We start from the raw sequence: 220028 nt of genomic DNA, 5'->3' as shown, positions 1-220028 counted from the left end.
TCGGCGGCGCGACCGAGGTCGAGGTGAAGGAGCGCAAGGATCGCGTTGATGACGCGATGCATGCGACCCGCGCCGCGGTCGAGGAAGGCATCGTCCCGGGCGGCGGCGTCGCCCTGCTCCGTGCCTCCGAGCAGCTCAAGGGCCTGCGCACCAAGAACGACGACCAGAAGACCGGCGTCGAGATCGTGCGCAAGGCGCTCTCCGCGCCCGCTCGCCAGATCGCGATCAACGCCGGTGAAGATGGCTCCGTGATCGTCGGCAAGGTCCTCGAGAACAAGTCGTACGCCTACGGCTTCGACTCCCAGACCGGCGAATATGTTGACCTCGTCAAGAAGGGCATCATCGACCCGACCAAGGTGGTCCGTACCGCGATCCAGAACGCAGCCTCGGTTGCGGCGCTCTTGATCACCACGGAAGCCATGGTCGCCGAGCTGCCCAAGAAGGGCGGCTCCGGTCCGGCGATGCCCCCGGGCGGCGGCATGGGCGGCATGGATTTCTGATCCAGCCATTCCGGCAAACGACAAAATGCGAAACCCCGGCAGCGATGCCGGGGTTTTGTTTTTCTTCGGTGGTCCCATCCCGGAGCAGCGCGGAGCCCGGAATGACAGTGGGGCTTCACCACACCTTCCCCAGCCGCTCCGTGTGCGGTTCGCCGTGCTGGTCGAGCGACCAGAATATCCGCGTCACCTTGCCGACCAGATTGTCCATCGGCACGAATCCGATCGACGACATCACGCGGCTGTCACTCGAGTTGTCGCGATTGTCGCCGAGCACGAAGAAATGGCCCGGCGGCACGGTGTAGACGTCGGTGTTGTCGTAGTAGCCGTTGTCGACACAGTCCTGCGTCACGTAGGACGCGCCATTCGGCAGCGTCTCGCGCCAGCGCTTGGCCTTCGCACCGTCATCCACGCCGCAGGTGGAGCCGGCGAATGCCTGCTTCAGAGCGACGCGCGTCACCGGGCGGTCATTTAGGATGAGTTGGCCCTGCCGCATCTGGATGCGATCACCGGGCAGCCCGACCACGCGCTTGACATAGTCGACCGGGGTGTCCTTTAGCGTCCGGAACACGACGACGTCACCATACTCGGGATCGGTGGCCCGGAAACGCCCGGAGATCCACGACGGCGCGAAGGGAAACGAATAACGGCCATAGCCATAGGCATATTTTGCAGCAAAGACGTAGTCGCCGACGACCAGCGTCGGCGTCATCGAGCCGGACGGGATGTTGAACGGCTGAAACAGGAAGATGCGAAACAGGAACGGCGGCGACCACAGCACCGGAATCAGGAGGATCAGGATGACGATCGCCTTCCATTCCCGCGCTTTGGCCTGCGGGTGGATGGTTTCCTGAAGAGTGGTCATGCGCCTGCCCTGATCAAGCCCGTAGTCGTCGCGAGATTACGCAACCCTCGCGCGTACGCAATCCCATAACTTGGTCGCGCCGCGCGCGGATCGCGTTCATGGGTCGCAATCAACCGCGCGCGAGATCGCTGAAGCAGCGGCGGATCCATTCGATGGTGAGCCGCGTCGCCGGATCGCGCTTGAGATGGTTCTGCACCAGCAGCCAGACGTCGCGGCGCCCAGGCAGCAGCGTGGCGCGCAGGCGGCGATCGCCGAGTAAGTCCGCGCAGACATGCTCCGGCAACACGCCGGCGGCCTGATGCGCGCGGATCAGGTTACGGATGACGCGAACGTTGTCGGTAACGCAGCGCGCGTGGGCTTGCTTCATACGCAGGAATTGCATCTCAGGAATGGCACCGAGTTCGTCCGGATAGGCGCACAGCACCGGCTCGCCTTCGGTCGTGACAGGCTCAAAATAATAGAGCTTGACGTCACCGAGCCTGGAGATCGCGAAGTCGCCCTTGTCGGGCTTGCGCAGCCGGATAGCGAGATCGGCTTCCCAGCGCGAGAACTTGACGTTCTCGCTCGAGGTGAGGAATTGCAGCGTCAGGCCGGAATTGGCGCGCAGGAAGTCGCTCGCGCGAGGCGACAGAACCTCCTCGGCAACCGTGTTGGTGGAGGCGATACGCAGGCGTCCCACCGGGCCTGCAAGACTCTCGCCGACGCGACCGATCTCGGCGGCATGTGCGGCCATCGCCTCGACATGCGCCAGCACCGCCTCGCAACTCCGCGTCGGCCGGCGCTGGCCGTCCACCGCATCGAACAGCGGCACGCCGAGATCGCGCTGGATGCGCGCGAGCCTGCGGCCGACGGTGGTCTCGTCGATGCGCAGCCGCGCGCTGGCGCCGGCATAGGTGCCCTCGTCCCTGACCGCGGCGATGATGCGCAGATCGTCCCAGTTCATGGCGATGAGCCTAGCAGGCACGACGGGCTCCTGCAAATTTGCAGCCATATGCTGCAATAGTCCTGCACATTGGCAGGCCGCCGCCGCGCTACTGTGGCGCTATCCGATATGCCTTAAGGCCGGACCCGCATGACCGCCCCAAAAACCCTGCTTGAATTGTCCGGCGCCGATCTCACTCCGCCCAGGCTCGCCGATTCCTGCCTCGTGCTAATCGACATCCAGAACGAATATTGCGCCGGGCCGCTCGCCTTGCCGGACGCGGAGCCCGCAATCGCCGCCGCCGCGCGCCTGCTCGCCCGCGCGAGGGCGAGCGGCGCTGCGATCTTCCATATCGCGCACAAGGGACGTGCCGGCAGCCTGTTCGACCGCGAGGCCGCGCGCGGCGCGATCGTCAGGAACGTGGCGCCGCTCGCCAGCGAAGCCGTGATCGAAAAGGCGCTGCCGAACGCTTTTGCCGGCACCGACCTGCAAGTCCGGCTGGCCGCAACCGGACGCACGAACATCGTGCTGGCCGGTTTCATGACCCATATGTGCATCAGCTCGACCGCCCGCGCCGCGCTCGACCTCGGCCTGCGCACGACGATCGCAGCCGATGCCTGCGCCACACGCGATCTTCCCGACGGCCGCGGCGGAGCGCTCTCCGCAAGGATCATCCACGAGGTCGCCCTGGCCGAATTGTCGGACCGGTTTGCGATCATCGCACAAACCGAGACGTTGACCTGAAGGAGCGTAGGCGATGCTGCAACTCTATTTCTCACCGATGGCCTGCTCGCTTGCGAGCCGCATCGCGCTGATGGAAGCGGGCATCGAGGCCCGCTATCATCCGGTCCATCTCCAGACCAAGCAGGTCGTGGACGACGGCAGCGATTTCCTCGGCGTTTCCCCAAAGGGCGCGGTGCCGGTCCTGGTGCTGGAGAATGGCGAACGGCTGACCGAAAGCGCCGCGGTGCTGCAATACATCGCCGACCTAAAGCCGCAGGCGGGCCTTGCACCCGCCTTCGGAAATCCCGACCGGTATCGGCTCCAGGAATGGCTCAGTTTCGTCGGGGCCGAGATCCACAAGGCGTTCCTGTTTCCAACCTTCTGGTACAAGGACGACGCCTCGCTCGCCAAGCCGCGTGCAAGGATAGCGCAGACATTATCGATGCCTGCCGCGCATCTGACGGACCGCGAATTCCTCGTCGGCGACAGCTTCACCGTCGCGGATGCCCATCTCACCTGGGCTTTGCTGTTGCTCCGTCCCGCGGGAATCGACGTCGCGCAATGGCCATCGTTGTCGGCCTATCTCGCGCGCATGCAGGCGCGACCGGCCGTGCGGGACGCGATTGCGACCGAAATGGCCGTCCGCAAGACGATGGCGGCGAGCCCGGCGTGACAGGATGTCACGGCCGGGAAATCTGAGCGGTGCTCCGGCAGGGCATTGATGTCGGCGCGGCATGCGCTAATCTGGAGGGATATTTTTCGACATTTCCTTGGAAGGCATTCATGCGTGCTCTTTCCAGATTTTGCCCGGCCGGACTTTGCCTTGCCCTCCTGGCCTGCTGGCTTTCCGTTGCGCCGGCATCGGCGGAAACCCGCGTCGCCCTGGTGATCGGCAATGGCGCCTATGCCAGTACGGCGCAGCTTCCCAACCCGTCGCACGATGCCGAAGACGTCGCCGCCTCGCTCAAGCGCAGCGGCTTCGAGGTGCTCCAGGGCATCGACCTGCGCCAAGCTGACATGCAGGACCTCACCATCCGCTTCGCGCGCGCCGCGAGCAAAGCCGACGTCGCCATGTTCTACTACAGCGGCCATGCGATGCAGTACAACGGCGTGAACTATCTGATGCCTGTCGATGCCGTGCTGAGCGACGAAGCCGACCTGAAGCGCTTCGTGCGGGTGGACGACATCGTGAACGACCTGCAGCAGGCCAAGAACCTGCGCATCCTCATCCTCGATTCCTGCCGCGACAATCCGCTGGCCGAAACCTTGAAACGCTCCGCCGGCATGACGCGCGGCGCCTCGATCGGGCGGGGCCTGTCGAAAGTCGAAGCACCGCGCGGCACGATCGTGTCGTTCTCAACCCAGTCCGGGCAGACGGCGGCCGATGGCAGCGGCCGCAACAGCCCCTATACGACGGCGTTCCTGAAGCACATCGAGGAGCCGCAGGAGATCGGCGAAGTCTTTCGCGACATCAGCAGCGACGTCTACGATTCCAGCGGCAAGACCCAACTCCCGGAGCTGTCGCTGTCGATCATCGGCAAGTTCTACCTGAACGGACCGGTGTCAGTCACGGTGGCGCCGGCGGCGCCACAAGCCGCGCCCCGGGCTGACCCTTGCGCAGCAGCAGAAGCACACTGGAAGGCTGCCGACGGCATCGGCACGCTGGGCGCTTTCGAGGATCACCTCGCGAGATTCCCGAATTGCATCTTCGCCACGCTCGCCAAAGCTCGAATCGAGGGGCTGAAGCAGAAGGTGGCGCTCGCGCCGTCAGGCAACGGCCGGAGCGGCGGAAGCAAGGATTTTGACGGCAGCTGGGACGTGACGTTGAACTGCTTGGCCACCGGCAAGGCGCAGGGCTTCACCAGACCTCTGGTCGCCACCGTCACGAACGGCGTGCTTCATGCCGAGGCGCAGGGTCCGGGCAACAACATCAACCGGCTCGAGATCGACGGCCAGATCCCGGCGGACGGCAAGACCACCTTGAGCGCGCGCGGCACGACGGGAGCGAGCGCGTACACGCTGAACAATCTAGCGCCCGGCTCGCCCTACGCCTTTACGGTCGATGCGCAGTTCGATCGCACCCGCGGAACCGGCAAGCGCAACGAGGCGCGGGCCTGCAATCTGGTTTTCGTCAAACGCTAGCTGCGCATCCCCGGCCGGTCACACGCCCGTCTGGCTGATGAACTTGGTGTTGAAATAACCCTCCATCGCCTCGGTGCCGCCCTCCGAGCCGTAGCCGGAATCCTTGATGCCGCCGAACGGCACTTCGGGCAGCGCCAGACCAAAACTGTTGATCGACATCATGCCGGCTTCGACTGCCGAACCGATCGCAGCCGCCGTCTTTGCCGAGCTTGTGAAGGCGTAGGACGCCAGCCCGAACGGCAAGCGGTTGGCCTCCTCGACCACCTCGTCGAACGACGAGAAGCGTGAAATCAGCGCGAGCGGGCCGAACGGCTCCTCGTTCATGGCGCGCGCATCCTTCGGCACGTCGCTCACCACCGTCGGCTCGAAGAAATGGCCCTTGTTGCCGACGCGTTTACCGCCGGTCTCGAGCTTTGCCCCCTTGCCGACGGCATCCTGCACCATGCCTTCGATGGCGGTGACACGGCGCGGATTGGCAAGCGAGCCCATTTTGGATTCGGGATCGAGGCCGTTGCCGACCTTGAACGACTTGGCGCTGTCGACAAATGTGTCGACGAATTCACGGAACACGTCATCCTGGACCAGCATCCGCGTCGGCGAGATGCAAACCTGCCCGGCATTGCGATATTTTGCTGCCGCCAGAATCTTGGCCGCCGATGTGACGTCGGCGTCCTTGAAAACGATCGCCGGCGCATGACCGCCGAGCTCCATGGTGGCACGCTTCATGTGCAGGCCCGCGAGCGCATTGAGCTGCTTGCCGACATGGGTCGAGCCTGTGAACGAGATCTTGCGGATCACCGGATGCGGAATGAGATATTCGGAGATCTCGGCAGGAATACCGTAGACCAGGTTGATGACGCCATCGGGCACGCCAGCGTCCGCAAACGCGCGGATCAGCTGTGCGGGCGAGGCCGGCGTCTCCTCCGGGGCCTTGACGATGATCGAGCAGCCGGCGCCGAGTGCGGCGGAGAGCTTGCGCACGACCTGATTGATCGGAAAGTTCCAGGGCGTGAACGCCGCAACCGGGCCGACCAGCTCCTTGATCGCGAGCTGGTAGATGCCCGGGCCGCGCGCGGGGATCAGGCGGCCATAGGCGCGTTTGGCTTCCTCCGCAAACCACTCGATCACGTCGGCGGCGGCCATCGCCTCCATCTTGGCCTCGCCGAGCGTCTTGCCCTGCTCCATCGTGAGCAGCGGCGCGATCTCCTCATTGCGCTCGCGCATGATCGCGGCGGCCTTGCGCATGATGCGGCAGCGCTCGAAGGGAGCAACGTTTCGCCAGATTTTCAAGCCGGCGCTGGCTGCGGCGAGTGCCTCGTCGAGGTCGGACCGTCCCGCATGGGCGACGGTGCCGATCACCTCTTCAGTCGCGGGATTGCGGACCTCGATCACCTTGCCCGAATGGGCCGGTCGCCATTTGCCGCCAATGAAAAGCTGGGTGTTCGAATAGGCCAACGGATTCTCCTGTGGTCGCTTTTTTCTGCGTTAGGTCGGGATAGGAATAGCTCGGTGACAAATCGCGTCCGCCGCCTTTGTCATCTCCGGCCCCAGATAGGAGCGGAAGCGTGGCTCGGCGACCAGAGCGCCGAAATCGGCCATGCGTGTCACCCCACCGCCGGCCACAAAGAGGAATCGCCCGGCGATCTCGGCAAGGATGTCGAGGTGCCAGGCCGCCGTCGGATGCATGCAGAGCACGACCAGCCGCCCCTCGTCGCGCAGCTTGCGGAAGAAATCGAGCATGAAGCCGATATAGCCATCCTGCAGGTTGAACTGCGGTTCGTCGAACAGGTGAACCAGCGGCGTCCGGGTTGGCGACGGCGCCAGGAAGGCGGACGGAATGCGCTTCCGGAAGCGCCTAACCTGATAGGATTGGTGATAGTGGATCGCGAGCCGGTCGCGCTCGCGATATTTGACACCATGGATATCGGTGCCCGCGACCAGCACGCGCCCGGAGGTCGGGGCGTTCGAGCCCGTCATCATCTCGAACAAGGTCGTCTTGCCGGCGCCATTCGGGCCGACGACACCAACGATATCAGGTTCGTCCAGCGACAGGTTTGCCTGTAACGTGAATGTCGGTCGGCGGATCACGCGGCCCCGTGTATAGACCTTTCGAACGTCGTCGAGAACGAGCAGCGGTGCGGCCACTTATTGTACTCCCAGCAAGCACTGACGAAGCCCGCGGTCATCGCGCAAGGCCGCGGCCTCCCCGGTCCAGACGATCCGGCCGCGATCGATCACCGCGGCATGGTCTGCGACCGCCAGCGCGATCTCGGCGTTCTGCTCCACGACCAGCGAGGCAATGCCCTCGTCCTTCATGCGCAAGATCGTCGCGAGCACGTCGCCGACGATTTTCGGCGCCAATCCCTGACTCGGCTCGTCGAACAGCACCAATCCCGGCGAGCCGACCAGCGCGCGGGCGATCGCCACCATCTGCATTTCGCCGCCCGACAGGTTTTCGCAGTCGCGCTCCATGAGATATTCGAGCGGTGAGAAGATCGCAGCGGCCTCCTTGACGCTCCAGTGGCGAAAGCGCGTGCGCTTTTGCGCGATCGACAGGTTGCGCGCAACCGTCAATGTCGGACACAGCCGGCGGTCGTCGGGTACCCAGCCGATGCCGGCGCGCGCAATCTCGTGGGTCGGATCGCGCGTGACGTCGTGACCGTCGAAACAAACGGAGCCGCGGCGCGGACGCGTCAGCCCCAGAATCGAGCGGAGCATGGTCGTCTTGCCGGCGCCGTTAGGGCCGAGCAGCGCAAACACCTTGGCGTGCTCGATGGCAAGCGAGGCGCCGAACAGCGCCTGGGTCTCGCCGTAAAAGGTATCGACCGCGTCCACTTCGAGGATCATGCGAACTTCCCGAGATTGGAGCGCCGCACCCATTCGTTCTGCTGCAGTTCGTGTGGCGTTCCGCGCGCCACCACCTGGCCCCAATGGATGACCGAGATCCGGTCAGCCAACGAGAACAGGAACTCCATATCGTGCTCGATGGCGACGATGGTCAGCCGCCCCTTCAGGCGAGCAATCAGGGCTGCGAGCCGGTGCACCCCGTCGGAGCCGAGGCCGGACGTCGGCTCGTCCAGGCACAGCACCCGGGGCGCCTGCGCCAGGGCGACCGCGATCTCCAGCGCGCGCCGGTCGCCATAGGACAGGTCCTTGGCGCGGATGTCGCCTTTGTCGGCAAGCCCAACTGCCGCCAGCGATTCAGAGGCCTTCGCGGCAAGCCGGCTGTCGCCCGCCGCTGCGCGCGCGACATCGTGGCCACGGGCGCGAAACTCGGGCAAGCCCATCATGACGTTGTCACGCGCGGAGAATTCGTCGAACAGTGTCATGATTTGAAACGAGCGGGCGATGCCCTTGGTGGCGATGCGGTGCGGGCTGAGGCCCGTGACATCCTCGCCGGCGAGCAGGACTCGACCACGGTTCGGTTTCACCCGGCCGGTGAGGACATTGAAGAACGTGGTTTTGCCGGCGCCGTTCGGGCCCATCACGCCGTGAAACTCGCCCTCCGCGACCGCGAGATCGACGCTCTCCAGCACGACCCGATCGCCGAAGCGGACATGAACGGCTGCGGCTTCGATCATGTTCATCGCCCGCTCCCGAACAGCAGCCGCATCGCCGAGGTACCGCGCTGCCGTAAGGCGCCGAGTGAGTGCTGCTGCACGGCAGCGGATATCGCGCCGGCAATGCCCTCGGGGCGAAACAGCACGATGGCGATGAACAGCAGACCAAAATAGAGCATCCAGGCATTGGTCAGCGCACCGATCACGTCTCGGGCGGTGAGGAAGAGAAATACGCCAATCACCGGGCCCCAGAAGCTGACGAGGCCACCGCCGACGAGCGTCATCATCACGACGTAGCCGGATTGATGCAGGCTCATGACGTCGGGGAATGCGGCGAGCTGCGCCATGGCGAACAATCCGCCGGCAAACCCCGAGACGGCGGCCGACAGCGCAAAGATCGCGACTTTGTAGAGCCACACATTATAGCCGAGATGGCTCGCGCGAACTTCGCTCTGCCTGATCGCAGCGACCACGCGGCCATAGGGCGAGTGCACCAGCCTCCACAATGCGGCGGTGCCGACCGCAAAGACGGCGAGCACGAAATAGTAGAACGCGACATTGTCGTTGAGATCGAACGACACAAGCCCGAAATCGGCCGGCAACCGTTTGATCTTGAGAAGGCCGTCTTCGCCGCCGGTGATCCGGTGCGATTTTATCGCCAACGTCCAGAAGATCTGGCCGAAGGCAATCGTCATGAAGGCATAATAGATGCCGCGCCTGTGCGAGATGAACAGCGCCACCAGCACGCCGGCGAGACCTGCCGCCGCGGCCGCGGCAATCAGGCATATCCAGAGATTGGCGAGGATGTCGAACTGACAGAGACCGAACGCGTAGGCGCCGATGCCGAAATAGGCACCATGACCGAACGACGGAAGTCCGGCGGTGCCCAGCACCAGGTTGAATGCGAGCGCATAGAGCGACCAGATCAGGATCTCGATCCCGAGATAGGGATAGAGCCCGATCCGCGTGATCCAGAGCGGCACCGTTGCAAGCACGAGCCAGAGCACCAGCATCGTCGGCGTCACGAGGCGCGCAGCGTCCGGTGAAGATTTTGGTCCCACAATCATTCCCTTTAGGCCTCGAGCACGCTTTTTTTGCCCCAGAGGCCGCGCGCGCGGAACGTCACGACGGCCACGAGCAAGATGTACATCGACAACAGCGACCATTCGGACGCGTAGGCGCCGGCAAGGCCGACACACAGTCCGACCAAAAGACCCGCCACGACCGCACCCCAAAAGCTGCCGACGCCCCCGAGCACGATCACCAGGAACGCAGGAATGACCGCATCGACGCCCATATGCGGGCGAATGCCCCAGATCGGCGCGACGATGATGCCCGCGATCGCGGCCAGCATCGTGCCGAACACGAAGACCAGCATCCGCAACCGCGACAGGTTGATGCCGAGCGCGCGAACGATCTCGCTGTCATGCGCGCCGGCCTTGACCGTCGCACCGAACGAGGTCTTTTCGATCAACAGCCAGACCAGGCCGATGACCCCGGCCGCGATGCCCGCTGCGTAGAAGCGATAGGTCGACCAGATCAGGTCGCCGAACAGGAAGCCGCCGTTGATGGCGGACGGCACCTGCAGCACGTAGTCGCGCGTGCCCCACACCAGGCGGATCATCTCTTCGATCACCATCGCGGCGCCGAAGGTCAGGAGCAGCCCGTAGAGCGGATCCTTGCCGTAAGTGCGCCGCATGCAGAGCTCGATCAGCATGCCGACCAGACTCACGATCACGGGAGCAATGATCAACGTCGACGCATAGCGCCAGCCGAGCGGCAGCGCGAGCCACGCTTTCGCAAGTTCCATCGGCAATGGAGGGCGCGGCCCCGTGAGCTGCATGGCGACATAAGCCCCGAGCGCGAACAGGGAGCCGTGCGCGAGGTTGATCTGCTCCATCAGCCCGACGATGAGCATGAAGCCGAGTGCGATCAGCGCGAACAACAGGCCGAGCGTCAGGCCGTTGAGGAGATGCGGAAGAAGGTCGAACAAGGTTTTTGGCTCTCGCAACTGGCATGTGTCATCCGGGAGGCTGACGGTCCCGGAGGCGCGGCGCGCGAGATGCGCGCCGCTCGTTCTGCGATGTGACGCACCGTCTCTAGGAGTCGACGGTCGGCACCTGCTCGTAGGGGGTGAGCTTGCACTTGCCGGGTGCCGCATCATCGGCGGCCGATTTCGGCTCCGTCCAGCTGATGATCTCGAACAGATCGGTATTGTCGACCGGCTTGGCGTTGCGCCGCGCCAGATAGATCGTCTGCTGCATCTGGTGCGTCATCGGATCCATGTAGGCGTCGAAATGCTGCATGCGATCGGTCGCCGAGACCTTCAGGTTCTCGAGCTCCTTGATGATCTTGACGTTGTTGGTCGACCCTGCCCGCTCGATCGCACGCAGCAGTTCGCGCGTGGACATGTAGCCGTTGTAGGAGACGTTGCCCGGCACCGGGATCGGGCCGTCCTTGTTGGCGGCCTGCCACTTCTTGACGAATTCGGCGACGCCGGGCAGCGGCAGCTTGTGATACCAGGTGGTGCCGAACACGCCGAACAGGCTGTCGGGCGCGCCCCACACATCGGGCCAGTCCTGCTGGTTGTTGATCCAGGCCGGCTTGCCGTCGAGCTTGAGCTGCGCCACCTGCTCGCGCAATGCCTTGATATCGTCGCCGCCAACTGCGGTCGCCACAACATCGGGCTTGGCCTGCTGGATCTTCAGCAGATAGGCAGTAAAGTCGCGCGTGTTCTGCGGCACCAGCAGATTGTCGAGGATCTTGCCACCGGCGCTCTCGACCTGCGTCCTGGTCGCGGCAGACGTCGTGTGACCCCAGACATAGTCGTTGGTCAGCAGCATCCAGTTCTTGCCGATGGAGTCCACCGCGTTCTTGACCGACGCCTTGGAAAAATTGGTGCCGTTGCCGTCCCATACGAATTTCACGCGCGAGCAGTTCTCCCCGGCTTCGCTGGGCGCGGAGGAATTGGTGTTCATGTAGATCACACCATATTTGCTAGCGACCTGTGTGATGGCGTTGGCGACGCCCGAATGCAGCGCGCCGATCAGGATGGTGCAGTCCTCGCGGGTGATGAAACGTTCCGCGACGCGGCTGCCGGTAGCTGGCGTCGTCTCGGTGTCCGCCGTGATGAACGTGACCTGGCGCCCGAGTACGCCACCTTTGGCGTTGATCTCGTCGATCGCCATCTTGATGCCGCGGAAATCATCCTGGCCGCTGTTGCCGTATTGACCGCTGGCATCGCACGTCAGGCCCAGCTTGATCGGTTTCGCGCCTTGCGCCCAGGCATGATTCTGCCGCCACGGCCCAAAGAAGCTGCCGGCGCCGCCGATGACGCTCGCCATCAAGCTGCCCTTCAGAACGCTTCGCCGTGAGATCTGACGCCCTCTCATCGTGTCCTCCCGTTTTCGAAGTCTTTTGCTTTTTTGTGAGATTAGAATATTCATTCTATCTGTTATGTAAAGTAGAATATTTGATCCAAACGATGAAATGCCGTTAAACAGGCGACCGATCCGGAGATCCGACTCGATGAACAAGGCGGCTGGCGCCATGACTTATGACGAACTGCGCGGCGCGATCGCGCAGCGGCACCGGGCACTGTCCGGCCGGTTACAGCAGATCGCGGAGTTCGTGCTCGATCACCCGACCGATGTCGCACTCGGCACCGTGGCGGAGGTGGCGCAGCGCTCAGGGGTGCCGCCGTCGGCGATCGTTCGCTTCGCGCATGCGCTCGGGTTCGGCGGCTTCACCGAGATGCAGCAGGTGTTCCGCTCCCGTCTCGTCGCCGGCGTCGCGCCAAGCTACAAGGCGCGCCTCGCCCGCATGAAGAGCCAGGAGAAGTCAGTGCTCGGCCGCCAGCCGGCCGCGGTCTTGTCGCGTTTCGTGTCCGAAGCGCAATCATCGCTGGTCACGCTCAGCCAATCCGTCCATGCGCCCGAACTCGACGCCGCAACCGCGATCCTTGCCAAGGCACGTGACATCTATCTGCTCGGCCTGGGCGGCTCGTTCCCGGTTGCGATCCACCTCGCCTACGTGCTGCGCAAGCTCGGACGGCGCGTCGTCCTGCTCGACGGCCTTGGCGGCAGCATCCACGAGCAGTCGCACGCGGCGACATCAGACGACGCGCTGGTCGCGATCAGCTTCCGAAATTACTATCCGGATACGGCGCGCTTGTTTCCCGAACTCGTCGCGCGGGGCGTGCCCACGATTTCCATCACCGACAGCCTTTTGAGCCCGATCGTCGAGGGCGCGAGCGTCGTGTTCGAGATCCAGGACATGCCTGAGCCCGCGCTGCGTACGCTTGTCGCACCGATGTGCCTCGTGCAGGCGTTGGCGATCGGCCTCGACCTCGCCGCAGACTGACATTCACAACAGGAACAAGATCATGTCATCGCATGACACCAACAAGCTTCTGGCAGGCAAAGTTGCACTGGTGACCGGCGCGGGGCGCGGGCTCGGCCGCGCTTTTGCAGAGAAGCTTGCCGCGCTCGGCGCTGACGTCGCCATCCACGGCATGCGCGAGAACGGGCCGGCCGAGTATGGCGAGGGCACCACCCTCACCGCGGTCGCCGTCGAGATCGGCCGCGAATTCGGCGTTCGCAGCCAGCGCGTGCTCGGCGATCTCACCAAGGGCGAGGACATCGCACGCGTCATCGCGGAGACCGAAGCGGCACTCGGCCCGATCGACATTCTCGTGCACAATGCCGGGGGCGATATCGCGGCCGGCGGCGGCAAGCCCGATCCGAACGATGCGGTGAATATCAAGGAGGCCGACGTGCGCGCGGTGCTGGAGCGCAATCTGCTCTCCACCATCCTGACATGCCAGGCGGTCGCGCGCGGCATGATGGAGCGCCGACGCGGCCGCATCGTGACGCTTGGCTCCGTCGCCGCTTTCAAGGGACGTACCCAAGGCTCGATCTATGCGGTCTCGAAGGCCGGCGTGACCCATTACACGCGATGCCTGGCCGACCAGCTCCGCCCCTACGACGTCGCCGTCAACTGCATCGCGCCCGGAGATACCCGCACCGGCCGCTTCCTCGGAACGCGTGCAGTCGACCCCGACAGAATGGTCGAGACCGGCACGCTCGACCGGATCGCAACCGTCGACGAGGTCGCGCGCGTTGTCGAATTCTTCGCAGGGCCCATGGGCGCCTTCGTTTCCGGTCAGGTGCTGCGGATCGACGGCGGCGGGCAGTGCTGGCCGGGCTAAAACGTACCCGCGAAGCGAAATAGAAAAGGGCCGCTGCAAGCGGCCCTTTTGCGTGATCTCGAATCGACTGAGCCTAGTCCACGCGCGCCAGCACCGCGAGTTTGCGGATGCCCTTGTTGCGGTAGGCATCGAGGAACGCGTAATAATCCTTGAACGACACGCAGCCGTTGGAATCGCCATTCGGCCCGAGCATGAAGGTATGCGCGAGCAGGCCGTCGCGGCCGTAGATCGCGCTCTCACCGCCAATCGGGGTCAGGCGCAGCGCGGGCACGCCGTGAAACAGTGCCTCGCGCGGTTTCAGCGTGTAGATGTGCGGCGGCGTCACACCGCGCATGCGGACGCGCGAGGAGCGCGGGTCGTCGAGGTTGGAGCCGAGGCCGGAATGCGCCTCGAGCTTGGTGCCGTCGGGCAAGTAAACCGTTTTAGCGGAGATGTCGTAGACCGCGGTGTCACGCTCATAGGGCGCCGAACCGCCGAGCATGGGGTTCTGCTCCTTCGGCGCGATGGAGGCGGTCACGCTGGCGTCGGCCGAGGCATAGGCGAGCAGCCCACCGGACGGCTCGCGCTTGCCCCAGAGCTTTTCCACCATCGACTGGCGCGGTCCGGTAATCGACATCACCGCAGCCTTGGCGCGATCGGCAATCGATTTTGGCTTCGCCTCAGGCGCCGGCACGATCTCGGCCGGATCTGCCGAGGCAAGCTGCACCGGCGCGTCAGCGCCGCGCTTGGACTTCGCGGCGTCAGCGATCTTGGCGGGACCTGGCTTCAGGACTTCCGCGACCCTCGCGATCACGCTCGGCTTCGGCGCGTCCTTGGCTTCGGCGACCTTGGTTGCGGGCGCGGCGCTGGCCGCATTCGATGTCACGCCTTGGGTTGCAGCCGCGGCAAAGCGATCATTGAACATCTCGCGCGAGATCGGCGCTGCCACCTGCAACCGGTCGGGCAAGAGCGCAAAGGCGTCCTTGACGGCCTCACCGGCCTCGCGCAACGCGACCCTGGGCGCGCGCTTGACCACTGGCTCGTCGTAGCCGCTGCTGCCGACGGTCGGATAGACGCTGGCGGCAAAGATGTTGCTGTAGATGGTCCAGCCGGCGCCAAGCACGACGCAGCCGATCACGGCGGCGCCAAGCACGTTTTGGGTAGTCATTTTCCGGGAAGGCTTCCGATAGGAATTGCTCGAGAACCCTTTGGACTTTCGTGCCGCGATGCCTTGCGCAGCGATACTCGTACTCATTCGCCTTGCGTCCAGAACGGTGTCACTAAGTCCCCCTTCGAAGCGCCGCTGGTCACGATCCGGGAACAGCATCTCGCAGAGGGTCGGAGCGTCATTAAGGCCACTTTTAGTTAAATGCGGATTAAGTTCGGGCGGATGTGGGGCAACCCGTTCGGGTGTCCCATTTGGAGAAAAAAGCCCGCAGAATTACGGACTTAAGCGCGTCTGTTAACTATGATTCTCGGCGGGATTGGCGTTGCCGGCGACCGTCTTCGGCCGCATCTCTAAGGCCATCCAACCAAGTCGTTTTCGTGGTCTTCAATACCCGGAAGATAGCGGGGAAGCGTTGCGCGAGGCTGGTGCGCAAGCACCCTCTCCTCCGCAGCCGTAGCGCGGTTGTCAGCAGCTACACCGCGTACGCGAGCAGGTGCCTGACCGAAAGTTGATCGCACCGCACTGGAAAAGGCCGCAGCGAGAAAATAGCTACGGCAACCGGCACTTTTCAGCAGCCTCTGCGTGTGATACGGTACCGTATCAAGATCGCCTTGAACGGTGCCGAGCACGCAAACGGAGGCTGGCATGAGAGAGTTCGTGCGCGCAGGGTTTTTCGCTCTGGCGGGGTCGTTTCTGTTGATCGGACATGCGATTGCCCAGCCTGCCGCCAATGTGGGCTGCACGGCGGCGCCGTCTGCTGCCGGTACGCAGACCTGGCGCTGCGACAACGGCATCACGATCGTTGCCGAAAGCGGTGCCAGATTTGAACTTAAGGACGCTAACCGCGACGGACATATAGACTCGGTGGAGTTGAGCAGCAAAGCGCTGCTGGTCGAGGTGCCCAAGAAGCCCGGCGGCAATCCCTTCAAGGTGCTGACGCCGCAGGCGATCGCCGCGGTGCGCGGCACGAAATGGGCGGTCGATGTCGCAGAGGCCAAGACTCCGTCTTCGTGGCTGACGGCCGTGTCGGCGTGAGCCGCAGGAATGGTGGGCGCAGCGTGGTATTAGACCGTGGCCAAGGCGTCGACGTGGAAGCCACAGGCCCGTTGACGGTCAAGACATGGGGCCAGCCGCGCGTCGACGCGTTGATGGCAAGACTTGGTCAGTAAGACTTGGCCAATGGTTCGGGTCACCTGGGCGCGGCGAACAGCATTTGGACGATAGAGAAATTGCAACACGACCACATGAGTAGCCGACGCGTTCAGATCCTGGTGGCACTCGTCCTCACCGCACTGTGGGGCGCGGGCATCTATGCCGGTCACGCCAACGGTCATCTGCGTTTTCTCGATCGCCTCGAGGCGACGCTGACGGATTGGCGGACGCAGGTCCGCGGCGTGCGGGTTCCGCCCGATCTCGTCACCATCGTCGCGATCGACGACACCGTCGTGAAGCGCGGCGGCAGCTATCCGCTGCCGCGCGCCGATCTCGCCCGCGTCGTCGACACCATCGTGCAGTTCAAGCCGAAGGTCGTCGCGATCGACCTGCTGCTGGTCGATCGCAGCGCTGCGATCGGCGACGCTACGCTGGCAAATACGCTGGCTACGGGTCCCATCGTCCTTGCCGCCGCAGCGATCTTCCCGTCCGCCAGCGAGACCGTGGAGACCAGCGGCCAAGGCCCCCTCGCCGCCCTGCCGCAGGCCGAGCGCTTCCTGCTGCCCTTGCCGGCGTTCGCCGAGCATGCCGAAGTCGGCGTCGTCAATGTTGCGACCGGACAATCGGGCTCACCGCTCTCGGTGCCGATGCTGTTCCGGACGAGCGACAAGGTCGAGCTGTCCTTTCCGTTGCGGGTCGCGGCGCGCGCGCTCGACAAGTCGCTGACGATCGCGCCGGACCATCTGATGCTCGGCGACCGCGCGGTGCCCACCGATACCGACTTCGCGTTACCGATCACCTATTACGGCCCGCGCCGGACCATCCGCACCGTCAGCGCACAGAGCATCTTCGACGGCACGTTAAGTCGCGCGGCGATCGAGAACCGGATCGTCGTGATCGGGGCCTCGGTCGCCGGCGGCGGTGATTTTTACCCAACACCGTTCGATTCTCTAATGCCCGGCGTCGAAGTGGTCTCCACCGCGATCACCCATCTCGTTGCCGGGGACAGCATCGTGCGCGACCGCAAGGTCCACATCGCCGACGCGCTCATCGCGATCCTGCTGCCGGTGCTGCTGGTGGGCCTGCTCGCCTGGCGGCGCAGCGCGCTCGGCATCGTCGCCGCGGCCGCGGTGATGATCGCCTGGGCCGGGTTCAATCTGTTTGCGTTCACGCATGGCGTCTGGTTGAACGCCGCGAGCACGCTCGCCGCGGCAGTGCCGCCGGTTGCGGTCTTTGCCGGCGTGCAATTGTGGGCGGGAGGCCGCCGCACGCAATATTTTGCCGCCAAGAGCCGGTCGCTCGCGCAATTCCAGGCGCCGGCCGTGCAGGAGTGGCTGGCGCGGGATCCGAATTTCCTGTCAACACCCGTCCGGCAGGACGCAGCAATGGTCTTCATCGATCTCTCCGGCTTCACGGCGCTGAGCGAGCGGATCGATCCGGGTGAACTCCAGGACATTCTGAAGGCGTTTCACGCGCTGATCGAGAAGACCGCGGTCGATTGCGGCGGCATGATCAGCGGCTTTCTCGGTGACGGCGCCATGATCCTGTTCGGCCTGCCCGGCGCGATGCCCGACGACGCCGCACGCGCGCTGAAATGCGCGATCGACCTGCACCGCGGCGTCGAGCGCTGGATCGCGTGGTTGCCGCCAGCGATCAGGGATCAGCTCGGCTTCAAGATCGGCGCGCATTTCGGCCCGATCGTCGCCTCCCGCCTCGGCGAAAGCCATCAGCACATCACGGCGACGGGCGACACCGTCAACGTCGCGAGCCGGTTGATGGAGGTCGCTGCTAAAAACGGCGCGCGTCTCGCGCTCAGCGATACGCTGCTGGATGCGGCCGATTTCCAGGGCGCTCCCCACGGCGTTCTGTCGGGCCCCCTGCTCACGCAGGTCCGCGGCCGCTCCGGCGTCGTGAGCGTCTGGTTCTGGCGCGACCAGGACAGGCCGAACCAGGCCTCGACCAAGGCCGAGATGATCAACTGAACTTTCGTCGTCGTTCCGAGGAGAGCTACCGCGCTTCCGGCGGCGGCGAGCGGTCCAGCACGTCGCCCTTGGCGCCTTCGAGCAGATCGATGCTGTAAGTCTCGATCACGAGCGGGCCGCGCTTGCGCTGCAATTGCGCGACCTGCGTCACCTTGGCAAAGAGATCGTGGACGGCGGGATGGCCGTCAGAGCGCAGCTCGTCGACATAGATCAGTTTGCCCGCAAGCAGCTTTGGATCCGGCTCGGGCATGTTGGCCCAGCGGATGCGCTGGTTTTGCTGCGCCACGCAGCTGCCGCGCGGCAGATAGAAGGCGAGCCAGCCCGTCGTGCCGTAGTCCGGGGCAAGCACGCAGGTCGCGCCATTGCGAGCTCGCACCGCTTCGATTTCGGCAGCGAGCTCGCGCCAGCCGACGCCGACGCTACGCACGGTCGCATCGCGGCGATAGCCGGACAGCCAGCCGGTATTGGCCTGCACGATCAGCGCGGCAAACATCACGATGCCGGTGGGTGCGGCCCAGCGCAGGCAGAAATCCACCAGGCGACGCTGCCGCGGCTTCCACTGCACCAGATTGGCGGCGGCGGCCGCCGCGATGACGAAAGGCGGATAGACCGGCGCGAACCAGTTGGCCTCGACGCGGGCATGCAGCGAATGCCAGACGAAATAGGCGACGATGGTCCAGAACATCGTCTCGATCAGCACGCGCGAGGCGAGTGCGCCGGCCCGGCGCCAGGTCAGCGCGTGCAGCCCCATCGCGCCGAGGATGAACACCAGCGGGGTTGCGAACGCGATCTGCGTCGGAATCAGCTCGGCGATGAAGACCGGACGAAAATCCTCGATCCTGGCGCGCCCGAGCTGCTTTGCGAACGAGACCCATTGATGATCGGCATTCCAGAGGATCACCGGCGAGAACAACGCGAGCGCAACGAAACCGCCCAGATACGGCCAGGGCGAGAGAAACCAGTGCCGCAGTTTCGGCACGGCAGCGATCCAGATCAGGATCGCCAGCCCGAAGAACATCGCGGTGTATTTGGACAGGAGCGCCGCACCGACGGCTGCGCCGACCGCGAGCCACCAGATGCCGCGGCCGCTCTCCAGCACCTTGGCGAGAAAGAACAGCACGAAGCTGGAGGCAACCAGAAGCGGCGCATCGGGCGTGACAATCAGCGTGCCGACCGAGGCCAGCAGCGTTACATTGAGCAGGATGGCGCTGGTCGCGGCCACCCGCGCGCCGCCGATCAGGATCGCGGCGGAGCGATAGACCGCATAGCTCATCGGCAGCGCGAGCAGGATCGAGACCACGCGAACGCCGAGTTCGGTGTCGCCCGCGATCAGGGTCCCGGCGCGGATGACGTAGGCAACCATCGGCGGGTGGTCGTAATATCCCCCGGCGAGGTTCTGCGACCACATCCAGTAATAGGCTTCGTCGAAGGTGATCGGCGTGACGGCGGCTGCGACGAGCCGCAAGCCGACCAGCGCAAGGATCACCAGCGCGGTATTGCGGACGATCCGCGCATCAGCCCCGCCCATCGTGAGCTATTTCTTGCGCCAGACGAACAGTCCGGACATCGCGTAGTTCCACACCACGCCCATCAGCGCCCCGGCCGCACCCGCAAGCCACCAGATCGGCTCCTGGTCGTAGACCGAGAAGGCGACGCCGACATTGGCGAGCAGGCCGACGCTGCACACGATGTAGAACGCGATCAGGCCGCGCAGCAGTGCAAAGCCCTTCAGCCGCTGGTCGCGGTAGGTGAGGAAGTTGTTGAGGACGAAATTGCTGGTCATTGCGACGATGGCGCCGGAGGCCTGCGCTTCCGCGAACGGCTCCTTGAACAGCTCGAGCGATATGAACAGGGTGGTGAGATGCACCACGAGGCCGATGCCGCCGACCATCGCGAACAGCAGGAAGCGTAACGAGACAGCATCGTTGGTGAACTTCGCCAGAACGAGGCCGAGAAAATCCAGCGCGACCATGGAATCGAGCTTGCTTTCGCCGTGCTGGCGCTCGCCGAACGTGTAGGGAATTTCGATGGCGCGCAAGGTGCCGTTAGCGCTTGCGACGAGGTCGAGCAGGATCTTGAAGCCGTGCACGGAAAGTTTCGGCGCGAGCTGCTCGAAGCGGTCGCGGCGAACCATGAAGAAGCCGCTCATGGGATCGGCGATCTCGACCCGCAGCGCTTTCCTGGCGAGTTCCGTTGCCAGCGCGCTGGCGCCGGCGCGCTGCTTGTTGAAGCCTTCGCTCTTGTAGCCCTCGATGTAGCGGCTGCCGACCACGAGTTCGGCCTGCCCGCTCGCGAGCAGCGACAGCATCTTCGGCAGTTGCGTCTCGTCGTGCTGGAGGTCGGCGTCGATCACGGCCGCATAGGGCGCGCTGGAGGCCAGGATGCCCTCGATGCAGGCCCCCGACAGGCCGCGGCGGCCGATACGGCGGACACAGCGCACGCGGCTATCGCGCTGGGCCAGCGCGCGCACGACGTCCCAGGTGCCATCAGGCGAATTATCGTCGACGAACACGACCTCCCAGGCGATGCCGGCCAGCACTGTCTCCAGCCGCCGGTACAGCACCGTGACATTGTCGCGTTCGTTGAAAGTCGGGACGACGACCGACAATTCGGGCGCCGGCGAAGCCGCCCGTGGGTTATCGGAGCCCGGTCTGATCGCTTGATTCATGACGGCAGCGTATATCCGCCGCGTCCTGTGCTGCCAAGAACTTGCGCCAGCAAGCCGGGGTTTCTCTGGGGAGCGGCCCAAAAAGGGGTCCCAAAATGCCAACGACCCCGGAACGGCGGGCGGCGCGTACATCCGGCGCAGCCTGGGCTATTCCAAGGTCGTTCCAGCGCCGGAGTTTTTCGCTCAACGTCGCCGTTAGAAGCTAAATGGGAACGGCAACGCCGCTTTACAAGGGGCGAAAGAGGCCTTTTTCACGCCCTTATTGGTTCGGGACTTCCTTGATCACCGGCCCTCGCGGCACGGGCGCGGCAGGAGCCGCCGGCGCCGCAGCCCCGGCCGGCTCGGCCTTCGCAGGCTTGGGCGGCTTGCCGTACTGGCCGATCGGCCCAAAGACGACGGCGACCGCAAGCACAATCGCCGCGACGATCGCGCCCAAAATGCCCCCCACCGACTCAGACGACATGGAAACCCATCCCTGTTCCAGATGCGCCCAGTGATACCATGGATGAGCGCGCTGCCGGAAGGGCTTGCCGGACGCACCGGTTCAATGGGCTATTTCTGCGGCGGCTTGTGCTTGACGAAGGCCGTCACGATGTCCTTCTGCGCCGCCTCCACCGCCCTGTTCGCGGTCGCGAGATGGGCGCCGGCATCAATATCCGGATATTGCGTGGTGAGATAATCGAGCAGTGCCACCCGGTAGTATTGTCGCTCCGACGGACAGGCTCCGGCGACGGAGCGGCCAAAATCCTGTTCCGACAGGCCCTGATTGCCGACGCGCGAATATTCCCGCGCCAGGCAATGCCAATAATCGTCGCGGCCCTGCGTGGCGAGCTTCTGCGCACCCTTGGCATCGTCATCGTCGGCCATAACTGAAGATATCATGGCAGCAGATGTCATCATGACGAGCGCCGCTCCCACCATCAGCATCCGCATCTTGTTCTCCTTTTTTCGCAGATCCTATCGCGAGCTTAGACGGGACGTCGCAACTGGCCAATCACAACTGGTTTGATTAGGATGGAGGCCCTCCTCCCGCATCCGAGATCCTCCCGTGGCCAAAGCAAAAACCGCGTCCAAAAAATCCGGCAACATCTTCATCGGCATCGGCGGCTGGACCTTCGAGCCATGGCGCGGGGTGTTCTATCCGGAGAAGCTCACGCAAGCCAAGGAGCTGTCCTACGCCGCCTCGAAGCTGACCTCGATCGAGATCAACGGCACCTATTACGGCTCGCAGAAACCGGAGAGCTTTCGCAAATGGGCGAGCGAGGTGCCTGATGGTTTCGTGTTCTCGGTGAAGGGGCCGCGCTTCGCCACCAACCGGCGCGTGCTGGCCGAGGCCGGGGATTCCATCAAGCGTTTCTATGATTCCGGCGTGCTGGAACTCGGCGATCATCTTGGGCCAGTGCTGTGGCAGTTTGCGCCGACCAAAAAATTCGACGGCGCCGATTTCGGAAAATTCCTCGAGCTGTTACCGCGCAAGCTCGAGGGACGCGCGCTGCGCCACGTCGTCGAGGTCCGTCACGACAGTTTCTGCACGTCGGATTTCGTCGCGCTGATCCGCGAATTCGAGACGCCCGTCGTGTTCGCCGAGCACGGCAAATATCCGGCGATCGCCGACGTCGCCGGCGATTTCGTCTATGCGCGACTGCAGAAGGGCAATGACGAGATCAAGACCTGCTATCCGCCGAAGCAGCTCGATGCCTGGGCCAAGCGCTTTCAGGACTGGGCCGAGGGAAGCGAACCCGACGACCTGCCGAAGGTCGACAAGGCCAAGCCGAAGAAGGAACCGCGCGACGTGTTCGCCTATGTCATCCACGAGGGCAAGGTGCGCGCGCCGGCCGGCGCGATGGAACTGATCGCACGGGTGAGCTGAGGTATTTCGCTAAAGGTGTCTCATGGCAAAGGCAAAAAAGCTCTTCACCATCGGCTATGAGCAGACGCCGCCGAAGGCAGTGCTCGACGAGCTGGAGCAATCCGGCGTCAAGCTCGTCGTCGACGTGCGCGCGGTGACGTCATCGCGCCGGCCCGGTTTTTCCAAGAGGCAGCTCGCCGCAGGCCTCGATGAACGCGGCATCGCCTATGTCCATCTGGCAGCGCTCGGCACGCCCAAGGAAGGCCGCCTCGCCGCCCGCAGCGGGCAATACGATGTACTGGAGAAGGTTTTCTCAAAGCACCTGAAGACGCCGGAGGCCAGGGAGCAGATGGACGAGCTCTCGGCGCTGGTGAAGAAAGCCGGTCCCGTCTGCCTGCTTTGCTACGAGCGCGACCACACCCATTGCCACCGCCAGATGATCGCGGAGATCATCGAGGAGCGCGATGGGGTAACGGTGAAGAATTTGGCGGGACGGCAGGCCTGAACGACTCCCTCCGTCATGGCCGGGCCTGTCCCGGCCATCCACGCCTTGCCACACAGCACGAAGAACGTGGATGCCCGGGCTTTCGCGTCGCCGAAGCGGCTTCGGCCGCGCAGGCGGGACAAGCCCGGGCATGACGATGGAATAGAGAGCTAACCCTCCCCATCAAGCCTCAACGTCCCTTCCATCATCTGCACGCAGCTGCCGCCGACATGGGCGGAGACGATCTTGCCGTCCTGCTTGCGCACGCGCGTCTGCAGGATGCTGGGCCGGCCCATGTCAAAGCCCTGGCCGACCGTGAGCCTCAACTCGCCGTCGCGCCTGGGATCGAGATCGGCGAACAGCGCGGCGGCTGCGACGGTTGCGCTGCCGGTCGCGGGATCCTCGGTGAGGCCGCTGGCGCCGCGCATGAACATGCGCGCCTGGCGCTCACATGGCGCCTCCGCTGCGGGCACGTCACGGGTATAAAACCACACCGAGCGGGCGCCATCGCGTGGCAATATCTTGCCATAGGCCGCGGCATCCGGCCGGGCCCGCTTCAGCGCCTCGCGCGAATGCAGCTCCATCACGAGAAACGCGTTTCCGACGGTGACGACGTGCGCTGCGTGGTTGTCGGTCTTGATGTCATCCGCGCCGAGCGAGATGCAACTCGCGGCTTCAGCAGGTGACAGTGGCGCATACCGCGCCAGCGGCTGCGGCGCGGTCAGCTCCGTTCTGACCACCCGGCCCTGCTCCCACACGATCTCGACCGGCACGAGCCCCGCCTTCTCCTCGAACAGCAGGCGCGGTTTCGGCTCCTTCGCCAGCGACGCCAGCACGAAGGCTGTGCCGACATTGGGATGACCGGCAAAGGCGATCTCCAACACCGGCGTGAAGATGCGCACTTCGGCGTCGTTGGCCTTATCGCGCGGCGGCAGTACGAAGGTCGTCTCCGAATAGTTGAACTCGGTCGCGATCGCCTGCATCTGCTGCGTGGAGAGCCCGCCGGCATCCAGCACCACGGCGAGCTGGTTGCCTCCGAAGGCGCGGTCGGTGAACACGTCGACGGTGATGTAGCGGCGCTGCATCTTCGCTTCCTCTTCACGCAAGCGCAGCCGCGGTCGGCTGCATCGCCGGCACTCTACAAGCCGGCGACATCGCCCGTCATGCCCCAAAATAGAGTGCAATCGGAGCAATCGCGGAAGACGGAAAAGCGGCAGAGCGAACGTGGCGATGCGAGCACTTGCGCGCGTTCACTCTGATCGACGATCAGCCCATCGATAAATCGCCGGTTCTTCGCGTAGCTTTGCGCCTTCTCGAACTGCGTGTGCGGCCAGTCGCTGCCCCAGAGCAGTCGATCGAGGCCGTACGCGTTGCGCAGCAGCGGGTAGGCCGTCTTCGCAAAATCTTCGCCGGCCGCGCCGTTGCGATACGGCGCCGAATCTACTCCGCCTCCAGCGCGAGATCCCGCGCAGTCCGCCATCAGCGTTCGCGACGCCGGGCTGGCGGACTTCACCGGCCCGGCTTCGTCTCTGCCGCGAGTTAGTACGCGGACGCCGTGTTGGGCAGGCAAGGCGGCTGTGCGTAAGGCGCAGAGGCATACGCGCCTGCTGCCGGAGCCCTGACGCAGTCGGTCGCCACGTGAGTTGCGGCGCGGCGCGGCACGCTGTCCCGCGCCGATGCGGCCTGGCTTTGGGTGACAGCGGCGGCGATCAGGGCGGCTGCAACAAGGATCGATCGAGTCATTGGCTTCTCCGGGTGACAAAGGGAAGCTGAGATTTTCGGCTTCCACCGTGCAAGACCCAAAAGCTACCAAGGATATTTCATCACGCGCCTTCAACGAAACGCGAGCCGCTTCAACGAAACGCGACTCACAAGTGAAGGCGCAGGCGGCGGCCCTCACCCCAGTTGAAACACCGCCACCTTCTGCTCATAGCCGCGCACCTCGACCTCCCCAAGCGACACCGCATCGTCGCCGTCCTCGCCCAGCGCCTCGCGGACCGCCGCCGAGATCAAGAGCTGCGAGCCGAACTCCTTGTTCAGCGCCTCCAGCCGGGAGGCGAAGTTCACGGTGTCTCCGATCACCGTGTATTCCTTGCGCCGGGGCGAGCCGATATTGCCGGCGACGACCTCGCCAAAATGGATGCCGATTCCGATTCTGAGCGGCCAGCTCGTCTGCGCGTTGATGCGCGCCATCGCGGTCAGCATCTCGCGGCCCGCGGCGACCGCGCGGTGCGCGGCGTCGGAGGTCTCCAGCGGCGCGCCGAACAGGGCCAGAAAGCCGTCGCCCAAAAACTTGTTCACGATGCCCCCCTCGCGGTCGAGAATGTCGACCAGGACGGCGAAGGCGCCGTCGAGCCGGTCGACCACCTCCTGCGGGGTGCGCGACTGCGCGCCGGCGGTGAAGCCGCGGAAATCGACGAACATCACGGCGACGCGGCGGAGGTCGCCGGCGGCGCTCGTCCCCGCCGCCATCAGCCGCTCCACCACCTGTGGCGACACGTGCTGACCGAACAGGTTGGTCACCCGGTCGCGCGCGGTCGCTGCGGCAATGCTTGCGGCGAACTGGCGGCGGAGCTGCGCACCGACCGCGCCTGCAAGCACGCCGCAGATCAGGATGATGGTGCTTCGCACCGCGTGGAAATAGATCTGCGGCTCGCCGCTCCCGCTGGCGGGATCGAAGATCAGCGCCACAGCGAGCAACTCACCCGCAGCGACGAAGCCGGTGAAGGTGGACAGCCAGAAGTCGAGCCGCAGGGTCGAGAGGATGACGAAAATGAAATAGATCAGCGGCACGACGAAGCCGAGCGCCTGGCTCGCGCCCATGCTGCGGATCTGCAGGATCAGGATGACGGTCGGCAGCGAGGTCTCGATCAGCGCGCCGATATAGCGCCGGATCACCGGCAGATCGCGGTCGAGCTTGAGGTTTAGCCTGATCTGGCTGTGGACCCAGACCTCGAACAGGATGAAGCCGGTCAGGAGACCATAGACCTCGGCAAGCCCCTCCGTGCCCCGCCAGACCCGCTGCACCACGGAGGAATTGACGAGGTAGATCGCGGTGAGGAACACGACGATGACGCAGCCCGTCGTGATCAGCGCCCTCACTCGCACGAGCTCGGTGCGCAGCACCTCGCGCGTCAGCTCGCGCTCGAAGTCTTCGGACATCACGGCATGCTGCCGGGCCTTCCTGCTCGCAAAACTGACCATTCCGCCCCCTTGATTCCAGGGGCATCTTGCCTCAATCCAGCGTGCGGCGGAAGCGCGTCACGGCGATGGTCATGGCGAGCAGCATCAGGACCGCCAGCGCCAACGCGTCGAAACGCAAATTTTGCATGCTCGCACCCTTCAGCATGATGGCGCGGACGATGCGCAAATAATGCGTCAGCGGCAGGCACTCACCGACATATTGCGCCCAGGCCGGCATCCCGGCGAACGGGAACATGAATCCGGACAGCAAGATGCTCGGCAGGAAGAACATCATCGACATCTGCATCGCCTGGAGCTGGTTCTGCACCAGCGTCGAGATCGTGTACCCGATCGCCAGATTGGTCGTGATGAAGAGCGTCGAGAGCAGCGCCAGCAGGAACAGATTTCCGAGCACCGGCACGCCAAACAGGCCGACCCCGATGCCAATGATGAGGAACGCCTGCACGAACCCGACCAGCACGTAGGGAATGATCTTGCCGAACATCACCTCGACCGGCTTGATCGGCATCGACAGCAGGCTCTCCATCGTGCCGCGCTCGACCTCGCGCGTGACCGAGAGCGCGGTGAAGATCAGCATGGTCATGGTCAGGATGGTGCCGACGAGGCCCGGCACGATGTTGAGGCTCGACGCGGCGGCGGGGTTGTAGCGGGCGTGCGCGCGGATCTCGAACGGCATCTCCGGGGGATCTCCGATGTAGAGATCGTGCTTGAGTGCGGTCTGCACGACCATGCCGAGCGAGCCGATCGCCGCGCTCGCCGCCACTGGATCGGTGGCGTCAGCCGCGACCAGCAGCGCCGGCTTATCGCCGCGCCGCACTGCCCGCTCGAAGCCGCGCGGGATCTCGACGCCGAACAGAACCTTGCCGGATTTCAGGAGATTGTCGAAATCTTCGACGTCGTGGACTTCGTAGAGAAAGCGGAAATAGGCGGTGTTCTCCAGCGCCTTCAGGATCGAGCGTGCGAGATCGGAATCCTCCTGAAGCAGCACCGCGCTCGGCAGATTGTGCGGCGTGGTGTTGATGGCATAGCCGAACAAGAGCAGCTGCATCACAGGCAGCATCACGATCATCGCAAATGACACGCGGTCGCGCTTGAGCTGGATGAACTCCTTGATCAGCATCGCATAGGAGCGCCTCCAGAAGCCGAAGCGCTCCCGGATCGCGTGCTGGGGTTCAGGATGATCGACCGCGCTCATTGGAAATTGTCCTTGGAACGGCTCATCAATTCGATAAACACGTCTTCCAGTGACGGCGATGATTTGTGCCAATGCAGTCCACTTTTTTCGCGCCACGGCGCGATGCTGGCCTCGAGCGCGGCGACGTCGCGGCCGGAGACGTGCAGCGACGTGCCGAACGGCGCCACCATGTCGATTCCCGGCTTGCCGGTGAGCGCAGCCGTGAGCTCGTTCAGGTCCTCGCCCGTCACGGTGTAGGTCGTCAACGCGGATTTCGCGATCACCTCGTCCACGGTGCCATGCACGAGCAGATGGCCATAGGCGATATAAGCGATCTCGTGACAGCGCTCGGCCTCGTCCATGTAGTGGGTCGAGACCAGCACGGTGAGACCGTCGGCCGCGAGTGCATGAATCTCGTTCCAGAAATCGCGCCGCGCTTTGGGATCGACGCCGGCGGTCGGCTCGTCGAGCAGCAGCAGTTTCGGACTGGGCAATGTGCAGGCACCTAGCGCCAACCGCTGCTTCCAGCCGCCGGAGAGTTCGCCCGCGAGCTGTTCCTCGCGCCCCGAGAGCCCGATCCGCTTGATCATGTCGCGCGCGGCGCCGCGGGCGTCGGCAAGGCCATAGAGCCGCGCGACGAATTCGAGATTCTCGCGCACCGACAGGTCCTGATACAGGCTGAACCGCTGGGTCATGTAGCCGACCTGGCGCTTGATCTTTTCGGCGTCGTTCAGGATGTCGTAGCCGAGGCAGGTGCCCTCGCCGCTGTCGGGTGTGAGCAGGCCGCAGAGGATGCGGATGGTCGTCGTCTTGCCGGAGCCGTTCGGCCCGAGGAAGCCGTAGATCGAGCCGCGTTTCACCTGCATCGACAGATCGTGCACGACCTCCCGGCCGCCGAACGACTTGGTCAGGCCCTTGACGTCGATCGCGATGCCATTGCCGCTCATCGTTTGTCCGCCACCGGAGTTTTTGGATTGAGATAGACGTCGATCGGCTGTCCGACGCGCAAGGCGTCGGGACGCGAAGGCCGCGCCTGGATCAGATAGACGAGCTTGTTGCGCTCCTCGAGGCTGTAAATGACAGGCGGCGTGTATTCGGCCGAGGTTGCGATGAAATAGATCTTTGCGGTGAGATCGGCGGCGCAATTGTCGCACGCGATCCGCACCGTATCGCCGATCGCAAGCTTCGGCAGCTCGGTCTCCGGCACGAAGAAGCGCAGCTTCATGTTGCCGGGCGGCATGATCGAGAGCACCGGCCGCTGCGCCGCCACCATCTCGCCCTCGCGAAAATAGATCTGCTGGATGGTGCCGGCGACCGGCGCAAAGCCCTTGCGCCGCGCCATCCGCGTCTCCGAGGTCGCCACCCGTGCCTCGGCGACGCGCAAGGCGGAGACCGCCGAGTCGAGATTGGCCTGCGTGCCCGAGCCGGTCTTGCTCAGCGAAGCCGCGCGATCGTAGGTTTGCTGCGCATTCGCCAGCGTCGCCTTGTTCTGATTGAGATCGGCAAGCTGGAGATCGTCGTCGACGGAATAGAGATGATCGCCGACCTTGACCTGATCGCCCTCGCGGACGTTGAGCTTCGTCACGCGACCCGCCTCGTCTGGGCTAACGAAGATCATGTCAGCCTCGACCCAGCCCTGGAAGCCGGGATCACGCTTGTCCTTACAACCGGCAAGCCCGGTCGCGAGGACCGCGATCAATGCGAGTACAGAAATTGCTTGCGACGGCCTCATGTCGTGCTCCGTTCGCCAAAAATCAAATCGAGATGAACGCGCAGCATGTCCTGCGCGTCGAGCGGCGCGTGCCGCGCAAACAGGCTCTGCCAGATCACCGCGATCATCGCGGGTGCGACCAGGATCTGCGGATAGTGCGCCAGGTTCTTCTGGCGGATCTCGCCGCGGGCGATGCCGAGCTCGATCAGGGCGCGCATGGCGGAGATGCCGCGCGAGACGACCTCGCGGTAGTAGAAGTCGGCCACGGAGGGAAACCGCGGCCCCTCGGCCACGATCAGGCGCACGAGATCGCCGCGCCTGGTGCCGATGACCTCCTTCAGGAAGTTGCTCGCAAACGCCTCGACCAGATCGCGCACCGAGCCCGCCGGTGGCGGCAATGCCGTCAACCGGGTCACGACAGGCACGATCACCGTCCGGACCAGCTCCTCGAACATCGATTCCTTGTCCTTGAAGTGCAGGTAGATGGTGCCCTTGGCGACACCCGCACGCTTCGCGATGTCGTCGAGCCGCGTCGCGGCAAAGCCCCGCGCGATGAATTCCTCCATCGCGGCATCCACGATCGCCGCGCGCCGCTCCGCCGCGCGCGTGGCACGGCTCGACGCGGGCACCGCGTCCTCGCCAGCGTGTGAATTGGCCTTCGCGTTCGCGCGAGCTGCGGGCGGCGTGGCGGCTTTGGCGGGTTTCCTGGTCATCTATCTGATATGACTGACCAGTCAGTCATAGTCAAGACAGCGCTGCGGACCCAATCTGGTCCACAAATTAGTATTGACTAATTCATTAGCTACGGCTAATCTAATTCTATGATCGAAGCCGCCCCAAATCCCGTTACCACCGTCATGCGCGCCCTCGCGGACCCGACGCGACGCGCCGTCTTCGAACGCGTGTTCGAGAGCACGGAGATCAGCGTCGCTGAACTCACGCGGGGAAGTGGCGTGACGCAAGGCGCGATCTCGCAACATTTGAAGTCCCTCAAGCAGGCCGGCCTCGTCGCCGAGCGTGCCGAGGGCCGCAACGTCTATTACCGTGCCGCGCCGCAAGGCCTCGAACCGCTGGTCTCCTGGATGGACCATTACGGCGTGTTCTGGCGCGAGCGCTTCCAGAACCTGCGTGACCTCTTGAAGGAGATCGAGCCGTGAGTGCTGTTGAATTGAAAGCCGAGACAAAAGACATCGTCATCGACGAGGTGCTCCCTCATGCGCCGGAGACGATCTGGAAGGCGCTGACCAGCGCCCAGCTCATCGCGCGCTGGCTGATGCCGCCGACCGGTTTCGAGGCCGTCGAAGGCAACACTTTCACCTACCAGACCACGCCGGGCGGCGCATGGGATGGTGTCATCCATTGCCGGGTCCTGGAAGTCATGCCGAACCGCCGCCTCGTCTACGCCTGGAAGGGCGGCGATGAGCGCAACATTGGCTACGGCGCGCCGCTCGACACCGTCGTGACGTGGTCCCTCACCCCGGTCGAGGACGGCACGCGGATCCGTCTGGTTCATGCGGGCTTCGTCTTGCCCAGGAACGAATCGGCCTACACGGGCATGAGCGGCGGCTGGAAGAAGGTCGTCCGCCAGCTCGACGAGATCAGCGGCGAAGACAAGTAAGGAGTAATCGCATGACCAAGCCCTATACCGGCGGCTGCGCCTGCGGCGCGATCCGCTATTCGATTGCCGGTGAGCCGCTGTTCAGCAATCACTGCCAGTGCCGGGACTGCCAGCGCGAAAGCGGCAGCGCCCACGGCTCGTACATGACATTCGCACGCGACGGCGTCACGGTGACGGGCGAGGCAAAGCATTGGGACATGGTCGCCAACAGCGGCAACGTGAAGACGCGCGGTTTCTGCACACAGTGCGGCGTGCCTGTGTACATGACCTTCGCGGCACAGCCCGACGTCTTCACGATCCGCGCCGCAAGCCTCGACGAGCCCGCCCGCTACAAGCCGCAGGCGGTCACTTTCGCCGCGCGCGGACATCACTGGGATCGTCTTGACCCTGACCTGCCCAAATTCGCGGGCATGCCGCCGGGGTGAGGCATCGCAGGTGGAAGCGCGCGCAAGACCGCGCGCGTTCACGTCAACTATGAAACTTCAACCCGTCGACGATCTTGTCGATCACCTTGCGCTCCGCGCGCATCGCGAGACCGACGAGATCGAGATCGGTGCGCGCCACTGCCCTCACCACCTCGCGGTTGGCCGCATCATGAGTGGTCTTGAACATGTCCTCGGTATAGACCGCCGGCTTGACGTTGCGCGTCAGGGCCCGATCGAGCGCGCGCGTCAATGCGGGACCGTCGGCCCCATAGATCAGGATCGGCTGACCGATCAGCGCGTGATATTTCGTGCCCGACGCGTCCTCATAGGGCTCGCCGATGCATTCCGGAAAGGCCGCGGCGATGCCGCTGGTGAGGAAGGCCGCGACGTTGAGCTTCTGCCAGGCTTGAAGATCGGTACGAATCACGATGGCGATCTTGGTATCGAACTGCATGCAACTCCCCGACTGTCATTCCGGATTCGATGCTACGCACGATCGGAATGACTGCAACAGGAATCAACCCTTGGCGTCGCAGGCCCAGGCGCGGATCACGCATTCCTTGCCGCCGTATTTGTAGCATTCGCGCGTGGCGGCATTGAGCGTGGTCGATATCTTCGGCTTGACGGCATAGCCATAGGCGCCGCAGGGATTGGAAAGATCGACCGACATCGCGGCGCAGGCGCGCTTCATCGTCACGGTCGTGCAATCGCCCTTGCACTGCTTCTGCGCCGCCGCACGGGCTTCGTGCTCGGCGCCATAATCAAAGGCCTGGCCGTAAGCGCCGCACTTGCCGACCGCAAATGCACCGGCGGCATGCGCATCCGTGATATGGCGAGCGCCCGCGATGCAGACGGACAGCGCAAAGAAAAACATCGCGCAACGGCGCGCGACGACGTTCGAAGCCATGGAAAAACCCCTCCCCCCAAGGCAGGTGAAGGTGACTGTAAGCGGCGGTTGTTTCCAGATGGTGAACGGGGCGTTGAATTGAGGCCTGGGCGGCGCGGTAGGTGGGCAAAGCGACGCGTGCCTACCAATCAAACACCACCGTGTCGAGGGATGGTAGGCACGGCGCTGCGCGCCTTTGCCTACCCTACGAACCGCTATCCCCGCCGTGCCGCTTCCAATGCCTGCGGCGTGTCGATGTCGAGGAAGACGCTCTCGCCGTCGACCGGCACTTCGGCGACGGCCTCGGTGTGCTTGGCGATCAGATGGCGCGCGCCGACATCGCCGTCGAGCGTCATCAACTCCTTGAAGAAGCGGCGCGACCACAGCACAGGGTTGCCGCGGCGACCTTCGCTGACGGGCACGACGATGAGATTGCCGCGGTCCGGTGCGAACGCGTCGATGAGACGGTCGATCAGGCCGGCGTCGATCAGCGGCATGTCGCCGAGGCAGACCACGGCGCCGTCGGACGCCTCGGGAACGGCCGCGATGCCCGCCTTGACCGAGCTTGCGATGCCGCCGGCAAAATCCGGATTTTTGACAAAACGCACCTTCAGGCCCTGCAAGGCTTGTTCGATCAGCTCGGTCTGATGGCCGGTGACGACGATCACCTCGGACGCCTTGGAGGCCAGCGCCTGCTCGGTCGCTATTCGCACCAGCTTCTTGCCATCGAGCTCGGCCAGTAGCTTGTTCGGCCCACCCATCCGGGTCGAGCGGCCTGCTGCGAGCACGATGACCGCGACCTGGTTGTTGCCCTCGATCTCCGGTTTTGCGCGCGGCTGCGGGCGCGTGACGATCTCCATCAGGAGGCCGCCAACACCCATGCCCATCAGCTCGGACCGCGTCACCTTGATGCCCGCGAGCAGCCGCATCAGCACCCAGTCAAAGCCGTTCTCGACCGGCGAGCGCGCGCAGCCGGGCGCGCCCAGCACCGGCACGGCGCCGGCCCGGGCAATCAGCAGCAGGTTGCCGGGATCCACCGGCATGCCGAAATGCTCGATCTCGCCGCCGATGCCGGTCACGGCCGCAGGGATCACGTCGCGGCGGTCGGCGATCGCGGATGCACCGAACACGATCACGAGCTCGGCGCCAAGTCCCAGCAGTTCCTTGATCGCAGCCGACAGCGCCTGCTCCTCATGCGGAACCCGCCGCTCCGCGATGATGCCGGCTCCGGCTGGCGCCAGCCGCTCGGCGGTGACCCGCAACGTCTTGTCGATCACCTTGGAGGACAGGCCGGGCAGCAGCGTCGAGACCACGCCGACGCGCTTGATGACGTAAGGCGCGATCTTCAGAACGTCGCGACCCGCGGCCTTCACCGCGGCATCACGCAAGTTTCCTTTGACGCCGAACGGGATGATCTTGACGGTGCCGACCATCTCGCCCTCGACCACCGGCTTGTAGGCGGAGAGCGTGGCAAAGGTAATGGCCTCGTCGATATTGTTGATGCGGTCCACCGCGGCGCGATCGATCACCAGCACGCCTGGCTGCGCGGCGAACAGATTGGCCCGGCCGGTGAAGGCGCGCTCGACATGGATGCCCTCGCCGCCGACCGCGAGCGCGATGCTGGCGGCAGCGATGTCCTCGGAGACATCGCCCTCCTCCATCCGCACCACCACAACGTCCTTGATGCCGGCGCGCTCCAGCGCCTCGACCTCGGCCGGGCCGATCGTCGTGCCCTTTTTCAGCACCAGCGGTCCCTGGCGCAGGGTGTGGACGGTCACCCCGCCGATCGCATCCCTGGGACTCGCCGGGCCGAACTTCATGCGGCTTCTTCTTTTTCTTTGGGCGGCAGGCGAAGCACCGCCGTGATCTCGGCCATGATCGAGACCGCGATCTCGGACGGCGAGACCGCGCCGATCGCAAGCCCGATCGGCGCGTGAATGCGCGCGATGTCAGCCTCCTTGGCGCCTTGCGCCCGCAGCCGGGCGCCGCGCTTGGCGTGCGTCTTCCGCGATCCGAGCGCGCCGATATAGAAGCAGTTGCGCTCGAAGGCGTGCAGCAGCGCGGGATCGTCGATCTTGGGATCGTGCGTTACCGCGACGAAGGCCGTGTAGGCGTCGACGTTGAGCAGCGGCAGCGCCGTGTCGGGCCATTCCGCGACCAGTGGAACGTCGGGGAAGCGCTCGGGGCTCGCAAAGGCCGTGCGCGGATCGACCACGGTGACGTCGTAGCCGAGCGAGCGCGCCAGCGGTGCCAGGGCCTGGCTGATATGGACGGCGCCGACGATGACGAGCTTTGCGGTCGGCGCATAGACGTTGAGGAAAAGCTTCTTGCCGCCGGCTTCGACGCTGGCGCTTTTGCCCATGCGAAGCTGCTTGTCGAGCTCGGCGCCTAATGGATCCTTGGCAAAATCCTTGGCCTTCACCAGGCGCTGCTCACCACTCTCGGTGTCGGTGACCAAAATCACCGCGCGGCGCGCGGCGCGCTCGGTATTGAGTTCGTGCAAGATCTCGAGCTTCACGGCTAGCCGACTTTCTCGACGAAGACGCGGATGGTGCCGCCGCAGGACAGCCCGACATTCCAGGCAGTCTCGTCGGCAACCCCAAACTCCAGCATCCTGGGCTTGCCGCTCTGGATCACATCCATGGCCTCCGTGACCACGGCGCCCTCGACGCAGCCGCCGGAGACGGACCCCAGGAACGTGCCCTCGTCGTTGATGACTAGGCTCGAGCCCGCCGGACGCGGTGCCGAGCCCCAGGTCTCGACCACGGTGGCGAGCGCGACGCCACGGCCGGCCTTCTGCCAGTCCTCCGCCGCCTTCAGAATATCCTCGTCGCGATCGAGCATGGCTACCTCTCAGGCTGCGGAGCGGATCAAGCTGCGGTGATGCGGCGGCAGCGGCCGGGAGAGCGTGGTGATCAGCTCCTGGATCGAGCTCAAATTATGTACCGGACGGAATTCGTCAACGTGCGGCAGCATCATTTTGATGCCCTGGGCCTTGGCCTCGAAGCCGCCAAACCGCAGCAGCGGGTTGAGCCAGATCAGCCGCCGGCAGGAACGGTGCAGCCGGTCCATCTCGAAGGCGAGCTTGGAATCGGCTTCCCGCTCCAGCCCGTCGGAGATCAGCAGCACGATGGCGCCCTGGCTCAGCACGCGCCGCGCCCACAATTTGTTGAAATTGTGCAGGGAGGCCGAGATCCGCGTGCCGCCGGCCCAGTCCTCGACCGAGGCCGAGCAGCTCGCCAGCGCCTCGTCGGGGTCGCGCTGGCGCAGCGCCCGGGTCACGTTGGTGAGGCGAGTGCCGAACAGGAACACCGAGACACGTTTTCGCGCGTCCCCTATGGCATGCAGGAAATGCAGGAACAGGCGGGTGTACTCGCTCATCGAACCCGAGATGTCGAGCAGCGCGACGATCGGCGCCGGTTTCTCGATCCGCCCGAGGCGATGGATGTCGATGATGTCGCCACCGGTGCGCAAGGACGCGCGTAAGGTGCGGCGCAAATCGAGACGAAGCCCGCGCGCATCAGGCCGGTGCCGGCGCGTCAATAGCTCGGCCTGCGGCAGCCGCATCCGCTCGACAGCGCGGAGCGCTTCGGTGATCTCGGCCGCGCTCATCTGAGCGAAATCCTTCTTCTGAAGGATTTCCTTGTCGGAGAACGACAGGCGCAAATCCTGCTCCTGGTGCTGCGGCGTCTCCGTCATGCGCGGCTGCGACATCGCCTCCTGGACGCGGCGGGAGCCGGCCTGCGGCTTCTTCTTGGCCTGCTCCGGCAGCGGCACCGAATCCAGCATGTGCTTCCACTCTTCCGACGCCCGGAAGAACAGGTTGAAGGCCTGTTTGAAGATCAGCGCATGCTCGTGGCGCTTGACGAAGATCGCCTCCAGGGTGGTGAAGACGTCGGCGCGGTGGCCGATGTCGATCACCTCAAGCGCGCTCATGGCATCGATGACCGCACCCGGCCCGACCGGCATGCCGGCCGAACGCAGCGCGCGGGCGAAGCCCACGATGTTGTCGGCGAACTGCTCGGTCTGCTCAGGCGCAAGGTGGTTGATGGCCATGGTCTTTCCTCGCTCCGTCATTCCGGCGCGTCGCGAAGCGACGAACCCGGAATCCAGAGATTGTGGCGCGAGATTCTCAGGTGCGCAATTGCGCACCAGAGTTCACGCTCCCGCGCGCCCCGGAATGACAAGTTACTCGCTCGTCGCGTCCTTCAGCACCTTCTGCAAGGTGTCGCCCTGCATCCGCGTGATGTCGTCCTGGTATTTGAGCAGCGCGCCCAGCGTGTCGCCGACCACTTGCGGGGTCAGCGAGCGGGCGTCGAGCTCCGACAGCGCAGTGGCCCAGTCGATGGTCTCGGCAACGCCCGGCGATTTGTAGAAATCCTGATTGCGTAGCGCCTGGACGAAGCGCACGACCTGCTGCGACAGTTTCGCGGAGATGCCCGGCACGCGCGACTTGACGATCGCGAGCTCACGATCGGCATCGGGATAATCGACCCAGTGATAGAGACAGCGCCGCTTCAGCGCGTCGTGGATTTCGCGGGTGCGGTTGGAGGTGATGATCACGATCGGCGGATGCGGCGCCTTCACGGTGCCGAATTCGGGAATCGTCACCTGGAAGTCGCTGAGGATTTCGAGCAGATACGCCTCGAACGCCTCGTCGGCGCGGTCGAGCTCGTCGATCAAGAGCACCGGCGGTCCCGCAACGTCGGGCTCCAGCGCCTGCAGCAGCGGCCGCTTGATCATGTAGCGGTCGGCGAAGATATCGGAGGAGAGCTGATCGCGATCGGTGTCGCCGGCGGCTTCCGCCATCCGGATCGCGATCATCTGCGCGGCGCTATTCCATTCGTAGACCGCCGAGGAAACGTCGAGGCCTTCGTAACACTGCAGACGGATCAGCTTCCGCCCCAAGGCCGCCGACAGCACTTTTGCGATCTCGGTCTTGCCGACGCCGGCTTCGCCTTCCAGAAACAGCGGCCGGCCCATGCGCAGCGACAGATAGGTCACCGTGGCCAGCGATCGCTCGGCCAGATAGCCGCGCGACGTCAGGAGTTCGAGCATCGAATCGACCGATGCCGGCAATACAACTGAAGTATTGGCACCGGACGTATTGGCCGCTGAGGTCATGAAAAAGCCAGTCTCGCTACGCCCTCACCGGGGACAAGTTTGGGCCGAGGCGTGAGGATCACTCACTCCTTGGCGTTGGCGGCGTCGAGGGCACGCCGCGTCAGCACGCCGATGAGGTGCGCGCGGTATTCGGCGCTGCCATGGATGTCGCTGTTGAGGCCGTCCGCCGGCACCTCGATGCCCTCAAGCGCCTTCGCGGCGAAGCGCTTCTTCAGGGCTTCCTCGAATGCGGTGACACGGAACACGCCTTCGGAGCCGGCGCCGGTGACCGCGACCCGCACGTCGGAGGGACGCCGCGCCACGAACACGCCGACCAGCGCGTAACGCGAGGCCTGGTTGCGGAACTTGATATAGGCCGCCTTCTTCGGCAGCGGGAACATCACCTTGGTGATGATCTCGTCGGCTTCGAGCGCCGTCGTGAACAGGCCCTGGAAAAACTCCTCCGCCTTGAGGCGGCGCTTGTTGGTGACGATGGTGGCGCCGAGCGCAAGCACGGCAGCCGGATAGTCCGCTGTCGGGTCGTTGTTGGCGAGCGAGCCGCCGATCGTGCCCTTGTGGCGCACGGCGGGATCGCCGATCTGGCCGGCCAGGTTCGCGAGCGCCGGGATCGCCTCGCCGACGATGGCGGAGCTTGCGACCTCGGCATGCCTGGCGGTGGCACCGATCACGAGCGCGCGGCCCTTCATCTCGATCGTGTTGAGCCCATCGATGTGGGAGAGGTCGACCAGATGCGGCGGGCTGGCGAGGCGCTGCTTCATGACGGGAATCAGCGTGTGGCCGCCGGCGATCACCTTGGCGTCTTCGTTCTTCACCAGGAGGTTGGCGGCCTGCCGAACGGTCCCGGGGCGATGGTATTTGAAATCGTACATCTGAATGTCCTGATCGCAGAGTGCGCGCGAGGTTTACGCGAGATCGGATTTCGCCATCGCCTTGGCGCCGGCGGAGATCGAGGTGACGATGTTCTGGTAGCCGGTGCAGCGGCAGAGATTGCCTTCCAGCTCCTCGCGGATGGTGTGGTCGTCGAGCTCGTTGCCCTTGCGATGGACGATGTCGATCGCGGTCATGATCATGCCGGGCGTGCAGAAGCCGCACTGCAGGCCATGGTGTTCGCGGAAGGCCTCCTGCATCGGATGCAGCGGCGCGCCGTCGGCGGCCAGGCCCTCGATCGTCTTGACCTCGTGGCCGTCGGCCATCACGGCGAGCGTGGTGCAGGACTTCACGGCCTTGCCGTCCAGATGCACGACGCAAGCGCCGCACTGCGAGGTGTCGCAGCCGACATGGGTGCCGGTGAGCCGCAGATTCTCGCGCAGGAACTGCACCAGCAGGGTGCGGGGATCGACATTGGCCGTGACAGGATTGCCGTTCACGATGAGGGAGATTTTTGCCATAAACACTCTCTATCAGCGCCCCGACGGGTCCCGTCGAAGCGGTTCTTATATTTATTCCAACCCATCATATGGGCCATTATGCCCCGGGGCAACATCACCCGGAATGCAAGGCGCCATGACAAAACGCGATATGCCGAAAGGCGCAATGCTTGAGGTGTTGGCCTTCAGCCCTGTACCGCCTTGGCGAAGTTCGCGAAAAATTCGTCGGCCAGTTTCTTGGCGGCGCCGTTGATCAGGCGCTGGCCGAGCTGCGCCAACTTGCCGCCGATCTGCGCCTCGACCTCGTAGGACAAAAGCGTGCCGCCGTCCTTCTCCGCAAGCTTGACCACGGCGCCACCCTTGGCGAAGCCGGCCACCCCGCCCTCGCCTTCGCCGGAGATCTTGTAGCCGTTCGGCGGGTCGAGATCGGACAGTGTGACCTTGCCCTTGAAGCGCGCCGACACCGGACCGACCTTCATTTTCGCCGTCGCGCGAAAGCCGCCATCGTCGGTCTTCTCCAGCTCCTCGCAGCCGGGGATGCAGGCCTTCAGCACCTCGGCATCGTTGAGCTTGGCCCACACGGCCTCGCGCGGCGCCGCAAGCTGGACTTCGCCGTTCATCGTCATGGCCATTGGGTGCCTCCCGGGATACCGAACTTGGATCGCGCAACTATAATGCAGCTCAAGTACCGCACAGAGGCGGCAAAAGAAAGGGTGGCCCTCGGTCACGTGCAATGCATATTCGCAACTGCAAAAAGCTTGCGCCGCCGGTTTGGGATTGGCACAGGCGGGTCATGGTGGTTAGGTCCCGCACAATATGAGCACATCCCTCTCCCCCCTGCTCGCGCCGATGCTGTCGAGCGTGGCCATGCGCGCGGTCTGCGACGACCGGTCGACCCTTCAGAATATGCTCGATTTCGAGGCAGCCCTCGCCCGAGCCGAGGCGGCCACGGGTGTGATTCCCGCGTCCGCGGTGGGCCCGATCGAAGCCGCGTGCAAGGCCGATACCTTTGACATGGCTGCGCTGGCCGAGGCCGCGACTCGATCCGGCAATCTCGCGATCCCCCTGGTCAAGACTCTGACCGCCAATGTCGGCAAGGGCGACGCCGAGGCCGCACGCTACGTGCATTGGGGCGCGACCAGCCAGGACGTCATCGACAGCGCGACCATGCTCACGCTTCGCGCCGGCATCGATGCATTGGACGCCGATCTCAGCCGCGCCATCAAGGGCTTTGCCGCACTTGCGCGCAGTCATCGCAACACGGCAATGGTGGCGCGAACCTGGCTCCAGCACGCCCTGCCGATGCCGTTCGGACTGAAGGCCGCCGAATATGCCGCAAGCCTTGCCCGCGCCCGCTGCCGCCTCAGGCGGCTGCGCCGCGAGGGCCTCGCACTGCAATTCGGCGGCGCGGCCGGCACGCTTGCGGCACTTGGCGACAAGGGGCTCGTCGTTTCAGAACGGCTGGCGCAGGAGCTGAACCTGCCATTGCCTGAAGCCCCCTGGCACACCCACCGTGACCGCATCGCGGAAGCCGCATCAGCCTTCGCGATTCTCGCCGGAAGCTGCGGCAAGATCGCGCGCGACGTCTCGCTGCTGATGCAGACCGACGTCGCAGAGGCGTTCGAGCCCGCCGGGGAAGGCCGCGGCGGCTCCTCGACCATGCCGCACAAGCGCAACCCGGTCGCAGCCGCAAGCGCGCTCGGCTGCGCGACCATGGCGCCTCAGCTCGCAGCGACGATTTTTGCCGCACAGGTGCAGGACCACGAACGCAGCGCCGGTCCCTGGCACGCGGAATGGCCGACGCTGCCGCAGTTGATGCTGGTCACCTCCGGCGCGCTTGCCGCCATCGTCGACATCGCCGAGGGTCTCGATGTCGATGCCGCGCGCATGCGCAGCAATCTCGATGCGACGCACGGGCTGATCATGGCGGAAGCGGTTACCTTTGCGCTGGCCGAGACGATGGGCAAGAGCGATGCGCATCATCTGATCGAGGCCGCGAGCAAGCGCGCGGTCGCCGAGAAGAAGCATCTGCGCGAGGTGCTCGCAGCCGATTCGCATGTCACTGCGCATCTTTCGCCGGAAAAAATTGCGGCGTTGTTCGAGCCGATGGCCTATCAAGGCGCTTCCCAAGTCCTGATCGACCGCCTGCTCGACAGCCTCGAACGCGAATAAAGCAGTCCTGCGCGCAAATAAAACGGAGACGCCCGCATGCCCATGATCGATGCCGACGGTTGCCTGATCAACGTCTCCGTCGAGGGCCGCGACGGCGGGCCGACGCTGATGCTCTCGAACTCGCTCGGCTGCACGCTGCAGATGTGGGAGCCGCAGATGAAGGCACTGACGCAGATATTCCGCGTCATCCGCTACGACCGCCGCGGCCACGGCAAGTCCAACGTTCCGCCCGGCCCCTACACCATGGAGCGCTTCGGCCGCGACGTGCTCGCCATCCTGGACGACCTCAATATCGAAAAAGTGCACTGGTGCGGCCTGTCGATGGGCGGCATGGTTGGGCAATGGCTCGGCGCGAACGCGCCGGAGCGCTTCGGCAAGCTCATCCTCGCCAACACCTCCTGCTACTACGCCGAGCCGACCAAATGGCTCGAGCGCATTGACGCGGTGAAGAAGGGCGGCATCGCCGCCGTCGCCGACGCCGTTATCGCCGGCTGGCTCACCCAGGATTTCCGCGAGCGCGCGCCCGACACCACCGCCAGGATGAAGGAGATGCTGCTGGCCTCGCCGCTCGAAGGCTATCTCGCCTGCTGCGAAGCGCTGTCGACGCTCGACCAGCGCGCGTTGCTGCCGAACATCAAGAGCCCGACACTGGTGATCGCCGGCCGCCACGACATGGCGACGCCGATTTCGGCGGGTGAATTGATCCGCTCAAGCATTCCCGGCGCGAGCATGACCATCATTGACGCCGCCCACATTTCCAATGTCGAGCAGCCGCACGCATTCACCGACGCGGTCGTGGGCTTTTTGACGCAACGCTAGCCACAACCGTCGTTGGGAGCACAGCGATGCAACCAGAAATCCATCTGCCGTGAGAGACTGGATTGCTTCGTCGCTTCGCTCCTCGCAATGACGAAGGAGGAAACAGCATGGACGACCAGAAACGCCGCGATGCCGGTATGAACGTGCGCCGAAAAGTGCTGGGCAATGCCTGGGTCGACAAGTCGATCGCGGGTCGCAATGCATTCAACACCGATTTCCAGGACATGATCACGCGCTACGCCTGGGGCGAGATCTGGACGCGGCCGCATTTCGACGAGCGCACGCGGCGGGTGCTGGTGATCGGCACCATGGTTGCGCTTGGGCAATGGGATGAATTCCGCCTGCATGTGCGCGCCGCCCTCGCCGAGGGTGGCTTCACGCCCAACGACATCAAGGAAATCCTGCTGCAGCAGGCGATCTATTGCGGCGTGCCGGCGGCGAACCACGCCGTCAAGGAAGCCTCAGCGATTGTGCAGGAGCTCGGCCTGCTCAAGACCTAGCGGCGGGGTGGCCTCGACGGGCTTCTGAACGATCTTGGGCGCCGCCGCGGGCCGCTCGATCACCACCACGATGGCGGCACCGAGCAAGAGCAGAAGTTCGGTGGCGTGCAACCGCAGCGCGGCCATCTCGCCGACCTTCGAGGCCATGATCATGCTCGCAAACGAGATCAGGCTGCCGATCGCAAGCGCAATGCCGAGCGCTTCGTCGCTGCCGCCGTTCTTGCGGATACGGGGGATGCAGAGCAGCGCCAGGTAGATCGCAAAGAACGCCACCACCGTTAAGCGCCCCAGCGCCAGCAGCCAGGCGGCGCGCACCGTGTCCATCCCCGCCATCTGGAGATGGTCGCTGAGGAAAAGAGCGACTGCGACGCTCGGCCGCTCATAGAGGCCGTGCACCGGCGCCACCATGATGTTGAAGGCAACGAGGGTCCAGGTCGGGATGAAATAGGCCGCCAGAAGTGCGCCGTTGACCGAACCGATCCGCCAGTTTCCGAACATGCCGCTTCCCGCTTCGTTTGGCCCGCGCCTTCGATGAAAGGCTCTGCCGGGAGCTAACTCGCATCAGACTTTGGCGGCAATTTAAACCCTTTGTTTACCTTAACTGCCTCCCGACAGGCATCCGATGGCGCTGGCGGAGCCGGTTCCGCCCATTGCGGGGGAACCGGAGCGCCAAATGATCTCTGTAAAAGCCTTGATGCGGAGGCGAGGCCGGTTGCAGCCGCCAGTTCCCTCCTGTTACAAAACGAGAATGCTTAAGGGCTGCCGGGGCCCGAGAAGAAACCAGCACTCTCTCTCGAAGAGCTCCCTTTGAGCCGCGTCAGATTTGGGTACGGCAGCCTATGGATTATTTCGCCCAGCAGCTCATCAACGGCCTCGTGCTCGGCTCGATCTACGGGCTGATCGCGATCGGCTACACGATGGTCTACGGCATCGTCGGGATGATCAACTTCGCCCATGGCGATGTCTTCATGATCGGCGGCTTCATCGCCCTGATCACCTTCCTTCTCCTGGTCTCGACGGGCCTGACTGCGGTCCCGGTGATCCTTTTGATCGTGATCCTGGTCTCGATGGCGATCACCGCCCTGTATGGCTGGACCATCGAGCGCATCGCCTACCGTCCGCTGCGCCACTCCTTCCGCCTCGCGCCGATGCTGTCGGCGATCGGCATGTCGTTCGTGCTGACCAATTATTCGCAGGTGGCGCAAGGCGCGCGGGTGAAGCCAGTGCCGCCAGTGATCACCGGCGGCTATACGCTGCACGAGAGCGCCGATGGCTTCGTCATCCAGCTCTCCAATATCCAGATCGTGGTGGTCATCACCACCATCGTGCTGCTGGCGATCTTCACCTGGCTGGTGTCGCGCACACGGCTCGGGCGCGACATGCGCGCCTGCGAGCAGGACCAGACCATGGCGGCGCTGCTCGGCGTCAACGTCGACCGCACTATCTCCATGACCTTCGTGATCGGCGCTGCGCTCGCCGCAGTGGCCGGCCTGATGTACCTGCTCTATTACGGCCTGGTCGATTTCTTCATGGGCTTCGTCGCCGGCATCAAGGCGTTCACCGCGGCCGTACTCGGCGGCATCGGCTCGCTGCCCGGCGCCATGCTCGGGGGGCTCGCGATCGGGCTGATCGAGACGTTCTGGTCGGCCTATTTCTCGGTCGAATACAAGGATGTCGCCGCGTTCTCGATCCTGATCGTCGTGCTGATCTTCATGCCGACCGGCCTGCTCGGCCGCCCCGAAGTCGAAAAAGTCTGACGGTCGCGCGCGTGAAAGCTCCCTCGATCAATACGGCCAAAACCGCATCGGGCATCCCCGCTCTCCTGAAGACCGCCTGCGTCAACGCACTGATCGCGCTGGTGCTGTTCTCGCTGATGGTCGGCGTCCGCACCGAAGCCGGTTCCGACGGCCAGCTCACCTATTGGACGCGCTTCGGCGAGGTCGCCTCCCTCGTCGCCGCGGTATTCGGCGGCTCGATCGTGCTCGAGCTGCTCAAGCAATGGATCGGTCCGACCGGCGCCGAGAAGCTGGTGCCGCCGGCGGTGCAGAGCGGAATGTCGTTCCTCGGCCGCTATCTCGCACCGGCGCTTCTGATCTTCACCCTGCTGGTGCCTGTGATCTTCTATGACCAGCGCTACATCCTAGATCTCGCCATCCTCGTGCTCACCTATGTGATGCTGGGCTGGGGGTTGAATGTCGTGGTCGGGCTGGCTGGCCTGCTCGATCTCGGCTATGTCGCCTTCTATGCGGTCGGCGCCTATTCCTACGCGCTGCTTGCGACCAATTTCGGCTGGTCATTCTGGATCTGCCTGCCGCTAGCGGGCGTCCTCGCCGCATTCTGGGGCGTGCTGCTCGGCTTCCCCGTGCTGCGCCTGCGCGGCGACTACCTCGCGATCGTGACGCTCGCCTTCGGCGAGATCATCCGCCTCGTCATCATCAATTGGCAGGATCTGACCGGCGGCCCCAACGGCGTCTCCAGCATTCCCCGCCCCTCTTTCTTCGGCATCCCGCTCGACAATAGCGACAACGGCCTCGCAGCCAGGCTCGGCATCGAATATTCGCCGACCCACCGCATCGTCTTCCTGTTCTACCTGATCCTGGCGCTCGCGCTGCTCACCAACTGGGTGACGATCCGGCTGCGCCGCCTGCCGATCGGCCGCGCCTGGGAAGCCCTGCGCGAGGACGAGGTCGCCTGCCGCGCGCTCGGCATCAACACCACGACCACCAAGCTCACGGCATTCGCGACCGGTGCGATGTTCGGCGGCTTTGCCGGCGCGTTCTTTGCGACCCGCCAGGGCTTCATCAGCCCGGAATCCTTCACCTTCCAGGAATCGGCGCTGGTGCTCGCCATCGTCGTGCTTGGCGGCATGGGCTCGCAGCTTGGCGTCGCGCTCGCAGCGCTCGCCATGATCGGCGGTTTCGAACTGTTCCGGAGCCTAGAGAGCTATCGCATGCTGGTGTTCGGCATGGCCATGGTGCTGATCATGATCTGGCGGCCGCGCGGCTTGATTGGCCATCGCGCGCCGACCGTGTATCTGACCAAGGCCCACGCGATCTCATCCGACCTCGTCAAGGAGGGGCACGGATGAGCCGCGACCAGATTCTCGAGGTCGACCGGCTCACCATGCGCTTCGGCGGCATCGTCGCGGTGCAGGACCTGTCGTTTGCTGCCGAGCGGAAGAAGATCACCGCGCTGATCGGACCCAACGGTGCCGGTAAGACGACGGTCTTCAACTGCATCACCGGGTTCTACAAGCCGAGCGGCGGCGCCATCCGCCTCGGCCATGACGACGGCAAGGTGATCGCGCTGGAGCGGCTGAACGATTTCCGCATCGCCAAGCAGGCCAAGGTGGCCCGCACCTTCCAGAACATCCGCCTGTTTCCTGGCATGACGGCGCTGGAAAACCTGATGGTGGCGCAGCACAACGCACTGATGCGCGCCTCCGGCTTCACCTTGCTCGGGCTCATTGGCGCGCCCGTCTACCGCGAAGCCGAGAAGCGCGCGATCGATCTCGCCACCGACTGGCTCAAGCGGGTCAATTTGCTCGACCGCGCCGACGATGCCGCCGGTAATTTTGCCTATGGCGACCAGCGTCGACTCGAGATCGCACGCGCGATGTGCACCGAGCCCGCGCTCTTGTGCCTGGACGAGCCCGCCGCCGGCCTCAATGCGCGCGAGAGCGCCGCCCTGAGCGAGCTGCTGCTGTCGATCCGCAACGAGCTCGGCACCTCGATCCTGCTGATCGAGCACGACATGTCTGTGGTGATGGAGATCTCCGACCAGATCGTGGTGATGGACCACGGTGTGAAGATCGCGGAAGGTTCCCCACGCGAGGTTCGCGACGATCCGAAGGTGATCGCCGCCTATCTCGGCACCGATGAGGAAGAGGCGGCGGCCGTGATGGAGAGCGGGTCGTGACGTCGCCCACTGCCCTGCTCGCGATCCGCAGCCTTCGCGCCGCCTACGGCAAGATCGAGGCGCTGAAGGGCGTCGACCTCGAGATCAATGCCGGCGAGATCGTGGCGCTGATCGGCGCCAACGGTGCCGGCAAGTCGACGCTGATGATGACGATCTTCGGCAAGCCCCGCGCCCGCGCCGGCCAGATCCTGTACGAAGGCCGCGACATCACCGAAGTGCCCACCCACGAGATCGCGCATTTGCGCATCGCGCAATCGCCGGAGGGCCGCCGCATCTTCCCGCGCATGAGCGTGGCGGAAAATCTCCAGATGGGGGCGGACGCCACCGAATGCACTGACGCCGAACGCGAGGCGACGCTACAACGCGTGTTCACGCTGTTTCCGCGGCTGAAGGAACGCTACGGCCAGCGCGGGGGAACCCTGTCTGGCGGCGAGCAGCAGATGCTGGCCATCGGCCGCGCTTTGATGAGCCGCCCTCGCCTGCTCCTGCTTGATGAGCCCTCGCTCGGTCTGGCGCCGCTGATCGCGCGCCAGATTTTCGATGCGATCCGCACTCTGAACCGGCAGGACGGCCTGACCGTGCTGATCGTCGAGCAGAACGCCAACCACGCGCTCAAGCTCGCCCATCGCGGCTATGTCATGGTCAATGGCCTGATCACCCTGGCCGGGACCGGTGCCGAGTTGTTGCAGCGCCCCGAGATTCGCGCCGCCTACCTGGAAGGCGGCCGGCACGGCTGAGGCCGCCCAAGCCGAACCCGTGCGGCCGAATTTGGCGATATCTCTGCCAATGCCCGTATTTTGCCGGTGACTTCTCCTCGAATTCATTCAAGAATGGCGCCGGTTTGAACCGGGCATGCCCGGTAACTTCCACAGGCGACCACCCTCGAGGTATCTCATGAAATCACTGAAGCTCATCGGTCTGGCATTCGGCGCATCGATCGCGCTGTCGAGCGCGGCATTCGCGCAGGATGTCACCGTCGCAGTCGCAGGTCCGATGACCGGCGGCGAGTCCGCCTTCGGCCGCCAGATGAAGAACGGCGCCGAGATGGCCGTAGCCGACATCAACGCCGCCGGCGGTGTCAACGGCAAGAAGCTCGCGTTGTCCGTCGAGGACGACGCCTGCGATCCGAAACAGGCGCGCTCGATCGCCGAGAAGATCGCCGGCGCGAAAATTCCGTTCGTGGCCGGGCATTATTGCTCGTCCTCGTCGATCCCCGCGTCGGAAGCCTATGCCGACGGCAACGTGCTCCAGATTACTCCCGCCTCCACCAATCCGAAGTTCACCGATAGCGGACTGTGGAACGTGGCGCGCGTCTGCGGCCGCGACGACCAGCAGGGCCTGGTCGCCGCCCAGTACATCGCCAAGAACTACAAGGGCAAGAACATCGCCATCCTCAACGACAAGACCACCTACGGCAAGGGCCTTGCGGACGAGACCAAGAAGGCGCTCAACAAGGCCGGCGTCACCGAGAAGATGTACGAGTCCTACAACAAGGGCGACAAGGACTTCAACGCGATCGTCTCGCGGCTGAAGCGCGACAACATCGATCTCGTCTATGTCGGGGGCTACCATCAAGAGAGCGGCCTTCTCCTGCGCCAGATGCGCGACCAGGGCCTGAAGACCGTGCTGATGGCCGGCGACGCACTCGCCGACAAGGAATACGCCTCCATCACCGGCCCGGCCGGCGAAGGCACGCTGTTCACCTTCGGCCCCGATCCGCGCAACAAGCCGACGGCGAAGAAGATCGTCGAAGCCTTCAAGGCCAAGAACATCGACCCCGAGGGCTACACGCTCTACACCTACGCAGCGATGCAGGTCTGGTCGGAGGCGGCCAAGAAGGCCGGCACCACCGACGCCAAGAAGGTCATGGCAGCCATCAAGGCCGGCAAGTGGGATACCGTGATCGGGCCGATCGAGTATGACTCCAAGGGCGATATCAAGCAGCTCGACTACGTCGTCTACAAATGGGACGCCAAGGGCGGCTACGCCGCGATCAGCGGCAACGGCACCTAAGCACGCTTGCCGGGGCCTGAAGGCCTCCTCCAATCATCATCGCGCCCCGGCTCGCCCGGGGCGTTTCTTCCTGCGTCAGGATCAGACTGCTGCTTGTATCGCGCCGTCCACCGCGCCTTGGGCCTTCCTCAGCGCTTCAAGAAGATCGTTCGGCCGAAACGGCTTTTGCAGGCAGACCACGCTGGCGAGGTGGGGCGATTGTTCCATGAAGTCCAGCGCCGTCATCCCCGACACGGCAACGACCGGGAGGCTCGGTGCAAGCTCGCGCAGGGTCGTGATGACCTCGACGCCACTGGTATCGCCGAGGAAAATGTCCACGATTGCCGCGTCGAAGCCGACCTCGGTGAAGGCTTTCACCCCGGCTGCGCCGCTGTCGGCCTCAACGACCTCATAACGGTTGACGCGCAGCACGATCGCGACCATCGCACGGACGTCCTTCTGGTCGTCGATGATGAGAACGCGGGGCATAGGGAACAACTCCCGGATCCTGAAATCAAAATGCCTGGTTCAAACCTGGAACCCGCAGCTGCGGGAGAGCATTATTGCACCATCCAGTAAAGCGCATCTTACCCGATCCCCGGTGCGCGTTCCCCCCATAATTAAGTAAACTGTAACCTTCGGTTGAGTCGCAGTGGGTTTTGTCATGATGCGTGCCCAGAACCCGCTACCATGGGCAGAAATTGATTGGGCCAAATGAGATTGGCGAAGATGCTCAAAACCGATCTGCGCGAGCTGCACGTGTCTGCGACGACCGATCGAAGCACATTCCTTTCGACGTTGCCGGCTACCCCGAAGGACCGCACCGCAGCATTGGCGATCGTGGGCGTCTCGTCGATCCTGTTCGCAGTGGCCGTGCCCTTCGCGGGTATCCCGCTACTGCCCGTGCCAGCCTTCGTCGCCAGCTATCAATCCGCCCTTGTGGTCGCGGACATTGTCACCGCCGTCCTGCTGTTGTCGCAGTTTGCGGTGCTCAGGACCAGCGCGCTGCTCGTGCTCGCGACGGGCTATCTTTTCACAGCCGCCGCGGCCGTGGTCCATGCCCTCACCTTCCCCGGACTTTTTTCGCCCACCGGGCTGCTGGGGGCCAACCAGCAGACCACGGTCTGGCTCTACATGATCTGGCACGGCGGCTTTCCGCTCTGCGTGCTGGCCTACGCCTGGCTGAAGGAGGCCGACGGCGGCGCCCGGATCACGGGCTCGGCAAGCAAGGCGATCTACGCCAGCGTGGTCGGCGTCGTCACGATCATGATCGTCTTGACCTGGATCGTCACTGCGCAGCACGACCTGCTTCCGGTCCTGCTGCGCGATGGCGGTTACACGCAGATCATGATCGGCGTGGTGTCCTTTGTCTGGTCCTTGAGCTTCGCCGCGCTGGTCTCGCTGTGGTTCCGCCGTCCGCATTCGGTCATCGATGTCTGGCTCATGGTGGTGATGTGCGCATGGCTGTTCGACATCGCGCTGTCGGCGATCGTCAACGTGGCGCGCTTCGATCTCGGCTTCTACGCCGGTCGTGTCTACGGCCTCTGCGCGGCGACCTTCGTGCTCGCGGTGCTCCTGATCGAAAATGTCCGCCTTCAGGCGCATACGCTGGGTCTCGTCGGCAGGCTGCGCCAGCAGTCGGCATTGGATCGCGACTATTATGGCAAGCGCCTTGCCCTGTACGGCGCCGTCGTCGAATCCGCCAATGATGCCATCATCACGAAGACGCTCGACGGTGTCATCACGGGCTGGAACAAGGCCGCCGAACATCTGTTCGGCTATGCCGCCGCGGAGGCCATCGGGCAGCCGATCGACATCATCGTCCCGGAGGACCGCAAGGCCGAGGTCAGGGGTATCCTGAACCGGGTCGGCGGCAACGAAACGATCGCACAGCACGAGACGGTCCGGATCCGAAAGGACGGCCGGCGGGTCGACGTCGTCCTCAATGTTTCTCCGCTGAAATCAGCCAACGGACAGATCATCGGCGCTTCCAAGATCGCCCACGACATCACGGAAGAGAAGCAGGCACGAGAAAAACTGCGCCGCGAGGTCGAGGAGCGGCAGCGGATCTTCGAGACCTCACAGGATCTGATCCTGGTCACCGACGGTTTTGGCAATTTCATCCAGGTCAGCCCGAGCGTGAAGACCATTCTCGGCTTGAATCCGGAAGACATGATCGGGCACAGCGCCACCGAGTTCATTCATCCCGATGACCTCCAGAAGACGCGCGACGAGATGCGCGCGGCGCGGCGTGGCGCGGTCAAGCGCAGCTTCGAGGCGCGCTACTACCACTACGACGGTCACGAGGTCACGCTGAACTGGATGGGCACCTGGTCCGAGCCGGTCAAGCGCCATTTCTTCATCGGCCGCGACCTCACCGAGAAGCAGGCGGCCGAGGCGCAGTTCAGGCACGTCCAGAAGATGGATTCGATTGGTCAATTGACCGGCGGTGTCGCGCACGACTTCAACAATGTGCTGACCGTCATCACCGGCACGATCGGAATTTTGGCGGACGCGGTCGCTGACCGTCCCGAGCTCGCCGCCATCACCAAGCTGATCGACGACGCCGCCGAGCGCGGCGCGCAACTGACCAAGCATCTGCTCGCGTTCGCCCGCAAGCAGCCGCTCCAACCACGCGAAATCGACGTCAACGCATTGACGCTCGAGGCCGCAAAGCTCCTGCATCCCACGCTCGGCGAGCAGATCACCATCATGCCGCAACTCACCGAGGATGCGTGGCCGGCACTGATCGACCCGGGCCAGCTTTCCACCGCGATCCTCAACCTCGCGCTGAACGCGCGCGATGCGATGCCCGACGGCGGCACGCTGGTGCTGGAGACGCGCAACATCTTCCTCGACGACGGCTATGCCAGCATGAATCCCGACGTGGTGGCCGGCAATTACGTCATGATCGCCGTCAGCGATACCGGCTCCGGAATCCCGCCGGAGTTGATGGACCGGGTGTTCGATCCCTTCTTCACCACGAAGGAGGTCGGCAAGGGCACCGGCCTCGGGCTCAGCATGGTGTTCGGCTTCGTCAAGCAGTCCGGCGGACACATCAAGATTTACAGCGAGGAAGGCCACGGCACGAGCGTGAAGATTTACCTGCCGCGCTCGAGCGGCGTGCAGGAGACCGAATTCGAGGCGCTGCAGAACGCGCCCGTCACCGGCGGCCACGAGAAGATCCTGATCGTCGAGGACGACGCGCTGGTGCGCCAATATGTCGTGACCCAGATCAAGAGCCTCGGCTATACCGCCCTCGAAGCCGCCAACGCGGCCGAGGCCCTCGTCATCATCGACGCCGACAAGGACATCGACCTGCTATTCACGGACGTCATCATGCCCGGCAACATGAACGGCCGCCAGCTCGCCGACGAGGCGGCTCGCCGCCGCCCCGACCTGAAGACGCTGTTCACCTCGGGCTACACCGAGAACGCCATCGTCCATCACGGGCGGCTCGATTCCGGCGTGCTGCTGCTGGCAAAGCCCTACCGTAAGTCCGAGCTCGCCAAGATGCTGAGGACCGCGCTCGCGGGTTGAGCCTGCGGCATCCCTGCGATATCGCTGAAGCGCGCGCCTTTCAGCCTGCGGAGCCGCCTTGAAAAACCTTCTCACCGATATCGCCGGCGTCCGCGTCGGCCATGCCGAGGATGCGAAAATCGCCACTGGCACGACCGCGATCATCTTCGACGCCCCCGCGGTTGCGGCCATCGATGTTCGCGGCGGCGGACCCGGCACGCGCGAAGACGCGTTGCTCGACCTCGCCAGCACCGTCGATCGCGTTGACGCCATCGCGCTGTCCGGCGGCTCCGCCTTTGGAATCGACGCCGGCGGCGGCATCCAGGCCTGGCTCGCCGAACAAGGCCGCGGCTTGCGGATTCGCGAGGCGGTGATTCCGATCGTGCCTGGCGCAATCGTTTTCGACTTGCTCAACGGCGGCGACAAGGCCTGGGGACGCTTCGCGCCCTATCGCGACCTCGGCTACGCCGCAGCGTTGGCCGCCAGCGACGATTTCGCACTGGGCAGCGTCGGCGCCGGCCTCGGTGCCACCACCGCGACCTTCAAGGGTGGACTGGGGTCGGCCTCCGCGGTCCTGGCCAATGGTATCAAGGTCGCCGCGATCATGGTCGTCAACGCGGTCGGCAGCACAACCGTTGGCGAAGGGCCTTGGTTCTGGGCTGCGCCCTTCGAGGAGAACGGCGAGTTCGGCGGGCGCGGCCTGCCGTCCACGTTCACACCGGACATGCTGGCGATGCGCATCAAGGGCGGACCCGCCGCGAACGCGCGCGAGAACACCACGATCGGCGTCGTTGTCACCGATGCCACGCTGACCAAACCCCAGGCCAAGCGGCTTGCGATGATCGCGCATACCGGGTTCGCCCGTGCGATCTATCCGGTGCATGCCCCGACCGACGGCGACGTGCTGTTCGCCGCCGCAACGGGCGAGAAGCCGATCGAGCCGCTGGTCGGCCTTACCGAGCTCGGAACGATCGCCGCCAACGTGGTCGCACGCGCCATCGCTCGCGGCGTCTACAATGCGACGGCCCTGCCCTTTGCCGGCGCAATGCCGGCGTGGAAGGACCGGTTCGGATAGAAACGAAACGGCTGACACGGCGTTACCCTGGCCGACAAGGTGCACCGCCATGCCGTCTTCCGTGATCCGCTTTTTCCGCTACGCCCCCGATAGGCGCGAGCTGACGGTGACTTTCGTCAGCGGACGCGTCTATGTCTACGCGGACGTTCCGCCCGAGGTCGCCGCCGCGCTCAAGAATGTGCGCTCAAAGGGTACGTTCTTCAACCGCGAAATCCGTGATCGGTATGTCTATCGTGACATCACGCACGAATATGCAGGCTAGCCGTGAGCAAGGTTACACGCTCATCGACATCGATGAACCGACAGCCGCTGAGGCGCCTTGTCCCTGCCCGCCCTGCCGCTGCATCAACTGCGCGAACAGATCGTACGCCGAATTACGGGAGCTGGAGGCGCCCGGGACCGTCGTCGACATCTTGAAGCCGTCGGCATAGGTGACAGTGGTGGTGGTCGAACCGTCGGCGCCGGTCGTCGAGGTCGAGGTCGAGCCGCCGCTGGACCGCGAGGAGGAACCCGAACCGCTGCCGGAGGCATCGCCCGCGCCTTGCGCGTGATGGTGACCGTGATGGCCGCCCTTCAGCGCCTTCGACATCTCGTCGAGGCTGACGCTGCCGTCGGTATTCGAATCCAGCTTCGAGAAAACGTCGTCGGCCTGCGCGAGATTGGTGCCGCCGGCGCCGAGCGCATTCTCGAATTCCGACTTGGTGATCTTGCCGTCGCCGTCCCCATCGATCTGCGAGAACAGATCCTTCAAGGCGGCGTCGCGGCGCGTCGAGGAGGAGGACGTCGAACTCGACGAGGTCGAGCTGGCGGCGCTGCCGGTGCTGTCCGAGGATTGGCTCTGCGCAGCGAACAGCGCGTTCATCGTCTCCGGCGAGATCTGCGGGGTCTTGCCCGCATTGACCGACGAGGCCGCGCCGGTCGTGCTGTTGCTGCCGCTCTCGATCGCGAACGGATTGGTCGCGGGCTTTTGCGAGGATCCCGTCTTCTGCGTCGACGAGGACGATTTCGAATTCGTCAGCGACTGGATCGCGTCGAGTGCGCTCGATACGGCCCCAAGAGCAAACAACATTGCACAACTCCAACCAATGCGGCATGCCGCGGCCAATGTTCTGTTCAGGTGAAGTCAGCAAGCGCCGTGCCAGCGCAAAAAGCTCAATGAAATCCGCTTTCACCGCACTTTGCACGGCCCGGAACACCGGCAATTCATGCCGGTCGCGGCAGAAATTTCCGCCCACAGGAAGCACGCCGCCCCTGCATTGCCCGGCTGAGAGGCCCATGTTAGGCGAGTCCATCTTCTACGGCCGCCACGGGAAACCGCCATGACCCAAGCCTTCGCTCCCCGCCCCCTGGCAATCGCGCCCTCGATCCTGGCCTCGGATTTCTCCAGGCTCGGCGAGGAGGTGCGCGCCGTGGACGCCGCTGGAGCCGACTGGATCCATCTCGACGTCATGGACGGGCACTTCGTTCCCAACATCTCGTATGGCCCCGACGTCATTAAGGCGATGCGCCCGCACACCAAGAAGATCTTCGACGCGCATCTGATGATCTCGCCCTGTGACCCCTATCTCGAGGCCTTCGCGAAAGCCGGCTGCGACCACATCACCGTGCATGCCGAGGCCGGTCCCCATCTGCACCGCTCGCTTCAGGCGATCCGCGCACTCGGCAAGAAGGCCGGCGTTTCGCTCAATCCGGGCACGCCGATCAGTGCCCTCGAATACGTCCTGGACCTGGTCGACCTCGTGCTGGTGATGTCGGTCAATCCCGGCTTCGGCGGCCAGGCCTTCATCCCCTCCGCGATCGGCAAGATCCGCGACATCCGCGCCATGACAGCGGGCCGGCCGATCGATATCGAGGTCGATGGCGGCGTCGGGCCCGACGTCGCAGGTCCCCTGGCTGCGGCCGGGGCCAACGCCTTCGTCGCCGGCACGTCCGTGTTCAGGGGCGGCACGCAGGACGCCTATAAGACCAACATCGCCGCAATCCGCAACGCCGCCGCGGGTGCACGCGGCGAGGCGATCTGAGGGCCCGCTCGACTCCGCAGACGTGCGGCCTCTACGGGTGTTGCGGCGCGTAATGCCTAAATTTGCAACTTGATCCGTACTCCTCCGGGCTTCCCTGATTCGCGCAAATCACCGCAAGTGATTCTTGCCTGTTTTCGCGGGAGCACATCATGACGACGACCCTGGTCTGGACTGGCGTGGCGTTGTGGCTTGGTTTTTGTGCGTTTGTTGTGTTTGGTCCATCGGCCGGACCGGTGAAGGTCTCGGTACGCTCGGCCCGCATCGCTCGTCGCGACTGGTATCGGGCCTGACCCCATGCAGATCGCGCTCGTGAAACGTCAGCCGAAGCGCCGGTGCCGCATCCCGCGGCGCCCACATCCTGACCTCGATTTTTTCTTCGGTCGGCTCGAACGCACCGAAGGCGAGATGCGCGACGACACCGGGCCCGAGATGGACCTGGATCACCCGCTCCGGTCACCGCGCCGGCATTGAATTCTTTTCTGGACCAAGCTCATGAAGCCGCATTGCCCGAACTGCCTCAAGGAAATGACCAAGGCATCCGCGTCGCGTAACCTGTTCAACTGCGAGCCGTGCCGCGAGATCATCCAGTTCTTCGGCGGCAGCGCGGATCACTGCGAGCCCGGCCCGCAATTCTCCTGGCCGATCCGTCGCAAGCGCTCCGTCCACACCGCTCACGCGGCCTGAGCCTCCAGGATCCAGAGCGCGGCCCTATCCGGCCTCCTCGCCCGCATCCGCAGCCATTCGCGGCGGCCGTACCACAGTGACGGTGCAGGCCGCTTCCGAGGCCACCTTGGCCGAGACGCTGCCGAGCAGCGTGCGCCTGAACGAGCCCTGCCGCGCGCCGATGATGACGTGGTCGACGTGGTTGACCTCGCAAAACTCCAGGATGGCCGCCGCGGGATCGACGGCTTCCAGCACGTGAGCCGAGAGCCGGCTCTCATCGAGCTTGAGCGGCGTGGCCCAGTGTCTGAGCGCCACCAACCGGTCGATATGCTTGTTGGAGCCCTGCTCATCCAGCGTCCTGTCAATCGCGATGCGGTTGAGCCTCAGCACGTTGAGACAGGCGAGCCGCGCCGACGGCAGCGTGGCGAGAATACGCTCGGTGGTGACGCGCAACGCTTCGTTCAGCTCGGGGGCGCCTTCCACCGTGTCGAGCGCGACCGCGAGGATCGGGCTTGATGCGATCTGGGCTGCGACATCCGATTTCGCGCGCGGCTGCATGACGCCCTGGTTGAAGCGGCGCCGCCAAGCGACGCTTAACGGGTCGCGCTTCATCCGCTCCGAGCGTGTGGTGAGCCTGATCTGGTCCGGATGGGTCAGATCGAAGGCGAGCTGCGACGCCGTCGGATAGCGCCGCACCGGTTCGATCTCGAGGCACCGCAGCACCACCTCCTGGAGCCAGGGCGGATAATCAGCGCGCAAGCCGCGCGGCGGGTGCGGATCGCGCCAAAGCCGGCGCCGCATCGCACGCAGTGTCTCGCCCTCGCCGAACGGCCGCTCGCCGGTCGTGAAGAAATAGAGCAGCACGCCCAGCGAAAACAGATCGCTGCGCGGATCGTCGCGCACCCCTGACAACCGTTCTGGCGCCATATAGGGCGCGGTGCCGTAAGGCAGGCGGAATTCCTCCTGCAACAGGTCCGGCAGATGGTTGTGATGCGACAGGCCATAGTCGATCAACACCGCCTCGCCGCTCTCGCGGAACATGATGCTGCTCGGCTTGATGTCGTGATGGATCACGTTCTGCCGGTGCAAATCAGCAAGCCCCGTTGCGATCCTGGCGACGAGCTGCCGCGCCTCGTCATACGGCAGCGGTAGGTCGGGCAACCGCTTGTAGAGCGTGGTCCCGGAGATGCGCTCGATCACGACATAGGCCTGGTGGGCGAAATCGCCGGTGCCGAAACAGGAGGGCACGTGCGGACCCGCAAGCCGCGGCAGGATCATCATCTCCATCTCGAAGGAGACGATCGCCGCGGGGTCCTCGCCCTCCGACACCCGCGGAATTTTCATCAGCAGCGGCACGTCGAGGCCGGGACGGGTGACGGTCCACAGCGTCGCCATTCCGCCGGCATGGACGCATTCGCCAATCGTGTAGCCGTCGATCTCTGCGCCTGATTTGACGAGGGGTTTCGGCATCGGCCTCTAACGCCCCTGCGACAGTCGGTCGGCGAGCCAATGCGGCAGGCCGTTCTCGCGGATCCGGTTCGCGGCCGTCTCGACGTCGTAGGGCGCGCGGCAATAGGTGATCTGGCACGAGACCGTGTCGAACAGCGCGAAAGCCGCGGATGGATCGCCATCGCGCGGCTGGCCGACCGAGCCGAGCACCGCAATCCATTGCCGGCCGCGCAGCAGCGGTACGGAGACGTCAGTCTTGGGCACGAGTCCCGACATCTTCGCCGTCACCGACATCGAATAGATCGCCGGGCGGTGGATGTGGCCGCAGAACGTGACATGAGCCGGCGTCGCGATCAGGCTCTTGGCTGCGTCGGCGGTCGATCGGACATAGTGCCAGCTTCGGGGGCTGGAGGCTTCCGAATGCACGAACAGGCGATCGCCGTCCTCCACCAGCATCGGCAATTCCGCCAGGAACCGCCGCTGCGCGGTGTCGAGCCGGCCGCGGGTCCATTCGATCGCGATTTGCGCCTCGGCATTCATGGTCTCGGCCGAGGAATTCACCGCCTGGTCATGATTGCCGCGCACGGCGACGGCGCCTTGGACAACCAGCTCCATCGCGGTATCCACCACCCATTCCGGATCGGCGCCATAGCCGACGAAGTCGCCAAGCAGGATGAAGCGCTCGGCGCCACGCGCCCGCGCGACTTTCAGGCACGCCTCGAACGCCTGCCGGTTGCCGTGGATATCCGAGAAGACAGCGAGAAGCACGCACCCTCCACCCTCGAACCTTATTGGGAGCCGATAAGGCTAAATTGAGGGAGGTCAAGAACATGCGCCAGCGGCGCGCGGTTTGCCAGCACTGCCCTGTCGCGATGGTGAAGAGCCTATTGCTCGTCCTTCGGCGGCATCCGGGGCGGCGGCAACGGCGTGAACACGGCGCCCTGCGCGCCGGCCGGTGGTGCCAGGAATTCGCCGGTCGAGGAATCGCCTCCGCTCGTCTCCATGATGGTCTTGGGCGTCACATATTCCCGGACCATGTCGATGAGGCTGCCATCGCCGCCGCCGAAATCGGCGGCCCGGCCGCCTTGCGGATGTCCCAGCGCGATCTCGTTCTCCGCCGCATGGGTCTTGTCGGCCAGCCTGTCATTGTAGGGCACACGAAAGGCGCGCGGGATGCCACTCGGCCGATTGTCCTCGTCGAGCTGCTCGACCCAGAGATAGATCGAGCCGGGATCGCCCTCCAGCGAATGCGGCTCGACGATGCGGGCCTTCAGCAGCTTGAACGAGGCCGGCAGCCGATCGGCGCTGGCCCAGCCGAGCAGCCCGCGCATCTCGGTGAAGCTGACGACATAGAACGCACTGGTCACGACCACCGCGACCGCCTTGAACGACCAATGCAGCCGCGCATAGACCAGAACGACCAGCAGCAGCGCACCGATGACGGCGTAGGCTATCGATAGCGTGAGGATGACCGTTTGCAGGCTAGTCACGGCGCACCCTCACAGCGTTCTTGCTCACGCCGGTGCTCGGGTCGAGATCGGCGCCGTTGCGCCAGCCGCTGCGAAAGGTCTCCAGCAGCGATTTCGGCCGCTGGTCCACATTGACGACCTTGCCTTCGGCGTCGAGCCGGAACCGCACCGCGGTCTTCTCGTCGCCGGTGTGATCGACCGTGAACTTGTTATCGAAGATCACCTGCGCCGTCGGATTGAGTTTTTGCACCTTCACATTGGCCGTCACAGGCTCGCCGGTCGTAGCCACGAAATGTGAGACATTGACGGTGTATTCGCCGGGAACGATGCCCCGCACCGTGACGATCTCTTCGCGGATCGGCGAGGCAATCTTTTTGCCGTTGACCATGATGAAGTCGTTGGCTCCGCCGCGATCGTCGCGGTCAAGCGTGAGGAAGCCGGCCTCGCGGTGGCGATACCAGGCGATATTGCCCACGGGATCCTGCACGAACAGGTCGAGATCGTCGGGATGGCTGTCGGGCCAGTCCAGCGTGATCATGAACTCGGCCTTGGAGTCGATCTTGCCGTCCTTGGCGTCCGGCGAGACCGCGAGCAGCGCGAGGAAGAACAGGAAAGCGATCACCTGGAGCGCCTTGAACAGCATCACGCCCAAGGGATCGAACGGCTCCTCGCGCGGATAGAGACCGAAATCATCCATCATGTCGCGATTCCAGCGCCCTTACGTTCCAGCACCGGCGTCACATAGGTCTCGGTCAGCACCACCGCATCCGAGAACACCTTCTGGGTCGCGGCATCCAGCATGTAATACTGGATGCGGACCAGGATCGAACCGACGAGGCCCGCCAGCGTCGTGTACATCGCGACCGCCATGCCGTCGCTCATTAGTCCCATCGATGATCGCATCGCGACCTTGTCGGCGGCATCCAGTCCCGCGATCGGCGCCAGCATGATGATGAAGCCGACGATGGTGCCGAGCAGGCCGAGCTTCATCAGCGTATCCGAGACGAAGGCCCCGAAGCCGTTGGAGCCGCGCAGCCGGTCGGCGAGCGTTCGCAGCAATAGCGTCTGGTCGACGGGGCGGTAGTCCTGCGCCGCGGCCTTGGTCACGAGGCTCTCAATGTGGTCCCGCACCAGCCCGCGCGGCAGCGCGGCAGCGCCGACGTCGAGCGCCCTGCCGCCCTCGGGGGCCGCAAGCACCGCGCGGCAGCGCCTTGCCGCCGCGCCCTCGCGGGCAATGGCCCGCGTGCGCAGGAAGCAGTGACCGCAGGTGAGGACATAGAGCAGCGCGATCACGCTGGAAATGTAGGTCCGATCTGAGGTCAGCATCAGGCGGATCAGGCCGAACCGCCACAGCAGCACGACGGCGAAGATCGAAAGCCCGGTGAAGATCATCCAGAACAGGAGCGCACTGCGCTCGGATGGGTCGGCAGCAGGCCCCGCGATTGGCCCAATCGTCATCGAACTCATGCTGCACCGCTCCTGGCCGTGAATTCCGCCCATTAGATCAAAGCCGCCGCCCCCCGTCCAAAGAGCCATGCCCAATCCGGCTTGGGAAATTTGCCCGAGCTGCCATCTTGCCGTGCCTCGCAATTGGCAAGGCGCGGCGGCGTTGTTAGGCTGACCTTAGCAAACTTTGGGGTGATCGCATGCGCCTTGTGCTTCAGCTTGTCGCCCGTCTGTTTCTCATCGTCGCGCTCTGCCTTGGGGCGGCGACGATCTGGGCCACGTTCGACGCCTATCGCAGCGTCGACCGGGCAACTGCGGCCTCGGCGCAGCGGGTCGCCCAGGCGCTTCAGGCCCTGTATTGGCACGAATTCCTGTTGCGTAGCAGCAGAACACGCGAGCAGCTTCTGCCGGTTCCGGAGTGGCGCACGCTGGAGACGATGAAGCTGATCTCGCCCGGCGTCTGCGTCGAATTCCAACCGGCCATCGCATTCGAAAAGCCGCTCTGCGGCCAGAGCGAGGGGCTGGGCAAGACGCCGCCGCGCTGGTTCGCGTCGATCGTGCCGACCTTCCTCGGCAGCCATGCCGAAGTGATACGGCCCGTCAGTCCCCGCGCGGCGACCGCCGGAACGGTGGTCGCGACGCCGGATGAAACGGCCGCCATTTCGCTCGCCTGGGAGTACATCCTCAACGTGATCGACGTCGCGCTTTTGATGGCGGCGGCGATCGCGCTGCTGGCCTCGCTCGCGATCGCGCATGCGCTGGCGCCGGCGCGCACGATCGTCACGGCCTTGCAGCGCATGGCCCGCGGCCATTATCGCACGAAACTGCCGCGCTTCCGCTCGATGGAGCTGGCGATGATCGGCAGCGCCGTCGGCGAGCTCGGCGGCCGGCTGGAGGAGGCGACCGAACAGCGCGCGGCGCTGACGCGGCGCCTGATCGAGATCCGCGACGACGAACGCTGCGCGCTCGCCCGCGAGCTGCACGACGAGTTCGGACAAAATCTCTCGGCCATCCTCGCCTTCGCCAACACCATCGAAACGGCGAGCACGAAGGCAGATAAGCGCGACGACATCGTGCAGGACGCGCGGATGATCTCGCAGGCCACGCATCATCTGATGGCCTCGCTGCGCGACGCGCTGAAGCGCCTGCGCAATCCTCTGCCCGCCGAGCTTGGGCTGGAGGCGAGCCTCGTGAATTTGGTGGATAGCTGGCGCTCGCAGAGCTCGGCGCGGCCGACGATCCAGCTCGATCTCAAGGGCGACCTCACCGACATCAGCGGCCCGGCCGCTATCACGGCCTATCGCGTCGCGCAGGAATGCCTGACCAACGCGTTGCGCCACGGCGCGGCACGCGAGATTTCGCTCAGCGTGGAACGGCGCGCGGGCGACGACGATGCATTGCTGATCCGTGTCGACGACGATGGCGGCGGCGACGCGGCACGCGTCAAGCAGTCGGCCGGCTTCGGCCTCACCGGCATCTGCGAGCGCGTCGCAGCGGCCGGTGGATCATTCTCGATCCTGCCCGCCCGAGGCGGACTCAGCGTCGCCGCCACCATCCCGCTCGCCGCATGAGGCCGGCATGAACGAGATTACGGCAACGGGCATTTCCGTGCTGCTGGTCGACGACCATCCGATCGTGCGGCAAGGCTATCGGCGCGTGCTGGAAAGCCAGGGTGATCTGCATGTCGTGGCGGAAGCCGACAACGCTGCGGATGCCTACAGCGCCTTCAAGGCGAGCGATCCTGATGTCGTCGTGCTTGATATCTCGATGCCCGGCGCGAGCGGACTGGAAGCCATCCGCAACATCCGCGCGCGCAGTCCGCGGGCGCGCATCCTCGTCTTTACCATGCACAACGAAGCCGTTCTGGTGAAGGCAGCCTTCAGCGCCGGCGCCAGCGGCTTCGTCACCAAGAGTAGCGAGCCGTCCGCGGTCGTGTCCGCGATCCGCAGCGTTGCCCGCGGCGAGCGCGCCATGAGCGACGACATCGCGCACATCTTGGCCGAGGACAGTCTGTCGGCGGGCTCGGCGCTGGATCAATTGGGAGAACGCGAGATCGAGATCCTGCGCCAGTTCGCCGGCGGTGCCACGACCGAACAGATCGCTGCGCATCTCAATCTCAGCGTCAAGACGGTGCAGAACTATCACTATCTGATCAAGACCAAGACCGGCGCGCGCACGGATGCGCAGCTGGTGCGGCTGGCAGCCAATTGTGGACTGACGAAGATCTAGATGTTTGCCCCTCCCTGGAGGCAGGCGCACGGAGCCATCCTCCGCATGCGGGCGTCTCCCAGGTATATTTCGACCGCCTTGCGATGCGGATTGGAACGGAGGCCATCGAACTCCAGTTAGTACCGCAGTGAAGGAGTTCCGCCATGAGTAAGGCTATCCGCGAAGCTACCTATCCCGCGCTCATCACTGTCGGCGAGCTCATCGATGAACTCTGCCGCTTGCCAGACACAGCAACCATTCGATTCCACTGCCCCATGCTCGAACAGGAGCTTGCATTCTACAGGCTTCGAAAGCGGGCGAAGGACCTCGTCGAAATTGAAGTCAATGCGTATCCGGAAAGCCCGCCGGTCGTGCCATTGGCGGGTACCGCTCTTCGTGCGCGGAAAAAGTCCCACCATCCGCGTTCGCTTCGCGATGGTGCCCTCGCCCACAAGGTCGACGGATAAAAGCGCCGCCCATGCGGACGATCGAACGGCTTTGGAACAGCGCGTGGAGTATTCGGCCTACGCCTTCAGCCCGCGCAATACCAGCGCCAGCGTCGCATCGACACGCGCCGAGAGATCGGCATCCTTCCACTCGTCGGCATGGGCCGGATGGTGAAAGCGGACTGTGGCATCGAAGATCGCACGCGCGGTGGTCTTGACGTCATCGACGGCGAACACGCCCTGCGTCACGCCGTCGGACAGGATTGCCGCGATCTGGTCGATCATGGTGTCCTTGTGACATTTGACGGCCGCGCAGGCTTCGCGCGCCAGGGTCAGATAAGTGTCGAACATCTCGGGGTCGTCGAGCACACGCGAACGTTTGGCGGCGAACAGCGTGCGCAGCCAGCGGTCGAGCCTGTCAGGCGCCGGGCCCTGCTCCTTGGCAATCGCCAGCAGCGGCGCGTCGATGCGGTCAAGCCAGCGTTTGGCAACCGCTTCGCGCAGCGAAGCCTTGCTCGGGAAATGGCGATAGACGCTGCCATGGCTCACATCGAGCGCACGGGCAACGTCGACCACGGTGGCTTTGGCCAGTCCGTAACGCCGCAGCACGTCCTCGGTGACTTCGAGGATCCGCTCCGGCGTCAAGATAACGGCTTCGTTCATGCCAGCACCATGTTCCCGTTGAGGGCTCAGTTACCCGGCGACAGAGCTGCTTCCGAAGCGCCCGTGCCGGTCGTTTCGGAAAGCTCTCGCCTTAATGAGGCAGTTTTGCAGCCTGCGCCGCGATCTGGCGCGCCACCAGTAAATTGAGCCAGTGCCCAATCGTCCCGGTCAAATTGATGATTTCGGTCGTCATTGTCGTAAGTCTCCAATCAATTGGCGGTCCCTGTTGTTCAATTGCGACCCTCAATCCCCCATCTGCTTGGGACGTCGGGCTCCCGGGATGCCGCCAGACGCCCAATTGGAGCGTCCGAGAACGGATATACACGTCTCGCTGACAGATTTCAATATCTGTCAGTCAATGATCCGTGATTGACAGTTAATATCTGCGGCCCCGGGGCACGTTCCGCTCATCGCGCGCCGCGGCCGGCCGATGCCCCCACCCAGCCCAATCATCCCCCGCTACGTTGCCGGTGCCGTTTGTTTCGCTCTCCCCGCTCTGCTAAGTCACGGCGTAAAAAGCATTTTGGCAGGTCGCCCCTTCTGGGTCGCCCGCCCACCTTCCTGGAGCAGTCCAATGATCCCCCGCTATACCCGCCCGGAAATGGCCTCGATCTGGGAGCCGCAGACCCGGTTCAAGATCTGGTTCGAGATCGAGGCGCATGCGGCGGACGCCCTTGCCGAGCTCGGCACGATTCCCAAGGAGGCCGCCAAAACGGTCTGGGCCAAGGCCAAGGACGCCACTTTCGACGTCGCCCGCATCGACGAGATCGAGCGCGAGACCAAGCACGACGTCATCGCCTTCCTCACCCACCTCGCCGAGATCGTCGGCCCCGAAGCGCGCTTCGTCCATCAGGGCATGACCTCCTCCGACGTGCTCGACACCTGCCTCAACGTCCAGCTCACTCGCGCCGCCGACCTGCTGCTCGCCGACCTCGACAAGGTGCTGGCGGCGCTGAAGAAGCGCGCCCTCGAGCACAAGATGACGCCGACCATCGGCCGCAGCCACGGCATCCATGCCGAACCCGTGACCTTCGGCCTCAAGCTCGCTTATGCCTATGCCGAATTCTCGCGCGCCAGGGAGCGCCTGATCGCGGCGCGGAAGGAAGTCGCCACCTGCGCCATCTCTGGTGCGGTCGGCACTTTTGCCCAGATCGACCCGCGCGTCGAACAGCATGTTGCCAATGCCATGGGCCTCGTCCCCGAGCCGATCTCGACGCAGGTCATCCCCCGCGACCGCCACGCGATGTATTTCTCGACGCTCGGTGTGATCGCTTCCTCGGTCGAGCGTTTCGCGGTGGAGATCCGCCACATGCAGCGCACCGAAGTGCTGGAAGCCGAGGAGTTCTTCTCCGAAGGGCAGAAGGGTTCGTCCGCGATGCCGCACAAGCGCAATCCGGTGCTCTCGGAAAACCTCACCGGGCTGTCGCGCATGGTGCGCGCCTATGTGACCCCGGCGCTGGAGAACGTCGTGCTCTGGCACGAGCGCGATATCTCGCACTCCTCTGCCGAACGCATGATGGGCCCCGACGCGACCGTGACGCTGGACTTCGCGCTGGTCCGCCTCGCCGGCCTGATCGACAAGCTGCTGGTGTACCCCGCCAACATGCAGAAGAACCTCGACCGCCTCGGCGGCCTCGTGCATTCGCAGCGCGTTCTGCTGGCGCTGACGCAGAAGGGCGCAAGCCGCGAGGACGCCTACAAGCTCGTGCAGCGCAACGCCATGCCGGTCTGGCGCGGCGAGGGCGACTTCCTCCAGCTCCTGAAGAAGGACGCTGAAGTGAAGAAGTATCTCACCGACGCCGAAATCGACGAGCAGTTCGACCTCGGCTATCACTTCAAGCACGTCGACACGATCTTCAAGCGCGTGTTCGGCGAAAGCTGAGCGTCATTCGTAGCCCGGGTGAGCGCAGCGACACCCGGGACTTTTCCCACAAAAAATCCCGGATTTCGCTTCGCTCATCCGGGCTACAAATCAAGGCGGACCTCCCTCATGCCCATCGTCAACCGCGTTGCCGCCCTCTCCGACGAAATGGCCGCCTGGCGCCATGACTTCCACGAGAATCCGGAGCTGCAATACGACGTCCACCGCACCGCCGGCATCGTCGCCGACCGCTTGCGCGAGTTCGGCTGCGACGAGGTGGTGACGGGCATCGGCCGCACCGGCGTCGTCGGCGTGATCCGCGGCCGCAAGTCCGCCTCGGGCAAGACCATTGGCCTGCGCGCCGACATGGATGCGCTGCCGATCATGGAGACGTCGGGCGTACCCTATGCCTCCAAGGTCCCCGGCAAGATGCACGCTTGCGGCCATGACGGCCACACCGCGATGCTGCTCGGCGCCGCCAAATACCTCGCCGAGACGCGCAATTTCGACGGCACGGCCGTGGTGATCTTTCAGCCCGCGGAAGAAGGCGGCGGCGGCGGCAAAGCCATGGTCGAGGACGGGCTGATGACGCGTTGGAATATCCAGGAGGTCTATGGCATGCACAACATGCCGGGCCTGCCCGAAGGCCATTTCGCGACCACACCCGGCGCGATGCTCGCCTCCTCCGACAACATCCAGATCACGGTGCACGGCAAGGGCGGCCATGCCGGCGCGGGTCCGCACAAGTCCATCGACAGCGTGCTGATCGGCGCTCAGATCGTCAACGCGCTGCAATCGATCGTCGCGCGCAACGTCGATCCGCTCAAATCGGCCGTCATCTCGATCACGCAATTCCACTCCGGAACCGCCTTCAACATCATTCCGGAGGTCGCCGAGCTCGGCGGCACCGTGCGCACGCTCGATCCTGAAGTGCGCGATCTCGTCGAGCGCCGCATCGGCGAGGTCGCCGAGAGCGTCGCCCGCGCCTATGGCGGCTCGGCCGAAACGAAGTACATGCGGATGTATCCGGTGACGATGAACCATGCGCGCGAGGCCGGCCTTGCCGCCGACGTCGCCCGCGACATCGTCGGTGCCGAGCGCGTCAACGACAAGTTCATTCCCATGATGGGCGCCGAAGACTTCTCCTTCATGCTGGAAGCGCGCCCCGGCGCGATGATCCTGGTCGGCATGGGCGACGGCAACGAGTGCCACCACCCGGCCTACGTCTTCAACGACAACATCCTCGGCCACGGCGCGTCGTATTGGGCGCGCCTGGTAGAGACGCGGATGCCGGCGGGTTAGTGCAGGTCTCGCCGGGTGGGCAAAGCGAAAGGGTGCCCACCACAAACTTCTCCGCTGCAAATGGTGGGCACGGCGCTTCGCGCCTTTGCCCACCCTACAACACCGCTCATCCCTGATATTGCAGCACGTGCATGCCGGCGTTCCAGTCGGAGACGAACATCAGCCCGTCAGGCCGGACATAGGCGTCGCAGGTTTTGGCCGCGAGCGCGACGTTCGGGCGCGGATCGATGAGCTTTTTCGGTGTCGGCGGCACCCAATACGCGATCTCCTTCGGTGCGAAGGCGTCCCTGACGTCGAACACCCTGACGCCGGCATTGTTGTAGGTTGCGAAGATCGTCTCCTCGCTCTGGAACGAGCCCGGGCGGTTCTCGTGCAGATTATGCGGACCGAAGGTGCCGTTCGTGCAGAAATCGCGGTCGCGCGGGGTCGGCAGGGTCGCGATCGGCACCGGATTTGCCGGCGCGCGCACGTCGAGAACGAATGTATGGAACAGCCCCTTGGCGCAATTGTCCGCGTTCGCTTCGTCGGCGACGATTGCGAGCTGTCGCTTGGGCAGCGGCAGCGGCGTATGCGTCCCGCCGGCGAAGGGCGGCGACCAGTTGATGTGGGACAGCAGCTTTGGATTCACGGGATCGCCGATGTCGTGAATGGTGAAGCCGCCATCGCGCCAGGCAGCATAGCCGCGATCACCCGCCGTGATCATGTGATGGAGCGCAAAGCGCTTGCCCTTCGGCGTTGCCGGCTCGCCGGCCGCACGGTTCATGCCCGGCAGCCACCATTTCGCGACGATCTCCGGCTTGGTGATGGTCTTGAGATCGACCACGCAAAGGATGTGGTCGGTGAACCCGTCGAGATGCGCCGATACATAGGCATAGCGGCCGCCCGGCCACCACAGCCGATTGATGCCGAAGCCGGGCATTTCGAGGAATGCGATTTCGCGCATCTCGTTCGGTTTCGATATGTCGTGGATCGACAGCCCACAGCGGAATTTCTTGGCCTTGGTGATGCTGTCGACCAGCGTGTTCTCGAAATAGCCGCGCATATTGTCGTAGGACTGCATCGCGACGATGTTGGCGCCGTTTGCAAGCAGCAGCAGGTCTTCCGCCACCTGTAAATGGTGGGTGCGAGTGTATTGTCCCGCGGTGAAGAAATTGACCGGCTTCAGCGCACGCGGATCGGATGCGTCCAGGACCGTCACGCCGTCGCTGAACATATGTCCGACATAGACATGCTGCCGGTTGAACATCACCTGCACACTGTCGGGCCGTCCGCCGATGTCGCTGTAGGAGATGTGCTTGATGCCCTTGCCGATGCCCTCGGAGGGAATGTCTGCCTCCGAAGCCCTAGCGCATCTCGACCACCCAGGCAGCGCGGCGGATCCGAGCACGGCCGACAATTGCTGAAGGTGACTGCGGCGCGAGAGCTCAAGCATCGGTTTTCCCCATTTTTTTGGGAATGATGCTCGCTTGCGGCGGGGCACGCAAGCCTCGTGTCGCCTGCCCTCACCTCAACCGCAGACGTGTCTGGTCCGGCCGGACATCACCGCTGCCTGGCCCTCAGTTGCAGACCTCGCCGGTGATCTTGGCGCTGGCGTTCGCATTGGGCACCGGCCCGAGGTGACAGCCCTTTGCGACCGGTCTGCATCCGGCGTTGTTGCAGATCATCTGCCCGGAGGACTGCGACTTCGGAGCCGCGGACTCCGCCTCCTTGCGGTCCTGGTCGCGCCTCTTCGAATCCTCGCGCGTGACCACCGGCTTCTTCTCCGGCACCTTCTCGCATTCATTGTCATCGCCGACGTGATAGCCGGCGCGGCAGGTGATCTTCGCGCATTGATCGCCGTCGGCCTTGAAGCCGAAATTGCATACGAGCGGACAGACGCGTCCTGGCTTCGCCTTCAGCGCATCGAGCGCGTCGACGCTTGCAAGCTTCGCGTCGAGTTGGGTGCCGGCATATTTGTTGAACAGCGTCAGCGAGCGTTGCGATGCGGCGTTCCAATCGCCGTCAGCGGCGGCCGAAAGACAGCCGACGCGGCGCAGCTCGCTCTGAACGGATTTCGCGAGATCGCCGGGCGGCGGGGAGCTTGGCGGCGGCGACAGCGCGGCGACCTTCCTGCTTTCGGCATCAGCCGCCTGCTTGTCCGCCGCCTGCTTCGTTGCGGCCTCCGTCGCCGCTTTCTCGAGCGCCCGCTTCTCCGCGAGCGACTTGGCCGCGGCAGCTTCCGCCGCCTTGCGATCTCGTTCGGCCGCCTCCGCCTTGGCCTGCTCGATCTGCTTGGCTTTCTCGGCCGCGATCCTCGCCTCTTCCGCGGCTTTGGCAGCTGCGGCGGCTTTCTCCTGCTCGGCCTTCTGGGCTCGTTCGGTCGCGAGCCTCGCCTTCTCCTGTTCGGCCAGACGCGCCTTCTCGGTCGCCACCGTGCGATCCTCCTCGGCGGCAATCTTCTTCAACTGCACACGAGCGAGGTTGGCGTAAAAGCCGTCCGGATAGGTCTGGAGGAATGCTTCCCAGGCTTCGCGCAGGCCGGCCTGAAGCGCCAGCTCGTAGTCCTTGCGCACACTGTCCTGCGGGTTCGCCTGCGGACCTGCTGCGGCGACTGGCCTCAGCGGCACCAGCGGCACGTCGCTGCCGCCCAGGGAGCCATAGACATACGGCTCCTGCTTGTTGCCGGTCTTCTTCAAGACGTCGTCACGGACAAAACCGAATGCCTTGCGCAAGTCGAGCCCGGGCTTCGGGAGATGATCGGTCAGCGCGACCGCGAACGGGCTGTTGCGGGAGTCGCCGTCCGACGCCGTCGATCCCGCCTTGGCCGCAAAGGCGATCATCGTGTTCGGACTGGTCGGCTCGACCTTGGCAAGCCCGCCGCCAATCGCGCGCGAGGCCAGCGTGCGCTTCATCGTCTTGGCGAACGGGTTGTCGCGGCACGCGTCGAGAATGACCAGACGAAGCTGCTTGGCCGGTTCGACCGCATACAGCGCGCGATCCAGCGCGACCGTCTCGTCGAGGACGTCGCCATCGGTTTCCAGCATGGCATCGGTCGGAACGAGATAGTTGCTGCCGTCCAGCTCGATGCCATGGCCGGCATAGTAGATCACCGCCATGTCGGCATCGCGCGTCCTGGCCGCGAACTCGCGCAACGATCGCCGCATTTCGCTGGCGTTGAGATCCAGCCTGACCTCGACCGTATCGAAGCCTGCGTTCCTGAACATGCTGCCTACAAGCCCGGCGTCATTCACCGGGTTGGCGAGCCGCGGCGCGTTCTTATAGGCGGAATTGCCGATGACGAGCGCAACGCGCTTGTCGGCCTGGGCCGATCCGCACCCCAGCCAAAGACCGAAAATCAACAGTGAAAGAGATCGCAAGACGATCATGAAACGCCGAGCCTTTTACGGGCGATTGCCTGTGACACCCTAATTGCAGACCTCGAAGTTGCCGCCTGTGGCTGTATTCGAACTAACCCTGCCGGGGATCGTCCCGCTGACAAGCCGACATCCCTTTTGCACCGGGCGACATCCCGTCGAGCTGCAAATAATCTGTCCACTCGCCTCAGGCCTGGACGGCGAAGATTCGCTTGCCTTCCGGTCCGTATCCCGCCTCCGCGAATCCTCACGCGTGGCGACCGGCTTCTTCTCCTGAATCTTTTCGCACTCGTTGTCATCACCGACGCGATAGCCGGCGCGGCAGGTAATCTTCACGCATTGATCGCCGTCGGCCTTGGAGCCGAAATTGCAAATGAGCGGGCAGACGCGTCCCGGCTTGGCTTTCAGGGCATCGAGCGCGTCGGCGCTGGCGAGCTTGGCATCGAACTGAGTACCGGCGTATTTGTTGAACAGCGCCAGCGAGCGCTGCGAAGCTGAATTCCAGTCGCCGTCCGCAGTGACGGACAGGCAGCCGACGCGGCGCAGTTCGCTCTGGAGTGATTTCGTCAGATCAGCCACCGACAATGTGGATGCCGGCGCCGGCGCAAGGGCTGCAACTTTCTGCTCGACCTCAGGCATCTGCCGATCGGCCGCCGGTTTTACCGCCTGCTCCGCCTTCTCGGCGGCCTGCTTGGCGGCAAGCTCGGCCCTGGCCTTCTCCGCTGCCTGCTTCTCGGCTTGTGCTTTTGCCGCGGCAGCCTCAGCCAGTTTGCGCTGGTGCTCGGCCGCGTCCGCCCTTGCCTGCTCGATCTGCTTCTGCTTCTCCGCCGCGACCCGGGCATCTTCGGCGGCCTTGGCAGCCGCGGCCGCCTTGTCCTGCTCGGCCTTCTGGGCGCGTTCGGCAATGAGCCTTGCCTTCTGCTGCTCGGCCGCGTTCGCTTTTTGCTCGGCCGACGCGCGCGTCTCTTCAGCAGCGATCTTGTTCATCTGGCCCTTGGCCAGATTGGCATAGAAGCCTTCGGGATATTGCGCCAGGAAGGCTTCCCAACCGTCGCGCGTGGCAAGCTGCAGCGCGAGCTCGTAATCCCTGCGAATCGAATCCTGCGGATTTGCCTGCGGACCGGTTGCAGCCGGCTTGGCAGAAACCAACGGCACGTCATCGCCGCCCAGCGAGCCATACACGAAGGGCTCCTGCTTGTTCCCGGTGCTCCTCAGCACGTCGTCGCGCACGAATCCGAACGCCTTGCGCAAATCTAGGCCCGGCTTGGGCAAGTGCTCGACCAGCGCGGTGGCGAACGGGCTGTTCCTCGAATCGCCGTCGGACGCAGTCGAACCGGCCTTTGCCGCGAAGGCGATCATGGTGTTGGGGCTGGTCGGCTCGACCTTGGCGAGTCCGCGTCCGATCGCGCGCGAAGCCAGCGTTCGCTTCATGGTCTTGGAAAACGGATTGTCGCGGCAGGCATCCAGGATGATCAGGCGCAGCTGTTTGGCCGGCTCTACCGCGAACAGCGCGCGCTCCACCGGGATGGTCTCGTCGAGTACGTCGCCATCCGTCTCCAGCGTCGCGTCGATCGGAATGAGATAGTTGGTGCCTTCCAGCTCGATGCCGTGGCCGGCGTAATAGATCACCGCCATATCGGCATCGCGGGTCCTGCCGGCGAACTCGCGCAACATGCGCCGCATCTCGCTGGCGCTGAGATCCAGCCTGACATCGACGGAATCAAAGCCCGCCTTCTTGAACATGCCGCCGACCAGAGTGGCATCGTTGACGGGATTGCCGAGCTTGGGCGCGCTCTTGTAGGCGGAATTGCCGATGACAAGCGCCACCCGCCGGTCCGCATGGGCTGGTCCGCAGGCGAGGCCAATGGCCAAAATCAACAAAACAAATATCCGAAACGGAATCACTTGCGTCCCCCCGGATGCAATTCCACGAGACTATTCGGACCATGGCTTAATTACCAATTCTTCCTATGTGATACTTGTCACATAAGGGGCTCTATCGGGGTATGGATGATGCGGCGAAGCGTCGCCCTGCTCTGGAGCTGACGCCAAAGCCGTCTGTTGAGCCCGTTACATTTGCACCACCTCGTGGCGCATCACGAACGGTGCAAGCAGTGCGTGCACCTCGCTCGCAACCGCCTCGCGCTGATCCGCCGGCAGGCCCGCGAGCGTCACGGTGGCGATCGAACCGTGGCTGCCGTGGGCGCCGACCCTGACCTTGCAGTCGATGCCGCGCTCAGTGAGCGGCGTCAGCACCTTCGTGAACACGCGCTGGGCTGCGTCCCAGCGCAGCTGCGGCTTGAACACTTTGCCGACGCCCGTCACCGGCATCGGATCGATCGGGATGACCTGTACGGGAACGGCGGCGCGCTCCGGCGTACGCTCGCGCACCCATGTCTCCAGCTCGCCCGGCTCGACAGTCGCGCCCGGCTTCAGCTGCACGTAACCGACCGGCAGCTCGCCGGCATAGGCGTCGGGTTGGCCGACCACGGCGGCAAAGCCGACGGCGGCATGCCGGAACATGATCTCCTCGATCGGCGCCGGATCGATGTTGTGGCCCCCGCGGATCACGAGATCCTTGGCGCGGCCGGTGATCCATAGATAGCCGTCGGCATCGAGCCGGCCAAGATCGCCGGAATTGACCCAGACCTCGTCGACGAAGGCACCCTTGTTGTGCTCGTCGTTGAGATAGCCGCCGAACACGCCGGGCCCGGCCATGATGACGACGCCGATCTCATCCGGCGCGCAGTCGCGGATCAGCTTGCCCTCGGCATCGAGCTGGACGATGCGGACCCGCGCGTAAGGCATGGGAAGGCCGACCGAACCGAGCCGGATCGGCCGCGACCGATAGGCCAGCGTGTGCACGCTCGAGGTCTCGGTCATGCCGTAGACCTCGACGACCGGCAGCTTGAGCTTGTCCTGGATCGCAGACCCCACCGCGACGGGGATCGCGGAGCCCCCACCGGCTGCATATTTCAGGCTGGAGATGTCCGCATTGCCAGGCGGTACCGCGAGCGTCGCGGCGAGTACCGTGGGGACGCTCGACAGCGCCTCCGGCTTGAAGCGCTCGACCAGTTGCCAGATGTTCTTCACCGCACTCGGGTTGCGCCATCCGCTCGGCGACAGCACGACCAGCGAACCGCCAGCCGACAGCGTCGTCAGCACCTGCGTCAAGGAGCCCCCGACGTGAAACAGCGGCATGCCGAACAGCATGTTGGCGCCCGGCTTCGACTTCAGCAGCAGATTGAGCGCCCAGGCCTGATAGACCTGGTTGGCATGCGTGTGCCGCACCAGCTTTGGCGTGCCGGTGGTGCCGCCGGTGTGGAAATAGGCGGCGATGTCGCTGCCGAGAATCTTGCGTCCGCTGATAAGGCGGTCCGAAGGCTGCGGCTTGATGAGGTCGTTGAAGGCAAAGATTCCTCTCGCCGGATCGCCAGCACCGAACACCTGCACGATCGCCTTGAGCTGCTTGAGTTGCGGCCTGATCTGCTCGACTTTCTGCCAGATGTCGGTGCCCGGCATCGGCCCGAGCGCCACCAGGATTTTCGTATTCGCGGCCTCGAGGATCTCCGCGATCTGGTGCGGCTCCAGGAGCGGATTGACGGGATTGGCGATGCCGGAGGCTTCCGCGCCGAACAGCGTTACAAAGGCGTCCGGCACCAGCGGCAGCATGAAGCTGACGACGTCGCCCTTCTCCACGCCCAGCACGTGAAGCATGTTGGCGGCCTGCGTGACGCGCGCGATGAAGTCGCGGTACGTGACCACGACCGGCGTGTCGGCGGGATCGGCATTTTGCAGGAACTGGATCGCCGGCCCGTTGGGGTTGCGGACCGCACCCAGCCTGATGGCGTCATAGGTGCTGTCGGCCGCGACGCGATCGGCGTAAGGGACCTGCTCGAAGGCTCGAACCTCGGCGTCCGTCGCCAGGTCCGGATAGTCGCTGCCGATGAGCCGATCGAGCGCGTGGATGCCCGCCATGGAATTCCGTCCTCCCTCAGATGCATGTCCGCGCCCCCTGTCTTTTGACATTTTGGTTTGGCGTGGCCTCGACCGATGGGCCGGCCGAGCACGGGCAGAATGATGGATGATTTGGCGTTCGTCCATGACCTAACGGCCTCGGGCTGTGGTGAGAGGCTTTTGAACCTGCGCGCGCGATCCGGGGACCAAGAACTGGCATAGGACTCACATGCCGGCGTCCTCGCCAGCGCCCTGGCGCAAGACTGAGGTGATCATGACTACGCCCCCGCGGGATTGCGCTACCCGGCTGTTCATCGCGCTCGCCGTGACAGCGGGGATCATGACATCGGTGATCGCCCTGCCCCGCGCGGCACTCGCCGAGGACGGCCAGCTCGACAAGATGCGCGCCAAGATCTCGGCCTTCATCGGCGACAAGATGGAGAAGCTCGGCGGGTCACGCATCGTCTACAAGGTGGACACCGATGGCCTGCGCGAGAGCGTAGTCACGGATTTGCGCGACGACGTCTACAAGAACCTGCGCGAGGGCAAGATCGCCTTCTCCGGTCTTGCGATCCGCGACGGCGGCGTCGAGTTGAAGATTGCCGACGTCAAGGGCCGCGAGCAACTCGCGCGCAAGCTCGCGTCGGCCGCGGAAGGATTGCCGTCGCATGCACTCGCCGTGACCGACGGCGGCGGACTGGTCAGGCTCGTGCCGACCAATGCGGCATCCGCCGCGCGGTTGCACGAACTCGTCGAAGATGCCATCGCCATGATCGAGCAGCGTCTGAAGGAGGCCGGCGTCCAGCTGGCCAGCGTCCAGCCCGATGGGACCGACCGCATCCGCATCTTCCTGCCCGGTGTGATGGAGCCCGAGCGCGTCACCGCGGTCTTCGCCCGCAGGGTCAAGGTCGGCTTCCGCCTGATCGACCTCTCGGTGCCGCCGGAGCAGGCGCAATCCGGCACGCCACCGGCAGGCACGGAAGTCCTGCCCGGCTTCAAGGACAAGAGCCTTTATCTGGTCGCCAAGGACAGCGTGCTCGACGGCGACGACATCAGCTATGCGGGCCCGGGGTTTGCGAGCGCCACGAAAGAGCCGATCGCCTCGTTCCGCTTCAACGGCCGCGGCACGCGGCGCTTTGCCCACATCACCGAAGAGAATATCGCAAAGCCCTTCGCCATCGTGCTCGACGGCAAGGTGATCTCCGCCCCCATCATCCGCGAGCCCATCACCGGCGGCTCGGGCCAGATCTCCGGCAATTTCACCCTGGAGGAAGCAAACAGCGTCGCCATGCTGCTGCGCGCTGGTTCACTGCCGGGGCACCTCGGCTTGGTCGAGCAGGAGGTCGTGCCGCCCGCCAAGCCCTAAGGCGGGGGGATCGCCCCACGCCCACGCCTGGTCCCCCCTCGCCCGGTCGGCCGCCGAGGTCGACCACGCCGAGGCTCGTACCCACTGGCCCCCGAATCGCGGGCGCGCCACGGCCATATGCACCGCCAAACAGGCAATTGCCGAAACGCCCGATCAGGCTAAAATTTGTCTCTTGCGGCACGGCGGCCCAAAACTTCATTCAAGCGGTCGTCGTTCGATTTCGGCTATAGGTGTCGAGAATACCGACCGGGACTGAAGGCCTTACGCGGGGATAGTACCATGCCGTCCGGCAGCGCAGACATTTCGTCGATCCTCGACCGCATTCTCGAGGCGGCGACGGATAACCTCAGGATCGCGAAGATCCTGGTCCAGATGGGCCTCGATCCGAACAACGTCACCTATGACTCGATCTTCAATCGGATGCTGGAGATCTTCGTCCAGAACATCACGTTGGCCAATATGTTCGCCGCGGTCGGCGCCGGCTTCTTCGTCGCTACCCTTCTGATGCGGACCATGGTGCCGCTGCGCGTCGCCAACATGGTCGGCTGCGCGTTCTTCGCCGTCTTCGGCGCGCTCTCCGCCAACGTGTCGACCTTCCTGCTCTATCTCCTGCTGCTACCGATCAACGCCTTGCGCCTGCGGCAGATGCTCAAGCTCGTCAAGAAGGCGCGCCATGCAGCCGAAGGCGACATGTCGATCGAATGGCTCAAGCCGTTCATGACCGAACGCAAATATCGTCGCGGCGATACGCTGTTCAAGCTGCGCGATCCGGCCAACGAGATGTTCCTCACCGTCACCGGCAAGTTCCTGGTCAAGGAGATCAACATCGAGATCCTGCCCGGAACGCTCATGGGCGAACTCGGCTTCCTCACGCCGGACAACCGGCGCACCGGAACGGTCGAGTGCATCGAGGACGGCCAGGTGCTGACGATCACCTACGACCGGCTGCTCGAGATCTACTTCCAGGACCCGCAGTTCGGCTATTACTTCCTGGTGCTGACCAGCCAGCGGCTGCTGCAAAACATCGAGCGCCTGCAGAAGCAGCTGGCAACAGAGAGGGCCGCCACCACGAACAGGATCGCGTGAGCGATCGCCTCGCCGCTCAGTCCAAGAGCAGCGCCATGCCCGGGTCGCCCTTCTCCATCGCACGCCGATAGCCCGCCCGCGCACTGATGCGGCCGAGATATTTGACCACGTTCGGAGAGCGCTGGAGGTCATAGGGCTGGAAGTAGCGCATCGTGGTCAGCGAGAAAACTGTCATGATGTCGGCGGCCGTGAAAGCGCTGCCCGCAAGATATTCGGCCTCGCGAAGCCTTGCGTCGAGAAGATCGTGGGCCTGATCGAGACGCCCCTTCATCGCGAGCAGGGTCGGATTGTCCTTGGCGAGATCGAGCCGGTTCAGGATCATCATCCGTCCCATACCGGGTTGCAGGCTGCCATTGGCGAAATGAACCCAATACAGAAACTGCGCGAAGGCGGGATCAGTGGGACCGAGCACGAGTCGGCCGTTGCCATATTTTGCAACGATGTAGTCGACGACGGCGCCGGATTCCGCGAGCACCAACTCGCCGTCGGTGATCACAGGCGCCGTGCCGGCCGGATGCAGCGCCTTGTACTCGGCCGGAGCCAGCATGGTGACGGGATCGCGCGCATAGCGCTTCAACTCGTAGGGAATCCCCAGCTCCTCGCACAGCCAGACGATACGCTCGGACTGCGACTTGCCGAGATGATGGACGGTGAGCATGAGGCCTCCTGCGATCGCAATTGGATAGTTCGTGACCCCACACCTTACTCCGTCATTGCGAGCGCAGCGAAGCAATCGCGGGCGCGATGCTTCCTCCCATGTCCGCCCTACCCCGCCTCGTCCGTCACCATCCGCGCCACAATGCGGTCGCGGCGGATGAAATGGTGCCACACAGCGGCGATCACGTGAATCGCGATCAAGGCGAGCAGCACATAGGCAAAGAGGATGTGGCGGTCTTCATAGACGCCAGCCGCCGCGCGTTCGGGAGCCGTGAATTGCGGCACGTGAAACAGGCCGAAGAAGTTCGAATAATCAGGTGCGTGCGCACCGGAATGCGCCCAGCCGAGCATGGTGACGATGATGACGGCGAGGTAGAGCGCGCCGTGGCTGACATGGGCGGCGACCTTCTGCCAGCGCGAGGTCCCGGCCGGCATGATCGGCGTCGGGTTGACGAGGCGCCACACCAGGCGCAGCACGGTGAGCAGCAGGATCACATAGCCGATATCGGCGTGGATCGAGCGGTAGAAGAAGCGGTCGGGACGCGCCGGGATGTGGTTCATCCACCACCCGAAGCCGATCATGCCGATGATGGTCAGCGCCAGACTCCAGTGCAGCCATCGGGAAATGCTGCCCCAGCCGTGACTGGTATTTCTGATCATGTCGGTGCTCCGGAGTTTTGCGGGCCTGTCCCTATCCGCACCGCCGTACGGCAGCTGATACCGGGAACATGTGGCCGTCGCGAAATTGAATCGTTCCAAAATAGCCCTAAGTGCCCCTGCCGCAAAACCGCCCCAAAAACCGAATGGTAACCATGGCGGGCTAGAGTGTTCACGTGACCAATTCCCCGACGATTCTGGTGTTCGATTCCGGCCTTGGCGGCCTCACGGTCCTGCGTGAGGTCGTGGCTGCGCGCTCCGACGCGCATTACGTCTACGTCGCGGACGACGCCTTCTTCCCGTATGGCCACCACAGCGAGGACGAGATCATCGCCCGCGTGGTGCCGCTGATGGCGGAATTGATCGGCATGCACGATCCTGACCTCGTCGTGATCGCCTGCAACACGGCGTCCACGCTGGTCCTATCGCATCTGCGCGCCGCTTATTCCGTGCCCTTCGTCGGCACGGTGCCGGCGATCAAGCCGGCCTGCGCGCAATCGAGGAGCCGGCGCGTGTCGGTGCTCGGCACCAGGGGCACCGTGAAGCGCGAATACACCAAGGCGCTGATCCGCGATTTCGCACAGGGTTGCGAGGTGACACTGGTCGGCTCGCCCGAGCTGGCCGCGCTGGCTGAGGCAGAGCTCAGCGGCTCTCCCGTCAGCGACGACGCCATCCTCGCCGAGCTCGCCCCGTGTTTCGTGGGCGATGCCGGGGACGCAGGCGCACGCACCGACACCGTGGTGCTCGCCTGCACGCATTACCCGCTGCTGCTCGACCGGCTGAAAAAGCTCGCCCCCTGGCCGGTCGACTGGATTGATCCGGCGCCCGCGATCGCCCGCCGCGTCTCGGATCTGCTCGGCCCGCACACCGGTGGCATCGCGCAATCCGGCGCCGAAATGATCTTCACCTCGAACCGCGTGCATGGCCTTTCGACCATGCTGACGCCGTTCTTCGGCGGCCGCATTCCAGCCTGATCTTGCGCCTCGACGCCCCGCTGCTAGGGTCCGCCGTCGTCGTTTCCTACAGGTTCTTCCCATGTCCGTCCCGACCACGCCGCTCAACCGTCTTCGCCAGCTCTGGCGCGAGGGTCGTCCTGCCTTCGGCGCGATCGCGACGATCCCGAGCGTGCAGACCGTGCAGATCATGGCGCGCTCTCTCGACTGGATCATCGTCGATCTCGAGCACGGGCCGATTGGACTGACCGAAGCACATGCGATGATCGCGGCCACCACCGGCACCCCATGCACGCCGCTGGTGCGCATCGCGGCGAACGAGCCATGGCTTGCGAAGGCACCGATGGACATCGGCGCCTTCGGCATCAATTTCCCGATGATCACCAATAGCGCGGAGGCCGAGAAAGCGGTGCGCAGCGTGCGCTATCCTCCACGCGGCGATCGGCTCTGGGGTCCGTTCCATGCGCCATTCCGCTGGGGCCAGTCGATGCCGGACTACATGGCCAGCGCCGACGACGAGATGATCTGCATGATCACGATCGAGCACGTCGACGCCGTCAACCGCATCGACGAGATCATGGCCACGCCCGGCATCGATGTAGCTGTGATCGGCCCCGGCGATCTCGCCACCTCCATCAACAAGCGCGGCCAGATGGACGATCCGGAATTGCTGGAGCTGGTGGCGCGGGCCGAGGCCGGCATCCTCAGAAGCGGTGTGCCGATCGGCGGTGTGGCCCGTACCGCGGACCAGGCCAACGCCCTGGTCGACCGCGGCTACCGCGCGATCGCGCTCGGCTTCGACTGGTCGCTATTCCAGCGCGGCATCATGGCAGCGTTCGAGGGGATCAAGCGCTAGCCATTGAGTCTTGCCGGGAACCGCGGCGCTGCTAGGCTCAGCCGTTCCAGGGAGGAAAAACCATGCTCAAAAAGACTTTGCTCGCTCTCGCCTTCACCGGCCTCGCTGTTGCGGCCTTCGCCCAGCAGCCCGGCATCAAGCGCACCCCGCTCCAGAAGGTCGAGTTTCCGGATGGCTACAACACCATCACGGCCATCGCGGAGGTCCCGGCGGGCGGCGCGGCCGGACGCCATACCCATCCGGGCATCGAGACCGGCTACGTGCTCGAAGGTGAACTCAATCTCCTCATCGACGGGCAGCCGGAAAAGAGGCTGAAAGCCGGCGATTCCTACCAGATCCCGGCGGGCGTCGTGCATGACGCCAAAGCCCACGGCGACAAGGCTATGAAAGTGCTTGGAGTTTACGTCGTCGACAAGACCAAGCCGCTGGCCTCGCCGGCGCCCTGATGCGGCGAACCGACCGGCCCCACGCGGGTTGGTTCGTGCTAGAGCAGGCGGCGAGCGGGAACCCCGCTCGCTGCACAAACTTTAATCAGGGGAAACCAAAGAGCGATGCGCGGGACGCCCAAGACCATTTCGCTGCCGCGTCGCCTGATTATCGACCTCATGCACGCCTCGATGGGCGTGCCCTTCGTGTCGCTTTCCCGTTCGCTCGATATCGGCCCCCTGCTGGAGGCCCGCGCGGGCGCGATGGCGCCAGCCGGCTGGGCGGCCATGTTCGTCAAGGCTTTTGCCCTCGTCGCCAGGGACGAGCCGGTCCTGCGTACCGTCTATGCCAAATGGCCCTGGCCGTCGCTTTACGAGCTGCCGAAGAGCGTAGCGTCGGTGGCCATTGCCCGGGTCGAGGGCGGCGAGGAATGCGTGATCCCGCAGCGAATCGCGGCTCCCGAGGCCATGACGCTGACTGCGGTCGACGCCGAGATCCGGCACGCAAAGACCGCCCCGATCGACGAAATTCCCATGTTTCGCAAGATCATGCGGGCGACCCGCCTGCCGCTGCCGTTGCGGCGGCTGTCCTGGGCGATCGGGCTGAATTTCGGCCGGCAGCGCGGCAACTGGTTCGGCAGCTTCGCGGTGAGCTCGGTGGCCGCCTATGGCGGTGGCGAGCTTCACCCGATCACGCCCGGCCCCTTCATCGTCAGCTATGGGGTGGTCGGGCCTGACCAGACCATCCATGTCGTGATCCGCTGGGATCATCGGGTCACCGACGCCGCCCCGATCGCCCGCGTCCTGACCCGGCTGGAACAGGTCCTGAACACTGAAATCGCTGCCGAATTGCGTGCGGCCGGGTCGAAGTCGATCCGGGCAGTCGGAACGTGATTCCGGGCCATTCGCATTGACAGCGAGCCCCAAATCCCCCTAAAAGCCGCTTGCTCGCGGGCCGATTTCGGCCCGCGAAGCGTTTCGCGACCCGTGGTCCTGTCCCTTAAGCTTTGGGATCGGACCTGTCAGTGCCGGGCTAGCCCGTCACACAGGAGGGCGCGTTTCCTCAAACCAAGTACCTGAAGAGGACGCGATGACTAAGCGCAGTGAGGCGAAGTACAAGCTCGATCGCCGTATGGGCCAGAACATCTGGGGCCGCCCGAAGAGCCCCGTGAACCGCCGCGAATACGGCCCCGGCCAGCACGGCCAACGCCGCAAGGGCAAGCTCTCCGACTTCGGCGTGCAGCTCCGCGCCAAGCAGAAGCTGAAGGGCTATTACGCCAACATCTCCGAGCGTCAGTTCCACAGCATCTACGTCGAGGCCAGCCGCCTCAAGGGTGACACCGGCGAGAACCTGATCGGCTTGCTCGAGCGCCGTCTCGACGCGGTTGTGTACCGCGCCAAGTTCGTCTCGACGATCTTCGCCGCGCGCCAGTTCATCAACCACGGCCACGTCAAGGTGAACGGCCGCAAGGTCAACATCTCGAGCTATCTGGTCAAGCTCGGCGACGTGATCGAGGTCAAGGAAGCCTCCAAGCAGCTCGCCCACGTCCTCGAAGCCAGCCAGCTCTCCGAGCGTGACACCCCCGACTATCTCGAAGTCGACCATGGCAAGATGACCGCGAAATACATTCGCATCCCGCACCTCTCCGACGTGCCGTTCCCGGTGCAGATGGAGCCGCATCTGGTCGTCGAATTCTATTCGCGCTAAGATCTGAATATCGAAAGGCCCCGGTTCGCCGGGGCCTTTTTTGCTTAAAGAGCCACACTTCAGTGGCCGTTTACCTTCAGGAGGCGTCGCATGCTCTATACCCCTCCCCCGATCGATCCCAAGGCGCCGCCGGTGCGCATCAATCTGCTCTCGGACACGCAGACAAAGCCGACACCTGCGATGCGCGAGGCGATGGCGCGGGCGGAGGTCGGCGACGAGCAGGTCGGCGACGATCCGACCGTGAACGCCCTGTGCGAGCGCGTGGCCGAGCTGCTCGGCAAGGAAGCCGCGGTGTACATGCCGTCAGGCACGATGTGCAACGTCACCGCGACGCTGGTGCATTGCCGCCCCGGCGACGAGATCCTCGCCCATGAGAGCGCCCACATCATCGCGCGTGAAGGCGGCGCGCATGCCGCGGTCGGCGGCTTCCAGGTCACGCAGCTGAAGGGACCCGACGGCCAGTTCACGCCGGAGACCTTTCGCAGAGCGCTGCATCCGCGTACCCGCTACCAGCCGCCGCAGACGGTGGTCAGCGTCGAGCAGACCGCCAATATCGGCGGCGGTACGGTCTGGAAGAAGGCCGCGCTCGACGAGATCGTCGCGATCGCGAAACAACATGGCCTCGTCACCCACATGGACGGCGCGCGCCTGCTCAATGCCACAGTTGCGAGCGGCATCTCTCCGCGCGACATGACCGCGGGGTGGGATTCGGCCTGGATCGACTTTTCGAAGGGCTTGGGCGCGCCGATCGGAGGCGTGCTCGCGGGCTCGCGCGCCTTCATCGATGCGGTCTGGCAGTGGAAGCAGCGCCTTGGCGGCTCGATGCGACAGGCCGGAATCTGCGCGGCGGCTTGCATCTACGCGCTCGACCATCATGTCGATCGGCTCGCCGACGATCACGCCAACGCGCGCGCGCTCGCCCGCGGACTGTCGCAGATCGCAGGCATCGAGGTGCAGGAGCCCGAAACCAACTTGGTGTTCTTCAAGCCCGATGGTACCGGCATTCCCGGCGACAAGATGGTCGCGGCGCTGCGCCAGCGCGGCGTGACGCTTGCGATGATGGATGGCCGCATCCGCGCCTGCACGCATCTCGACGTCAATGCGAGCCAGGTCGAGGAGACGATCGGATATATCCGCGAGATCGTGCGCGGAGCGTAATCACCGCCCCATCGCCTGGTAGATCAGCGTCTTCAGCGCCAGTTGAATCCGGCCGCGCTGCGTCGGGGTCTGCACCATGAAGATCCCGAACAGATCGTCCTCGGGATCGATGAAGAAGAACGTGCCGCCGACGCCGTCCCAGCGATATTCGCCAAGCGGCCACGTTGTTCCAGGAGGCACCGAGGTGCGCACGGCGAAGCCGAGGCCGAAGCCGGAAGACCCGCCCGGATAATAGTTCTGGTCGCGCGCGATCTTTGTCTCGGGGCCGATGTGATCCGACGCCATCAGCGCAATGGTCTCGGGCTTGAGATAGCGTCGGCCGTCATAGGTGCCGCCATTCAGCAGCATCTGGGCGAAGCGGGCGTAGTCGCCGATCGTACCGACCATGCCGCCGCCGCCCGATTCCCAGGTCGCAGGCCGCCTGATGTCGCGGACCTGCGTCGTCGGATTGATGTTGCGATCCTCCGGCATCGGCTCGGCGATGCGCGGGAATTTGGCGGGATCGGCGACGAAGAAAGCCGTCTCGGTCATGCCCAGCGGATCGAGCAGCCACTCCTTCTCGAACTGCAGCAGCGTCTTTCCCGCAACGATTTCGACGACGCGGCCGAGCACGTCGGTGGAATAGCCGTAATCCCACACCGTGCCGGGCTGCTCGACAAGCGGCAGCGTGGCGATCTTGGCGGCGAATTCGGCGTTGGTCAGATCGCTGTTGAAGAGATTGGCGTTCGCATAGAGCTCGCGCACCATGCCGCCGCCGTAATAGCCGTAAGGCAGCCCCGAGGTGTGGCGCAGCAGATCCTTGATCGTGATGGGTCGCTCCAGCGGCTCCAGCACCAGGGCGACTTTGCCGTCCTCGGCCTTCTTCTCGATGCCGACCTTCATGCCGGCGAAGGCCGGAATGTATTTCGAGACGGGATCGTCGAGCGACAGCTTGCCCTCCTCAACCAGCATCATCGCCATGACTGAGGTCACCGGCTTCGACATCGAATAGAGGCGGAAGATCGTGTCCGCGCTCATCGATAACTCGGTCGCGACGTCGCGGACGCCGAAATTCTGATAATAGACCGGCTTGCCGTGCTGCTGAAGCAGCAGGATGGCTCCGGGGATCTTGCCGGTGGCCACCTCGTTGCGGATGTAGTCGGAAACCTTCGCCAGCCCCGCGGGCGCGAGCGTGTGGACCGCAGGTCTCTCGGAACCTGCCTTCGCAACGATGCCGCCGGCGAGAAGGACGAGCGCCGCGATCAATGCGCGGCGCCCGAACATGTCAATTCTCCATCGCTTCATAAACCAGCTGCTTCAATGTTCGCTGCACGCGCTGGCGCTCGGTCGGGGTCTGCTCCAGCAGCACGAAGAACATGTCCTGCTTGGGGTCGACCACGAAATAGCAGCCGGAGGCGCCATCCCATTTCAATTCGCCGAGATCGCCGGGCGGCGGCGGTTTTGCGTTGCCGGGGTCGGTGCGCACCGCAAGTCCGAGACCGAAACCAAAACCGTCACCGGGGAAATAAAAATAATCGCGATCGACGCCCGACTTGAGGCCGATCTGGTCAGTCACCATCAGCTTGAACGTCTCGGGCTTGAGAATCGTCTTGCCGTCGAGATTGCCGCCCTGTAGCAGCATCTGCGTAAAGCGCTCATAATCGGCCATGGTCGTGACCATACCGCCGCTGGCGAACTGGATCTTCTTGACGACTGTCGGATCGTTGATCCGCCCGACCCGGAAATCGCTGTCGTTCGGCACCGGCTGCGCCAGCAGCTTCTGCTTCTCGGGATCGGTGACGAAGAAGCCGGTGTCGACCATGCCGAGCGGGTCGAGCAGCTTCTCCCGTTCGATCTCGATGAGCGGCTTGCCGGCCGCGACTTCCATGACCCGCGCCAGGATGTCGGTGGAATGGCCGTATTGCCACAGCGCGCCCGGCTGGTTGTGCAGCGGCAGTTTTGCGATGCGCTCGGCGAACTCCGCGAGGTCGAAATCGCCGGCATAGATGTTGGCGTCGCGATAGGCCTTGCGGACCAGGCTGTCGCCATAGAAGCCGTAGGTGACGCCGGAGGTGTGCGTCATCAAATCGTGCACCGTCATCGGCCGGTTGGGCGGCACGAGCTCGAGCGACTTGGTGCCGTCCTCGGCCTTCTTCTCGACGCCGACTTTCACATTGGCGAAGGAGGGAATGTATTTCGAGACGGGATCGTCGAGCTTGATCGTACCTTCCTCGATCAACTTCACTGCAACGACGGAAGTGATCGCCTTGCTCATCGAGAACAGGCGGAAGATCGTCTTGTCGGTGATCGGCGCCTTGCTGACGGCGTCCTGCACGCCGAAGACTTCGTGGTAGACGGGCTTGCCATGTTGCTTGATGAGGACGTTTGCCCCTGCGATCTTGCCGGTCGCGACCTCGTTCTTGAAGAACTCGGTGATCCTCGCGAGCTTGTCCGGATTGAAATGCGCGCCGGCCGGAATCTCGTAGGTGCCCTCCGCCCGCGCGAACGACATCGTACCTAACGATACAAGCGCGGCGCAGACAAGCGCGCGCAGTCCAGACTGTGAAATCATATCCCCTCCCCGGAACATGGCCCGGCGGAGTGTACCGACCACGTCATCAGGCACAAGGGCCGCCGTACCGCGCCAAAGCGTCCGCGTGCAGAGCCGCGCTCTTTTCCGAGAAACAGCAAAATATGACGTCGACGACCAACGGCGCGGCCGGCAGGGCCTCAATGGTCGCATGGACCGCAATCTTCGCGGCCTGGTCGGCTGGAAAGCCGTAAACCCCGGTCGAAATCGCGGAGAACGCCACGGAGGTCAGCTGATTGGCCCCGCAGAGCTCAAGCGCACGGCGATAACAGGAGCCCTGCGCCTCTGCCTCACCGCGAGTGCCGCCGTGCCAGACCGGACCGACTGCATGGATGACATGACGCGCAGGGAGAAGGTAGCCCTTCGTGATCTTGGCATCGCCGGTCGGGCATCCTCCGAGCTTCCGGCACGCGGCTAGAAGCTCGGGCCCGGCCGCCCGATGGATCGCGCCATCCACGCCGCCCCCACCCAGGAGCGACGTGTTGGCCGCGTTGACGATGGCGTCAACGCTCAGCGTGGTGATGTCAGCAACGATGACCTTGAGCTCCGCGCCGCCGATCCGGCGCGTCAGCTGGGTCACGTATCAGGCCGCGACAGCGACGCCCTTTTCGGAGAAGAGCTGCTGCAATTCACCGGCTTGGAACATCTCGCGGACAATGTCGCAGCCGCCGACGAACTCGCCCTTCACATAGAGCTGCGGAATGGTCGGCCAGTTCGAATAGTCCTTGATGCCGTTGCGCAGTTCGGCGGATTCGAGAACGTTGAGGCCCTTATAGCCGACGCCGATGTGGTCGAGGATCTGGACGACCTGGCCGGAGAACCCGCACTGCGGAAATTGCGGTGTGCCCTTCATGAACAGAACCACGTCGTTCGACTTCACTTCGTTGGCGATGAATTCCTCGATGCTCATATCCGTGTCCTTATGGGGCGGAGCCCACTCCAATTGCTTCGGGCTGGCTCCGCCGATCTAACCCGATACCTGGGTATATATGTAGCCCAAACCGTTGTGCATCCAAAGTAAAATGGCGGCGAGCTGCCTCTTGTGGACCGCTCTCGGCTGCACCGGCCATTGCATGATGCCACGAATATCATCGTCAGGGAGGACTTTCATACCGTCACGGAGCCCCTATCTAGGACGAACCCGGCGTTTTGGAACCCGTCCACACCAACAACGTTCTCTTGTCCTGTCTGGAGAAAAACGTGACGAAACAAGCCTCCGCTCCGGCCCCCGCTCCGTCACTGTCGGTCGATTTGGGCGGCCTTGCCCAGAGGTTGGAAGACGCGTTTCTCGCCGTTCGCGACGAGACGGAGCGCCGGGCCGCGCCACTGTCGCCGGAGGACCAGCAGATCCAGTCCATGCCGGATGCGAGCCCGACGAAATGGCACAGGGCGCACACCACGTGGTTCTGGGAGCAGTTCGTGCTCGGCGAGCACTGTGCGGGCTACCGGCCCTTTCACCCTGACTTCGCCTTCCTGTTCAATTCCTATTACGTCAGCGCCGGTCCGCGCCATTCCCGCAATCACCGCGGCGACATCACCCGTCCGAGCGCCGATCAGGTCGGCGCTTATCGAAAACATGTCGACGCTGCCGTCGTGAAATTCTTCCGCGACGCCGGCGAGGACAAGCTTCGCGAGATCGCGCCGCTGGTCGAGGTCGGCCTCAATCACGAGCAGCAGCATCAGGAATTGATGTTCACCGACATCCTGCACGCCTTCGCGCAGAACCCGATCCCGCCGGCCTATGATCCGGACTGGCGCTTCCCGGCCGCGACGCCGGCCAGCGAGGATTGGCTGACGCTGAACGAAGGCATCCACACCCTCGGTCACGTCGATGATAGTTTTCATTTCGACAACGAGAAGCCGGCACACCGCGCCCTCGTCGGCCCGGTCAAGCTCGCACGCAATCTCGTCACCAATCGCGAATGGCTCGCCTTCATGCGTGACGGGGGCTACCGGACCGCAACGCTGTGGCTGATGGACGGTTTTGCGGCCGTGAACAACGAGGGCTGGGACTGCCCCGGTCATTGGCGCGAGATCGACGGCCAATGGCATGTGATGACGCCGGCCGGCCTCAAGCCGGTCGATCCCGACGCGCCCGTCTGCCACGTCAGCTATTACGAGGCTGACGCCTTTGCGCGCTGGGCCGGAAAACATCTGCCGACCGAGATGGAATGGGAGGTCGCGGCCCGCTCGGGCCAGCTCAACGATGCCTTCGGCATCGTCTGGCAGTGGACGCGATCGTCCTACTCGCCCTATCCCGGCTATCGCGCGATCGAAGGCGCGCTCGGCGAATACAACGGCAAGTTCATGGTCAACCAGCTGGTGCTGCGCGGCTCTTCGCTTGCAACTCCGGAGGGGCACAGCCGTATCACCTATCGCAACTTCTTCTATCCGCACCACCGCTGGCAATTCACGGGACTGCGGCTCGCCGACTACGAGTAAAATTCTCATCCGACGACAAATGCGCGCCGGACAGCGCGTTCAGGAGAGTATCATGAATGTGCACGCTAGCGCCTTGGCCGAAGCCCATCTTCCCGACGAACAGACCACCGCCTTTGCCCGCGAGGCCATCGAGGACCTGTCGCAGCAGCCTAAAAAGCTGTCGCCGAAATATTTCTACGATGCGGCCGGATCTGAATTGTTCGAGGCCATCACGCGGCTGCCGGAATATTACCCGACGCGCACGGAGCTAGCGATCCTGAAGGAGCGCGGCAGCGAGATCGCGAAAATCATTCCGGAGCACGCGGCCCTCGTCGAATTCGGCGCAGGCGCGACCACAAAGGTCCGCCTGCTGCTCAACCACTGCAAGTTCGCGGCCTATGTGCCCGTCGACATCTCCGGCGACTTCCTGACGGCGCAGGCAAACGGACTGAAGCGGGATTTTCCGTCACTCGGCATCTACCCGGTGGCGGCCGACTTCACCACGCCGTTCGAGCTGCCCAAGGCGGTGGCGACCATGCCCAAGGTCGGGTTCTTCCCAGGCTCGACCATCGGCAATTTCGAACCGCATGAAGCGCAGGCCTTCCTGAAGAGCGCACGCGCCATTCTGGGCCGCGGCGCGCAGATGATCATCGGCGCCGATCTCGAGAAGGAGGAGCGCCTGCTCCACGACGCCTATAACGATGCCGCCGGAGTCACCGCTCGCTTCAATCTCAATGTGCTGGTGCGGATCAACCGCGAGCTCGGCGGCAATTTCGACCTTTCCGCCTTCACCCATCGCGCGATCTACAATCGCGAGCGGCACCGCATCGAGATGCACCTGATCAGCAAGAAGAGCCAGACCGTGCGCCTGCTCGGCACCAGCTTTTCGTTCCGCGCCGGCGAGAGCATCCACACCGAGAACAGCTACAAATACAGCATCGAGCGCTTCGCGACGCTGGCGCAAGGCGCGGGTTGGCGGGTGCGCGAGAGCTGGACGGATGCGGCGAAGATGTTCTCAGTGCACGCGCTGGAGGTGGCGGAGTAAGCGCTCCGGCGCCAATGGCGGCGGCTCAATGCTCCTCGGCTTCTTCCGGCGTCGATCCCAGCGAAACCGACTCCCATACCGCAACAACGATCATGATCACCGTCGCGGCGACCGACAGCCATAGCGGCGACAGTTCGGCGGCAAACCACCACAGTGCCGCGAGCGCGATGATGCCAATCCCGTGCGAGAGCTGGAGGAAGCCGCGGATCGCGTGCTTGAACAGGATGGTGCCGACCAGGAACAGCAGCGGCCCGCCGATCGTGCTCACGATGATCCTGACATCTGAATGCCCCACCGGATGCTTCAGCACGAGTTCGTCGGAGACCGCGGTCAGGATGATGCCGGCGACGATCGGCATATGCAGGTAGGTGTAGGCGAGCCGCGCCAAGCGGCCGGATTCGGCGGATCTCGAGATGCGCTCGGCTCCGGCCTCGGCGCCCTTGTGGAAATAGACCCACCACATCGCGATGCTGCCGACCAGCGCGGAGACGAAGGCCGAAATGTTGTCAGCGGTCCAGTCAAGCTCGGCAAACGTCGCACCGTTGACGACAACGGCCTCGCCAAGCGCGATGATGACGAACAGCGAGCAGCGCTCGGCCATGTGGCCGCCTTCGACGGCCCAGGCCTCGACCGACGAGAAGCCCAGCTTGGGGATCCAGAAGCGCACCGCCGGCGAGACATATTCGATCGTCAGCGCCACGATCCAGAACCATAGCCGCGCCTCGTCATGGGCGAGGCCGCCGAGGATCCAGAAGATCGCGGAGACCGAGAGCCACGTCAGGATGCGGATCGCATTGTGCCGGACCGCAGTTCGATGCCGCGGCGTTGCAAACATCCAGAAGGCGGTGCGCCCGACCTGCATCGTTGCGTAAGCGATCGCAAACCACAGGCCCCGCCCCTCGAAGGCGGTCGGGATCGTCGTCGACAGCACGAGGCCGCCCAGCATCATCAGGAAGAGCAGGATCCGGACCGGCGTCAGCTCGGGATCGAGCCAGTTGGTGACCCAGGCGGTGTAGACCCACACCCACCATACCGCGAGAAACAGCACCGCGACGTGCACGGCACCGAGCGGCGTGAAATGGTGCAGCAGTGTGTGCGAGACCTGCGTGATCGCGAAAACGAAGACCAGGTCGAAGAACAGCTCGGCATTGGTGACGCGGCTGTGCTGGTTTGGCAGGATGACGCGAAACATCGCGCCGCGCGGATTGTCCGCAGCCATCGTCATCCCCCCGTCACGATCAGATCAAGCGCCCGGCACCCCGGTTTGCAGCGCCAGCGCATGCAGCACGCCGCCCATTTGGCCGCGGAGGGACTGATAGACGATCTGGTGCTGCTGGACGCGGGACTTGCCGCGGAAGGTCTCCGAGATCACGGTCGCGGCATAGTGATCGCCGTCCCCGGCGAGGTCACGGATGGTCACCTCGGCATCGGGGATCGCCGCCTTGATCATCGCCTCGATATCGTGGGCGTCCATTGGCATTCGGGTCGTGCTCCTGTCTCGGCTGCAATCAGTCTTGTCGTCGAATCGCTGCCGGGGTCCGGTTCTACAAAGCCAACCTTCCGGCGCGGCCAAACTTAGCGTGAACGGCCTTCTACGTCACGCCTTCCGGCACTATATCGGTGATCCGATCTGGATAAAGCCACGACAAAGTGCCGCGCGCGGCAGAGTGATCGAAAAAGGCGTGAAATCATGAAGCTTCCAGGGCCCGACCACCCCATCACCATCACCCCAAATCCCCGGCGCGTCCGCGTCACAGCCGGCGATATCGTGATCGCCGAGACCACCAAAGCGCTGACGCTGAAAGAGGCGAAATATCCGGCGGTGCAATATGTGCCGCGGCAGGACGCCAACATGGCGCTGCTGGAGCGCACCGACCGCGTCACCCACTGCCCCTACAAGGGGGATGCGAGCTATTACAGCGTCAAGGCGGACGGCAAGACACTGGACAACGCGATCTGGACCTATGAGGCACCCTTTCCCGCGATGACCGAGATTTCGGGCCATCTCGCCTTCTATCCGGACAAGGTGAAGATCGAGGAATTGGGGTAGCTGCTTCCGTCATGGCCGGGCTCGTCCCGGCCATCCACGTTTTTGGGCAATCGCGGATACAGAACAACGTGGATGCCCGGGACCCGGCTCCGCCGAGGCTTCGCCGGGCTATAATGTTGGGCCGGCGAAGCTTCAGCGAAGACGGCAAGCCCGGGCACGACGACTGTGTGCGTGGGCAGCGCCCCCGCTACGCCCTGAATATCGTCAGCCCCAGGATCAGCAGCACCAGGAAGATCGCGACGAACACGTAGAACAGGAAGCGGGCGATGTCGGCGGAGGCGGCCGAGATCCCGGTGAAGCCGAGCACGCCGGCTACGATCGAGACAAGTAAGAAGATCAGTGCCCATTTCAGGATCGTCATCGCCAGCTCCGAAATTGTACCGCCTGCCGCGGTCCTCAAGCCCTTTTGGCGAACGCTAACTTCGTCGCAGGGAACTGGTTCCTGGCGGTCTCAGGCCTGCGGGCGTCCCAAACGACCCTTGCTGAATCCGGTTCCCGGCGGCAAAGTCCGGGCGGGACAGAAGCGCGACCGGGGCGGCCACGATGACGATGTCACATTCAGCGACGATCGGGGCAGAGGCGCACGCGGCGCCGAGGGCCAAGGCGCGCAATCTGTCGCTCGATCGCGCCCGCACCTTCCTGACGCTGGTGGTGCTGCTGCACCACGCCGTGATTCCCTACACCTATTTCGGGCACACCGATCCGGCGTCCTGGGCCGGTTTCGACGTGGTCGTGCTGGCCACCGACAGCTTCTTCATGGCAATGTTCTTCTTCCTGTCGGGACTGTTCACCTGGCCGGGCATCGCGCGCAAGGCGCCGTCAGTTTTTCTCCGCGACCGCCTGTTGCGGCTCGGGCTGCCGTTCGCGATCGCGGCGCTCACCGTCATCCCGCTCGCCTATTACGCGATCGCGCTGCGGCACGATCCCGGGCTGAGCTTCACGGCGTTCTGGTGGAAGACGATCACGGTTGGCCCGTGGCCGAGCGGCCCGATCTGGTTCGTGTGGGTGCTGCTGGCATTCGACCTGACCGCGAGCCTGCTCTACCGGGTCTCCGCGCATCTGGTCGACCCGGGCAACCGGGTGTCGCTGCGCGGATTCGACCAGCCGGCCGTATTCTGGCTGCTGCTCGTCGTCGTCACGGCAATCGCCTACGTGCCGGCGCTGCTCTATTTCGGCGGCAGCAAATGGTTCGAGCTCGGGCCGTTCTCGGTGCAGGCGAGCCGCATCCTGCTCTACTTCGCCTATTTCTTTATCGGCGTCAGCGTTGGAGCGGCCAACTTCGATCGCGGCATCCTCAGCGCCGGCGGGCAGTTGCCGAAACAGCGCTGGCTGTGGGTGATCGCCACGCTGATCCCCTACTGCCTGATGTGGGGCATGATCTACATCAAGCGCGAGATCCTCGGTAATCCCGACCCACAACCGCACTGGTATCAGGCGATCTACGGTACGTTCTTCGTGCTGTTCTCAGGCTCGATCCTGCTCGCGATTCTCGCGTTCTTCCTGCACCAGAAGTCGCCGGGCCCGAACCTGCTCGACCGCATGCAGGCGGATGCCTACGGCATCTTCCTGGTGCACTACCCGATCGCGTTGTGGATCCAGTACGCGCTGTTCGACTACAGCCTGCCGGCGATCGTGAAAGCCACGATCGGCTTCGTGCTTACGGTGATCCTGAGTTGGGGTCTGACGGCGGCCCTACGGAAGATTCCGGGGGCGTCGCACGTGTTGTGAGGCGCGATACCCGTAGCCCGGATGAGCGTAGCGATATCCGGGAAACCTCACGACAAAGACCCGGATATCGCTTCGCTCATCCGGGCTACCGGTTCAGCCCCTCAGGCCGCCTTGCCGCCCATATACTCCGGCAGCCAGCGCTCGAACGAGGTCCGCAGCGCCTCGATCGTTACACGCGCTTCGCCCGCGATCGCGATCGCGTCGCCGCCGGTAGTGCCGATCCGCACGCAGGGCACCTCGCAGCCGCGCATCTTGGCGAGCACGCGGCCGGCCTCGGTTTCAGGCACGGTGACGAGATAGCGCGCCTGGTCCTCGCCGAACCAATAGGCCTGAGGCACCAAGGAGGTCGGCGCCGCGAGCAGTTTGGCGCCGATGCCGCTCGCCATCGCCATCTCGGCCAGCGCGATCAGCAGGCCCCCGTCGGACAGATCGTGCACGGCGGTCGCGGTGCCCGCATGGATCATGCCGCGCACGCAGTCGCCGTTGCGCCTCTCGGCGGCGAGATCGACCGGCGGCGGCGCGCCCTCCTCGCGACCGCAGATGTCGCGCAAGTAAACGGACTGGCCGAGCCAGCCATGGGTCTCGCCGATCAGGAGGATCGCCTCGCCTTCGGCCTTGAAGGCGAGCGACGCGGACTTGGTGAAATCATCGAGCAGGCCGACGCCGCCGATCGAGGGCGTCGGCAAGATCGCGCGGCCGTTGGTCTCGTTGTAGAGCGAGACGTTGCCGGACACGACCGGGAAGTCGAGCGTACGGCAGGCTTCCGAGATGCCCTTCAGGCAGCCGACGAACTGGCCCATGATCTCGGGCCGCTCAGGATTGCCGAAATTGAGATTGTCGGTGATCGCAAGCGGCTTGCCGCCAACCGCGGTGATGTTGCGCCAGGCTTCCGCCACCGCCTGCTTGCCGCCTTCAAACGGATCGGCCTCGCAATAGCGCGGCGTCACGTCGACGGTCAGCGCCAAGCCCTTCGGGCCGTCCTGCACGCGCACCACCGCGGCATCGCCGCCGGGACGCTGCATGGTGTTGCCGAGAATGACGTGGTCGTACTGCTCCCAGACCCAGCGCTTGCTGCACATATCGGGCGTGCCGATCAGCTTTTCGACCGCGGCACCGAGACCCATCGGCGCCGCCACCTCGCGCGCATGCACGACCGGCAGCGCGGCGGAGGGGACATGCGGGCGATCATAGAGCGGCGCCTCGTCGCCGAGCTCCTTGATCGGCAAATCGGCCATGACGTCACCGCCATGCTTGACCACGAAGCGCTTGCTCGGCGTGGTGTAGCCGACCACGGCGAAATCGAGGCCCCACTTCTTGAAGATCGCCTCGGCCTCTTTCTCCTTCTCGGGCTTGAGCACCATGAGCATGCGCTCCTGGCTCTCCGAGAGCATCATCTCGTAGGCGCTCATGCCGATCTCGCGCGTCGGCACCGCGTCGAGATCGAGATCGACGCCGAGGTCGCCCTTGGCGCCCATCTCCACCGCCGAACAGGTCAGGCCCGCCGCGCCCATGTCCTGGATCGCGATGACGCAGCCCTTCTCCATGATCTCGAGACAAGCCTCTAACAGCAGCTTTTCGGCAAAGGGATCGCCGACCTGCACGGTCGGACGCTTCTCTTCGGACTTGTCGTCGAACTCGGCCGAGGCCATCGAGGCGCCGTGGATGCCGTCGCGGCCGGTCTTGGAGCCGAGATAGACGATCGGCATGTTCACGCCGGAGGCGGCGGCATAGAAGATCTTGTCGGTATCGGCGAGGCCGACCGCCATCGCGTTGACGAGAATGTTGCCGTCATAGCGGGTGTGGAAACGGACCTGGCCGCCGACCGTCGGCACGCCGAACGAGTTGCCGTAGCCGCCGACGCCAGCGACGACACCGGAGACGAGATGCCGCGTCCTGGCATGCTCCGGTGCGCCAAAGCTCAGCGCGTTGAGGCAGGCGATCGGCCGCGCGCCCATGGTGAAAACGTCGCGCAAGATGCCACCGACACCGGTGGTCGCGCCCTGGTAAGGCTCGATGTAGCTCGGGTGGTTGTGGCTCTCCATCTTGAAGACCACGGCCTGGCCGTCGCCGATGTCGATCACACCGGCATTCTCGCCCGGGCCCTGGATCACCCAGGGCGCCTTGGTCGGCAAGCCCTTCAGATGGAGGCGCGAGGATTTGTACGAGCAGTGCTCGTTCCACATCGCCGAGAAGATGCCGAGCTCGGTGAAGGTCGGCTCCCGCCCGATCAGCTTGAGAATGCGCTCATACTCGTCGGGCTTGAGCCCGTGGGCGGCAATCAGCTCGGGGGTGATCTTGGGTTCGTTCTTCATGGAATTTGGGCTTTCGACGGCGGTTGGCCGTTCTTAGGAACATCGGACGGCTTGGAAAAGCCCTTTATGGCGCATTTTCCCGCTGTCCCACGTTTTGCGGCCGGGGGCTGCGGGAACAGGAATTGCACAGCGCGGACAGATCGGATTTAAGGACAAAAGACCCGCAATTGAAGGCCCATTTCCTTGCATGAATTGACCAAAGCGCCCCCGCCTCGCCGCCCCGACCTCCACGTCGCGACCGATGGGGAATTCCAGGGCTGGCGAACCTGGATTCGTGACAGTTTTGAGAGCCATATCGGCCCGTTCTGGCACAAGATCGAGGACGACGGCAGCGTCCGCTCGGCGTTCCGGGTCGAGAAAAAGCACCTCAACGGCTCCGGAAACGTCCATGGCGGCTGCTTCATGGCGTTTGCCGACTATTGCCTGTTCGCGATCGCCACCCACGAACTGGATGGGCCGGCGGTGACCACCAATTTCGCCTGCGACTTCCTCGACGCGGCGCGCGAAGGCGAGTTGATCGAATGCGTCGGCGAGGTCTCCCGCGCCGGCGGCTCGCTGATCTTCCTGCGCGGCAAGCTGATATCGGGCGGGCGGCCTCTCTTCACCTTCTCCGGTACGATCAAGCGGGTGAAGCGGAAGCCGGCACCGCAGCCAAACGCATAGCTCGCCGCCTTCCCTTTTGGCGCCCCCTCGCCCAGACTTGTGTCCAGCGCTGTCGCGCCGGGGAGCAACATCAAGGTGCCGCAGAGCACATCGCCGACGGGGCGGGCCACAGTCTCGCAATTGCCGTCCATGCCCGCCACAGGCGCGCGCAACTGGCGCGACTATGCGCTGCTGTTCGCGCTGGCCTGCTGCTGGAGTTCAACCTATCCGCTGGCGAAGCTCGCGCTGGATACGATCCCGCCCGTGACCTTCATCTCGGCGCGCTCGCTGATCGCGGCCGCCTTCCTGTTCGCGATCCTGTGGATGCGCGGCGTCAGGATCCCGACCGACGCCAAGGCGTGGAAGTTGTTCGCGACCCAGCAATTGATCAACTCGACCTTTCCGTTCCTGATCATCACCTGGTCTCAGCAATATGTGCCGGCGTCGAACACGGTGGTGCTGGCCTCGACCACGCCGATCTTCGCCTTCCTGATCACCTCGCTGATCACGCGTCACGAGCCGGCAACGCTGTTGAAGCTCTTGGGCGCGCTCCTCGGCCTCGCCGGCACAATCGTCATCGTGGGCCTGGATGCGCTGCGCGGCTTCGGCAGCGAGATCGTGGCCGAGATCGCCATCCTGCTCGCCACCATCTCGTTCGCCTGCGCCACGATCTTCGGCCTGCGGCTGTCCGAATACGATCCGATGGTGGTGGCAGCCGGCTCGCTGCTGTTCGGCGGCCTCGTGCTGCTGCCGCCTTCGCTGATCGTCGACCAGCCCTGGACGCTGCACCCGACGCCGACCGCGATCACAGCCACCATTGTCATGGGCATAGTCTCCAGCGCGTTGGGGCTGATGCTGTTCTACATGTGCCTGGGACGGCTCGGCACGCTGACGACGAACGCACAAGGCTATTTGCGTATCCCGATTGGCGTCGGCCTCTCCGTGCTGCTGCTCGGCGAGAGCGTGCCCTCGAACCTGGCGCTGGGACTGGTGCTGGTCATGGCGGGCGTCGCCGCGATGACGGTGCCGACGGAGCGGTTGAAGCTGCGGTGACCCGCTGCTTCCGCCGTTCGGCACGAGGCACTCAATGCGGCTTGCGCAACAATCCGCTCGCCAACGCTTGGAAGGCGTCAACGGCCTTGGTCAGGACGCCTGGCGGATCGTCGGCTGCGGCGACCCACAGCGCTGCGCTCAGCGCAGCCCCGTTCAGCAAGCGTCCCGCCGCTTCGACATCGACGGGCTTCACAATCCCCTGTTCGATCAGCGACCGAATGGTTCGCATGGTAATCTCAAGACAGGCATTCTCGCCGGGCCACTTGGATGGATCACCGAGCACGGCCGGTCCATCCAGAAGCATGACGCGCTGAATTTCAGGATCGAGCGCCATCTCGATATAGGCGGTCCCCTCTGCAAGCAGTCCTTGCCACAAGCTCGGCGCTTGCTCGCGGGCCGTGCGGAGCCGTTCCGCCATTTCGCTGTCGATCTGCTCAACGACGGCCCAGAGCAGCCCCTTCTTGTCTTCGAAGTTGTGATACAGCGCGCCCCGCGTCAGTCCGACGGAAGCAGTCAGCTCGTCCATCGACGCGGCTGCATAGCCTTGTGTGGCAAACGCCCTGCGCGCGGCCCGGATGAGCTTGGCCCGACTTTCCGCCATCGCCTCGGCGCGCTTGCCCTTCGCCATGCTTCCCAACTCCATTTGCCGACCCCATTGACATACGGTCCGTATGTGATCCATATTCCACATACGCTACGTATATGAACAGCTCGTGGAAATCCAGTGGCAGGCCCTGCCCACCACAGCTGCGACCGCCATCCATCAATCAAGGATCCAGACATGCCCAAGCGCGACGCAATCTTCCCGGCCGGCCGCCACGCCCTCTATGAAGCGCACCGCTATTCGGCCGCGATCCGGTCCGGCGACCTGCTCTTCGTCTCCGGGCAGGTTGGAAGTCGCGAGGACGGCTCGCCCGAACCGGTGTTTGAGGACCAGGTCCGACGCGCGTTTGCCAATCTGCGTGCCGTTCTCGCAGCGGCCGGATGCACGCTGGACGATGTGGTGGACGTCACCACGTTCCATACCGATCCGGCCACGCAGATCGAGAAGGTGATGGCAATTCGCGCTGCGGAGATCGGGGAGGCACCCTATCCGAACTGGACGGCAGTCGGAGTGAATTGGCTTGCCGGGTTCGACTTCGAGATCAAGGTGATCGCCCGCATTCCTGCTGCGGGGTAAGCGTTCTCGTGGCGATGATGCCAACCGTCAGGAGCCTCGCGCTATTACTTGGCGTCGTCGGCCAGCATCTTGCGGTACTTCTCGACGTCGCGCGTCACGAGCTTTTGCAGCACCTCGGGCGTGCGCTCGTCGGGATCGGGGGCAACGGTCGAGAGGTCGGCGAACCGTTTCTTCACCGCGTCGGTTTCCACGGCCGTACGCGCGGCGGCATTCAGCTTGGCAATGACCGCCGGCGGAGTGCCCTTGGGCGCGAACAGGCCGTTCCAGCCCTGCGCCTCGAATTCGGGCAGGCCGGCTTCGGCCGACGTCGGCAGATCCGGCAGGGTCGCGAGCCGCACGGTCGAGCCGACCACGAGCCCGCGCGCCAGCTTCTCGTTGATCGACTGCGAGACGGAGGCTGCCGCATCGCAGACGCCGTCGATCTGGCCGCCGATCGCATCCGTGAGCGCGGGGGCGGCGCCGCGATAGCCGACCAGCGTCGCGTCGATCCCGGCGGCTGTGACGAAGCTCTTGCAGATCAGGTAGTTCGAGGACCCGACGCCGGCATGGCCGAGATTGATCTTGCCCGGATTGACCTTGGCGTAGGCGATGAACTCTTTCAGGTCCTTTGCCGGAAAATCCTTGCGCACGGCGATGATGCCGAACGTCTTCGCCACCATGGCGATCGGCACGAAGGAGTCCGGCGTGAACGGCAGCTTTGGATAGATCGTATAGGTCGCGGCGTTGGTGCCGGCATTGCCGATCGCAATGGTGTAACCGTCAGGCTCGGCACGGGAGGCGCGCGCCAGTGCGGTCGATCCGCCGGCGCCGGCGACGTTCTCGATGACGATGGTCTGGCCGAGCGCGATGCCCATCTGCTCGGCAACCGTGCGCGCGATCACGTCGGACGTGCCGCCGGCCGCGAACGGCACGATCATGGTGACGGGACGCTTGGGGAAATCCTGTGCGAACGCGGCCGTCGCGAACGCAACGACGGCGACAGCGGCCGGCAGCCGCTTCAGCACGAACGCAATCACGCGGCTTTTTCCAGATGCGCGGTGAGGCCGGCGAACAGGCCGCGACCGTCGGTGCAGCCCATGATGTCTTCGACGTGGTTTTCCGGATGCGGCATCATGCCGAGCACGTTGCCCTTGTCGTTGACGATGCCGGCGATGGATTGCGCGGCGCCGTTGATGTTGCTGATATCGTCGATCGCGCCGTCAGCCGAGCAATAGCGGTAAAGGACGCGACCCTCGCCTTCGAGCCGCTTGATGGTCTCCGCGTCCGCCGCATAATTGCCCTCGCCATGCGCGATGGGCACGCGGATCACCTGCCCGGCATTGTAGCCGCGCGTGAATGGCGTGTCGGAGCGCTCCACGCGCAGATGCACGTCGTGGCAGATGAATTTCAGCCGCGCATTGCGCATCAGGACGCCAGGCAAGAGGCCGGACTCGCAGAGGATCTGAAAACCGTTGCAGACGCCGAGCACGAGGCCGCCCTTGGCCGCATAGTCGCGCACCGCGTCCATCACCGGCGCCCGCGCCGCAATCGCGCCGCAGCGCAGATAATCGCCATAGGAGAACCCGCCGGGCACCACCACGAGGTCGGTGCCATCAGGCAGCGACGTCTCGGCATGCCACACCATCGCGGGCTCGCTGCCCGAGATCAGCCTCAAGGCACGCGCCATGTCGCGCTCGCGGTTGATTCCGGGAAAGACGAGGATGGCGGCTTTCATGGCAGAGGTTCCGAACGAAGATTGAATGGGGCTGGCACGGCTGCCAAATCGTGAGCAGACATATCCATTTGACGGGGATTTTACCAGTGCTAGCCTCGGCCGCGAGCGTTGTGCACAGGCCATAGCCCGCCATCGGCCGATCGATTCGCCCGGGATTAAAGCCATGAATGTCCCCTCGCTGCCCGCATCCCTCTCCGAGCCGGTGTCCACCGAGGGCGTGATCGCCGCCGGTGCCTATGTCGACGGCCGGCGCGTCGCCAATATTGCCATCAGCGAGGCCTCGAGCTGGCGGGCGAAGCCCGGCCACGTGGTCTGGATCGGGCTGCACGAGCCCGACATGGCGCTGCTCAGCGCGGTGCAGAAGCAGTTCGACCTGCACGAGCTTGCCATCGAGGACGCCAACCACGCCCATCAGAGACCGAAGATCGAGCAATATGGCGAGGCCCTGTTCATCGTGGCGCGAACCGCGCAACTGATCGAGGGCCGGATCGCCTTCGGCGAGACGCACATCTTCGTTGGCGAAGGCTATCTGGTCTCGGTGCGCCACGGCGCGTCGACATCCTACACGCCGGTGCGCGAACGTTGCGAAAGCTGCCCGCGAGCGCTCGCGCGCGGCGAGGACTACATCCTCTACGCCATCCTCGATTTCATCGTCGACAACTACTCGCCCGTGCTCGAGAGCATTCACGAAGAGGTCGAGAGCATCGAGGATGACGTGCTCTCCAAGGCGATCAGCAAGGCGCAGATCGAGCGGCTCTATATGCTGCGCCGCGACCTCTTGCGGCTCAGGACCGCGATCGGGCCGCTGGTGGAGGTCTGCCGCCGTCTGGAGCACGACGAGCTTGCGATGGTGCGCGCGACGATGCAGCCGCTGTTCCGCGACGTCACCGACCACGTCCGCAACATCCAGGAGCGGATCGATTCCATGCGCGAGGTGCTGGCCTTCGCCTTCGAAGCGAGCCTGCTGGTCGGCCAGGCCCAGGAGACGGCGGTCTCCAAGAAACTTGCCTCCTGGCTCGCGATCATCGCGATCCCGACCGCGCTTGCCGGCATCTACGGCATGAACTTCAAGCACATGCCGGAGCTGGACTGGGAGTACGGCTATTACACGCTGCTCGGCGTGATGCTGACGGCGTGCGGCGCGCTGTATTGGCGTTTTCGTCGGGTCGGATGGCTGTGAGCCATCCCGTTCACCCGATCAGCTCGACCCGGTAGTTCTCGATCACGGTATTCGCCAGCAGCTTGTCGGCGGCATCCTTCAACGCCGCCTCCGCCTTCGCCTTGTCCGTGCCCGCGAGCTCGATGTCGAACACCTTGCCCTGCCGGACGCTGGCGACGCCGTCGACGCCGAGCGACTTCAACGCACCCTCGATCGCCTTGCCCTGCGGATCGAGGATGCCCGTTTTCAACGTCACGGTAACACGTGCCTTCACGTCAGATTCCTCTTAGCTCTTCACCAGCACCGGGCCGGAGCCGGCCGGACGCTCGTTCTCCATGAGAATGCCGAGACGCTTGGCGACTTCGGTATAGGCCTCGAGCAGCCCACCGAGATCCCTGCGGAAACGGTCCTTGTCGAGCTTCTCGTTCGACTTGATGTCCCACAGGCGGCAGCTATCCGGCGAGATCTCGTCGGCGACGATGATCCGCATCATCTCGTTCTCGAACAGCCGGCCGCACTCCATCTTGAAGTCGACGAGGCGGATGCCGATGCCGAGGAAGAGACCGGTGAGGAAGTCGTTGACACGGATGGCAAGTGCCATGATGTCGTCGATCTCCTGCGGTGTCGCCCACCCGAAAGCGGTGATGTGCTCTTCCGACACCATGGGATCGTTGAGCTGGTCGTTCTTGTAGTAGAACTCGATGATCGAGCGGGGCAGCTGCGTGCCCTCCTCGATGCCGAGGCGCTGCGACAGCGAGCCGGCGGCAACGTTCCGCACCAGCACTTCCAGCGGCACGATCTCGACTTCGCGGATCAATTGCTCGCGCATATTGAGGCGGCGGATGAAATGGGTCGGCACCCCGATGTCGTTGAGGTGCTGAAACAGGTACTCCGAGATCCGGTTGTTGAGGACACCCTTGCCCTCGATCACCTGATGCTTTTTCGCATTGAACGCGGTGGCGTCATCCTTGAAGTGCTGGATCAGGGTACCGGGCTCCGGGCCTTCGTAAAGAACCTTTGCCTTGCCTTCATAAATGCGACGCCGACGGCTCATGGGGATGTACCGTGTTTTGTTGAAATCCATGTATTTGGTGTGCTCCGGTTGACGAGACTACGACCCACAGCGGAGCTGCCGTGAACGGCCCGGAACCCCTAGAAAACAGAACGGGAACCCAGCCTGAGGCAACCTATCCGATTGGCTGTCCCAGCACAATCGATCCGGCCGTCCGGCATCAAACTTATACCGCCTTGCCTGCGGCTTAACGGCTCGTTGTTTTGCCGATTCCTGCCCCCTATCTAGGCATGCACCGGGGCTCTCGCAACGAGGGCCAGCCGGGTCCAGTCAGCAGGGAATTGGAAAAGGCATGAGCACGTTGGACAAGCGCGAGGAAGGCTTCGAGAAGAAGTTTGCCCTCGACGAGGAGCAGAAATTCAAGGCGGAAGCCCGCCGCAACCGGCTGCTCGGGCTGTGGGCGGCCGAAAAGCTCGGCATCACGGGTGATGCCGCCACGGCCTATGCCAAGGAGGTGGTCGCGGCCGATTTCGAGGAAGCCGGTGACGCCGACGTCCTGCGCAAGGTCATGGCCGATTTCGCCGCCAAGAACGTGGCCGTCACCGAACAGGCAATTCGCGCCAAGATGAACGAGCTGATCGCGGTGGCGGCGGCCGAGGTGAAGGCCGGGAAATAAGGCGAAGCATCATTCCGGGGCCACGTCTGCGACGCGCCCCCGGAATGCCAACCAGCTATCCCTCCTTGAACCCATATTCCGGCACGTTGCCGCTGGCGCCGTAATATTTGTACGGCAGGAATTTGCCGCTCATCGTGAACTTGACGCGGTCGCCCTTCGGATTCGCCACGCGCTCGATCGCCATGTCGAAGTCGATCGCCGACATGATGCCGTCGCCGAACTCCTCCTCGATCAGCGCCTTCCAGGCCGGGCCGTTGACCATCACCATCTCGTAGAAGCGGTAGATCAGCGGGTCGGTCGGCGGCATCGGCGTGCCGGTGCCGCGCATCGGCACCTCGTTCAGCATGGCGGTCTCCGCCTTCGACAGGCCGAACAGTTCGCCGGCGTTGGCCGCCTGCGGCTTCGTCAGTTTCATCTGGCCGAGGATCGCGCCTGTTATCAGCACCTCGGAATAGCCGCCGATCTTCTCGCAGATATATTTCCAGCTCCAGCCCTTCTCGCGCTTGATGTCGAGCAGCTTCTCGGTGAGGTCTTCGCGTTTCATGTCAGGGTCTCCTTGGCTAAGACTATGTCGCGCCGGCTCATTTCCTCGAGGCAGCGGATAGACGCGACACTTTTTTGTGCCACTTTGGCAGGCACGAAACGTGCCAATGACCGGGGCTACGGATTTACGTGCCTCGCCTCATCGCCTCGGCAATGCTTCCGTAAATCCCCTGATCGCATCGAGCACCGGCTGCTGATCGCCCGCGAAGAACCAGTGATCGTTGCCGTCGAGCTCGACGAATTGCGCACCTTTGATCCGGCTCGCCACATCGCGGCCGGCCGCGATCCGTACGGCCTTGTCGTCCCGACGATGCAACACCAATGTCGGCATGGCAATTTGCGGCAAAAGCTGCCGCACGTCGGCGTCGCGAAACGCCTCGAGCACGGCCGAGATGCCGCCGGGACTGGAGGCCGCGCGCAATAGCCCCGCCCACCATGCGCGGGCCTGGGGATCGCCGGCAAGGCTGGGTGCGAAGGTCTCAATCCCCACCGGACCTCCCCATTGCGCGATGAGGTGCTTGCTCCAGGCGTCGTACTGGCTGGCGCGCAACGCGTGCGGATAGTCCTGCGACCAGCAGCCCTTGGCCAATGCACCGAACAGGATGAGTCCGGCCACGAGACGCGGCTCGTCGACGGCGAATTTGATGCAGGCCGGCCCGCACTCGGATGCGCCGAACAGCACAACGCGGCGCGCATCCGCGGCGCGCAGCACGGTGCCGATATCCTCCGCGGTGACGTCGATATCAGGCGCCGACCCAACCCGGTCGGACAACCCGATCCCGCGACGATCGAACACGATCAGACGCCCCAGCTTCGTCAGTGAGGCCAGAAAGGTTCGGCTCGCCGGATGCTCCCAGGCGCGTTCCACATGCGATACGAAGCCGGGCATGACCAGGATGTCGAGCGGACCGCTGCCATAGGTCTGATACGCCAGATGCACACCGGCGCCCTTGACGTAGCGCGTCGCTGGTACAGAGTGTGCCGCCGCAGGACTCATCAACGCCGCGGTCTCGGCTTCCGGCGTAACACCAAGCTCGTCACGCAGCCGCCGCGTCAGTGCCGCATGGTGCCGCTCTGCCGCGCTGCGGTCGCCCGCCAGCAGCAGGCTGCGGATCAGATGCCGGCCATAGACCTCGCTCAAAGGATCGAGCTCGGCCAGACGGGTCGCATGCGCGGTCGCGGCGAAGTAGTCTCCGGCAGCGGTCTTGTCCTGCACCAGACGCTCCAGCGCGTGCATCAGCCGTCCCCGCAGCGCCTCGCGGCGGAAGAACGCCCAGTCGTCGAATTCCGGACAGCCCTCCGGCGAGAAGCCTGCGAGGAAATCTCCCCGATAAGTCTGGCAGGCTTCGTCAAAGTCACCGCGATCGCAGGCGCTCTCGAAAAAATGTGCATCGACCTGCAGCGCGACTGCCGGAGACCATCGCAGACTGGTGCGGTCGGTCTCGAACACCTGCTGACCGAGCGTCAGCTCGATTCGGTGAAGCAGCCGCCGCAACCGCGCAAGGCCGGTCTCGCGGTCAGTTTCAGGCCACAGCAGCGTCGCCACGATTTCGCGGGCCACAGCGCCCTTGGCCTCCGCGAGATAGATCAGCAGCGCGAGGCCCTTGCGCAAGGCCAACTTGATCGGGCGGCCGTCGGCGTGGACCTCAGGGAACCCGAATGTCCCCAGCGAGAAAGCCGTCATGAAAGTCCTCCCTCCCCTTGCGGCGCCCCCCGGGGGACGCACAGGGGACGGTCCGGCAATAGCAGTCGGGGCAGATCGAGCCTGCTCGCGGGCGAGCAATTCAGGCTCCTGAATGCGGCACGGCTGCATCAGGCACAATAGGAAAAAACATGATCTCGCGCCTCCTGATCCTGCTCTACGCCATCGTGAGCTACGTCATCTTCACGGTCTCATTTCTCTATGCGCTCGGTTTCGTCGGCAATTATGTCGTGCCCAAATCGATAGATATGTCGATCGATAAGTCGATCGATGTCGGCAGCCCGACGGACCTGAGCGTGGCCGTCGTCGTCAACCTGCTGCTGATGAGCCTGTTTGCGATCCAGCACAGCGTGATGGCGCGGCCGGCCTTCAAACGATGGTCGGCCAAATTCCTCCCCGCGGCCTGCCAGCGCAGCACCTATGTGCTGCTTTCCAGCCTGATCCTGCTGTTGCTGTTCTGGCAGTGGCGTCCGATCCCGACGCCGGTCTGGCAAACGAGCGGAATAGCGGCCTGGTTGCTGATCGGCGTGCATTGGCTCGGCTGGCTGATCGCGTTCGCCTCCACCCACATGATCGATCATTTCGATCTGTTCGGCCTCCGCCAGGCCTTCGTCGCGTTCCGCGGGAGCGAGATACCAGGTCAATCGTTCAGAACACCGCTGCTCTACAAGATCGTGCGGCACCCAATCATGCTGGGTTTCCTGCTCGCGTTCTGGGCTACGCCCGAGATGACCGCCGGCCATCTGCTGTTCGCGCTCGCGAACACGGCCTACATCCTGATCGCCCTGCAGTTCGAGGAGCGCGATCTGATCGCCGAGTTCGGCATGACCTATCAGCAATATCGCCATCGCGTTCCGATGCTGGTGCCGCGTCTCTTCACGCGCCGCCCGGCGGACGAGCGCCAGCCGCCTCGCTCCGCTGGTGCACCCCGATGAGCGCAGTGCCATGCCGCGCATTTGCGGTCGAGCGGGGGCCCGTTCAGGTGGCAGCAAACGCCGCCGTGTTCGCTGATACCCTCGATGGGCTCGACGCCAGCCTATTTCTCGTCGACACAGACGGACGTCTGATTCACGCCAATACCGCCGGGCAGGCCATGCTCGATGCGAGCGACGTCCTCCTCGAGCTCCGTGGGGTTCTGATGGCCTGCGATAGCACGGTCAGCCAGACGTTGCGGCAAGTCTTCGCGGCAGCGGGACGCGGCGACCAGGCGCATGGCATCAACGGACTTGCGATCTCGATGATCGGGCTGGACGGAGAACGCCACGTCGCCCATGTCCTGTCGCTCACATCGGGCATGCGCCGCAATGCGTCTGCCGCCTGCAGCGCGGTTGCCGCACTGTTCGTCCGCAAGGCGGCGCTGACAATATTGCCTCGTTCGGAAGCTCTCCGTAACGCGTTCAAACTGACGCCAGCCGAACTGCGTGTGATGCTCGCGATCGTCGAACTCGGCGGCGTTCCCGAAGTGGCGGCGGCACTCGGCGTCGCCAATACGACGATCAAGACGCATGTCCGGCGCCTGTTTGAAAAGACCGGTGCAGCGCGACAGGCAGATTTCGTCAAGCTTGTCGCGGGATATGCGACGCCGTTACGCAAACCTGCCGAATGCAGACAATCCGTTGGAGCGACACGATGAGAGCAATTCTATGCAGCTCATTCACCGGACCCGGCGATTTGCGCCTTAGTGAAATCGACGAGCCGAAGCCGTCCGGCGACGAGATTCTGATCGCCGTCCATGCGGCCTCGGTCAGTTTCATGGACCAATTGGTGGTCTCGGGTCTCTATCAGATGCGGCCGCCGACGCCCTTCGTGCCCGGCACGGAAGCATCCGGTGTCGTCGTCGCGGTCGGCGACAAGGTCACGGGATTCGCGCCTGGCGACCGCGTGGCGTGCAGCGCCTGGACCGGCGGCTACGCCGAACGGATGATAGCGAAGGAATCGAAAACCGTGCGACTGCCGGATGGCGTCGCATTCGAAGCCGCGGCGACGGTGCTGCACAATTACGGCACGGCCTATTATGCGCTGGTCGAGCGGGCCCGGGCGCAGCGCGACGAAACGCTGTTCGTCACCGGTGCGGCCGGCGGAGTTGGCCTTGCCGCGGTCGACCTTGGCCGCCACCTGGGCCTGCGCGTCGTCGCCGGTATCGGCTCCGATGACAAGGCGAACCTGGTGCGCGCCTACGGTGCCAGCGAGGTCATCAACTATCGCACAGAGAATCTGCGCGACCGGATCAAGGCGATCACCGGTGGCGAAGGGATCGACATCGGCTTCGACAATGTCGGCGGCGCGATATTCGAGCAGATGGCCCGGTCGATGAAATGGGGCGGACGGCTGATGCCGATCGGCTTCACCAGCGGCGAAATTCCACAGCTCCCGATGAACCTTCCGCTGCTGAAGAACTATTCCATCCTCGGCGTCTTCGTCGGCGCCTGGGCGGAGAAATTCTCAGCTGATGCCGCGCGTATGAACGCCACGCTGATGCAATTGCTGGCCGAGGGAAAAATCCGTCCGCACATCGATCGCGTCCTTCGTTTGGAGGAGGCCGGAGAAGCCATGCGCGCCGTGGCCAACCGAACGGTTCAGGGGCGAATTGTCCTTAAGATCAGGTAAGGTGAGCCGGAAAGAGAGAACAAAACCGATGACACAGATCATCATCGACAAACGCTTTTGCGGTCCTCCGAACTCCGGCAACGGCGGCTATGTCTGCGGCCGGCTCGCCCGCCACATTCCCGGCGCCGCGGAGATAACGCTGCGCGCGCCGCCGCCGCTGGACACTCCGCTCGATGCGGTCGCAACCGACGACGGCACATGGGAGCTTCGCGACGGCAACAAGATCGTCGCGACCGGGCAGCCGGCAAGCGTGGAGCTTTCGCGCCTGGAGACAGCCAGCTTCGAGGACGCCTGCGCCGCCGAATTGCTGACGCCGGTCAAGCCGCACGAGCATCCATTGCCGACATGTTTCGTGTGCGGTCCGGCAAGGGCGAAAGGCGACGGCTTGCGCATTTTTGCCGGCTCGCTCCGTGGTCACAACGCCGTTCTCGCGGCGAGCTGGACGCCGGATCAGAATCTCGCCGCCGACGACGGCCTCGTCGCGCCGGAATTCCTCTGGTCGGCGCTCGACTGCCCCACCGGTTTTGCCTGCAATTGCGATCCACAGAGCGGCGGCTTCGACAAGGCACCGCTGCTGCTGGGGCGAATGTCAGCACGGATCGAAGCCCGCCCGCGCCCGGGAGAACGCTGCATCATCACGGCCTGGCCCATCGGCCGCGACGGCCGCAAACGCGCGGCCGAAGCTGCGCTTCACGATGAAGCCGGGAGATTGCTGGCGGTGGCGCGAGCGACATGGATTGCGGTCCAGCGCGAAGTGCAGCTCGGACGTCCTTCGTAAGGTGGCCGAAGGCGCGCAGCGCCATGCCCAGCACTTCCGTCTCGGTACGTGAGATGGTGGCACGCTTCGCTTTGCCCGCCTTAGGAAGCCTGATCGAGGTCAGCGGCTCGCTCGCAGCGAAAGGAGCTCAACGTCGGCCGCCTGCTTCTCGATGAAGGTCTTCGGGCAATCGGCCGCCGCCTGATCCAACAGCCTAAGCGCCTCTTCCTTGGAGCCGCCCTTCAGTGCGCGCTCGGCAATATAGAAATTTGCCTCGCAGAACTGCCACTTTCTCTTCATCGGGTCGGCGTCGTCCGCCGCGCTGAGCACTTGCTCCGGCGTCGTCTTGCCGAGAAAGAGATTGACGATCGGCGCGGGCCATTTCGTCGCGTCCAGCTGCTTCGCAGCCTCGCTCAGCCGGCTCTGTTGGTCGCTGCGCTTTGCAACGATTTCGCGCCATAAAACCGGATAGGCATCCTTTGGATTGAGCTGGATTGACTGATCGAGGTCAGCCAACGATTTTGCAAAAGAAGCGCTCTGCCAATAGACCCTTGCACGATGAAAGTAGGCGCGCGCATCCCTGGCATCGAGTTGTACAAGTTGATCGTAGTCCGCAAGCGAGCGGTCGAAGTCTCCTTTGGCCCTGTACGCGTTGCCGCGAGACGATATTGCATCCTTGTCCTTGGGATTTAGGCGAATCGCCTCATCGTAATCTGCGATAGCGCGGTCAAGATCGCCTTTCGCGTAGTAGGCTACCCCACGAGCGCGGAGCACAGGGCCGTCCCCTGAAGCGAGTGCAATTGATTCACCCGCGACGGACGTGGAAATGGGGTCACCGTCCTGACCTTGAATCCGCGTCTGCCGACCACCCGAGATCCCTTGATCCTGATGTAGCAGCCGGATCACCTGGTCGTAATCGGCGATGGCGCGATCATAGTCGCCCTTTTGAGCATAGACGACACCGCGGCAGCCGTAGGCAGTCCGGCTTTGTGGATTCAGCTCGATGACCCGGTCGTAGTCGGCGATAGCGCGGTCGAGTTCGCCCAGCTGAGAGAAGGACTCGGCTCGGAAGTAGTAGAAATTCTCCTTCGTTGGCCTGATCGGCGTGGTTTGATCGAGTTCGGCCAATGCACGTTCTCTATTGCCCTTGGCGAAGTAAACCCGACCCCGGCACAGTTGGCCGCCGCCGGTTTGGGGGCTGATCTCGACCGCTCGATCACAGTCGGCCATGGCCCGATCCGGATCCCCTTTGCGAATGTAAGCAAGGCCTCGCTCGACATACGCTATGACATTGTCCGGATGGATCAGGAGAGCCTGATCATAGTCGGCGATGGCGCGGACGAAGTCTCGTCTCGCCGAATAGACGTGAGCACGTCCGATATATGCGTAGGTACTCTTCGGATCGAGCTCGATTGCCTTGGCGTAATCTGACAGCGCGGCCTCGGGCTGTCGCTTTTGAATAAACGCAGACGCCCTCGCGATACGGGCGTTCAGATTGCCCGGATCGCGCTCGATGATCTGATTGTAGTCCGCGATCGCAAAGTCGATCTCGCCCTTCTGGCGGTAGAACATGGCGCGGCGGAAATGCGCCATGATCACAGCTGGCTGCATACCGGTCGCTGCCTCGATCATGGCGGTGCAGCCCGCAATGCGGTCATCGACACTGAAATTGCCGGCCGCGTTGCACTTGGCGCTCAAGGCCATTTCCGCACGAGCGCCCGATATTTCGAGCAAGGTCGCCAATGCCAACGCGCTTACGCCTGCTGCCGCACAAACGGGCGCGCGGCCTGTCATTCCGAACATGCAGTCCCCAACTCAATTCCCCGGGACGACATTAGCAACCGGTCATGCTCTTGCACAGCCCTCGGTTGCGGCGCTCGCAAACCGGCGGCGTGCCCAAAGTTATGTTGTTTCCGCCATCAGCCCCTGCAACCGTACCAGCTCCGCCTCGAGATCCCGCTCCACGTCCGCAGCCCGCATCTCGATCACGCGATAATCGCGCGCCTCGAGCCACGCCCGCCGCGACGCGCGATCCGCGACGATCGTCTCATTCTCGCCCGTGTTCACCAGTTCGATCGCGATCCGGTGCGGGAACGAGACGAAGTCCGGGATATGCCGCCCCACAGGAGTCTGGCGCTTGAACTGGCCTGCGAAGCGGCGGTCGCGTGTGAGGGCCTGCCAAAGCAGCCGCTCGGCATCGGTTGGGTTGCGGCGGAGCAGACGGGCGAGGCCGCGCACGGTGGAGCCGCTGTCGGGGACGCCGCCGCCCTGACCGTGCTCGGCCAAAAGCGCACGCAGCCGCGTTGCCTGCTCGCCGTCGAGCACGCCGCCTTTGGCCGGGCCCTTGCGCCCTTCCGCGATCGCCATCACCACCCCATGGAGGGTGTGCATGTCCTGTTTGGTCGGCTCCATCCGGGTGAAGATGTTGCGCAGGTTCACCAGCATGGTGTCGCGCTTCTCGGCCGGGCGCAGAAATTCGACCCGGTCGAGTTCGCGGATCAAATTGTCGAAGAAGGCCTGCATCTGGTGCTGCGAGGCGCGCTCAGAGCGCTCCGGCATGGCGTGCGGCAGCTCGCCGGAGGTCGCCCGCTTGAACCATTCGTAGCCGACCAGCAGCACCGCTTGGGCGAGGTTGAGCGAGGCAAAGCCCGGATTGACCGGGAAGGTAATGATGCGGTTGGCGAGCCCGACCTCCTCATTGGTCAGGCCCCAGCGCTCCCGGCCGAACAGGATACCGGCCTTGCCGCCGGCGGCGACGTGCCCGGAAATCTCGCTAGCTGCGGCTTCCGGCCCCACCACCGGCTTGGCTTGGTCGTGAGGCCGCGCCGTGGTGGCGAACAGCAGGTCGAGGTCGGCGACAGCCTCACCGACCGTGTCGAACAATTCGACCTTGTCCAGAATATGGTCGGCGCCGGCGGCGGCGCGCTGGGCGGAGACGTTCGGCCAGCCGTCGCGAGGGTTGACGATGCGCAAGGCGCCAAGCGCAAAATTGCCCATGGCGCGCGCGGCCATGCCGATGTTTTCGCCAAGCTGCGGCTCGACCAGGATCACGATGGGACCGTCGAGGGAAAGGCCCGCTTTGCTCTTGTCAGTCCCGGACATCTCGCTTCGCTTTCACACTGGTTCTCAAGGTCTTGGACAGGCGCTCTTCATGAACTGATTCAAGGCCGGTCCTGACCTGGTCTCGACCTGCTCTCGGGCCGGCTGCCCGTTCGCCTGTCGTTTGCCTGTCCTGACAAAATTCTCAAGGGAAATAACGGGTTGGATTCGACTTTTGAATCTTGCCTGAACCCTCTGCCCGGCCCCCGCGGCAGGGCTCCTCCCGCCCCCCATCTGCGGAGGCTGGATGAGCTAAAAGTGCATAATCCCTTGGCTTTCGCCCGCTGCTATCAGGTGCTAAGAGGCGGCGGATATTCCCGTGGCGCGCCACAAGCGCCGTTCCCAAGAGGCTTCCCCGATCATGGCAAAAATCAAGGTGTCCAACCCCGTCGTCGAACTCGATGGCGACGAGATGACCCGGATCATCTGGCAGTACATCAAGGACAAGCTGATCAACCCGTTCCTGGATGTCGAGCTGCAATATTTCGACCTGGGAATGGAGTACCGCGACCACACCAACGATCAGGTCACGATCGACGCCGCCGAGGCGATCAAGAAGGTTGGCGTGGGCGTCAAGTGCGCCACCATCACCCCGGACGAAGCGCGGGTGAAGGAGTTCAACCTCAAGCAGATGTGGAAGTCGCCGAACGGCACCATCCGCAACATCCTCGGCGGCGTGATCTTCCGCGAGCCGATCATCTGCAAGAACGTGCCGCGCCTGGTTCCTGGCTGGACCAAGCCGATCATCATCGGCCGCCACGCCTATGGCGACCAGTATCGCGCCACCGACATCAAGTTCCCGGGCAAGGGTACGCTGACGATGAAGTTCGTCGGCGAGGACGGCACCGTCATCGAGAAGGAAGTGTTCAAGACCCCGGGCGCCGGCGTCGCGATGCAGATGTACAACCTCGACGATTCCATCATCGACTTCGCCCGCGCATCGTTGAATTACGGCCTGCTGCGTAACTACCCGGTCTATCTCTCGACCAAGAACACGATCATGAAGGTCTATGACGGTCGGTTCAAGGACATCTTCCAGGACATCTACGAGCGCGAGTTCAAGAAGGAATTCGACGCCAAGGGCCTGACCTACGAGCACCGCCTGATCGACGACATGGTCGCCTCCGCGCTGAAATGGTCCGGCGGTTATGTCTGGGCCTGCAAGAACTACGACGGCGACGTGCAGTCCGACACGGTGGCGCAGGGCTACGGCTCGCTCGGCCTGATGACCTCGGTTCTCCTCACCCCCGACGGCAAGACGGTGGAAGCCGAAGCCGCCCACGGCACGGTGACCCGCCACTATCGCGAGCACCAGAAGGGCAAGGAGACCTCGACCAACTCGATCGCGTCGATCTTCGCCTGGACCCGCGGCCTGTCGCACCGCGCCAAGCTCGACAACAATGCCGAGCTCGCCAAGTTCGCCAACACCCTGGAGAAGGTCTGCGTCGACACCGTCGAGGAAGGCTACATGACCAAGGACCTCGCGCTCCTGGTTGGCGCCGACCAGCGCTGGCTCTCGACAACCGGCTTCCTCGACAAGGTCGCCGAGAACCTCGGCAAGGCGCTGGCGGCGTAAGCCGTCCGCATTTCGCCCGACTGGGACGGACATCATCACGGGCCGCGTCGCAAACGCGGCCCGTTCGCTTATTTGGACCTTTGCGCGGAGATGCGACCATGTCGATCAAGCTTGCCGTCCCCTGCCTGTTGCTGCTCGCTGGACCGGCTGTGGCCGCCGACCCGCTTCCCGACGCCATCGCCGCGCCCGGCGAGAGCATCGTGCTCAGCGTCCACGCCGAGGGCGCGCAGGTCTATGAGTGCAAAGCCGGCAGCGACGGGAAGCTCGCCTGGGCTTTTCGCGAACCCATCGCGACGCTGCTGTCCGAGGGCAAGACGATCGGCCGTCACTATGCCGGACCGAACTGGGAGCATGCCGACGGCAGCGCCGTAGCCGCCAAGGCCGCCGGCAATGCGCCGGGTACCACCGCCGCCGACATTCCCTGGCTGAAGCTGGAAGTGACCGCCCACCGCGGCAGCGGCGTCCTCACGCCCGTTACCACGGTTCAGCGTATCAACACCCATGGCGGCAAGCTCGACGGCGCGTGCGACAAGGCCGGCGACTTCAAGAGCGCGCCCTATTCAGCCGACTACGTCTTCCTGAAGAAGGGCTGAGCGCTTAGCGGTCGGTGCCGTCGCGCTCCGCCTGCGCCAGCTCCGCCACCGCAAGGTCACCGCTGCCCTCCAGTCGCGCCTTTGCGGTCTTGTGGACGTGCGCGGCCAGCGTCGGCATGCGTTCGATCAGGGCGTGAAAGTCCTGGGCGTCGAGCACCAGCAGCCGGGTCTTGCGTGTCGCCGTCACCGTGCCGCTGCGTTTTGTCTTATGCAGCAGCGCGATCTCGCCGAAGAACGTGCCATCCGCGAGCCGCACCTGCTGGTTCGGCAGCGCGATCTCGACCTCGCCGGCGGTGATGAAATACATCGACGAAGCCGCATCGCCCCGCCGCACCAGGATCTCGCCCTGCTCGATCGTGCGCGCCCGCAGCAGCCGCATGATGTCGGCGATCTCGGATGCGCTGAGATGCGAGAACAGCGGCACCCGCGCCAGCATGCCCCAGGTGACCACGAAGTCGCGCCGCTTCACCTCTTCCGCAAAGGCGGTCGAGATGATCGCGACCGGCAGCGCGATCATGGCAAAGCCGCTGATGATGGTGAAGACGGAGATGAACTTTCCGAGCGCCGTCACCGGCACGACGTCGCCGTAACCGACGGTGCCAAGCGTCACGATCGCCCACCACATCGCCTGCGGAATGGTTCCGAGCTTGTCCGGCTGCACGTCGCGCTCGATGGCATAGAGCAGCGAGGCAAACGTCAGCACCGCGCCGATCAGGATGACGATGCAGCCGATCAGCGCCCGCCGCTCCGCGTGCACGGCCGCGAGCAGCGACCGCATCGCCGGCGAGTAGCGCACCAGCTTGAAGAACGGCAGCACGCCGAGCGCTGCCAGCGTCGCATGCCGGCCCGTGGCCAGCACGATCGCGGCCGGCAGGAACGCGAGCAGATCGATGATGCCGAGTGCGGAGAAGACATAGCTGAGCCGGTCGGACAGCGCGGACGCTGCGCGCTGGGTATGGCCCGCCACGGTCCACAGCCGCGCCGCATATTCCAGCGCGAACACGATCACGGACAGGATGGTGATCGCCGAAAACAGCGCGCCGAATTGCGCGTCCAGCTCCGGCACCGAGGCAAGGATCATCGCGGCGACATCGAGCACGATGACGCCGATGATCAGCTGGATGAAGCGCGACCCGACCGAGTAGGCCAGCGGATCATGCTCCAGCAATTCGTAGAGGCGATCCCTCAGATTGGGATCGCGAAGCCCAATTCCTCGCGGAACGGGGCGCACCTGCCTACGCGCCGGCCGATTTTTGTTCAGCCATGGCTTTTTCGATCGCCGTGAGCGCCGCGGCCGCATTGGCGCCATCAGGGCCGCCGGCCTGCGCCATGTCGGGCCGCCCGCCGCCGCCCTTGCCGCCGAGCGCTTCGGAGGCGACCTTCACCAGATTGACTGCATTGAAACGCGAAGTGAGGTCCGCGGTGACGCCGACCACGACGCCGGCCTTGCCATCCTCGGTGACGCCGACGATAGCGACGACGCCGGAGCCGATCTGCTTCTTGCCGTCGTCGGCAAGGCTCTTGAGATCCTTCATCTCGATGCCCTCGACCGCGCGCGCCATCAGCTTGACGTCGCCGACTTCGCGCACACCTGAGGCCGCGCCGTTGCTCGAAGCTGCACCGCCGCCCATCGCCAGCTTCTTGCGGGCGTCGGAGAGTTCGCGCTCGAGCTTCTTGCGCTCCTCCATCAGAGCGGCAATGCGCGCCGGGACGTCGTCGATCGAGGTGCGCAGCTCGTGGGCCGCGGTCTTCGCCAGCGCCATGGTGTCGTTGGCGTGTTTTCGCGCGTAGTTGCCGGTTAAAGCCTCGATGCGGCGCACGCCGGAGGCGACCGCGCTCTCGCCCGTCAGCGTGATCAGCCCGATGTCGCCGGTCCGCCTGACATGCGTGCCGCCGCAAAGTTCGACCGACCAGCCGAGTGCGTTGGCGCCGCGCTCGCGCGCGGTCCGGCCCATCGAGACGACGCGAACCTCGTCGCCATATTTCTCGCCGAACAGGGCGCGTGCGCCGGCCTCACGGGCCTCGTCCACGCCCATGACGCGGGTCGAGACTTCGTCATTCTCCAGCACCACCTCGTTGGCGATGTCCTCGACGCGCGCGAGCTCTTCCGCCGTGATCGGCTTCGGATGCACGAAGTCGAAACGCAGCCGATCCGGCGCGACCATCGAGCCGCGCTGGGCGATGTGGTCGCCGAGCACCTGGCGCAGCGCCTCGTGGATGAGATGGGTCGCCGAATGATGCGCGCGGATCGAAAAACGCCTGCCGTGATCCACTTCGAGCTGCAGCGCGGTGCCGAGCTTCAGCTCGCCGCTCTCCAATGTGCCGACGTGAACGAAGAAATCACCGAGCTTCTTCTGGGTGTCGGTGACGCGGAACTTGATGCCGCCCTCGCCGGTCAATACGCCGGTGTCGCCGACCTGGCCGCCGGACTCCGCGTAGAACGGCGTCTGGTTCAGCACGATCGCGCCCGTCTCGCCGGCCTTGAGGCTCGTGGCTTCCTTGCCGTCCTTGACCAGCGCAGTCACCACGCCTTCAGCGCTCTCGGTCTCGTAACCCAGGAATTCGGTTGCGCCCAGCTTCTCACGCAGCGGGAACCAGATCGCCTCGGAAGCCGCTTCGCCCGACCCCTTCCAGGACTCGCGCGCCTTGGCCTTCTGACGCTCCATCGCGTCGGTGAAGGAAGCCTGGTCGACGCTGATGCCGCGCGACTTCAGCGCGTCCTGCGTCAAATCGAGCGGGAAGCCGTAAGTGTCGTACAGCGTGAAGGCGACGTCGCCGTCGAACATGTCGCCCTTCTTCAAGGACGCGCTCTTCTCGTCGAGAATGGCGAGGCCGCGCGTCAGCGTCTTGCGGAAGCGGGTTTCTTCCAGCCGCAGCGTTTCCTCGATCAAATTTTCCGCGCGCATCAGATCCGGATAGGCCTGGCCCATCTCGCGCACCAGCGCCCAGACCAGGCGATGCATCAGCGGTTCTTGCGCACCGAGCAGCTGCGCATGGCGCATCGCGCGGCGCATGATCCGGCGCAGCACATAGCCGCGGCCCTCGTTCGAGGGCAGCACGCCGTCGGCGACGAGGAAGGCCGACGAACGCAGATGGTCGGCGATGACGCGGAACGAGGCCACGGTCTTCTCGTCCGGTCCGCTTCCGAGCGCCGACGCCGTCGCGTCGATCAAATGACGGAACAGGTCGGTCTCGAACACGCTGTCGACGCCCTGCATGATGCAGGCCATGCGCTCCAGCCCCATGCCGGTGTCGATCGAGGGACGCGGCAGCGCCACGCGCTCCTCCTTCGTCACCTGCTCGTACTGCATGAAGACGAGATTCCAGAATTCGAGGAAGCGATCGCCATCCTCCTCAGGCGAGCCCGGAGGCCCGCCCCAGATGTGCTCGCCGCGATCGATGAAGATCTCCGAGCACGGCCCGCACGGGCCGGTGTCGCCCATCGCCCAGAAATTGTCCGAGGTCGGGATGCGGATGATGCGGTCCTCGGAGAAGCCCGCGATCTTCTTCCACAGCCCGGCCGCCTCGTCGTCGGTGTGGTAGACCGTGACGAGCAGCTTGTCTTTCTTGAGCCCGAACTCCTTCGTGATCAGCGTCCAGGCCAGCTCGATCGCGCGCTCCTTGAAATAGTCGCCGAAGGAGAAGTTGCCGAGCATCTCGAAGAAGGTGAGATGGCGCGCGGTGTAGCCGACATTGTCGAGGTCATTGTGCTTGCCGCCGGCGCGCACGCATTTCTGCGAGGTGGTGGCGCGCTGATAGGGCCGCTTCTCGACGCCGGTGAAGACGTTCTTGAACTGCACCATGCCGGCATTGGTGAACATCAACGTCGGATCGTTGCGCGGCACCAATGGCGAGGACGACACGATCTCGTGGCCGTTCTCGGCAAAGAAATTCAGAAAGGTCGACCTGATCTCGTTGACGCCGCTCATGTTCATCCAATCGGGTGTGCTTGCACCCGCCTTCCAGCCATCCAAACCGCAAGTTTGGGCTGATATCTGCGGGCCAATGCGCTTTTAGACAAGGCCAGCTTGGCTGTCCAGAAACTGTGCAGCCAGATCAAGGCGTTGCCGCAGTCGCGTAATCCGTTGGAAAGCCGCCGATGCCGCGTTGACAGGCTTGGCCGGCCTGTGGTCTTTACCTATCTGTATCGTACGGCCACGTCGGGAGAGACCGGCACTGGTAGCCGGCGCCGAAGGAGCAACCGCCCCGGAAACTCTCAGGCAAAAGGACCGCGTGGCTTTGACAGCATCTGGAAAGAGGCGCCGACGGGCCAAGACCTTTTAAAGGGTAGGTTCGGACAGCGTCCGCCGACGGGATAATACTCTCAGGCACAGCGACAGATGGGGCTTCGACTGGTGTCCACGGGAAATCGTTCCCGGGGAACCGCCGAGGGCCCCCCGATGCTTGCGCGCGACGACAAAGACTCCCTGAAACGCACCCCCCTTTACGACCGGCATGTCTCGCTCGGCGGCAAGATGGTGCCGTTCGCGGGCTATGACATGCCCGTGCAATATCCGGCCGGAGTCCTGAAGGAACACCTTCATACCCGCAACGCAGCCGGCCTGTTCGATGTCTCCCACATGGGCCAGATCGCACTCAGGCCGAAATCCGGCAAGGTCGAGGACGCCGCCCGCGCGCTGGAAGGACTGGTGCCGCAGGATATCTTGGCGATCGCGCCGGGCCGGCAGCGCTACGCCCAGTTCACCAATGCCGAGGGCGGGATTCTGGACGATCTGATGGTCGCCAATTTCGGCGATCACCTCTTCCTGGTCGTCAACGCCGCCTGCAAGGCCGAGGACGAGGCGCATCTGCGCGCGAATCTCTCGGACGACTGCATGATCGATTCGCTTGCCGACCGCGCGCTGATCGCGCTGCAGGGGCCGAAGGCGGAATCGGCGCTGACGAAATTGTGTGCAGAAGCACCCGCCATGAAATTCATGGATTCCGGTCCGCACAAGGTCGCCGGCCTCGACTGCTTCGTCTCGCGCTCCGGCTATACCGGCGAGGACGGCTTCGAGATTTCGGTTCCTGCCGGCGATGCCGAACGGCTCGCCAAGGCCCTGCTGGACAATCCTGACGTCATGCCGATCGGGCTCGGCGCCCGTGACAGCCTGCGGCTCGAGGCCGGGCTTTGTCTTTACGGCCACGACATCGACACCGCGACCACGCCGGTCGAGGCCGCACTGGAATGGTCGGTGCAGAAGAGCCGCCGCACCGGCGGCGCGCGTGCCGGGGGCTTCCCCGGCGCGGCAAAGATTCTCGCCCATTTCGACCATGGCGCATCCCGCCGCCGCGTCGGCCTGCGCACCGAGGGCCGCGCGCCGGTGCGCGAAGGCGCGCTGCTGTTTGCGGATGCGACCTCCGCCGAGCCGATCGGAAAGGTCACCTCGGGCGGTTTCAGCCCGAGCCTGAATGCGCCGGTCGCGATGGGCTATGTGCCCACCGCATCGAGCGCGATCGACACAAAACTCTTCGCCGAGGTGCGCGGCCAACGCCTGGCCGTGCAAATCGCCGCCATGCCCTTCGTGAAAAACACCTACAAACGCTGAGGACCGAGAAAATGACCACGACGCTGTACACCTCCGACCACGAATGGCTCGCGATCGACGGCGATGTCGCCACCGTCGGCATCACCGACTACGCGCAATCGCAGCTTGGCGACGTCGTGTTCGTCGAATTGCCCAAGCTCGGCCGCACGCTGAAGAAGGCCGAATCCGCCGCGGTCGTGGAATCGGTGAAGGCCGCATCGGACGTCTACGCGCCGGTGACGGGCGAAGTGCTCGAGACCAACGCCGCGCTCGCCGCCGAGCCCGCACTGGTGAACTCGGATGCGCAAGGCGCGGCCTGGTTCTTCAAGATCAAGATTGCCGACAAGAGCGAGCTCGGCGGTCTGATGGACGAAGCCGCCTACAAGGCCCACACGGCGTGAGATGATGCGAACTCTGACCTCATATTCGGTGTCATCGTCCGCGAAGGCGGACGATCCAGTACGCCGCGGCCAATCGGCCCTAGCCGAAGCGGCTGCGTTTACTGGATGCCCCGCCTTCGCGGGGCATGACGGCGACAAGAACATCTGAAGCGAGGACCCATGATGACCGCGCACCGCAAATCCAACGGCGACACCACCAGCTTCGTTCGCCGCCACATCGGCCCCTCCGCGCGCGACGTCACCGCGATGCTCGAGGCCGTCGGCGCGAACAGCGTCGATACGCTGATGGCGCAGACGCTGCCGGCCTCGATCCGGCAGGCCGCCCCACTCGATCTCGGCAAGCCCTTGAGCGAGACCGAAGCGATCGCGCATATGGCCGAACTCGCCGCCCAGAACCAGGTCTTCACCTCGCTGATCGGCCAAGGCTATTCCGGCACGATCCTGCCCGCGGTGATCCAGCGCAACATCTTGGAGAGTCCGGCCTGGTACACCGCCTACACGCCCTACCAGCCCGAGATCAGCCAGGGCCGGCTGGAGGCGCTGCTCAACTTCCAGACCATGATCTGCGATCTTACCGGGCTCGACGTCGCCAACGCCTCACTGCTCGACGAGGCCACCGCGGCCGCCGAAGCGATGGCGCTCGCGGAGCGGCACTCACGGGTCGAAGCAAAGGCCTTCTTCGTCGACAAGGACGTGCATCCGCAGACGCTCGCCGTGATGCGCACCCGCGCGGAGCCGCTGGGCTGGACCCTGGTCGTGGGCGATCCCCTCACCGATCTCGACAAGACCGACGTGCTTGGTGCACTGCTGCAATATCCGGGCAGTTCAGGCGCTGTGCGCGACCTCAGGCCCGCGATCGCCAGCCTGAAGGCCAAGGGCGCACTCGCGATCATCGCCGCCGATCTGCTGGCGCTGACACTGCTCGCCTCGCCCGGCGAGCTCGGCGCGGACATCGCCATCGGCTCGGCGCAACGTTTTGGCGTGCCGATGGGTTATGGCGGGCCGCACGCGGCCTATATGGCGGTGCGCGATGCGCTGAAGCGCTCGCTGCCCGGCCGCATCGTCGGCCTCTCCGTGGATTCGCGCGGAATGCCGGCCTACCGTCTCGCGCTGCAGACCCGCGAGCAGCACATCCGCCGCGAGAAGGCGACCTCCAACATCTGCACCGCGCAGGTGCTGCTCGCCGTGATCGCCTCGATGTATGCAGTCTATCACGGCCCCGAAGGCCTTTCGCAGATCGCGCGCAATGTGCACCGCCGCGCCGCGGTGCTGGCGGCCGGCCTGCGCAAGCTCGGCTTTGCGCTCCAGTCCGACAGCTTCTTCGACACGCTCAGCGTGGATGCAGGGGCGAAGCGTACCGAAATCGTGGCGCGCGCGGCGGCCGAGAAGATCAATCTCGGCGCTGGCGAAACTGCATTGCGGATCGCGCTCGACGAGACCACCACGCCCGCAACGGTGGAAGCAGTCTGGCGCGCCTTCGGCGGGCAGCTTGCATACGCCGAGATCGACGCCACCACGCGCGAGGCGCTGCCGGAGACGCTCAAGCGTGCGACCTCTTTCCTCACCCACCCCGTCTTCCACGCGCATCGCTCGGAAACCGAGATGCTGCGCTACATGCGCAAGCTCAGCGACCGCGACCTCGCGCTCGACCGCGCGATGATCCCGCTCGGCTCGTGCACCATGAAGCTGAACGCGACCACCGAGATGATGCCGCTGACCTGGCCGGAATTCGGCAGCCTGCATCCGTTCGCCCCGCCTGAGCAGGCGAAGGGCTACTACGCGCTGTTCGCGCGGCTGGAAAAATGGCTGTGCGACATCACCGGCTATGACGCGATCTCGCTGCAGCCGAACTCGGGCGCGCAAGGCGAATATGCTGGGCTGCTCGCGATCCGCGGCTATCACGCGGCGCGCGGCGAGACGCACCGCAAGATCTGCCTGATCCCCTCCTCCGCCCACGGCACCAACCCGGCTTCGGCCGCGATGGTCGGCATGGACGTGGTGGTGGTCGCCTGCGAGAAGAACGGCGACGTCGACGTCAACGATCTCCGCGCCAAGGCCGAGAAGCATTCGAACGACCTCGCCGCCGTCATGATCACCTATCCCTCGACGCATGGCGTGTTCGAGGAGCACATCCGCGAGATCTGCGACATCGTGCATGGCCATGGCGGTCAGGTCTATCTCGACGGCGCCAACCTCAACGCGCAGGTCGGCCTTAGCAGGCCCGGCGATTACGGCGCCGATGTCAGCCATCTCAACCTGCACAAGACCTTCTGCATCCCGCATGGCGGCGGCGGCCCGGGCATGGGCCCGATCGGCGTCAAGGCGCACCTCGCACCGTTCCTCCCGGGCCATCCCGCGACAGATGGGAAAGCGCCTGTGGGACCGGTCTCGGCCGCGCCGTTCGGCTCGGCTTCGATCCTGACCATCTCCTACATCTACATTCTGATGATGGGCGGCGAAGGCCTCAAGCGCGCCACCGAGATCGCGATCCTCAACGCCAACTACGTGGCTGCAAGGCTCGATGCGCACTTCCCGGTGCTCTACAAGAACGAGAAAGGCCGCGTCGCGCATGAGTGCATCGTCGACCCCCGCGCGCTGAAGACGACCTCAGGCGTCACCGTCGACGACATTGCCAAGCGCCTGATCGATTACGGCTTCCACGCGCCGACCATGAGCTTCCCGGTGCCGGGCACGCTGATGATCGAGCCGACCGAATCGGAATCCAGGGCGGAGCTCGATCGTTTCTGCGATGCCATGATCGCGATCCGGAAGGAAATCGCCGAGGTCGAGGCCGGCCGCTTCAAGATCGAGGCGTCGCCGCTCCGCCACGCCCCGCACACCGTGCACGACATCGCGGATGACGACTGGAAGCGCGCCTACACCCGCGCCGAGGGCTGCTTCCCCGCGGGCACCTCGCGCACCGACAAATACTGGAGCCCGGTCGGGCGCGTCGACAACGTCTATGGCGACCGCAACCTGGTGTGCTCCTGCCCGCCGGTGAGCGATTACGCGGAGGCGGCGGAGTAACCGTTTTGTAGGGTGGGTTAGCCACCGGCTGCGCGAAGCGCAGTCGCTAGCGTAACCCACCACTTCTGTCTCTGGCGAAATGGAAGAGGTGGGCTACACTTCGCTAACCCACCCTCCGGCACGGAACACGCATTTAGGGCGCAACCAACGAGCGGGTCTCGGGGTCCCACCGCCAGAGTCGCTCGTTGGTCAGGTGAGTGCCGCCCCACCAGCGATCAATCCGGTTGTGCCGGCGAAAATCCTGGTCGCCTCCCAACACCGCCTTTCCGAACTCGGTCAGCGTCAATTGCGACCGCTCATACCGATCGAACTGACTTGAATCGTCGTGCATCTCTAGCGAAAACGGACCTTGATCCAGTCCCGACACGGCCGGCCTCTCGCACCGCGCAAGGCCGTCAAGCAGCGCTCCAACTTCCCAATAACCATACACATCCAGCCCGTTGCACTTCTGATGGCCCGGAAAGACATCGAAAGGCTGCATGCCGCCTCGCGCGATGAGCTGGAGTATCCGCGCTTCCGTGGCTCCAAGGCCTGAGGCGGGACGCGGAAGTTCGTTGAGCAGAGCCCTCACGTGAGGGGCGAGTTGTGGCAAACAGCTCAAATTGGTCTTGAAGAGATCCCTCCAACTTTGCGGGGTCGGCGCGCGATAGGCCCGCCATGCACGCTTGGCCAATTTGAGTTGACGAGGTGTGATCGCAACAGCCGGCGGGTAGAGTTCGCTTCGCGGTGGGTCGACATCCCTGACACCCAAGAACAGGGAGCGCACGACAAAGTCGGGATTTGCATCGTGTTGGCGGCCCCAATGATCGAGCAGCCAGAGCAGGATCAATTGCGCATTTGGCTCCGGCCCTCGCCAAAACTCGACCGTGTCATATTCCGCGAGCAGTTCAATCAGTCCTCGATCCTTCACGCCTGATTCCTCGAGACGCCAGGACGGCGTATCGTCGAGCCAGTGAAGCCCGCGGGGCTGTGTCGTACGCGGCGCAAAGAATGCGTCCAGCTCTGCATCGGCTGGCAACGGTCCCCAGACCAGCCGGCGCTCGATGGCAATCACGAGGTCGGCAAGGCCCGCCTGTTGAATAGCGCCGGCGATGGACGAGTCGGTCGTGACAATGAGCCGCGTCATGCCGTGGCCTCAAGGCTTCGTCAAAACATTACCGTAACGCCACAGCCGATCATTGGTCAGGTGCGTGCCGCCCCACCAGCGGTCGATCGGATTGTGGCGACTGAAATCTTCCTGATGGGCCAGGACGGCCCTGCCGAACTCGGTCAACGACAACCGGCTGCGGAGATAGACCTCGTGCCGAGCTCTTAAATTTTCGCGATCGATCGTGCGCAGTTCGTCGCCCAACCCGGCCACTACGGGCTTGGGGCCGAGCGCGAGCCCCTCGAGCAACGAACCCAACTCAAATTCTCCGAACACATATGTGCGCCGTTGCGAGCGCAGGTGAAACAACGCATTCGTGTTTGCAAACCCTCTAGCAAGGAGCTCCAGAAATCGCATCTCGGTCGCACCGAGACCCGTGAAAGGCGACGGCAGTTCTGCCAAGAGATCGAGCAAGGCCGGGCGCAGCATCAGCAATGCACTGAGATCCTGGTGTAGGAGATCGACGCACGCCTCAGGGGTCGTCGCGCGGTAGGCCGACCACGCCAACCGGGCAGTCTCGAACTCTCGAGCCGTGATACGCACGACTTGAATGTGCGGCTCGGACGCAGCGAGATCCTCACCGCGTTCTGTGGTCAGCTCGGATGCCACAAGTCGAAGTTTAAGCTTTCGCACCAGCGAGGAGCAGGAGCTGAGGTGGTCCAGCAGCCAGACGAGCTGCAATTGATCCCGGGGAGCTGGGTCGAACCAAAGTTCAACCACGTCATATTGCTCGCAGAAGTTCGCAAGGGACAAGTCTTTGCGGGCCTTGATGTCCTTGGGCCACCGGATGCCCCAGTCGGACCAATGATCACCCGGCCCGAGATTCGCCGAACGCGCGGCGAAAAAGGCTGCGAGCTTCTCGGGCGAGGGCAGCGGTCCCCACTCAAAGTGAAACGAGGATGAGATGACAAGCTCCGCCAAGCCCGATCGGGCGAGCCCGCTTCCGGACGAACTGGTCAAGATCAACCGCTTCATCGCGCCCCCCGAGCACGACCAATCCCAAACGAAACAGGCGCCGAAGACGTCGGCAACTCAACGTCCTCAGCGCCCGCTCCTCGCGAAAACTTTACTGTTGAAGCTTACTCGTCCGCCGGCTCCTCGCCGTCGGCGTCACGCTCGGGGCTGCCGGCGAGAATCTGCTCGGCGATCAGGCCGGAGTTCTGGCGGATCGAGGTCTCGATCTTGGCGGTGATGTCGGGGTTGGCCTTCAGGAACGCTTTCGAATTCTCGCGGCCCTGGCCAAGACGCTGGCTGTCGTAGGAGAACCAGGCGCCGGATTTTTCGACGATGCCGGCTTTGACGCCGAGATCGAGGATCTCGCCCATCTTGGAGACGCCCTCGCCGTACATGATGTCGAACTCGACCTGCTTGAACGGCGGCGCCAGCTTGTTCTTGACGACCTTGACGCGCGTGGTGTTGCCGACCACTTCGTCACGCTCCTTGATCGCGCCGATGCGGCGGATGTCGAGGCGGACGGAAGCATAGAATTTCAGCGCGTTGCCGCCGGTGGTGGTTTCCGGCGAGCCGTACATCACGCCGATCTTCATGCGGATCTGGTTGATGAAGATCACCATCGTATTGGACTTGTTGATGGACGCCGTCAGCTTGCGCAGCGCCTGGCTCATCAGACGCGCCTGCAGACCCGGCAGCGCATCGCCCATCTCGCCCTCGAGCTCGGCCTTCGGCACCAGCGCCGCGACCGAATCGATCACCAGCACGTCGACCGCGCCGGAGCGCACCAGCGTGTCGCAGATTTCCAGCGCCTGCTCGCCGGTGTCCGGCTGGGAGATCAGGAGCTCGTCGATATTGACGCCCAGCTTGCGCGCATAGACCGGGTCGAGCGCGTGCTCGGCGTCGATGAAGGCGCAGATGCCGCCCTTCTTCTGCCCTTCCGCCACCGTGTGCAGCGCCAGCGTGGTCTTGCCCGAGGATTCCGGCCCGTAGATCTCCACGACGCGCCCCTTCGGCAGGCCGCCGATCCCGAGCGCGATATCAAGCCCCAACGAGCCCGAAGAGACCGCCTCGACATCCATCGAACGGTCGTTCTTGCCAAGCTTCATCACCGAGCCCTTGCCGAACTGACGCTCGATCTGGGAGAGCGCGGCGGCGAGAGCTTTACTCTTGTCCATGGAGGATCCTTCGACGATACGCAGGGCAGTGGTGGACATCGGGTCGTGCTCCTTATGACGAGGATTCGCGTGAGGGACAAACGATTGGCGAGGTGGCGCGGCGATAAAAACAATGTACCCTATTTGTTCTAGGTTCGCAATATGTTCTTTTGCGATTTTGGCTGCCTGACGCGCATCAAAGACGGATGCGCTGTGCGCCGTCAGAATTCCGCAATCGTCCGGCACCGAACCTTTCGCGGTCTGCGGCCTTCTCCTGGATAGCTCTTGGACGAGACCGCAACTCTGGGGACTTCAGTCATGACGAACAACACGCATCACGATACGACCCGGCGCACTCCGCTGCTGGAGGCGGCGCGGGAGGAGCTGAGCAAGTTCGAGCGTAAGGAAAACGAGTTCCGCAAGAAAGACCGCGAAGAGCGTGCCGCCGAACTCCGCTTGCCGCTGGACGCGATCAAGGTTCATTAGGCCGCTGGGACTGCGCTGGCGACGGTGCCGGAGCGGCCGCCCGTTGATCTCAGGGAATCGGCACGGGAATCGGGATTCGGATGGCCGTGAAAGGCGAATCTGAGCCGATATGGTATCCAAATACTACCAGTAAGCCATTGATTGGGTGGGGAAATTTGTAGGCACGCTACTGTGCAAGGGGTTGTTTTCGCGTTTTTGAAAGGCGCGCACGGGCCTTTCCACCCTCGGAGCCATCTTCCGCACCCAACAGCGCCTACAGCAGAACCAGCAACCCGATGCCGATTACCAGCACGACGAAGCCAGCCGCCGTCGCGGCGGCGAATGACCGCTCTACGTTGTCCATGGTGCCACCCCGTTGCCGGCACGCCACGTTTCCCCCATGGCAGCACCGTCGCCGCGAAATCTCGCCTGCGGTTGTGTCCTGAGTTGTGCGAACGGATGTCGAAATTGGGACCGGTGCGGGGCCAGTCTGCGGCCCCCGCGCTCCGGCTTTTGCTGCCACCGTCGGGCCTTGTCAGGCTGTCGTAAGCTGAGCCGGCTAGGGTCGCCCGGCTATGGTGTTGCAGCCCAGCACCTCAGCCTCCAATAACCTTCTCCCCGCTTGGTTCTCCCAAGCGGGGTTTTTTCATTCCGATTTTCATGCTGATTTTCTTGCCGGCCGGCCGGTTTGCGAACCGCCCTCCTCCTGCGTCAGCCGCAGCGAGAAGGCGCGGATCGCCGGCGCTGCGAGCAGCACGATCGGCAGCATCGCCGCCCATGCGATCAGCCACGACACCATCCAGTGCGCCAGGAAGTCCAGCGCGTTCCCTGCGGGAAAGCTGGCGATGCCCGCGGCGATCAGCGAGGTCAGTCCGGACTGGATGATTCCGAACACGAAATGAGAATAGCGGCGGGGAATGCCCGGCATGACGCGTCCATGTTGCTTAGCCGCATCGGGCCAAGCAAGGCACATGCCGCCGCGTTCCGGAAGGCGCCCTTACCCATTCTCGGAACTCTGTTCTTGGCCGGAGAACCACGGGCATGAGGTCTCGCGCCGACGCGCGCGGCCGACGTCTTTCGAATTTCGATTTCGTATGTTCCGGAGCGCGTGCGTTTGCGCGATAGCCGTGAGCTATCCGGGGCTTACCGACAGGTTTGGCTTTCCCTTGGAATATTATGCCGCCCAGCATGTTCTCAGTGATGGAAGTGAATCGTGGGAGATGGCCATGAATCACAGGGGCATCGAGTTCACCGTCGCCAAGACGGCAATTCCCGGCATCTGGCAGTGGCAGTTCCGCATCGGCGAGCAGATCAAGACCGGCAGGACCGAGACCAAGATCGATCTCTTGGCGATCCGACGGGTGCAGCTGCGCATCGATCGGGAGCTGAAGGCGATCGGACGCGACACAGCCTGAGCCGTCGGACCGAGATCGGTGGGCTGGCGCCCATGGGGCTATTCCGTAGCCGCCCGGAATTGATCTGCCGATGGTTTGGGATTGGACTGCCCGCGATTATGGCCGTGGGGACGGAGCCATCAGGCGCGATCGGTGCGAACCATGCCGCTCTACTTCTTTCGAATCCGGAACGGCCGCTATTCCGGCTGTGCCGACCAGGCGTCGGAATTTGCCGATCGCGATTTGGCCTGGAAGGAGATGACAAGCGTCTGCGCCGACATGGCCGCCGGCATCGCCCGCAAGCTCCAGGAAAATTCCGAATGGAATATGGAGCTGCTGGACGAGGCCAAGGAGCCCGTGTTCCGGATCCGCATCACATCCGAAACCTTCGAATAGGGGCCGGCCCTAATCCGCGCTGGGCAGCCGCCGCATCGTGAATTCAATGTCGCCGCCGGGCAGCTCGCGCCAGGTCTCGACCGCGCTCATATAGCCGGCCTTGGGGTAGCGGGCGAAGAAAGCCTGCGCCCTCTCCCGTGCCGCCGCGCGCGGCAGCGTGAAGGTCTCGCGCAGATAGCCGTCGCCGGCCCTCGGGCCGGGCTTGCCGCCCATCTTGCGCCGGCGCGCCATCCGCTCGGCGAGATCCCGCGGACGATCGGCCATGTTCTGCTCTCCTCGACGCGATACACTCCCGCGCAATGTAGGAAGCAGGCCGATCAAAGAGGAGTCCCGGCCGGAGGCATCAACCGCCGCCGATCGGGCGGAAGGTCAATTGGCAGTCGTGCCGGACTTCTTCTTCGGCGCACCGGTTGCGGCCGACGCCTTTGGCGCCGCCGACGCCTTCGGCGGGTCGGAGCGCATGCCACCCCAGGGATCGTTGGACGCCTTGGAGTCTGGAATCTTCTTCAGCGTTTCCTTGTAGGCCCTGTCACGCTCGGCCTCCGCGGCCTTCTCCTCGGGGGTCTTGCCAGGCCCCTCCTGCAGCAAATTGAGATTGGGCATTTGCGCATAAGCCGGTCCCGCCAGCACGGTCGGTCCCGCCAGAACAGCCAGCACCGCGGCCATACGGAAAAGCTTCATCATTGACTCCTTGATCATCCATGGCGGCGCGGGTCGCCCGCGCCTTGTCACCCCTGCCACAACCGCAGGGGCCGCTCGGCCCGCTAGAGCCGGTCCGATCTGCACGATTTCGGCGCGTGGAGCCAGTCGTCCCAGATCGGGCCGCACTTGGTGCACCCGTTCAGCAACAGGCCGAGCCCGGCCAGACAAAACACGAGGACATACCTACGCAACATCACCCACCCATACCCACTCCATGGCATCATACCGGGCGAAGTCAGGCATTTTCAAGCCGACGGGACCCGCGGCAGACCGGCGACTTTGCCGCGCCGGTCCGCTCGAAATGCCGAACATCCGGCAATACAGGAGGGAACGACAGCAATGCCATCGCAGCCAGAAGCCGAGTTCGGCATCAGTGAGGCCCGACGCATCCTCGGCGAAGTCTTTGCGCCCTGGGTCCAGGATCTCAACCTGTCGGTCGAGCGCATCGATCACCTGCCGCCGCCGGACGTGCCGGACTGGCAGCCGGCAGCGCTCCTGCGCATGCCGTTCTCGGAGCGGCTGTGCCGCAACGGTGGTGTGGTCTGCGGCCAGGCGCTGATGGCGCTCGCCGACACCGCGATGGTGATCGCGAACCTCGCCGCCAACCGCGGCTATCGTCCGATGACGACGGTCGACCAGACCACGCATTTCATGCGCGCCGTCTCCTCGTCGGACGTACTGGCCGACGCCCGCGTGGTGCGACTCGGACGCACCATGAGCTTTGGCCGGGTCACGCTGCTCTCGGCCACCGACAACAAGCCGGTGGCGATGGTGTCGAGTGCGTTCGCGATGCTGCCGGGATGAGCATCATCCGAAAGAAGAAAGCCGCGTGAGCGCAAAGCGCACCGCGGCTCTCAATGGCGTCATGTCGAGACGGGAAGCGCGGTTGTGATCGCGCGTCGTGCCGACACGCGGCAGAAATTACTTGCCGAGCACTTCGTCAGCCGCGGTGACAATGCTGACGTTGGGATTTTTTCCGCAATAGCTGCCGAACTGCTTGGCGTTCTCGACGAATACGTTGGTGTCGATGATCGCATTCTCTTCGTCGCCCTTGTACCAGCCGTCCATCCAGGTCAGCACCATCTTGATGGTGTCGTCGCCGCTCTCCAGGAACTGCTTGCAGCTCATGGTCGCGAGATCGAGCTTGGTGGCGTGGGCGGGCATGGACGAGAGCGAGAGCGCTGCGGCGAACAGAAGCGAAAACGTGGTCTTCATCAATATCTCCATCGGCGCGTAGCGCCACAAAGGAACGGCTTGGGGAAATCCGCGGAGTGACTTCCGCTTCGACGTCGTAAACGAAATCTGAAGCGCTCTGCAAGTAGCGCCAGTATTGAGTTTAGTTCAACGTAATTTCTATGCACTACTTCACAAAGATCATTATGGATTAACGCGGATGATCGAGAAGCGTGCTGCGCAGCGTCACCGTGTTTTCAAGGGTGGAAAGATCACCTTTGAAAACAGCGGCATCACGTGCACGGTGCGAAACATGTCGGCGGACGGCGCCGCAATCGACCTCGATGCCCTCGTCACATTGCCGCAATCGTTCACGCTCGCGATCGCGCGCGACAATTTCGTGCGGAAATGCCGCCCTGTCTGGCGTAGCGACAGGCGCATCGGCCTCGCTTTCGTACAGTAGTGCATACGATGTGAACGATCATTCGCATCGCGCGCGCGACGCTGCGTCATGTTCGCGCGACACGACGTCGGCGACGCCAGCCCAGGCTTGCAACCACGAGCGCGACGATCGCGAGCGCGATCGCCGATGATGCCGCAAAAAATCGTCCACCGGGGCGATCGATCGTACGCGACCACAGCGACGGCCCCTCGCCCGGCCGTGCCAGGCGAAACACAACGAAGCTGTCGCCGATTGAGGTGCCTGCCTCGGAGTGGCCGCCGGCGCCGATCGCGACATACTGCTCGCCCTTCCAGAGATAGGTCATGGGATTGGCGACGCCGGGCACGGGCAGCCGACCCTGCCACAGCTCCCTGCCGCTGCGCGCATCGAAGGCGCGCAAATAGGCGTCCATCGCTCCGGTGAAGACGAGCCCGCCTGCCGTGACCGCGAGCCCGTTGACGAGCGGCGCACCCCACGGCAGCGGCACGCCGAGCGGGGCGAGATCCTCGGTGGTGCCGACCGTCGAACGCCAGAGGATCTTGCCGGCCTTCAGATCGACCGCGACCATCTCGCCCCAGGGCGGCTTGTTGCAAAGAAGCCCGAGCGGCGACATTGCCACCGCACGCGACATCGCAAACGGCGCACCCGTCTGCTGGCCGAAATCATGACCGGGCGGAGGATCGAACCCGGCCGCCTCCGCCCGCGGAATCAGCTTGATGAGATGAACGGCCCGGCTGGTGTTGGCATAAAGGACCTGGTTGACGGGGTCGAAGGCCGCACTTCCCCAGTTGACGCCGCCGCCGGTGAACGGAAACTCCAGCGTGCCTTGGGTTGAGGGGGGCGTGTACAGGCCCTCGTTGCGTGCCTCCGCAAACTGCTTCTCGCATGCTGAGCGGCGCAGGCCCGGAACGAGCGAGAGCGCATCCTCAGCCGAGATTTTTTGCGACATCAGCTGTGGCACATGCGTCGGGAATGGCTGCGTGGGCGACAGCCGTTCACCTTCCGCGGCCCCCTGCGGGACGCTGCGCTCCTCGACCGGCCATACCGGCTTGCCGGTGTCGCGATCGAGCACGAAGACAAAGCCCTGCTTGGTCGGCTGGATCACGACATCGCGCTGACCATCGCCGGTGTCGATGCGCGTGAGCGTCGGTTGCGCCGGCAGATCGTAATCCCAGACGTCGTGATGCACGGTTTGGAATGCCCATACGAGCTCGCCCGTCTCGATGCGCAGCGCGACCACCGAATTGGCATGTTCGTTGTTGCCCGGCCGCTTGCCGCCCCAGAAATCCGGCGACGGCGAGGACGTCGGCAGGAATACCAGTCCGCGCGCCGCGTCGACCGACATCGGCGCCCAGACATTGGCGTGACCGGCTTCGATGCCGTCGCGCTTGAGCGGCTCGAACGTCCAGCGCGGCTGACCGCTACGCGCATCGAACGCACGCACCACACCGCTCGGCGCGTCGACGCGGCGGTTGTCGCCAATCGCAGAGCCGACCACGACGACCCCGCGGCCGACCGCCGGCGGCGAGGTGATCTGGAATTCGCCCGGCCATTCCAGCTTCATGCCAATGTCGGGCCTGACCTCACCGCCCTCGCCGAAGCCGGCACAGGGGATTCCCGTCTTCGCATCGAGCGCGATCAGGCGAACATCGTTGGTGCCCATGAAGATACGCGATCGACATGCCGCATCTACAGGCGCCTCATCGTCGATCCAGTAAGTGACGCCGCGGCAGACGTAGCGGTTGGCGGGACGCTGGTTCATCGCGATCCTGGGATCGTAGCGCCATTTCTGCGCGCCCGTACCGGGATCGAGCGCGATCACCTCGTTGAAAGGCGAGCAGAAGACCAGGCTGTCCTCGACGAACAGCGGCGTCGCCTGGAATTTGGTTCGCCGCATCACCCCGGGCGGCCGCGCCGCGAGATCGCCCGTGTGGAATTCGAAGGCCCGAACCAGGTTGCCGACATTGTCGGGCGTGATCTCTCGCAATGGCGAGAAGCGCGAGCCACCGGGATCGCCACCCCAGCTCTCCCAGGCGATGCCTGGCCGCGACGAAAACAAGAGGAGCGTGATGAGAGCGGCCAAATAGCAGGAGCGGGTCGCCAAGGCCCGCCTCACCTATTTCGGCTTCTTGCCAGGTTCAGGCGGACGCGCCCCGCTCCACGGATCGTACTTCTCCTTGGACTCGGGAATGCGCTCGAGTGCGGCCTTGTAGGCCTTCTCGTCGACCTTGGGCTTGTTGTCCGCCTTCTGGCCGCCCTCGTTAGGCTGACGCCTGCCACCGCCCATCTGCGCCTGCGCGGAGGCAACCGCCAGCGCAAGCACGGCGGCCGCTATGACCAAAATTCTCATGGGCGCAATCCCCCTCGTCTGGGGTACAAACTAGCCGGCAATTATGGAATAGCCAATGCCGCGGGCTCCAGGGCTTCAGGAAATCTTGGCTTCAGTAAATCTTGGCTTCAGGAAATCTTGGCTCCAAGAATCCTGGCTCCAAGGAATTCTGGCTTCAGCAAATTTTGATCGGCCGGGTCTTCGTCGGATCGCATTCGTGCCTATGTTTTGGCCCGCAGGGGACCTTCACGGATGTTACGGATTATTGCTCATGCCGCGCTGCTGGGCAGCGCGCTCGCGCTCGGGGCCTGCGGGTTTGCCGACAGCCGCGCACCGGTGCCCGAGTTCATGCGCATGAAGGAGGCCGAGCAGCCGCCGCCCGAATCGCCCCCCGACGTCAAACGCGTCGTGCGCGAGCAGATCGAAGTCGTCTTCCTCAGCACGTCCTATCCGCGTGAGGTGCATGTCGCCACACCCCATCGTGAGGTACGAGGACCGGGCTGGACAGCTTGCGTCCGCGCGCAGCTCACCTCGGCGACCGGATCGCCGCTCGGGCCACAGACCTACATCGTGACCATATCAGGCGGAAAGGTGGTCGATCGCCGCCGCGCCGAAGCGGACGACATCTGCGGATCGGAAAGCTACGAGCCGATCTAGGAAACGGATCAAGCCGACGTCCGATCCGGTTCCGGGAAAAACCTGTAATTTTGCCGGAACGATCATGGCCTCCCCTTCTTGTTACCGCCGAGGGCAGTTTCGAGGAGGACATGATGAGGACATTCACGATTGCGTTGCTGGCTGGCGTCGGAGCCTTGGCAGCGGTGAGCGGCGCGAAGGCCGCCGACGTCTATACGACCAGCGAATACACCAGCCCCGATCTCGTCCAGCAAGTGCGGCTGGTCTGCGACGATTCCGGCAATTGCTATCGCACCCGCGGCGGCTCGCGTGTGATCGTGCGCGACTCCTACGCGACGATGCCGCGTGACCGCTACTATGAGCGCCGCACCTATCGCGACTGGGACGATGGTCCGCGCAGCGGCGTCGGCATCCGCGCACCCGGCGTCAGTGTTGGCGTTGGTGTCGGCGATCGCTGGTAGTCGATGAAGCCATGAAATGCAGGACCGGACGAGATAACTCGCCCGGTCCTGTCCATGTCAGATCTCGAGCGGTTTTCCCGGCGTGACAATACGCGTTGCCGACGAGAGCTGCGCGATGAAGCGGGCGAGCACCATGCCGGCACACATCGCGGCGACGAAGATGAAGGCGGAGGCCGAGCCAAATCCGAGCGCGGTCAACGCCGGGCCTGGGCAAAAGCCTACAAGGCCCCAGCCGATACCGAAGATGGCGGGACCGGCGATAATCCTCGGATCGATGTCTTTTCGCGTTGGGACATAGAAGCGATCGGCGAAGACAGGCCGCGCCAATTTCAGGACGCGGCTGAAGCCGATGAAGGTCACCGCGACCGCGCCAGCCATCACGAATGCGAGGCTTGCGTCCCACGTTCCTGCCGGGATGCCGCCAACGTCCAGGAAATTCAGGACCTTTGCCGGGTTCGACATACCTGAGACGATGAGGCCAAGCCCAAAGACCACACCGATCCCGAATTGAATGAGGATTGTCATCGCGGTCAGCTCCAGTGCCGCATCACGAATACGGTCGCCATGCCGGCCGCCATGAAGGTCATGGTCGCGACCAGCGATCGCGCCGACAACCGCGACAAGCCACAGACGCCGTGGCCCGAGGTGCAGCCGCTGCCCCACACCGCGCCGAAGCCGGTGAGCAATCCCGCGACGATCAGAAGCGGCGTTCCGGCGCCGATCGTTTGCGCCGGCAGGCCTCCCGTGACAAGGCGCACCAGAACGGGCGCGACGATAAGGCCCGCGACGAAGGCGAGCCGGCCGGCGAATTGCCGATCCTCGTAAGGCGGAAACAGCCGCGCCGCGATACCGCTGACCCCGGCGATCCGTCCCGTCGTCCACATCAGCAGCACGGCGGACAGGCCGATCAACGCGCCGCCAAGGAGCGACGCAATCGGCGTAAAAGATGTGGCGACCATGATGATCCTCCGGGTCGAGAGCAATTCTGGCGTATCCATCGGCGCATCCGGCCGGCTCGCGGCCGGATGCTCAACGAAACGTTAATATTACCACTCGAATTGAGACGGTGTCCCAACTGTATTTTCCAATCTTTGCGCTAAGCATGGCCTCCTGAACGGAGACGACGGGACGTGGTCGATATCGCGCACCAGGCTGCGATCAATCCGGCATCGGCAAAGCATGCCGCAACGGCGCGCGCGCGCGTCCCGCTCACGGCGATTGAACCCGGCCAGTGGCGCACACTCGCGCAGCGCGCGATCGAGCCGAACGGATATTACCTGCCGGGCTGGGAGCTCGCTGTCAGTGCAACCGCGCGCGGCCGCACCGATGCCTCGGCGCTTTCCGCATACGATGGATCGCGGCTGATCGGGCTGATGCCGGTGATCTCGCTCTGGCGGGCATGGAAGATCCCCCTGCCCGCGCTGGTGAGCGCGCATCCCTATGGTACGCTGTGCAGCCCGCTGATCGACCGCGATGCCCCGATCGAGGCAGCGGCGCGCCTGTTGCAGCAGGCCCGCGCAACCGGGGCGCATGCGCTCGTGCTGAACGATGTCGCGCTCGATGGGGCGGCAATGACCGCCCTCAGCCAGGTTCTGAATCGCGACGGCCTGAAGCCGCGCCTCCTCAACTCCTACATCCGCGCCAGCCTCGACGCGACCCAGGACCGTGAGACGCTGCTACGCGACGCGCTCGGCACCAAAAAGCTCAAGGAGCTACGCCGCCAACGGCATCGCCTCGAAGAACACGGCGCAATCGTGTTCGACGTCGCGCGCAGCCCCGACGAGATCGGGCCGGCGCTCGAGACATTTTTGCAGCTCGAAGCCAGCGGCTGGAAGGGGAAGCGCGGAACCGCGCTGGTCCAGCATGCCGGCGATGCAACCTTCATCCGCCGCGCCGTTTCCGCGCTGGCAGAAACCGGGCAATGCGAGATCGTCACCCTTCGCGCCGGCGCGACGCCGGTGGCCGCCGGCATCGTGCTGCGCCACCAGGATCGCGCTTTCTTCTTCAAGCTCGGCATCGACGAGCGCTTTGCAAGATATTCGCCGGGCGTGCAGCTCACGCTCGAGCTCACCCGCCGCCTCTGCGCCGATCCAGCCATCGCCAGCGCGGATTCCACGGCGAGCGCCGATCACCCCATGATCAATCCGATCTGGCGCGGGCGCTTCGCCGTCGGCGACGTGCTGATACCGTTGCGGCGGAACGACCCCATCGTGGCGCTGGTTCACGGAGCGCTCGCGGCGCACGGCATCGCCTACGCGGCGGCGCGTCGCGCAGTTCGCCTGCTTCGTAAATAGGATGGCTCCTACTCCGCCGCCTGGGCGTTGATCTCCGCCGAGACCTCGCGGATGGCGCGCGCGAGCATGTTGGGATCCTGCGCGCCGGAGACGGCGTATTTTTGCGCGAACACGTAGGTCGGCACGCCGGAGATGCCTTTCTCGGCGGCTTCCTGCGCGTCCGCCGATACGCGCGCGACGTCCTCGTCGGTGGCGAGGCGCCGGCGCACGTCGTCGGCATCGAGGCCGACATCGGCAGCCGCCTGCACAAGCACGTTCAAATCGGTGAGGTCGCCGCCGTCGCGGAAGTAAAGCTCCATCAGGCGCTGCTTCATCTCGGGCGCCTTGCCGATCGCCTCGGCCCAGAGGATCAGGCGGTGGCAGTCGGTGGTGTTGGGCTGACGCGCGACAAGCTCGGGCCGATAGACGAGCCCCTCTTCGCCCGCCGCCGCAACGACGCGTCCCGCAATGCCCTTGTAGGCCTCGACCGAGCCGAACTTCTTGGTGAGATACTCCTCCCGGCTGATGCCCTCGGACGGCACCCAGGGATTGAGGAAGAAGGGACGGAAATTGAGCTTGACCGGAACATCTGGCACCAGCGCCAGCGCACTCTCGATCCGGTGCTTGCCGATATAGCACCAGGGGCACACCACGTCGGAAACGACGTCGATCTGAAGCGGTTTCAACGTGCTCATGTCGGACGTCTCCTTCGGACGGTACGGGTTCGTCGGAAGATAAACCGAACCGGAGGCGGCGCAAGGCACCGGTCCTGCATGGCTCACGACTTCACCTCTGCGGTTATTGTGACAGGCCTCACCCGGCCCGATACTCGCGGCCACGATCAAGCACGAGGGGAAACCGCGATGACCGCTATTTTCAAGCCGGAAGGCCAGCAGTTCCGGGCTACGGAGCATGCCGGCGGCCCGTGGTCGCCTGACATGTTGCAGGGAAGCGCCACCACCGACCTGATGACCCGCGACATCGACCGTCTCGCCACCGAATCCGGCTTCGCGGTGCGGCGCCTGACCTTCGACCTGTGGCGACCGGCGGGCCTGCGCGTCTTCCAGACCACCACCGAATTGTTGCGCGACGGCCGCAAGGCCAAGACCGCCCAGGTGCGGCTGATGGACGGAGAGACCGAGATCGGCCGTTGCACGGCGCTCTTGACGGCGCCGAGCGGAGAATCGCCCGTCGATCCCTTCGCCAGGCCCGCGACTATCGACAAGACGCCTGAGACAGGCGCAGCACCGGCGGCCTTCGCGCAGAAATGGAGCCGGTATTTCCAGAACGTGTCGGTGCGGCTGATCGAGGGCGCGCTGGAGAAGCCCGGCCCGGCCGCCGCCTGGATGCGACTTGATGCACCCCTGGTCGAGGGCGAACCGAACACACCACTGCTCCAAGCGGTGCAGGCCGCGGACTTTTCGAGCGGCGTTGCGCAGATCGTCGACATGCGCAACTGGACCTTTATCAATCCCGAGATCAGCCTCTACTTCTTCCGACCGCCGGAGAGCGAATGGATCCTGATCCGCGCCGCCACGCGCGTCGGCACCAACGGCGCGGGCCTGACCATGGCGACACTGAGCGATCTCAAAGGTCCGTTTGCGGAGGTGATGCAAGCCATGAGCTTTGAGCGCCGCGACGCCGAGCGAGCTCAGGCCTCCTGAGCCGCAAGCGCGATCAGAGTGGCCTCGGACACGGCATCCGCCGGCATGAACATTTCAACGCGAAGCTCCTGAAGCGTCACGTCTTGCGGGGTCCCGAGCGTCAGCACCGCACCGATCAGACCGATGCGGGCGTCGCCCTTTCGTAAGCGCACTTCGCAGAGCGGCCCCGGCGCGACGTTGTCCTCGATCCTGAGTGCGGGAAGCTCCGGCAGCCGCGTCAATTCGCGCCACGTCGATTGCAGGGCCTCGTCGAGCGGTGCAGCCATCGCTTCGTGCCGCGCACGCGACAACAACGCGGTCGCGACGATGGGCCAATTCTCGACGAACGGCTTGAGCTCGTCCGGCGCGAGGAACATGCGCATGTGATTGAGCGGCCGCTGCATGCGTTCTTGCCCAAGCAGCATCGTCATCAGCCGCGACGCGGCGCAGTTGGCCTCCATCACGTTCCAGCGCCGATCGGTCACGATCGCGGGAAACGGTTCGTGCCGCCGGAGCAGAAGATCGATCGCGCGCCGCGCGTCGGCAAGCTCCGGCGCTGAAAGATCGCGCTCGCCGTATAGTCGCGCGAAACCCCCGGCCTCCAGCAGCGCATTGCGATCACGCAGCGACAAACCGAGGGCGGTCGCGAGCTGCAGGAGGATCTCCCGGCTTGCCGCCGACTTGCCGGTCTCGACATAGCTCAGATGCTTGATCGAAATGCCGGCCTCGAACGCCAGCTCCGCCTGGCTCAATGCACGGCGCATGCGCCAGCGGCGCAAAAGGTCGCCGACCGGATTGGCCGACCGTAATGGCCGGGACGAGCGTGTCATCCGGGGATTATGCGAGCGCCACCGGCTCCTGTAAACGGCACTACTGCAAGCCAGCCGCCATCTGCTTCAGCCGCTCGGCAGTGCGCTCGTCGGCCGGGAAGAAGGTTTCCAGAGCCAGCTCCGACAGCGTGATGTCGACGGGCGTACCGAATACCATGGTGGTGGAGAAGAAACTTAGTATCTCCCCCTCGTGGCGCAGCTTGAAGGGGATCGCGACATTGTCGCTCGACAGCGGCGCCGCGCGCGCCGGGATCGGATAACTCTTCAAGTCGTTATACAGCTTGATCAGCTCGGGATCGGCCGTGGCCTCGCATTGCCGGTGCAGCCGCTCCAGGAGATGTCCGCACCATTCCGCGAGATTGACCGTGCGCGGCGCCAGCGCCTCGGGATGGAAGGCAAGCCTCAGCACGTTGAAGGGCTGACCGAGCAGCCGCTGCGGGATGCCGGCGAGCAGCGGCGCCAGCATGCGGTTGGCGGAGACCAGATTCCAGTGCCGGTCATAGGCCAGCGCCGGATTCGGCTCATGCGCCCTGAGGACGAGGTCGATCGCCTGGCGGGCTGATTTCAAGGCGGGATCCTCCAGCGTGCGTTGCGGAAAGGCCGGGGCATAGCCGGCGGCGACCAGCAGCACGTTGCGTTCGCGCAGTGGCACGTCGAGACGTTCGGCGAGTCTGAGCACCATGTCGCGCGAGGGCGCGGCGCGGCCGGTCTCGACGAAGCTCAAATGCCGCGCCGAGATTTCGGCCTCACCGGCGAGATCGAGCTGGCTCATGCGGCGGCGCTGCCGCCATTCGCGCAAATGGTCGCCGATATGGACCGGCTGGCTGCGTTCGGCCTGTGCGGTGGATGCATGTGCGTTCATGGTCGAAAACCTAGCACGCAGATTTCGGCCCTTCCATTACGTCGGAGGTAATCGAATTGGTGCTCGGGCCGGCGCATCTTGGGTCGCAACAGGAGACGACCATGATCGCATTGCTGCTCTACCGGACCGTCACAGACCAGCTAGTTCCCTGGGCCATGGCGCTCGCAACCCGGATGCTGGCGCGCAGCCTCAACATGCCGGAGCCGCTGGTGCATTCGACCGGCGACTACGTCGTCGCGCAGGTCACGGCCTTCGAGCACAGCGTCGGCAGGAGCCTCTGCCCGTTCCGCCTCGCCCGCCTGCTCCGCGCCTGGTGGCGTGGATTGCACTGAGTTTCACCTCGAGCCCACCCCAACCATGGAGACCCACGATGATCGACGCATCCACCTTCCTTCGCCGCGCGCTTCTTGCCGACGCGATCTTCAGCGGCGTGGCCGCTCTCGGTTTCACGTTCGGCGCCAGCGCGTTCGCCTCGCTGTTCAACCTACCCGAAGCGCTGCTGCGCGAGACCGGCCTGTTCCTGATCGCCTACACGGCGCTGGTCGGCTGGCTCGCCTCACGCGCCTCCGTGGCAAAGCCGCTCGTGCTGCTGGTCGTGGTCGGCAACGCGGCCTGGACCGTCGGCAGCATTGCGCTGCTGCTCTCGGGCGCGGTGTCGCCGAACCTTGCCGGCGAGCTCATGGTCGTGGCGCAGGCGATCGCGACCGGCGTGTTTGCCGAACTGCAATATGTGGGATTGCGCAGGAGCGGGAGTGTGCTGGCTGCCTGAGGCCACATCACTCGCTGTCGTTGCCCGGCTGGACCGGGCGACCCAGTATTCCAGAGGTAGTCGTCGCATACGGAGCTGCGGCGTACTGAATGCCCCGCTTTCGCGGGGCATGACAGTTATGCCAGAAGCTCGAACTCAGGCTAGGCCCGCGCGCGGCCCTTCGCCTTGCCGACGGCATGACCATTAAGCTTCTTCTTTTTGGCGGACTTCACGCTCGCCTTCTCGGCTTTGCGCTCCGCGCGCGCCTTCACCTTGGCGCGTTCGGCCCGCGCCTCGGCGCGCAGCTTCTTGCGCTTCTTCTCGCAAGATTCGCACTTGCAGCCGATCGGCTTCAGGTAGGCTTTGAAATAATCGGTGCCGTAGTCGTAATTGATCTCGTCGCCCGGCTCGATGTTCTTGATGGCGCGGATGAAAACCTTGCGCTCGCGCGGCCGCACGTCGGATTCGGCGTTGGGCCTGCACGAATGGTTGATGTAGCGCGCGAGGTTCTTGCGCACGGAGCCGTCAATGGTCCAGCGACCGTTGAGCTCGAACAGGTATTTGTTCTCGATGTCGTCGTGCTCGGGAATCCGGGAGTCCAGGATCGGTCCGTAATAACGGATGATCCGGGTGCCCTTCTTGATCGGCTTGGTGGCGAAGAGGCCGAGCCCGGTTTTCGAGCGGCCGACGCGATAAGGTTTGTTGGACGAGGTGGCTGGCATGATCACGAAAAACGAGGACGCGAACGAGGCTGAAAGAGCCTAAGCGAAGCCGCTCTTCTAGAACGATTCCGCGCCGCTGTCAGGTGTCTGTTGACCCCGTTTGAACCTTGCCCACAATCAAGACGTCTGATGGTACGGAGTTCCCACTCGATCAAAGGCGTCGTCATGTTCCGCATCACCACCGCAGGCTTGGCCTTATTGCTCTTGGCCATGTTGCTGATGTGCAGTGGTCTCGACCGAGCCGACGCCCGATCCGTGGGCAGCCAATATACCTCGACGGCCCCGAAGGATTGCCGCCAGATCGGAAAGCCCAGCGAGCTCGACGGCAGCACCACGCGGGTCTGCAAGGGCAAGGATGGCCTCGTGGTCCTGATCGCCGAAGACGATCTTCGCGAAATCGTCTCCGTCGGCCGCAATCGCGAGGCCGCGGCCGAGGAACCGGCGGCTAAAGTCTGGTTCGCTCCGTTCAGCTCGTCCGAAACCACCGTCGAATGGCGCACCGCTGGGGCCAAGCCGTTCGCGATGATCCAGCGCTGGCACATCGCCGATGGCACCGATCCCGACAAGCAGGGGCGGCCGAACACCAAGGCCATGCTCATCGTGACCCGGCTGCCACCCGGCCCCGTCTGCCACGTCGCCTATGTCGACGCGATCGCCAACCCGAACGCCAATGAGCTCGCGCGCAAGGCCGCGGACGAGTTCGCCCGCAGCTTTACCTGCGGCAAGGACGAGGTGAAGATCATAGGCGCACGCGGCCGCGCGGTCGAGCTCGCGACGATGCGCTAGGCGCTCGCCGGCAATCGATCAGGGGCCCGGCGGCTTCCCCGTCACGGGCGACATCAGCATGGCCTCGAGCAGGCGTTCGGGAGTCGTGCCCTCGGGCAGACGCCCCAGAATATCCTCCAGCCGTCCATCGAGCAGCAGCATCGTAAAACCGTGCACCATCGACCAGGCGCGCGCGATCGCAGCGCCCTGATTGAGCGTCAGCGCGTCGCCGCGGATCTGCTCCTGCCGCATCATGCCGACGGCATTGGCGAGTCCCGCAAAGGACGCCTCGGCGGCCTCGTGCAGCGACGGCCTGGAATAGTCGAGGCGCTCGGTGCGGAACATGATGCCGTACATGCCGGGATGAGCCTGGGCATAGGCAACATAGGCTTTCGGCCGCGCCAGCGCGTGCTCAAGCGGGGTGGTGGCGGTGTCAGAGGACGACGCCATCGCCGCATTGAACTGGCGGAAGCCGACCGCCGCGAGCTCGCTGAGAAGCCCGGTGAGGTCACCGAAATGATGGGTGGGCGCGGCATGCGAGACGCCCGCCTCGCGCGCCACCGCGCGCAATGTCAGGCCGGCGAGCCCGTCACGCTCCAGCACCCGTTCGGCGGCCTGGAGCAGCGCCTCGCGCAGCGCGCCGTGGTGATAGGGCGCCTCGGACTTGACGCTCGCCGGTCGTCGCGCGGAACGCGCCGCCGCGCTCGCCTTCTTCGAAATGCGCCCACCGCGCGCGGTTTCTGTCCTGATCTCACTCTTGCCCATGGGCCAGCTATAGGACGCAATATTGACAGTGTAAAGATTTCACTTGACCAAAACCCCTCGTACGGCTATTTGATCTTTACGATGTAAAGATAAGAAAGGGATACGCCGTGCAGCAGGACGCCGTTGCCGAACGCCGCCACAACCTCGGTCCGATTCCGTTTGAGGCCGACGCGCCCTTCCTGAAAATCATCGGTGAATTGCCGCACGAACTGAACGGCACGCTCTATCGCAACGGCCCCAATCCGCAGTTCGACTCGCCCGGCGCGCACTGGTTCGTCGGCGACGGCATGCTGCACGCCTTTCACCTCGAGAACGGCCGCGCCAGCCATCGCAATCGCTGGGTCCGTACGCCGAAATGGCTGGCCGAGCACGATGCCGGCCGCGCGTTGTTCGGGGGCTTCGGCCGCAAGCTGCCGGATGCGCCGCAAGACCTCACCGACGGCGGCGTCGCCAACACCAACATCATCTTCCATGCCGGCAAGCTGCTTGCGCTGGAAGAAGCCCATCTGCCGACTGAGATCGATCCGGGCACGCTCGCAACCCGCGGCTATCACAATTATCAGGGCCGTGTCGCCGGCAGCTTCACCGCGCACCCGAAGATCGATCCCGTCACCGGCGAGCTGGTGTTCTTCGGCTACAACGCCGCGGGTCCGCTGACGCCTGCCCTCTCCTACGGCTCGATCGACGCGTCCGGCAAGGCGACGCGCTTCGAACGTTTCGAGGCGCCCTATGCCAGCATGGTGCACGACTTCATCGTCACCGAGAACCACGTGCTGTTTCCGATCCTGCCCGTCACCGGCAGCATGGAGCGCGCGATCAGCGGCCGGCCGCCCTATGCCTGGGAGCCGGACAAGGGCGCCTATGTCGGCGTGATCAAGCGCAAGGGCAGCGCGAAGGACATCGTCTGGTTTCGTGCTGAAGCCTGCTACGTCTTCCACGTCATGAATGCTTGGGAGGACGGTGACCGCATCATCGCGGACGTCATGCAGTTCGAGGAAGCACCACTATTTACGCATCCCGACGGCACGCCCACCAATCCCGAGAAATCCTTCGCTCGCCACTGCCGCTGGACCTTCGATCTTGCCGGGAAGACCGACCGCTTCCAGCAGACCTATCTCGACGATCTCACCGGCGAATTCCCGCGCATCGACGACCGCCGCGCCGGATTGAAGAGCCGTCACGGCTGGTACGCCTGCGCCAATCCGAAGCTGCCGATGTTCGGCGCGCTGTCCGGCGTCGTCCATGTCGATGGCAATGGAACGCGCCTCGGCCATTATCTGCTGCCGGCCGGCGACACCATCTCCGAGCCGGTCTTCGTCGAGCGGTCGAAAGATGCGGCGGAAGGCGACGGCTGGCTGCTGGCGGTGGTCTGGCGCGCGCGGGAAAACCGCAGCGACCTCGCCGTGTTCAATGCCAAGGATGTCGAGGCCGGCCCCGTCGCGCTGGTGCAGCTCGGCCATCGCGTGCCCGACGGTTTTCACGGCAATTGGGTCGGCGCGCGGTAGCTCTCCTCTCGACATCGCTGATGTCACCAAAAGGTCTCTCATGCATATGCCCTCGATCACCGCGGACCGCCTCGCTGTCCTGATCCTGTTCCTGATCTGCGCCGGGATCACGCTCCCGATGATCCGGCCGCGGCGGAGCGGCCAAACCATCTTCAACGGCGGTATCTTGCTCGCCTTCGTCCTCTCGATCGCCTGTGCGTTACCTGTGCTGCCGCACCTGTCCTGGGCCGGCTTCATTGATGAGATGGCCGACCAAGCCGTTGCAGCAATCCAATTTTTGGAAGTCGCTTACGTCATTTTGACACTGTAAAGATTCTACTTGACCCCGCCTCGCTCCTGACATATTGATCTTTACACCGTAAAGATAAGGCCTGACCGAGGCGAACCATGGCGATTTTCCTGATCCTCGCGCCCTACGGCGCCTTCACTTTCCTGATGCTGATGACGTCTGCCACGATCAGCGTATTCGTAGCCTCGGCAACCTGTCTGGCCACCGTGGCGATCGATGTCGTGCGCGGTCGCTCGCTGAAGATCCTGGCTATGGGCTCGGCGCTGCTATTCGCCGCAATCGGCCTCCACCTCGCGCTGTTCGACCCGGCGCTTGGCACGCTCGGTGTCAAGCTGTCGGTCGACATCGGCATCTTCGTCATCTCGCTCGGCTCGATGCTGGTCCGGCGTCCCTTCACGCTGCAATACGCGGTCGAATCCGTGCCGGCCGAGACCGCGGCAATGCCCGGCTTTCTCTATGCCAATTACGTCATCACGGGCGCTTGGACCGCGGCTGCGCTGCTGATGGCGGCCGCCAATCTCGTGCTGCTCTATGTCCCCGGCCTGCCGCTCTGGTCGAGCCTTGCGGTCGCCTTCGCCGCCCGTAACAGCGCGATCTATTTCACAAAATGGTATCCCGAATATCGGCAGATCAAGTACGGTGCGCCGGCCAGCCCAATGTCCAACTCCCGCTGAACAGGATCGACGATGAAGGACGTATTCGCCCGCCTCGCCTCCGACCTCTTCTCTGCCATCGTCTTCCTGGTCATCTATATCATCACCGACAACGTGGTCCTGGCAACGTCGGTGGCGATTGCCGGAGCGATCGCGCAGGTGATCTACGCGCGCGTCAAGGGGCAGCAGCTCAATTACATGACCTATGCGAGCGTCGCGCTCGTCGTCGTGCTCGGCACGGTCACGCTGCTGACCAACGATCCCCGCTTCATGCTCGCAAAGCCCTCGATCGCGCATTTCGCGATCGGCGCCATCATGCTCAAGCGGGGCTGGATGCTGCGCTACATGCCGCCGATCGTCGTCGAGACCGTTCCGGAATATGTGACGGCTGCAGGTTATGCCTGGGCCGCGCTGATGTTCGTAATCGGCGCCGGCATGATCGCCGTCGCCTCCACAGGCGATCTGAAGCTGTGGGCGTTCTACATCACGGTGGTCGCGGGCGGCGCCAAGATCCTCGCCTTCGCCGTGCAATACGTCGTGCTTCGCCTCATCGTCACCAGCCGACGACGCGCCGCCGCCCGCGCCTAAATGCCTCCAACGGAGCGTTAGGCGCGAGCGGCGAGTTGCGCTATACGCTCGGCCGGGACTGGCCCGCGGATCGTCGCGGTCCGCCGGGATCTTGGGAGACGCGAATGGCCGTCGACGGCAACTGGACTCTGACCCTGACGACCCCCATGGGCGAGCGCAAGGCGACGCTGAGCCTGACGGCTGCCGGCGGCACGCTCACGGGGACGCAGGGCGCGGAAGGCGATACAGCCGAGATTTTCGATGGCACCGTCAGCGGCGATGCCGTCAACTGGAAGGTCTCGATCACCAATCCGATGCCCTTGACGCTCGAATTCATCGGAACCGTCTCCGGCGACAGCATGAGCGGTGAGATGGGCATCGGCCCGATGGGCAGCTTCCCGTTCACCGGCACGCGCGCCTAAGCCGCGCGGCAACGGTGCGCGCGCTCGGTCTCATCGCGGCGACGATCCTGTGTGTCGCGACACAAGCGGCTAGCGCAGACGACGCCGAACCGGCGTGGCGGGCAAGCGCGCTCGCCATGCTACCGGCAGGCTATGTCGCCGGCACGGCCTATCGAACCGAAGGGGCGACGGGCTACCTCGCCGTCTATCCGATCTCGTCGAACGATCCGAAGTCACCTGCAAGCGTGTTCGCCACGCGCCAGGCTCTCGTGGTCGCGCTGACGCCGGATGCGACGCGCGCAGTCTCGGTCGCATTGAAACCGCGTAGCGGGCCCGATCCTGACACCGACGACACCGACTTCGCAAAGCTGCATGCCGATCTCGCCGCGAAGCGCTCAACGCTTCCGGACGGTGCCGAGCCCTGCGATTTCGGCGCATGGTCCGTCGACAAGGATCCTGATGGCCTCAACGTGCGTGCCGAACCATCGATCAAGGCGCGTGTGCTCGGCACGCTTCCGCCGCCCTACCGGCTCAAGCTCGGCGGCAGCGAGAACACGCCGGATGGCGGCTGGCTTACCGAATTCCGCATCATCGGCTTCAAGAACGGCTGGTTTCTGATCGAAGGCGCCAAGCCGCCGGGCAAGGACTACGAGGACGACAAGAAATATCCGCGCAGCGCGCCAAAGCCCTATGCCGGACGCGGCTGGGTCGCCTCCAACAAGGTCGGCGCGTCCTACGCCAATGGCGCGACACGCATGGGCGGCCTGTTCCAGGCACCCTTCGTCGATGCGAAATGGACGCCCGCCCAGCGCGAGCTCGGCGGTCCGATCGACACCGACGGCGGACCGAAGCACATCTTTGCCTGCAGCGGCCTCTGGGGCTTGGTCGAGAGCCAGGACGGCGTCCGCGGCTGGTGGCGCGGGCTGTGCTCTAACCAGGTCACGAATTGTAGCTGACGAGAAAATCCCGCTCCGCGACATCGCCGCCCTTGCCTTAACAATTCAGGGTTGTAGTTAAGCATTGCACGCGGAAGGGAAAAATGCCGCACAACGACACGCTTTCATTTCATCGATCACTGACCGCCGCCTTCGTTTGCATTGTGCTGGCAGCTACGGCGTCGGCCGGCCGCGGCGAACCGTTGCCGCCGAAGATTTCGCCGGAGGCGACTGCCTGGAAGCCTGCCTCGATCTTTGAGAAGGAAGACAAGGACGACAACTTCGAGGATCAGCCGCGCATGAATCTGAGCGGCGCGGCGTGCGTGCCGACGACACCAAAATTCACGTCGTGCCTGATTGCCAATGATGAGAAGAAATACGCGCAGTTCTTCTCGATCGAAGGAAACGTCCTCGTTCCACGGAAGCTCATCCGGCTTTCCGATGAAGACAAGGATCCCGATGCCGAAGGCGTCGCCTACGAAAAGGGTTTCTTCTATGTGACCGGCTCGCACGGCCGCAGCCGCAAGAAAGACAAGGAGAACCTGTCGAGCTACGTCGTGTTTCGGATCGCCGTGGATCCGCAAACCGGTATTCCCAAGACCGAACCCAACGCTAAGAAGGTCGATGGCGTGGAGGCGAGCCCGCGGATGCGCGAGGTTATTGAAAACGACAAATATGTAAAAGCGAAATTCAACAAGCCTCTTGCGGAGGGCGGCGTTAATATCGAAGGGATCGCGGTCAGGAACGGACGCATGTACTTCGGGCTGCGAGGACCGTCGCTCGACAAGCAAGCCTATGTGCTCAGCGTCGATGCGGGAGCACTGTTCACAAAGGCCGACGACCTCAAGCCGGACTCGATCCCGTTAGAACTCGGGGAAAATACCGGGATCCGGGACCTTGCCGCGGTGAACGACGGCATCTTGATTCTCGCAGGCCCGACGCGGAATGAAAAGGTTTCCTATACAATTTGGTTGTGGGACGGCAGCAGCAAGACGGCAAAGCCGTTCGCAACGCTCGACCTCAGCACCGTCACAGCGGACGCCAAAGCGGAGATTCTACTTCCCCTCGAGGAAGACTCAGCCAGCATTCGCGCCCTCGTCATGTTCGACAGCGCGGAAAATGGCGGCGCTGTATCGTTCAGCATAAAGCGCTGAGCGCAGGCTGCGTAAATCTTCCGCCGGTCCAAGAACCGGCGGAAGGACGCAGGACCTGGCTAGCCGAGATTCAACTCCTTGAAGAAGTCATTGCCCTTGTCGTCGATGATGATGAACGCCGGGAAGTCGACGACCTCGATGCGCCAAATCGCTTCCATGCCGAGCTCGGGATATTCGAGCACCTCGACCTTCTTGATGCAGTGCTCGGCAAGATTCGCCGCGGCACCGCCGATCGAGCCGAGATAGAAGCCGCCATACTTCTTGCAGGCCTCACGCACGGCCGGCGCGCGGTTGCCCTTGGCGACCATCACCATCGAGCCGCCGGCGGCCTGGAACTGATCGACAAAAGAATCCATACGGCCCGCAGTGGTCGGGCCGAACGCACCGGAGGCATAGCCCTCGGGCGTCTTGGCGGGGCCGGCGTAATAGACCGGATGGTTCTTGAAATAGTCCGGCAGCGGCTCGCCCTTGTCGAGCCGCTCACGCAGCTTGGCATGCGCGGAATCGCGCGCGACGATCATGGTGCCGGTCATCGATACCCGCGTCTTGGTCGGGTACTTCGAGAACGTGGCAAGGATATCCTTCATCGGCTGGTTGAGGTCGATCTTGACGACCTCGCCGCCGAGCGACTGCTCGACCTCAGGCAGATACTGCGCCGGGTTGTGCTCGAGCTCCTCGAGATAGACGCCCTCCCTGGTGATCTTGCCGAGCACCTGGCGATCGGCCGAGCAGGACACGCCGAGCCCGATCGGGAGCGAGGCGCCATGACGCGGCATGCGGATCACGCGGACGTCGTGGCAGAAATATTTTCCACCGAACTGCGCGCCGACGCCGAGCGACTGCGTCATCTTCAGAATTTCCTGCTCCATCTCGAGATCGCGAAACGCGTTGCCGTCGGGCGAGCCGTGGGTCGGCAGCGCGTCGAGATAGCGAGCCGACGCCAGCTTCACCGTCTTCATGCAGAGCTCGGCCGAGGTGCCGCCGATGACGATCGCGAGGTGATAGGGCGGGCACGCCGCGGTGCCCAGCGTCAACACCTTCTCCTTCAGGAAGGCGAGCAGCCGGTCCTTGGTCAGCACCGAGGGCGTCGCCTGGAACAGGAAGCTCTTGTTGGCGGAGCCACCGCCCTTCGCCATGAACATAAACTTGTAGGCGTCATCGCCCTCGGCGTAGATCTCGCACTGCGCCGGCATGTTGTTGGCGGTGTTCTTCTCCTCGTACATCGACAGCGGAGCGACCTGCGAGTAGCGCAGATTGCGGCGCAGGTAAGCATCGCGCGCGCCTTCCGACAGTGCCGCCTCGTCGTCACCATCGGTGATGACGTTGCAACCCTTCTTGCCCATGATGATCGCGGTGCCGGTGTCCTGGCACATCGGCAGCACGCCGCCTGCAGCGATGTTGGCGTTCTTGAGGAAGTCCAGCGCGACGAACTTGTCGTTCGGGCTCGCCTCGCTATCCTCCAGGATCGCGCGGAGCTGCTTCAGATGACCCGGCCGCAGATAGTGGTTGATGTCGCCAAAGGCCGCTTCCGACAATGCCCGCAGCGCCTCACGCGACACCACCAGCATGTCTTTCCCCAGGACCTTCTCGACCCCCACGCCCTCGGCCGTGATCTTCTTGTAGGGGGTCTCGTCCTTACCCAGCGGAAACAGCGGCGTGTGCTTGTAGGGCGGAACGGGCTTGGCGGGGTCGGGGAAAGTGGTGGGAGCGTTCATGGGCGGGAATCTCGGGGTTTTGGAGCCCTCGCATGGGCCCCTTTCATAGAAGCGTTCTAAGCTTTTTTGCCGCAAAGGGAAGGCGCTCTGGTGCGGTCGGGGCATCCCGATTCGACGGCACGGCGAGCTATTTTCGGCGGCTGTCGGCGGACACGAGGCCCTCATGACGCCAGTGAAGACCCTGGGTGCACCCCTTGCGCTACGCGCGAGACGACGGTTGAATGCGCCCGCTAAGGGGCTTTCATCATGACATTGAACTTACACGTCCGCGGCGCGATCCTGGTCGCCGCCGCCATCACCGGCCTTGTGACCATCGCCTCGCCCGCCCGCGCGGACCGCTGCGATGACAGCGCCAAGGAGCTGGCGAACCAGGTCGATCGCCTCAAGGTGAATTTCCGCGCCGCCAATGTGGTCTACTTGACTCATCCCGCGGCCAAGGAATTGTCCGTGGCTTGCCGTGGCGACAAATATTCGATCGAGCTCTATGCCAAGGGCGATCGCAAGCCCAAGCCGGAGTTCTTTGCGCTGGTGGGGTCGATGGCCGCGATCGTCTTCACCGTGACCAAGGACGATACGACGACGGGCGCGACACGCTGCCTGAAGCGGATGGGGCTCTTGCGCGGCGACAAGATCAGCATGCGCTACCGGCGTCTCAACATGGAATGCACCCGCACCAAGACGGATGCGTCGATCGCGATCACGCGCGGCAAGGACGAATAGGCGGCTCCCGCGCGGTGTGCGTCTGACAGCACACCGCCCATTTCGGACTCCGTCATTGCGAGCGTAGCGAAGCAATCCAGAATCCCTCCGCGGAGACAGACTGGATTGCTTCGCTGCGCTCGCAATGACGAGGAGAGGTCTGTCCTCTCGCGGAAACAGCGCTTGTGGCGGCACGAAAGCGGCCCCTCTGCCGCACCAGATCCCTCGCATTTTAACGATTGGCTTGAAGGAAATTTCGCGTCTCGCGGCGCAGGGTCAATTGTTTCCATATGTGAGGATTTGTGGATGAGCGTTTCTACCGTTTCGCCGCCGCCGATCGCGATCGTGGTGCCGAGCTACGACACGACCAAGCAGCAGGACGATCAGATCAAGACCAAGGACAACGACCCGACCTACAAGCCGCCGCCGCCTGCGCCGCTGCCGCCGGGTCAGGGTACGCGGATCGATCAGCTCGCCTGATCAGCCGCGTCGAAGATGAAATGCCCGATCCGGTCGATCGGGCTTTTCGCGTGTCCGGCCGCATCTTCGCCGGATAGCGGGACCAATATCGTGCGCGGCTACCCTGAGACCTGCGCATGATCGCAAGACTGCTGTTGCAGAGCACGATCACCACCGCCGCCATGGGCGCGCTGCTGTTCGCGTGCGCCGGAACCCTGCACTGGCCGTCGGCTTGGGTGTTCCTCGCGACCTCCGCCCTGCTCGGCCCGCTCTGCGGCTGGTGGCTTTACCGGGTCGACCCCGCACTGCTCGCCGAACGCCTGCGGCCGGTCCTGCAAAAGGACCAGCCCGCTGCCGACAAGGCGTTCATGGCCGTCTTCGTCATTACGATGCTGGTCTGGCTGGCGGCGATTGGGCTTGACCGGCGTACGCTGTCCTCCGACATGCCGATGGCGCTGCAGATGCTCGGCCTCGCCCTGTTCCTGCTTTCGACGCTGTTCATCCTCTGGGTTTTCCGCGAGAACTCGTTCGCGGCGCCCGTGGTGAAGCTGCAAGCCGAGCGCGCGCAGCGCGTGATCTCGACGGGGCCTTATGCCCATGTACGCCATCCCATGTACAGCGGCATGATGCTGTTCTTCGCCGGCGTGCCGCTGCTTCTGGGCTCATGGTGGGGACTTCTGATGGCGCCCTTGTTCCTCGTCTTGTTTGCGGTCCGCATTCGCATCGAGGAGCGCACGCTGCGCGAGGGCCTGCCGGGCTATGCCGACTATGTGACGCGCGTGCGCTATCGCCTGCTGCCTGGCGTCTGGTGAGCGCGCGCATCACTCTGTAAATCGCAGAAAAGTGTTCCCTCCGATCGACTGACGTCGGCCGAAGCGTTCGCAGGCGCTCTAGCCATCCAATTCGCGGTAGCGGCGGAAGATGCCCTGCTCGTTGAAGGGAATACGGCGCTCGCTTTCGAGATAAGCCTTGATGTTCGGGCGCGCCGACACGCGGTCGTGCATGCCGACGAGGGCCGGGATATCTGTCTCGAACGCCTTCATCCGCTTCGGAAACGCATAGCGTAGTCCCGCGACGAGCTGGAACAGCGAGAGATCGACATAGGTCAGCTTGCGGCCGGTGACATAGGCGCCGCCATTGTCCTGAAGGAGGTGCTCGAAATAACCGAGATATTTCGGCACGCGCTCGCTCCAGAAGTCGGCGGTGCGCTTCTTTGCCGGCGGTTTCTGATCTTCGTAGTAGAGAGAGGGCCCGAGCGGGTGATGGGTGTCGTGAATCTCGACCACGAAATCGGTGATCGTCAGCTGGAGCTGATGCACCCAGAGTTGACCCGCTTCCGACTTCGGGGCGAGGGCGTGGCGGGCGCCGAGATAGAGCAGGATGTTCGCGGTCTGGCCGATGACGAGCTTGCCGGCTTTGAGGAACGGCGGCGCAAAGGGCGGCGTGCCCTTGTGTGCGTCCATCATCTTCATCATCGCAGCTGTACCGCGTGGGCCACGCGCCACGTCGATGTAAGCCGCGCCAGCCTCCTCGAGCGCGAGCCGCACATATTCACCGCGGCCCTGGATCTCGGGCCAATAATAGAGCTCGTATTTCATGGAAGGGTCCGTGAGCGTGGAAGCGACAGGACCAATCTATCACGCGCGACAAGGTTCCGTCAGGATCGGGCGGAAGGGCGGCACCACACGCTCCGTCATTGCGAGCGCAGCGAAGCAATCCAGACTGTCACCCTGGAGGGACTCTGGATTGCTTCGTCGCTGCGCTCCTCGCAATGACGGAAGCCTCAATTCGACGCGAAGCAATACAGCAGGCCGTCGCCGCCGGTGCTCTTCAGATCGGCCTGCGAGCAGCCGCCGTCGGGTCCGCGCGAGGGGTGTGCGGTGTTCCAGGATTTGACCGTCGGGTTGGTCGCAGGGCCGTTGATGTCGGAGTGGCCGAGCATCGCCGCGCCTTGCGTACTCGACGTCCAGTTTTTGCAGGTGCGGTCGTCGGGACCCGCAAACGCGGTGCCGTCGGACTGCGATCCCGTGAGAATGTCGTGCCGGTTAGGCTGGTCGCCATAGCCGTTTACAATCTCGCCCTTCTCGGTCAGCGCTGTCTCCTTGCTGATCTTGTTGGCGCTGTGCAAATCGGCCACGTCCTTGGCGATTTCCACGCCCTTAGCGTTCTGCCACGGTCCCTTGCCGATGCGATCACGCGCGTTGACGGCCGGCTTGCCGTCGGCGGCCTGCGTGGAGAGATAAGCGCGCCAGGTCTTACTGCCGGCGCCGCCGGCCTGGGCTAGCTTCTGGCACTGCGCATCGGCGCCCTCCAGGCCGCCGAGATCGGCGCCTTTGCCAGGACCGTTGGAAGTCACGAAGAACGTCATGTCGGCCGACTGCGCCTGCGCCGATGGCGCCGCAAGCAAGGCCGCGGCGAGCGCGAGGCCTAAAATCGTCACGGATCTCTCAATGCGGATCATCCTGTCCTCCATTTGTGGTGTCGTTGGCCGCCAGATTTCAACCCGACGCAGGCCCGCTTATTCCGATGCCGCGATGCGAGGCGCCCAAAGAAAAAGGCGCCGTGCAAGAAGCACGACGCCTTGTTCTCATGTCGTCTGTGGTCAGTTGGTCTGCTGGATCGCCGACAGTTCCCAGGCGCCGCCCGGACGTCGGGCAAAGGTCCAGACTTCGGTGGCCTCGCCCGGCTGCTCGCTGCCGGCGACAATTGCGCCGGTATTGCGGTCGAGCGTCTTGTCAGTCAGCGCGAAGCGCAGCGCCACCGTCGCGTAATCGGTCTCGCCTTCGCGCCAGGATTCCGCGAGGTCGCCCTGCAACAGCTTCACGTCGCTGACCTTGTTGACGACGTTGCGTGCGCGGTTCTGGCCGAGGTCCTGCTCGAAATAGGAGACCATTTCCGGCGTCGCGAGCGTGTGCAGCTTGGCCACGTCCTCGTTGGACCAGGCGGACTGGACGTCGCCGAGCAGGCGCTCGAACGCCTCATAGTCGTCCGGCTTGATCTCGAGCGGCGCGTTGTTGTTGGCGCCGAAGCCGAAGCCGCCGCCAAGACCACCACCAAGACCACTACGGTTGTTCGCCTGCGGTCCGGGACCGGCACTGGCGTCAGCATTGGCATAGGCCGCCTGCGGGGTGTGGCGGCGCTGCCACCAGGACATCGCCAGCCGAACCACGACCACCACGAGTACGATCTGGATGATCAGGCCGATGATCGACGACAGGCCACCGAGGCCGCCGAACAGGCCACCGCCGAACAGCATGCCGAGCAGGCCCGCGCCGAGGAAGCCGGCCGCAAGGCCGCCCATGAAGCCGCCGGCCCGGCCGAACAGGCCGCCGCGCGCGGGCGCAGCTGCGGCCGAATTCATGCCTGCACCCGGCTGGGTGTAGGTGCGGTTGAACTGCGAGGTCGAGCCTGGCGCGGTCGTGGTTGACGGCGGGGCCGAATAGGTGCGCGAACCGCGCGAACCCGACGACATGCCGCCACCGACGCGCGCGTCGGCGGACGAGATCGCCAGCGCAGTCGGCAGCGCAAGCGCCAGCACGACGGCAATCGTCTTGAAGAGACTGCGGGAGCGTTGCGAGAAATTCATGTTGGTTTCCCAGATCCCCGGCATGGGGACGTGCCCCTAAGATGGGCAGCCTTCCGTAAAAAGGAAGCCACTATCGGAACGTGTGACTGCGGCCCTCAGTCGCGGGGATGTGGCAAAAGCCCATCTTTGGCGGCAGCTTGGCCGGGTATGCGAAGGCGCCGCGGTCGCGGGTTACCGGTGGCTTTTGCGACGGGAATTCCGCTTTTCCGTCGTCATTGCGTTGAGGCCCTCACCCCGCCTTCGCCATCGTCTCCTTCACGGCCGCCACGAGCTGGCTCAGCGTGAACGGCTTGGGCAGGAAGTCGAACTGCTGACCTTCGGGCAGGCTCTTCTCGAATGCGTCTTCCGCGTAGCCGGAGACGAAGATGAACTTGATGTCGGGGTTCTTCTCGCGCATCGCCTTGAGCAGCGTCGGGCCGTCCATCTCCGGCATCACGACGTCGGACACGACGAGATCGATTCCGCCACTCTGCTCTTCCAGCACCTCCAGCGCCTCGACGCCGTTCTCGGCCTCGACCACGGTGTAGCCGCGCGAGCGCAGGCCGCGTGCGTTGAGCGCGCGCAGACCCTCCTCGTCCTCGACCAGGAGGATGGTGCCTTGTCCGGTGAGATCGGTGCGGGGCTTGGCGTCCGCCGCGGTCCCGGCGTCCTTCGCGGCACCATTGCTGGCGCCCACGACCGGCGCCGGCTGCTCGACCTGCACCTCCGCCTCGGCATGATGGCGCGGCAGGAATATCTGGAACGAGGTGCCCTGCCCCGGCTCGGAGTCCACGTAAATGAAGCCACCGGTCTGCTTTACGATGCCGTAGACGGTGGAGAGCCCGAGGCCGGTGCCCTTGCCGACTTCCTTGGTCGAGAAGAACGGCTCGAAGATCTTGTCGCGGATATCGGCGGGGATGCCGGTACCGGTGTCGGCGACCTCGATCCGCACGTAGTCCGCTGCCGGCATGCCTTTGTAGGCCAGCCTGGCCGCTTCTTCGGTGGTGACGTTGGCGGTGCGGATGATCAGCTTGCCGCCGTCGGGCATGGCGTCGCGCGCGTTGACCGCGAGGTTGACGATGACCTGCTCGAACTGGGAGACGTCGACCTTGACCGGCCAGAGATCGCGGCCGTGGATGGTCTCGTGCTTGACCTTCTCGCCGATCAGGCGGCGCAGCAGCATGGCGAGATCGGAGAGCGCATCGCCGAGGTCGAGCACCTGCGGCCGCAGCGTCTGCCGGCGCGAGAACGCCAGCAATTGCCGCACCAGCGTGGCTGCCCGCGTCGCATTCTGCTTGATCTGCATGATGTCCTGGAACGACGGGTCGGTCGGCTTGTGCGCGTTCAGCAGGAAGTCGTTCGCCATCATGATGGCGGAGAGCACGTTGTTGAAGTCGTGGGCGATGCCGCCGGCGAGCTGGCCGACAGTCTCCATCTTCTGCGACTGGTTGATCTGGTTCTCCAGCGCGCGCCGCTCGGTGGTCTCGAGCATGTGCACGATGGCGGCTTCCGCGTCGTTCTCGGCCGCGTCCACCGGCGTGACGAAGAACTGGCCCCAGCGCTCTTTGGTTCCTTCGAGCGCCACTTCGACCGGCGCGACGTCGGCCTGGCCCTCCGAGGCCTGGTTGATAGCCGCGATCAAGAGATGCCGGTCGCGCGAATTGACCGCGCGGAAGATCGACTTGCTGGCGCTGTCGAGCCCCAGCGCCTGCCCGAGCTTGGCGTAGCGCGCATTGGCGCGCACGACATTGCCGCCGCGGTCGACCGTCGCGATCGCCATCGGGGTATGGTCGAAGAAGCGCATGAACCGCACTTCGGCGGCGCGGTCCGGATCGCTGCGCTCGTCGCGAGCACGGCTGATCACCAGCGTGCGCGACGGCCCCGGCGCGCCGTCGGCGCCGAAGGCGAGCTTGTGATAGAGCCGCACCGGCATGGTCTTGCCGGTGCGCATGCGCAGGTCGATATCAAAGACTTCCGTCTTGACCTCGCCCGGCACCGCCACGATCGCGGTGAGCAGCGAAGCACCATCGCCGGAGACGATGTCGGTGAGCTTCAGCCCGCCCGAGCCGATCTCGGCGAGGTCGTAGTCGAGCCAATTCGCCAGCGTCGCGTTGACGTAAGCGAGTTCGCCGGCCGGATTGACCGAGAAGAAACCGCAGGGCGCGTGATCGAGATATTCGATCGCGTGCTGGAGTTCCTGGAACACGTCCTCCTGGCGCTCGCGATCGCGGGTAATGTCGGCGATCGACCACACCGCGTATCTCGTCTCGCGCTTGCCGGTGCCGAGGGGCCGCACCCGCATGCGCAGCCAGCGGCCCTGGCTGCCGTCATGGCCGGAGATGCGCACCTCTTCCTGCTGCCGCTTGCCTTCGCGCGCGGCTTTCAACAGGCGGAACACCGCTTCGGAGACGTCGGGGTTGCCGATGAAAACGCGTTCCACGGGGCGCACGTCCTGTGGCCCGGCGGCGCCGGTCAGCGTCAGATAGGCCGCATTGGAATAGACCACATGGCCGCGCGGGTCGGTCACGGCGAGGCCATCGAAGGCGTGGTCGGCGATGCGCCCCATCACGGGATCGTCGAGATTGCGGTCGACGAAGCGGATGATGCCGGCGGCGAAGGCGAACAGGTTGAACAGGCCGACCATCGCCAGCACGGCGAGGATACCGAGGATATAGGGCTGGGCCTGCGCGCGCCCGAGCGTCATCAACCCGACGGCAACGGCGACGAGGCCGGCGGCCACCAGCAGCACCAGCGCAATGCTGCCCGAGCGCGGCGACGGCTCGTGCGCCGCAACGGGCTCGCGTGTGAGGTCGTGGTCGGTCTCGGCAGTCATCTCAAGCTGGCACAAGCCTGTCGGCAGAGAATCAACGCGCTACAGGGCGCGCAGGGTCCTCCCTGCCTGAATCGGACCCGCAGGCGCAAGGGCAGCAGGGGCGAAAGGTACGCTGATTCCCAGATTACGGCCATTTCCGGTACTTTTCAGGGGTTTTATTGCCGGGTGGCACCGAATCCGCTCTTTAGACGCATGACGTAGCCGATGACTTCGGCGACCGCATGGTAGTGCTCGGTCGGGATTTCCTCGTCGATCTCGACGGTGGCGTAGAGCGCGCGGGCGAGCGGCACGTTCTCGACGATCGGGATGTCGTGCTCGCGCGCGATCTCCCGGATCTTGAAAGCGAGGTTGTCGACGCCCTTGGCGACGCAGATCGGCGCCGACATGCCGCGCTCGTAGGACAACGCGATCGAATAGTGGGTCGGGTTGGTGATGATCACCGAGGCCTTGGGAACCGCCGCCATCATGCGCTTCTTGGAGCGCTGCTGGCGCAGTTGCCTGAGCTTGCCCTTGATGTGCGGGTCGCCTTCGGACTGCTTGTACTCTTCCTTGATCTCCTGGAGCGACATCTTCTGCCGCTGGAACCAGCTGCGATACTGGAAGAAATAGTCGCCGATGGCGATGATCGCGAGCGCCGCGACCACCGCGGCGAGCAGATGAATGGTCAGGCTGGTGGAGGCGCCGAGCAGGGAGGCCGGATCGAGCCTGACCATCGCCTCCATGCGATGCCGCTCCGGCCACAGGATCACGGTCATGACCGCGCCGAGCACGATCAGCTTGCCGAGACCCTTGAGGAAGTTCGCCGCCGCTTGCTTGCCGAAGATGCGCTTGAGGCCTTCGGCAGGCGACAGCTTGCTGAACTTGGGCTTGAGGGATTCGGCCGACCAGACCAGGCGGTGCTGCAGCACGTTGCCGGCAATTGCCGCCAGCACCAGCATCAGTAGCGGCACGCCCACCGCCGCCAGCACCGCGACTTCGATCTGCTGCATCAGGGCGAGCAGAGCCCTGCCGTCGGTCTTGATCATCCAGGAATTGGCGAGCAGGTTGCGCATCGGCGCCAGCAGTCCGCTGCCAACCGATCCCGAGAAGCTCGAGACGACGAGCGTGGCGCCCGCGATCATGAACCAGGTGTTGATCTCCTGGCTCTTGGCGACGTCACCGCGTTCGAGCGCCTCTTCGAGACGTTTTTGCGTCGGGTCTTCTGTTTGACTCTCTGGATCGTTGTCTTCCGCCATCGATCACCCGGTCACTTGAGTGGCATCATCTGGTGCATGACACCGATGAAGTAGTCGAGAAAGGTGCCCATCATCGCCGTGAGCACGACGGCAAGCACCAGGAAGCCGGCGAAGATCGACAGCGGCACGCCGACGAAATAGACCTGCATCTGCGGCATCAGCCGCGCCAGCACGCCGAGCCCGATGTTGAAGATGAGGCCGAACACCAGGAACGGTCCGGAAAGTTGCAAGCCCAGGCGGAACGCGGCGGCAAAGGCGCGCGTCGCCAGTGCGGCGACATCGCCGCTCGACACGGTCTCGCCCGGCGCGAAGATCGTGTAGCTGTCGTTCAGCGCCGCGATCACCAGATGATGGCTGTCGGTGGCGAACAGCAATGTCACCCCCAGTATCGTCAGGAAGTTGCCGACCAGCACGCCCTGCTGTCCCTGAGTCGGATCGACCGAAGTGACGAAGCCGAGCCCCATCTGCTGCGCGATCACGGCACCGGCAACCTGCAGCGCCGACAACGTCACCCGCGCGGTCGCTCCCAGCACGATGCCGATCACGATCTCATGCAGCATCAGGACCAGCAGCGGCGCGATCGAGCCCATGTCGACCTGATAGGCATTGCGATGCAGCGGCAGGATGATCAGCGTGAGCAGCAGCGCGATCGACAATTTGATCCGTGTCGGGATATTGGTCTCGCCCAGGCCCGGCAACAGCATCACCATCGCGCCGACCCGGGCAAAGGCGAGCATGAAGGAGGCGGCAAGCGCCGGCAGCAGCGAGACGTCGATGCGCATGATAGGCGCATAGTGCCTCAGCCGCCGATGATTCGCGACGATATCCGCAGCATGTGGGAATGCAGTGCGTCTGCCATGAATGGCAAGGCCAACAGCATTGTGGCAAAGATGGCCAGGATTTTCGGCACGTAGATCAGCGTCTGCTCCTGGATCTGCGTCAGCGCCTGGAACAGCGACACGACGACGCCGACCACGAGGCCGACCACCATCAGGGGCGACGACACGATCACGATCGTCCAGATCGCATCACGCGCGACGTCGAGGGTTTCCGGTCCGGTCATTTCGCAGTTCCTTTATTCAACTCTCATCCCCACCTCTTGATGAGGACACACGAACCAGAGCAATCAGATCGGCATCTTCATGATGTCTTCATAGGCCGCGATCACGCGGTCGCGGACCGAGACCAGCGTGGACACGGCGACGTCGGTATCTGCGACCGCCGTCACCACATCCATCACATTGGCCTTGCCGGCGGCCATCGCCACCGTCTGCGCATCAGATTTGCGGCCGGATTCCAGGACGCTGCCGACAGTGTCTTTCAGAAGAGAAGCGAAGGACTGCCCGCTCGGCTCGCTGCCCTTGCCGGCACCGCTGTTCTCCAGCACGCGAGCGAGGTTTGCATAGGCGTTGGCGGCAATTGTCGGTGTTGCCATGGTTCAAATGTCCTGTTCAGCTCTTGAGGATGTCGAGGGTGCGCTGGATCATCCGGCGCGTCGCGCTGATGATGTTGAGGTTGGCCTCGTACGACCGCTGCGCGTCGCGCATGTCGGTCATCTCGACCACCGAGTTCACGTTGGGATATTTGACGTTACCGGTCGCATCCGCCGCCGGATTGTTCGGCTCGTATTTGGTGCGGAAATTGGACTGGTCGGGCTTGATCCTGCCGAGGGTGACGACCTGCGCGTCGAGTGTACGGTCGAGCGCCGAGGAGAACGTCGGCACCTTGCGCCGGTAAGGATCGCCGCCGGCGGTCTGCGAGGTCGAATCCGCGTTTGCGATGTTCTCCGAGATCACCCGCATGCGCCCGGCCTGCGCCCGCAGACCGGAGGTCGCGATCGCCATCGAACGGGCAAAGTCGCTGCTGTCATTCGCCATGATGCGCTTCCTCTAGCTCTAGCCTTTGCCGATCGCGGTCTTGAGCAGGTGCAGGCTCTTCGAATAGAGCGAGGTCGCCGCCGCATAGTCCATCTGGTTGCTGGCGGCCTTCATCATCTCCTCTTCGAGATTGACGGCGTTGCCCGCGGGGCGGGTCTCAAAACCCGCATTCTTGTTCTGGTCGAATCCGGAGGCCGCGCCTGACGGCGCCATGTGGGAACCGCTGGTGCGGGTGAGCGCCAAGGGACCCATCGAACCCGTCACGGCGCCGCTCTTGTCCAGCTTCGGCTCGACCAGGTCGCGCGGCCGGAATTTGGGCGTGTCGGAATTGGAGACGTTTTCGGACAGGACGCGCTGGCGCTCCTGGTGCCATTGCATCTTGGTGCGAAGCGCCGAAAGCACCGGAAGATCGTTGATGGACATCGTTGCGGCTCCTTCCGCCTCTCGGACCAGGTCCGAAGCTAGGCAGAATTTGCCGCCTGTATGGTTAACAGCCGGTTAAGGAGGTCGCAGGCAGTTGCCCCGGCGGGACACCACTGCGCGTGCCCCGTGATTCTACGCCTCCAAAAGCGGCATTAACCCAACCGCTTGGCGGCGCATTCACAGGTCAAGAAGTCGTTTTGGATCGAGCGATTCATGGGTTATTAAGAGTTGGGGACGGCAAAACTTGCCGTGGGACGTTAAGAAATCGCAGTTTGGGCAACGTAAGCCGGTGGTTGGCGCATCTGACCACTGGCCCGAGACAAGCGCCATTTGTCGGGGACAAGTATGCAAGGCAGCCCTATCACCTTCATCGTCGCGTTCATCGTCGTTCTGGCGTTGATCGGCGTCGCTGCATGGCTGGTTCGCCGATTCGCCACCAGCCGGCTTGGCGCAAACACCCAGCGCGGCCGGATGCCCCGGCTGGCCGTGATCGATGCCGCCGCGGTCGACGGTCGCCGCCGTCTGGTGCTGGTCCGGCGTGACAATGTCGAGCATCTTCTGATGATCGGTGGCCCCACCGACATCGTCGTCGAACCCAACATCGTGCGCGCAGCACCCAGCCGCGACCAGCTCCCGCAGCGTTCCAATGCCGCCGAGCCGCCGCGTCTTGCGCCGATGCATGATACCAGCAGCTGGGCCGACGAAGCACCGCGGCCCGAGCTGCTCGATCATCCCGAGCCGCAAATGCCCGAGCCGCCACCGCGGCCCGCGCGTCCCTCCTTCGCCGACGAAGTGCGCCGGCCCGCTCCCGGGCTGGCCGAACGCCGCAACGAGCCGCCACTGGCCGGCTTCACCTCCGAGCCGCTCGCGCCGCGCCCCGAGCGCGAGCCGCGTCCCGAACCTATTCCGCCGCGCGTTGCGCGCAACGAACCCCCTCTGATGCCGCGCCCGCCCCGCCAGAGCGAGCCGGTAAAGGCGCCTCCGGTGCGCTCCGAGCGCGTAGCCGCGCCTCCTCCGCCTGTGCCGCAGGCTCCGCCCGTTCCGCCGCCGGCGTCCGCTCCTGGGGGGCCATCGAGCGCCGAGCAGAATCTCGCCGAGATGGCGCAGCGGCTCGAAGCTGCGCTGCGCCGCCCCGCCGGCGAGACGCTTGCCCCACCGGTCGCCCCGGAGCCCCCGGAGCCCCCGGCCGCTCCTCCGCGTGTGGCCCGCAGCGAGCCGCCGGCGCCACCGGCACCTGCCGCAAAGCCGGCTCCGGAAAAGACCAGCTTTGAAAATCTCGAAGACGAGATGGCCTCGTTGCTCGGCCGTCCGAAGCCGTCTTCGTGAGGCTGCCGGCCCTCCCGCGTAGAGTTTTTCTTCTTTCTGTCCTGATCGGCGCGGCTTCGCTCGCGATGCCGGCACATGCGCAGGACATCAGCATCAATCTCGGCGGCGGAGGCGCTGGCGGTGGCGGCGTCACCGAGCGCGCGATCCAGCTGATCGCGCTGCTCACGGTGCTGTCGATCGCCCCGTCGATCCTGATCATGATGACGTCGTTCACGCGCATCGTGGTCGTGCTGTCGCTGCTGCGCACCGCAATGGGCACCGCGACCGCCCCGCCGAACTCGGTGATCATCGCGCTGGCGATGTTCCTCACCTTCTTCGTGATGGGACCCGTCCTGCAAAAATCCTACGACGAAGGCATCCGTCCGCTGGTCGCCAATCAGCTCGGCGTCGAGGACGCGCTCCAGCGCGCCTCCGTCCCCCTGCGCGGCTTCATGCAGAAGAACGTCCGCGAGAAGGACCTCAAGCTGTTCCTGGATCTCTCCGGCGAGCCGCCGCCGGCAACCCCCGACGATCTAGGCTTACGCATCCTCGTCCCCGCCTTCATGATCTCGGAGCTGAAGCGCGCCTTCGAGATCGGCTTTCTGCTGTTCCTTCCCTTCCTGATCATCGACCTCGTCGTCGCGTCCGTGCTGATGTCGATGGGCATGATGATGCTGCCGCCGGCAACGATCTCGCTGCCGTTCAAGCTGATCTTCTTCGTGCTGGTCGACGGCTGGTCGCTGGTGGCAGGCAGTCTGGTGCAGAGTTACGGGGGGTAGCGGTCCTGGGCAGCGGTCAGCGACCCCATCCTCTCTAGCCCGATGCTTGTAGGCGTGCACTTGAGCTTACCAGCGCAAGACGGAAGCCTGCCATCGTCAGCGCGTTCGGCGGCTCGTGACATATCGGAATATGCTCAGGTTGCGCATTCAATGGGTCATTGATATGATGGTCATCATCCCTAGATCCGAAGCGGCTTATGACCAGCAACGTCGAAAACCATCTGCTCGGTCGGGTCGTGCCGCTTGGTCTTCAGGTCGCCGTTCTTGCCGCGTTGTCTGCGAGTGGCACGTTGGCCACCAACATTCTGTTGCCTTCGCTACCGAGTATCGCCGTCGCGGTAGGCGTCACCAGCGCTCAGGTAACGTCAGCTATCACCATATTCCTCGCCATGTTCGCGGTCGGACAACTCGTTGTCGGTCCGTTATCGGATCGTTTCGGCCGGCGCATACCCGTGATGATCGGGTTTGCTGTATTTTTCGCAGGTAGCATATGGTGCGCGTTAGCCAATGATTTGGCGGCACTATTGATTGGTCGCGTTGTGCAGGCCGGTGGCGCATGTGCCACGTCTGTCCTTTCGCGAGCTATCGCAAGAGATCTTTTCCAGGGCGAAAAGCTAGCGCGCGTGCTCACCTTTGTTATGGTTGCGATGGCAGCGGCGCCTGGATTCTCGCCCCTGGTCGGTGGCGCGCTGGATCATTTTTTTGGCTGGCGTTCAGCCTTTGTGTTCGTCGGAATCTTTGCCGTCGTCGCCGCTTCGGCATTTCTTGCGGCTTTCGGAGAAACGCACCACGCGCCACGCGCCGAGTTCAATTCCTCGACGATCGCAAAGAATTACTGGTCGCTATCGACTGACCGCCGTTTCGTGGTTCCTGCCGCAACTGTTAGCCTCATCTTAGGTGCGCTGTTTGCAATGTTTTCGGCGTTGCCGCGTGTCTTGATAGAAGGCCTCGACTTCACACCCATGCAACTCGGCCTGTTCTTCGCAGGCACTGTCATGATCGTCTTTAGTGCCGGCATTATCGCTACCAAAATTGTTCCGCACCTTGGTCTCGACCGATCGATTTGCATCGGTCTCGCGCTGGCCTGTGTCGGCGGCGGCATGGTGTTGCTATTCGCGCTTTTCGACGGGCGCTTTTTGCCATTTCTTGTCGGCGCATGTGTATTCCTGCTGGGCATGGGCATGGTCAATCCGCTCTGCAGCGCGCAAGCTCTTTCGCCATTCGGCGATCGCGCCGGTGCTGCCTCGGCCCTGTTAGGTTTCTGGCAGATGTTGGCCGCGGCGCTAGGCGTATCGCTTGCGGCGGTGATCGCAAGCAACCCCATGATCGGGCTTGGTCTTGTGCTAGTGCTTGCCTCGAGCTTGGGCTCGGCAATTTATCAGGTCCGGGCAAAGCTCAATTAGGCCCGTTAACGTCGCTTGCTGGCCTTAGCGGCTTCCCCTGTTTCTACGCCCTAAGATCGGTTCGCGGAGCATATGTTTCTCACAATGGACCTGGAGCCCTCAGCCGACTAGCACAGGCAAACGGGCCATGTCCGGTCTCAAAGACTGAATGGACAAGGCCTACGTCCTCGCGGACTGATCGGGTTGATGAGTACGCGGGCGATAGTCTTCGGCCCTGCCCGTCACCTGAGAGCTGGCTCACGGGTACCTGTCGCGAGGCCAAGAAGGAGCGGCGTCCTATCGCGTCATCTTGATCTGGCGCACGACGGGGATCGTGGGCAGCGAGCCGGTGTGGTCGGACTCGTCCTTGGCCTGTGGAGAGGCCGGCGCGCGGGCGGTGGCGTCGGGAAAGCGCTGCTTCATCTCGCGCAGGAAGCCGTCGAGCGTGTCGACGCTGGCAGCCAGCTTGGCGATATCGGCAAATTCGGCGCTGGAAGCGCCGGTCGGTTTGCTCGCGATGTCGAAGGCGAGCCGATCGGCGCTCTCGCTCATCAGCGGCGCATATTTCTCGCGGAAGCGCGACATGCCGATCGAGTCGTCGGCGAGCGCATAACCGACGGCGGCGCGGATGATGTCGCTTTTCTCCACCGCGTTGAGCGGCTTGAAGTCACGGAAGCGCTCGCCGTAATAGAGCTCGATCTGCTCGGCGGATTCACGCCAGCGCCGCGCCGCCCAGAAGATATCCGAGCGTAGGCGCAGCACCTCGCGGCCTGTAACGTTGGAGACGATATCGAGCGCAAGATCGTGGCGGCCGACGTCGCTCTGTGCACGCGCCTCCAGCAGCAGGCGTTGCTGCCTGAGCTCGCCTGAGAGGTCGCTGATCCGGCTCGCGCGCAACGCCGTGATCGCCATGTCGGGTCTGCGATTGGCGAGATAGATCATGGAGAGGCGCGCGGCGACTTGCGCACGCGCCGCGCCTTCGAGGCGATGGTCGACCTGGTATTGCAGGAGCTCGGCGGCCTGGTCGAGCAGATCGATCGAGGCGAGACGGTCGGCGAGGCGTCGGATCAGTTCGTCGCCGCGGCGGCCGATCGGCGTCAGCTCACGGAACTCGTAGAACATCCCGAGCGATTCGATCGGCGGCAGCTCGTCGCCCTTGGGTCCCAGGAAGAGCTGCGTAAACAGGTCGGAGGCGAGGTCTTGCGCCTGGCGCGAGGCTTCTGCGTTCGGCTGCAGCTTTGTCGCGGTGCGCGCCGCGGTGAGCGCGTCCCGGTAGCGTCCGTTCTCTGCAAACATCTGCGACAGCATCTGCAGCGTCTTGACCTCAATCGAGTCGCCGCGCCAGGTCATCGAGAGCGTTTCGAGCTCGCGCAACGCGTCTTCCTTGCCGATCTCGTCGCGCTTCTGCCGCAGCGCGACCTCGAGCTGCTTGGCCTCGGCCGCAGCCGGCCGATCGGACGAGCCGACGGCGAACTTGTAGTCGTCGAGCGCGTCCTTGTCGTGGCCGAGCGCCTCGGCAAGCCGGCCGCGCAGCACGGCAAAGCCGGGCGCGGCCTCGGGCGAGACGCCGACCACCTCGAGCTCGCTGCGGCGCTTGGAGGCGCCGGCATAGTCCTTCACCTCGAGCGAAGCGCGCATCGCCTCCATCGTCACGATGCGCTGGATGTCGAGCGGTAGCGAGGCGATGGCGAATTCGACGTTCTTGAACTTCTCGCGCGCGTCCGCCCATTTGCCTTGGCGCGCATAGGCGAGCGCTTTCCAGAGCTGGGAATCGTGGCTGTTGCCGATCACGGGGTTGGCGAGGTCCTTCAGGCCCTGCGCCGGCCGACCGATCAGGATGCTCGCGATCGCATGCATGATCAGAGCACCGCTCTCCTCCTTGTTGAGAGGATCGGCGAGCATCAATTCGGTGACGGCCTTCGCCTCGTGATACATCGCGCGCGACATGTAGAATTGCGCGAGGTCGAGCCGCGGCAGGGAACGCATCGCCGGTTCGAGGTTGGCGATCGCCGTGATCAGCTCGTTCTGGCGCGCTATGAAATTTTCCGACTGGCCCTTGCGCCAACCTTCGGGGCTGAAGACCGGCCGCACTGCGGTCGGCGCGCGCTCGGCCGAGATGTCGACCGGGGACAGCGTTAGCCCGCCCTTTTTGCCGAGGATGACCTTGTCGGCCCCGACCTCGACGCCGACCTCGTCGGAATTCGGCCGGATCGCGATGCCATGCGCGGATTCCAGCAGCGCGAGATCGACGAGGTCCTGCCGCTTGATGAAGCCGCGCACCGGCCGCTGCGCGGTGATGACATAGAGCGTGTCGCCGGCATCGGGATCGGTGAGCTTGTGCAGGAGCCCCGGATTGGCGAAGGGGATCGCGATGTTGGCGAGCGCCGGGTCGGTGATGTTGCGCGAGATCATCAGCGGCAGCGGGGTCGCCTGGATCTTGTCGGCGAGCGTCAAGAGCCAGTTGGTCTGCTTGCCGACCTCCTCGCTCGACAGCGAATAGACCAGCGGCCGGGTGAGACGGATGCGCACCGCCTGTCCCTTCTCGAGCGGGACGCGGCCGACCTCGCCGATCATCGCGCCGCCCTTGGTGCGGATCGCCTCGACGTCGATCGGCTTTGCCGTATCGAACACCAGCCAAACGGTGTCGCCGCGGCGGAACGCCGCCGCAGGGGTTGCGACCTGAAGCGGGAAAGTTACCCGCAGGCCGTCGCTGTCGCGGCGGACATCGACGCTGGCACCAGTCGGCTGCGGCGCAGCGGGCGCCTCTGCTGGCGCGGCCTTGACGGGCTCCTTGACCGGCTCTTTGGCAGCATCCTTCACGACCTCTTGAGCCGCTTCGGCCATGACCGGCTTGGCGGGCGCGACCGCAGCGTCTGCAACTGGCGCGACAGACTTCGAAACTTCCTTGGGCGCTTCCTTGGGCGCTTGCGCAGCGGGCGCGGCTTCGGATGCAGGAGCGGGCACCGATTTCGGCGCTTCAGCGGGCGGCATGGCGGCGGGCGCTTCCGGCTTCACCTCGGGCTTGGCATCGATCCTGGCTTCGCGCGCGATCGTCTCGGACGTCGGCGGCGCGATCTCGCGATGCGCGTCCTTGGGCTTCTCGGCCGCCGGCTTTTCAGGCGCAGGCGCCGGTCCATGAGCGGCGGGCTTGGCCTGCGCGATCGCAGCTTCCGCCGACGTGGCCATCTTGCCCTTGTCCGGCTGGAAGGAGATGTCGACGACGTAGTTCTTCTCGTCGCGGAACGAATGCACGTCGGAATCGCCGATCAGCGCGATCTCGACACTGGTCTGGTCGATGTCGGCCTTCTGCTTGATCGAGGCGACGTTCGGCGGCGCTGCGACGACCGCGTCCGCCAGATCGAAATTCAGGTTGGCGTTGAAGGCGAGCGTGAGCTTCTGTTCATTGAGCACGGAGGATACGCCGACGCCATCCGGCATCTCGAACACGAAGCGGACGAAGGTCGGCTGCACCGACGCGCGCACGCGGATCTGCGGCCGTTTCTTACTCTCCGCCGCGGCGCGCTGGGCGCGCAGCGCGCGTTCGGCGACGCGCGCGCGCTCGGCGAGTTCCTTGACCACGTCCATCGGCAAGCTCGGCGGCGGCCCCTTCCAACCCTCCGGCAAGAGGTCGATGAAGGTACGTTCGCCGGCATTCATGGTGTTGACGGTGACGCGCCGCGCCAGCGACAGGCGGATGGCGCCGCCATCGGGATCGCGGCGGGCGGAGTTGACGTAGTCGGGCGCGCCTTCCGGGACGCGATCGACGGGAACGTCGACCGCCCGGTCGAAACGGATGACGAGAATGGAGCCGGCCGTCGTAACCTCGGAGGGGACGTCCTCCCCGAGCTTGATCACGAGACGGGCAAAGCCGCCGCTGGCCGAGAAAGTCGCCTCGCCCCTGATCGCGTCGGCCGCCCGGACAGGCGCCGTGAAGCCGATCAGCAGGCTGGCTGCCAGCAGCGGCGCCGCGCGGACATGACGCGACAGCCTCCGCGCCAGGGCGCGGGCTCGCGACACAAATCCAGCGGCAGCGTCTCGCGCCATTGGCGGCATTACTTCCGGTTCGACGGTCCACGCCGGCATTGCTGCCGGCCCCTGCCCCAGACTGTAGATTTTGGCAATTAAGGACTTCTTAAGTATGAGCCCTCAATTCGGCTTTTGCGTCGGCTTGCCGTCGATCTTGGGCAGCTCGCCGGCCGAGGCGGACTGATCGCCGCCGCCATTGGCCCTGCGGGCCATCTCGACCGTCAGCCGCTCGGCGGCCTCCGGGGACATCAATCCCATGATGTCCGACATTTTTCGCGGCGCGATCTGCGAGGCGATCTCAATCAGCACGCCCATCTCGAGCCGGTCAAAGACCCGCGCGGCGTCCTTGGGCTTCATGCCCTCATACATGGTGACGAGGCCCTTCATGCGCTGGGCTTCGGCGGCCTTCTGCTCGGCCTGCGTCGCGGAGATACGGGTTTCTACCGCCTTCATCTCCTCGACCTTGTTTTCGATGCGCTTCTCGGCGGATTTCAACAGGCTCTCGCGGATGTCGATCTCGCGCTGGCGGGCCTCGATCTCCTGGCGACGCGACTGCAGGCGTTCCAGGATCGCGCGCTCCGAGGCGGAGATCTGCGGCTGGGCTTCCTCCTTGACCGCGGCGCCTTCGGACTTGGTGTCGGGTGCGGCCGGCTTCGGCGCCTCCTTCGGCGCGCCATGGGTCGAGCCCGTGATATCGGGATCCTCGCGGCTGGCCGGGAAGTTCAGATTCTCCTGCGCCCACGACTTCTTGGTCTGGCTCGGCTTATAGTCGAAGACATAGCCGCCGTTTATCACAAGACCCGTGACCTTCAGCGTGGCCAAGCCAGCGACGGCAACCAGCACGATCGGAATGACGCGGATGTTGCGAAAAGACTTCATACCTGACTTTATGCCGCAAGACCGTTGGATCGTCGGCGCTCGGAGAAGGCTTCGGCCGCAGCCGCCACCGCCTTCGCCGATGAAGGCTTGGCTGCGGGCGCGGCGACCGTTTCCGGGTTCGTCACGGGGCGCGCGGCGATCGCGATCTTGGACAGGCGCCGCACCACGTTGTCGGCTTCGCCGAGCTGCTTGTAGAGCTGCTCGGACATCTGGGTCGCCGCCGCAAGCTGGCTGCCGAGGTTCTCGTTGACGTCGCGCACGGCGAGCTTCAGCCCGCCGATCGCGCGCTCGGCGATCTCGGTTGCGGTGATCAGCTCGCCGATGACCGCCTTCAGCGAATGCTCGTCCGCCTTCAGCCGCGTCAGTCGCTTGTTGAGCGTGACGCAGTAGACGATGGTCAGCATCAGCAGGATAGCCACCAGCGTCTCGATCGCCATTCCCAGGGAGTGGTTCATGGGGCCTCCATCATCTTGTTCTGCTCGTCGACCTTTTCGAACATCGCAAGTGTCGTACTTGGCTTGCGCAAGGGTTTCGTCACCCGTATCGCGACGCGGTCGCCGACCCGGCCCATGCGTCCTTCGGTGATGGTGACGTCGCCGCAGCGAACGGTGACGCTGGCATCCGCGCGCATGTCCAGCGGCAGCGTGTCCCCGACCTTCAGTCGCATCAGTTGCTTGAGCGGAATGTCGGCTTCGTAGAGCACGGCGTCGACGGAGATCTCGGCCTGGACGATCTCGGTGGCGAAGTGGCCTTCCCAGATCTGGTCGCGGCCGAACTTTTCGCCCATGAACATCTGGAGCAGGACGCCCCGGATCGGCTCGATGGTCGCGTAAGGCAGCAACAGCTCGATGTTGCCGCCGCGATCTTCCATGTCGATGCGCAGCCGCACCAGGATCGCTGCGTTGGCAGGACGGCTGATCGCGGCGAAGCGCGGGTTGGTCTCGAGCCGGTCGATGGTGAAGGTCACCGGCGACAGCGGCCGGAACGCCTGTTCGGCATCGGCCATGACGACTTCGACCAGCCGCTTGACCAACTCTGTCTCGATCGTGGTGTAGGGCCGGCCCTCGATGCGCAGCTGGCTCGAGCCGCGGCGGCCGCCGAGCAGCACGTCGATCATCGAGTAGATCAGGCTGGAATCGACCACGGCCATGCCGAAATTGTCCCACTCTTCGGCCTTGAAGACGGTGAGGACGGCGGGCAGCGGGATCGAGTTCATGTAGTCGCCGAAGCGCACCGAGGTGATGCGGTCGAGCGAGACTTCGACGTTGTCGGAGGTGAAATTGCGTAAGGAGGTCGTCAGCAATCGCACCAGGCGGTCGAAGACGATTTCGAGCATCGGCAGACGCTCGTAGGAGACCATTGCCGAATCGATGATGGCGCGAATGCCGGAATGATCGTCGAGCGTGACGTCGCCGACCGCGAAGCCGAGGAGGTTGTCGATCTCCTCCTGCGACAGCACGCGTTCGCCGGAATTCTTGCCGGCGCCGAGATCGCGGCTGCCATCCTCGACCATGGCCGCCCATTGCAGGGCCATGGTCTCGGATAGTTCGTTTTCGGCAGCAGCCTTCGCGGCCTCAGCGGGATCCTCGGAATCGAGCGAGGCCTCCCATTGGGCGGCAATTGCATCCTGGTCTGGTTGGTCGGTGCCTGCCATGATCTCTAGCCCGTCATGCTCACTGGATCACGACTTCCTTGAACAGCACCGCGCTGACCTGGACCGGAGCCACCGCCGCATTGACGCGCTTGGTCAGCTCTTCCTTGAGGCGGAAGATGCCGGCGGAACCGTTGAGGTCGGAGGAGCGCAGCTCGCGCGCATAGGTCTGGAAGATGTCGGTGATGCGCGGCATCGTCGGCTTGATCGCCTCGACCTGCTTCTCTTCCTTCAGCTCCAGCACGATCTTGAGCTTCAGATATTGCACGCGCTCGCCCGGCGCGCCGGCGAGGTTGACCATGATGTCGGGAACCTCGACGAAAGCCGGCGGCTTCGGCGGAGGCGCCGCCTCGGCGTGATGCTCGTCGTCGCCGTGACGGAAAAAGAAGAACCACGTCGCGGCGCCGCCGCCGAGAACGGCGAGCAGGCCCACCACCATGATCATCAGCTTGAACTTGTTCTTGGGCGGAGCGGCTTCCGCGCCCTCAGCGGCTCCGCCGCCTTCCGCTTCATTCTCTGCCATGATCGCCGCGCTCGCTCATCTCTCAAAGGGGTCGAAAGAGCGAAGCTCCTGGCAGACAGTGACGCGATACAAATGCCCCAGCGCAGTGCTCCTCTTACGCGCAAACGCTACGGTAATAATGGTTAACGGAACCTTTCGATTGGGCCTTCACTAGGAAAAATCTGCCGGGCAAACATGGCTAACAGACCCTTTCTGCCGCCTCCCCGCATCCTCGAAAAACAGACAAGGTATTGAAAGTACATAATTTTCCCGCCTGGCACGAGTTTCGCTGAGAAAGGACCGAGACCCAAGGTTTGGGAGAACCCGAGGTCTCGTTCACGGGATCGGCCAATGCGCTTGGGAGAGCGAACTGGCAGATCTCACTCAGGGGAGATTTCCGATGCAGAACGCGCTTCTGATCGGCTTGTCACGACAGATGACGTTGGAACGGCAGATGGATGTCATCGCCAACAACGTCGCCAACGCCAACACCAACGGCTTCAAGGCCGATCATTCGCTGTTCGAGGAGTACCTCAACTCGAACGCGCGTGAGGACAATTTCGTCGGCTCCGACCGCCGGGTCTCCTATGTGCAGGACCGCGGCACCTTCCGCGACGTCGGCCAGGGGCCGATGGAGCCGACCAAGAATCCGCTCGACATGGCGATCAGCGGCAACGCCTATTTCGCGGTTCAGGCCAATGGCGCCGAGCGCTACACCCGCGACGGAAAATTCTCGCTCAACAGCACCGGCCAGCTCGTCACCTCCGACGGCAACCTCGTGCTGGGCACCAGCGGCCCGATCACCTTCCAGCCCACCGACCACGACATCAACGTCGCGCCGGACGGCACCGTCACGGTGCTCGAGGGCACGGCCAAAACCGATTCGATCCGCGGCAAGATCCGCATGGCCTCGTTCGACGATCCGGCCAAGCTGACCAAGCTGGGCGCCAACCTTTATGACATCGGCTCCGCGGTCCCGCAGGCCGACACCAAGTCGACCGTGCAGCAGGGCTATGTCGAGAAGTCGAACGTGAACTCGGTCGGTGAGATGAGCCGCATGGTCGAAGTCATGCGCAGCTACACCGCCATAGCCAACCTGCTCCAGCAGCAGAGTGACATGCACAAGTCGGCGATCGAGAAGCTCGCCGACGTTCCGGCCTGATTGAGGGAGAACTGACATGCAGGCGCTTCACACCGCAGCAACCGGAATGGCGGCACAGGAACTCAACGTTCAGGTGATCTCCAACAACATCGCCAACCTGCGCACCACCGGCTTCAAGAAGCAGACCGCGGCGTTCCAGGACCTGATCTACGAACACGTCCGCCGGGTCGGCGCCCAGTCGTCCGACCAGGGCACCATCCTGCCGGTCGGCGTCGACATCGGCGGCGGCGTCAAGACCGTCGGCACGCCGCGCAGCATGACCCAGGGCACGCTGTCGCAGACCGGCAACGACCTCGACATGGCCATCACGGGCGAAGGTTTCTTCAAGATCCTGATGCCCGACGGCAGCTACCAGTACACCCGCGACGGCACCTTCCAGATGGACAATCAGGGGCGCATCGTCACGGCGCAGGGCAACCCGGTGCAACCGACGATTACGATCCCGAACAACGCCTCGGGCCTCACCATCAACGTGCAGGGCCAGGTCTCGGTGACGCTGCCGGGTTCGTCGACCTCGGCCGTCCAAGGCCAGATCGGCCTGACCCGATTCATCAACAAAGCGGGCCTCCAGCCGGTCGGCAACAATCAGTTCACCGAGACGCCCTCCTCCGGCCCGCCGCAGGACGGTACCGCGAGCTCCGAGGGTTTCGGCAACATCACCCAGAGCAGCCTCGAGCAGGCCAATGTCGACGTCGTCTCGGAGATGAGCGACCTGATCGCTGCCCAGCGCGCCTACGAGATGAACGCCAAGGTGATCAGCGCCGCCGACCAGATGATGCAGTCGACCACGGCGTTGTTCCGCTGAGGTGATGACGATGATCCGCACCACCCTCGCCACGATCTCCGCTCTCCTCGTGCTGGCGCTGCCCGCACGGGCCGCCGACGACTTCATCGCGACGCCGACGCTGCGCGCGAGCATCACCGTGACCTCGGACGTGGTGCGGGTCGGCGATCTCATCGACAATGCCGGCTCGGCCGCGCTGATCCCGGTCTACCGCTCGCCCGATCTCGGCACCACCGGTGCGCTGCCGGTCGCCCACGTGCTGGCGGTGTTGCGCGCAAAGCAGGTGATCGGCGTGATGACCGGCGACATCAAGGAGGTCCAGGTCACCCGTCTCGCCCGCACGCTCGTGAACAAGGACCTCGAGACCGCGGTCGCCTCGGCGCTCGAGCGCCGCTTTGGACTTGGCGATGCCGCCAACATCACCGTCACGTTCGACCGCGGCATTGCCGACATGCGGCTGGATGCCTCCAACACCGGCGTGCTGCAGCCGGTGGCAACCCGCTACGACGCCCGCAGCGGCCGTTTCGATATCGCCTTCGAGATCAACAACGACAACAATCCGGCACCGACCAAGCTGCGTTTCACCGGCACCGCGACCGAAACGGTGGAAGTGGCCGTGCTGACGCGCGACATCGACCGCGTCGATCTCCTGAAGGCGTCCGATGTCGCCATGGAGCGGCGGCCGAAGGCCGAGGTCACCGGTGAGGCCGCCTCGCGCGATCGCACGCTCGGCATGCAGTTGCGCCGGCCGATGCGGGCGGGGACGCCGATCCGCGTCGCCGACATCGTCAAGCCCGACTTCGTGCAGCGCGACCAGAACGTCACCGTCATCTACCAGGTTCCCGGAATCTATCTCACCACGCGCGGCAAGGCGATCGAGAGCGGCGCCGAGGGCGATACCATCAGCGTGCTCAACCTGCAGACCAAGCGCACGCTGAGCGGCGTCGTCACCGGCCGCGGCCAGGTGACGGTCCAGGGCGCTAGCCAGGCCGCGCCGATGCCGGCCGCGGTCGAACAGACCTCCTCGCTCAAGCGCGACGAGGCGCCCGCCCCCGTCGATACCGCAGCCCTCGTCCGGAACCTGGTCCAAGCCCCGGCATCCCCGGCCCAGATCGCACAAGCCCAGATCCCGCAAGTTCGCGTCTCGCAAGCTCCAGCCAAGTCAGAGTAAGTCATGTCCACGTTCAGTTCGGCTTTTCGTCCCCGTCGCATCGCGATCTCTGCCCTGCTGCTGGCGACGTGCGCGCTGGCGAGCGGCTGCTCCTCGATCGACCGTCTGTCGCAGATCGGCGAGCAGCCGAAATTGTCGGCGATCGACAATCCGACGACGCAGCCCGGTTACAAGCCGGTGCAGATGCCGATGCCGAAGCCCGAGGTCGCCTCCTACAATCCGAACTCGCTGTGGCGCAGCGGCAGCCGGGCCTTCTTCAAGGACCAGCGTGCCCATCAGGTCGGCGACATCCTGACGGTGGCCGTGAACATCACCGACAAGGCCAATATCGAAAACGACACCCAGCGCAGCCGCACCAACAAGGAAGATTCCGGGATCACCGACTTCATCGGCGCCAAGACATTGGGGGCCCAAGCGCAGAAGGTGTTGCCCGGCCGCATCCTCACCGCCGACTCGACCGCGTCCAGCGAGGGCAAAGGAAGCGTGGACCGCAAGGAAGCGTTGCAGACCAACGTCGCGGCGGTCGTCACCCAGGTCCTGCCCAACGGCAACCTCGTGGTCGAGGGCAAGCAGGAGATCCGCGTCAACTACGAAATCCGCGAGCTCATCGTCGCCGGCATCGTCCGTCCCGAAGACATCCAGAGCGACAACACCATCGATTCCACCAAGATCGCGCAGGCCCGCATCGCCTACGGCGGCCGCGGCCAGATCATGGACGTGCAGCAACCGCGCTACGGCCAGCAAGTCATGGACGTGCTGCTGCCCTTCTAGCTTCTCCCGAGCTCCCACATCGTGTTCGCGAACCTAGGCGCGGACGACGATGTACGACGCGGCCCTCGCTAGCTCCCCTGGCGAGGGCCGCATGTATTTTGGCGATGGCTGCATACAGCGCTCAGCGACGCGCGATTGTAGCGACGCCGCTATCCCCTCTCCGCCCCCTCGACTGTCACCACCCGCGAAGGCGGGCGATCCAGTATTTCGAGACGTCAGCGATGAACCGAGAAGCCGCGGCGTACCGGATTCCCCGCCTTCGCGGGGAATGACGACGCGGTGCCCGCAGAGCCTACGTAAACTCCGCCTCCACCACGCCAAGCCCGTCCAGCTCCATCCGCACCTTGTCGCCGGCCTTCAGCCACAACGTCTTGACCAGACTCCCCGTCAGGACGAGCTGTCCCGCGTGAAGACCCTTGCCCTCGGCGGCGAGATGGTTGGCGAGCCAGGCGAGTGCGTTGTGGGGATGGCCGAGCACGTCGGCGCCGGTGCCGTGGCTGACCTCTTCGCCGTTGACGATAGCGCGGCCTTTGACGGCCTTCAGGTCCGGCACCGACGAGCGCGGCACGATCTCGCCCAACACGCAGCCGGCGGCGAAGAAATCGTCGGCGATCAACGTCGGCGCGCCCATCGTTTCCCACTTCACATAGCGGTCGTCGACGATCTCGATCGCGGGATGATAGGCCTCGACGGCTTCGCCGACCCATTCGGCCGTGAATGGCGCCTCGCCGGCGGCGAGATTGCGCTTCAGCCGCACCGCGATCTCGCATTCGACGCCGACGCGGACATAGTCGGCAGCCGCGAGCTGCACGCCGCTGTCGTGCACGCCTTTCTGGAACACGCCGCCGCCGCATGGGTGTGGAATCCCGATGTAATCCTGCATCACCTGGCTGGTGCAGCCGATCTTGTAACCGACCAGCGGGCCGGCATGCGGCAGCAGCAGATCGTGCAGCGCCCGCTGGACCTGATAGCCCTCGGCTTCATCGGCCGGAGGAACCTCGAGCGCCGCGAGCGGCGCATGGTTGCGGCGCGCCAGCGCGATCGCCTTTGCGGCTGCGAGAATTCTGTCCATCGGCGCCGGCTCCTACACACCACAATCGAGGGCGGCACTTCAGCATCCCCGCCGGGGCGTGACAAGCGCAGGGCGCCGCGCGGCAGCACGTCATGCCAGCCCAGGCTGGATGAGCTGCGGACGCTGATCGTCCACATCTGGCAAGCCTCACGGGCGGCGCCGGCGTTTAAGGAAATATTGAGCTGGTCCGGGCTTTATGGGGATGCACGCCTGGTAGCGTCGCAACAGGCCTGATTGCAGCAATGTGTGAAGCTGCTGGATCAGCGCCTCAGCATTCGAGTCGATGTCCTTGATGCGACTCGCAAAACCTGCCGCACCTGAAGTGAAGGCTGTTTCTCATCCGAACTCACGTGAGCTCGGAGGAGTTAAGTCTAGCTCATTGATTGCGATTCATTTTTCGCGATTGCGCTCGCGCGCCGAAACGCGCGGTTGCAAGCGACAGGCAAAATGCTGCACGGCGCGAAAAGGCGCACCTTGCGTTCAAATATGCCCGCACCACAAGACCGCGTCGACTAAGTACTTGATTTCGCACGACCGTGTTCCGGAAGAATGGATCGGTTGGCACAATAAGAACGGGGCGATTGATACGAAAGGTCGCTAAGACCGGGTCGAGGCTAGTAAGCGTCTCGTTTACCCGCACTTTTCGTAGGGCGGCTTTTGGCCCGAACCGAGCCGGCAGATCCGCCTCCTTGCCCCGGCGGCTCCAGGGGTCCTCTGTCAGTAGCCTCGGGCATTCCGGCTTGCTGGACGGCCTTCTAGGGGACTCCCAAAGAGGAGATTGCCATGGACGCCACGACGTTGCTGCGCATCCAGGAATTCAACTGGCTGAATTTCGACTGATCACGGGGAAGCACGATGATCCGGAATGGGTCGAGATCACGACGCCGGAGCAGGCGGAGTTCGCCGACCGTGCCTCGAAGACATCGGTGCCCCCTCACTTCGGGGCGGAGCGGCGCGACAGCGAGGTCGGCCGGCACCCACCGCTGGTTCAAGCTCGCACTCGTCCATCCGATCACGGGCGCGGTCCAAGGCGACGTCGTCATGGCGGGTGCCCGGGCCCGGCACCCGCCTGCGGCATGCGATCCGCCACCTCGGGCCGTCGCACAGCGTCGCCTTCGGGGGGAGAATCTATATCCCGGCTGCCGAACGCGATCGACGAGCTGGTTAGGCGAAATCTCATCTCGGAGACGAAGAAATCGGCATCCTCGTCCAGCAGCACGCCATACGCCAGAGGCGGGCGACCTGCCGAAGCCGACGAACGCTTCGGATGCCTGCCGTCTTTGAACTTGGCGGCGCCGTAGGCATGCAGGAGTTCGTACAGCCGGGGGGTGCGGCTTTCGATCACGACACCGGCGAAATTGGGCTGAACCGGATCCCGGTTACGGCGAGGAGACGTTCGGAAAAGCCTGGGATCCCCGCCAAGCAGACGAAGCGCCGGGCAAGGTGAAGGCCGACGAGCTGCGCGCCCTGTTCGGCTGGATCGACGCCACCGACGAGATCAGGCTCAACTCGGTCGCCTGAGCCCGCGCGTGGTTGCCCCGGCCGCGGACTCTCTAGTTTTCAGTTCCGCCCCGCTCAGCGGAGCTTCCGGGCGGTGCCTTTGCGGTCAGGCGACCCGCAGCGTCCCGTTCGTATCCGAGATCCGCGATGAACTTGGACATGATGCCATAGCCGACCTTCGCCCGCTCCTTGTTGAACGTCTGCCAGAATGCATGCACGCTGATCGATGGATTGGCTTCGATCGCTGAGCGGATGTAGTCCTCATGGCCCTCGAGCTTGCTCGCGGCGGGCAGGTCCCCGTGCTCGATGAAGTAGGCGACCCATTCGGTGACTGCCTTTGCGCTGACGCCGAGCCGTCGCGCGACGAATTAGGCGCTCAACCCCGTCCTGACCTGTTGACTGCTTCCCGCCTCAGGTGCGTCGGGATCGATCGCGTAGCTCAGTTGGAGTCGCGAATTGGTCAAACCGGTCGCAAAGGACGTCGGAGAAGCCGTCCGTCATCACGCACATCGAATTGATGTACCCCAGCGCAATTGCCAGCACGCCGTCGACATTCAAGCTGTCCGTTAGAACTGCGTGATCAACGAAATCATGGCGGCGGCCGACGTGAACAACGCTGGCCGTATCGAGGCAAATTGAAGGCCGCGTACCAGAGGCTGCGCGAGGAAGACGAGGAGCGGCCTGACTAAGGACTCCGGTCTTCTTTCGTGCGCTCTCGAGCAGGACGACGAGCGCGGGCGCGCCAGTCGTTGGTAAGTCGAGGTCCAAGATCTCGAGCAGCGAGGCAGCGAGCATAAGATTACTGGTAGACAACAAAAAGCCCCCGCTTTCGCGAGGGCTCTTGAGGTTAAGACTACTCGCCGTTCAATACTTCGCGGGCTTTGTCTTTCACTCCGCCGACGGCGTTCTGGGCCTTGCCCTTCACCTGGTCCGCTTGACCTTCGGTTTCTGTCTTAGCATCGCCGGTCATCTTGCCGACGCCTTCCTTGATCTTGCCCTTGATGTTTGTTGCGGCGCCTTCTACGCGATCTTTATCCATGTTCCACTCTCCTCGTGCTGAGCGAGAATAACCTGCGTTAAGCGGAGAGGTTCGGGTGGAACTGCGTTCCCTCTCTCACGTTTCCGGGAATGGCAAAGAAGCAGGTAGGAATAGAAGTCATTGAGGAGGGGACCGAGCGCTTTCTCGTGAAGACGTTCGACGATGGTTCCGAGGAGCGTCAGCCGATCGTCAAGGAGCCGCGCAAGAAGCAACCGCGACGCATTGACTGGAGTCGGAAGCTGAAGTCGGGCCTGAAGAGAGGGGTCTAGGGAGACATAGCGCCGCGCTCGTTATTGAAGGGAGCGCGCTCATTCAGAACAAACCCTGGTCTGGCATTTGTACACGCTACGGCTGTGGGGGAATTAATTTTCAGGCATTCCGGTTTGCACTTTCCTCACCTCAGCGAAGCGATCACCGCAGTGGGCTCGACTGCGGGAGTGCCTCCATGCCGGGATGCTGTTAGGCGGCAATCGCGAACATCCCACTAGGGTCCGTCATTCATGGCGTTTGCGGCTCATGGCCGACTCCCGCAAGCGGTGGTGGAGGGGCCGGACGCGGTCCGCCGCTCCGGGAACAATTTGTGCGCCGAACTGTTCGCCGACTACCTTCAAGCTGGTGCCGCGTCAGCGGTTAAGGTGCTTCGTGGCAGAGTCCGAGAGTTCCGACGATCTATTGCAGGAAAGCGTTCCGGCCGCGGACGCGCCAGCCATCACCTCACTTCTGTCGTTTCAAATCGGGATCGTCGTAATAGCGACGCTCTATTTGGCGCGCGAAGTGCTTGTGCCGATCACGGCCGCAATACTTCTTTCGTTCGTGCTGGCCCACTCGTCGATCTACTCCGAAGGTGGCGACTGGGACGAGTACCTTCTGTACTGATTGCTGTTTTTGTTGCGATTGCCATCATCGGTGCGATTGGGACGGTGATCGGATCGCAGGTCGCACAATTGGCGCCCCGCGCACCTGAATATGCAGGCACGATCGAAAGGAAGATCGAGGCCGCCCGCACCTACATGGCTGAGAAGGCTTCTGGCCTACTTGAGCGCATCGGTTACGATGCAACGCCGCTGCAGACGGTCCCGCAAGGCTCGGCTGGAGCCGAGACCTCGGTCAAGGGTACCAGCCCGGCTCAAAACCAGCGACGTCGAGCCCGCTCGAGCTACTTCAAAAGTATCTGTCCCCTATCCTGTCGCCGTTCGCAACGCTGGGAATTGTCCTCGTGATCTCGATCTTCGTGCTGCTGCAGAAGGAAGATCTGCGCGATCGGATGATCCGGCTGTTCGGTGCCACGGACCTCCATCGGACGACGGTGGCGCTGGACGACGCCGCTCAGCGGCTGAGCCGATACTTTCTGGCTCAACTCGGATTGAATTCGGCGTTCGGTGTAATCATCGGCGCGGGATTGTTCTTCATCGGCGTGCCCAATCCTGTGCTGTGGGGCATTCTTTCCGGGCTGCTGCGCTTCGTGCCTTACATCGGCTCGTTCATATCAGCAGGCTTGCCCATCACGCTCGCGACAGCCGTCGATCCGGGATGGTCGATGGCGATCTGACAGAGATCCTCTATATCGTGGTCGAACTTGGAGTAAGCCAGGGCATCGAACCGATACTTATGGCCACAGCACCGGCCTTTCGCCATTAGCGGTTGTGGTATCTGCGATCTTCTGGAGCTGGCTTTGGGGCTCGATTGGCTTGGTGCTTTCGATGCCCCTTACGCTGTGCCTGGTTGTGCTCGGCCGATATGTTGATCGGCTAGAGTTCCTGGACATCCTGCTTGGAGACCGACCGCCGCTCACGCCCGTCGAGAGTTTCTATCAGCGATTCCTGGCGGGAGACGCGGACGAGGCCCAGGATCACGCCGAGCTGCCGCTGAAGGAACGATCGCTGTCTTCCTATTACGATGAAGTCGCTCTAAAAGGCCTGCAGCTGGCTGCCAACGATGCCGAACGTGGCGTGATCGGGCAAAGGCATCTGGAACGTGTGCGGAATACGATAGAGGGGCTCATCCGCGAACTGGCCGAGCACGAGGACCAGGATCCTTCTTCGCTGGACACGCAGCCTGCCGGCACGCCTAGAGATCAACGGGGCATCCCCAGCAATGCGGCGCCCGAAGATTGCCCGCACAGATCCGCGCTTTCGGCCCCATGGCAAGGAGCAGCCCCCGTTCTATGCCTTGCCGGCAAGGGACCGCTCGATGAAGCAGCGTCTGCGATGTTGGCGCAACTTCTCGGGAAGCATGGTCTGGGCGCGCGGGTCACGAGGTATGACGCCGCCTCGCGCGAAGCCATCAACGCGCTGGAGGTGACAGGTACCGTCATGATCTGCATCTCCTACCTCGATATTCGGGGCAGCCCTTCGCACCTGCGCTACCTTCTGCAGCGATTGAAGCGAAGAGCTCCAGGCGTACCCGTCCTTGTCGGATTGTGGCCAGCCGAAGATGACGTTCTGAGAGACCGACAGGTTCAGACTGTGATCGGCGCCGATTACTACGTCACCTCGCTCCGGCAGGCGGTAAACGTCTGTGTATCGCAAGCTCGTAAAGATACGCGGTCATCCAGCACCGCCGGGGCGTAAGCGCGCTAGAGCGAAGCGCAGCACCACTCCTTTGCCCTGACGTCCTGCGCACCTCAGCTGCTTAACCCTCCTTAGCTCCGGAACCCTTCCAGCGGAGGTCCGTTCAGCCGGTGCACCGGAGAGGTAACCAGATGTCACACGATCTCACCACCTATCTGGGCGGACTTGCTGCCTTCCTTGCTTCGCTCTCCTACGTCCCACAGGTCCGAAAGGCGTGGCCCCGCGGATCTACCGCCGATCTCTCCATGGGAATGTTGGTAGCGCTGACCACGGGGTTGGCTTTGTGGGTCGTCTATGGGGCGATGCGCGGCGATTGGGTCATCATCGCCGCAAACGCGGTCGGCGCTTCTTTGGCCGGGATCGTCCTCGGTTGCAAAATCCGCGACTGCCGTGCGTCGACGCGCGAAGCGGTACAGGAACGATCGTGACTGGAATACAGTTGTCCCGGCTCGAAAGGCAAGGACGACAGAAGCATGACTGAACACCCAGACGTTTCAGAGCGGCAGTCGATCGGTTGGTCACTGGCGTCCACGGGGGCCTTCTCCTGGTACGCCGCAAACTTCGGCAAGTTCAACGAAACTTACGGCTCACTTGGGGCGATCATCGGCTTCATGACTTGGCTGTGGATCTCCGCCATCGTCATCCTGCTCGGTGCGGAGGTCGACGCGGAGATGGAACATCAGACCGAGCGCGACACCACCACCGGCACATCCAAGCCAATGGGGTCGAGGGGAGCGAAGGTCGCCGACACCGTAGGCGGCAGCCGCTGACGGCATTGCTCCAGTTTCGCAGCCTCCATTCGCCAGCCTGGGTAACTTACGCAACGCATCTGTTAGAGATCCTGCTAACCAAAGCCACGGGCACCCGCAAATTCGTCCATCAAGAATGGTCTGAAGCGCCGCTCGGGCGAGTTCGGTACCGGACATGCCCGGCATGAGGTGATCCGTCACGACGAAATCGGGAGTGAGCCCCCGGTTCAGCAGTCGAAGCGCCTCTTCGGCCGATCCCGCTTCAACCACATCGTGCCCGAGCGCCGAGCACATCGACCAGATGGTGCTGTTCTCGGGCGACGGCGACTTCCGGTATATGGTGGAGGCCGTTCAGCGCCGCGGCGTGCGGGTCACCGTGATTTCCACGATCGCCAGCCAGCCGCCGATGATCGCCGACGAGTTGCGCCGCCAGGCCGACGTCTTCACCGACCTCGTCGAGCTGCAGTCCAAGCTCGGCCGCGACCCGTCCGAACGTCCCGCTCCGCGTGATCGTGAACCGCGTAACCACATGCCGAAGTTCTTGCAAGAGCCGAAAGGAAATGACCCTCTCGAGTGAGACAGCCTTCCTCAATGGCCTACTTGCGGCTAAACCAGGACCATAGCTGGATTGTTATTGGGGCGTCACAATCGACGTCCCGTCTCGATGCAATCGCGCCATTTCGGCGAAGATCGTAGAACTCTTCGCGTGACCTGGCGCGCATCATGGCTTCGTTAGTCGAAAAGACCGGCTGCCGGCGCCAGGTCGATCTGGTCAGGCTCGCGAAATCGCTGACGTTTCCGGTGTGAGGCCCGGGAGAGACGGCGCGGTCGGCCGGACCTCTGCGCGGACGGCGCCGGAACCTGTCGAAATGATCATTCCGCGGTGATCTAGGGCCTGTCCTCGTTCGTTCCCAGACCTACAGGTCGCTTGTCGAGGCGCTATGATCGCTGCTATCCGAGCTTTAGATGCGCCCATCCGGGCGAAGGCTGGTTTTCCCCGGAGGACTGAAGCGCGGCTGTCGACTGGCACGAGCAAAGGGCCGAACACAAAGGTGGACTGGGCTGATCTGATCGGACGCGTCGCCTCGACCCGAGACCGGGAGGCCTTCAAGCGCCTATTCGAGCATTTCGCGCCACGCATCAAGGGACTGATGCTGAAGGCCGGGTGCAGTTCAGACGAGGCGGAGGAGATTGCTCAGAATGCCATGATCGCGGTCTGGCGGAAGGCAGGCCAGTTCGATCCGGCGACGGCCGGAGCGGTGGCATGGATATTCACCATCGCGCGCAACCTGCGCATCGATTTGTTCCGCAGCAGAGCGCGGGCGGACCGCCTGCGGGGCACCGCTGAGCTTCCCGAGACGCCGGATCCCGCCGAACCGGCGGATGCCGTCATGTCCCGCGTGCAGGACGCCGCGCGGATCAATTCGGCGGTCGAGCGGCTCTCGATGGAGCAATCCATGGTGGTGAGGTTGTCGTTCATCGAGGAGAAGCCGCACCCGGAAATCGCGAGCCTGCTTGGCATTCCGCTCGGAACGGTGAAGTCGCGGATCAGGCTGGCGATGAACCGCTTGAGAGACATATTGGACGAAGAAGCATGACGATCAGCCATCATCCGCCGGAAGATCTTCTGGCCGACTTTGCGGCCGGCAGGTTGGAAGAAGCCCATCAATTGGTGGTGGGGGTGCACGTTGCGGGTTGCGCGCGGTGCGGCCGGTTCGTGCAGGCCATCGAGCAACTTGGCGGCTTGGCTCTTGAAGATGTCGAGCCGGTGCCGGTCGCATCGGATGCGTTCGAGCAGGTGATGTCGCGCATTCACGACGCTCTTGAAGAACGAGCGGCGCGGATTTCCGAGGCCGCTCGCGGCAGCGAGCAGGATGTTCCGGCGGCGCTGCGAAACTACCGCATCGGCAAGCGCAGGCGCATCGCTCCGGGTCTGAGCATGCGACCGATCGAGTTGTCCGGATCGGGCACGGCGCGGGCATTTCTGCTTCGCTCCGCGCCGGGGAGCCGCATGCTCGAACACACGCACACCGGAACCGAACTGACCCTCGTGCTCCAGGGCAGCTTCAGCCACGAGGGCGGCCGATTTGGTCCGGGTGATTTCGACTATGGCGACGATGAGATCGATCATCGGCCTGTGGTGGGCGACGAGGGCCCATGTCTTTGCCTCGTCGCAATGACGGGCGACCTACGCATGAACGGCCTGCTCGGCAGGCTGATCGGGCCATTCGTGCGGCTTTGATCCGCTCGCCTCCTTCTTCCGCCGGGTGATCCGAACGCGAGTCCGGAGCGTTTCGAAGGAAACGCAAGGGAGACAAATCATGGCCGGCTTAAGCCTGACACGACAGGCGCAGAGCGAAACATTGCCCGAACTGCTGGAATGCGTTTCGGCGGGCGACACACGGGCCTTCGCAGCGCTGCATATGCTGACACGGAGCAGGCTGCGCAGGACAGCGCTCGCCGTCGGAACTCCGCCCCACGACATCGAGGACATTCTTCAGGAAACCTATCTGAAGATCTGGCGCAACGCGGGTCGGTTCGACAGCGGCCGTGCTTCAGCGATGACCTGGATGTCCGCGATCGCCCGGAACACCGCCATCGACCATCTGCGGGTCAGAACCCTGCCGACTCACGAGCTCGACGAGGCACTTCTGGTCCCGACAATTGCTGATCAGCCGTCGATCGACGATTTCGACTACGCCCGCGCCGACCCGATCGCACGCAGCGTGCTGGCTCGTTTGCCGGAAGACCGCCGCAGACTGGTGGCGCTGGCCTATCTCGAGGGTGAGAGCCGCGCGAGCTTGTCGCGGCGCTTCGGTGTGCCGGTCGGCACCATCAAGACTTGGTTGCACCGAACCCTTCTGGCGGTGCGCAAGGATTGCCTTGCCGCATCGGCTGCAGCCTGAAGCAGACGAGGAACCCGCGCGTGGCCGCAGAGATCATCGAATTCCCAAACCGTGGACACCAGGACCCGCTTGTGTCCTCCGTTGCGAGGCTTGAGCAGATGGTGAAGGAGGTCGACCGTCTGGCCGCCGAGCAGCCCGCTGATGGGCTCGATCAACTGCTCGTTGTCATGGCGCGCTTCGGTGATCGACTGGTCGATCTTGCGCACCTGGTGCTTGACGACGATGCCAAGCGGAGTGTCCAGATCGCATTCACCTCGCTCTCCGACAAGATCGCGGCGACCCGCGACGCGTTTGACGAGTGCGATGGAGCGACGGATCTCTGAATTCGGCGCCACGCTCACCCGTTCGACGCTATGAAGTCAGCTCTGAGTCTGATCCTAATTGAGACGGAGCAACGAGATGTTCAGCAAGGTCGCAAAACCCACCCAGCCGGCATAGGGAATGAAAAGCGCCGCTGCCAGCCGATCGTTCGCCCATTGTCGCCAGACGAAGGCGAGGATCACGGCGAACAGCGCAACAATGACGCCGAGCGCCACGTCCATGCGATGAAGCGAAAAGAAGATGGGAGACCATGCAAAATTCAGGATCATCTGCAGAGCCCATAATCTCATCGTCGTTCCGCGCGGCTCCGCCTCGAAGGTGCGGAATCCCGCCACGGCGATCATCAGGAACAGAGCCGTCCAGACCGGTGCGAACACCGCATCCGGCGGATTGAACGATGGCTTGTCGAGCGCCGCGTACCAGACTCCTGGACGGTTCAAGACCCCGATCAGAATCCCCGCAGCAGGAACCAGGAACAGGAAAGCGGCGCATCGGTACCAGCTGCCGCGCTTCCGGTCGCCATCGTGTCGCAGTGCTCCGTTGTGCGTCCCGTCCATGATCAATGCGCTATTTTTTGAGCGACGAGAAATCCGGTCCAGGCGCTGACACCGGCGAGGACGGATCCCCAGCACACGTCCGCAACAGTGAGCCCCGTCGACCAATTGCGCAGCGTGGCCTGGTTGGTCAGATCGTAGGTCGCATAGGTGAAGCAGCCCAGCATCACGCCGGACGTGAAGGCACGCAGCGCGCCACCATCCTGCTGAGCCGGCAGCACCGCGAACCAGATCAGGCCGACGGGATAGGCCAGATAGAACACTGCGGCGGCGGCGAGGTCGGGCTGCGAGCGCAACATGTCGCCCAGCACCGGCCGGTAAAGTCTCTCAACCATGGTCTTGAGCCAGATCATGTCGAGCGCAACGAAGGTCGCAGCCACCGACAGATACGCGAAAAGCAGGCTCATGTCCGGTCTCTCCTCCGGTGGTGTCGCAACCGGTTTGACAAAGGCAACGCCTGTAAACGACGTGAGCCCTTCGCTGGATCACTTACGCGCTCGTTCCCCCTTGCCGCCCAACCCTGTCACGCCCTTGAACCAGATCGTGCGGCCGGAGCTCCGATCATTCCGGCGCCTTCTTGGGCGGCCGTGGAAAGAAAGCGCTGGTGCGTGCCTGATAGTCCCGATACCGACCGCCGCGGGATCGCAGCATCTGGACTTCTAGCGGGGGTATTCCGGTCACGTGCACGAGTATCCAGTACATGATCGCCGGCGCGATCAGGCTCTCCCAGCCCCATGCGTAGCCCGGCGACAGCGCGATCATCGGATAGGCGAGCCATCCGAGCCATTCGAAGAAATAATTCGGATGACGCGACCAGCGCCAAAGCCCAATATTGCAGACCAGGCCCGCGTTTGCCTTGTTGCGCTTGAAGCGTCGCAATTGCTCGTCGGCGATCGCCTCGCCTGCGACGGCCGCAAGCATGATGGCAGCGCCGACATAGTCCTGGACTCCCAGGGCGGCCTGCGGAGCGTGTGCAGCCAGGAAGACCGCGAATGGCAGCGGCACCGAGGCGAAGGCCTGCGACTGCAGGAAAGCAAACATGTGAAGCGGCGCCTGTGAGCCCCATTCCTGCGCATAGCTTGCATAGCGCGGATCGTCGATACCCGCCGCGGCGCGCCGGGCGATATGCGTCCCGAGCCTCACCGACCAAAGCAGCACGAGCCCGCCTACGAGCATCTGGCGCACTTGCAGCGCCTCGCCGAATGGCAAAAGGGCCGCCACCGCCCCAACGAGGCCCACGGAATAGGTCCAGATCGTGTCGACCCACCCGGAATTGCCGGTTCGCTGCTGAACGATCCAGGCCAGCCCCATCAACAGCGAAAGCGCAAGCGCGATGCCGGCGACGATCAGTATCTGCAGCAAATCCATGTCTCACCATACTCAAACTCGGATCCTTACGTCCGCCCCGTGCCCCGGTTTCGCGAGTGATCCACGCTGTCCGCCGGAACGTTTCCTTAAGCGCGGGTGGACAGATCAGCTATTGGAGCTGTCCTAAGCCAGGCGACGGACGACATTGGCCCGAAACCGGATGTTCCGGCCGTCGCCGGTGGCATTTGGGGGCGACAAAGCATGCGTTTGGCGGTGATCGGGACGGGAATTGCCGGCAATGCCGCCGCATGGCTCCTGTCAGAACGTCATGTCGTGACCGTCTACGAGCGCGAATTGCGACCGGGCGGACACAGTCATACAGTGCGGGTTGACTACGATGGCGAAGAAATCGACGTCGACATTGGCTTCATCGTGTTCAACGAGCCGAACTACCCGGAATTGACGTCTCTGTTCGCGCACCTGGGCGTGAAGACCGAGGAGACATGCATGAGCTTCGCGATGTCGGCCGACCAAGGCCGATTCGAATGGCGGGGCGGCGGCGAGACCTTCCTGCAGGTCGCCTCCGGCCTGTTCGCCCAGCCGCGCAACCTCTTCTCCCCGTCGTATTTTCGCATGCTGGCCGAGATCCGTCGCTTCAACAAGGCAAGCGTCTCCGACTTGCGGGCCGGCCGGCTCCAGACCCTCACACTCGGCGAATATCTGCGCCAGGGAGCGTTCAGCCCGCGCCTGTTCAGCGATTATCTGGGACCGATGGGGGCCGCCATCTGGTCGTCCCCCTCAGCCGAGATCCTCGCCTTTCCCGCGGAAAACTTCATCGCCTTTTTCGACAATCACCGGCTGTTGCATCTGGATCGGCCGCTCTGGCGGACCGTCCAGGGCGGCAGCCGGCGCTATGTCGAGAAGCTCACGGCCAGGTTCAAGGCCAGCATCCGGCTCGGCTGCGCGGTGACGTCGATCCATCGCACCACGCACGTTGTGACGATCGCCGACAGTCACGGCAATCAGGACTGCTACGACGCTGTCGTCATGGCCTGTCACAGCGATCAGACTCTGGCGATGCTGTCGGATGCCGACCCACGCGAGAGATCGATTCTCGGCGCGATCCGTTACGCTCCAAACACGGCCTATCTGCACCGCGACATCAACCTCATGCCGAAACGCCGCAATGCATGGGCGTCCTGGAACTTCTTGCGCTGGCGACGCGAAGCGCCTGCCCAGAACGACGTCGCGGTGACTTACTGGATGAACCGGCTGCAAGGCATCGACGACAGCAAGCCGCTATTCGTCAGCCTCAATCCCCCTTGCGAGCCGGCGCCTCATCTCACTTTCGGCAAGTTCACTTTCGCGCATCCACAGTATGACGCGGGCGCGTTCGCCGCGCAAAGGAATCTCCCCGAAATCCAGGGACGCCGCCGTACCTGGTTTTGCGGCGCGTGGACCGGCTACGGATTCCACGAGGATGGCTTGCGCTCCGGCATCGCCGTCGCCGAGGCACTTGGCGGTGCGGTGCCGTGGCGACAGTCGGACGCGTTGCTGGCGCAGGCTGCCGAGTAGAAGATGTTGCAATCGAGCGCTCCAGAACGAACAGCGACGTCATCTGCAGCCGCGCTCTATCTGGGCCGGGTGATGCACGCACGTATGCGGCCCGTGCACCACAGGTTCGCTTACCGGGTCATGAACCTGCTCATCGACCTCGACCGGCTTGATGAAGCGGATCGACAGTCTCGCCTGTTCGGCGTCAATCGCGCTTCAGTCTTCAGCTTTCACGAATCCGATCACGGCAACCGTGACGGTGCGTCCTTGAGCAATCATGTGCGACGCCTGGCCGAACAACGCGATGTCGATCTGTCGGGCGGGCGCATCCTCCTTTTGTGCTATCCGCGGCTCTTCGGCTACGTGTTCAATCCACTTTCGATGTACTTCTGCTATGGCAACTGCGGCAATCTTGCGCTGCTGATCTACGAAGTCCGCAACACTTTTGGCGAAATCCATTCCTACATCCTTCCGGTGGAAGACCCAGTCACCGGCGGCGCCATACGACAATGCCAGGCGAAAGGATTCTACGTCTCGCCCTTCATGGAGATGCAAACGCAATATCGCTTCAGCATTGCCCCGCCCGATCAGCAAGTGAAGGTCAGAATCGTGCAGAGCGATGAGCATGGTGTGATATTTACGGCCGCATTCTCTGGGCAACGCCGCCCGCTGACCAGCCGCTCGCTGTCGGCGACGCTCGTCACTCTGCCACTTCTCACCTTCAAGGTCGTCGCGGCCATTCATTGGGAAGCGATCCGGCTTTGGCTGAAAAATGTTCCTTACGTCCCCCGTCCGAACCAACGCTGAATGTGAAGCCATGGATCTCGCAGCCACTCACCAGACTGCTCGTTTCGATGACGTTCCCTTGCTCGCGCGGCTCGCGCTGCGGCTTGCCTCGCGGCTCAAGCTCGGCACCGTGGATGTTCGCCTTCCCGACGGTAGAACGGTGGTGTTGCGGGGAACGCATCCGGGTCCGTCCGCGACCATCGAGCTCAACAGTTACGCCTTCGCGCGAAGCCTGCTCCTGGGCGGCGATATCGGCATGGCCGAGGCTTACGTTCGAGGCGATTGGAGCACACCGCATCTCTCCCAGCTGCTGTACGTGTTCTGTCTCAACGACGACCTGGTCGACAGCGCCTTCGCCGGCAATGCATTGGTCCGGCTTTGCCGGTGCGCGCTGCATCGGTTGCGACGAAACACGCGACTGGGATCGCGGCTGAATATCCACGCCCATTATGATCTCGGCAACGAATTCTTTGCGGCCTGGCTCGATCCGAGCATGACCTACTCGTCGGCATTGTTCTCGCCCGATGCGACCGACCTGCTCGCCGCTCAACGGCACAAATACGAACAGCTGGCGAAAGCGATCGAGCTGCGGCCCGGCCACACCCTGCTCGAGATCGGCTGCGGCTGGGGCGGCTTTGCCGAATATGCCGCCAAAACTTGCGGCGCCAAGGTCTTGGCGCTCACCATCAGTAAGGAGCAGCACGCATACGCCAGCCGGCGAATCCACGAAGCCGGGCTCGGCGAAAAAGTCGAGGTCCGGTTGCAGGATTATCGCGATCAGGACGGGCAGTTCGACCGTATCGCCTCGATCGAGATGATCGAGGCCGTCGGCGAGCCGTTCTGGCCGACATACTTCAATCAACTTCATCAACGGCTCAAGCCGGGCGGTCTTGCCGGTATCCAGGCGATCACCGTCCGCGACGAGCTCTTTGACAGCTACCGGCGGCGCGTGGACTTCATCCAGAGATACATTTTTCCGGGCGGGATGCTGCCTTCGCCGAATGTCCTGCGCTCGCTCGGCGAACGCGTGCAGATGCCTCTGATCCGCGAGCGGGTCTTTGGACAGGATTACGCCAAGACGATCGCGGTCTGGCGAACGAGCTTCGGCCACGCCTGGACGGGCCTGACCTCGCTCGGGTTCGACGAGCCGTTCCGGCGGCTGTGGGAATATTACCTCTGCTACTGCGAGGCAGGTTTCAGGGCCGAAAAGATCGACGTCCGACAGCTGGTATTCGCGCGCCGAAGCTGACGAGACCATCCTGCCGCGGCGACCTCGAGGAGCCCTATTGCATGCTTGAGTGAGTGAATGGTGGCCAGGGCGGACTGGACATCAAATCTAAAAGATCCAACAATGTCAATTGCTTACCGCGACGACCACAATGCAGCTTGTACCACTCCAATGTGCTCCTGTCGACCGGGCTATCAGGCCTCGCACGATAGAGCGCCAGTCCCGATGTCTTCATGATCCGAACTGATCGGACTGCCAGGTCGCGCGGTGCGATCACAAGCTGATGGGACATCCGTTCCTCGATGGGCATTCGCTGCTGGGCTTTTCACGCCCAAAAGCAGGTTCGGGCGTACTGATCCTATGCTTCTACCAAGTGGATCTTCAGGGGTGCCAATGTCAAAGGCGCCCAGACGGTATTCTTCGCCGACCGACATCTCGTTCGGCAGTTGCGTGATCAAGGTGAACGTTGCTTCAGGGAAGCGCGTCCACACGTCGATGTCCTCTGGCGTGACAGTGACGAAACCGAAGAAGCACTTATATCGGCCCGGTTCCGTAACGCGACCGACCTTGTCCCAATTGATCTTGTTTACGCGCATTTCTCGCTCGATCAGAAACCAGAGGTTCGATTCTGTGTGGGGAAACGGGTCTTGATGTCTATGGATCGGCAGTCCCCCGTCACATCATAACTGGCCGCGATCGGTTTCCGCCCGGTTACTGCCAAGGACGCAGCTTGAACGGCGAGCTCTAATTCCACTCGTTCTCGGGCAAAGAGCCGGGCGGAGGCCTCAACTCCTCCAATCCCGCTTCGATAATGGCGATCTCGTCCTGGACGGCCGCAACCGAGCTCGCCGGATTGATGCCGGTCACAGCTTGCAGCTCTGTAAGCAGCTTGCGACGGTGCGCCAGTAAGTCGGCCAGAGCGCGTCGGTCCCGCACCCTTATGTAGCCGGCGACAATCATCTGAATCGCATTCGACAGGCCGCTCTGGGGCGATTGTCCGAGGAGTTTACCCGTTATTTCCTAAGCCAACGTTGCGTGCTGCACGTTCATCGCGCCAGACGTGCTCCGCCAGAGCGCAGGAACGTTCTCGCCTCGTAGGGAGTTCCACGCCGAGCGAAAAGCGCCAGGATGAAACGTGCAATGCGGTGCCTTATCTTCGCGATTAACGATTGGGGCAGCACATTGGACGCGCAAGCGATTGACTGCATTAGCGCGGAAGAAGCTCTACAGCTTGGCTCCGCCGCGGTGGAGGACGACCCTGTTGAGGTTTGGTGTGGATCACGGCGTCTTGCTCGTTTTGAGCCGGACCGGAGGGTGCGGCCATTTCCGCGCCTGCGCGAGCGCTTGATCAAAGTCGAACGACGTATTCGCGAAGGCGAGCAACACATCGCCCAGCAAGAGAGGGTGATCGCCGAATTAAAGCGAGGGGAACGCGATCTCGCAATCGCGTTTGCGGTTCTGGACACCGTGATCGAGACCCAAAAGGCTCATTTGCAGGCGCGAGATTTGCTGCTCGCGGAGCTGGCGAGGCGGTCCGCGTAAGGTTCTTTCCCCGCTTGCGGTACGCTAGGCCGGAGAGCAGGTTGTCAAGCTGTGCTGGCAAAGCCGTGCTGCGGACTGAGATGGCTGACCGAAGCGGCACCCAGAACGTGGGGCATATTGCCGAGTTTTCCTGTAACTTGGGGGCGCTCTGTCCCCAACTGAGCGCGGCATTTTTCCATGCGGTGCGTGGCCGCCGGACGAGATGCAAGTCCATGCCCTTGTCCGGTCGTTTTTGGACAAAGGGACGGCCCGCTTGTGCGCCCGCATGGAGATGGCTGACAAACCTCGTTTCCAATTTCGCGGCGATCATCTCCCTTGGCTGCTTCCCACCCATGCCGGGCGGGGCCGTGCGGGAGACATACCGCGGCCTTGTGCTTGAGGCAGCTCAGCGAACCGGAGAGTTAGAGGCCATCGGTGCGCGGATCTTCGAGCGCATCACTAATCTTGAGCTGGAGCTTGCCGCGCGACTTCAACAAGCCTGAAAAGCCAAGACGGTGATAGATGACGAAGGAGGACACTGGTTCCGTCTACGATCCACTCCGAAGGACGTTGGTGGGCGTCCGGCAGAACGCTGTGCGGTTCACGTGGCGTGGCGGCAAGCTGGCTTAGTTCTGCTTACGACGCACTATCCGACAGCTCCGACAGGCGCAGACTAAGTGATCCGGCCTCTCGGCTTCAGGTCCGGCTCGTACGGCTTCGATGCGGGTTGTCAGGAGCAGCTGAAACATCGCGCGCGGCCATGTACTGAGCCGCTGGCCTTGTTCGTTCCGTCTCGAGTAAAAGTACGGTTCCCAGGTTGTCGGAAACGGACCAGCGCCAGACGCGGCCTCGCTTGGCAATCGCGCAATCAAAGAGAGCAAATTCGCAGGCGGTCATGACGTGCCGCGCGCCCTTGAGATAAGTGATTTTCAGCAAACAGAAGGCGTGATTCAATAAGCAGAAAGTATGCCACACTGGCCAGACACAACTTGCCGCGCCAGACCGAGTTCCAGAGCGCCGCATCACCAATACAGCTTGAAGCAGATTGTGCTACTGACTATCTCAGGTAGCTATTCTTCATAGTGCTCCGGAGTATGCGACCGAGGTTCTGCGCTGCTCCCAGACCTCGACTCGCGCTGGCAAAGGCTCGACCAGAATGTCACCTCCCTCTCCCGATAGGGTCGCGCTCTTCATCGATGGAGCCAATCTCTACGCGACGGCGAAAACTCTGGGCTTCGACATCGATTACAAGCGCCTGCTGAAGGAGTTTCAGAGCCGCGGGACGCTGCTTAGGGCGTTCTACTACACCGCCATCATCGAGGATCAGGAGTACTCCTCGATCCGGCCGCTGATCGACTGGCTCGACTACAACGGCTACACCGTCGTCACCAAGGCGACCAAGGAGTTCATCGACGCCTCCGGCCGCCGCAAGGTCAAAGGCAACATGGACATCGAGCTCGCCGTGAACGCTATGGAGCTCGCCGAGCAAATCGACGAGCTGGTGCTATTCTCGGGTGACGGCGACTTCCGGTCTCTGGTCGAGGCCGTTCAGCGCCGCGGCGTGCGGGTCACCGTGATTTCCACGATCGCCAGCCAGCCGCCGATGATCGCCGACGAGTTGCGCCGCCAGGCCGACGTCTTCACCGACCTCGTCGAGCTGCAGTCCAAGCTCGGCCGCGACCCGTCCGAACGTCCCGCTCCGCGTGATCGTGAACCGCGTAACCACATGCCGAAGTTCTTGCAAGAGCCGAAAGGAAATGACCCTCTCGAGTGAGACAGCCTTCCTCAATGGCCTACTTGCGGCTAAACCAGGACCCATAGCTGGATTGTTATTGGGGCATCACAATCGACGTCCCGTCTCGATGCAATCGCGCCGTTTCGGCGAAGATCGTAGAACTCTTCGCGTGACCTGGCGCGCATCATGGCTTCGTTAGTCTTGCAAGCGCGATGTGCATGCGGTGCCCCAACTTCTTTATTCTCGGGCTCGCGACGCGCGCGCTCGGTGTCCTTTTGCCGTACCGTCCCTCGAACCTTTGCCCGAGCGACCGTTCTGCAGGAGCTTGCCGACGAACCAGGTTTTTTCCGTGCAGGTTGCGGGCCTCGCAGTAGCTAGACCCCAGGGTGTCGAAGGCAACCAGTCAGCACAAGTTTTCGCTGTCTGTCAGCGATACGATCCCTATGCGAGGCAGCTTCTCCTGCGATTTGATCCCCATCGATTGCTCCGTTAGCTGCCCGCCAATAAGACCGGTCGCCACCGCTGCGATCAGAACAACGAGGGATGGACAGCCGGGTGGCAAATTCCGGGGAAACCCGCACGAGTGCCGGCGAGGTGCTGCGCGTCGAAGGTTTAACCGTCCAGTACGGCGCGCTGGTCGCGCTGCGCGACATGAGCTGGTCGGTTCATAGCAACGAGATCCTCGGCATCATTGGCCCTAACGGCGCCGGCAAGAGCACCTGCTTTGCAGCCGTTACCAACGCCGTGACCTATCGAGGCCGTGCCTTCCTCGATAGCAGCGAAGTCTCCGCGCTCCAAACATTTGATCTCGCCAGCCGCGGCCTGCGCCGAACCTTCCAGCAGAACTCGTTCTTCGGCGAGTTAACGGTCCTGCAGAATGCCGTTTCGTCGATCTTCCGCGACTTCTCGACCAATTTGATGACTTCGCTTTTCGCACCGTGGCGCGAGGCCACGACCCGCCGTTCCGCCGAGACCGCCGCCGCACAACTACTCGACTTCTTCGGCATCCCACGGCATTACCATGGCCAGCTTCCGGGCGACATTCCCTACGGCGTGCAGCGGCTGCTGTCGGTGGCGCTTGCCTATGGCACCGGAGCAAAAGTGCTGCTGCTGGACGAGCCTGCCGCCGGCCTTAGCGGTGGCGACATGAAGAAGCTTGCCGACGTCCTGATCGGGTTGCGCAAGCGCGGGCTGGCCCTTGTGGTGATCGAGCATCACATGGACCTGATCATGTCAATCGCCGACCGCATCGTCATGATCGACCAGGGCGCGATGCTGGCGACGGGAACGCCGACCGAGATCCAACGCGATGCCCGGGTTCGCGAAGCTTATCTGGGGCGGGACGAATGACCGGCGTGCTGAGCAGCGACAATCTCTGCGTCCGCTACGCCGGCAATGTTGCGGTGTCAGGCGTTAGTATCGACGTTCCCGCCGGCCGGATGGTCGGCCTCGTGGGCGCCAACGGTGCCGGCAAAACCACGCTGGTCAACGCGCTGGCCGGCTGGTCACGCGGCCACGCCGTTGTAACAGGTCAGGTCCAGCTTGAGGGCCGCAACATCGAGAGGCTCGCGGCCCACGAGCGGGTGGGACGCGGCCTCACGTTGGTACCGGAAGGCAAGAACATTTTTGCCGAACTGACGGTGGACGAGAACCTCGAGCTGGTGCGTCCCCCGGCCGACGCGACCGGCAGGCACCTCTTCACCACCCCGGAGGTCTTCGACTTTTTTCCACGCCTAGCCGAGCGCCGCTCGCACAAGGGCGCGGCACTGTCCGGCGGCGAGCGGCAGATGCTTGCTGTGGGACGCGCACTGCTCGCTGGACCGCGCGTTCTGATGCTGGACGAGCCCTCCGCGGGGCTCGCGCCTCGACTGATCACCGACCTGCTCTCCCGCATCCGCCTGCTGGTCGATCGCGGGCTGCCGGTGCTGCTGGTCGAGCAGAATGTGAAAGCGGCGCTTAAGGTAGTCGATCATCTCTATCTGCTGGAACGCGGCCGGGTCGTCGGCGAAGGTGCGGCCGCGGTAATGGCGGCCGATCACCGCATCATCGAGGCCTACCTCGGCACGATCGCGGATGCACCGCCATGAACGTCGCGCAGCAGATCATCAACGGCATCGTGCTCGGTTCCGGCTATGCATGCATCGCCCTCGGCTGGACCATTTTGCTAGGCGTGGCGCGCCTCGTGAATTTCGCACACGGTCAGCTCTATATGCTCGGGGCGTTCGTCACCTGGTACGCCATCACCAAGCTTGGTCTGCCCTATCCGCTCGCCATCCTCGTGGCAATTGTGGTGCTCGGAGCAACCGGCTTTTTAATGCAAAGCGCGATGATGCGCCTGGTGATGACCCAGAACCTAACCAGCCTGATGATCGTGACACTCGGGCTGGGCTATGTACTCCAGGGCGTAAGCGCCCTGATCTTCGGCGGCAATCCGCAAATCCTTCCCGGAACATTGGCGCGCGCCAAGGTGGATCTTGGTACGCTGTGGTTCACTTGGCAGGACGTGCTTGTGCTTGTCGTGACGATTCTGCTCTATGGCGCCGTTTGGGTATTCACGCAGCGTACCCGCTTCGGCGCAGTCATCCGCGCCGTCGCCGAGGACCCCAAGCTCGCGGAGCTGTTCGGGATCAACGCCAAGACGGTCTATCTGCTCGTCTTCATGTTCGAATGTTCTGCGGTGGCTCTGGGCGCGGCGCTGGTTGCGCCCCGTTCACCGATCTTGACCAGCATGGGCTTTAACGAGGTTATCATGACCTTCGTCGTTGTCGTGCTGGGCGGTATCGGTTCGATCGGCGGCGCGCTCGCGGCCGGCATCGGGCTCGGCCTGTTTACGGCTTTCTTCGGCGCATTCGTTGCGCCCGCCTACACGACGGCGGCTGCCTTTGCGCTACTGCTGGCTTTGCTGGTGATCCGTCCCGCGGGGCTTGCGACCAGATGACCACTATCGAAGCCCCCCGGCCGCTATCGATCCCGTTCCTGCGCCTGGTCGCAATCGCGGCTTCCGTCGTCATCGGCTTCTTCCTGCCGCGCCTGCTCGGCGGCACCTCGGTTGCCTATTCGACGCTGACCACGATCGCGATCTTCGCGGTAATGTGCTACGGTGCCGATATCATTCTGTCTTATCTCGGCGAGGTCAGCCTCGGGCACACCGTGTTCTGGGCCATCGGCGGCTATGCAGCCGCGAACCTGTCCGTCAGCTACGGCGTTAACGGATGGATCACAGCTGCGACGACAATCGCGCTGTGCCTCGCGGCAGCTGCTTTCCTCGGCGCAGTCACCTTGCGGACCCGCGAATTCGTTTTCTCGCTCGTGACCTACGCGGCCGCCGTCGTCGCCTACGAGATCGCCTTCAACTGGGACGCGGTGGGCGGTTCCGATGGCATCGTCGGCATTCCGCCCTTAAAGTTGCCTTTGATTTTCACGAATTTCTCCGGCGCGATGCAAGAGGATCTCTGGCCGATCGCCTTCGCTCTGCTTGTGTTGACTTTGGCCTTCATCGCACGCTTTCGTCGCTCCCGCCTCGGCACCACTGCGCTGATGGTGCAGATGAACCCGGCACTCGCCGCGAGCCTTGGCGTCGATCCACGCCGGATCAGGCTCGCAGTATTCGTGATATCCGCGCCGATCACGGGGCTCGCCGGCTGGCTGTACGCGTATCAGCGCGCCTATGTCGGCCCGGACATGTTCGAATCCTACTTTCTGGTCCTTATGCTCACCGCCATCGTGCTGGTCGGACGCCGCATCCTGCTGGGGCCCCTGATCGGCACCGCACTCCTGATCGCCCAGCAGAACCTGTTCTCGCTCGGCGGTGACTGGAACAAGATCGTGCTGGGATCCGTGCTCGCACTGGTCCTGATCTTCTGGCCCACCGGTCTCGTAGGCCTCTATCGCCGTATTACCAAGAAGTCCTAAAGACACATATTGGGAGGAATAGCATGCATAAGACGAAACTGGCTCTCGCGCTGCTGGCGGGTCTCGCATCAATGCCGGCGATGGCGCAGGACATCAAGGTCGGCACCATCTTCCCGCTGAGCGGCGGCGCCGGCCCCGATGGACAGACCGTGACTAATGCGGTCAAGTTGATGGTGCAGCAGATCAACGACAAGGGCGGCCTGCTCGGCCGCAAGCTCACGATGATCTCCAAGGACGACGAGAGCACACCCGCAGTTGGTGTCAGCCGCGCCAACGAAATGATTGCCGAGAAGGCCGACGTGGTCATTGAAGGCTGGAACTCACCAGTAACGCTCGCGATGCAGCCGATCCTCGCTCGCGGCAACGTTCTCGACATCACGGCGGTCTCGAAATCGGAGCTGATCCTCAGCGGCGAAACCAATCCGTACGCGATCCGCATCAACAGCTCGAACGGCTTTGACGCTGCCGTGATCGCCAAATATGTGGTCGAGACCATGAAAGCGAAGAAGGTGGCTTTCCTGACTCAGAACGACGTCTACGGCAACGGCTTCCAATCCGCGGTCGAAGCCGAGTTCAAGAAGCTGAATTTCTCCGGCCAGGTCGTCATGACTGAGAAATTCGCATTCAAGGATACTGATTTCCGCGTCCAGCTCACCAATTTAAAAGGCGCTAATCCGGACGCGGTTATCGTCACCAACTCCTCGAACTCTTCGGGCCTGCCGGCGATGGTCGAGCAGTACCGCCAGGCCGACATCAAGTCGACCTTCGTCGGCGCGGTCGGCATCATGTTGACCACGGTATTCAAGGTCGCCGGCGATGCGAATAACGGCGTGATATCGGCGGACATCTTCTTCCCCGACCTGCCGCCGTTCACGACCATTCCAGAGAGTAAAGCGTTCGTGGCCGCTTACACGAAGGCCTATGGGGCCGCTCCCGACAAGAGCGCCGCGTTGGGCGCCGCTGCCGTGCAGGTGTGGGCGCAGGCGGTGGAGTCGACAAAGTCGCTTGATCGCAAGACCGTTGCGGAGGCGATCCGCGGCAAGCCAGTCAAGGGGACGGTGTTCGGCGACGTCCAGTTCCTGCCGAACGGGCAGATGCAGCCGCACTATGTTATGTTCAAGGTAGTCGACGGCAAGAGCGCCAAGCTCGAGGCGCTGCAGCCATAGCTTCGCACGCCCACTGGACACTTCTAAGCCCGCCATCCCGTGACGGGCGCCTCGACCAACCGCAGCGTGATACGGTGCGCTCACCGTCTCATTGGCAGTAGTAATTTGCTCTCTGCGTGCTCGATTGCCTCCGCAGGTCGAGAATTCTGTGTCCGCATCTGGCTTCGTCTCCGTGGAGGTCGCCGTCCAATCGCGGTTTACTTGAAGCCTACTGGCGGCGAAAACCGCCTCCGTTTGCATAACACTGAGCCATCACAGCTGCGGCTTCATTGGCCCTGCTCATTCACTGTAGGATCGCTGTTGCCCCGATTCGGCCGTCTCGTTCGAGGCCAAGCAACGCCGCGCCCGCTCTATCTGGACGTTGGTGGCACCCTGACTACGGGCATACATTTCAGCCACCGCTGCTGAATACCTTGCAACGTAGTATCTGACTTCCGAGCAGGAGATCCGGTCGCCGGGCCTGTGTTGGCGTGCGGCATACGCGGCAGAGCTCATCGTGATGAGGAACAAAACGGCAGCTCCGATTCCCGACGCGACCTTCATTGCTACCTCCGTACTTGGTGGTTCATTGCACAGAGGTGGCCTGACTCGCGGTCGTTGCGCAAATTAACATTTGTAGTCTCGCGCAACGCCGTGCGGGGTGTTGCTCTCTTGCGCCACAGTCAGGGTCGTAGAAATGTGAGCGTCACGATGGCGCAGCATCTGGGATGGCTCGTTGCTCCGACGACGGCCGGCTCACAAGCCGACTTGCGTCGGCGCGGAAATCCAATCCCCCCACAGACTCACCAGCCGGTAATCAGTAGCAACCGTATTGCCACGTGGGCATCATTCGGCCCCTATCATTTGCGCGCGAACGCCTGACAAATTCCGAGACAAAGGCTTCGTTGCTGAGTCGCCGCATTAAGCCGATGGGTTCCTCGATTAGGTCGCGTGTGGATTCACGACTGAATATCCGCGCAATAAACGAGCATGAACCCGTGTTGCATGCCCGCCAGAGTTGGAGTCGTACGCCATCCACATGTCGCCACCAACGTGCTGTTCCAATACAAACACGTGGCCGCGGCGTGCGGCGACCATCCCCGGTGCTGGCGATGTACGGGGAAAACGGAGCCAATTCGCCGCAAGGTTCAGCTCCGGAATCACCCGACCGAACACGCGGAGCGCGGCGCCACAACCGCAATATGAGGAAGGGCAGCCGGCCGGACGACCGCGGATCACGCGCCCCCTCCGGCTCGCTCGCGATGGCGTGTCGCAGCCCGATCCTACCGGAGAACTGCCGGTGACCACCGCAAAGCCGCCCGCCCGCTACAGCGCTATTTGAGGGCACGCGTCCGGCCGGCTTTGCTCTACCGAGCTACACCACCACCTGGGACACGACCGCATCGACACGTTGCATTCGGCGATTTGCTGATTGCGGAAGGGACGCGCTTCAGATGGGATTGAGCCGGTGATGAAAACAAGCGAAGTGAAAAAGACTAGTTTCAACATGCAGGACTCCTACGCGTGTCCTGCCCCGCCTGCACAGGCTAAAAAACAATTTGGTCAATTGAAGGCTATTCGGCTTCTGCGGCCGTCCTGCTTAAGTTAAACCTGCTGCTGACCGATAAGGATTGCCAACAATGCTTGTCGGTCTAGAACAGTATCTCCGCTTCGGATTGATACAAGCAAGCCGAGTGATGCTCCGTCCTTCAAATTGTCATCAGATTGGGTGCCACTTTCCGTCGCTGCGCTCGGCTTCAGGAACGGATGGCGTCAATCGCGTGAGCTATCAGGACCGCAACGCTGGCCGCGATTATGATGACTAGCAGCCAACTGATCACGCTCGTCTCCATCAACGTCATGGAGTGAATGCGCTCAATCCCGCACAGTCAAAAAGAACCCGCCGGAAAGCTTAATTTCTGCGAGGGGCTGAGGACTTAAGGCAACTCTTGCGTCCGCAGTCGGTCCTATCAGGGAAATGCCAGTAACCGGGTCTCAACCGAGCCCACCATGACCCGGACTCTGTGCCGCGCCCTCTCGCTTCGCAGCCGTGAAAAACGGAATTGTTCCGCCTTCGCAACAGAATGCCCGCCTTGGTGTTTTTAACCCGGCTTCATTTGACGACGCGTGGGCAGCAGCGATTTAACCTCCCGCTGCGGCCTTCGCCGCACGGGACGCCCGGCGAGCGCCCCTCAGGTACGCCTGTCGTTGGGGCCTCAGAGTCGGAGGACCGTGAGAACGGCTCAAGCGTCTCCAGCCGCAGTTTTCCGTCTGCTCCGCTGATCGAGTTTCGTGGGAGCGGCTCGCCCTGGGCATTTAGCCGTTGGGACAGTTGGCGCCCAATCGATGCCGGTTGCACGAAAGGGGCGGAATCCGCATTATGGTTTTGCTGGGCGAAGCGGATCTACCGTGGCTCTGAAGAACCCCGACGCTATTGCGGCAGTCGTGACTGCGCTGCGGCTTACTTACGGCGACGAAACGGCACGAGCCATGCTGGTCGGCGGCATGAACCTGGCCGCTCTGATAGAGGCGATGTTCTCCGCCTCGGTTGAGCGACGCGATGCCGTTCGATACGTTGCGTCTGCCTTGGACGACTTCGCCATCTCGCCGGAACCCGGCCCCGTCTGGCACCTTCGCTACGTTTACGAAAGTCATGGCTCGTTTCGCGTCGTCGATATGGAGATTGCGACGCCGACCGGCACACTGTCCAGTAAAGACGTCTGGCTTCGTCTGCCCGTCTAGCTATCTCGCCACCTCTGCCATGTGGCAGGTGCTGTCGCCAATCAGCGAGCGCGCGGTGCCTTGCTTGACGGCCTTGTAGGTCTTTATCTTTCCGGCTGGTAGTTCCTGGATGTGCGAATAGCCGGCGGCGCGAAGCTTAGCGATAATCTCCTCCGACGTCAGGCTGAGCGCGGACGAGGATCCCAAACCAGTGCGAGGGCAGCCATGATGAACGATCGCAGCACTTGGCTCCTTGCGCGCACGCCGCCGTCGGGTTGACTCCTTAGCTTAGCCGCCGACCGGACCCGACAACGTCTTCAGTCCCGCCTCGATTGCTGCGATGTCCTGCTCGATCTGCGCAATCGACAACCTGCAGTCAAAGCCCACCCAGGCTTTCAGGTCTCCGGCAAGTCGCCGGCGATGGATCCTCAGCTCTTCAAGCGACTGGCGGTCCTTCACTCTCGCGTAGCCGTCCACAATCAACTCAATCGCACTCGACATGACGCTACTCCACAAAAATAATTCGGATCTAATGAATGAAGCTTATTGCAAGCCGCCCGGTCGGCGCAACTTCGGCGCTGGCTTTGTACAGGATGCCTCTCCGCCGGCTTGCGCTTCAGCAATGGAGCGGCTGGGGAACAACAAGAGCCAGAGAGCGCCTCGAATGCCCAACCAGGCCGTCGTCAAAATCGGTCAAGATCATTGACGGGTTGGCATTGCACTCAGCGTCCAACGGCAAATTCTTCGAAAACGGTTGAGCACAGGGTTTTGTTTTTTTCTAGCTTTTCCCGAACTGGGGGCGTCAAACTTGCGTCCATTGAGAACGTATTTTTTTAGGGACATTGCGATGGGAAAACCTGCCGTTTCCCGTGATGCCTTCCGGGGACTATTCGCTTTGTATGCCGCGAAGGCTCATCACGACCATAAGGCCGAGGCCGAACATTCCCTTTTGCGGATGTTCGGATCTGCGGACGATATACCCGATACGTTGCTGCAGCAGTGGTCGGACAGAGCTGAGATGCTCGGCTCCGAAACCGTTGGCCGCTTATTGGATCCGCGCGTCCGTCAAATCACGAACGGCAACGCGCAGTATGACCATGCCAGCGACTTTCTTCACACGCTGCTGAGAGACCTCGGGCAGAAAATGCAGTGATCAAACCGCCACGCCTTGGCGCCGCAGTCGTCAGATGCATAGACTTGACGGCTTTTTTCCTGCGCTTTTGATCGACTTGGACTTCATAAGAAACCATTCTGGCCTTCAGCCAAGCTCGATGACCCGGCGCGCCCCACTGTGCTAGGCATCCATACCGCTGTTATCGGGCTAATGCAGCCGACCCACGCCCGCTAAACCAACTGGACTATGTCTGCTGCCACCTAGGCGACAATCGCAAGGCCGTGTGAAATAGTTCACAGATTGGGAAACCAAAGCTCGCTACCATGGAGAGTGCGGCGGAGATGCTCCGGGCTGTTGCTCGTTCGCCTGCCCATCCAGCTTGATCATGAATCGTTTTTTGTCTCAGTAGGGGAAAAGGCGACGACGATGATTGACGACGATTTGGTCCGGGCACATCGCAACAATATCCAACGCTAGCACCTCTTATTGCAAACCACTCTGACGGACTTCGAACGGCAGTATGTCGAAAGACGTCTGAGCGAGGAGCAATCGAAGCTGGATAGGCTAAAGACTCGTACTCAAGCAAAGCGAGACGGCCAATCGGCTACAGACCACGCAGGGTAGGACACCCGATGGGTCACACGGGTTGCTGTTAAGGGCTGCGGCAGAAAAGCTTATGCGAGCAGCTGCGCGGCTTCAGCATTCGGAGCCGAGAGACAACTAGCCGAAGCACGGCAGCACGACGTAAACACTTGCGCTCGCCCTTCGGTTGCGGTTGGATCGTCTTTTTAGGATTGATCCAATGGCAATTCAATTGCTTGTGGCGAAGGTTCTCAGGGACGAGCTATCTTCAAGGGGCATTCAATCATTATGCGTTGAAGACTCTGAGGCGATTGCTGCTCGCATCTTCGAGCGGATCACTGAGCTTGAGCTGGAACTTGCCGCCCGGGGGTTCAACATCCCCGCAAGCGGCGATGATAGACCGACGTGACGAGCCGAGCGTCATGTCCGTTTACGATCCGCTATCGAGGGAGCTGGGGCGCACAAGGGCGCAAACTATCCGGCTCACGTTCTCGGAAATCGAGGAAATTCTCGGGAGGTCGTGACCGCCGTCAGCTTACAAGTTCAGTGCCTGGTGGGGAAATGAGAGTTCGCGCAAGGCTGGGGCACACGCGGGCCATGGCGTGGCTGCAGGCAGGCTTCGCGGCTAGAGTTTCTCTGAAACAGCGGGCGGTGGAATTCCATCGACCCTGAAGGCTTTCACGTCGCGCCGCCTGCGAGCTTTCCCGCGCGTCCGGGCACTGTCACTGCACGGAGAATCCAATTCGAAGGCGGCGGACTGTTCTAGCCCGTCGCCGCAGCCCTTCAGCTCTTCAGCCCTTTTTATCCAGGGCTGCGTTCAAGAAAACGAGGTGCAGAACGGCATTGTTTGAAACAAAATAGCTCCCGTTCGAACGCCCAGTCCCTGGCTCGTCGGCTCAGGCCGAATAGCGGCTTACGCAGCAGATGACGAAGACTTTTCCCGTATTGCCGATTTCAAGAGCCAATCGGTCAGGGCTGCAATCCGAATCAATAAGGCAATGGGCGCCATCGGTGGTACCGGACAGATGATCCAACAGTCGTCAGCCATCGAGGTTGTGGTGCAATCGAGAGGCCGCGCTAGCGTCGCCGCATGAGCAACACCGTGGCTCGAATTTTAGCTCGGGGAAAGGCGTACGCCCGAGCTCCTAGCATCTGCCGGGCGACGCCTGGGCAGGCGCCAGCCTAGCGGTCCCGGAAAGCTGTTGGCGATGCTCAACGCGCGGTTCTCGTCGGTTTCAAGAGCTATTTTCTGGGCAAGCATGACGTCGCCCTGAGCCAAGCCACCTAACGGGACGAAGCAGCGCCCCGTTCCGAGCCGCCCGTATTCGTCTATCTCGTTGACGTTGGCGGACGTCCCGCGCCGGATTCGGTACCGCTTCCCAGTATCGCATCCCACGACATCAAAATATCCCTTCCTATCAAAGTCCGCCCTCTGCTGAGGCGAAAGCCAAGAACGAAGGAGGCGTAGCGCACGAGCGTGAATCGATTTCTCGTCCTTGGATGCTTCATAGAGCTTCCCAATAGAGAGGCTACGGAGGGGCCACCGGCTGAGTCGAGCTAAGTTCCTCTTCACCTGGCCATCACCCACCGACTAGGCGCGGAAAAAACAATGTCTCTTCGGCGGTCGGATCAAACGTGGTGATCCTGGTTACCTCCTCCGGGCTACTCCGCACCGCTGCAGTGTATCCTTTCCCGGTGAACTCCAGAAAACGTCTCTCCGCCTGTACCAGAGCATCAGCGCTGGAATTGTCGAAAAAGTAGCGGCTGTCGCCGCTGTGATCCATCACGATCTGCGCTGCCATGCTGAGGCTCCCGATTGCACTTCGGAAGGAATGTGAAAGCGGAGACCTCGTTCCTATTTTCGTAAGCGCCGAGTGATTTTTGGTCGTGCGCCTCACTACCGGAACGCGTCTCCCGCCTGGCACGACGTGCCGGGCTAGAGCTCGCGTCGTCAATGTCGTCAGACTGAGGACGATTTTGGAGCTGACAGTGCCCGAGCCTGAGCGGGACGAGATCCCACCAGCCCGGTGCAGCCGTTGCGAGCCGGTGCGATTTCCGCGAGACGCCCGGGCGGTCCAAAACGGTCGAGGGTTGGCGGATGTGCCCAGTGTCATGTGAATACTTGCGCAGGGCGCGCGCCTGCCATGGAGAGACCATCGCCAGGTCCGGGACGGCACGACTCAACCAGCGTCGGAGGGGCCGCGCCGTCCCGTTGGGCGCAACACTAGAGCCGGCGGCACCTGGGGAGGAGCACCTCGGAGAAACTGCCAGCGTCAAGGTCGCGGTATGTGGACGTTGCCGCATTCTCACCCGCATCTGCATTTCACTATGTGAATCAGGTCGACGATGGCGGCTCGCAAAAGCGAGCTCAGGAGCCGAGACCTGTGGCCGAGGGTTACCTTCCCTCAGCTCAGCCTATAATCAACTGTTCCTGCGGTCAGAGGCCTCCTTGGGCAGGGCTGCCCGCGTAAACGGTCTCACCATCGTCAGCCGGGCGGAGAACCGGCTCGCGCATTCTGCTGAATCCGCAACAGCTTGCCGACGACCGGCCACGGCCCCAACCCAGGCGCCCGACCGGGGCCGTCTTTCCACGATTCGTAGTGTCGGAGTAGGCGTAATGCTTCCCTCGCCGTCGATCGTGCCCGCCGATTGGCCATCGCGACGTCTATCTCTGCCGCTCTACGACAAGGCGCCCTTCCAAAGAAGCGGCTTACGCGGGCGGGGTTTTGCTGCTTCCGCGAGCCCGATGCCGCCGACGTGGCGCTATTCGACTTCGGACTAAAGCCGTTTTGTGCGGGCTTGCGCCAGCCGCCCCGGTGACGCAGCGGGCCGATTTGCTGCCGGATGCCATCTTCAGAGGCAATTTATCGAGACGGTCAATCGAGCCGGGGCGCGTCCGCGGTGAATGGCGCTCGCCGAGGTCCTATAGTCGGCACCGTCATCAGTTCAGCTTGAAAAACGTCTGCTCTAGCCGCTCCTTGAGTGTTTCCAGTAACGACAGTCTTGTATCAGGCGCCGCAACTTGCGCTCCCGCTGCCGGTTCGGGAATAATATTCAACGGTTTCGCTGCTCGACGGTTAGAGACTTTTTTCGCAGATTCTCCTTTTGCAGCACGCTTCGGATTCAAGACCTCGCCGCCTGATTTCGGAGTGACCGGTTTTGGGGCAACGTCAAGTTCTGAGAATGCGCTCTGCAGAACCCGAGCAGATTGCATTGACGTCATCGATGCAGAAGGACTGATGTTCGACGGAGCCACAATGGTCGGCAAGCTGGCATCGATTATTACCCGTTCAGGTGCCCGCTCGGCGGAGCTGATCTTTATGGACGGTCGCTCTACGTCACTGTTACCCGGGTCCATCGCCTGCTGCGGGAAGCACCAGCTGATTGCGATCAGCAACAGGACGAGAGCGCTGCCGACAAATCCGAAATATTTCATCAAAGGCACAGCCGCCTCCGTTTGGCGACGACCTTGCGACCTCGATTGTTAGCAAAAAGCTAAAGGTAGATTAAAACAGAAGACATGGTTATCACGCATGTTGCGACGCAGCGGCTATTTCGCCGGCGTCCGTGACTTCGATGCTGCATCGTAGATCTCGATCTTCAGCATCGGATACTTAGCCAACAGTTCAAGGGCCGCTTTAGTCGCGGCGTCCTGATCAAGAAATTCGGTCTTGAAACGACCATCGACGAGAATCGCATAACCGGTGGCCGGCGCGACGTCAGCACGCCGACTTGGCTTGGTTGCGGACGTTCAAGGTGAAGGGTTGTATTGTTCATTCCTTACTTATCCGGTTGGAGAACGCCCTTGTTGCTGAGGTTCTCGCAATTCGCGAATTGAATGCCTGGGGTTTCCCAACCGGCGTAAGCAGAGAACAAGAGAACAACGATCCGAAATGCAATCGACATGCCGCCCACCTTTTCTTGTTGGTGACGACGGTACAAACAATGCCTTACGGCCAGCTTAGGAGAAAGGGTTTGCGCAAGGTATACGCCAGAGCGAAGAGGGACGTTGGCTTGGCCGAAGCCACATTCACATTTCTGTCGGTGATCGCTCCGATTCCGCATTCATAAATGAATTCGCTATCGTGACCAGGTGTACTGCGGCGGTGCCCAGCTGCTCCATTTCCTTGTCAGCAGTGTAGGCTGAAGCCGCTCGTCGATAGGCGATTGCAACGGTTGCGTATGCATCCGTGATCAGTACAGCTGAATGGTCGTGCGCATCCTTGGCTTTCCGATCACGTACTTGGACGACTTTTGTCGCCGCCTGAGCGGCTAGTTCAGCAAGCTTCTCGTTACTTAAGCTCGGATCATCAATACCAGGCTGACATGCAGAAGCCGCGCCGGCGATTGCCTGATAGTATTGGCGCTTTTGCCACTCATTCGCCGTCAGGTAACTCTGCAGCAGGCGGCGAGCCCTCACTTCAAGCTGCTTTCGATCGCTTCGGATCTTTTGATGATCTGAGCTAAGCCAGCGGAGCATCGTTTGCCTATTCACTTCGGCGCCTAACGCAAAGATCATGGGGCTATAAAGTTCCATCAGAACACTTGAGTTCGTTCGCCCAGCGCCCTCGGGAAATGTTGAAGTCGATTACAGCCTGCAGGTCTCGCGAATGAGACCGAATTCTACGATGAATCAACTGAGGGAAAGAGGGAATTGAGCGTAGGTCGAAAGTAATTTGCCTCCATGTTGCTTTGTCCGCCCTGAGATGGATGCGTGCCGTCAGGGTATAAAGCTTGGTTTGCGGCAACGGAGTCAGGGCCCCAGGTCGGATCGATAGCCCAATCGACGACAAAATCGCACTTTCCTTCACTTGGAAAAAGCCGCAGAGCCCCACGGCGGTGACCCGATTAACATTGAAGCCACTATCGTCACGGGAATTGTGCGTGCTGATTCCCAATACGACAATTTACCTCTAAGTGCTTCTTTCTCGCGTTCGCGATCCATATTCTTCATACGTTAGCGGCTGCCTTGCAGATCACCACCACCGCCAGCAGGAACTCGATCGTAAATCTCCCAATGTCCACGGCGCTTCCTCACCCACGACAGCCGGTGGCAGGAGCACGGCCGGACCTACCAGGAATCGATAATTTGCGATGTACTTACGATGCCGCTTGATGGCGGCGTGCGCACTCGCCGATACAACATATGGTCCGGTCATTATCCGCCCGGCAGCCCCGCGGAATCGTTGGCTGACGGGCCGCGACCTGCAGCATCCAGTGCTTGAACGGCCCCTGCCATCGCAGGGTCGGCGTGCGACTCGACGCACTCTCCCAGATCAGCCGTGGGTCCCGCGTCGGCTTGCGCCTGGTCTGCTCAAGATGCGGCGCGGCAGGATCTGTGCATATCGTCCCGAACTGGCATGACAGTCGCGGGCAAGTCAGGCCAAGCAGGGACGTGAGGTTTTGATTCCAGCGATGAAGCACGTCACCGAACGCCCTTTTGCCGATCCACAAGCCGCAGCCCGCGAGCTGATCGAGCTCGCCGCCAGCATCGAGCCGGTCCAGGATGGGCGCATCCACATTGAGAAGATCAACTATCCCTTCGTCTCCACGCTCAAGGGAAGCGGCCCGGAGTTCGGCGCCGGCATCAGGTGCGCCATCGAGAAGGGATGGCTAGAGCTGCATGAGAGTGGAACATACGTGCGGCTGTTGGCACCTGGGAATGACCTCATGGCGCTCCGTAAGGAACGGGCCGGGCACATTCGGCATGAATCCGCGCTGGCTCGGCGCCCTGAGCTGGCGGAGCGGCCCCGGCCCCTTAACCCCAGGTCTCCCCAAAGCCGGGGCCGTCTCTTGGCGAAACCACGCAGCTGGGAGCATCCGCGCTTTGGCTGGTTTTTGGGAGGTTCGCTCTTGCTCACGGGCGACATGGGACGCTAAGGCGCTCGCTTAGGTGGCGGCATTCTTCCTGACGGTCGACACAGCTTCGATGAGCGAGCACTTTTCATATTCCTTAGCATCGCCCGCGACGGTACCGCGAAGCTCCCTACATTCGCCGCCGTCGAAGAACCACTTAGCTTTGCCAATGGCGACGATCACCTTGCATTTTGGGCATTGCACCTGCATCTGCCTACCATGCGCTCAGAGTCGGCGCATTTCCAGTCACAACCTCAGCGAGTTCGGATGGAAAGCTGCCAAAAAAAGCCTCGAAATGAAGGTCGGCCCATGGGAAAAGCCGCAGCGTGGTTCCAGCCCCACTGCGGCATTCCCGGGCAACTTGAAATTGGTTGGTATTTAAATCGCGCCGGTGTTCTCACAGTAGAACACCCCGTTCCGAAAATGGAGTCGGTATAACTACCGGAGTCTGCCTCGCTACGAATTTTCGCCACGGGGCGAACATGGCAGGCTTAAGTTTCCAGCCCCATGCTCCCGGCTGCCAATCCAATTGCGGATCAGAGCGCCGGAGCCTCAAAGTGGAGGTCGCAGGAACGGCTAAGAAGCTGCTCCTGCGACCAACGCCGTGGCCTAGTCGGTATTGACCCAGCCCAAGGTGGACCCGCGGACGCAGGTCGGGCCAATCCCGGAATTTGGTGCAGGCGCCAGCGATGCAAGAGCCTCTGTCAATAAAGGCCAATTTATGATTGGCTATCGCATCGAGGTAAATCCCTCAGCGGGGCCGCGGTTGTGCGGCAAGAACGGAACGGTGATTGGTCCTGGGTATCATCCCAAGAGTCTCCGTGTCATTCTGGACGGTTCAAAAACACCAATAACCCTGCACGTTACATACGTCGCAATTGTAAATGCGTGATTCGAATTGATGATGCGGCAGCTCGCGTGACCAGCCGCGCAGGGACAAATTAGCTCATTAATCGTTGATCGCCGACGAATTGCGCCGCCAGGCTGACGTCTTCATCGACCTCGTCGAGCTGCAATCCAAGCTTGGCCGCGATCCGTCCGAGCGCCCATCCCTACGCGATCGTGAAGCGCATGGACACATGCCGAAATTCTGCAAAAGCCGCACGGAAACGACCCTCACACCTAGATCATTAAGGGGCGCCCAGTCGACGCGCTTGGGCGGACTGAGTTCAATAAAACAACATCACCGACATCCACGCCGCTAGCGACGCGCAGAGACCAATTCCTAGATAAGGCAATACAAGGCGCATCGGGTTTCTCCTCCGAGACGCGAAATATGTCTTAGCTTCGCATATCGGCCAGCCAATGACTACGAAATCTCCGGTTGTGTCGCGGCCGACGCCGGGCGGTGACTTGCCGATGCACTCGGAAGCCGGCGTGTGTCGCAAGCTCGGCGCCGTCATCGACACACTGCAGGACGCGCACAGTGCTCCCTTTGCTGGGTTTCACGCGCGTTACATGTTGCGCAGTAGCGTAACTGTGCTGGAAATCATCGGCGGGCCGTCCTGATGCCCATTGCTGACCCACAGAACGGCACTGGTGCGGTTTCAGCCCCGCCGGGCCCTTCAGGTACGCCTGAACTCGCGAACAATCACGGACCGCATTCTGAGGCAGGAGGCGCGTGATGCGATGCCGCAGGCGTAACAAGCGACTTGATGCACCCCACGTGCGTTTGTATCGCTGGCTGCTCGACTCTCCGGTTTATTTGTCGCTGACATGCCCGGCGCGGGCGGTGCTGATCGAAATCGCGCGAGCATACGACGGATTTAACAACGGACGAATTGGGCTTTCAGTCCGACGTGCTTCTGAGCGCTGCAATATTGCCCGCGGAACGGCATCCCGGGCATTTGTTGAGCTTCAGGACCGCGGATTCATTGAGTGCGCGACCAAAGGCGGGTTCAATCGCAAGCTCCCTCATGCCAGCGAGTGGAAACTTACGTTCTGGGGCTGCGACGTCACGGGCGAGCTGGCGGGCAAACAATTTATGAGCTGGGGCAGAGAAAACTAAAACGCGGTATCAATATATCCCGGCGCGGTATCAAATCAGAGCCAGCGTGCACCTTATAATAGCGCGAAAGGAGCCTCACGGTGCCTCCTTTTGATACCGCAAAGCTTGATCCACCGACGATCGCGGTATCAATCTAGGGCACACATATAGTTTACCATAGGGTGTAGCCCACGATTAGCCGGTCAGCGCGCACCTCAAGGTGAGCTGTATCGCGAACTAGGACTGCCGGCGCTGGGCTTTCGGAACTGGCAAGCCGGTCCGAACGATGAAGCGAGCCAAGGAGCGGAAGACCCTGTTTACCCGCCTTTCCGCAAACGGCCGGGGCTTGAGGTCCGAGCCGATAAACGCACCAGCGCGTAAGTCTGAAAACTGCTAATGCCCACGGCGTCGGGCGTAGTCAGCTAGCCGCTGATATCGATGGTCTTTACGCAAAGGCGGCTTCGCTTGCGCTATGGCTTCCAAGCAGTCCGTTAGCTCTCTCGGTGCCCAGAACTGATCCGCCAAGATCGCGACGAGCAAGCGTAGTGAAGACTCTGGGAATCGGGCGCATATGATTTGGTTCCGGTCTGCGAACTCCCATACGGGCCCGCAGCTTCATCGCTGCACCATCAGAGGCCGGACAGATGGCAGCATCCGACTACGCCGATCTTCTTCAAAAATCGCTTGCATCTCGGGGGCGTCCACAGCTGGGTACACTGCCTAGATGATCGGGATCGGCATTCCGGCCCGTAATTGAGTGACGCATTAATTAATAGAACGCGACAGCAACTCGTTTCTCTTTACGCCAGACAACTGCGCAGCGGCGCCGGTCACCGTCGGGAATGACAGTCAGCGCAAATTCGTCGGGAATTTTTTCATCTGCAGCAAGATCGAGGGCTGCGCCGAACGCAGATATGCTGCGAATGGTGCAATCTGCCTTCGAATGGCCGAAGCTGATCAAACCCAGTCTTGCAACTTGTTTCAAACGAGGGTTCTTCTCATCCATAGTGTCCTCCAAGGTCCGAGGAGCGCAAATCACGCATCGGTAATGATTCGGCGGCGATGGTGCGTGCCTTCCAGTGTCACCGAAGAGTTGGTTCACATAAGCCAACCCACTTTCAACGCCCTTGCGGCAGCGGCAGGGGCTTGCTTGCCTTAAGGAAATTCCCGCAGCCGAGCGATCTCGGCTATCTGTTCTGGGCCCAGTACGGCGGTAATAACTTGCGTTTGCGGGGCAGTATGTATTTCGTAGAGATGACGCTGGCTGGCGGGCTTCGCGAAGAAACCCCGGATGCATGCGTCTAAAGTGCCCTCGATTACAAGATAAGGACCAAGCGATGCCGCTGCGCGTTGGTTTCCAATTGAAGGCCATTTTTTTAGTGCTGCTGCCGCTGTGAAATCGATCCGTGCGCGCTGCTTCGAGCCGACCGGCGCCCCAGACGCGCCTCTCCGGCGATCCGCCGATTCCGTTCTTTTCGCAGCTCTAATCATTGGGCCAATCAAAACCTGAGGGGCCAGGGTCCGGACCAGAATGGTTGCGCTTTAACTTTTCCGGCTTCGTCAATAACAGTTTTAGAAACTCAACCGGCGGTGCTGCGGGCCTTCGACCGAATTGAGCAGCAATCTCTGCGCTGGGCACTTTCACGACCATCGTTTCAAGTTTGCCTATGTCGCTTTCGGTCGGGAGCCTGATGTCACGTTGAGGCATTGTCCTCTCCTCAAATGCACGCGGTTCCTTGCAGGAATTTCCGTATTCCTGCGTTGAGGGCCGCCTTGTTTGACGGACGGGAACGCTGCAGGTCCTAGGGGTAATCCTAGGAGAAGCGCTATGACGATTTCGAGGGCGGAGGTGATCACGTCGGTCGAGCGGCGGCGCCGGTGGTCGCAGGATGAGAAGGAACGGCTTGTTGCAGCATCGCTCGAGCCCGGAGCCTGCGTTTCCGAGGTGGCTCGCATGGCTGGCCTTCATGTGAGCCAGCTGTTTAGGTGGCGCAAAGAGCTTTGCAAGCACGCTGAAGCGAGTATAGCGCCGTTCGTGCCGGTCGAGATTGGGTCGTCTGTGCCGCCGCGGGCGGTGGCCGAAGCGCCATTGACGACGACGGCGGCGCGTCGACGGAAGAGCCATGGCATCATCGAGATCGACCTTGGTAGCGGGCACCGCATTCGGGTCGACGGCGACGTTGATGGAGACGCCCTGCGTCGGGTTCTCGAGGCTCTGGTGCGCCGATGATCCCGGTTCCGACGGGCGCGCGCGTGTGGCTTGCGACAGGCTACACGGACATGCGGCGAGGCTTTCCGACGCTGGCACTCCAGGTGCAGGAGGTGCTGCGCAAGGACCCGCTCAGCGGTCATCTGTTTGTCTTCCGCGGTCGCCGAAGCGATCTTGTGAAGGTGATCTGGCACGATGGCCAGGGAGCATGCCTGTTCACCAAAAGACTGGAGAGAGGGCGGTTCATCTGGCCTTCGGTTGCCGGCGAAGCAGTGACGATCTCTCCGGCGCAGATGAGCTACCTGTTGTCCGGAATCGATTGGCGCAACCCGCAAGAAGCCCAGCGTCCGACGCGGATCGGATAGCCGTTTTGGGTTTGAATCTGCTGCTTGATCTGATTCAATGGCTTCATGATATCGAAGCCGGACGAACTTCCATCGGACCTTGTGAGTGCCCTGGCGGCGCTGCAGGGCGAGCGTGAGGCGCGGCTGCTCGCCGAGGCGGTGGCTGCCAGTGCGCGGGCGGAGCTGTCGGACAACGCGGCGCTGATCGCGCATCTCGAGCTGCGGATCGAGAAGCTCAAGCGCGAACTGTACGGGCAGCGCTCCGAGCGCACGGCGCGTCTGATCGAACAATTGGAATTGGAACTCGAAGAACTCGCCACCACGGCGAGCGAGGATGAGCTTGCGGCTCAGGCCGCGGCGGCGAAGACCCAGAGCGTGCGCGCCTTCACGCGCAAGCGGCCGGTACGCAAGCCCTGGCCGGACGACATCGAACACGAGCGCATCGTTATCGAGGCTCCGACGAGCTGCGCCTGCTGCGGCGGATCGCGGCTCGCGAAGATCGGCGAGGATGTGACCAAGACGCTGGAGGAGATCCCGCGCCGCTTCAAGGTCATCGAGACAGTGCGCGAGAAGTTCACCTGCCGCGATTGCGAGAAGATCAGCCAGCCGCCGGCGCCGTTCCACGCGACGCCGCGCGGCTTCATCGGCCCACAATTGCTGGCGACGATTCTGTTCGACAAGTTCGGCATGCACATCCCGCTCAATCGCCAGAGTGCGCGCTTTAAGGCCGAGGGGATCGACCTGCCATTGTCGACGCTGGCCGACCAGGTCGGCCACGGGACCTTCGCCGTCATGCCGCTCTTCCACTTGATCGAACGCCATGTGCTTGCTGCCGAGCGCCTGCATGGCGACGACACCACCATCCGCATCCTGGCGAAGGGCAAGTGCAAGACCGGTCGGATCTGGACATATGTGCGGGATGACCGGCCCTTCGCCGGGCCAGCGCCACCGGCGGCGGTCTATTACGCCTCGAGCGACCGTCGAGGCGAGCATCCACAGAAGCATCTGGCCGCCTTCGCCGGTATCCTGCAAGCTGATTGCTACAACGGCTTCGAGCCGTTGTTCGATCCGCAGAAGAAGGTGCTGCCGATTACGCCGGCGTTTTGCTTCGCCCATGCGCGGCGGGGCTTCTTCGAGCTGGCCGACATCGAGAAGAACGCCCGGGAAGGCCACAGGGGCAAACCGGTCTCGCCGATCGCGTTGGAGGCGGTCAGACGCCTCGACGCTTTGTTCGAGATCGAGCGCACCATCAACGGCTGCGGCGCCGACGAGCGGTGCGCCGTGCGCCAGGAAAAGAGCAAGCCGCTTCTCGAGGACATGCATGCCTGGCTGCTCCTCGAGCGCGAACCCCTCTCGCGCTCCTCCGAGGTCCTGAAGCCCATGAATTACATGCTCAGGCGCTGGGACGACTTCGCCCGCTTTCTCGATGATGGCAGGATCTGCTTGACCAACAATTGTGCTGAGCGCGCATTGAGAGGCATCGCCCTGGGAAGGCGCAATTGGACCTTCGCCGGCAGCCTGCGCGGTGCCGACCGCGCCGCCATCATGCTGACGATGATCACCACCTGTCGTCTCAACGATGTCGATCCCAAGGCCTGGCTCGCCGATATCGTCGCCCGTATCGCCGATCTTCCCGTATCGAGTCTGCACGAACTGCTGCCCTGGGAATGGAAGCTCCTCCGCCAAGGCGACACTCCCGCCGATCAGCAGGCTGCCTGATCTTCACGCAACGCCCTTCATAGAGCTCGTCGCGCTCGCGCGCATGCGTCAATCAGGCGGCCTTCGTCGTATGCGTACGAATTTCCTAGTGTCAGAGCTAAAATGAGGCCCAAATTAAATGTCTTAATTAAACGTGATTTAATATATGGCATTATAATTGGATAATAAAGATAATAATCGAGAAATTGACAAAAGATCGCGTTCCCGCCGACGAGCCTACCTTGTCTTGTTGGCCCCAACGGATCGCTGACTGACCCTGCGCCCCCGGGAGAGACACGCTAGCTGCCTTGGCAGTGGAGAACGGCATTCAATTTGTCGCAGACAATTAAATTGACTCCGACCATGGCGTCTCGGCCTGCAGCGGGAAAGTTCTAGCCAGCGGCCTATACGATGGTTACACGAGGAGGTCTCGCCAGACCTCTCTTGGCAGTTGAGAGTTGTGCGGATTCGCGCGACAGGATGACGGCCTATCTTCTCCGTGCCCGCTTGTCTCCTTGATAGGCTTGCGCGCTTTTTCGTAACACTATGCGCGCCTCTTACGGCGTCGCAATCAATCCGCTCGCAGTCGCAACTATCCAGCGATTGCCCCAGCGCACGATAGAGTCGATCCGCCCGACGCCGGGGACCACATCGCCCCGTGCTGCCATTCGAACCCCATCGGGCCCTTCAAGCACCGCCGTTCCGCCGCGAACGTCAAGCACAGCCCAACCTGCAATGGTCGTTGGTCTTGTCTCGGGGATCGACAGCAGCGGCCCCTCAGGCGCAAGCGAGCCAGTCACAGACACCTCTGTGTCGACAGCGGAAGAAGCTGGATTCAAAGTTTCCGCCGTTTGCGCCCCACTCGACGCTTTGGCCAGAGGCTTCGGAGCAACGCTCGCGATGACTGTGGAGGGTTGCCCCAAACCAGGCGCTGTTCGCGAGGCTGACACTGACCCAATCTTCCGGGCGCTTTCGGACTTACCTCCTGCCCTTGGATCCGGCATGCGACGCGAAGCCGTTTGAGCAGCTGGGTTGAGAGCCGAGATAGCTGCAGGACCGTACCACGCACCAGCCCAGCCCAATCCGAAGCCTCCCGCCAAGGCGGCCACGACGAAGCAAGTAGTGGGTATTGAGTGACCGCTTGGCGCCAGTAGCGCCAGGACCTCGGCTCGAGTAGAGGTCGATAAATCAAGGTGATCGAGAGTGACGGGCTGTGTCGCGACCTCGCCACTGCCCTGATCCGCGACGGTCACGGTCCTCTCCAAGGTATTCGCATGGTGCAATTGCCTGCTCAGGCCCCTTTGCGGTCGCCAATGATCATGCCGGGAACTAAATCAACCCTTAACAGCCGATGCGCTCCGCACGAATAAGGCAGCGGTGGATAACGAACAGCTGCCGAGGGATAAGAGCGGCCGGCCTGCCAGGCTGCAGCCCACCGCTCACTTCGCGATGTAGATGGAAGGGAATGAAATCATGCCAGATGGTTGCGAGACTTGATGGGTGCCTTCGAAGACAGGCGAGTTTTAATCTTCGAAGCTTGAAACTAAGCGGTTTCTGGCGGGGTTTGTTTTGAGACAGCGAAGAAGAAACGCTGTCACTGAGGAGGGAAACATGAACGAGCTGAACCGGTCATTGGGCAGGAACGCTCTTCTAGCCGCGAGCGTTGCTGCCGGTCTTCTTGCGCTCTCCAGCACGGACGCCTCCGCCGCTATTGCGTGTAGGGGAGAGGTTTGCTGGCGTGTTCATACGCCCTATGTCTACCCGCCGTCTCCGACAATAGTCATCCATCCCGACTATTGGAGGCCCCCGACGCCGACAATCGTCATTCGCGAGCACTGGAGCCCGGTCGAGCGCTTCACGCGGGAGTACATCGTGCGGGAGTATGGCAGCCTCGACGATCCCGAATGGTAGCAAGTGGCCAGTCAGACCGACTGGAAGTCCTGGCTGTAGGCTTCGGGATGCGCTTGAAATGAGGGCTGACCTCGGCCTGGAGGGCGACCTGGGTTGCCTCGCCATGGCGTGGGTTTTTTCAAACCTAACGCATGTTTCCTCATGGCGCTAAGAACATTGGGTCCAACAGCCGCCCACCATTGGCATGACGCTTCGCGGGGAGCACCCGCGCTTACCTAAGGCAAGAGATCTGAACCAACGGCCCGATTTTATCGACAAATATCTGAACCGGTTTATCCTCCGCGCTGTGCAAGCTCACGACGATATTTGGAGAGCACTCGGCCCGAAGCTCTCGAGCGAAAGCTAAGACGCCGCTGCGGAGCTTAGTTGGGGGCTGCTCAGCTGCCAGGCCGTCTGTGGAGTTGCTCATGAGTACTGAGCGGAAACCCGGCCCTGTGATCCTGTTGTTCGCGATTGCCGTGATAGTGGCGTCCATCGCGGCATTCCTCACGACGTTTGAGCGGGTCCAGACCACCACAGCTCATGGCGAGCCTACCTCCGGCACCACTGGTTTAGCCAAGCCCCGCCCGCCTCTACAGCGGGCCCCGGGCCAGCCAGCAGTAGGGAAGTAAGCGCCACACCGATACCGGGCATGGTGCCCACCCTTGTGCTGCAGGCGTCAGATCCGCAGCCTGCCAAGCGACTCAAAATCTGATCTTCTTAACGAATTCAGCTCGTCAATCGGCCATTTGTCCGTCGGGCGTAATCAGCTATCCAGCGAATTCAGGGTTTTCGAAAGCCGGCGCACATGCGGAGCGTGGGTAGAGCGCCGCGGATCGCTAGGCGCTCGCTCGGGATGCGCGCTTGCACAGTCGCGTCCTGTTTTTGCAACAAAATCGGAAGTAGAACGGAAATACCCGCGACACGTTGTGTTTCGGCATGGAATAAGGACCCCGTTTTCGGGGTGATCGGCATCCAATCGGGGGCTGACTCATTTCCGATGAAGTTTGCCGGGCGACTGTGGTTCTCAAACGGAGAATCAGCTCCATGCGGACGGGCTTTCAAATCTCATCGCTAGTACCGAGTGGTTTGGTGTTTGATGGTGTAAGTGACTCAATGGATTCGGTTATTCTGGCTGTTCGGTCAGAGGCTGCGGAGGCCCAATGCCCTTTGTGCGTGACAGCGTCGCGCCGAATCCATAGCCGATACATCCGGCACGTGGCTGATTTGCCGTCAGCGGGCAGAAGGGTGCGCCTCCGATTGCTCACGCGGCGCTTCACATGTGAGGTGCTGCATTGCCGCCGGCGGATCTTCGCGGAGCGGTTTGGAGAAGACATCGTCCCGCTTCGACGGCGCCGGACGGCACGGTTGGAATACATCGTCCATCACTTGGGGTTGGCGCTCGGCGGCCGGCCGGCGGCAAGCTTCGCCAAGCGGCTCATGCTGCCCGTCAGCAACGATACCTTGCTGCGGGTGGTCCGCCGGCGGACGGCGATGCCGACAGATCCATTGCTTGTTGTGGGCATCGATGACTGGGCGTTCCGGAGAAATCATCGATACGGGACGATCGTGTGCGATTTGGAGCGCCGGGGGATCGTTACCCTGCTGCCCGACAGGGAAACTGCGACCGTTCGGGCGTGGCTATCGAAGCACCCAGCGATCAACATTGTGTCGCGAGATCGCGGTGGTGGATACGGCGAGGCAGCAGCCAAGGCGCTGCCGAGCGCCATCCAAGTCGCCGACCGCTGGCATCTGATGGAAAATGCGAGCGCGGCCTTCCTTGATGCGGTGCGCCGCTCCATGAACAGAATCCGAACCGCAATTGGAGCGACGACGATCAACCCGGAATTGCTGACCTGTGCGGAAAAGCTGCGCTATCAGGGCTATTTGCGGCGGCAGGACAGCCATGCCGTAATTACGGCTCTCGTCAGCGACGGTGTGTCGCTCAAGGAGATCGTCCGCCGCACAGGACATAGTCGCAATCTGGTTCGCCAAATTAGCCGCGGCGGCGGTACGGATATGTTCCGCACCCGTCAAAGCACCCTGGACGGGCATCTGCCGTTCGTGGACGCGCAGTGGTCAGTCGGCTGTCGCAACGGTGCCGAGCTCTGGCGCCGCTTGAAGGGACAAGGCTTCAAGGGATCGCTGCGCGTCGTGGCGGAATGGGCGACGCGACGGCGACGTGCCGAGACTATCAGCCATCAACAATTGCAGAAGGTCCCCGCCGCCAGGACGATAGCGCAGCTGATGACGACGAAGCGCGACCACCTAACCAAAGCCGAGACCGTCACGCTTGCGGTCATCGAACAAAACGTTCCTATGCTGGCCGATGCCCAAGCTCTCGTTGGCCGCTTCCACGCGATGATCCGAAAGAAGGCCGAGATGGAGCTCGAACCTTGGATTGATGACTCCAAGCGGAGCCTCATTGCCTCGTTCGCGAATGGCATTGCCAACGATAAGGGCGCGGTGCACGCGGCTATCACGCAACCATGGTCCAATGGCCAAGTGGAAGCTCAGATCACCAAGCTCAAGCTGGTCAAACGGCAAATGTACGGGCGCGCTAAGCTCGATCTCCTTCAGGCTAGGCTGATTGGCGCGCCATAAACACAATCACGATCATCGAATATGCGTCAGAGCCCCTTTTGGATGCCGATAGGGGGTCCCAGTCGAACGCCGATTGACATCTTTCTACACGGCCGGCAGAGGCCGAAACGAGGAGGACGGAGGGCGAGCCCGCGCGGTATCACCAGCCGCGACCATCCCGCCGGCCCGTACCACGCCCAGCACCCCAGATTTGAACGGAGGGCCCGTTTCCGCCGACGAGAGCACCTGTTGCTTAAGGCCGGGCTGGAAGCGGTCGATCAGAGCGCAAGGCGTCCGGAGGCCGGTCAGCTCCACGATCGCCGTTGGTCCAAGCTCGATGAGCGTCCGGAGAGGCATCCGCTCAAGGTCCAGACCGGCAGTGGTGATATTCTCGCCCAGGTCCCCCGCTGCGACCGTGAAGCCGGCATCCGAAAGGGATGCAAAGAGCTCGGCCGGGATGAGGTGCACCTGCCGGAGATTGGGTAGGCGCGGCTGCCGGCGGGCGAGATACCGGTGCTTGACGAACGCGCCGGCGTGGGCGTCGCCTTCGACGCCATGGCCTTCCACCAGCATGATCCGGTCCTGCGGCGGTTTGCTGAAGTGGTGATCGCGATCGGCGGCAACTGCGACCACGGTGCCCTCCAGCGAGAAGCCGTGCCCTTGCTGCATCAGGCCGCCCGGGCGAACGAGCGCCGCTTCTGGCGGAGGTAGCGCGTGATCTCCGGAAGAGCCATCGCGTTCAGGACCCGGTCGGCGGGG

Annotated in this window: 234 protein-coding genes, 4 pseudogenes and 1 riboswitch (2 of these 239 cut by a window edge); of the genes and pseudogenes, 121 read left to right on the top strand and 117 right to left on the bottom strand. The window is 63.5% G+C overall.

The window, feature by feature from the left end:
* A protein-coding gene (gene groL / locus BcanWU425_RS15545) for a chaperonin GroEL (protein ID WP_085351091.1) crosses the window boundary here: on the top strand, positions 1–500 show its 3' portion. Its footprint begins 1141 nt before the window's first position; 500 of the gene's 1641 nt are visible here — the last part of the coding sequence; the start codon falls outside the window, past its left edge; its stop codon occupies positions 498–500.
* Positions 501–615: 115 nt separating this feature from the next.
* Here groL and lepB read toward each other — a convergent pair whose 3' ends face one another.
* Both lepB and BcanWU425_RS15535 read right to left on the bottom strand, forming a co-directional pair.
* The gene (gene lepB, locus BcanWU425_RS15540) at positions 616–1362 is read right to left on the bottom strand and encodes a signal peptidase I (protein WP_204511617.1); all 747 of its coding nucleotides are present in this window, start codon (positions 1360–1362) and stop codon (positions 616–618) included.
* A gap of 109 nt (positions 1363–1471) precedes the next feature.
* Positions 1472–2305, bottom strand: a complete 834-nt coding sequence (locus BcanWU425_RS15535; protein ID WP_018455621.1) for a LysR family transcriptional regulator — start codon at positions 2303–2305, stop codon at positions 1472–1474.
* A 129-nt stretch (positions 2306–2434) separates the two neighbouring features.
* Between BcanWU425_RS15535 and BcanWU425_RS15530 the strand changes: the two genes are divergently transcribed.
* The 3 genes from BcanWU425_RS15530 (at position 2435) to BcanWU425_RS15520 (ending at position 5149) form a co-directional block, all read left to right on the top strand.
* The gene (locus BcanWU425_RS15530) at positions 2435–3028 is read left to right on the top strand and encodes a cysteine hydrolase family protein (RefSeq protein ID WP_204511618.1); all 594 of its coding nucleotides are present in this window, start codon (positions 2435–2437) and stop codon (positions 3026–3028) included.
* A 13-nt stretch (positions 3029–3041) separates the two neighbouring features.
* Positions 3042–3680, top strand: coding sequence for a glutathione binding-like protein (locus BcanWU425_RS15525; protein WP_085361708.1), 639 nt, complete (start codon positions 3042–3044; stop codon positions 3678–3680).
* 110 nt (positions 3681–3790) lie between these two features.
* On the top strand, positions 3791–5149 hold the full coding sequence (locus tag BcanWU425_RS15520) for a caspase family protein (protein ID WP_204511619.1): 1359 nt from the start codon (positions 3791–3793) through the stop codon (positions 5147–5149).
* Positions 5150–5167: 18 nt separating this feature from the next.
* Here the strand turns inward: BcanWU425_RS15520 and BcanWU425_RS15515 are convergent, their stop codons facing one another.
* The 7 genes from BcanWU425_RS15515 to BcanWU425_RS15485 form a co-directional block, all read right to left on the bottom strand.
* On the bottom strand, positions 5168–6604 hold the full coding sequence (locus BcanWU425_RS15515) for an NAD-dependent succinate-semialdehyde dehydrogenase (protein WP_204511620.1): 1437 nt from the start codon (positions 6602–6604) through the stop codon (positions 5168–5170).
* 30 nt (positions 6605–6634) lie between these two features.
* On the bottom strand, positions 6635–7294 hold the full coding sequence (locus BcanWU425_RS15510; RefSeq protein WP_204511621.1) for an ATP-binding cassette domain-containing protein: 660 nt from the start codon (positions 7292–7294) through the stop codon (positions 6635–6637).
* Positions 7295–7996, bottom strand: a complete 702-nt coding sequence (locus tag BcanWU425_RS15505; protein ID WP_018455615.1) for an ABC transporter ATP-binding protein — start codon at positions 7994–7996, stop codon at positions 7295–7297.
* Entirely contained in the window at positions 7993–8736 is a 744-nt protein-coding gene (locus BcanWU425_RS15500) for an ABC transporter ATP-binding protein (protein ID WP_204511622.1), read from the bottom strand. The genes BcanWU425_RS15505 and BcanWU425_RS15500 overlap by 4 nt, the downstream gene beginning before the upstream one ends.
* Positions 8733–9776 carry a branched-chain amino acid ABC transporter permease gene (locus BcanWU425_RS15495; protein ID WP_085361703.1) on the bottom strand — a complete coding sequence of 348 codons (1044 nt, stop codon included), beginning with the start codon at positions 9774–9776 and terminating at the stop codon, positions 8733–8735. Before BcanWU425_RS15495 ends, BcanWU425_RS15500 begins: the two co-directional genes overlap by 4 nt.
* Before the next feature lie 5 nt (positions 9777–9781).
* Positions 9782–10702 (bottom strand): branched-chain amino acid ABC transporter permease, encoded by a 921-nt coding sequence (locus BcanWU425_RS15490; RefSeq protein WP_204511623.1) that lies wholly within the window; start codon positions 10700–10702, stop codon positions 9782–9784.
* Between the two features lie 106 nt (positions 10703–10808).
* Complete coding sequence (locus BcanWU425_RS15485; protein ID WP_231190578.1) at positions 10809–12101, bottom strand: ABC transporter substrate-binding protein; 1293 nt, start codon at positions 12099–12101, stop codon at positions 10809–10811.
* 136 nt (positions 12102–12237) lie between these two features.
* Between BcanWU425_RS15485 and BcanWU425_RS15480 the strand changes: the two genes are divergently transcribed.
* Both BcanWU425_RS15480 and BcanWU425_RS15475 read left to right on the top strand, forming a co-directional pair.
* Complete coding sequence (locus BcanWU425_RS15480; RefSeq protein ID WP_085361701.1) at positions 12238–13071, top strand: MurR/RpiR family transcriptional regulator; 834 nt, start codon at positions 12238–12240, stop codon at positions 13069–13071.
* 22 nt (positions 13072–13093) lie between these two features.
* Complete coding sequence (locus tag BcanWU425_RS15475; RefSeq protein ID WP_204511624.1) at positions 13094–13918, top strand: SDR family NAD(P)-dependent oxidoreductase; 825 nt, start codon at positions 13094–13096, stop codon at positions 13916–13918.
* Positions 13919–13991: 73 nt separating this feature from the next.
* Here the strand turns inward: BcanWU425_RS15475 and BcanWU425_RS15470 are convergent, their stop codons facing one another.
* Positions 13992–15065, bottom strand: a complete 1074-nt coding sequence (locus BcanWU425_RS15470) for a DUF2778 domain-containing protein (RefSeq protein WP_204511625.1) — start codon at positions 15063–15065, stop codon at positions 13992–13994.
* A 645-nt stretch (positions 15066–15710) separates the two neighbouring features.
* Here BcanWU425_RS15470 and BcanWU425_RS15465 point away from each other — a divergent pair.
* Positions 15711–16234, top strand: a pseudogene (locus tag BcanWU425_RS15465) (FecR domain-containing protein).
* Between the two features lie 75 nt (positions 16235–16309).
* Positions 16310–18199: a CHASE2 domain-containing protein gene (locus BcanWU425_RS15460; RefSeq protein WP_204511627.1), complete on the top strand. Its 1890-nt coding sequence runs from the start codon at positions 16310–16312 to the stop codon at positions 18197–18199.
* Positions 18200–18224: 25 nt separating this feature from the next.
* Here BcanWU425_RS15460 and BcanWU425_RS15455 read toward each other — a convergent pair whose 3' ends face one another.
* From BcanWU425_RS15455 to BcanWU425_RS15440, 4 genes are all read right to left on the bottom strand, one after another.
* Positions 18225–19727 (bottom strand): glycosyltransferase family 39 protein, encoded by a 1503-nt coding sequence (locus tag BcanWU425_RS15455; RefSeq protein WP_204511628.1) that lies wholly within the window; start codon positions 19725–19727, stop codon positions 18225–18227.
* Between the two features lie 6 nt (positions 19728–19733).
* The gene (locus BcanWU425_RS15450) at positions 19734–20867 is read right to left on the bottom strand and encodes a glycosyltransferase family 2 protein (protein ID WP_026232986.1); all 1134 of its coding nucleotides are present in this window, start codon (positions 20865–20867) and stop codon (positions 19734–19736) included.
* 259 nt (positions 20868–21126) lie between these two features.
* Positions 21127–21330, bottom strand: a complete 204-nt coding sequence (locus BcanWU425_RS15445; protein ID WP_026232985.1) for a hypothetical protein — start codon at positions 21328–21330, stop codon at positions 21127–21129.
* A gap of 89 nt (positions 21331–21419) precedes the next feature.
* Entirely contained in the window at positions 21420–21800 is a 381-nt protein-coding gene (locus BcanWU425_RS15440; RefSeq protein WP_085351074.1) for a hypothetical protein, read from the bottom strand.
* 115 nt (positions 21801–21915) lie between these two features.
* On the opposite strand from BcanWU425_RS15440, the gene BcanWU425_RS15435 reads away from it, so the two are divergent.
* Both BcanWU425_RS15435 and BcanWU425_RS15430 read left to right on the top strand, forming a co-directional pair.
* A complete protein-coding gene (locus BcanWU425_RS15435; protein ID WP_085385045.1) occupies positions 21916–22737 on the top strand; it encodes a DUF72 domain-containing protein in 822 nt (273 codons plus the stop codon).
* 22 nt (positions 22738–22759) lie between these two features.
* Entirely contained in the window at positions 22760–23221 is a 462-nt protein-coding gene (locus tag BcanWU425_RS15430; protein WP_018455600.1) for a DUF488 domain-containing protein, read from the top strand.
* A gap of 149 nt (positions 23222–23370) precedes the next feature.
* Here BcanWU425_RS15430 and BcanWU425_RS15425 read toward each other — a convergent pair whose 3' ends face one another.
* The 8 genes from BcanWU425_RS15425 to BcanWU425_RS15390 all read right to left on the bottom strand — a co-directional run bounded on the left by BcanWU425_RS15425 (position 23371) and on the right by BcanWU425_RS15390 (position 30002).
* The gene (locus tag BcanWU425_RS15425) at positions 23371–24285 is read right to left on the bottom strand and encodes a PhzF family phenazine biosynthesis protein (protein WP_204511629.1); all 915 of its coding nucleotides are present in this window, start codon (positions 24283–24285) and stop codon (positions 23371–23373) included.
* A 53-nt stretch (positions 24286–24338) separates the two neighbouring features.
* A complete protein-coding gene (locus tag BcanWU425_RS15420; protein WP_231190577.1) occupies positions 24339–24713 on the bottom strand; it encodes an amidohydrolase family protein in 375 nt (124 codons plus the stop codon).
* 26 nt (positions 24714–24739) lie between these two features.
* Positions 24740–24943 carry a hypothetical protein gene (locus BcanWU425_RS15415; protein WP_083926403.1) on the bottom strand — a complete coding sequence of 68 codons (204 nt, stop codon included), beginning with the start codon at positions 24941–24943 and terminating at the stop codon, positions 24740–24742.
* 153 nt (positions 24944–25096) lie between these two features.
* Positions 25097–26404, bottom strand: coding sequence for an adenylate/guanylate cyclase domain-containing protein (locus tag BcanWU425_RS15410; protein ID WP_204511630.1), 1308 nt, complete (start codon positions 26402–26404; stop codon positions 25097–25099).
* Between the two features lie 31 nt (positions 26405–26435).
* Positions 26436–27599, bottom strand: a complete 1164-nt coding sequence (locus BcanWU425_RS15405; protein WP_018455596.1) for an ABC transporter permease — start codon at positions 27597–27599, stop codon at positions 26436–26438.
* Positions 27596–28525, bottom strand: coding sequence for an ABC transporter ATP-binding protein (locus tag BcanWU425_RS15400; protein WP_204511631.1), 930 nt, complete (start codon positions 28523–28525; stop codon positions 27596–27598). Before BcanWU425_RS15400 ends, BcanWU425_RS15405 begins: the two co-directional genes overlap by 4 nt.
* Positions 28522–29310 (bottom strand): HlyD family secretion protein, encoded by a 789-nt coding sequence (locus BcanWU425_RS15395; RefSeq protein ID WP_085351069.1) that lies wholly within the window; start codon positions 29308–29310, stop codon positions 28522–28524. Before BcanWU425_RS15395 ends, BcanWU425_RS15400 begins: the two co-directional genes overlap by 4 nt.
* Complete coding sequence (locus tag BcanWU425_RS15390; RefSeq protein ID WP_085351068.1) at positions 29307–30002, bottom strand: TetR/AcrR family transcriptional regulator; 696 nt, start codon at positions 30000–30002, stop codon at positions 29307–29309. The genes BcanWU425_RS15395 and BcanWU425_RS15390 overlap by 4 nt, the downstream gene beginning before the upstream one ends.
* 108 nt (positions 30003–30110) lie before the next feature.
* On the opposite strand from BcanWU425_RS15390, the gene BcanWU425_RS15385 reads away from it, so the two are divergent.
* From BcanWU425_RS15385 to BcanWU425_RS15375, 3 genes are read left to right on the top strand one after another with little or no spacing between them, the layout of a single operon-like run.
* A complete protein-coding gene (locus BcanWU425_RS15385) occupies positions 30111–30446 on the top strand; it encodes an ArsR/SmtB family transcription factor (protein ID WP_085361698.1) in 336 nt (111 codons plus the stop codon).
* Positions 30443–30907: an SRPBCC family protein gene (locus BcanWU425_RS15380; protein WP_085351066.1), complete on the top strand. Its 465-nt coding sequence runs from the start codon at positions 30443–30445 to the stop codon at positions 30905–30907. Before BcanWU425_RS15385 ends, BcanWU425_RS15380 begins: the two co-directional genes overlap by 4 nt.
* Before the next feature lie 11 nt (positions 30908–30918).
* Positions 30919–31332 carry a GFA family protein gene (locus tag BcanWU425_RS15375; protein ID WP_018455590.1) on the top strand — a complete coding sequence of 138 codons (414 nt, stop codon included), beginning with the start codon at positions 30919–30921 and terminating at the stop codon, positions 31330–31332.
* 43 nt (positions 31333–31375) lie between these two features.
* On the opposite strand, the gene BcanWU425_RS15370 is transcribed toward BcanWU425_RS15375, so the two are convergent.
* From BcanWU425_RS15370 to BcanWU425_RS15325, 10 genes are all read right to left on the bottom strand, one after another.
* The gene (locus BcanWU425_RS15370; protein ID WP_204511632.1) at positions 31376–31786 is read right to left on the bottom strand and encodes a DUF2000 family protein; all 411 of its coding nucleotides are present in this window, start codon (positions 31784–31786) and stop codon (positions 31376–31378) included.
* A gap of 63 nt (positions 31787–31849) precedes the next feature.
* Complete coding sequence (locus tag BcanWU425_RS15365; RefSeq protein ID WP_018455588.1) at positions 31850–32239, bottom strand: DUF4189 domain-containing protein; 390 nt, start codon at positions 32237–32239, stop codon at positions 31850–31852.
* Positions 32240–32433: 194 nt separating this feature from the next.
* The gene (locus tag BcanWU425_RS15360) at positions 32434–34038 is read right to left on the bottom strand and encodes an NTP transferase domain-containing protein (RefSeq protein WP_204511633.1); all 1605 of its coding nucleotides are present in this window, start codon (positions 34036–34038) and stop codon (positions 32434–32436) included.
* Positions 34035–34736, bottom strand: coding sequence for an XdhC family protein (locus BcanWU425_RS15355; protein WP_204511634.1), 702 nt, complete (start codon positions 34734–34736; stop codon positions 34035–34037). Before BcanWU425_RS15355 ends, BcanWU425_RS15360 begins: the two co-directional genes overlap by 4 nt.
* A 2-nt stretch (positions 34737–34738) precedes the next feature.
* Entirely contained in the window at positions 34739–35062 is a 324-nt protein-coding gene (locus tag BcanWU425_RS15350) for an XdhC family protein (protein WP_007602422.1), read from the bottom strand.
* Positions 35063–35071: 9 nt separating this feature from the next.
* Entirely contained in the window at positions 35072–36274 is a 1203-nt protein-coding gene (locus tag BcanWU425_RS15345) for a vWA domain-containing protein (protein WP_204511635.1), read from the bottom strand.
* Between the two features lie 132 nt (positions 36275–36406).
* Positions 36407–37342 carry an AAA family ATPase gene (locus BcanWU425_RS15340; RefSeq protein ID WP_026232979.1) on the bottom strand — a complete coding sequence of 312 codons (936 nt, stop codon included), beginning with the start codon at positions 37340–37342 and terminating at the stop codon, positions 36407–36409.
* A gap of 62 nt (positions 37343–37404) precedes the next feature.
* The gene (locus BcanWU425_RS15335; protein ID WP_204511636.1) at positions 37405–38211 is read right to left on the bottom strand and encodes an FAD binding domain-containing protein; all 807 of its coding nucleotides are present in this window, start codon (positions 38209–38211) and stop codon (positions 37405–37407) included.
* 33 nt (positions 38212–38244) lie between these two features.
* Entirely contained in the window at positions 38245–38730 is a 486-nt protein-coding gene (locus BcanWU425_RS15330; RefSeq protein ID WP_007602418.1) for a (2Fe-2S)-binding protein, read from the bottom strand.
* 164 nt (positions 38731–38894) lie between these two features.
* Positions 38895–39341 carry an SRPBCC family protein gene (locus tag BcanWU425_RS15325; RefSeq protein ID WP_018455582.1) on the bottom strand — a complete coding sequence of 149 codons (447 nt, stop codon included), beginning with the start codon at positions 39339–39341 and terminating at the stop codon, positions 38895–38897.
* Between the two features lie 184 nt (positions 39342–39525).
* Between BcanWU425_RS15325 and BcanWU425_RS15320 the strand changes: the two genes are divergently transcribed.
* The 3 genes from BcanWU425_RS15320 (at position 39526) to BcanWU425_RS15310 (ending at position 42200) form a co-directional block, all read left to right on the top strand.
* Complete coding sequence (locus tag BcanWU425_RS15320; protein WP_204511637.1) at positions 39526–40881, top strand: 3-carboxy-cis,cis-muconate cycloisomerase; 1356 nt, start codon at positions 39526–39528, stop codon at positions 40879–40881.
* 36 nt (positions 40882–40917) lie between these two features.
* Positions 40918–41700, top strand: a complete 783-nt coding sequence (pcaD, locus tag BcanWU425_RS15315) for a 3-oxoadipate enol-lactonase (RefSeq protein WP_204511638.1) — start codon at positions 40918–40920, stop codon at positions 41698–41700.
* A 107-nt stretch (positions 41701–41807) separates the two neighbouring features.
* Entirely contained in the window at positions 41808–42200 is a 393-nt protein-coding gene (locus tag BcanWU425_RS15310) for a carboxymuconolactone decarboxylase family protein (RefSeq protein ID WP_085351059.1), read from the top strand.
* On the opposite strand, the gene BcanWU425_RS15305 is transcribed toward BcanWU425_RS15310, so the two are convergent.
* A complete protein-coding gene (locus BcanWU425_RS15305) occupies positions 42162–42698 on the bottom strand; it encodes a hypothetical protein (RefSeq protein ID WP_018455578.1) in 537 nt (178 codons plus the stop codon). The two genes, BcanWU425_RS15310 and BcanWU425_RS15305, sit on opposite strands and share 39 nt — an antisense overlap.
* Before the next feature lie 341 nt (positions 42699–43039).
* Between BcanWU425_RS15305 and BcanWU425_RS15300 the strand changes: the two genes are divergently transcribed.
* The 5 genes from BcanWU425_RS15300 (at position 43040) to BcanWU425_RS15280 (ending at position 48131) form a co-directional block, all read left to right on the top strand.
* Positions 43040–43957: an ABC transporter permease subunit gene (locus BcanWU425_RS15300; RefSeq protein WP_018455577.1), complete on the top strand. Its 918-nt coding sequence runs from the start codon at positions 43040–43042 to the stop codon at positions 43955–43957.
* Positions 43958–43968: 11 nt separating this feature from the next.
* Positions 43969–45288 (top strand): high-affinity branched-chain amino acid ABC transporter permease LivM, encoded by a 1320-nt coding sequence (gene livM, locus BcanWU425_RS15295; RefSeq protein ID WP_018455576.1) that lies wholly within the window; start codon positions 43969–43971, stop codon positions 45286–45288.
* Complete coding sequence (locus tag BcanWU425_RS15290; RefSeq protein ID WP_204511639.1) at positions 45285–46118, top strand: ABC transporter ATP-binding protein; 834 nt, start codon at positions 45285–45287, stop codon at positions 46116–46118. Before livM ends, BcanWU425_RS15290 begins: the two co-directional genes overlap by 4 nt.
* Positions 46115–46855 (top strand): ABC transporter ATP-binding protein, encoded by a 741-nt coding sequence (locus BcanWU425_RS15285; RefSeq protein WP_204511640.1) that lies wholly within the window; start codon positions 46115–46117, stop codon positions 46853–46855. Before BcanWU425_RS15290 ends, BcanWU425_RS15285 begins: the two co-directional genes overlap by 4 nt.
* Before the next feature lie 157 nt (positions 46856–47012).
* A complete protein-coding gene (locus BcanWU425_RS15280) occupies positions 47013–48131 on the top strand; it encodes a branched-chain amino acid ABC transporter substrate-binding protein (RefSeq protein ID WP_204511641.1) in 1119 nt (372 codons plus the stop codon).
* Positions 48132–48212: 81 nt separating this feature from the next.
* Here the strand turns inward: BcanWU425_RS15280 and BcanWU425_RS15275 are convergent, their stop codons facing one another.
* Positions 48213–48599: a response regulator gene (locus BcanWU425_RS15275; protein WP_085351056.1), complete on the bottom strand. Its 387-nt coding sequence runs from the start codon at positions 48597–48599 to the stop codon at positions 48213–48215.
* 240 nt (positions 48600–48839) lie between these two features.
* Here BcanWU425_RS15275 and BcanWU425_RS15270 point away from each other — a divergent pair, with 240 nt between their 5' ends.
* From BcanWU425_RS15270 to BcanWU425_RS15260, 3 genes are read left to right on the top strand one after another with little or no spacing between them, the layout of a single operon-like run.
* Entirely contained in the window at positions 48840–51650 is a 2811-nt protein-coding gene (locus BcanWU425_RS15270) for a PAS domain S-box protein (RefSeq protein ID WP_162496426.1), read from the top strand.
* A gap of 58 nt (positions 51651–51708) precedes the next feature.
* Positions 51709–52704, top strand: coding sequence for a P1 family peptidase (locus BcanWU425_RS15265; protein WP_018455570.1), 996 nt, complete (start codon positions 51709–51711; stop codon positions 52702–52704).
* A gap of 49 nt (positions 52705–52753) precedes the next feature.
* Positions 52754–52966 (top strand): KTSC domain-containing protein, encoded by a 213-nt coding sequence (locus BcanWU425_RS15260; RefSeq protein WP_085351054.1) that lies wholly within the window; start codon positions 52754–52756, stop codon positions 52964–52966.
* Positions 52967–52978: 12 nt separating this feature from the next.
* Here the strand turns inward: BcanWU425_RS15260 and BcanWU425_RS15255 are convergent, their stop codons facing one another.
* A complete protein-coding gene (locus tag BcanWU425_RS15255) occupies positions 52979–53773 on the bottom strand; it encodes an EF-hand domain-containing protein (protein ID WP_085385053.1) in 795 nt (264 codons plus the stop codon).
* A 250-nt stretch (positions 53774–54023) separates the two neighbouring features.
* Between BcanWU425_RS15255 and rpe the strand changes: the two genes are divergently transcribed.
* The 4 genes from rpe to BcanWU425_RS15235 all read left to right on the top strand — a co-directional run bounded on the left by rpe (position 54024) and on the right by BcanWU425_RS15235 (position 55409).
* Positions 54024–54725, top strand: coding sequence for a ribulose-phosphate 3-epimerase (rpe, locus tag BcanWU425_RS15250; protein ID WP_018455567.1), 702 nt, complete (start codon positions 54024–54026; stop codon positions 54723–54725).
* A 149-nt stretch (positions 54726–54874) separates the two neighbouring features.
* Positions 54875–55015, top strand: a complete 141-nt coding sequence (locus tag BcanWU425_RS15245) for a hypothetical protein (RefSeq protein WP_162847284.1) — start codon at positions 54875–54877, stop codon at positions 55013–55015.
* Positions 55016–55019: 4 nt separating this feature from the next.
* Positions 55020–55196, top strand: coding sequence for a hypothetical protein (locus BcanWU425_RS15240; protein WP_162847283.1), 177 nt, complete (start codon positions 55020–55022; stop codon positions 55194–55196).
* Between the two features lie 21 nt (positions 55197–55217).
* On the top strand, positions 55218–55409 hold the full coding sequence (locus BcanWU425_RS15235; RefSeq protein WP_085351052.1) for a hypothetical protein: 192 nt from the start codon (positions 55218–55220) through the stop codon (positions 55407–55409).
* A gap of 24 nt (positions 55410–55433) precedes the next feature.
* Here BcanWU425_RS15235 and BcanWU425_RS15230 read toward each other — a convergent pair whose 3' ends face one another.
* From BcanWU425_RS15230 to BcanWU425_RS15210, 5 genes are all read right to left on the bottom strand, one after another.
* A complete protein-coding gene (locus BcanWU425_RS15230; protein WP_018455564.1) occupies positions 55434–56858 on the bottom strand; it encodes a bifunctional serine/threonine-protein kinase/universal stress protein in 1425 nt (474 codons plus the stop codon).
* A 6-nt stretch (positions 56859–56864) separates the two neighbouring features.
* Entirely contained in the window at positions 56865–57605 is a 741-nt protein-coding gene (locus tag BcanWU425_RS15225; protein ID WP_204511642.1) for a metallophosphoesterase family protein, read from the bottom strand.
* A gap of 116 nt (positions 57606–57721) precedes the next feature.
* Positions 57722–58327, bottom strand: coding sequence for a hypothetical protein (locus BcanWU425_RS15220; protein WP_204511643.1), 606 nt, complete (start codon positions 58325–58327; stop codon positions 57722–57724).
* A complete protein-coding gene (locus BcanWU425_RS15215; protein ID WP_085351050.1) occupies positions 58320–59006 on the bottom strand; it encodes a hypothetical protein in 687 nt (228 codons plus the stop codon). The genes BcanWU425_RS15220 and BcanWU425_RS15215 overlap by 8 nt, the downstream gene beginning before the upstream one ends.
* Complete coding sequence (locus tag BcanWU425_RS15210; protein WP_085351049.1) at positions 59003–59773, bottom strand: MotA/TolQ/ExbB proton channel family protein; 771 nt, start codon at positions 59771–59773, stop codon at positions 59003–59005. The genes BcanWU425_RS15215 and BcanWU425_RS15210 overlap by 4 nt, the downstream gene beginning before the upstream one ends.
* A gap of 179 nt (positions 59774–59952) precedes the next feature.
* Between BcanWU425_RS15210 and BcanWU425_RS15205 the strand changes: the two genes are divergently transcribed.
* The 3 genes from BcanWU425_RS15205 (at position 59953) to BcanWU425_RS15195 (ending at position 62427) form a co-directional block, all read left to right on the top strand.
* Entirely contained in the window at positions 59953–61323 is a 1371-nt protein-coding gene (locus tag BcanWU425_RS15205; RefSeq protein WP_204511644.1) for a sensor histidine kinase, read from the top strand.
* A gap of 7 nt (positions 61324–61330) precedes the next feature.
* Positions 61331–61981, top strand: coding sequence for a response regulator (locus BcanWU425_RS15200; RefSeq protein ID WP_204511645.1), 651 nt, complete (start codon positions 61331–61333; stop codon positions 61979–61981).
* Between the two features lie 143 nt (positions 61982–62124).
* Positions 62125–62427, top strand: a complete 303-nt coding sequence (locus tag BcanWU425_RS15195; RefSeq protein ID WP_018455556.1) for a hypothetical protein — start codon at positions 62125–62127, stop codon at positions 62425–62427.
* A gap of 57 nt (positions 62428–62484) precedes the next feature.
* Here BcanWU425_RS15195 and BcanWU425_RS15190 read toward each other — a convergent pair whose 3' ends face one another.
* Positions 62485–63069 carry a TetR family transcriptional regulator gene (locus BcanWU425_RS15190; RefSeq protein WP_018455555.1) on the bottom strand — a complete coding sequence of 195 codons (585 nt, stop codon included), beginning with the start codon at positions 63067–63069 and terminating at the stop codon, positions 62485–62487.
* Positions 63070–63643: 574 nt separating this feature from the next.
* On the opposite strand from BcanWU425_RS15190, the gene purB reads away from it, so the two are divergent.
* Positions 63644–64951 (top strand): adenylosuccinate lyase, encoded by a 1308-nt coding sequence (purB, locus tag BcanWU425_RS15185; protein WP_204511646.1) that lies wholly within the window; start codon positions 63644–63646, stop codon positions 64949–64951.
* Positions 64952–65059: 108 nt separating this feature from the next.
* Positions 65060–66232, top strand: coding sequence for a M20 aminoacylase family protein (locus BcanWU425_RS15180; RefSeq protein WP_204511647.1), 1173 nt, complete (start codon positions 65060–65062; stop codon positions 66230–66232).
* A gap of 106 nt (positions 66233–66338) precedes the next feature.
* Here the strand turns inward: BcanWU425_RS15180 and BcanWU425_RS15175 are convergent, their stop codons facing one another.
* From BcanWU425_RS15175 to BcanWU425_RS15160, 4 genes are all read right to left on the bottom strand, one after another.
* Positions 66339–67664, bottom strand: a complete 1326-nt coding sequence (locus tag BcanWU425_RS15175; protein ID WP_204511648.1) for an LVIVD repeat-containing protein — start codon at positions 67662–67664, stop codon at positions 66339–66341.
* 124 nt (positions 67665–67788) lie between these two features.
* Positions 67789–69597 (bottom strand): caspase family protein, encoded by a 1809-nt coding sequence (locus tag BcanWU425_RS15170; RefSeq protein ID WP_018455551.1) that lies wholly within the window; start codon positions 69595–69597, stop codon positions 67789–67791.
* A gap of 39 nt (positions 69598–69636) precedes the next feature.
* On the bottom strand, positions 69637–71490 hold the full coding sequence (locus tag BcanWU425_RS15165; RefSeq protein ID WP_204511649.1) for a caspase family protein: 1854 nt from the start codon (positions 71488–71490) through the stop codon (positions 69637–69639).
* A gap of 165 nt (positions 71491–71655) precedes the next feature.
* The gene (locus tag BcanWU425_RS15160; RefSeq protein WP_204511650.1) at positions 71656–73563 is read right to left on the bottom strand and encodes an acyl-CoA synthetase; all 1908 of its coding nucleotides are present in this window, start codon (positions 73561–73563) and stop codon (positions 71656–71658) included.
* A 253-nt stretch (positions 73564–73816) separates the two neighbouring features.
* Between BcanWU425_RS15160 and BcanWU425_RS15155 the strand changes: the two genes are divergently transcribed.
* Together BcanWU425_RS15155 and BcanWU425_RS15150 are read left to right on the top strand one after the other, a co-directional pair.
* On the top strand, positions 73817–74908 hold the full coding sequence (locus BcanWU425_RS15155) for a SecDF P1 head subdomain-containing protein (protein WP_085349424.1): 1092 nt from the start codon (positions 73817–73819) through the stop codon (positions 74906–74908).
* 279 nt (positions 74909–75187) lie between these two features.
* Entirely contained in the window at positions 75188–75994 is an 807-nt protein-coding gene (locus tag BcanWU425_RS15150) for a Crp/Fnr family transcriptional regulator (protein ID WP_027518831.1), read from the top strand.
* A gap of 16 nt (positions 75995–76010) precedes the next feature.
* Here BcanWU425_RS15150 and BcanWU425_RS15145 read toward each other — a convergent pair whose 3' ends face one another.
* Positions 76011–76652 carry a glutathione S-transferase family protein gene (locus BcanWU425_RS15145; protein WP_204511651.1) on the bottom strand — a complete coding sequence of 214 codons (642 nt, stop codon included), beginning with the start codon at positions 76650–76652 and terminating at the stop codon, positions 76011–76013.
* A 107-nt stretch (positions 76653–76759) separates the two neighbouring features.
* A complete protein-coding gene (locus BcanWU425_RS15140) occupies positions 76760–77311 on the bottom strand; it encodes a cytochrome b (RefSeq protein ID WP_204511652.1) in 552 nt (183 codons plus the stop codon).
* A 173-nt stretch (positions 77312–77484) separates the two neighbouring features.
* On the opposite strand from BcanWU425_RS15140, the gene murI reads away from it, so the two are divergent.
* The 6 genes from murI to BcanWU425_RS15110 all read left to right on the top strand — a co-directional run bounded on the left by murI (position 77485) and on the right by BcanWU425_RS15110 (position 82408).
* A complete protein-coding gene (gene murI, locus BcanWU425_RS15135; protein ID WP_204511653.1) occupies positions 77485–78282 on the top strand; it encodes a glutamate racemase in 798 nt (265 codons plus the stop codon).
* A 61-nt stretch (positions 78283–78343) separates the two neighbouring features.
* Positions 78344–79117 carry an HpcH/HpaI aldolase family protein gene (locus BcanWU425_RS15130; protein ID WP_085349355.1) on the top strand — a complete coding sequence of 258 codons (774 nt, stop codon included), beginning with the start codon at positions 78344–78346 and terminating at the stop codon, positions 79115–79117.
* Positions 79118–79179: 62 nt separating this feature from the next.
* Positions 79180–79563 carry a cupin domain-containing protein gene (locus BcanWU425_RS15125; RefSeq protein WP_018455542.1) on the top strand — a complete coding sequence of 128 codons (384 nt, stop codon included), beginning with the start codon at positions 79180–79182 and terminating at the stop codon, positions 79561–79563.
* Positions 79564–79668: 105 nt separating this feature from the next.
* Complete coding sequence (locus BcanWU425_RS15120) at positions 79669–80436, top strand: acyltransferase (protein ID WP_018455541.1); 768 nt, start codon at positions 79669–79671, stop codon at positions 80434–80436.
* A 196-nt stretch (positions 80437–80632) separates the two neighbouring features.
* A complete protein-coding gene (gene rpsD, locus BcanWU425_RS15115; RefSeq protein ID WP_204511654.1) occupies positions 80633–81250 on the top strand; it encodes a 30S ribosomal protein S4 in 618 nt (205 codons plus the stop codon).
* 90 nt (positions 81251–81340) lie between these two features.
* Complete coding sequence (locus BcanWU425_RS15110; RefSeq protein ID WP_231190576.1) at positions 81341–82408, top strand: threonine aldolase family protein; 1068 nt, start codon at positions 81341–81343, stop codon at positions 82406–82408.
* Here BcanWU425_RS15110 and BcanWU425_RS15105 read toward each other — a convergent pair whose 3' ends face one another.
* Genes BcanWU425_RS15105 through grxD form a run of 4 tightly spaced genes read right to left on the bottom strand, consistent with a single transcriptional unit; the run spans position 82409 to position 85887 of the window.
* Entirely contained in the window at positions 82409–83671 is a 1263-nt protein-coding gene (locus BcanWU425_RS15105) for a serine hydrolase domain-containing protein (RefSeq protein WP_204511656.1), read from the bottom strand. It lies immediately after the preceding gene.
* 1 nt (position 83672) lies between these two features.
* Positions 83673–84959: a serine hydrolase domain-containing protein gene (locus BcanWU425_RS15100; protein WP_026232971.1), complete on the bottom strand. Its 1287-nt coding sequence runs from the start codon at positions 84957–84959 to the stop codon at positions 83673–83675.
* Positions 84960–85005: 46 nt separating this feature from the next.
* The gene (locus BcanWU425_RS15095; RefSeq protein ID WP_204511657.1) at positions 85006–85557 is read right to left on the bottom strand and encodes an O-acetyl-ADP-ribose deacetylase; all 552 of its coding nucleotides are present in this window, start codon (positions 85555–85557) and stop codon (positions 85006–85008) included.
* 3 nt (positions 85558–85560) lie between these two features.
* Entirely contained in the window at positions 85561–85887 is a 327-nt protein-coding gene (grxD, locus tag BcanWU425_RS15090) for a Grx4 family monothiol glutaredoxin (protein ID WP_007602294.1), read from the bottom strand.
* Between the two features lie 239 nt (positions 85888–86126).
* Between grxD and egtB the strand changes: the two genes are divergently transcribed.
* Together egtB and egtD are read left to right on the top strand one after the other, a co-directional pair.
* On the top strand, positions 86127–87419 hold the full coding sequence (gene egtB / locus BcanWU425_RS15085) for an ergothioneine biosynthesis protein EgtB (protein WP_231190574.1): 1293 nt from the start codon (positions 86127–86129) through the stop codon (positions 87417–87419).
* 52 nt (positions 87420–87471) lie between these two features.
* A complete protein-coding gene (gene egtD / locus BcanWU425_RS15080; RefSeq protein ID WP_085384329.1) occupies positions 87472–88443 on the top strand; it encodes an L-histidine N(alpha)-methyltransferase in 972 nt (323 codons plus the stop codon).
* Between the two features lie 25 nt (positions 88444–88468).
* Here the strand turns inward: egtD and BcanWU425_RS15075 are convergent, their stop codons facing one another.
* A complete protein-coding gene (locus tag BcanWU425_RS15075; protein WP_026232969.1) occupies positions 88469–89662 on the bottom strand; it encodes a low temperature requirement protein A in 1194 nt (397 codons plus the stop codon).
* A 24-nt stretch (positions 89663–89686) separates the two neighbouring features.
* Positions 89687–89923 (bottom strand): BolA/IbaG family iron-sulfur metabolism protein, encoded by a 237-nt coding sequence (locus BcanWU425_RS15070; protein ID WP_007602284.1) that lies wholly within the window; start codon positions 89921–89923, stop codon positions 89687–89689.
* A gap of 210 nt (positions 89924–90133) precedes the next feature.
* Here BcanWU425_RS15070 and BcanWU425_RS15065 point away from each other — a divergent pair, with 210 nt between their 5' ends.
* Positions 90134–90493, top strand: a complete 360-nt coding sequence (locus BcanWU425_RS15065) for a DUF427 domain-containing protein (protein WP_018455532.1) — start codon at positions 90134–90136, stop codon at positions 90491–90493.
* A gap of 187 nt (positions 90494–90680) precedes the next feature.
* Here the strand turns inward: BcanWU425_RS15065 and BcanWU425_RS15060 are convergent, their stop codons facing one another.
* On the bottom strand, positions 90681–90854 hold the full coding sequence (locus tag BcanWU425_RS15060) for a DUF1328 domain-containing protein (protein ID WP_007602280.1): 174 nt from the start codon (positions 90852–90854) through the stop codon (positions 90681–90683).
* Between the two features lie 188 nt (positions 90855–91042).
* Between BcanWU425_RS15060 and BcanWU425_RS15055 the strand changes: the two genes are divergently transcribed.
* Positions 91043–92221, top strand: coding sequence for an acyltransferase family protein (locus BcanWU425_RS15055; RefSeq protein WP_018455531.1), 1179 nt, complete (start codon positions 91043–91045; stop codon positions 92219–92221).
* A 101-nt stretch (positions 92222–92322) separates the two neighbouring features.
* Here BcanWU425_RS15055 and purL read toward each other — a convergent pair whose 3' ends face one another.
* A complete protein-coding gene (purL, locus tag BcanWU425_RS15050) occupies positions 92323–94533 on the bottom strand; it encodes a phosphoribosylformylglycinamidine synthase subunit PurL (RefSeq protein ID WP_204511658.1) in 2211 nt (736 codons plus the stop codon).
* A gap of 183 nt (positions 94534–94716) precedes the next feature.
* On the opposite strand from purL, the gene BcanWU425_RS15045 reads away from it, so the two are divergent.
* Both BcanWU425_RS15045 and BcanWU425_RS15040 read left to right on the top strand, forming a co-directional pair.
* Positions 94717–95196, top strand: coding sequence for a PaaI family thioesterase (locus BcanWU425_RS15045; protein WP_085384292.1), 480 nt, complete (start codon positions 94717–94719; stop codon positions 95194–95196).
* Between the two features lie 75 nt (positions 95197–95271).
* Positions 95272–96228, top strand: a complete 957-nt coding sequence (locus tag BcanWU425_RS15040) for a DMT family transporter (RefSeq protein ID WP_026232967.1) — start codon at positions 95272–95274, stop codon at positions 96226–96228.
* Positions 96229–96259: 31 nt separating this feature from the next.
* Here the strand turns inward: BcanWU425_RS15040 and BcanWU425_RS15035 are convergent, their stop codons facing one another.
* Positions 96260–96856: a TetR/AcrR family transcriptional regulator gene (locus tag BcanWU425_RS15035; RefSeq protein WP_085349363.1), complete on the bottom strand. Its 597-nt coding sequence runs from the start codon at positions 96854–96856 to the stop codon at positions 96260–96262.
* Positions 96857–97009: 153 nt separating this feature from the next.
* On the opposite strand from BcanWU425_RS15035, the gene BcanWU425_RS15030 reads away from it, so the two are divergent.
* Positions 97010–97408 (top strand): RidA family protein, encoded by a 399-nt coding sequence (locus BcanWU425_RS15030; RefSeq protein WP_018455526.1) that lies wholly within the window; start codon positions 97010–97012, stop codon positions 97406–97408.
* Positions 97409–97452: 44 nt separating this feature from the next.
* Here BcanWU425_RS15030 and BcanWU425_RS15025 read toward each other — a convergent pair whose 3' ends face one another.
* On the bottom strand, positions 97453–98424 hold the full coding sequence (locus BcanWU425_RS15025) for a tripartite tricarboxylate transporter substrate binding protein BugD (protein ID WP_204511659.1): 972 nt from the start codon (positions 98422–98424) through the stop codon (positions 97453–97455).
* The gene (gene purQ, locus BcanWU425_RS15020) at positions 98421–99122 is read right to left on the bottom strand and encodes a phosphoribosylformylglycinamidine synthase subunit PurQ (protein WP_018455524.1); all 702 of its coding nucleotides are present in this window, start codon (positions 99120–99122) and stop codon (positions 98421–98423) included. The genes BcanWU425_RS15025 and purQ overlap by 4 nt, the downstream gene beginning before the upstream one ends.
* Positions 99123–99285: 163 nt before the next feature.
* Between purQ and BcanWU425_RS15015 the strand changes: the two genes are divergently transcribed.
* Positions 99286–100302 carry a magnesium and cobalt transport protein CorA gene (locus BcanWU425_RS15015; protein WP_018455523.1) on the top strand — a complete coding sequence of 339 codons (1017 nt, stop codon included), beginning with the start codon at positions 99286–99288 and terminating at the stop codon, positions 100300–100302.
* A 10-nt stretch (positions 100303–100312) separates the two neighbouring features.
* Here BcanWU425_RS15015 and purS read toward each other — a convergent pair whose 3' ends face one another.
* Positions 100313–100555, bottom strand: coding sequence for a phosphoribosylformylglycinamidine synthase subunit PurS (gene purS / locus BcanWU425_RS15010; protein ID WP_026232966.1), 243 nt, complete (start codon positions 100553–100555; stop codon positions 100313–100315).
* 12 nt (positions 100556–100567) lie between these two features.
* The gene (purC, locus tag BcanWU425_RS15005) at positions 100568–101335 is read right to left on the bottom strand and encodes a phosphoribosylaminoimidazolesuccinocarboxamide synthase (RefSeq protein WP_231190572.1); all 768 of its coding nucleotides are present in this window, start codon (positions 101333–101335) and stop codon (positions 100568–100570) included.
* A 310-nt stretch (positions 101336–101645) separates the two neighbouring features.
* Between purC and BcanWU425_RS15000 the strand changes: the two genes are divergently transcribed.
* Positions 101646–101969, top strand: coding sequence for a DUF1476 domain-containing protein (locus BcanWU425_RS15000; protein WP_018455521.1), 324 nt, complete (start codon positions 101646–101648; stop codon positions 101967–101969).
* Positions 101970–102024: 55 nt separating this feature from the next.
* Here the strand turns inward: BcanWU425_RS15000 and cynS are convergent, their stop codons facing one another.
* Both cynS and BcanWU425_RS14990 read right to left on the bottom strand, forming a co-directional pair.
* A complete protein-coding gene (gene cynS, locus BcanWU425_RS14995; protein WP_018455520.1) occupies positions 102025–102513 on the bottom strand; it encodes a cyanase in 489 nt (162 codons plus the stop codon).
* Between the two features lie 138 nt (positions 102514–102651).
* On the bottom strand, positions 102652–104196 hold the full coding sequence (locus tag BcanWU425_RS14990; protein ID WP_231190571.1) for an alpha/beta fold hydrolase: 1545 nt from the start codon (positions 104194–104196) through the stop codon (positions 102652–102654).
* Positions 104197–104345: 149 nt separating this feature from the next.
* Here BcanWU425_RS14990 and mddA point away from each other — a divergent pair, with 149 nt between their 5' ends.
* The 4 genes from mddA to BcanWU425_RS14970 all read left to right on the top strand — a co-directional run bounded on the left by mddA (position 104346) and on the right by BcanWU425_RS14970 (position 107599).
* A complete protein-coding gene (gene mddA, locus BcanWU425_RS14985) occupies positions 104346–105149 on the top strand; it encodes a methanethiol S-methyltransferase (protein ID WP_085358897.1) in 804 nt (267 codons plus the stop codon).
* A gap of 65 nt (positions 105150–105214) precedes the next feature.
* Complete coding sequence (locus tag BcanWU425_RS14980; protein WP_231190569.1) at positions 105215–105847, top strand: helix-turn-helix transcriptional regulator; 633 nt, start codon at positions 105215–105217, stop codon at positions 105845–105847.
* The gene (locus tag BcanWU425_RS14975; protein ID WP_085358900.1) at positions 105844–106821 is read left to right on the top strand and encodes an NADPH:quinone oxidoreductase family protein; all 978 of its coding nucleotides are present in this window, start codon (positions 105844–105846) and stop codon (positions 106819–106821) included. Before BcanWU425_RS14980 ends, BcanWU425_RS14975 begins: the two co-directional genes overlap by 4 nt.
* A gap of 28 nt (positions 106822–106849) precedes the next feature.
* On the top strand, positions 106850–107599 hold the full coding sequence (locus BcanWU425_RS14970; protein WP_018455515.1) for a PaaI family thioesterase: 750 nt from the start codon (positions 106850–106852) through the stop codon (positions 107597–107599).
* 99 nt (positions 107600–107698) lie between these two features.
* Here BcanWU425_RS14970 and BcanWU425_RS14965 read toward each other — a convergent pair whose 3' ends face one another.
* Positions 107699–109381 (bottom strand): tetratricopeptide repeat protein, encoded by a 1683-nt coding sequence (locus tag BcanWU425_RS14965; protein ID WP_204511660.1) that lies wholly within the window; start codon positions 109379–109381, stop codon positions 107699–107701.
* A 99-nt stretch (positions 109382–109480) separates the two neighbouring features.
* Positions 109481–110680: a TrmJ/YjtD family RNA methyltransferase gene (locus tag BcanWU425_RS14960; protein ID WP_204511661.1), complete on the bottom strand. Its 1200-nt coding sequence runs from the start codon at positions 110678–110680 to the stop codon at positions 109481–109483.
* Positions 110681–111038: 358 nt separating this feature from the next.
* Between BcanWU425_RS14960 and BcanWU425_RS14955 the strand changes: the two genes are divergently transcribed.
* Together BcanWU425_RS14955 and BcanWU425_RS14950 are read left to right on the top strand one after the other, a co-directional pair.
* On the top strand, positions 111039–112253 hold the full coding sequence (locus BcanWU425_RS14955) for an NADP-dependent isocitrate dehydrogenase (protein ID WP_018456365.1): 1215 nt from the start codon (positions 111039–111041) through the stop codon (positions 112251–112253).
* Between the two features lie 98 nt (positions 112254–112351).
* Positions 112352–112846 carry a DUF3455 domain-containing protein gene (locus BcanWU425_RS14950; protein WP_018456366.1) on the top strand — a complete coding sequence of 165 codons (495 nt, stop codon included), beginning with the start codon at positions 112352–112354 and terminating at the stop codon, positions 112844–112846.
* Positions 112847–112850: 4 nt separating this feature from the next.
* Here the strand turns inward: BcanWU425_RS14950 and BcanWU425_RS14945 are convergent, their stop codons facing one another.
* Positions 112851–114077, bottom strand: a complete 1227-nt coding sequence (locus BcanWU425_RS14945) for a cyclic nucleotide-gated ion channel (RefSeq protein WP_085349372.1) — start codon at positions 114075–114077, stop codon at positions 112851–112853.
* A gap of 4 nt (positions 114078–114081) precedes the next feature.
* Positions 114082–116775 carry an alanine--tRNA ligase gene (gene alaS, locus BcanWU425_RS14940; protein WP_026233155.1) on the bottom strand — a complete coding sequence of 898 codons (2694 nt, stop codon included), beginning with the start codon at positions 116773–116775 and terminating at the stop codon, positions 114082–114084.
* Positions 116776–116997: 222 nt separating this feature from the next.
* Positions 116998–117087: riboswitch (glycine riboswitch) on the top strand.
* Positions 117088–117246: 159 nt separating this feature from the next.
* Between alaS and gcvT the strand changes: the two genes are divergently transcribed.
* From gcvT to gcvP, 3 genes are all read left to right on the top strand, one after another.
* Entirely contained in the window at positions 117247–118395 is a 1149-nt protein-coding gene (gcvT, locus tag BcanWU425_RS14935) for a glycine cleavage system aminomethyltransferase GcvT (RefSeq protein ID WP_204511662.1), read from the top strand.
* A gap of 11 nt (positions 118396–118406) precedes the next feature.
* Positions 118407–118775: a glycine cleavage system protein GcvH gene (gcvH, locus tag BcanWU425_RS14930; protein ID WP_204511663.1), complete on the top strand. Its 369-nt coding sequence runs from the start codon at positions 118407–118409 to the stop codon at positions 118773–118775.
* A gap of 162 nt (positions 118776–118937) precedes the next feature.
* Positions 118938–121802, top strand: a complete 2865-nt coding sequence (gene gcvP / locus BcanWU425_RS14925; RefSeq protein ID WP_204513963.1) for an aminomethyl-transferring glycine dehydrogenase — start codon at positions 118938–118940, stop codon at positions 121800–121802.
* 133 nt (positions 121803–121935) lie between these two features.
* Here the strand turns inward: gcvP and BcanWU425_RS14920 are convergent, their stop codons facing one another.
* From BcanWU425_RS14920 to recA, 3 genes are all read right to left on the bottom strand, one after another.
* Positions 121936–122928, bottom strand: coding sequence for a hypothetical protein (locus tag BcanWU425_RS14920; RefSeq protein ID WP_204511664.1), 993 nt, complete (start codon positions 122926–122928; stop codon positions 121936–121938).
* 9 nt (positions 122929–122937) lie between these two features.
* Positions 122938–123924, bottom strand: coding sequence for a hypothetical protein (locus BcanWU425_RS14915; RefSeq protein ID WP_204511665.1), 987 nt, complete (start codon positions 123922–123924; stop codon positions 122938–122940).
* A 104-nt stretch (positions 123925–124028) separates the two neighbouring features.
* Entirely contained in the window at positions 124029–125117 is a 1089-nt protein-coding gene (recA, locus tag BcanWU425_RS14910) for a recombinase RecA (protein WP_026233157.1), read from the bottom strand.
* Positions 125118–125375: 258 nt separating this feature from the next.
* Between recA and BcanWU425_RS14905 the strand changes: the two genes are divergently transcribed.
* Positions 125376–125543: a hypothetical protein gene (locus BcanWU425_RS14905; RefSeq protein ID WP_204511666.1), complete on the top strand. Its 168-nt coding sequence runs from the start codon at positions 125376–125378 to the stop codon at positions 125541–125543.
* Positions 125544–126180: 637 nt separating this feature from the next.
* On the opposite strand, the gene BcanWU425_RS14900 is transcribed toward BcanWU425_RS14905, so the two are convergent.
* Positions 126181–126450 carry a DUF2798 domain-containing protein gene (locus tag BcanWU425_RS14900; protein WP_085384304.1) on the bottom strand — a complete coding sequence of 90 codons (270 nt, stop codon included), beginning with the start codon at positions 126448–126450 and terminating at the stop codon, positions 126181–126183.
* A gap of 298 nt (positions 126451–126748) precedes the next feature.
* Here BcanWU425_RS14900 and BcanWU425_RS14895 point away from each other — a divergent pair, with 298 nt between their 5' ends.
* Positions 126749–126937, top strand: a complete 189-nt coding sequence (locus BcanWU425_RS14895) for a hypothetical protein (protein ID WP_085384305.1) — start codon at positions 126749–126751, stop codon at positions 126935–126937.
* Positions 126938–127078: 141 nt separating this feature from the next.
* A complete protein-coding gene (locus tag BcanWU425_RS14890; RefSeq protein WP_018456379.1) occupies positions 127079–127312 on the top strand; it encodes a DUF6894 family protein in 234 nt (77 codons plus the stop codon).
* A 9-nt stretch (positions 127313–127321) separates the two neighbouring features.
* On the opposite strand, the gene BcanWU425_RS14885 is transcribed toward BcanWU425_RS14890, so the two are convergent.
* Together BcanWU425_RS14885 and BcanWU425_RS14880 are read right to left on the bottom strand one after the other, a co-directional pair.
* Complete coding sequence (locus BcanWU425_RS14885; protein ID WP_085349380.1) at positions 127322–127576, bottom strand: hypothetical protein; 255 nt, start codon at positions 127574–127576, stop codon at positions 127322–127324.
* A 105-nt stretch (positions 127577–127681) separates the two neighbouring features.
* Positions 127682–127993: a hypothetical protein gene (locus tag BcanWU425_RS14880; RefSeq protein ID WP_085349428.1), complete on the bottom strand. Its 312-nt coding sequence runs from the start codon at positions 127991–127993 to the stop codon at positions 127682–127684.
* 360 nt (positions 127994–128353) lie between these two features.
* On the opposite strand from BcanWU425_RS14880, the gene BcanWU425_RS14875 reads away from it, so the two are divergent.
* Entirely contained in the window at positions 128354–128818 is a 465-nt protein-coding gene (locus tag BcanWU425_RS14875; protein ID WP_018456381.1) for a PaaI family thioesterase, read from the top strand.
* A 117-nt stretch (positions 128819–128935) separates the two neighbouring features.
* On the opposite strand, the gene BcanWU425_RS14870 is transcribed toward BcanWU425_RS14875, so the two are convergent.
* A complete protein-coding gene (locus tag BcanWU425_RS14870; protein ID WP_085384333.1) occupies positions 128936–129229 on the bottom strand; it encodes an HdeA/HdeB family chaperone in 294 nt (97 codons plus the stop codon).
* A gap of 178 nt (positions 129230–129407) precedes the next feature.
* On the opposite strand from BcanWU425_RS14870, the gene BcanWU425_RS14865 reads away from it, so the two are divergent.
* Positions 129408–129650: a PilZ domain-containing protein gene (locus tag BcanWU425_RS14865; RefSeq protein ID WP_085384306.1), complete on the top strand. Its 243-nt coding sequence runs from the start codon at positions 129408–129410 to the stop codon at positions 129648–129650.
* Positions 129651–129696: 46 nt separating this feature from the next.
* On the opposite strand, the gene BcanWU425_RS14860 is transcribed toward BcanWU425_RS14865, so the two are convergent.
* Together BcanWU425_RS14860 and BcanWU425_RS14855 are read right to left on the bottom strand one after the other, a co-directional pair.
* The gene (locus BcanWU425_RS14860; protein ID WP_204513964.1) at positions 129697–131712 is read right to left on the bottom strand and encodes a pyrroloquinoline quinone-dependent dehydrogenase; all 2016 of its coding nucleotides are present in this window, start codon (positions 131710–131712) and stop codon (positions 129697–129699) included.
* Positions 131713–131745: 33 nt separating this feature from the next.
* Positions 131746–131979 (bottom strand): hypothetical protein, encoded by a 234-nt coding sequence (locus BcanWU425_RS14855; RefSeq protein ID WP_018456385.1) that lies wholly within the window; start codon positions 131977–131979, stop codon positions 131746–131748.
* A 231-nt stretch (positions 131980–132210) separates the two neighbouring features.
* Here BcanWU425_RS14855 and BcanWU425_RS14850 point away from each other — a divergent pair, with 231 nt between their 5' ends.
* Together BcanWU425_RS14850 and BcanWU425_RS14845 are read left to right on the top strand one after the other, a co-directional pair.
* A complete protein-coding gene (locus BcanWU425_RS14850) occupies positions 132211–132615 on the top strand; it encodes a hypothetical protein (RefSeq protein ID WP_085349384.1) in 405 nt (134 codons plus the stop codon).
* Between the two features lie 110 nt (positions 132616–132725).
* Entirely contained in the window at positions 132726–133055 is a 330-nt protein-coding gene (locus tag BcanWU425_RS14845) for a hypothetical protein (RefSeq protein WP_204511667.1), read from the top strand.
* Between the two features lie 57 nt (positions 133056–133112).
* Here BcanWU425_RS14845 and BcanWU425_RS14840 read toward each other — a convergent pair whose 3' ends face one another.
* Both BcanWU425_RS14840 and BcanWU425_RS14835 read right to left on the bottom strand, forming a co-directional pair.
* Positions 133113–133580, bottom strand: a complete 468-nt coding sequence (locus BcanWU425_RS14840) for a DUF6691 family protein (protein WP_085349385.1) — start codon at positions 133578–133580, stop codon at positions 133113–133115.
* Positions 133581–133585: 5 nt separating this feature from the next.
* The gene (locus tag BcanWU425_RS14835) at positions 133586–134014 is read right to left on the bottom strand and encodes a YeeE/YedE family protein (RefSeq protein ID WP_085349429.1); all 429 of its coding nucleotides are present in this window, start codon (positions 134012–134014) and stop codon (positions 133586–133588) included.
* A gap of 171 nt (positions 134015–134185) precedes the next feature.
* Between BcanWU425_RS14835 and BcanWU425_RS14830 the strand changes: the two genes are divergently transcribed.
* Positions 134186–135349, top strand: a complete 1164-nt coding sequence (locus BcanWU425_RS14830; protein WP_204511668.1) for a GNAT family N-acetyltransferase — start codon at positions 134186–134188, stop codon at positions 135347–135349.
* Positions 135350–135357: 8 nt separating this feature from the next.
* Here BcanWU425_RS14830 and BcanWU425_RS14825 read toward each other — a convergent pair whose 3' ends face one another.
* Positions 135358–136023, bottom strand: a complete 666-nt coding sequence (locus BcanWU425_RS14825) for a DsbA family oxidoreductase (protein ID WP_085349430.1) — start codon at positions 136021–136023, stop codon at positions 135358–135360.
* Between the two features lie 168 nt (positions 136024–136191).
* On the opposite strand from BcanWU425_RS14825, the gene BcanWU425_RS14820 reads away from it, so the two are divergent.
* Positions 136192–136992, top strand: a complete 801-nt coding sequence (locus BcanWU425_RS14820; RefSeq protein ID WP_204511669.1) for a thioesterase family protein — start codon at positions 136192–136194, stop codon at positions 136990–136992.
* Here the strand turns inward: BcanWU425_RS14820 and BcanWU425_RS14815 are convergent.
* Together BcanWU425_RS14815 and BcanWU425_RS14810 are read right to left on the bottom strand one after the other, a co-directional pair.
* Entirely contained in the window at positions 136980–137735 is a 756-nt protein-coding gene (locus tag BcanWU425_RS14815; RefSeq protein ID WP_231190566.1) for a helix-turn-helix domain-containing protein, read from the bottom strand. The two genes, BcanWU425_RS14820 and BcanWU425_RS14815, sit on opposite strands and share 13 nt — an antisense overlap.
* A 106-nt stretch (positions 137736–137841) precedes the next feature.
* Positions 137842–138663, bottom strand: a complete 822-nt coding sequence (locus tag BcanWU425_RS14810; RefSeq protein WP_204511671.1) for a helix-turn-helix domain-containing protein — start codon at positions 138661–138663, stop codon at positions 137842–137844.
* Positions 138664–138764: 101 nt separating this feature from the next.
* On the opposite strand from BcanWU425_RS14810, the gene BcanWU425_RS14805 reads away from it, so the two are divergent.
* A complete protein-coding gene (locus BcanWU425_RS14805) occupies positions 138765–138995 on the top strand; it encodes a hypothetical protein (protein WP_026233166.1) in 231 nt (76 codons plus the stop codon).
* A 38-nt stretch (positions 138996–139033) separates the two neighbouring features.
* Positions 139034–139432: a hypothetical protein gene (locus BcanWU425_RS14800; protein WP_018456396.1), complete on the top strand. Its 399-nt coding sequence runs from the start codon at positions 139034–139036 to the stop codon at positions 139430–139432.
* Positions 139433–139572: 140 nt separating this feature from the next.
* On the opposite strand, the gene BcanWU425_RS14795 is transcribed toward BcanWU425_RS14800, so the two are convergent.
* Positions 139573–140133 carry an SET domain-containing protein gene (locus BcanWU425_RS14795; RefSeq protein ID WP_085358931.1) on the bottom strand — a complete coding sequence of 187 codons (561 nt, stop codon included), beginning with the start codon at positions 140131–140133 and terminating at the stop codon, positions 139573–139575.
* Between the two features lie 165 nt (positions 140134–140298).
* Here BcanWU425_RS14795 and BcanWU425_RS14790 point away from each other — a divergent pair, with 165 nt between their 5' ends.
* Complete coding sequence (locus BcanWU425_RS14790; protein WP_018456398.1) at positions 140299–140919, top strand: hypothetical protein; 621 nt, start codon at positions 140299–140301, stop codon at positions 140917–140919.
* Between the two features lie 18 nt (positions 140920–140937).
* Here BcanWU425_RS14790 and BcanWU425_RS14785 read toward each other — a convergent pair whose 3' ends face one another.
* A complete protein-coding gene (locus BcanWU425_RS14785) occupies positions 140938–141663 on the bottom strand; it encodes a TetR/AcrR family transcriptional regulator (RefSeq protein ID WP_204511672.1) in 726 nt (241 codons plus the stop codon).
* A gap of 107 nt (positions 141664–141770) precedes the next feature.
* Here BcanWU425_RS14785 and BcanWU425_RS14780 point away from each other — a divergent pair, with 107 nt between their 5' ends.
* The 7 genes from BcanWU425_RS14780 (at position 141771) to BcanWU425_RS14750 (ending at position 147167) form a co-directional block, all read left to right on the top strand.
* Entirely contained in the window at positions 141771–143168 is a 1398-nt protein-coding gene (locus tag BcanWU425_RS14780; protein ID WP_204511673.1) for a carotenoid oxygenase family protein, read from the top strand.
* 40 nt (positions 143169–143208) lie between these two features.
* The gene (locus BcanWU425_RS14775; RefSeq protein ID WP_166517616.1) at positions 143209–143478 is read left to right on the top strand and encodes a hypothetical protein; all 270 of its coding nucleotides are present in this window, start codon (positions 143209–143211) and stop codon (positions 143476–143478) included.
* A 77-nt stretch (positions 143479–143555) separates the two neighbouring features.
* Positions 143556–144131 carry a hypothetical protein gene (locus tag BcanWU425_RS14770; protein ID WP_085396039.1) on the top strand — a complete coding sequence of 192 codons (576 nt, stop codon included), beginning with the start codon at positions 143556–143558 and terminating at the stop codon, positions 144129–144131.
* A 12-nt stretch (positions 144132–144143) separates the two neighbouring features.
* A complete protein-coding gene (locus tag BcanWU425_RS14765; protein WP_085349396.1) occupies positions 144144–144698 on the top strand; it encodes an inner membrane-spanning protein YciB in 555 nt (184 codons plus the stop codon).
* 104 nt (positions 144699–144802) lie between these two features.
* Positions 144803–145099, top strand: coding sequence for a hypothetical protein (locus tag BcanWU425_RS14760; protein WP_007602176.1), 297 nt, complete (start codon positions 144803–144805; stop codon positions 145097–145099).
* Between the two features lie 14 nt (positions 145100–145113).
* Entirely contained in the window at positions 145114–146034 is a 921-nt protein-coding gene (locus BcanWU425_RS14755) for an SH3 domain-containing protein (RefSeq protein WP_204511674.1), read from the top strand.
* Between the two features lie 83 nt (positions 146035–146117).
* Positions 146118–147167, top strand: coding sequence for a DUF3616 domain-containing protein (locus tag BcanWU425_RS14750; RefSeq protein ID WP_204511675.1), 1050 nt, complete (start codon positions 146118–146120; stop codon positions 147165–147167).
* 59 nt (positions 147168–147226) lie between these two features.
* On the opposite strand, the gene BcanWU425_RS14745 is transcribed toward BcanWU425_RS14750, so the two are convergent.
* Complete coding sequence (locus BcanWU425_RS14745) at positions 147227–148882, bottom strand: fumarate hydratase (RefSeq protein WP_204511676.1); 1656 nt, start codon at positions 148880–148882, stop codon at positions 147227–147229.
* A gap of 246 nt (positions 148883–149128) precedes the next feature.
* On the opposite strand from BcanWU425_RS14745, the gene BcanWU425_RS14740 reads away from it, so the two are divergent.
* The 3 genes from BcanWU425_RS14740 (at position 149129) to BcanWU425_RS14730 (ending at position 150852) form a co-directional block, all read left to right on the top strand.
* On the top strand, positions 149129–149602 hold the full coding sequence (locus tag BcanWU425_RS14740; protein WP_035975114.1) for a hypothetical protein: 474 nt from the start codon (positions 149129–149131) through the stop codon (positions 149600–149602).
* A 285-nt stretch (positions 149603–149887) separates the two neighbouring features.
* A complete protein-coding gene (locus BcanWU425_RS14735; RefSeq protein WP_007612258.1) occupies positions 149888–150061 on the top strand; it encodes a hypothetical protein in 174 nt (57 codons plus the stop codon).
* A gap of 116 nt (positions 150062–150177) precedes the next feature.
* Positions 150178–150852 carry a methyltransferase family protein gene (locus BcanWU425_RS14730; RefSeq protein ID WP_204511677.1) on the top strand — a complete coding sequence of 225 codons (675 nt, stop codon included), beginning with the start codon at positions 150178–150180 and terminating at the stop codon, positions 150850–150852.
* 78 nt (positions 150853–150930) lie between these two features.
* Here the strand turns inward: BcanWU425_RS14730 and BcanWU425_RS14725 are convergent, their stop codons facing one another.
* The 10 genes from BcanWU425_RS14725 to flgB all read right to left on the bottom strand — a co-directional run bounded on the left by BcanWU425_RS14725 (position 150931) and on the right by flgB (position 159973).
* Positions 150931–151638, bottom strand: coding sequence for a glutathione S-transferase (locus BcanWU425_RS14725; RefSeq protein WP_204511678.1), 708 nt, complete (start codon positions 151636–151638; stop codon positions 150931–150933).
* A gap of 185 nt (positions 151639–151823) precedes the next feature.
* On the bottom strand, positions 151824–152501 hold the full coding sequence (locus BcanWU425_RS14720) for a lectin (protein WP_204511679.1): 678 nt from the start codon (positions 152499–152501) through the stop codon (positions 151824–151826).
* 141 nt (positions 152502–152642) lie between these two features.
* The gene (locus tag BcanWU425_RS14715; protein ID WP_085384322.1) at positions 152643–153650 is read right to left on the bottom strand and encodes a Tim44 domain-containing protein; all 1008 of its coding nucleotides are present in this window, start codon (positions 153648–153650) and stop codon (positions 152643–152645) included.
* A gap of 205 nt (positions 153651–153855) precedes the next feature.
* Positions 153856–156438 (bottom strand): cell cycle histidine kinase CckA, encoded by a 2583-nt coding sequence (cckA, locus tag BcanWU425_RS14710; RefSeq protein WP_204511680.1) that lies wholly within the window; start codon positions 156436–156438, stop codon positions 153856–153858.
* Positions 156439–156593: 155 nt separating this feature from the next.
* The gene (gene flhB, locus BcanWU425_RS14705) at positions 156594–157673 is read right to left on the bottom strand and encodes a flagellar biosynthesis protein FlhB (protein ID WP_204511681.1); all 1080 of its coding nucleotides are present in this window, start codon (positions 157671–157673) and stop codon (positions 156594–156596) included.
* Positions 157674–157684: 11 nt separating this feature from the next.
* Positions 157685–158455: a flagellar biosynthetic protein FliR gene (gene fliR, locus BcanWU425_RS14700; RefSeq protein ID WP_204511682.1), complete on the bottom strand. Its 771-nt coding sequence runs from the start codon at positions 158453–158455 to the stop codon at positions 157685–157687.
* A gap of 17 nt (positions 158456–158472) precedes the next feature.
* Positions 158473–158736: a flagellar biosynthesis protein FliQ gene (gene fliQ, locus BcanWU425_RS14695; RefSeq protein WP_007612284.1), complete on the bottom strand. Its 264-nt coding sequence runs from the start codon at positions 158734–158736 to the stop codon at positions 158473–158475.
* Between the two features lie 63 nt (positions 158737–158799).
* A complete protein-coding gene (fliE, locus tag BcanWU425_RS14690) occupies positions 158800–159108 on the bottom strand; it encodes a flagellar hook-basal body complex protein FliE (protein WP_007612285.1) in 309 nt (102 codons plus the stop codon).
* Positions 159109–159124: 16 nt separating this feature from the next.
* The gene (gene flgC / locus BcanWU425_RS14685; RefSeq protein ID WP_007602149.1) at positions 159125–159550 is read right to left on the bottom strand and encodes a flagellar basal body rod protein FlgC; all 426 of its coding nucleotides are present in this window, start codon (positions 159548–159550) and stop codon (positions 159125–159127) included.
* Positions 159551–159568: 18 nt separating this feature from the next.
* Positions 159569–159973 carry a flagellar basal body rod protein FlgB gene (gene flgB, locus BcanWU425_RS14680; RefSeq protein WP_204511683.1) on the bottom strand — a complete coding sequence of 135 codons (405 nt, stop codon included), beginning with the start codon at positions 159971–159973 and terminating at the stop codon, positions 159569–159571.
* Between the two features lie 345 nt (positions 159974–160318).
* On the opposite strand from flgB, the gene BcanWU425_RS14675 reads away from it, so the two are divergent.
* The 3 genes from BcanWU425_RS14675 (at position 160319) to BcanWU425_RS14665 (ending at position 163460) form a co-directional block, all read left to right on the top strand.
* Positions 160319–161299 carry a flagellar biosynthetic protein FliO gene (locus tag BcanWU425_RS14675; protein ID WP_204511684.1) on the top strand — a complete coding sequence of 327 codons (981 nt, stop codon included), beginning with the start codon at positions 160319–160321 and terminating at the stop codon, positions 161297–161299.
* On the top strand, positions 161296–162057 hold the full coding sequence (gene fliP, locus BcanWU425_RS14670; RefSeq protein WP_026233171.1) for a flagellar type III secretion system pore protein FliP: 762 nt from the start codon (positions 161296–161298) through the stop codon (positions 162055–162057). Before BcanWU425_RS14675 ends, fliP begins: the two co-directional genes overlap by 4 nt.
* Before the next feature lie 197 nt (positions 162058–162254).
* Complete coding sequence (locus BcanWU425_RS14665) at positions 162255–163460, top strand: multidrug effflux MFS transporter (protein ID WP_204511686.1); 1206 nt, start codon at positions 162255–162257, stop codon at positions 163458–163460.
* Between the two features lie 276 nt (positions 163461–163736).
* Here BcanWU425_RS14665 and BcanWU425_RS14660 read toward each other — a convergent pair whose 3' ends face one another.
* The 5 genes from BcanWU425_RS14660 to fliL form a co-directional block, all read right to left on the bottom strand.
* The gene (locus tag BcanWU425_RS14660) at positions 163737–167483 is read right to left on the bottom strand and encodes a hypothetical protein (RefSeq protein WP_085384336.1); all 3747 of its coding nucleotides are present in this window, start codon (positions 167481–167483) and stop codon (positions 163737–163739) included.
* Between the two features lie 102 nt (positions 167484–167585).
* Entirely contained in the window at positions 167586–168344 is a 759-nt protein-coding gene (locus BcanWU425_RS14655) for a MotE family protein (RefSeq protein WP_018456418.1), read from the bottom strand.
* A gap of 8 nt (positions 168345–168352) precedes the next feature.
* Positions 168353–168799: a DUF6468 domain-containing protein gene (locus BcanWU425_RS14650; RefSeq protein WP_026233172.1), complete on the bottom strand. Its 447-nt coding sequence runs from the start codon at positions 168797–168799 to the stop codon at positions 168353–168355.
* Positions 168796–169998, bottom strand: a complete 1203-nt coding sequence (fliM, locus tag BcanWU425_RS14645; RefSeq protein ID WP_018456420.1) for a flagellar motor switch protein FliM — start codon at positions 169996–169998, stop codon at positions 168796–168798. Before fliM ends, BcanWU425_RS14650 begins: the two co-directional genes overlap by 4 nt.
* Positions 169999–170017: 19 nt before the next feature.
* On the bottom strand, positions 170018–170518 hold the full coding sequence (gene fliL, locus BcanWU425_RS14640) for a flagellar basal body-associated protein FliL (RefSeq protein WP_007602133.1): 501 nt from the start codon (positions 170516–170518) through the stop codon (positions 170018–170020).
* A 379-nt stretch (positions 170519–170897) separates the two neighbouring features.
* On the opposite strand from fliL, the gene flgF reads away from it, so the two are divergent.
* Genes flgF through flgH form a run of 4 tightly spaced genes read left to right on the top strand, consistent with a single transcriptional unit; the run spans position 170898 to position 174385 of the window.
* On the top strand, positions 170898–171659 hold the full coding sequence (gene flgF, locus BcanWU425_RS14635) for a flagellar basal-body rod protein FlgF (RefSeq protein ID WP_204511687.1): 762 nt from the start codon (positions 170898–170900) through the stop codon (positions 171657–171659).
* A 16-nt stretch (positions 171660–171675) separates the two neighbouring features.
* On the top strand, positions 171676–172464 hold the full coding sequence (gene flgG / locus BcanWU425_RS14630; RefSeq protein WP_007602131.1) for a flagellar basal-body rod protein FlgG: 789 nt from the start codon (positions 171676–171678) through the stop codon (positions 172462–172464).
* 10 nt (positions 172465–172474) lie between these two features.
* The gene (gene flgA / locus BcanWU425_RS14625) at positions 172475–173614 is read left to right on the top strand and encodes a flagellar basal body P-ring formation chaperone FlgA (RefSeq protein WP_204511688.1); all 1140 of its coding nucleotides are present in this window, start codon (positions 172475–172477) and stop codon (positions 173612–173614) included.
* 3 nt (positions 173615–173617) lie between these two features.
* Complete coding sequence (gene flgH, locus BcanWU425_RS14620; RefSeq protein WP_018456424.1) at positions 173618–174385, top strand: flagellar basal body L-ring protein FlgH; 768 nt, start codon at positions 173618–173620, stop codon at positions 174383–174385.
* Positions 174386–174677: 292 nt separating this feature from the next.
* Here flgH and BcanWU425_RS14615 read toward each other — a convergent pair whose 3' ends face one another.
* The 4 genes from BcanWU425_RS14615 to BcanWU425_RS14600 form a co-directional block, all read right to left on the bottom strand.
* Positions 174678–175457 carry a 2-keto-4-pentenoate hydratase gene (locus BcanWU425_RS14615; RefSeq protein WP_018456425.1) on the bottom strand — a complete coding sequence of 260 codons (780 nt, stop codon included), beginning with the start codon at positions 175455–175457 and terminating at the stop codon, positions 174678–174680.
* Between the two features lie 1039 nt (positions 175458–176496).
* A complete protein-coding gene (locus BcanWU425_RS14610; protein WP_204511689.1) occupies positions 176497–176802 on the bottom strand; it encodes a hypothetical protein in 306 nt (101 codons plus the stop codon).
* A 566-nt stretch (positions 176803–177368) separates the two neighbouring features.
* Positions 177369–177752, bottom strand: a complete 384-nt coding sequence (locus BcanWU425_RS14605; RefSeq protein WP_204511690.1) for a hypothetical protein — start codon at positions 177750–177752, stop codon at positions 177369–177371.
* Positions 177753–177810: 58 nt separating this feature from the next.
* Positions 177811–177996: a CsbD family protein gene (locus BcanWU425_RS14600; RefSeq protein WP_063994501.1), complete on the bottom strand. Its 186-nt coding sequence runs from the start codon at positions 177994–177996 to the stop codon at positions 177811–177813.
* 89 nt (positions 177997–178085) lie between these two features.
* On the opposite strand from BcanWU425_RS14600, the gene BcanWU425_RS14595 reads away from it, so the two are divergent.
* The 11 genes and pseudogenes from BcanWU425_RS14595 to BcanWU425_RS14545 all read left to right on the top strand — a co-directional run bounded on the left by BcanWU425_RS14595 (position 178086) and on the right by BcanWU425_RS14545 (position 184544).
* Positions 178086–178265 carry a hypothetical protein gene (locus tag BcanWU425_RS14595; RefSeq protein WP_204511691.1) on the top strand — a complete coding sequence of 60 codons (180 nt, stop codon included), beginning with the start codon at positions 178086–178088 and terminating at the stop codon, positions 178263–178265.
* A gap of 373 nt (positions 178266–178638) precedes the next feature.
* Entirely contained in the window at positions 178639–178872 is a 234-nt protein-coding gene (locus BcanWU425_RS14590) for a hypothetical protein (RefSeq protein WP_204511692.1), read from the top strand.
* 295 nt (positions 178873–179167) lie between these two features.
* A complete protein-coding gene (locus BcanWU425_RS14585) occupies positions 179168–179545 on the top strand; it encodes an AI-2E family transporter (protein WP_204513965.1) in 378 nt (125 codons plus the stop codon).
* Between the two features lie 151 nt (positions 179546–179696).
* A complete protein-coding gene (locus tag BcanWU425_RS14580) occupies positions 179697–180566 on the top strand; it encodes a hypothetical protein (protein WP_204511693.1) in 870 nt (289 codons plus the stop codon).
* A 131-nt stretch (positions 180567–180697) separates the two neighbouring features.
* A complete protein-coding gene (locus BcanWU425_RS14575) occupies positions 180698–180994 on the top strand; it encodes a SemiSWEET family sugar transporter (protein ID WP_204511694.1) in 297 nt (98 codons plus the stop codon).
* 108 nt (positions 180995–181102) lie between these two features.
* A pseudogene (locus tag BcanWU425_RS14570) lies at positions 181103–181336 on the top strand (YihY/virulence factor BrkB family protein); the annotation flags it as partial.
* A gap of 262 nt (positions 181337–181598) precedes the next feature.
* Positions 181599–181892 (top strand): annotated as a pseudogene (locus tag BcanWU425_RS14565) (NYN domain-containing protein); the annotation flags it as partial.
* A gap of 475 nt (positions 181893–182367) precedes the next feature.
* Positions 182368–182913: a sigma-70 family RNA polymerase sigma factor gene (locus BcanWU425_RS14560; protein WP_204513966.1), complete on the top strand. Its 546-nt coding sequence runs from the start codon at positions 182368–182370 to the stop codon at positions 182911–182913.
* The gene (locus BcanWU425_RS14555; RefSeq protein ID WP_204511696.1) at positions 182910–183557 is read left to right on the top strand and encodes a ChrR family anti-sigma-E factor; all 648 of its coding nucleotides are present in this window, start codon (positions 182910–182912) and stop codon (positions 183555–183557) included. The genes BcanWU425_RS14560 and BcanWU425_RS14555 overlap by 4 nt, the downstream gene beginning before the upstream one ends.
* A 79-nt stretch (positions 183558–183636) precedes the next feature.
* Entirely contained in the window at positions 183637–184221 is a 585-nt protein-coding gene (locus BcanWU425_RS14550) for an RNA polymerase sigma factor (protein WP_204511697.1), read from the top strand.
* A 20-nt stretch (positions 184222–184241) separates the two neighbouring features.
* Positions 184242–184544 (top strand): hypothetical protein, encoded by a 303-nt coding sequence (locus BcanWU425_RS14545; protein WP_204511698.1) that lies wholly within the window; start codon positions 184242–184244, stop codon positions 184542–184544.
* Between the two features lie 54 nt (positions 184545–184598).
* On the opposite strand, the gene BcanWU425_RS14540 is transcribed toward BcanWU425_RS14545, so the two are convergent.
* The 3 genes from BcanWU425_RS14540 to BcanWU425_RS14530 form a co-directional block, all read right to left on the bottom strand.
* Entirely contained in the window at positions 184599–184982 is a 384-nt protein-coding gene (locus tag BcanWU425_RS14540; RefSeq protein ID WP_231190564.1) for a TspO/MBR family protein, read from the bottom strand.
* Between the two features lie 119 nt (positions 184983–185101).
* A complete protein-coding gene (locus BcanWU425_RS14535) occupies positions 185102–185503 on the bottom strand; it encodes a DUF2177 family protein (RefSeq protein WP_204511699.1) in 402 nt (133 codons plus the stop codon).
* Positions 185504–185657: 154 nt separating this feature from the next.
* The gene (locus tag BcanWU425_RS14530) at positions 185658–186464 is read right to left on the bottom strand and encodes a DUF1295 domain-containing protein (protein WP_204511700.1); all 807 of its coding nucleotides are present in this window, start codon (positions 186462–186464) and stop codon (positions 185658–185660) included.
* A gap of 201 nt (positions 186465–186665) precedes the next feature.
* On the opposite strand from BcanWU425_RS14530, the gene BcanWU425_RS14525 reads away from it, so the two are divergent.
* Genes BcanWU425_RS14525 through BcanWU425_RS14515 form a run of 3 tightly spaced genes read left to right on the top strand, consistent with a single transcriptional unit; the run spans position 186666 to position 189993 of the window.
* On the top strand, positions 186666–187979 hold the full coding sequence (locus tag BcanWU425_RS14525; RefSeq protein WP_204511701.1) for an NAD(P)/FAD-dependent oxidoreductase: 1314 nt from the start codon (positions 186666–186668) through the stop codon (positions 187977–187979).
* Positions 187980–187982: 3 nt separating this feature from the next.
* Positions 187983–188765, top strand: a complete 783-nt coding sequence (locus BcanWU425_RS14520) for a DUF1365 domain-containing protein (RefSeq protein WP_204511702.1) — start codon at positions 187983–187985, stop codon at positions 188763–188765.
* A gap of 10 nt (positions 188766–188775) precedes the next feature.
* On the top strand, positions 188776–189993 hold the full coding sequence (locus BcanWU425_RS14515) for an SAM-dependent methyltransferase (protein ID WP_204511703.1): 1218 nt from the start codon (positions 188776–188778) through the stop codon (positions 189991–189993).
* Positions 189994–190166: 173 nt separating this feature from the next.
* Here the strand turns inward: BcanWU425_RS14515 and BcanWU425_RS37705 are convergent, their stop codons facing one another.
* Both BcanWU425_RS37705 and BcanWU425_RS14505 read right to left on the bottom strand, forming a co-directional pair.
* Positions 190167–190568, bottom strand: coding sequence for a hypothetical protein (locus BcanWU425_RS37705; protein ID WP_409363672.1), 402 nt, complete (start codon positions 190566–190568; stop codon positions 190167–190169).
* A 148-nt stretch (positions 190569–190716) separates the two neighbouring features.
* Complete coding sequence (locus BcanWU425_RS14505; RefSeq protein ID WP_204511704.1) at positions 190717–190932, bottom strand: hypothetical protein; 216 nt, start codon at positions 190930–190932, stop codon at positions 190717–190719.
* Positions 190933–191100: 168 nt separating this feature from the next.
* Between BcanWU425_RS14505 and BcanWU425_RS14500 the strand changes: the two genes are divergently transcribed.
* From BcanWU425_RS14500 to BcanWU425_RS14460, 8 genes are all read left to right on the top strand, one after another.
* Complete coding sequence (locus tag BcanWU425_RS14500) at positions 191101–191514, top strand: hypothetical protein (RefSeq protein ID WP_204511705.1); 414 nt, start codon at positions 191101–191103, stop codon at positions 191512–191514.
* A 1135-nt stretch (positions 191515–192649) separates the two neighbouring features.
* Positions 192650–193267, top strand: a complete 618-nt coding sequence (locus BcanWU425_RS14495) for a LabA-like NYN domain-containing protein (protein ID WP_204511706.1) — start codon at positions 192650–192652, stop codon at positions 193265–193267.
* Between the two features lie 516 nt (positions 193268–193783).
* Positions 193784–194578, top strand: a complete 795-nt coding sequence (locus BcanWU425_RS14490; protein ID WP_231190562.1) for an ABC transporter ATP-binding protein — start codon at positions 193784–193786, stop codon at positions 194576–194578.
* Positions 194575–195315 (top strand): ABC transporter ATP-binding protein, encoded by a 741-nt coding sequence (locus BcanWU425_RS14485; protein ID WP_204511708.1) that lies wholly within the window; start codon positions 194575–194577, stop codon positions 195313–195315. Before BcanWU425_RS14490 ends, BcanWU425_RS14485 begins: the two co-directional genes overlap by 4 nt.
* Positions 195312–196166: a branched-chain amino acid ABC transporter permease gene (locus tag BcanWU425_RS14480; protein ID WP_204511709.1), complete on the top strand. Its 855-nt coding sequence runs from the start codon at positions 195312–195314 to the stop codon at positions 196164–196166. Before BcanWU425_RS14485 ends, BcanWU425_RS14480 begins: the two co-directional genes overlap by 4 nt.
* The gene (locus tag BcanWU425_RS14475) at positions 196163–197140 is read left to right on the top strand and encodes a branched-chain amino acid ABC transporter permease (RefSeq protein ID WP_204511710.1); all 978 of its coding nucleotides are present in this window, start codon (positions 196163–196165) and stop codon (positions 197138–197140) included. Before BcanWU425_RS14480 ends, BcanWU425_RS14475 begins: the two co-directional genes overlap by 4 nt.
* Positions 197141–197163: 23 nt before the next feature.
* On the top strand, positions 197164–198306 hold the full coding sequence (locus tag BcanWU425_RS14470; protein WP_204511711.1) for an ABC transporter substrate-binding protein: 1143 nt from the start codon (positions 197164–197166) through the stop codon (positions 198304–198306).
* Positions 198307–200694: 2388 nt separating this feature from the next.
* Positions 200695–201027: a hypothetical protein gene (locus BcanWU425_RS14460; protein WP_204511712.1), complete on the top strand. Its 333-nt coding sequence runs from the start codon at positions 200695–200697 to the stop codon at positions 201025–201027.
* Between the two features lie 267 nt (positions 201028–201294).
* On the opposite strand, the gene BcanWU425_RS14455 is transcribed toward BcanWU425_RS14460, so the two are convergent.
* Positions 201295–201507: a hypothetical protein gene (locus BcanWU425_RS14455; RefSeq protein ID WP_204511713.1), complete on the bottom strand. Its 213-nt coding sequence runs from the start codon at positions 201505–201507 to the stop codon at positions 201295–201297.
* A 346-nt stretch (positions 201508–201853) separates the two neighbouring features.
* Here BcanWU425_RS14455 and BcanWU425_RS14450 point away from each other — a divergent pair, with 346 nt between their 5' ends.
* Together BcanWU425_RS14450 and BcanWU425_RS14445 are read left to right on the top strand one after the other, a co-directional pair.
* Complete coding sequence (locus BcanWU425_RS14450) at positions 201854–202159, top strand: hypothetical protein (RefSeq protein ID WP_204511714.1); 306 nt, start codon at positions 201854–201856, stop codon at positions 202157–202159.
* Between the two features lie 763 nt (positions 202160–202922).
* Entirely contained in the window at positions 202923–203111 is a 189-nt protein-coding gene (locus BcanWU425_RS14445) for a hypothetical protein (protein ID WP_204511715.1), read from the top strand.
* Between the two features lie 705 nt (positions 203112–203816).
* On the opposite strand, the gene BcanWU425_RS14440 is transcribed toward BcanWU425_RS14445, so the two are convergent.
* From BcanWU425_RS14440 to BcanWU425_RS14425, 4 genes are all read right to left on the bottom strand, one after another.
* On the bottom strand, positions 203817–204275 hold the full coding sequence (locus BcanWU425_RS14440) for a hypothetical protein (RefSeq protein ID WP_377789447.1): 459 nt from the start codon (positions 204273–204275) through the stop codon (positions 203817–203819).
* Positions 204276–204282: 7 nt separating this feature from the next.
* Complete coding sequence (locus BcanWU425_RS14435; RefSeq protein ID WP_204511716.1) at positions 204283–204504, bottom strand: hypothetical protein; 222 nt, start codon at positions 204502–204504, stop codon at positions 204283–204285.
* A gap of 1139 nt (positions 204505–205643) precedes the next feature.
* Complete coding sequence (locus BcanWU425_RS14430) at positions 205644–206147, bottom strand: hypothetical protein (protein ID WP_204511717.1); 504 nt, start codon at positions 206145–206147, stop codon at positions 205644–205646.
* A 585-nt stretch (positions 206148–206732) separates the two neighbouring features.
* Positions 206733–207239, bottom strand: a complete 507-nt coding sequence (locus tag BcanWU425_RS14425) for a hypothetical protein (protein ID WP_231190560.1) — start codon at positions 207237–207239, stop codon at positions 206733–206735.
* Positions 207240–208117: 878 nt separating this feature from the next.
* On the opposite strand from BcanWU425_RS14425, the gene BcanWU425_RS37700 reads away from it, so the two are divergent.
* Positions 208118–208582 carry a hypothetical protein gene (locus BcanWU425_RS37700; protein ID WP_409363673.1) on the top strand — a complete coding sequence of 155 codons (465 nt, stop codon included), beginning with the start codon at positions 208118–208120 and terminating at the stop codon, positions 208580–208582.
* Between the two features lie 9 nt (positions 208583–208591).
* Here the strand turns inward: BcanWU425_RS37700 and BcanWU425_RS14415 are convergent, their stop codons facing one another.
* A complete protein-coding gene (locus tag BcanWU425_RS14415) occupies positions 208592–208741 on the bottom strand; it encodes a hypothetical protein (protein WP_204511719.1) in 150 nt (49 codons plus the stop codon).
* Positions 208742–209514: 773 nt separating this feature from the next.
* Between BcanWU425_RS14415 and BcanWU425_RS14410 the strand changes: the two are divergent.
* From BcanWU425_RS14410 to BcanWU425_RS14405, 3 genes and pseudogenes are all read left to right on the top strand, one after another.
* Positions 209515–209684: pseudogene (locus tag BcanWU425_RS14410) on the top strand (NYN domain-containing protein); the annotation flags it as partial.
* 179 nt (positions 209685–209863) lie between these two features.
* Positions 209864–210067, top strand: coding sequence for a winged helix domain-containing protein (locus BcanWU425_RS37695; protein WP_445818651.1), 204 nt, complete (start codon positions 209864–209866; stop codon positions 210065–210067).
* Between the two features lie 157 nt (positions 210068–210224).
* Positions 210225–210566, top strand: coding sequence for a helix-turn-helix domain-containing protein (locus tag BcanWU425_RS14405; protein ID WP_204511720.1), 342 nt, complete (start codon positions 210225–210227; stop codon positions 210564–210566).
* 748 nt (positions 210567–211314) lie between these two features.
* Here the strand turns inward: BcanWU425_RS14405 and BcanWU425_RS14400 are convergent.
* Entirely contained in the window at positions 211315–211551 is a 237-nt protein-coding gene (locus BcanWU425_RS14400; protein WP_204511721.1) for a PilZ domain-containing protein, read from the bottom strand.
* 477 nt (positions 211552–212028) lie between these two features.
* On the bottom strand, positions 212029–212253 hold the full coding sequence (locus BcanWU425_RS14395) for a hypothetical protein (RefSeq protein WP_204511722.1): 225 nt from the start codon (positions 212251–212253) through the stop codon (positions 212029–212031).
* Positions 212254–212373: 120 nt separating this feature from the next.
* Here BcanWU425_RS14395 and tnpA point away from each other — a divergent pair, with 120 nt between their 5' ends.
* The 5 genes from tnpA to BcanWU425_RS14370 all read left to right on the top strand — a co-directional run bounded on the left by tnpA (position 212374) and on the right by BcanWU425_RS14370 (position 219290).
* Positions 212374–212775 carry an IS66-like element accessory protein TnpA gene (gene tnpA, locus BcanWU425_RS14390; RefSeq protein ID WP_204513673.1) on the top strand — a complete coding sequence of 134 codons (402 nt, stop codon included), beginning with the start codon at positions 212374–212376 and terminating at the stop codon, positions 212773–212775.
* Positions 212772–213119, top strand: coding sequence for an IS66 family insertion sequence element accessory protein TnpB (tnpB, locus tag BcanWU425_RS14385; RefSeq protein ID WP_231188510.1), 348 nt, complete (start codon positions 212772–212774; stop codon positions 213117–213119). The genes tnpA and tnpB overlap by 4 nt, the downstream gene beginning before the upstream one ends.
* A gap of 45 nt (positions 213120–213164) precedes the next feature.
* A complete protein-coding gene (gene tnpC, locus BcanWU425_RS14380; RefSeq protein ID WP_231188506.1) occupies positions 213165–214817 on the top strand; it encodes an IS66 family transposase in 1653 nt (550 codons plus the stop codon).
* A 1590-nt stretch (positions 214818–216407) separates the two neighbouring features.
* The gene (locus BcanWU425_RS14375) at positions 216408–216707 is read left to right on the top strand and encodes a hypothetical protein (protein ID WP_204511723.1); all 300 of its coding nucleotides are present in this window, start codon (positions 216408–216410) and stop codon (positions 216705–216707) included.
* Between the two features lie 1026 nt (positions 216708–217733).
* On the top strand, positions 217734–219290 hold the full coding sequence (locus tag BcanWU425_RS14370; RefSeq protein WP_204511724.1) for an ISL3 family transposase: 1557 nt from the start codon (positions 217734–217736) through the stop codon (positions 219288–219290).
* A gap of 84 nt (positions 219291–219374) precedes the next feature.
* Here BcanWU425_RS14370 and BcanWU425_RS14365 read toward each other — a convergent pair whose 3' ends face one another.
* Both BcanWU425_RS14365 and BcanWU425_RS14360 read right to left on the bottom strand, forming a co-directional pair.
* Entirely contained in the window at positions 219375–219938 is a 564-nt protein-coding gene (locus BcanWU425_RS14365) for an MOSC domain-containing protein (RefSeq protein WP_231190559.1), read from the bottom strand.
* Positions 219938–220028, bottom strand: the 3' end of a protein-coding gene (locus BcanWU425_RS14360) for a DNA polymerase/3'-5' exonuclease PolX (RefSeq protein WP_231190558.1). Its footprint extends 1592 nt past the window's final position; the window shows 91 of its 1683 coding nt (coding positions 1593–1683); its start codon lies beyond the right edge, outside the window; its stop codon occupies positions 219938–219940. The genes BcanWU425_RS14365 and BcanWU425_RS14360 overlap by 1 nt, the downstream gene beginning before the upstream one ends.

This window comes from Bradyrhizobium sp. WU425 (genome assembly GCF_021052305.1).
In the GTDB taxonomy this organism is placed as follows: domain Bacteria; phylum Pseudomonadota; class Alphaproteobacteria; order Rhizobiales; family Xanthobacteraceae; genus Bradyrhizobium; species Bradyrhizobium canariense_D.
This window is presented reverse-complemented; position numbering and strand designations above follow the sequence as displayed.

Coding starts and splice junctions, on each gene's coding strand:
- lepB (WP_204511617.1), bottom strand. CDS start 1,362: ATGACCACTCTTCAGGAAACCATCCACCCGCAGGCCAAAGCGCGGGAA.
- BcanWU425_RS15535 (WP_018455621.1), bottom strand. CDS start 2,305: ATGAACTGGGACGATCTGCGCATCATCGCCGCGGTCAGGGACGAGGGC.
- BcanWU425_RS15530 (WP_204511618.1), top strand. CDS start 2,435: ATGACCGCCCCAAAAACCCTGCTTGAATTGTCCGGCGCCGATCTCACT.
- BcanWU425_RS15525 (WP_085361708.1), top strand. CDS start 3,042: ATGCTGCAACTCTATTTCTCACCGATGGCCTGCTCGCTTGCGAGCCGC.
- BcanWU425_RS15520 (WP_204511619.1), top strand. CDS start 3,791: ATGCGTGCTCTTTCCAGATTTTGCCCGGCCGGACTTTGCCTTGCCCTC.
- BcanWU425_RS15505 (WP_018455615.1), bottom strand. CDS start 7,996: ATGATCCTCGAAGTGGACGCGGTCGATACCTTTTACGGCGAGACCCAG.
- BcanWU425_RS15500 (WP_204511622.1), bottom strand. CDS start 8,736: ATGAACATGATCGAAGCCGCAGCCGTTCATGTCCGCTTCGGCGATCGG.
- BcanWU425_RS15495 (WP_085361703.1), bottom strand. CDS start 9,776: ATGATTGTGGGACCAAAATCTTCACCGGACGCTGCGCGCCTCGTGACG.
- BcanWU425_RS15485 (WP_231190578.1), bottom strand. CDS start 12,101: ATGAGAGGGCGTCAGATCTCACGGCGAAGCGTTCTGAAGGGCAGCTTG.
- BcanWU425_RS15480 (WP_085361701.1), top strand. CDS start 12,238: ATGAACAAGGCGGCTGGCGCCATGACTTATGACGAACTGCGCGGCGCG.
- BcanWU425_RS15475 (WP_204511624.1), top strand. CDS start 13,094: ATGTCATCGCATGACACCAACAAGCTTCTGGCAGGCAAAGTTGCACTG.
- BcanWU425_RS15470 (WP_204511625.1), bottom strand. CDS start 15,065: ATGACTACCCAAAACGTGCTTGGCGCCGCCGTGATCGGCTGCGTCGTG.
- BcanWU425_RS15460 (WP_204511627.1), top strand. CDS start 16,310: ATGAGTAGCCGACGCGTTCAGATCCTGGTGGCACTCGTCCTCACCGCA.
- BcanWU425_RS15455 (WP_204511628.1), bottom strand. CDS start 19,727: ATGGGCGGGGCTGATGCGCGGATCGTCCGCAATACCGCGCTGGTGATC.
- BcanWU425_RS15450 (WP_026232986.1), bottom strand. CDS start 20,867: ATGAATCAAGCGATCAGACCGGGCTCCGATAACCCACGGGCGGCTTCG.
- BcanWU425_RS15445 (WP_026232985.1), bottom strand. CDS start 21,330: ATGTCGTCTGAGTCGGTGGGGGGCATTTTGGGCGCGATCGTCGCGGCG.
- BcanWU425_RS15440 (WP_085351074.1), bottom strand. CDS start 21,800: ATGCGGATGCTGATGGTGGGAGCGGCGCTCGTCATGATGACATCTGCT.
- BcanWU425_RS15430 (WP_018455600.1), top strand. CDS start 22,760: ATGGCAAAGGCAAAAAAGCTCTTCACCATCGGCTATGAGCAGACGCCG.
- BcanWU425_RS15425 (WP_204511629.1), bottom strand. CDS start 24,285: ATGCAGCGCCGCTACATCACCGTCGACGTGTTCACCGACCGCGCCTTC.
- BcanWU425_RS15415 (WP_083926403.1), bottom strand. CDS start 24,943: ATGACTCGATCGATCCTTGTTGCAGCCGCCCTGATCGCCGCCGCTGTC.
- BcanWU425_RS15410 (WP_204511630.1), bottom strand. CDS start 26,404: ATGGTCAGTTTTGCGAGCAGGAAGGCCCGGCAGCATGCCGTGATGTCC.
- BcanWU425_RS15405 (WP_018455596.1), bottom strand. CDS start 27,599: ATGAGCGCGGTCGATCATCCTGAACCCCAGCACGCGATCCGGGAGCGC.
- BcanWU425_RS15400 (WP_204511631.1), bottom strand. CDS start 28,525: ATGAGCGGCAATGGCATCGCGATCGACGTCAAGGGCCTGACCAAGTCG.
- BcanWU425_RS15395 (WP_085351069.1), bottom strand. CDS start 29,310: ATGAGGCCGTCGCAAGCAATTTCTGTACTCGCATTGATCGCGGTCCTC.
- BcanWU425_RS15390 (WP_085351068.1), bottom strand. CDS start 30,002: ATGACCAGGAAACCCGCCAAAGCCGCCACGCCGCCCGCAGCTCGCGCG.
- BcanWU425_RS15385 (WP_085361698.1), top strand. CDS start 30,111: ATGATCGAAGCCGCCCCAAATCCCGTTACCACCGTCATGCGCGCCCTC.
- BcanWU425_RS15375 (WP_018455590.1), top strand. CDS start 30,919: ATGACCAAGCCCTATACCGGCGGCTGCGCCTGCGGCGCGATCCGCTAT.
- BcanWU425_RS15370 (WP_204511632.1), bottom strand. CDS start 31,786: ATGCAGTTCGATACCAAGATCGCCATCGTGATTCGTACCGATCTTCAA.
- BcanWU425_RS15365 (WP_018455588.1), bottom strand. CDS start 32,239: ATGGCTTCGAACGTCGTCGCGCGCCGTTGCGCGATGTTTTTCTTTGCG.
- BcanWU425_RS15360 (WP_204511633.1), bottom strand. CDS start 34,038: ATGAAGTTCGGCCCGGCGAGTCCCAGGGATGCGATCGGCGGGGTGACC.
- BcanWU425_RS15350 (WP_007602422.1), bottom strand. CDS start 35,062: ATGCTCGATCGCGACGAGGATATTCTGAAGGCGGCGGAGGACTGGCAG.
- BcanWU425_RS15345 (WP_204511635.1), bottom strand. CDS start 36,274: ATGGCCATCAACCACCTTGCGCCTGAGCAGACCGAGCAGTTCGCCGAC.
- BcanWU425_RS15340 (WP_026232979.1), bottom strand. CDS start 37,342: ATGACCTCAGCGGCCAATACGTCCGGTGCCAATACTTCAGTTGTATTG.
- BcanWU425_RS15335 (WP_204511636.1), bottom strand. CDS start 38,211: ATGTACGATTTCAAATACCATCGCCCCGGGACCGTTCGGCAGGCCGCC.
- BcanWU425_RS15330 (WP_007602418.1), bottom strand. CDS start 38,730: ATGGCAAAAATCTCCCTCATCGTGAACGGCAATCCTGTCACGGCCAAT.
- BcanWU425_RS15325 (WP_018455582.1), bottom strand. CDS start 39,341: ATGGCCATGACGATGAACGGCGAAGTCCAGCTTGCGGCGCCGCGCGAG.
- BcanWU425_RS15320 (WP_204511637.1), top strand. CDS start 39,526: ATGAGCACATCCCTCTCCCCCCTGCTCGCGCCGATGCTGTCGAGCGTG.
- pcaD (WP_204511638.1), top strand. CDS start 40,918: ATGCCCATGATCGATGCCGACGGTTGCCTGATCAACGTCTCCGTCGAG.
- BcanWU425_RS15310 (WP_085351059.1), top strand. CDS start 41,808: ATGGACGACCAGAAACGCCGCGATGCCGGTATGAACGTGCGCCGAAAA.
- BcanWU425_RS15305 (WP_018455578.1), bottom strand. CDS start 42,698: ATGTTCGGAAACTGGCGGATCGGTTCGGTCAACGGCGCACTTCTGGCG.
- BcanWU425_RS15300 (WP_018455577.1), top strand. CDS start 43,040: ATGGATTATTTCGCCCAGCAGCTCATCAACGGCCTCGTGCTCGGCTCG.
- BcanWU425_RS15290 (WP_204511639.1), top strand. CDS start 45,285: ATGAGCCGCGACCAGATTCTCGAGGTCGACCGGCTCACCATGCGCTTC.
- BcanWU425_RS15280 (WP_204511641.1), top strand. CDS start 47,013: ATGAAATCACTGAAGCTCATCGGTCTGGCATTCGGCGCATCGATCGCG.
- BcanWU425_RS15275 (WP_085351056.1), bottom strand. CDS start 48,599: ATGCCCCGCGTTCTCATCATCGACGACCAGAAGGACGTCCGTGCGATG.
- BcanWU425_RS15270 (WP_162496426.1), top strand. CDS start 48,840: ATGCTCAAAACCGATCTGCGCGAGCTGCACGTGTCTGCGACGACCGAT.
- BcanWU425_RS15260 (WP_085351054.1), top strand. CDS start 52,754: ATGCCGTCTTCCGTGATCCGCTTTTTCCGCTACGCCCCCGATAGGCGC.
- BcanWU425_RS15255 (WP_085385053.1), bottom strand. CDS start 53,773: ATGTTGTTTGCTCTTGGGGCCGTATCGAGCGCACTCGACGCGATCCAG.
- rpe (WP_018455567.1), top strand. CDS start 54,024: ATGACCCAAGCCTTCGCTCCCCGCCCCCTGGCAATCGCGCCCTCGATC.
- BcanWU425_RS15245 (WP_162847284.1), top strand. CDS start 54,875: ATGACGACGACCCTGGTCTGGACTGGCGTGGCGTTGTGGCTTGGTTTT.
- BcanWU425_RS15240 (WP_162847283.1), top strand. CDS start 55,020: ATGCAGATCGCGCTCGTGAAACGTCAGCCGAAGCGCCGGTGCCGCATC.
- BcanWU425_RS15235 (WP_085351052.1), top strand. CDS start 55,218: ATGAAGCCGCATTGCCCGAACTGCCTCAAGGAAATGACCAAGGCATCC.
- BcanWU425_RS15230 (WP_018455564.1), bottom strand. CDS start 56,858: ATGCCGAAACCCCTCGTCAAATCAGGCGCAGAGATCGACGGCTACACG.
- BcanWU425_RS15215 (WP_085351050.1), bottom strand. CDS start 59,006: ATGATGGATGATTTCGGTCTCTATCCGCGCGAGGAGCCGTTCGATCCC.
- BcanWU425_RS15210 (WP_085351049.1), bottom strand. CDS start 59,773: ATGAGTTCGATGACGATTGGGCCAATCGCGGGGCCTGCTGCCGACCCA.
- BcanWU425_RS15205 (WP_204511644.1), top strand. CDS start 59,953: ATGCGCCTTGTGCTTCAGCTTGTCGCCCGTCTGTTTCTCATCGTCGCG.
- BcanWU425_RS15200 (WP_204511645.1), top strand. CDS start 61,331: ATGAACGAGATTACGGCAACGGGCATTTCCGTGCTGCTGGTCGACGAC.
- BcanWU425_RS15195 (WP_018455556.1), top strand. CDS start 62,125: ATGAGTAAGGCTATCCGCGAAGCTACCTATCCCGCGCTCATCACTGTC.
- BcanWU425_RS15190 (WP_018455555.1), bottom strand. CDS start 63,069: ATGAACGAAGCCGTTATCTTGACGCCGGAGCGGATCCTCGAAGTCACC.
- purB (WP_204511646.1), top strand. CDS start 63,644: ATGATCCCCCGCTATACCCGCCCGGAAATGGCCTCGATCTGGGAGCCG.
- BcanWU425_RS15180 (WP_204511647.1), top strand. CDS start 65,060: ATGCCCATCGTCAACCGCGTTGCCGCCCTCTCCGACGAAATGGCCGCC.
- BcanWU425_RS15175 (WP_204511648.1), bottom strand. CDS start 67,664: ATGCTTGAGCTCTCGCGCCGCAGTCACCTTCAGCAATTGTCGGCCGTG.
- BcanWU425_RS15170 (WP_018455551.1), bottom strand. CDS start 69,597: ATGATCGTCTTGCGATCTCTTTCACTGTTGATTTTCGGTCTTTGGCTG.
- BcanWU425_RS15160 (WP_204511650.1), bottom strand. CDS start 73,563: ATGGCGGGCATCCACGCGCTCGATCGGCTCATCGGCAGCGACTATCCG.
- BcanWU425_RS15155 (WP_085349424.1), top strand. CDS start 73,817: ATGACTACGCCCCCGCGGGATTGCGCTACCCGGCTGTTCATCGCGCTC.
- BcanWU425_RS15150 (WP_027518831.1), top strand. CDS start 75,188: ATGCCGTCCGGCAGCGCAGACATTTCGTCGATCCTCGACCGCATTCTC.
- BcanWU425_RS15145 (WP_204511651.1), bottom strand. CDS start 76,652: ATGCTCACCGTCCATCATCTCGGCAAGTCGCAGTCCGAGCGTATCGTC.
- BcanWU425_RS15140 (WP_204511652.1), bottom strand. CDS start 77,311: ATGATCAGAAATACCAGTCACGGCTGGGGCAGCATTTCCCGATGGCTG.
- BcanWU425_RS15130 (WP_085349355.1), top strand. CDS start 78,344: ATGTCCGTCCCGACCACGCCGCTCAACCGTCTTCGCCAGCTCTGGCGC.
- BcanWU425_RS15125 (WP_018455542.1), top strand. CDS start 79,180: ATGCTCAAAAAGACTTTGCTCGCTCTCGCCTTCACCGGCCTCGCTGTT.
- BcanWU425_RS15120 (WP_018455541.1), top strand. CDS start 79,669: ATGCGCGGGACGCCCAAGACCATTTCGCTGCCGCGTCGCCTGATTATC.
- rpsD (WP_204511654.1), top strand. CDS start 80,633: ATGACTAAGCGCAGTGAGGCGAAGTACAAGCTCGATCGCCGTATGGGC.
- BcanWU425_RS15110 (WP_231190576.1), top strand. CDS start 81,341: ATGCTCTATACCCCTCCCCCGATCGATCCCAAGGCGCCGCCGGTGCGC.
- BcanWU425_RS15105 (WP_204511656.1), bottom strand. CDS start 83,671: ATGTTCGGGCGCCGCGCATTGATCGCGGCGCTCGTCCTTCTCGCCGGC.
- BcanWU425_RS15100 (WP_026232971.1), bottom strand. CDS start 84,959: ATGATTTCACAGTCTGGACTGCGCGCGCTTGTCTGCGCCGCGCTTGTA.
- grxD (WP_007602294.1), bottom strand. CDS start 85,887: ATGAGCATCGAGGAATTCATCGCCAACGAAGTGAAGTCGAACGACGTG.
- egtD (WP_085384329.1), top strand. CDS start 87,472: ATGAATGTGCACGCTAGCGCCTTGGCCGAAGCCCATCTTCCCGACGAA.
- BcanWU425_RS15075 (WP_026232969.1), bottom strand. CDS start 89,662: ATGGCTGCGGACAATCCGCGCGGCGCGATGTTTCGCGTCATCCTGCCA.
- BcanWU425_RS15070 (WP_007602284.1), bottom strand. CDS start 89,923: ATGCCAATGGACGCCCACGATATCGAGGCGATGATCAAGGCGGCGATC.
- BcanWU425_RS15065 (WP_018455532.1), top strand. CDS start 90,134: ATGAAGCTTCCAGGGCCCGACCACCCCATCACCATCACCCCAAATCCC.
- BcanWU425_RS15060 (WP_007602280.1), bottom strand. CDS start 90,854: ATGACGATCCTGAAATGGGCACTGATCTTCTTACTTGTCTCGATCGTA.
- BcanWU425_RS15055 (WP_018455531.1), top strand. CDS start 91,043: ATGTCACATTCAGCGACGATCGGGGCAGAGGCGCACGCGGCGCCGAGG.
- purL (WP_204511658.1), bottom strand. CDS start 94,533: ATGAAGAACGAACCCAAGATCACCCCCGAGCTGATTGCCGCCCACGGG.
- BcanWU425_RS15035 (WP_085349363.1), bottom strand. CDS start 96,856: ATGGCGAAGGGCAAGCGCGCCGAGGCGATGGCGGAAAGTCGGGCCAAG.
- BcanWU425_RS15030 (WP_018455526.1), top strand. CDS start 97,010: ATGCCCAAGCGCGACGCAATCTTCCCGGCCGGCCGCCACGCCCTCTAT.
- purQ (WP_018455524.1), bottom strand. CDS start 99,122: ATGAAAGCCGCCATCCTCGTCTTTCCCGGAATCAACCGCGAGCGCGAC.
- BcanWU425_RS15015 (WP_018455523.1), top strand. CDS start 99,286: ATGAATGTCCCCTCGCTGCCCGCATCCCTCTCCGAGCCGGTGTCCACC.
- purC (WP_231190572.1), bottom strand. CDS start 101,335: ATGAGCCGTCGGCGTCGCATTTATGAAGGCAAGGCAAAGGTTCTTTAC.
- BcanWU425_RS15000 (WP_018455521.1), top strand. CDS start 101,646: ATGAGCACGTTGGACAAGCGCGAGGAAGGCTTCGAGAAGAAGTTTGCC.
- cynS (WP_018455520.1), bottom strand. CDS start 102,513: ATGAAACGCGAAGACCTCACCGAGAAGCTGCTCGACATCAAGCGCGAG.
- BcanWU425_RS14990 (WP_231190571.1), bottom strand. CDS start 104,196: ATGACGGCTTTCTCGCTGGGGACATTCGGGTTCCCTGAGGTCCACGCC.
- mddA (WP_085358897.1), top strand. CDS start 104,346: ATGATCTCGCGCCTCCTGATCCTGCTCTACGCCATCGTGAGCTACGTC.
- BcanWU425_RS14975 (WP_085358900.1), top strand. CDS start 105,844: ATGAGAGCAATTCTATGCAGCTCATTCACCGGACCCGGCGATTTGCGC.
- BcanWU425_RS14970 (WP_018455515.1), top strand. CDS start 106,850: ATGACACAGATCATCATCGACAAACGCTTTTGCGGTCCTCCGAACTCC.
- BcanWU425_RS14965 (WP_204511660.1), bottom strand. CDS start 109,381: ATGTTCGGAATGACAGGCCGCGCGCCCGTTTGTGCGGCAGCAGGCGTA.
- BcanWU425_RS14960 (WP_204511661.1), bottom strand. CDS start 110,680: ATGTCCGGGACTGACAAGAGCAAAGCGGGCCTTTCCCTCGACGGTCCC.
- BcanWU425_RS14955 (WP_018456365.1), top strand. CDS start 111,039: ATGGCAAAAATCAAGGTGTCCAACCCCGTCGTCGAACTCGATGGCGAC.
- BcanWU425_RS14950 (WP_018456366.1), top strand. CDS start 112,352: ATGTCGATCAAGCTTGCCGTCCCCTGCCTGTTGCTGCTCGCTGGACCG.
- alaS (WP_026233155.1), bottom strand. CDS start 116,775: ATGAGCGGCGTCAACGAGATCAGGTCGACCTTTCTGAATTTCTTTGCC.
- gcvT (WP_204511662.1), top strand. CDS start 117,247: ATGCTTGCGCGCGACGACAAAGACTCCCTGAAACGCACCCCCCTTTAC.
- gcvH (WP_204511663.1), top strand. CDS start 118,407: ATGACCACGACGCTGTACACCTCCGACCACGAATGGCTCGCGATCGAC.
- gcvP (WP_204513963.1), top strand. CDS start 118,938: ATGACCGCGCACCGCAAATCCAACGGCGACACCACCAGCTTCGTTCGC.
- BcanWU425_RS14920 (WP_204511664.1), bottom strand. CDS start 122,928: ATGACGCGGCTCATTGTCACGACCGACTCGTCCATCGCCGGCGCTATT.
- BcanWU425_RS14915 (WP_204511665.1), bottom strand. CDS start 123,924: ATGAAGCGGTTGATCTTGACCAGTTCGTCCGGAAGCGGGCTCGCCCGA.
- recA (WP_026233157.1), bottom strand. CDS start 125,117: ATGTCCACCACTGCCCTGCGTATCGTCGAAGGATCCTCCATGGACAAG.
- BcanWU425_RS14905 (WP_204511666.1), top strand. CDS start 125,376: ATGACGAACAACACGCATCACGATACGACCCGGCGCACTCCGCTGCTG.
- BcanWU425_RS14900 (WP_085384304.1), bottom strand. CDS start 126,450: ATGCCGGGCATTCCCCGCCGCTATTCTCATTTCGTGTTCGGAATCATC.
- BcanWU425_RS14895 (WP_085384305.1), top strand. CDS start 126,749: ATGAATCACAGGGGCATCGAGTTCACCGTCGCCAAGACGGCAATTCCC.
- BcanWU425_RS14890 (WP_018456379.1), top strand. CDS start 127,079: ATGCCGCTCTACTTCTTTCGAATCCGGAACGGCCGCTATTCCGGCTGT.
- BcanWU425_RS14885 (WP_085349380.1), bottom strand. CDS start 127,576: ATGGCCGATCGTCCGCGGGATCTCGCCGAGCGGATGGCGCGCCGGCGC.
- BcanWU425_RS14880 (WP_085349428.1), bottom strand. CDS start 127,993: ATGAAGCTTTTCCGTATGGCCGCGGTGCTGGCTGTTCTGGCGGGACCG.
- BcanWU425_RS14875 (WP_018456381.1), top strand. CDS start 128,354: ATGCCATCGCAGCCAGAAGCCGAGTTCGGCATCAGTGAGGCCCGACGC.
- BcanWU425_RS14870 (WP_085384333.1), bottom strand. CDS start 129,229: ATGAAGACCACGTTTTCGCTTCTGTTCGCCGCAGCGCTCTCGCTCTCG.
- BcanWU425_RS14865 (WP_085384306.1), top strand. CDS start 129,408: ATGATCGAGAAGCGTGCTGCGCAGCGTCACCGTGTTTTCAAGGGTGGA.
- BcanWU425_RS14855 (WP_018456385.1), bottom strand. CDS start 131,979: ATGAGAATTTTGGTCATAGCGGCCGCCGTGCTTGCGCTGGCGGTTGCC.
- BcanWU425_RS14850 (WP_085349384.1), top strand. CDS start 132,211: ATGTTACGGATTATTGCTCATGCCGCGCTGCTGGGCAGCGCGCTCGCG.
- BcanWU425_RS14845 (WP_204511667.1), top strand. CDS start 132,726: ATGATGAGGACATTCACGATTGCGTTGCTGGCTGGCGTCGGAGCCTTG.
- BcanWU425_RS14840 (WP_085349385.1), bottom strand. CDS start 133,580: ATGACAATCCTCATTCAATTCGGGATCGGTGTGGTCTTTGGGCTTGGC.
- BcanWU425_RS14835 (WP_085349429.1), bottom strand. CDS start 134,014: ATGGTCGCCACATCTTTTACGCCGATTGCGTCGCTCCTTGGCGGCGCG.
- BcanWU425_RS14825 (WP_085349430.1), bottom strand. CDS start 136,023: ATGAGCACGTTGAAACCGCTTCAGATCGACGTCGTTTCCGACGTGGTG.
- BcanWU425_RS14820 (WP_204511669.1), top strand. CDS start 136,192: ATGACCGCTATTTTCAAGCCGGAAGGCCAGCAGTTCCGGGCTACGGAG.
- BcanWU425_RS14815 (WP_231190566.1), bottom strand. CDS start 137,735: ATGCGCCGTGCATTGAGCCAGGCGGAGCTGGCGTTCGAGGCCGGCATT.
- BcanWU425_RS14810 (WP_204511671.1), bottom strand. CDS start 138,663: ATGAACGCACATGCATCCACCGCACAGGCCGAACGCAGCCAGCCGGTC.
- BcanWU425_RS14805 (WP_026233166.1), top strand. CDS start 138,765: ATGATCGCATTGCTGCTCTACCGGACCGTCACAGACCAGCTAGTTCCC.
- BcanWU425_RS14800 (WP_018456396.1), top strand. CDS start 139,034: ATGATCGACGCATCCACCTTCCTTCGCCGCGCGCTTCTTGCCGACGCG.
- BcanWU425_RS14795 (WP_085358931.1), bottom strand. CDS start 140,133: ATGCCAGCCACCTCGTCCAACAAACCTTATCGCGTCGGCCGCTCGAAA.
- BcanWU425_RS14790 (WP_018456398.1), top strand. CDS start 140,299: ATGTTCCGCATCACCACCGCAGGCTTGGCCTTATTGCTCTTGGCCATG.
- BcanWU425_RS14785 (WP_204511672.1), bottom strand. CDS start 141,663: ATGGGCAAGAGTGAGATCAGGACAGAAACCGCGCGCGGTGGGCGCATT.
- BcanWU425_RS14775 (WP_166517616.1), top strand. CDS start 143,209: ATGCATATGCCCTCGATCACCGCGGACCGCCTCGCTGTCCTGATCCTG.
- BcanWU425_RS14770 (WP_085396039.1), top strand. CDS start 143,556: ATGGCGATTTTCCTGATCCTCGCGCCCTACGGCGCCTTCACTTTCCTG.
- BcanWU425_RS14765 (WP_085349396.1), top strand. CDS start 144,144: ATGAAGGACGTATTCGCCCGCCTCGCCTCCGACCTCTTCTCTGCCATC.
- BcanWU425_RS14760 (WP_007602176.1), top strand. CDS start 144,803: ATGGCCGTCGACGGCAACTGGACTCTGACCCTGACGACCCCCATGGGC.
- BcanWU425_RS14750 (WP_204511675.1), top strand. CDS start 146,118: ATGCCGCACAACGACACGCTTTCATTTCATCGATCACTGACCGCCGCC.
- BcanWU425_RS14745 (WP_204511676.1), bottom strand. CDS start 148,882: ATGAACGCTCCCACCACTTTCCCCGACCCCGCCAAGCCCGTTCCGCCC.
- BcanWU425_RS14740 (WP_035975114.1), top strand. CDS start 149,129: ATGACATTGAACTTACACGTCCGCGGCGCGATCCTGGTCGCCGCCGCC.
- BcanWU425_RS14735 (WP_007612258.1), top strand. CDS start 149,888: ATGAGCGTTTCTACCGTTTCGCCGCCGCCGATCGCGATCGTGGTGCCG.
- BcanWU425_RS14730 (WP_204511677.1), top strand. CDS start 150,178: ATGATCGCAAGACTGCTGTTGCAGAGCACGATCACCACCGCCGCCATG.
- BcanWU425_RS14725 (WP_204511678.1), bottom strand. CDS start 151,638: ATGAAATACGAGCTCTATTATTGGCCCGAGATCCAGGGCCGCGGTGAA.
- BcanWU425_RS14720 (WP_204511679.1), bottom strand. CDS start 152,501: ATGATCCGCATTGAGAGATCCGTGACGATTTTAGGCCTCGCGCTCGCC.
- BcanWU425_RS14715 (WP_085384322.1), bottom strand. CDS start 153,650: ATGCCGGGGATCTGGGAAACCAACATGAATTTCTCGCAACGCTCCCGC.
- cckA (WP_204511680.1), bottom strand. CDS start 156,438: ATGACTGCCGAGACCGACCACGACCTCACACGCGAGCCCGTTGCGGCG.
- flhB (WP_204511681.1), bottom strand. CDS start 157,673: ATGGCGGAAGACAACGATCCAGAGAGTCAAACAGAAGACCCGACGCAA.
- fliR (WP_204511682.1), bottom strand. CDS start 158,455: ATGCGCATCGACGTCTCGCTGCTGCCGGCGCTTGCCGCCTCCTTCATG.
- fliQ (WP_007612284.1), bottom strand. CDS start 158,736: ATGACCGGACCGGAAACCCTCGACGTCGCGCGTGATGCGATCTGGACG.
- fliE (WP_007612285.1), bottom strand. CDS start 159,108: ATGGCAACACCGACAATTGCCGCCAACGCCTATGCAAACCTCGCTCGC.
- flgC (WP_007602149.1), bottom strand. CDS start 159,550: ATGGCGAATGACAGCAGCGACTTTGCCCGTTCGATGGCGATCGCGACC.
- flgB (WP_204511683.1), bottom strand. CDS start 159,973: ATGTCCATCAACGATCTTCCGGTGCTTTCGGCGCTTCGCACCAAGATG.
- BcanWU425_RS14675 (WP_204511684.1), top strand. CDS start 160,319: ATGCAAGGCAGCCCTATCACCTTCATCGTCGCGTTCATCGTCGTTCTG.
- BcanWU425_RS14665 (WP_204511686.1), top strand. CDS start 162,255: ATGACCAGCAACGTCGAAAACCATCTGCTCGGTCGGGTCGTGCCGCTT.
- BcanWU425_RS14660 (WP_085384336.1), bottom strand. CDS start 167,483: ATGGCGCGAGACGCTGCCGCTGGATTTGTGTCGCGAGCCCGCGCCCTG.
- BcanWU425_RS14655 (WP_018456418.1), bottom strand. CDS start 168,344: ATGAAGTCTTTTCGCAACATCCGCGTCATTCCGATCGTGCTGGTTGCC.
- BcanWU425_RS14650 (WP_026233172.1), bottom strand. CDS start 168,799: ATGAACCACTCCCTGGGAATGGCGATCGAGACGCTGGTGGCTATCCTG.
- fliM (WP_018456420.1), bottom strand. CDS start 169,998: ATGGCAGGCACCGACCAACCAGACCAGGATGCAATTGCCGCCCAATGG.
- fliL (WP_007602133.1), bottom strand. CDS start 170,518: ATGGCAGAGAATGAAGCGGAAGGCGGCGGAGCCGCTGAGGGCGCGGAA.
- flgF (WP_204511687.1), top strand. CDS start 170,898: ATGCAGAACGCGCTTCTGATCGGCTTGTCACGACAGATGACGTTGGAA.
- flgG (WP_007602131.1), top strand. CDS start 171,676: ATGCAGGCGCTTCACACCGCAGCAACCGGAATGGCGGCACAGGAACTC.
- flgA (WP_204511688.1), top strand. CDS start 172,475: ATGATCCGCACCACCCTCGCCACGATCTCCGCTCTCCTCGTGCTGGCG.
- flgH (WP_018456424.1), top strand. CDS start 173,618: ATGTCCACGTTCAGTTCGGCTTTTCGTCCCCGTCGCATCGCGATCTCT.
- BcanWU425_RS14615 (WP_018456425.1), bottom strand. CDS start 175,457: ATGGACAGAATTCTCGCAGCCGCAAAGGCGATCGCGCTGGCGCGCCGC.
- BcanWU425_RS14605 (WP_204511690.1), bottom strand. CDS start 177,752: ATGCTCGCTGCCTCGCTGCTCGAGATCTTGGACCTCGACTTACCAACG.
- BcanWU425_RS14600 (WP_063994501.1), bottom strand. CDS start 177,996: ATGGATAAAGATCGCGTAGAAGGCGCCGCAACAAACATCAAGGGCAAG.
- BcanWU425_RS14595 (WP_204511691.1), top strand. CDS start 178,086: ATGGCAAAGAAGCAGGTAGGAATAGAAGTCATTGAGGAGGGGACCGAG.
- BcanWU425_RS14580 (WP_204511693.1), top strand. CDS start 179,697: ATGCCCCTTACGCTGTGCCTGGTTGTGCTCGGCCGATATGTTGATCGG.
- BcanWU425_RS14575 (WP_204511694.1), top strand. CDS start 180,698: ATGTCACACGATCTCACCACCTATCTGGGCGGACTTGCTGCCTTCCTT.
- BcanWU425_RS14555 (WP_204511696.1), top strand. CDS start 182,910: ATGACGATCAGCCATCATCCGCCGGAAGATCTTCTGGCCGACTTTGCG.
- BcanWU425_RS14550 (WP_204511697.1), top strand. CDS start 183,637: ATGGCCGGCTTAAGCCTGACACGACAGGCGCAGAGCGAAACATTGCCC.
- BcanWU425_RS14535 (WP_204511699.1), bottom strand. CDS start 185,503: ATGAGCCTGCTTTTCGCGTATCTGTCGGTGGCTGCGACCTTCGTTGCG.
- BcanWU425_RS14530 (WP_204511700.1), bottom strand. CDS start 186,464: ATGGATTTGCTGCAGATACTGATCGTCGCCGGCATCGCGCTTGCGCTT.
- BcanWU425_RS14525 (WP_204511701.1), top strand. CDS start 186,666: ATGCGTTTGGCGGTGATCGGGACGGGAATTGCCGGCAATGCCGCCGCA.
- BcanWU425_RS14520 (WP_204511702.1), top strand. CDS start 187,983: ATGTTGCAATCGAGCGCTCCAGAACGAACAGCGACGTCATCTGCAGCC.
- BcanWU425_RS14515 (WP_204511703.1), top strand. CDS start 188,776: ATGGATCTCGCAGCCACTCACCAGACTGCTCGTTTCGATGACGTTCCC.
- BcanWU425_RS37705 (WP_409363672.1), bottom strand. CDS start 190,568: ATGCGCGTAAACAAGATCAATTGGGACAAGGTCGGTCGCGTTACGGAA.
- BcanWU425_RS14505 (WP_204511704.1), bottom strand. CDS start 190,932: ATGATTGTCGCCGGCTACATAAGGGTGCGGGACCGACGCGCTCTGGCC.
- BcanWU425_RS14500 (WP_204511705.1), top strand. CDS start 191,101: ATGAAACGTGCAATGCGGTGCCTTATCTTCGCGATTAACGATTGGGGC.
- BcanWU425_RS14495 (WP_204511706.1), top strand. CDS start 192,650: ATGTCACCTCCCTCTCCCGATAGGGTCGCGCTCTTCATCGATGGAGCC.
- BcanWU425_RS14485 (WP_204511708.1), top strand. CDS start 194,575: ATGACCGGCGTGCTGAGCAGCGACAATCTCTGCGTCCGCTACGCCGGC.
- BcanWU425_RS14480 (WP_204511709.1), top strand. CDS start 195,312: ATGAACGTCGCGCAGCAGATCATCAACGGCATCGTGCTCGGTTCCGGC.
- BcanWU425_RS14475 (WP_204511710.1), top strand. CDS start 196,163: ATGACCACTATCGAAGCCCCCCGGCCGCTATCGATCCCGTTCCTGCGC.
- BcanWU425_RS14470 (WP_204511711.1), top strand. CDS start 197,164: ATGCATAAGACGAAACTGGCTCTCGCGCTGCTGGCGGGTCTCGCATCA.
- BcanWU425_RS14455 (WP_204511713.1), bottom strand. CDS start 201,507: ATGTCGAGTGCGATTGAGTTGATTGTGGACGGCTACGCGAGAGTGAAG.
- BcanWU425_RS14450 (WP_204511714.1), top strand. CDS start 201,854: ATGGGAAAACCTGCCGTTTCCCGTGATGCCTTCCGGGGACTATTCGCT.
- BcanWU425_RS14445 (WP_204511715.1), top strand. CDS start 202,923: ATGGCAATTCAATTGCTTGTGGCGAAGGTTCTCAGGGACGAGCTATCT.
- BcanWU425_RS14435 (WP_204511716.1), bottom strand. CDS start 204,504: ATGGCAGCGCAGATCGTGATGGATCACAGCGGCGACAGCCGCTACTTT.
- BcanWU425_RS14425 (WP_231190560.1), bottom strand. CDS start 207,239: ATGGAACTTTATAGCCCCATGATCTTTGCGTTAGGCGCCGAAGTGAAT.
- BcanWU425_RS37700 (WP_409363673.1), top strand. CDS start 208,118: ATGAAGCACGTCACCGAACGCCCTTTTGCCGATCCACAAGCCGCAGCC.
- BcanWU425_RS37695 (WP_445818651.1), top strand. CDS start 209,864: ATGACTACGAAATCTCCGGTTGTGTCGCGGCCGACGCCGGGCGGTGAC.
- BcanWU425_RS14400 (WP_204511721.1), bottom strand. CDS start 211,551: ATGGATGAGAAGAACCCTCGTTTGAAACAAGTTGCAAGACTGGGTTTG.
- BcanWU425_RS14395 (WP_204511722.1), bottom strand. CDS start 212,253: ATGCCTCAACGTGACATCAGGCTCCCGACCGAAAGCGACATAGGCAAA.
- tnpA (WP_204513673.1), top strand. CDS start 212,374: ATGACGATTTCGAGGGCGGAGGTGATCACGTCGGTCGAGCGGCGGCGC.
- tnpB (WP_231188510.1), top strand. CDS start 212,772: ATGATCCCGGTTCCGACGGGCGCGCGCGTGTGGCTTGCGACAGGCTAC.
- tnpC (WP_231188506.1), top strand. CDS start 213,165: ATGATATCGAAGCCGGACGAACTTCCATCGGACCTTGTGAGTGCCCTG.
- BcanWU425_RS14375 (WP_204511723.1), top strand. CDS start 216,408: ATGAACGAGCTGAACCGGTCATTGGGCAGGAACGCTCTTCTAGCCGCG.
- BcanWU425_RS14370 (WP_204511724.1), top strand. CDS start 217,734: ATGCGGACGGGCTTTCAAATCTCATCGCTAGTACCGAGTGGTTTGGTG.
- BcanWU425_RS14365 (WP_231190559.1), bottom strand. CDS start 219,938: ATGCAGCAAGGGCACGGCTTCTCGCTGGAGGGCACCGTGGTCGCAGTT.